The following is a 185,003-nucleotide window of genomic DNA, read 5'->3' as shown; positions in this document are numbered from 1 at the left end:
ACCCCTATCGAGAACAAGGCTTGCAGCCTCACATTTGAATTCGGGAGAAAAAGTTCGTCTGCCTGTCATTGGACACCTCTTTTGTATCAGGGAAGTTTATCACCCTTAGTTGGTGTCCAAGATCATTAAGCCACATCAGTACCAGCTCCCTCTCCCTGTGGGAGAGGGTTGGGGTGAGGGGGGTTATTTGTGAGCCACCACGTTGTTAGCCTGCTGATCCCCTAAACGGATCAGCTCATCGAGCAACACCATCAACTGATCCATCTTCTGCTTCGAAAATGCCGCTTCAATCTCTCCATACCCCTGTTCTACCTGGTGGCGCGCCAGTTCATACAGTTCCTGGCCCTGTTGGGTCAGGGATACGTACAGCTTGCGCTGATCGTTAACCGGCTTGAGGCGGAAGATCAGCTTATCCCGCTCCATACGCGACAGGATGCCCGTCAGGCTGGGGCGCAGGATGCAGGTCTCTGCGGCCAACTCGTGGAACTCAATGGAACGGCTATCGGCCAATACGCGAATGATGCGCCATTGCTGTTCCGTCAGATTGTGGCTTTTCAGGATCGGGCGGAAGAAGCCCATGGCGGTTTCACGCGCCTGCAGCAGGGCGATGGTTAACGATTCATGCATGTCGATGGCCTTGGCTCAATTTTATTAACAACTTAATAGTAGCCAATTTTTGTCCAGTGGAGAACGGTAAAACGCGCTCCGTCACGTAATAATCCGGCAAAAAAGCTTAATCTGCTGATTATTAACGCCAATGTTCATGATTTGTGAATATTTCGTTATCACGATCACAAATTAAATTAACAACGTTGCGTAAATGCTGAACAGCGTATAAAAGTATTCATTAACATATTAATGAATCGCGATCCGTAGAAGGAGTCTGCATGAAAGGCACCGTATTTTCCGTAGCACTTAACCACCGCAGCCAGCTTGATGCCTGGGATCAGGCGTTCCGCGCCGCCCCTTACCAAACGCCGCCAAAAACGCCGGTGTGGTTTATCAAACCACGCAATACCCATCTCGCCAACGGCGGCAGCATCCCGTTCCCGGCCGGTGAAACTGTGCAAAGTGGCGCGACGCTGGCGGTAGTGATCGGCAGCACCGCACGCAAGGTGGCGGCGGATAAGGTGGCCGATTATGTGGCCGGTTATGCGTTAGCCAACGATGTCAGCCTGCCGGAAACCAGCTTCTATCGCCCGGCGATCAAAGCCAAATGTCGCGACGGTTTCTGCCCGTTGGGAGAGGTGGCACCACTGAGTAGCACCGGCAACCTGGAGATCGTTACCGAAATCAACGGCGTGGAGCAGGATCGTTGGTCAACGGCGGATCTGGTGCGTTCGGTGCCAGAACTGATCGCGGCCATCAGCGATTTTATTACCCTGCAACCGGGGGATGCGGTGCTGATCGGCACGCCACACCAGCGGGTTGAGATCAAACCGGGTGACCAAGTGACGGTGCGGGCCGCTGGCTTGCCAACCCTTACCAACCATGTGACGCAGGCAGGAGAATAACCATGAGACACGCTCGTATCCGCCATCATGGCCAGATTGTGAACGTCACCGTCGACGACCAGTTAAGCGTCACGCTGCCCGATGGCAGCAAGCTCGATGAGTTCGATGTGGAATGGCTGCCACCGGCGCAGGGCACCATCTTTGCCCTTGGCCTGAACTATGCCGACCACGCCAGTGAGCTGGAGTTTAAAGCACCGGAAGAGCCGCTGGTATTCCTCAAAGGGCCAAACACCCTGACCGGGCACCGCCAGGTTTCCGTGCGTCCGGCGCAGGTGGAATACATGCACTACGAAGCCGAGCTGGTGGCCGTGATCGGCAAAACCGCGCGCAACGTCAGCCGTGAACAGGCGATGGATTATGTGGCGGGTTACACCCTATGCAACGACTACGCCATTCGCGATTACCTGGAAAACTACTACCGGCCTAACCTGCGGGTGAAAAGCCGCGACACCCTGACGCCGATCGGCCCCTACATTGTCGATCGTGACGATGTGGCAGACCCGCATAACCTGACGCTGAGCACCTATGTCAACGGTGAACTGCGTCAGCGCGGCACCACCGCCGACATGATTTTCGACATCCCTTATCTGATCGAATACCTGAGTGAATTTATGACGCTGCATCCTGGCGACATGATCGCTACCGGCACGCCGAAAGGGCTGGCCGACGTGCAGCCTGGGGATGAGATTGTGGTGGAGATCGAAGGCATTGGCCGTCTGGTTAACCACATCATCAGTGAAAAAGATTACGAGGAGAGCAAACGATGAAAACCATCAACCATTGGATCAACGGCAAGAACGTCGCCAGCAAAGAGTATTTCACCACCACCAACCCGGCTAATGGTGAAGTGTTGGCGGAAGTGGCGTCCGGTGGCCAGCTCGAAATCGATCAGGCGGTCGCCGCCGCCAAAGAAGCTTTCCCAAAATGGGCCAATACGCCGATGAAAGAGCGTGCGCGCCTGATGCGTCGCCTGGGTGAGCTGATTGACCAGAACGTGCCGCAGATTGCCGAGATGGAAACCGCCGATACCGGGTTGCCGATCCATCAGACCAAAAACGTGCTGATCCCACGCGCCTCGCACAACTTTGAGTTCTTCGCCGAGATCTGCCAACAGATGAATGGCCGCACCTATCCGGTGGACGACAAGATGCTCAACTACACGTTGATCCAGCCGGTTGGGGTTTGTGCGCTGGTGTCGCCGTGGAACGTGCCATTTATGACCGCCACCTGGAAAACCGCGCCTTGCCTGGCGTTGGGTAACACGGCGGTGCTGAAAATGTCTGAGCTTTCACCGCTGACGGCGGATCGCCTGGGTGAACTGGCGTTGGAAGCCGGTATCCCTGCCGGGGTGCTGAACGTGGTGCAGGGCTACGGTGCAACGGCGGGTGATGCGCTGGTACGCCATAAAGATGTGCGTGCGGTGTCCTTTACCGGGGGTACTTCAACCGGTCGCCGCATTATTGAAAGCGCCGGGCTGAAGAAATTCTCCATGGAACTGGGCGGCAAGTCACCCGTACTGATTTTTGAAGATGCCGATATCGAACGGGCGTTGGATGCGGCGCTGTTCACCATCTTCTCGATCAACGGTGAGCGCTGCACTGCCGGTTCACGCATCTTCATTCAAGAGAGCATTTACCCGGAATTCGTCAAACGCTTTGCCGAGCGCGCCAACCGTCTGCGCGTGGGCGATCCCACCGATCCGAACACTCAAGTCGGTGCATTAATCAGCCCGCAGCACTGGGAAAAAGTCTCTGGCTATATTCGCCTCGGCATCGAAGAAGGGGCAACCCTGCTGGCCGGTGGCCCGGATAAACCGGCCGGTCTGAGTCACGGCAACTTCCTGCGCCCAACGGTGCTGGCCGATGTTAACAACCGTATGCGTGTCGCGCAGGAAGAGATCTTCGGGCCGGTGGCCTGCCTCCTGCCGTTTAAATCAGAAGAAGACGGCCTGCGCATGGCCAACGATGTGGAGTACGGCCTGGCGTCGTACATCTGGACGCAGGATGTGAGTAAAGTGCTGCGTCTGGCCCGCAATATTGAAGCAGGCATGGTTTTCGTCAACACCCAGAACGTACGCGATCTGCGCCAGCCGTTTGGCGGGGTGAAATCCTCTGGCACCGGCCGTGAAGGCGGTGAGTACAGCTTTGAAGTGTTTGCCGAAATGAAAAACGTTTGTATCTCCATGGGGGATCACCCGATCCCACGTTGGGGAGTGTGAGATAGCTCCGTGCCCTTTAAAACAACAACCAAGGACTAGACCCGATAGATATCAGCCTGCGGCCAGCCGTACCGCAGGCTGGAAGATAAAGGGAATAGGAGGACATATGGGTAAATTAGCTTTAGCTGCAAAGATTACACACGTCCCTTCGATGTACCTGTCTGAATTGCCCGGTGAACATCACGGTTGCCGTCAGGCTGCCATTGATGGTCACAAAGAGATCAGCGCTCGCTGTCGTGAGATGGGGGTCGATACCATCATCGTCTTCGACACCCACTGGCTGGTGAACAGCGCCTATCACATCAACTGTAACTCGCACTTCAAAGGGGTTTACACCAGCAACGAACTGCCGCACTTCATCCGCGACATGACCTATGAATACGACGGTAACCCGGCGCTGGGCCAGATGATTGCCGATGAAGCCCGCAAGCTTGGGGTACGCGCCAAGGCGCATGAAATCCCAACCCTGGAGCTGGAGTACGGCACGCTGGTGCCGATGCGCTACATGAACAGCGACCGGCACTTCAAGGTGATCTCCATTTCGGCCTTCTGCACCGTACACGACTTTGCCGATAGCCGCCGCCTGGGGGAAGCCATCAAAACCGCGATTGAGAAATACGACGGCACCGTGGCGGTACTGGCCAGCGGTTCGCTTTCACACCGCTTTATCGACGATCAGCGCGCCGAGCAGGGCATGAACAGTTACACCCGCCAGTTCGACCAGCAGATGGACGAACGCGTGGTGAAACTGTGGGAAGAAGGGCGTTTCCGTGAGTTCTGCGAAATGCTGCCGGAGTACGCCGATTACTGCTATGGCGAAGGCAACATGCACGACACCGTGATGTTGCTGGGCCTGCTGGGCTGGGACAAGTATCAGGGCAAAGTGGAGTTCGTTACCCCGCTGTTTGCCAGTTCCGGGACCGGCCAGGTCAACGCCATCTTCCCGCTACCCGCCCAAGCCTGAGGATCTCTCATGCCGCATTTTTATGCTGAATGTACCGACAACATCCGCCGGGAGGCGGATTTGCCCGCGCTGTTCGACAAGGTGAATCACGCGCTGGCGGAAACCGGCATCTTCCCGCTGGCAGGCATCCGTAGCCGTGCCATCTGGCTGGATACCTGGCAGATGGCCGACGGCAAGCAGAACTATGCCTTTGTGCATATGACGCTGAAAATTGGTCACGGCCGCAGCCTGGAGAGCCGCCAACAGGTGGGCGAAATGCTGTTCATCCTGATCAAGGATCACTTCGCCGCGCTGATGGCCAACCGTTATCTGGCGCTCTCTTTCACCATCGAAGAGCTCGATCCGGTACTCAATTACAAGCAAAACAACGTCCATGCGCTGTTTCGCAAGGACTGAACAAGGAGTCATCAATGCTGGATAAAGACGTACTGAGCCGAGCCGTGCAGCGCCTGCATCAGGCCGAGCAGAGCCGGGAACAGATCCGCGCGCTATCGCTGGATCACCCGGAGATCACTATTGAAGATGCCTATGCTATCCAGCGTCAGTGGGTTGAGCTGAAGATCGCCGAAGGACGTACTCTGAAAGGACACAAGATCGGGCTGACCTCGCGCGCCATGCAGGTCAGCTCGCAAATCACCGAGCCGGATTACGGTGCGCTGCTGGATGACATGTTCTTTAACGATGGCAGCGACATTCCGATCGATCGCTTTATCGTGCCGCGCGTTGAAGTGGAGCTGGCGTTTGTGCTGGCGAAACCGCTGCGCGGGCCGAACTGCACGCTGTTTGATGTCTATAACGCGACCGACTATGTGATCCCGGCGTTGGAGATCATCGACGCTCGTAGCCATAACGTCGATCCGCAGACCCAACGGCCACGCAAGGTGTTCGACACGATTTCCGATAACGCGGCCAATGCGGGCGTAGTGATGGGCGGCAGGCCGATCAAGATAGATGCTCTGGATCTGCGGTGGATCAGTGCGTTGCTGTATCGCAACGGCGTGATTGAAGAGTCGGGTGTGGCGGCGGCGGTGCTCAATCACCCGGCCAACGGCGTGGCCTGGCTGGCGAACAAACTGTCTCCGTATGACGTGGAACTGGAGGCCGGGCAGATCATTCTTGGCGGTTCCTTTACCCGTCCGGTAGCGGCAAGACGCGGCGATACCTTCCATGCCGATTATGGCCCGATGGGCTGCATCAGCTGCCGGTTTGTCTAAGGAGGAACACCATGTTAACCAATCATTTTAAACAGGCTTTACAGGAAAAACGCCCGCAGATTGGCCTGTGGCTAGGACTGTGCAGCAGCTACAGCGCGGAACTGCTGGCCGGGGCCGGGTTCGACTGGCTGCTGATCGACGGCGAACACGCGCCCAATAATGTGCAAACGGTATTGGGTCAGTTGCAGGCGGTAGCGCCTTATCCCAGCCACCCGGTAGTGCGTCCGGCCTGGAACGATCCGGTGCTGATCAAACAGCTGTTGGACGTTGGCGCACAAACCCTGCTGATCCCGATGATCCAAAACGCTGAACAGGCCCGGGAGGCGGTGCGGGCTACCCGCTATCCACCGAACGGCATTCGTGGCGTCGGCAGTGCGCTGGCTCGTGCCTCGCGCTGGAACCGGGTGCCGAACTACCTGCACCTTGCCGATAGCCAGATGTGCGTGCTGGTACAGATCGAAACCCGCGAGGCGGTGAAAAATCTGGACGCCATCCTGGAAGTGGAAGGGGTGGACGGCGTCTTTATCGGCCCGGCAGATCTCAGTGCCGATATGGGTTTTGCCGGTAATCCGCAGCATCCCGAAGTGCAGAGCACCATCGACGATGCCATTGCCCGTATCAGCGCCGCGGGCAAGGCCCCAGGCATCCTGATGGCACAGCAGGAGCTGGCGCAACACTATCTGGCATCTGGCGCGTTGTTTGTCGCCGTAGGCGTGGATACGACCCTGCTGGTGCGGGCGGCGGACTCCCTGCTCAACAGTTTCAAACAAGATAAACCAGCGGAGCAACAATCCCAGGGCGTTTACTAATTGGAGTCATCATGAGCAACGTCGATTCGCTCAAGCCGCTCAACCCGGCTGAGCAACATAAAGCGTTAACCGCCACCGAGCAATCGGTGATTAAAAAGTTATTTCGGCGCCTGATTATTTTCTTATTTGTGTTGTTTGTTTTCTCGTTCCTCGACCGCATCAACATCGGGTTTGCCGGTTTGACCATGAAGCAGGACCTCGGTCTTAGCTCCACCATGTTCGGCCTGGCCGCAACGCTGTTTTATGTCACCTACGTGATCTTCGGTATCCCCAGCAATATGATGCTGAGCAGGGTAGGGGCACGGCGTTGGATCGCCACCATCATGGTGCTGTGGGGGATTGCTTCCACCTGTACCATGTTCGCTACTGGGCCAACCAGCCTGTATGTGCTGCGAATGATCGTCGGCATTACCGAAGCGGGCTTCCTGCCGGGGATCCTGGTGTATCTCACCTACTGGTTCCCGGCGTTCTACCGCGCCCGGGCCAACGCCCTGTTTATGATTGCCATGCCGGTCACGATGGCGTTGGGGTCGCTGGTGTCTGGTTACATTCTGGCGCTGGACGGCGCGATGAACCTGAAAGGCTGGCAGTGGCTGTTCCTGCTGGAGGGCATCCCTTCGGTGATCCTCGGCGTGGTGGTGTGGTTCTATCTGGATGACACACCGGCCAAAGCCAAATGGCTGACCAGCGACGAGAAGGCCAGCCTGCAAGCAATGATGGACGCCGACAAGCTGCAACTGGTACAGCCGGAAGGGCCGAGCAGCCACCGTGCATTGCAACAACGCAGCCTGTGGCGTGAAGTACTGACGCCGGTGGTGCTGATGTATACGCTGGCGTATTTCTGCCTGACCAACACCCTGAGCGCTATCAACATCTGGACACCACAGATTTTGCAGAGCTTTAACCAGAGCAGCAGCAACATCATGATCGGTTTCCTGGCGGCGATCCCACAAATTTGTACCATCGCCGGTATGATCTGGTGGAGTAAACGCTCGGATCGCCTGCAAGAGCGTAAATTCCACACCGCGCTGCCTTATCTGTTTGCCGCAGCGGGTTGGCTGCTGGCTTCGGCGACCAACCACAGCATGGTACAACTGCTGGGGATTGTGATGGCGTCGGTCGGTTCGTTTACCGCGATGGCGATCTTCTGGACCACGCCGGATCAGTCGATCAGTTTTGAAGCACGAGCGGTAGGGATCGCGGTGATCAACGCCACCGGTAACATCGGCTCGGCGGTCAGCCCGCTACTGATCGGCTGGTTCAAGGACGTGACCGGTAGCTTTAACTCCGGGCTGTATTTCGTTTCGGCATTGCTGATTATCGGGGCGATATTGGTATGGCGTATTCCGATGAAGGATTCGCGCCCAAGGGCCACGCCATAAACTTTGGATATTGCTTGAGGAGACGCCCCCTCTCCCTTGGGAGAGGGTCGGGGTGAGGGGAATTTCCAGCTGTTATTTCACCGGAGGACAACGTGCAGAAAGGTACCGGCTTTATCGCCAATATCGATATTGGTAAAGAGTATGACGCGCGTTACGCCGCTGATGAGGTGCACTACGAAACCTTTGCCGGGCTGGCGGCGTTTTTTGGCCGGGATATGCAGGTGCACTGGCACGATCGCTTTTTCCAGCTGCATTATCTGGCCACCGGCAGGATAGAGTTGCAGCTGGACGATCAGCACTATTCGGTGCAGGCACCGCTGTTTATCCTCACTCCGCCCTCGGTGCCGCACGCCTTTTTCACCGAGCCAGACAGCGACGGTCATGTACTCACGGTACGCCAGGAACTGATCTGGCCGTTGCTGGAGCGGCTGTATCCGGGCAGCAATCTGGCGCTGGATATGCCGGGGATTTGCCTTTCGCTGGCCGCAGTACCGCAAGAACTGGCCGCGCTTGGGCATTATTGGCAACTGATCCGCCACGAGTTCAGCCAAAAGCTGGCCGGGCGCGAGCAGACGCTGGCATTGCTGGCGCAGGCCGTCTTCACATTGATGCTGCGCAATACCTCATTGGATGACAAGGCCGCCAGCGGGGTGCGCGGCGAACTGAAGCTGTTTCAGCGCTTTAATAAAATGGTGGATGAGCGTTTTCGCGATCATCTGTCGGTGCCGGAATATGCCCAGTCGCTGGGGGTGACCGAGTCACGCCTCAACGATCTGTGCCGCCGCTTTGCCAACCGCTCACCCAAGCGATTGATCTTCGATCGACTGCTGCGTGAAGCCAAGCGGCTGCTGCTGTTTAGCGCCTGCACGGTACATGAAACGGCCTATAGCTTGGGATTTAAAGATCCTGCCTACTTTGCGCGCTTCTTCAATCGGCTGGAAGGTTGTTCACCTTCCGCCTATCGTGCCACGCAACACGTGCTGTCGTAAGGCTATCCAGCCCTCTCCCTCTAAAGTAAAAAAATCTCATGAACTCTGTTATTGGGAGAGGGAGAGAGTACAGGGTGCGGTCAGGTGCAGGTGTCAATCTGTGGCACATTCAGTCCCCTCTCCCTGTGGGAGAGGGTTAGGGTGAGGGCTAGCCTTTATTCGCCACCAAATCCGCGACCAACCGGTTGACCGGATCGCTCATGTTGGTGAACTTGGTCAGCTCTGAGCGGGTAACTACCACGAACACGCCGATATTTTGCTGCGGTACCATCGCCATATAGGTGATAAAGCCGCCGCCACCGCCTGTTTTCTGGATAATCCCCGGCAGGCCGTCTTTCGGCGCCATATACACCCAGCCTAACCCCAATGCGGAAGCCTCACCCGGCACATCCATCCCTTTCAGCGACACCAGATGCTGACGCTGGAAATACATGGTTTGTTCGGCTAAGGCCGTTGGTTTGCGTGAGCCACTGACGTTGGAGGAGAGGAACTGCTGCATCCAACGCTGCATATCGCGCGGCGTTGAGTAAACGCCACCGCTGCCACTGGCGGCGGTGGTATCACGGCAGGCGCTTGGCCCGGAGGCGGCCACCATCAGGCGTGAGCACTGTTCGGCGCTCGGCGTCAGCGTGGTATCTACCATCCCCAGCGGGCCGGTGATTTTCTCACGCAGCAGGACGTTATAAGGTTTGCCAGCGGCGCGTGACAGCGCATCGGCCAGCAGATCGTAGGCCAGGTTGGAGTAGGCCGCCCGCACGCCTGGTGGCACGGTAATGGTGGCATGGGCCAGCCACTGCCAGCGCTGTGCCTTGGTCGGCCAGGTAAATACCGAAGTTTTTGGCGGTTTCTTGCCTGGTTGCTCACGCGGCAGGGCGCTGGTGTGCGTGGCCAGGTTCAGCAAGGTAATCGGCTGGCGCGAGTTATAAGCCGGAACCTTAGCCCCTTTAGGGGCATATTTGCGCAGCGGATCGTTGAGTTTGACCTTGCCTTCCGCCGCCATTTTAACCATGACTTCGCTGGTCATCAGCTTGGTGATGGAGGCGATGCGGATCAGGGAGTCTGGCCGTGGGCGCAGGTCATTGCCCGGTTTGGTATCGCCAAAACTGCGGTTAACCACTTGATTATTATCGATAACGACCAACGCCATGCCGGTTGCACCGCTATTGAAGAAGATATGTTCTGCGTACTGATCGACAATCTGCGAAGTGAGTTGTGCATCGGCTGCCTGGCTGGCCAACGGCACAGCACACAGGCCAAGCGCCAGCAATAACGTGGAGAGTGAGGTCTTCAACGGTCATGTTCCATTTTAAAGGGCTACAAGGAAGGCGTAAGTTGTCCGCTAGTGTAATGCGCTACGGCACGATTGGCATGTGGAAAAAGTGGCAATGTTGCACAAATGTAGGGGCGCCGTATGCAGTGCCCCTACAGGGCGAACTGGTTGGAAGCCAGCTGGATATTGTTGCGGCCACTGTTTTTGGCCCGGTATAGCGCGGCGTCGGCGGCACAGATCGCGGAATCGATATCCAGTTTATCCAGCGCGGAAATACCGGCGCTTAACGTGACCTTGGTCGTTTCCTGTGCGTGGAAGCGGTGGGAGATGGTTAATTCCTGTACGCATTGGCGCACCTCTTCAGCCAGATAAGCCGCGTAATCTTCACCAACGTTGGTCAGCAGCACCAAGAACTCTTCCCCGCCGTAACGCACCACGATATCCCGTGAGCGCACCGCATCCCGGATGGTGGCTGCCACCTGGACCAATGCCTGATCGCCCAGGGTGTGACCGTAGCGATCGTTATAGGCCTTGAAGTGGTCGATATCGAGCAGCACGACAAAATGGTGGCCTGAGGTGGGGATCTGCAACTGATTCAGTTTGCTCTCTAGCCCACGGCGGTTATACAGCCCGGTGAGCGGATCGAGCATGCTCAAATCGCTGAACTTATCCCGTTCGTGATACAGGTTGGCAACCAGATGTTGAGTAAACATTTCGCTGCGCTTTAGCAGCAAATGATGTACCGAGAAAGCAATGATCGGCAGCAGAGTGGTGAACAGGATCCGCATGGTGTTATGCATGCCATCCAGCCACAGGATAATCAACGCCGAGGGGACGGCGTGCAGGCAGAAGGCGAGCAGGTTATCCGTCAGCGAGATGGCACTGATAAAGAAAATACTGAACAGGCTGATCAGCAAAAAGCTGTGGTTATCGCTGGCGATCAGCTGGCTCTTGCTAAAGATGTGCGCCGCCCACAGCAGACCAAGGGTGATGGCGAGCAGGTTGAGCCTTTGAACAAAGTGGCGGGGGGAATACAGCGCATAGAGCATTGCCGCCAGGCAAAGCGGTGGAATGCAGAGTAATGGCAAGGTGTATGCCGGAGTCTCTTTAAAAGGGACAAATAAAGTAAAAATGGCAGAGGCTGCATTCATCAACAAGAAAAGAAACAGGGATAAACGCTGTTTGCTGGTTTGTAATTGCTGATAAGAACGCGAGTTCATACGGATCACTCTTTAGGATTGGGTCTGTCGAAAGAAAAGTTGTAGAAAATATCCGAAGAGTCAGTTAAGTATCTGCGGTTAATAATTCTAATAGGTGATTATTAATAAACTATAAATGCTAGGAATTTTCTTATTTGAAATTAACATTTTTCCAGCAGGCTGTCATCCGCGTTCAGCCGGATCCTGAAAAGAGTGCGCGTCCAAAAAAAGTGTTATATGATATTGGTTATCATTATCACTTGGAAGGGTGGGGGTTATCATGTTAGCTGCCATGGTTACCGCTTGTGGATTATGGGGTATCAGTTGGTGCCTGGGGAATCGGCTGGCCAGCGCCTGGGGCGTGTTGCTGCCCTGTGCCCTGATGCCATTTCTGGCGCTGATCGACCTGGACATGATGCAACTGCGTACGCTGATCGTGATTGCCATGCTGGCCACATTAGTGATGCTGTTTAACAGCCGCTGGCGTCATTACCTGCTGCTCCCCTCTTGCATGGCTCTGGCTGGTGGCCTGGCCGCAATCAGCCTGCATTTCAGCTATAGCTGAAACGACAAAATCACGCATTAGCGTGTGGGTGTTTTACAGTGGATTTTTAGGCAGGAACAGCCGGAAGAGAACTCATCAAGTGGTGCGAAGAGAGGGACTTGAACCCTCACGTCCGTAAGAACACTAACACCTGAAGCTAGCGCGTCTACCAATTCCGCCACCTTCGCACAGTTTGATGTGTCTTTGATTGCGATTTATATCACCAGCTTGGTGCGAAGAGAGGGACTTGAACCCTCACGTCCGTAAGAACACTAACACCTGAAGCTAGCGCGTCTACCAATTCCGCCACCTTCGCATTCGATGCTGTGCAATATAAATCATGTGGTTATTTGGTGCGAAGAGAGGGACTTGAACCCTCACGTCCGTAAGGACACTAACACCTGAAGCTAGCGCGTCTACCAATTCCGCCACCTTCGCTCACCAGATACGCTACCGAAGTAACGCTACCACGGAGGCGAATTCTAGAGATTTTGCTGGGTACGTCAATAGTTATTTACCTGTTTAGCGGCGTTTGCTGGAAAAAACGGCATATCAGTGGTTTTTATGTTGCTCGAACAAGGTAATCAGCCAATCAATCAATACCCTGACGCGTGGTGCGAGGAAACGGCCCGGTGGGTACATGATATAGATCGGCATTGGCGGCGGCGGCGTATCAGCCAGCACTTCCACCAGTTCACCGCTCTCCAGCCAGGGGGCGAGCGTATAACGCGCCGCCTGGATCAGCCCCAAGCCAGCGCGACAGGCACTAGTATAGGCATCGGCTCCGCTGACGCTCAATCTGCTTGGCAGTTCGCGCAGTGACAAATCGCCATTACGGCAAAACTCTAGCGGGTAATTGCGGTTGTTAATCAGCGAGAAATACCCCACCGCCCGATGGTGTTGCAGATCGTCTGGCGACTGCGGGATGCCAAATGCTTGCAGATAGCCAGGAGAGGCGCAGGTGAGCTGTGGCAGCAAGGCTATTCTGCGTGCTACCAGCGTATCGTCTTCGGTCTGCCAGGCGCGCAGCACGCAATCCACGCCTTCGCGTAGCAGATCGACATGCGTGTCGTTGGCCCCCAACGCAATTTCTATCTCTGGATAACGCTGATAGAACTCATCCAGCGCCGGGATGACGATTTCCCGCGCCAGCGAATGGGGCATATCGATCCGCACCTTACCGGCGGGTTGCAGCTTGTGGTGGTTGAACAGCGTATCTGCTTCTTCCAAAGCATCCAGCAGGTGCAGACAGCGTTGGTAGTACAGCGTCCCTTCAGCAGTGACCTGGACCTGGCGAGTGGTGCGCACCAATAATCTGACGCCAAGCCGTTGCTCCAGGCGTTTGAGCACGTTGCTCACCGTGGCGCGAGGCAGTTGCAACCGTTCGGCCGCGCGGCTGAAGCTGCCCAGCTCCACGATCCGGGTAAATATCCGCATTGCCTGAACCTGATCCATTTTGCCGCCCGTATTGTTGGTGATTTATGAACAGTGATGTGCAATCTGCATTATTTATCTTTGTGGCATAAACAACCAGACTTTGTTTCGACATCCATGTTCAACAAGGATCACACAATGCAACAGCGCAAATTAGGTACTAACGGCCCTCTAGTCTCTGCCCTGGGTTTAGGTTGCATGGGGATGAGTGATTTCTACTCCACCGGTCATGATGAGCAGGAAGCGATCGCCACCCTACATCGGGCGTTGGAGTTGGGGGTGACCATGCTGGATACCGCAGATATGTATGGCCCACACACCAACGAACAGCTGGTTGGCAAGGCGATCAAAGGCAAGCGCGACCAGGTGTTTCTGGCCACCAAGTTCGGTATTGTGCGCGATCCGGCGGATCCCACTGCACGGGGCGTGAGCAGTAAACCGGACTATATCCGTCGTTCGGTAGAAGGCAGCTTGCAACGGCTGGGTGTAGAAACCATCGATCTTTACTACCAGCATCGTGTCGACCCTACGGTGCCAATCGAAGAGGTGGTTGGCACCCTGGCGGAACTGATTACCGAGGGTAAGATCCGCCATATCGGCCTGAGTGAAGCCTCTGTAGACACCGTAGAGCGCGCCCATAAGGTGCATCCGATCACCGCGTTGCAGACCGAGTATTCTCTGTGGAGCAGGGATGCCGAGCAGGGGCAACTGGCGGTTTGCCAACGTTTGGGGATTGGTTTTGTGGCTTACAGCCCGCTAGGGCGCGGTTTCCTGACCGGAGCGATCCAGCGTCTCGAGGATTTGGCGGCAGATGATTTCCGCCGTGACAACCCGCGTTTTCAGGGGGAGAACTTCGCCCGCAACCTGGAACTGGTCGCCAAGGTCAGCGAACTGGCCAGGCAAAAAGGCGTTGCTCCGTCGCAGTTGGCGTTGGCCTGGGTGATGGCGCAGGATGAGCATATCGTCCCTATTCCTGGTACCAAGCGTCGGCGTTATCTGGAAGAGAACGTGGCGGCAGCGGAGATTACGCTGACGGAACAGGAACTGGCGGCGATCGAGGCGGTATTCCCGCTGGCTGATGTATCCGGTGCGCGTTATACCCCGGTGGGGATGGAGCTTGTTAACGGCTGATGATGGGGGCAACAGTGAGGAGATTTCCCCCTAACCTGAGTGGTAAGGGGGAATGCAGGTCAGTTATCTTTTCTTCTTCGCATCGCGTGGCTGGCGGGCTACGGTGGCTTTATACACCTTGAAGCGGCCGTTTTGCGCCAATACTTCATGGCTGCCGAAAGTGGCATCCAGAATATCCGGATAAGGCAGGAAGGCGTTGGCGACGATACGCAGTTGGCCACCGATTGGCAGGTGTTTTAACGCCCCACGGATCAGCGTTTCTGCGGCGGTCAGGCTGGTGGCCAGGCCGTCGTGGAACGGTGGGTTGGAGATGATCAGGTCAAAACGGCCAGTAATATCGGAGTAGACGTTACTGACGATCACTTCCCCTTCAATACCGTTGGCAGCCAATGTTGCCCGGCTGGATTCTACGGCAGCGGCGTTGACGTCGCTGAGGGTCAGCTTCATTTTCGGCGACAGCCTGGACAGCACCGAGGCCATCACACCAGCGCCACAACCCACGTCCAGCACTTTGCCTTTCATGTGTTTTTCCAGCGTGGAGAGCAGCAGTGAACTGCCAACGTCCAGGCCGTCACGGCTGAACACGCCCGGTAGCGTCTTCACTTCCAGATCGTGCAACGGGTAGCTTTCCCACCAGTCGGCCAGATCAAACTGGGTCTGTACATCGATGCGGCCATGATACAAGCCACAACGGCGAGCACTGTCGATCTTGGCCAGCGTGGCGTGGCCTTCCAGAGTTTGTTCCGCGCTGCGTACGCCGCTGCGGTTTTCACCGACGACAAAAATTTCTGCGCCAACCGGCAGCAGGGCCAGGATATTGCACAGTTGGAACTGCGCCTCCTGCTTGCTCTTCGGCCAGTAATACACCAGCGTATCGCACTCGGCGACGAACGCAGGATCGACCGTCAGGCCAAACTGGGCATTCTCTCCCATCGTCCGGTTCAGTAACTGCCAGTGATGGTATTGCTGGGTGTGGACACGCACGTCCGCGGCCTCGAATTGGGCCGGCAGGGTATCCTGCACATCGCCGGCAAACAGCACGCGGCGTTCAATAAATTCATCACTGTGGCGCAGCATGACTTCACTGGCGGGGGTTAATGCAGACATCAGTTTTCGGCTCCTCAAGATTTAGCCGTGGATTATAGAGGTTTGTGGCGAGATGTTCGACGCTTTATTGGCGCAGGCCTTGTGGGTTTGTTAGCATAGCGCGGCATAGGGCAGGTCGGGCGCGCAACACACGGGGATTGGCATGGCATCAAAACGCGACTGGTTGTTACAGCAACTGGGGATCACGCAGTGGACATTACGCCGCCCTGGCGCGTTGCAGGGGGAGGTGGCGGTAAGCGTGCCCCCGAACGTACGCTTGCTGGTGGTAGCGCAGGCATTGCCAGACCAGCACGACCCGCTGTTTTGTGACGTGCTGCGCAGCCTGGGGCTGACACCGGCACAAACCTATGGCCTGACACCGGATCAGGTAGCGATGCTGCCGCAAGATACCGAGTGCAACAGTTGGCGGTTGGGCGTCACGGAGCCGCTCGCGGTAGCCGGCGCACAGCTACATAGCCCGGCGCTGGCCGAGCTTTCTCAAGATGCGGGTGCGAAACGCGCACTCTGGCAGCAGATTTGTCACCATGAACAGCATTTCTACCCTGACAGCGGCCGATCTGGCCACAGCCTTCAAGATTGAACAAGCCAGCCACGCATTTCCCTGGACGGAGGCGACACTAGCCAGCAACCAGGGCGAGCGTTACCTTAACCTGAAACTGGAAGCCGATGGGCAGATGGCGGGTTTTGCCATCACCCAGATTGTGCTGGATGAAGCCACGTTGTTTAACATCGCCATCCATCCTGACTGGCAGCGCCGGGGGTTTGGCCGTACGCTGCTGACTGCCGTGATCGAGCAGTTGGAAACGCGCGGTGTTGTCACTTTATGGCTGGAAGTTCGTGCTTCAAATAGCGGTGCGATAGCCCTCTACGAAGACCTTGGCTTCAACGAGGTCACGGTACGCCGTAACTATTACCCCGCAGCCAATGGCCGCGAAGATGCCATCGTAATGGCGCTACCGCTGGGGTAATGGTCCATCGTCTCTGAATTGCAGCGGGTTCGTTGCGATCGTCAATCAGAAACAACTCTTGTATTGTTTTTATCAAAATTAACAACCCTAAAGCTGTTTTTTACGATATTTACAACCTTGGTGTTGTTTTCTGTCGTGATAACAACCCTAAAGTTGTTTTTATCGTCATGTGCCACTACTCTGTTGTTAATTTGAACAATTGCAAACGCAGCGTTATGTTTATCGTGTTGGCAAGAGCAAATTTGCCAGGAGCATTGATCTGCCACCCATTGGCCGCTGGGGATATCCCTGACTGGGCGTTAGCATCTCGCGGAGAATTAGTGCCTGTTCAGCTAGATATCGCTGCCGATAGGCGAAAATTCTCGCTTGCAGGGGTTCAGATGAAGTTTTCTTCACTGCGCGATAATGGGCGTTTTGCGATTTCAGCCAACGTGGGAGCGGATAGTTGGATCATCAAGACACCTTCTATCATCCATCCTTACGTGCCTGCGAATGAGTACACGACGATGAGATTGGCCGAGGCAATTGGGGTCACAATTCCAGACATTGAGCTAGTACCGTTGAATCAACTGGATCATTTGCCGGATATTCAACTAGCGGATGAAGCTTATGCCTATGCCATCCGTCGTTTCGACCGCAGCGAGAGAGGCAGGGTACATGCAGAGGATTTTGCACAAGTCTTTGGGGTTTACGCCCATGAGAAATATATCGGGAAAAATTACGATCAAATCGCCGTTTATCTTGATACATTGAGCAGCGAACCCTTGGCAGATGTCCAGCAAATGGCGCGTCGGCTGCTGGCGAATATTCTGTTGGCAAATGGTGACGCCCATCTTAAAAATTGGTCCGTGATTTACCCGGATCAGCGCAATGCTCGTCTTTCTCCTGCCTATGACATAGTCACTACGTTGGCCTACATCCCTGGGGAAACTGCCGCCGCGTTGAATATGGCAAAGCAGAAGCTGTGGGCGGCAATGACGTTGCAAACGTTTGAACTTTGGGCTGAACGTATTGATGTGCCCTGGTCTGCAATTCGAGTGCACTTACTGGATGCGTTGGAAAAAGCACGCGATCTTTGGCCTGCAATGTTGGCTGAGTTGCCGATGGCGGACAAGCATAAGGCGATACTGCGGCAGCACTGGGCAACTCTTGGTGAGGATTTCCGCATCCCATAACGCCAATTATCTTGTACCGAAGAAACCATTGATTGTCACCGGTTGGCAAATCAGCGAAAATACTCGGCTACTATCTTTTTATTACCGCTTTGCCTGGCGCCACGATCGGCGCGTTGTGATGATGAGCAGGGCGGACTAACCATAGAAACGTGAAAAACATGTCTCCTAGTGAATTCGCCCGCGAAGTTGCGAAAAGAAGAACTTTCGCCATTATCTCGCACCCCGATGCGGGTAAAACCACCATCACCGAGAAGGTGCTGCTATTCGGACACGCCATCCAGACCGCCGGTACGGTAAAAGGCCGTGGCTCTAACCAGCACGCCAAATCCGACTGGATGGAAATGGAAAAACAGCGTGGTATCTCGATCACCACCTCGGTGATGCAGTTCCCGTATCGCGAGTGTCTGGTTAACCTGCTGGATACCCCGGGGCACGAAGACTTCTCCGAAGATACCTACCGTACTCTGACGGCGGTGGACTGCTGTCTGATGGTGATCGACGCCGCCAAAGGCGTTGAAGATCGTACCCGTAAGCTGATGGAAGTTACCCGCCTGCGTGATACGCCGATCCTGACCTTTATGAACAAACTCGACCGCGATATCCGCGATCCGATGGAAGTGATGGATGAAGTTGAGCGCGAACTGAAAATCGCCTGCTCGCCAATCACCTGGCCGATCGGCTGCGGCAAGCTGTTCAAAGGGGTTTACCATCTCTATAAAGATGAAACCTATCTGTACCAGACCGGTAAAGGCCACACCATTCAGGAAGTGCGCATCGTTAAAGGGTTGAACAACCCGGATCTGGATGCTGCCGTAGGTGAAGATCTGGCCGCCCAGTTGCGTGATGAACTGGAGCTGGTGCAAGGGGCTTCCCATGAGTTTGAGCAGGAAGCCTTCCTGGCGGGCGAACTGACCCCGGTGTTCTTCGGTACCGCTCTGGGTAACTTCGGCGTTGACCATATGCTTGATGGGCTGGTGGCCTGGGCGCCTGCGCCAATGCCGCGTAAAACCGATACCCGTGAAGTGGTTGCCGCAGAAGAGAAATTTACCGGCTTTGTGTTCAAGATCCAGGCCAACATGGATCCTAAACACCGTGACCGCGTGGCGTTTATGCGCGTGGTGTCTGGCCGCTATGAGAAAGGCATGAAGCTGCGCCAGGTCCGTACCGGCAAAGACGTGGTGATCTCTGATGCACTGACCTTTATGGCCGGTGACCGCTCGCACGTTGAAGAAGCCTACCCTGGCGACATCATTGGTTTACATAACCACGGCACCATTCAGATTGGCGATACCTTCACCCAGGGTGAGGATATGAAGTTCACCGGTATTCCGAACTTTGCGCCAGAGCTGTTCCGTCGTATCCGTCTGCGCGATCCGCTGAAGCAGAAACAACTGCTGAAAGGGCTGGTCCAGCTTTCGGAAGAGGGCGCGGTACAGGTGTTCCGGCCGATTGCCAACAACGACCTGATCGTGGGTGCGGTGGGCGTGCTGCAGTTCGACGTGGTAGTTGCCCGCCTGAAAAGCGAATACAACGTGGAAGCGCTGTATGAGTCAGTCAACGTCTCCACTGCCCGCTGGGTCGAGTGTGACGATGTGAAGAAATTCGAAGAGTTCAAGCGTAAGAGCGAGCTGAACCTGGCGCTGGACGGCGGCAACAACCTGTCGTATATCGCGCCAACCATGGTTAACCTCAACCTGACGCAGGAACGCTACCCTGAAGTGGTGTTCCGCAAAACCCGCGAGCACTAATCACGTCAACAGGGCCCCTCACCCTAACCCTCTCCCACAGGGAGAGGGGACCGAATGTGCTACACATTAACTCCTGCATCTGACCGAAACTCTGGACTAGCCCCCTCTCCCTCAAACAAATGCTCATGGCGTTCCCAGTCTGTACCGCGGGAGAGGGCTGGGGTGAGAGGATCTGGCTAATCTCTCCTAACGGATGAGCGGAAAATGCCGCTCATCCTGCTAATTATTAAACCCCCCTCACTAATCCTTTGGCTCGAACCGAACAACATTTTTCGCGATCTGACGGCAAATTTTCTCTGATGGTCTATATTTATCAGGGTGCATCGCGACATCTGAGCGTAAAACACTGTTGTAGGCACATAATTTAGAGAGTTATTCGGTAGTGTTGCCGATCGGAGACAGTCCTATCTTAGCAATATCAATAAGATAGTGATGAGGATCCCAAATTGGTCACTGAATGTCTCCAATAGACGACAGTTTTAAGCTTAATTGTTACTCGATTGTTTTGTTGTTGTTGATTTTTAACGTTGTTTTTAACTTGGCACGGGCATTGCAGAGTATTAATCGTAACGTTAATCGTAGTGCAATAGTCCGGTCGTGAACGTTGATTGTATAGATTTCGTGAAGTATTCATTTGAGTTAGCCGCACTCTAGCGGCACAAGAGCCCACCAGCAGTTTGGGGTTCTACAACAAGAAGGAAGAGATCGATGAAAAATACCAAGTTTGCACATTCGCTGATGGCAGTCGTTTTGGGTTCGGTATTGGTTAGTGGTTCGGCCCTGGCTGAAGAGACCATGATGAACAAAGCATCCGGCGTCGTTGATAGTACTGGTGCCAAAATCGATAGCTCCATGAAAAAAGTCGACAACTACATGGATGACAGCGCCATAACGGCTAAAGTTAAAAGTGCGCTGGTTGACGAGAAAGCCATCAAAAGTACCGACATCTCGGTGAAAACCGAAAAAGGTGTGGTTATGCTGAGCGGTTTTGTCGCCACACAGGCTCAGGCCGAGCAAGCGGTTGAAGTCGCAGGCCGAGTTGAAGGGGTTAAATCCGTCAGCGACAAACTGCACGTGAAAGATGAGGCGACCCAATCGGTGAAATCTTATGCCGGTGACACCGCCACAACCAGCGAGCTGAAAGCCAAACTGTTGGCCGATGACATCGTACCTTCACGCAACGTGAAAGTGGAAACCACCGATGGTGTGGTGCAGCTTTCCGGTGAGGTGAAAACCCAGGCGCAGTCTGACCGTGCCGAGAGTATTGCCAAAGCCATTGATGGCGTGAAAAGCGTCAAGAACGATCTGGCAGTTAAACCGTAATCGTCAGTAACAGCAAGCTACGACTCCCAGGCCAAGGCCTGGGAGGTATCACCAGAAAGAGAATAAACCGCAGTTTTATGCCGCACCCAACCAGGGGCGAGCCGAACGCGAAATTTTTTATCATCTTGGTAAGGAGAGGCTTATGTTTCGATGGGGCATTATATTTTTAGTTATTGCATTGATCGCCGCAGCACTGGGTTTTGGTTCGTTGGCAGGTACTGCTGCCTGGGCCGCCAAAATAGTCTTCGTAGTGGGGATCATTCTGTTCCTGGTCAGCCTGTTTACCGGCCGTCGGCGCCCTTAGCATTTTTAAACTGTAACAAAGCTTAATTCCTTTCCTCAACGCCAGGAGGCAGGTCATGAACAGCGACATCATTGTTGGCCGTTGGAAACAGCTGAAAGGCCAGGTATGGCAGGCATGGGCGGAGTTTTCCGGCAATGACGGCCTGTGGCTGGCAGGGAGCAATGACTGCCTCTCTGGCGTATTACAAGAAGATTACGGAAGAGAGCAAGAAGAGGTATCCTCGGGAAAACGGCCACATTGAGGATACGGGGTTGGGATACAGAATACCCATCACGCTCGGCAATATTGAACCCCTGGCGTATAAACCATACCGGCCCGGTAAAATGGCGCTGGTGTGCGAGGGCGGCGGACAGCGCGGTATCTTTACCGCAGGCGTGCTGGATGAATTCCAGCGTGCCCGCTTTAACCCTTTTGATCTGATGATCGGCACCTCTGCCGGAGCGCAGAACCTCTCGGCCTTTATTTGCGGCCAGATGGGCTACGCGCGGCGGGTGATCACCCGCTACACCACCTCTGCCAATTTCTTTAACCCGCTGCGCTTTGTGCGCGGGGGACATCTTATCGATCTCGATTGGTTACTGGATATCACTTCACAACAGCTGCCGCTGGCCTTTGACGTAGCGGAACAGCAGTTGGGCAATGGCCGTGAATTTTTGATGTGTGCCTGCCGCAGCGATGACTTTGCACCGGTTTATCTGCCTGCTGCACGGGATAATTGGTTACCGGCCATCAAGGCTTCCAGTGCCATTCCTGGCTTTTACCGCATGGGCGTAGAGCTTGACGGCATCAGCTATCAGGACGGCGGCATCAGCGATGCCATCCCGGTGGAAGAGGCCTATCGCCGTGGGGCGGATACCATCGTGGTGATCCGCACCGTGCCTTCACAGATGGTCTACACGCCAAAGTGGATGAAGCGCATGGAACACTGGTTGGGTGAAAGCAGCCTGCAACAAATGGTGCGGGTGTTGCAGCACCATGAGCAGAGTTATTTGCGCATCCAGCAATTTATTGAAAAGCCGCCTGGCAAACTGCGCATCTTTGAGATATTCCCGCCTAAGCCGCTGGCGAGTAACGCACTCGGCAGCCGTTTGCCTGCGCTGAATCGCGATTATCATCTGGGGCGTCGCTGTGGGCGCTATTTCCTGGCGACAGTTGGCCACTGGCTGCTGGAGCAGGAAAAAATGGATGGTATGCAGGTGAAAAAATCACTCTCGCGTCGTCTGATCCAGCCGGAGAATGTGCGGATGCCTTCGCCGATTATCACCGATGTGGTCAACCCATTGAGCCATATCGTGCAGCCTGACACACCGCGAAACACGCCAAAAATCATCCTGCCAGGTGAGATCCCTCCGGGTGACGGAGAGGCGCTGTGAGTTACGCCTTTACCGATACCCATTGCCACTTTGATTTCCCTCCTTTTAGCGGTGATGAGGCTGAAAGTCTGACACTGGCTGCCCAAGCCGGGGTGCAGCAAATTATTGTGCCCGCGGTAACCGCCGATCGCTTTGTGCGTATTCTCAAACTGGCGCGTGAACATACTCCGCTGTTTGCCGCGCTGGGGCTGCACCCGCTGTATATTGCCCAGCACCATGATGAACAGTTGGCGCAACTGACCGCTTTCCTGGCCAGCAGGCCGCCGAAACTGGTGGCGGTGGGGGAGATTGGTTTGGATCTGTATATGGATGAGCCGCAGTTTGAGCGCCAGCAGGCGCTGCTCAAGGCGCAGCTTAAGCTGGCAAGGCAGTATGATCTGCCGGTGATCCTACATTCCCGCCGCAGCCACGATCAGTTGGCCGCCGCATTACGCCGTAACGAGGTGCCGCGCCGTGGCGTAGTGCACGGCTTTGCGGGTAGCCTGGCTCAGGCGCAGGCCTTTATACGTCTGGGTTATTACATTGGCGTGGGGGGAACGATCAGCTACGAGCGGGCGCAGAAGACTCGTCAGGTGATGGCGCAACTGCCGTTGACTGCGCTATTGCTGGAAACCGATGCGCCGGACATGCCATTGGCAGGTTATCAAGGGCAGCCAAATCGGCCAGAACGGGCTGCAGAGGTGTTTCAGATACTTTGCCAGCTGCGGCCTGAACCTGCCGATGAAATTGCCGCGCAGCTTCAACAAAATACCCAATCTCTGTTTGCAGTCCCGCCACCCTTCTCGGATTTAATGTGATTTAAATCACATTAATGGGTTTTAAGTTGCGTTCAGTTGTATATATTTGTGACATGCAACGAGTCTCATCTCACCTCGCTCAGTATAATTGCGTCCCATTATCGCCCTTGGACAACCCGCCTTATCCAGCCGGCCGGGGGCATTTCTTTTCTGCAACAGGGACATACTCGTATGCAACTCTTCATGAGCCTGGTCGGTATGGTGGTGTTGATCGCCATTGCTGTGCTGCTTTCCAGCAACCGACGCGCTATTAAACTGCGTACCGTACTCGGCGCGTTTATCATCCAGATTGGCATTGGCGCGCTGGTGCTGTATGTCCCGGTAGGGCGGCGTATTCTTGGCGGCATGTCGGAAGGGGTCGCCAACGTTATCGCCTATGGTAATGAAGGTATCTCGTTCATCTTTGGCGGTCTGGTTTCCGACAAGATGTTTGAAGTGTTCGGCGGCGGCGGCTTTGTCTTCGCACTGCGCGTGCTGCCGGTGATCGTGTTTTTCTCCTCACTGATTGCGGTGCTCTACTATCTGGGCATCATGCAGATCGTGATCAAGATCCTCGGTGGCGGTTTGCAGAAACTGTTGGGCACCTCGCGTACAGAATCCATGTCGGCCACGGCCAATATTTTTGTTGGTCAGACCGAAGCGCCGCTGGTGGTGCGTCCTTATATCGCCACCATGACCCAGTCTGAACTGTTTGCCGTGATGTGCGGGGGCCTGGCTTCGGTCGCCGGTTCCGTGCTGGCGGGCTACGCTCAGATGGGTGTGCCGTTGGAATACTTGATTGCCGCTTCCTTTATGGCCGCGCCGGGCGGGCTGTTGTTCGCCAAGCTGATGGTGCCGGAAACCGAGAATACCCAGGACCGAGCCGATGCGATGAAGCTCATCGCCGAGGAAGATCGTCCGGCCAACGTCATCGATGCCGCCGCTTCCGGCGCTGCATCCGGTATGCAATTGGCGTTAAATGTCGGGGCGATGCTGTTGGCCTTTATCGCGCTAATCGCGCTGCTGAACGGCATTCTTGGCGGTATTGGTGGCTGGTTCGATTACCCGCAACTGTCGCTGGAACTGATCCTGGGTTGGGTGTTCTCACCAATTGCCTTCCTGATCGGTGTGCCTTGGAGTGAAGCGATGGTGGCCGGTTCGTTTATCGGCCAGAAGGTGATCGTTAACGAATTTGTCGCCTACATGAACTTTGGTGCTTACCTGCGTCCTGATGATGTGGTGGCCGCTGAAGGGCTACAGGTGCTGTCACAACACACCAAGGCAATCATCTCCTTTGCGCTGTGCGGATTTGCCAACCTGTCTTCCGTGGCGATCCTGCTGGGCGGGCTGGGTAGCATGGCACCAAACCGCCGTCACGACATTGCCCGTTTCGGTTTGAAAGCGGTGACCGCCGGTACCTTGTCCAACCTGATGAGCGCCACCATCGCCGGCTTCTTCCTGGCGTTGTAAGCTATACTTGGCACCAACAATCAGGCTTTTAAAGTGCCTTGGCACTGATGCTGAATTCGTAGGGGCGCTGCATGCTGCGCCCGCTACTTTTTGAGTCTGGTTGCCTGCAAAACGGGCATTCGCCTGATGACTTCCGTCTCTTTAGTGATTATGTGAACAATATCGCGTTATTTTGTGATGATCTTCACATATAATTCAGTCCTGTTACAGTGCTATCGTGTGTAGTGTGAATCAGAACACAAATATGCCAGACTGACCGTGTTCAAATAGGTTCGTCGGCTATTCAATATCGAAGGGCTATGTGCGGTGAGAAGGATCTCAGTTGCTGGCGTGGGAACATCATCCTGCGCGCTATCTTCAAGGAACCAAGTCCGCTCGCCAACATCAGATTGCTCAGTTGGAGAGTTTTATGACCGAATTAACCGCAGCAGCGCAACGCGCGCTGAACCTGATGGATTTAACCACGCTGAACGAAGATGACACCGACGAGAAAGTGATCGCGTTGTGTCGTCAGGCGAACAGCCCGGCAGGCCATACTGCCGCCATCTGTATCTATCCGCGTTTTATCCCGATTGCCCGCAAAACGCTGCGTGAGCAGGGCACGCCGGATATTCGTATCGCCACCGTCACCAACTTCCCACATGGCAATGATGATATCGACATCGCCGTGGCGGAAACCCGTGCGGCCATCGCCTACGGTGCCGATGAAGTTGACGTGGTCTTCCCTTACCGTGCATTGATGGCCGGTAACGAAAGCGTGGGTTTTGAGCTGGTCAAACAGTGCAAGCAGGCCTGTGCCGCTGCCAACGTGCTGCTGAAAGTGATCATCGAAACCGGTGAGCTGAAGCAGGCGGAACTGATCCGTAAAGCCTCCGAGATCTCCATCAAGGCCGGGGCTGACTTTATCAAAACGTCTACTGGCAAGGTGCCGGTCAACGCCACGCTGGAAAGCGCTGAGCTGATGATGACCGTGATCCGCGATATGGGCGTCGGCAAAACCGTTGGCTTCAAGCCAGCCGGTGGTGTGCGTACCGCAGAAGATGCTCAACAGTATCTGCAACTGGCTGAACGTCTGCTGGGGGAAGGCTGGGCCGATGCTCGCCACTTCCGCTTTGGCGCGTCAAGCCTGTTGGCCAGCCTGCTGACTACGCTGGGGCATAGCACCCAAGCGGCGGGCAACGGTTACTGATTTTCTCTCACGTCTGGTTGCGTTGGGCCTGCCAAGCGGCCCCGTTAACGCGGCGCACAGACGTATCGAATCACGATTTATCCAAAACAGGGGGCTACTTTGTTCCTGGCACAAGAAATTATCCGTAAAAAACGTGACGGGCAACCGTTGAGCGAAGCCGAAATCCGCTTCTTCATTAATGGCATTCGTGACAACGTGGTGTCGGAAGGGCAGATTGCCGCGCTGGCGATGACCATCTATTTCCACGACATGACCATGCCAGAGCGCGTAGCGCTGACCATGGCAATGCGTGATTCCGGCACGGTGCTGGACTGGAAAAGCCTGTCACTGAACGGCCCGATTGTCGATAAACACTCCACCGGCGGCGTGGGTGACGTTACTTCGCTGATGCTTGGCCCGATGGTGGCAGCCTGTGGCGGCTATGTGCCGATGATCTCAGGCCGTGGCCTGGGCCACACCGGTGGTACGTTGGACAAGCTGGAAGCGATCCCTGGTTTTGATATCTTCCCAGACGACAACGCATTCCGTAAAATTATCAAAGAGGTGGGCGTAGCGATTATCGGCCAGACCAGCTCACTGGCTCCGGCGGACAAGCGTTTTTATGCCACGCGCGATATCACCGCGACCGTCGACTCCATCCCGCTGATCACCGGCTCTATACTGGCGAAGAAACTGGCCGAAGGGCTGGATGCGCTGGTTATGGACGTGAAAGTCGGTAGCGGTGCCTTTATGCCGACTTACCAGCTTTCTGCCGATCTGGCACAGGCGATCGTGGGCGTGGCCAACGGTGCTGGTTGCAAAACTACCGCGCTGCTGACCGATATGAACCAGGTGCTGGCTTCCAGCGCGGGTAATGCGGTCGAAGTGCGCGAAGCGGTACGTTTCCTGACTGGCGAATATCGCAATCCGCGTCTGCTGGAAGTGACCATGGCGCTGAGCGTGGAAATGTTGCTGTCCGGCGGCCTGGCTACCGATGATGCTGATGCGCGTGCCAAACTGCAAACGGTGCTGGATAACGGTAAAGCGGCGGAAATCTTTGGCCGCATGGTTGCAGCACAGAAAGGCCCAAGCGACTTTATGGAGCGTTATGACAGCTATCTGCCAGCCGCGACGCTAACCAAGCCGGTTTATGCCGAAAAACCAGGTATCATTACTGCCATGGATACCCGTGCACTGGGTATGGCGGTGGTGTCACTGGGTGGTGGCCGTCGTCGTGCGACCGACAGCATTGACTACAGCGTTGGTCTGACCGACATGGCTCGTCTGGGCGACACTGTCGATACCCAGCGCCCGTTGGCGATGATCCATGCCAACGACGAAGAAAGCTGGCAGCAGGCGGCAGATGCGGTACGTGAAGCGATGACCTTGGGCGATAAAGCGCCAGAAGTCACGCCGGTGGTGTACAAACGCATCACGCAATAACCTCTGTCTACAGAATCAGGAGTGGCAGCGGCCTTTTCGCTGCCGACCTCAGCGTGAATACGCAGGAGAGTATGATGAAACGTACATTTATTATGGTATTAGACTCATTCGGCATTGGCGCGAGTGAAGATGCCAAAAGCTTTGGTGATGAAGGTTCGGATACGCTTGGCCATATTGCTGCTGCCTGCGCGCGCGGCGAAGCCAACGTGGGCCGTAGCGGTCCGCTGACCCTGCCAAACCTGAGCCGTCTGGGCCTGGGCAAAGCGGCGGAAGAATCCACCGGCAAGTTCCCGCAAGGGCTGGATAAAGACGCTGAAATCATCGGGGCTTATGGCCATGCCAGCGAGCTTTCCTCCGGTAAAGATACCCCGTCAGGCCACTGGGAAATTGCCGGTGTGCCGGTATTGTTCGACTGGGGCTACTTCTCGGACGAGCACAACAGCTTCCCGCAGGAACTGCTGGATAAGCTGGTAGCGCGTGCCAACCTGCCGGGTTACCTTGGTAACTGCCACTCCTCCGGTACTGTGATCCTGGATCAACTGGGCGAAGAGCACATGAAGACCGGCAAGCCGATTTTCTACACCTCTGCGGATTCGGTATTCCAGATCGCCTGTCACGAAGAGACTTTCGGCCTGGATCGTCTGTACGAGCTGTGTGAGATCGCACGTGAAGAACTGACCGAAGGCGGCTACAACATCGGCCGTGTGATTGCCCGTCCGTTCCTGGGTAACAAGCCTGGTGAGTTCCAACGTACCGGCAACCGTCACGACCTGGCCGTTGAGCCACCGGCTCCTACCGTGCTGAAAAAGCTGGTGGATGAGAAGGGGGGTGAAGTGGTTTCCATCGGTAAGATTGCCGATATCTATGCCAACGTCGGTATCACCCAGAAGGTGAAAGCCACCGGGATCGACGCGCTGTTCGACGCCACCCTGGTCGAGATGGAAAAAGCCGGTGACAACACCATCGTGTTCACCAACTTCGTTGATTTCGACTCTTCTTACGGCCACCGCCGTGACGTGGCAGGTTATGCCGCTGCGCTGGAGTTGTTCGACCGCCGTCTGCCAGAGCTGCTGAAGCTGGTGAAAGGGGATGACATCATCATCTTCACCGCTGACCACGGCTGTGACCCAACCTGGCCTGGCACCGACCACACCCGCGAGCATATCCCGGTCCTGGTCTATGGCCCGAAAGTCAAACCAGGTTCGCTGGGGCATCGTGAAACCTTCGCCGACATCGGCCAGACCGTCGCCAGCTATTTTGGCCTGTCGCCGATGGATTACGGCAAATCCATGCTTTAATACGCCTTTTAATGACGCTGGCCTGCACGCCAGCGTCTTTTTTTACCTGAATTGAGGGAAGTGATTATGGCTACGCCACATATTAATGCTGAGATGGGTGATTTCGCTGATGTCGTTCTGATGCCAGGGGATCCGCTGCGGGCAAAATTCATCGCAGAGACCTTCCTGGAAGGCGCGGTAGAAGTGAACAACGTGCGTGGCATGTTGGGTTTCACCGGTACCTATAAAGGTCGTAAAATCTCGGTGATGGGCCATGGTATGGGGATCCCATCCTGCTCCATCTATGCGCGTGAACTGATTGCCGAGTTCGGCGTGAAGAAAATCATCCGTGTCGGTTCTTGTGGCGCGGTGCGTGACGACGTCAAATTGCGTGACGTGGTGATCGGTATGGGCGCTTGCACCGATTCTCAGGTTAACCGCATGCGTTTCAAAGGCCACGACTACGCGGCGATTGCGGATTTTGACATGGTGCGTAACGCGGTAGACGCTGCGGCAGCGCAGGGCATCCCGGCGCGCGTAGGTAACATCTTCTCCGCCGACCTGTTCTACACGCCAGATCCAGATATGTTCCAGGTGATGAAGAAGTACGGCATCCTGGGCGTAGAGATGGAAGCGGCAGGCATCTACGGCGTGGCCGCAGAGCTGTATGAAGAGTTCGGTTGCACGGCGTTGACCATCTGCACCGTTTCCGACCATATCCTGCGTCACGAGCAGACCACCGCTGCCGAGCGTCAGACCACCTTTAACGAGATGATCGTTATCGCGCTGGAATCTGTCCTGCTGGGCGACAAAGCGTAATAACCTCGCGGGCGCAGCATGCTGCGCCCCCTATTTATCTATTCACTCTGACAGCCATCTGCCTCGCCAATCCTTTACCTTTCCGTTAATTAGCGCTAATACTCTATTCATTACTCTATTCACGGATCTATTCACCGATGAGCAATGTAGAGCAAATTTTGCGTAATGGCCCTGCTCCGTCCTACCAACTGACTGGCGCGTTGGGCATTAGCCAACCCACGCTATCGCGACGTCTCCGCGATTTGGCGGGGATAGTGCTGACCATCGGTAGAGGCCGTGCCACGCGCTATGCTCTCAGACGTGAGGTAGGAGGCGATTCGCACTTCCCACTGTATCAAATCGATAAGTTGGGTAAGGCGCATCTGTTTGCCACGCTCTATCCAATCTATCCGGCTGACAACTGCGCGGTGCTCAATGAGCAGAGCGGCGAGTGGCACCTGTTCGATGGTTTACCCTGGTATCTGAACGATCTGCGTCCGATAGGTTTTCTTGGCCGAGCCTGGGGGAAAGCCGTTGCGCGACAGCTTAGGTTGCCGGAAGACGTCCAGCAATGGGATGAGGAGCAGCGTCTGTTGGCGCTGTGTCACTATGGCGAGGATATGAGTGGCGATCTGTTGCCGGGGGCAGAGAGTTATCAGCGCTGGGTTACGAGCGCGGCCGCAATTCCGGTGCCGATGGCTGACAAAGCCAAGTATTACGCTACGCTGGCTGCACGTGCTCTAGCCGGGGAACTGGTTGGTTCTTCTGCAGGTGGCGAGCAGCCCAAGTTTACGACCTATGCTGAACTGGCAAGCGATCGTTGTCGCCATGTGCTGGTGAAGTTCAGCGCTGTACCCAACAATCCTGTCGCACAGCGCTGGAGCGACTTATTGATCGCTGAGTCATTGGCGTTGCGAGTGGTTGCCGAGTCCGGATTGTTTGCTGCGCCTGCAAGCGTGCTGTTTGGTGATGACCGGCAATGTTTTTTGGAGAGTGTTCGCTTCGATCGCATTGGCGAGCATGGCCGAGTCGGGCTCGTTTCACTGGAGGCGCTGGATGCCGAATTTAGCGGCAGCGGTGGGGCTAACTGGGTCACGGCAGCGGAAAGGTTATTGCAGCAGAAGATCATCGCTCACCACACTTGTCAGGCGATCTGCCTGTTTTGGGCATTTGGCCGGTTGATTGCCAACAGCGATATGCATCAGGGGAATTTATCGTTCTTGCGTACGGAACAGTGGCCAACGATGTTGGCTCCGCTGTATGACATGTTGCCGATGGCGTTTGCCCCGGCCAATAGTGGCAATATGCGACAAACGGCGTTGGAAATCAGATTGGGCAATGAAGTCAGCGGTATTATTTGGCGGCAAGCGGAACGGATGGCTCTGGTATTCTGGCAGCTTACGGCTGAGCACCCGCAGATCAGTGAGTCGTTCCGGGCCATCGCTAGAGAAATGTTGGCACAGCTACAGGCGCTGAACGATCGCATTCAGCGCCTGGCCTAGCTTACTCTTTTTTGCTCTCTTCCTGCTCAGCCGGTTTATCGTCTTCGCCGTCGTCTACCGTGTTGCCTTCTGCCAGCGGCGTGTTGGCGGTTAACAGGTACGGCGACTGTTGCCAGCGGCTGCGGCGGCCTTGCAACAGAGTACGCGCCAGAATAATACCGATGGCCAGCGCCAGCAGGATCATCAGGCGTAACAGGTTGGTGGTGTTATCCACCTGCTTGGATTCGGTAGCCAGCACGTGGGTATCGAGCGTCACGCGGATAAAGCCCAGCGGACCATCTTTGCCCTGGATCGACTCTACGAGCTGGTGGTTGAAGTAACTGCCCGCACGTTTGCCATCCAGTGCCAGCCGATCGCGTACGCTGATCTGCTCGCCGGAATGGGCAAGCAGGGTACCGTCCAACTGATAGACGCTGGCATCCAGGATGCGGCTGTGATCGGTCAGCTGCTTGAGAATGCGCTCAACCTGTTGGTTGTCTATATCGCTGTCGTCGTCCATCAGCGGTGATAGAGTGAAAGCCACTTGTTTGGTCAACGTTTGCGCCAACTCTTCGACCTGTTCCGATCGCGCCATTTGATGGCTCAGGCTAAAATAGGAGGCACCCTGCATCAACAGCACCAGCAACGCCAGGCAAATCAGGATGATCGCGGTGCGATGCAGGCGGAATTTCAGTTTAGCTTTAGCCATTAGGCTTCCTTGGGCTATGGGACACTTTATGTTGCCAGAAGCAATGGCGATAGGATAGCTTGATGCGTCGTTTTATCATGCAGTGTAATTCAGGAGCTAAGGATGCCAAATAGTCTGACCTATTGCGATCTCCCCGCTGAGATCTCTCAATGGCCGGGGTTGCCTCTTTCGTTGAGCGGTGACGAAGTCATGCCGCTGGATTATCGGGCGGGCCATACCGGTTGGCTACTATATGGCAGAGAGCTGGATAAAGAGCGCATTACCCAGTTCCAACGCAAGCTGGGTGCGGCGATGGTGATCGTGACGGCCTGGGCGGTGGAGGATTATCAGGTAGTTCGCCTGGCGGGCACGCTGTCTGCGCGCGCTAAAATGCTGGCGAATGAAAGCGGTCTGGACGTTGCCCCACTGGGAAAGATCCCCAATCTGCGCAAGTCGGGCCTGCTGGTAATGGATATGGACTCGACGGCGATCCAGATTGAGTGCATTGACGAAATCGCCAAGTTGGCCGGAGTGGGCGAGCAGGTCAGTGAAGTGACCGAACGTGCGATGCGCGGCGAACTCGATTTCACCGCCAGCCTGCGCCAACGCGTGGGTACGCTGAAAGGGGCCGATGCCAATATTCTCAAGCAGGTGCGTGATGAGTTACCGCTGATGCCTGGGTTGACCAGCCTGGTGCGCAAATTGCAGGCGCTGGACTGGCATGTGGCCATCGCCTCTGGCGGCTTTACTTATTATGCCGAGTACCTGCGTGACAAGCTCAAGCTGGTGGCCGTGGCCGCCAACGAGTTGGAAATCCGTGACGGTAAGCTGACAGGCGTTGTGCTAGGGCCGATCGTGGATGCGCAATTCAAGGCCGATACTTTGGTGGCGCTGGCTGAGAAGCTGGGGATCCCACTACAGCAAACCGTGGCGATCGGTGACGGTGCCAACGATTTGAAAATGATGCAGGTCGCCGGACTGGGCATTGCTTATCACGCCAAGCCCAAGGTCTATGAGAAAGCGCAGGTCTCGATCCGCCATGCCGATCTGCTGGGAGTGCTCTGTGTGCTCTGCGGCAGTTTGAAACACGAAGTGAGGTAAGTTGTGGCAAAAGCAGTAAAACGGGCATTTGTCTGTAATGAATGCGGTGCTGATTATCCGCGCTGGCAGGGGCAATGCAGCGCCTGTCAGGCCTGGAACACCATTACAGAAGTGCGCCTGGCTGCGGTTTCTTCTTCCGCTGCCCGCAGCGAGCGTAGCGGCTATGCGGGCGATGCCGGCATCAGCAAGGTGCAGAAGCTTTCGGACATCAGTCTGCAAGAATTGCCTCGTTTCTCAACCGGTTTTGTTGAATTTGACCGTGTACTGGGCGGTGGTGTGGTGCCGGGCAGCGCGATCCTGATCGGTGGCAACCCCGGTGCAGGCAAAAGTACGCTGTTGCTGCAGGTGCTGTGCAAACTCGCCGAGCAGATGAAAACCCTGTATGTCACCGGTGAAGAGTCGCTGCAACAGGTGGCGATGCGTGCCCATCGTCTCGGCTTGCCGACCGGTGGCCTGAACATGCTGTCGGAAACCAGTATCGAACAGATCTGCCTGATCGCCGAGCAGGAGCAGCCGCGCCTGATGGTCATCGATTCGATCCAGGTGATGCATATGGCGGATATCCAGTCATCGCCGGGTAGCGTGGCGCAGGTGCGCGAAACGGCGGCCTATCTGACCCGCTTTGCCAAAACCCGCGGCGTGGCGATCGTGATGGTTGGCCACGTCACCAAAGATGGCTCGCTGGCCGGGCCGAAAGTCCTCGAACACTGTATCGACTGTTCTGTGCTGCTGGATGGCGATGCCGATTCCCGTTTCCGTACGCTGCGCAGCCATAAAAACCGCTTTGGTGCGGTCAATGAGCTGGGCGTGTTCGCCATGACCGAGCAGGGATTGCGTGAGGTGAGTAATCCTTCCGCCATCTTCCTCAGCCGGGGTGATGAAGTGACCTCCGGCAGTTCGGTGATGGTCGTTTGGGAAGGCACCAGACCGCTGCTGGTCGAAATCCAGGCGCTGGTGGATCACTCCATGATGTCCAACCCACGCCGCGTTGCCGTGGGCCTGGAGCAGAACCGTTTAGCGATCTTGCTGGCGGTGTTGCATCGTCATGGTGGTTTGCAGATGTCTGACCAAGACGTGTTCGTCAACGTGGTGGGCGGCGTCAAGGTCAGTGAAACCAGTGCCGATTTGGCGTTGCTGCTGGCGTTGGTCTCCAGCCTGCGCGACCGCCCGTTGCCCAACGATCTGGTTGTGTTTGGCGAAGTGGGGCTGGCAGGGGAGATCCGCCCGGTGCCTAGTGGTCAGGAGCGTATTTCGGAAGCGGCCAAGCACGGCTTCAAGCGGGCGATCGTGCCGCATGCCAACGTGCCGAAGAAACCACCGGCCAATATGCAGGTGTTTGGCGTCAAGAAGCTGGCGGATGCGCTAAGTGTTTTAGACGAGCTTTAAGTGAGCCGATAACATTGTCTTGTTTAGTATATTATACCCAATAGCTTTCATGTCACAGCTAGGTAACAACGCTGTGGCTTGAAAGATGAAGGGTATATAAACGGGAGGGGTTATGCGGCAGTTCGATTATCTAAAAGCAGCTATTAAGCAACAGGGATGTACCTTACAGCAAGTAGCCGATGCCAGTAGCATGACCAAAGGCTACCTCAGCCAGCTGCTGAATGACAAAATCAAAAGCCCGAGCGCGCAGAAGCTGGAAGCGCTGCACCGTTTCCTGGGGCTGGAATTCCCGCGCCGCGAAAAGAAAGTCGGCGTAGTGTTTGGTAAATTTTACCCGCTGCATACCGGACATATCTATCTGATCCAGCGTGCCTGTAGCCAGGTCGACGAACTACATGTGATCCTGTGCCACGATGAGCCGCGCGATCTGCTGCTGTTTGAGAACAGTTCGATGTCGCAGCAACCGACGGTCAGCGACCGCCTGCGTTGGCTGTTACAGACCTTTAAGTACCAGAAAAATATCCATATTCACTCTTTCGACGAAAAGGGCATCGAGCCTTACCCACACGGCTGGGACGTGTGGAGCAACGGCGTGAAGAGCTTTATGGAGCAAAAGGGCATCGTCCCGAGCTTTATCTACTCCAGCGAAGAGCTGGACGCCCCCCGTTACCGCGAACATCTGGGGATTGAAACCATTCTGGTGGATCCGCAACGCTCCTTTATGAATATCAGCGGCGGCCAAATCCGCCGGGATCCGTTCCGCTATTGGGACTACATCCCCACCGAGGTGAAGCCCTTCTTTGTGCGTACGGTGGCGATCCTGGGCGGTGAGTCCAGTGGCAAGTCAACGCTGGTCAACAAGCTGGCTAACATCTTCAACACCACCAGCGCCTGGGAATATGGCCGTGATTACGTGTTCTCCCACCTGGGCGGTGACGAGATGGCGTTGCAGTATTCCGATTACGACAAGATCGCGCTTGGACAGGCCCAGTACGTGGATTTTGCGGTCAAATACGCCAATAAAGTGGCCTTTATCGATACCGACTTTGTCACCACGCAGGCGTTCTGTAAGAAGTATGAAGGGCGGGAGCATCCGTTCGTGCAGGCCTTGATCGACGAATACCGTTTCGATCTGGTGATCCTGTTGGAAAATAATACCCCTTGGGTGGCCGACGGCTTGCGCAGCCTGGGCAGCCCGGTCGATCGCAAGGCGTTTCAGTATCTGCTGGAAGAGATGCTGCACGCCAATAACATCGAATATGTGCACGTTGAGTCGAGCGATTACGAAGAGCGTTTCCTGCGTTGTGTCGAGCTGGTGCAACAACTGCTGGCAGCCGATGCCAGCCGATTGGTGTAATGCCCCTCACCCCAACCCTCCCAAAAGGAGAGGGGACCGAACGTGCCACAGTTTAACTCCTACACCTAATAGCTGCTCTAGGCTAGCCCCCTCTCCCTAAACGAGTGTTTATGAGGAATTAGCTCAATAGTGGGAGAGGGTTGGGGTGAGGGGACATTTCCTCAGCGAACATGGTAGTAAGTGATCGCAGTACGCCCCATCAACTTAGTAAGTTATTACTAGCTTACCCTGCATATGCCCATCCAGCAGCTTGGCATGAGCGGCGGTCAAAGTGTCTACCGTCAGCCCCTGTAGCGTTTCGCTCAGCGTAGTGCTCAGTTTGCCAGCATCGAGCAATTGCGCCACCTGTTTGAGGATCTCTCCCTGTTGGGCAATATCCGGCGTGGTGAACATGCTGCGGGTAAACATAAACTCCCAATGCAGCGCAGCGCTTTTCAGCTTCAACGCATTCTGATCCAGCGGTTGGCTGTTCTCAACGATGGTACAGATATGGCCGAGCGGGGCGATCAGATCGCTGATGGCCTGCCAGTGACCGTCGGTATCGTTCAAGCACAGGATATAATCCACGCTCTCAACCCCTTCCTTGGTCAGATTAGCTTTCAGATCGCGGTAATCCACTACCAGCTCAGCGCCACGTTCGCGGCACCAGGCCGCTGATTCCGGGCGAGAGGCCGTTGCAATGACTTTCACCTTGCTACGCTGTGCCGCCAGAGGGATCGCCAGCGAACCTACACCACCGGCACCGCCGATGATCAACAGCGTTTTGCCGGCATCGGCATGTTGAATATTCAGGTGTTCAAACAGGGCTTCCCAGGCGGTGAGCGCGGTCAGCGGCATGGCGGCGGCCTGCGCCCAGTTCAGGCTGGCAGGTTTATGCGCCACGATACGGGAATCAATCAGTTGATGGGTGCTGTTGCTGCCTGGACGGGTAATATCCCCGGCATACCACACCTCATCGCCTGGTTTAAAGCCGCTAACGCTGCTGCCGACTTCCACCACTACGCCGCTGGCGTCCCAGCCGAGAATACGTGGCTGCTGTAAACCATTCTTTTGCAGGCCCGCATGAACCTTGGTATCTACCGGATTGACGGAAACGGCTTTGACTGCCACCAGCAGATCGTATTGACCCGGTGCGGGTTTCTCTGGGGTGATCTCGATAAAGCTGGCTGGATTTTTTGGGTCGACGGCAATGGCTTTAATTAACATAACTGTGCTCCTTAGCAAGAATAGTCACAGTGTAGACCTTGGGGAGTAGAGTGATAAGATGGACAATAACTAACTAAGTGTTCGTCTGAGGTGAACAATCATGTTCAAGCAGTTACAGGATATGGCGTTGTTTGCGCTGGTGGCCGAGTGTGGCAGCTTTACCGCAGCGGCCAATCGGGCTGGTTTGCCCAAATCGAGCGTCAGCCAACGAGTCAGCCAACTGGAACAAAAGCTTGGCCTGCGTTTGCTCAACCGCACCACCCGGCAGCTAAACCTGACCTTTGCCGGCGAGCGTTATTTTGAACATTGCCAGGAGATGCTCTCTGCCGCCGAACGTGCCGATCTGGCCTTGCAGCGCCTACGCGATAACCCCGGTGGCCGCCTGCGTATTTCGACGCCTGCCGGATTGGGAGCGACGTTGTTGCCGCGTCTGGCGGCGGATTTTCAGCGCCAGTATCCGGATGTCTCGCTGGAAGTATCGGTGTCGGATGCCATGGTGGATATGGTGCAGGAAGGGTTTGATGCGGCATTGCGTACCGGCAGGCCACAGGATTCTTCGTTGATTGGCCGCCGTTTAGGGCATGCTCCCCGTTATTTGCTGGCTGCGCCGGAGTATCTGGCCCAGCACCCGCCGTTGCTGCATCCGCAGCAGTTACAGCAGCATCTATGCATTGCTCACCGATCCTGGCCCGCCTGGATTTTACGCCGGGGTGAGGAGTATTACCGTTGGCAACTGCCGCTGCGCCATACCACCGATAATCTGTTATATGCACGAGAATGTGCCATTTTGGGCGCGGGCATTACGCTGTTGCCTGCTTTTCTCAGCCGTGAAGTGGTGGCGCAAAAGCAATTGGTGGAAGTGTTGCCGCAGTGGCAGGCCGAAGGCAATGAACTGTATCTGGTTTACCCAAGCCGTAAGCTGAATTCCCCGGCGTTGGCCTGTTTTATTGATGTAGTGATCCAGCACCCGGTATTTGTAGATTATGCGCAGGCGCTGGATTGGGGGTAAAAACGGAGTCAGTTGCTGCGCAGTTCAGGCGCTATCACCTTGGTGCCCGGCAAACACCGGTTTATTTATCATCAGGTTACGCAACCGAGATGAATGGTGCGAGATGCGTAATATCAATCCCCGCTTTGCATACGGCCTGTTTATTCGGTAGTAGACAATATCATGCAGCGAAATGAGAATGGTCCGGAACTAATGGTTGATTATCCATAAGCTTATTCCTCTAAATGAAATACATAATGTCCTTATTATTGGTTCTAGCCAGATAGCATCAGATAACCCGCATTTTATAAGCGTTTCTAATGGTTGCAAGTAGTTATAACACTAATGGAAGGCGCCATTTAATAACCATTAAAATCAAATGGTCAATATTGATATTATGTATTTTACTTATTGTTATTTAAGTAAATGTAATTAATTTTTTAATAAAAGTGCACGAAATAAACTTTCAGCTAATATAAGAAAACCTGCAAAAACTTTTAAGCTTTTAACCATGTGGTGTCAGCTTAACAGCCCAGCCTGCGGGTATTGATGATTTCCAATAACATAGAAAACCCTATGCCTTTGCTACCTGAGGTTGCCGCTTTATTGCCTGCAACTCCCGTGACTTCGGCTATAGGGATCCAACGGTGCCTTATTCCTGAGAAAAGGTTCAATACTATGACAACTGCGGATGCAAAATTTCTAGAACGAGTTCGGCGTATGGGGCATGACCCCGCAATCATCGAGCGAGAGGGATCTCATACCACCCGGGTCAAGGTTGCTTCGCTCAAGCAAATGCGTGACATCATCGGTCCCGTCGATGTTGAGACGCGTAAAGCCAATCAACTGGGCTTTGACCAGTCGGCGTCAAAGGCCAGCGCTTGCGATCTGGGCTCGGCATCTCATTCGTTTATCTACGGTACTGGCGAACTGTCAGCCGAACAGTTGGCTGAGATCGACTCCCATTTCCCGGTCGAAGTAACGCTCACCTCTGCGGTGGACTTCACCTTGCCTCTGGGCAATACCGCCTATGGCCCTAACGCGCCAGCGGTGGGGCTGAACTATGGCACCTTGACCATTCCTTACGGCGCGTGGATCACCACTCTGAGTACCGGACTGTCGTTGACTGCCACCAGCGTTATCATCTCTCCACCCAGCTCGCCACCTCCGACTCCGGCACCGCCTTCCTACCAGATTGGCATTCTGGGGGCTACGCAATCTGTGGCTGCGGCGGGCGCAGCGGGGGCACCCAATACCACACCTGGTGGCGCTGGGGGCGGGGGAGGTTGCATCTGGGGGGGCGGAGGTTGTGATAGCGGGCCAAGCGGCGGCTCTCCCGGCAATGCGGGTGGCAATGGTGGCATAGGTGCCAATGGTGCAGTCGGTTCAACGGCATTAGCCGCACAGATCAATATCAATAGTCTGACGGGGATCCTGGGCGTTGCCTCCCAAGGAGGGACCGGGCAAACCGGTGGTCAGGGGGGCGCGGGTGGTGCGGGCTCCTCAGGTGGTGCGGGTGGTGATGGCCCTCATTGCGGCGCCGCCGGTTGTAACGGTGGTGATGGTGGTACGGGGGGCGCAGGTGGGAATGGCGGCAACGGCGGTAATGGCGGCAACGGCGGCAGCGCCCAAACGGTCACCGTGACCGTGACCACGTTGTCTCCTGGCAGCAATGTCATTGCCAATCCAATGGCTTCGCCTCCTGGCAATGCTGGAACCGGTGGCGCAGCGGGTGCCGGTGGCCCTGGTGGTGCGGGAGGCGGAAGTGGCCCTGGTGGCACTAACGGTAAAACCGGATCCTCGGGTCCATCGGGCCAGGCGGGCGGAAATGGCGCAGCGGGGACCAGCAGCGGCCCGGTTGGTCAGATTATCCTGCGCTTACCCTAGCGCGTAGGCCACTTGCAGGGCGGGTTGTACCTGCCCTGTCTTTTCGACCTTCACCTCTGAGTGGGTTATAAACAATGAATGATCCAGCAAACTCAGCGATAGCGCGCTCTCCGCAGCTACTGCTCGCCGCCGCATCGCTTGCCAAGTGCGACGAGGCACACGCTACCTCTGCCGCGTGCAAGCTGTTAGGGATCGCTGATACCAGGCTAATTGGCGTATCTGCTCATTCCGAATTGAATTGGAACGGTTTCCCGCTGCAGCTGTTGCTCTCGTTGCGCCAGCAAAAAATTGCGGTTCGGCTGCTGGGGGATCCAGGTTCACATCTGTTCGATCCGGTTGCACGTTATCAACTTGGCAAGGAAGCGCTTCCTTCGCTGTTGGCCTTCGCCCAGGCAGACTTGTTGTATCCGCTGGCTCAAAACCTGATTGCTCAGGTGGTGCCTGGCGATCCTGAACGATTAGCCCAATATGCGGCGGGCACCCTGTGGCTGGCGGCCGGGTTGAACTCGCCGGGCATGGCGATGTATGTCGCGCCAGCTCCCAGCGAAAACCGCTGGCAAAAAGCCAGTGGCTGGATCGCGTCTGTGACGCCAGCCCCGTTTGACGCGTTGGCATTAATCGCCGTGCTGCAGCAAAACTGTTTTCTGCTTGGCGTGGGTGTCGAAGGCATCAGCCCGGGTACGGCGCGTTTTAAGCTTTACTGGCGCATGACTACGCCCCAGCCTTTAGCCGATTTTGGTATCTCCTTGCTCACCGATCCCACGATGATTGCCTTTTTGACCGAAGCGCTTGATGGCGTTGCGGTAGCTCCTGACGCGCTCAACTTCTCCGCCAATTTCGACGTGACGAGCGGCAGGCTGGTTGATGTCAAAGTCGATGTCAGCTGGCATGGCCGCCCAACTCACCAGGCATTACAGATTATCGCCCGTCAGGCCAACCACCTGGGTTTGGCCACGCTGGAAACGCACGCCGCCATCAAGACGATCCGTCAACACCAACTGGAAGTGGGGTGCATAGGCTTAGGGATTGATGCTGCGGCTCAATATCGTTTAAACACCTATCTGTTTTAATCCCTAGGGGGCTTTCATGAGCATCACTACCTCAGGCAATCCAGTCACGGCGCAACAACAGTCTACGACACCCGATCTCAAGATGTTTCAGATGGGCGCAGAGGGGGCGAGTGCTGCCGACTCGGTGAACCTGTTTCGTGGTGATGTGATCTTTCCGTTGAATCTGCTCTCGCTGGAAAATCGCGGCGGGCTTAAAACCACGATCGCGCTGAGCTACGGCAGTGCCGTTGAGCAGGCGGTGGGTACCATTAACCAGGCCGCGCCAACGGGGATTGTGGGGTTGGGATGGAGCCTGCCGTTTGAGATGATCCTGCTGGATTTTCAAGGTTCGGGATCGCCGAACGACGACAGCTATTATCTAGCCAATTCGGAAGGCGGCCGCAGCCGTTTGTGGTCGACGGGCCAATCCGCAGTGGGTACGGCTGAAGAACTGTGGACCTTCGAGCTTGAGTCTTTCCACTTTCAGCTGATTTCCTACTCGCCAGCCAAACAGCTTTGGACCCTGATCGAAGCGGACGGCTCGACACGTATTTACGGTGCAGACGTTGCCAATGGCGATAGCCCGAACGCGTTGCGCACGGCGATAAAATGGGGTGGAGTGACGGGAAATTGGACCGGTGCCAGCTCTCGAACCCAGGGGCAGGAGAGTTTTACCATTGCCTGGAATCTGGCCAAGGTGGTGAATGCCTGGGGCGATGAAATTATCTACACCTATTCCGCCTTTGCCGATGATGAGATCGAGATCGGCGGTGCCGGCGGCCTGGCCTACACGCGCGCGAGCTATTTACAGACCATCGCCGATCCTACTGGCCGTACCATAACGTTTAATTATCTGCCGAAAATCTACGATCTGGCCCCCAATCAAAACGGCGTGATGATCCGTGAATATGAGCCGCCGCACAGCCTGCAAGGCAGTGGCCCCTGGCCCTACCAGGACCGTTTTGAGACGCGCTTTCTCGACAATATCACGGTCACGCAAACTCAAGACAATGTCACCAGCGTGATCACCAGCTTACGTTTTGGCTATAGCGTCGATTTACTGGCAGATACCTCGACCATCCCCGGTGACCAAGCCTACCTCTACAAACGCTATCTGCGCACTATTACGGCGGTCAGCGCTAGCGGTAAGCTGATGCCAGGCCCTAAATTTGATTATTATACCGGTGAGGAAACGGCCGGAGATGTGCATCGCGGGGCGCTTAAAACCATGACGCAGGCCAGCGGTGGCACGATCAACTACCACTACGATCGGCAAGCCATTCCGGGGACCGCACTGGATTTAACCATCACCGCCAGCGAACCGTGCTGGGTCTCCGGGCAGTTACGCTTTTTCCCCGGTGCAGATTGCATCGTGCTGGTCGGTTACAACCAGCCCGCATCCAGCCAGCTTACCGTTACGATTTATGAGTGGAATGGGCAATGGCTGAGTTCCCAACCGATCCAGGCCAACCTGCCATTCAATGCCGATTTGACGACGTTACAGGTGAATTTTGGCGAGGACTGCTTCGCGGTCAGCGTGACCGGCGCGCAGGCTAACGGGGTGGTCAATGCCTGGGCAGTGCACCGGGTGTTTGGGCGCTATGGCGAATGGCAAAGTACCGCACTGTCGTTACCTACGGTGGGGGCGGCTGGGACCTATCAGCTTGGCGTGGGTAACAGTTTCGTGGTGTCTGCGGTGGCGGGACAATCGACGATCAACCTCTGGACCTGGGATCCACGCGGCAAGGTATGGACCGCGTCGAATTACTACGTGCCGACCGGATCGGCCGGTGAGTGGGTGCTTAATGCGGGCGTCGACTTCTTCACGCTGTGCCAATATCAACCCGGCCAGCCGTTGGTTCTGTCGCTCTATTATCTCGATCTTGCCACGCTCATCTGGTGCGCTACCCCGACGGTGCTGGACAATATCCAGAACTATTTCTGGGACAGTAAATACCCCAAACTCTCCCTCACCAGTTCACAAACCGTGGCCGTGGCGACGTTTATCACCTCGGTTGATACCGCGGCAAAAACCTTTAACTATCTGTCCAACACCTATTCCTGGGACAGCCATTTCGTTGTCAGCGGGGCGCCGCAGACGGTTCCGGGGGTGAATATCCCCCTCAACACCGTCGAGCCGGTGCTTACCGCCATTGCCACTCCAACCCTGGTCGGTAATGCCGCTAACCTGAGCCGTTTTGATGGTGTCGATTGGATCACCACCTCGATGGGCAATTTCAATCAGGGCAGCGCGGTTGCCAACTTTACCTACGCAGGGGATTTGGCCGTCGGGGTGAGCGGGGCGCAAAACTGCGTCGCGGCCTTTAACCCCTCACTGGGCCAGTTTACTACGCTCTCCCCGTCGGTAGGGGATCAGGGGCCGACGGCACCCACCGCCAACGGCAATATTATCAGCGTGCGCAATACGCTGTTTCAGCAGCTCAACGACGGCTCGCTGCAAAATCTTGGCCCGATGTTGGGGGATGCTGTGGTGGTGGCGAATCAGGCGACCAACGGCTATCTGGCTTACGCCCAAAGCGACGGCAGCAGCTACGTGTTGCTGGTCAAAAACAATGTGGTTGAACCTGTTCCGGTGGCTATTACCACCGGGAAGGCGTTTGTCCTTCCGGGTGTTGACGGCAGCAATGCACCCGGAATGTGGCTGGTTGGGCCGCAATCCTTTGTGAGTTTTGTCGGTGCCACGTTGGATAACGCCAGCCAGTTCACCCTGCACCGCGTGCTGGATCAACAGGTCGGCGGTGCCGTCAGCAACTTTGCCGTCACGGCTGTGGTTGCCCTGGATGGTCTGGGGGGCCAACAAGCCGTGGCATTTGACTACAGCCAGGGCAATGGCACGGTGGGGCCATATGGTTTGGCGAGCCAATACGACAAAGTGATTGCGATTGTGGGAAGTGACACCATTACGGCGACGCCTCATGGCACTACCACCAACTATTTTTACAACGGCATGGACAGTGCCAACGCGCCAGCAGATCTGCTCTATTCCACCCTGAGCGGTACCTTGTGGAAGAGCGAGGCGCGCGATAACCACGGTACGCTGGTGGCGCAATCCGCCAGCGTCTATCAAACCGTGCAAACGGTTGTCGACGCCGTCAGCGGCGATCCGGTGCCGTTAATTGGCAGCTACTCGCGTGTGATATCAAGCAGTGAAACCTTTTACGATGTCACACCCATGGCGTTGCCCGCGCAACCGCCGTTGGTATCGACGACCACCCTGACTTACAACGAGGCTAACGGGCAGCCCAGAACCCGGCAAAGCCAGAATATTGATGCCAAAACGGGCGCGCTGCAAACCTATCAGGACGCTTTTGTCTACGCTTACGAACAGTATCCTGCGCTTGCCTCAGCCGCTATCCATACCCTCACGCCCTCGGTCATGACCACGTCGACGGCCGACGGCAGCATCACGGCTATCCAGGCGGTGACCTGGCAGAGTTGGAGTCCTTCGGGTGCCTGGGGGCCGTACCGCAGTTTCCAGGCGCTGGCAGCTACCTCGGTTTTAGTCGCCAGTGACTGGGCCAATACCACGTTGCCCGCCTCCTCGGCCTGGCAACTCACCAGCCAGGTCAATGCCCGCGATGCGAGCGGGGATGTCCTGGAACTGATAGATGCCAACCAGTTGGCGCAATCCGTCGTTCTCGATCGGGCTGGGCGTTTCGTGGTGGCTTCATTTGGCAATGCCAGCGTGGTTGGGCAACAAGCGACTTACCTGGGTTTTGAATCCTATGAAAACCTGGGGGCGTGGACGCTCGCTGGTTCTGCCTCTGCGCTAATGGCCGCCATTGTCGCGGGGGATGCCAGTTCCGGCTCCAATGCGGTGGTGATGCCAGGCTCCGGAGTGACGAACTCTTCACCGCTCGCCACCACGCTTAACGTGGTGGAAACCCAAGGGCAAACCTATATCTTCTCGTGCTGGATCAAGACTGCCAGCGGTTTCGGCTCGGCGGCGGGCAGTGCCAGCTTGCAGATTGACTCCCTTGCCAGCGTCGCGGTGCCCGATACCGGCGGGCAATGGCAACTGCTGGCATTGACAGCCAATGTGCCAGCCAATGCCAGTGCGCAGCCTTTGACGCTCTCGTTGAGCAATAGCAAGAACGTGACGCTGAAGGTTGATGACATTCGTTTTTCACCGGCCCTGACCGCCTTTTCTTCCAAGGTCTATGACCCGGTATTGCTCACGCAAATCGCCTCAATGGACGCGACCGGCATGATCCGCCAGTCCGTGTTGGGTGATTTTGCCGAGACCAGCGTCAGCGTGCAGGCGAACAACGCGCCGGTCGAGATCAAGGCAGCCTACCTGTCTCGCAGGGGAAATAGCGGGAGTTTGGCCGTCAGCGATTTAAATAGCCTGTTGACGCTGGCCCCGCGTGATTATGCCTTCTATCAAAGTTTCAACGCTGGCAACGTGATCAATGCGGGATGGCAAACACCCACGCCTGACGCATGGACGCTTGCCGGTGGCAAACTCAATCATGTGGGCACCGCGTTGGCCCAAATTGCCTTCAACGGTTACCCCAACGTGGCCGCGGGAGCAACCTTTGGTGCGGCATTGCGGGCTACGCCTGGCACTGCGCTGTCTGCCCCTGTCGGCCTGGGTTTTGGTTCATCTCTTGCGCTGACCTGGAGCCCACTGACCGCGACCTGGGTGCTATCGGACACCTCAGGCCCGCTGTCTACCGCACCGATACGTACTCTGTTGGAGGTGGCCAGTACGAGCTATTTAGCCCCACTGAATGCCGCGACTCTGCCAGCCGATTTCCTTACCAGCTTCCCGCTGGCGGGCCTGCCACTGGCGGCCAATTCCACGGTGACGGTGCTGCAAACCGGTGCCAGCTTTAGCATCACCGACGCAGGCAGTGGTACGGTGTACTACCTGAACCAGGCTTCAGCGGCCGCCAGTCAGATTAGCGTCAGCGTATTGCCGCGTGATTGGCTACTGTTGGTCATGGGCCAGACCCTGGCGTTCTACGCCGACGGCGGTCTGGTGTTAAGTTATGACTCTCCAGTCGCCATTCCTCCTGGCCTGGCCCTGTTTGCGACCGATGCTATTTCCTTTGATAACACGGTGTTTTTCTCCCAGCCAGCGGTGCAGATCCAATACCTCGACGGACTCGGACGCGCGCAGCAGGAGCAACTGTTTGACGGCAGTAAACTTACGGCGCATGCCACGCTCTATGACCATTTGGGGCGAGGCGCGATCGATACGCTATTTGCCGATGTGACCTCGGTAGCGGCAGGTTGGGGGGGCTATATAGCCGATTTGGCCCAGTTCGATTGGGCAGCTGAACAGATGTCCGGCCTGGTTGTTAGCGCCAATCCTGATGCTGGCGGCTATCCGTATTCGCGTACCCGATTTGAAGATTCACCGATGGGGCGGCAGGTCGAAGTTGGCTTGCCTGGCATGGAGTACGCCATCGTTGCGGGCTGCGCGCACAATCACACTACCCGCTACTGTTACGGACTGAACGACGCCAGCTTTACCCTGGCGGCAGGGAAATTCCTGCGAACGACCATGGTCGATCCTGACGGTGTCACCAGCCTCAAGATTGAGGATCTCCATCAGCAAACCGTGCTGACCGCCATCTTGACCACGCCAGCCAATGTCACTCCGGTCTGGGGGACCAGCTACAACTACTTCGACACCTCCGGCAATCCGGTGCAAACCATTACGCCAATGGGATGGGGCGATAGCTATAGTTACGATTTTACCGGTAAACCGGTCAATATGATGTTGGCCAATGAGGGGCAATCGCAACTGGTCTATGACTCACTTCATCGGCTGCGCTTCCAGCTCGACGCCATCGGTGCCACCGCCGCTGCGCCCTATATTCGCTATTGGAAATACGACGTTCTCTCGCGCGTGATCGAGGAGGGGTGTGCTGCGGTGACTAGCGCGGTGGTGGCCGGTTGGCCGCAAAGTATCGTTGCTAATGCCGCTGATCCCACCTTTCCATCGGCCAATCCGTCGGTGCTTTATACCTATGATTTCACTCCCGCATCTGAGGGGCCGCTGTCACTTGCGGCGTTAGGGAACGTCACCCAGACGATCAACAGCAATCAGGTGGTGTCTCCGGCCTCCCCGGCAGATGCATTCAGCGCCACGGAAACCCTGTTGTATGACGATCGCGGAGCTATTTCCCAGCACCAATTGAGTATCGCCGGGGCTGCCAGCGTAAAAACCACCGGCTACCTTTACGATAACCTGTCTGCCGTCAGCGAAATTACCTATCCAACGGGGCTGGTGGTGAATTATCAGAATGACCTGTTGGGGCGGACGGTAGGCATATCTTTAGGGGCCAATCCGTGTGCAGCCTATACCTATAACGCCAATGGTGAGCTGGCTTCTGAGGCAAGCTACGACGACGCGGGTAATCTGGTCGGGGCGGTCCGTCTGCTGAGCTATGAATCCCCGGGATGGCAATCCGACGATGCGGGTACACAATTCTCGGAAATGACCATGTATGCGCCGTGGGACGAGGGTGCTCCTGGCTATTACAGCGGTGCCCCAACCCAAATTATTACCGCGCCTCGCGCCAGTCGGAGCGAGCTGATTGCGACCTATGGGCTGGATCCTCAAGGGCGACTCGCCAGCGTCGACTATGGCTCAGGATCACTGCCATTTGGTTATGATACCAATGGTAATACCGTGCAAATGGGCGCATCACAAATCGCCTATACCGCAGCAACCTGTGACCGCGTACAAAGCCGTACCGACGCAAGTGGCAGTACGCTCTATACGTACAACCCGCTGGGAGCCCTGTCTGCCCGCACCAATAGCAGCACACCCGCGCAAAACCTCAGCCTGAGTTGGGATGGTTTTAGAAAGCGTGCCTTATCGATTGTGGTCGGTGGCACGGCGGCCAGCCAGACCACGCTTGCCTTGCGTTATGGTTTCCAGGGGCGACGTCTACAAAAAACCGTTACGCCAGCAGGAGGAGCCGCAACGGTAAAACAGTATCTGCGTGGTGCGGGGGATGATAGCCTGGTGGAAATCACCGGCGCGACCACGGTTGAATTTGTGCGTGGCCCGCAAGGCTTGCTGCAAATCCGCGTCAATAATACACCGTACTTTGTTGCCACCGATCGTATCGGCTCGATCCGGGCGATCGTCGATGCTCAGGGCGATCTGGTTGGCGGCTACGATTTCCTGCCGTTTGGTCAGATGAACGGTAGCGCCCTGGGGACCAACCCTGGCATCACTGCTTATCTGTTTGCCGGACGCGAGCTAGACGAAAGCGGGCTCTATGATTTCCGTGCGCGTCTCTACGATCCGCTGCTGGGCCGCTTCATCTCCACCGATCCTAAACACCAGTTCGCCAGCCCCTATCTCTATGCGGGCAATGAACCGTTGATCATGGTCGATCCCAACGGCGAAATTGCCTTCCTGGCTGCGCTGGGGATTGCCGCCTTGATTGGCCTGATCGTCGGTGCGGTGTCGGGGGCAGTGAGCTACGCCGCCACCCACAAAGGGGATTTCAAATGGGGAGACTTTGGCAAAGCCGTTGGTCTGGGCGCGCTCACCGGAGCGGTTGCAGGAGCGGTAGGCTTTGCCGCCGGTGCTGCCGCTAGCGCCGGAGCGGTCGCTCTGGGCTATGCGGCGCAAAGCGTCGCCGTGGGTGCGGTGAGTGGTGCCGTGGGCGGGGCGGCGGGCGGTGCCGCCGGGCAGCTTACCGCCAATGCCATTGAAGGCCGAAGCTTGGGAGATGGCATGCTGGCGGCGGTGCTGATTGGCGGGGCACTCGGCGGGCTGGTTGGTGGCGTCGGTGCGCACTTCCGTACTGGCGTACCGCGCGGCGGAGCGGTAGGAAATACGCTTGCCACTGACGCTGCGGCTATGGAGAGCGTCGGTGCCAAGGGCTTTATTCGTTACGGTGAATTTATGGGTAAGATCCCCAGAGGCACACCGAATACCTGGGCACCCACCGCGAGGATCCGAGTCGGCTACAAGTACCAATTTATGGATACCAATGGTCAGAATTGGACTTTCCGCCTGCATTCGCCAGATACCGGAGCGCCTCTGGGAAGCGTCAGCCGCAGCAACTGGACGGCGAAGGTCGAATTCCTGTCAATTGCCGGAGGCGGTGGAGCGCCCAAGCGTCTGTTGCTCGATACCGGCGCATTTCACGTGTCGGGAGGTGCAGGCAATGGGTGGCGCAACGTAGCCCAATTGCCAGCCGGGCATATTCCCGTATCGCTGTTTATGTGAGGGTAATATTCAATGCACACCGATGACTCCGCACCCGCACTGCTGAATGCCGGTATCGATAAGGCGCTACACTTTGTTGCACAACGTCAACAGGACTACGGCGAGATCGCGGCTTACCGCTATTTCAATCCGCAATTGGAGGGGACCAATTGGCTGGATTCGTCGCCGTTTGCGACCACCTTTGCCCTGCATGCCCTGGCGTTTGTCGAGCACCCTTTAGCGGCGACAATGCGCGAAAAGGCGGCGAGGTTTTTGCTGGAGGCCATGGAGGGGGCCGGGCTGTGGCGCTATTGGACTTCACGAACGGGGCTAGTGATTGAACCCGACCTCGATGATACCTGCTGCGCGTCCTATGTGTTGCGCGCTACCTTGCCAAATCAGCCGGTTGTGCTCGCCAATCAGCAAGCGATCCTGGCCAATCGGCATGACGACGGCCTGTTTAAAACCTGGCTACGCACTGTGGGGCAGCCCAATGATATCGACTACGTGGTTAACGCCAACGTGCTGCTGTATCTGGGGGACAGGCCAGAAACCGCAGCGGCCAGCGCGGCACTGGTCAGGCTGATCAACCAACAGCCGGAGACTCATGGCAGCCATTATTACGTCTCACCTTTTGCTTTGTACTATGCCATTGCCCGCGCTTATGACAGCGGAGTCACCAGTTTGGGTGATTGCCGTTCGGTTATCTTGCAACGGCTGGAGGCACACCGTCACACCGACGGCGCTGGCTGGGGGGATGCGATGACGACCGCGCTGGCGGTATGCACGTTGGCCGCGTTTGGCGCGCTTGAGGCTCCGGGCTGGTTGGCTGGCATCAGGTACCTGCTGGCGTGTCAGCAACAGGATGGCGGATTTGAACGCATTGCCTTTTATGCGGGGCCGGAGCCGCCAACGCCGCATGGCGTGTATTGGGGATCGGAGGAGCTGACCACTTCGCTATGTCTGGAAGCTTTCGGGCGCTATCGGCAGGGGCACATGTGATGACGTTAAATCTGTTTTTAAATCAGGATAAGGCGCGGGCTTTCCATCAGACGGGCTATTTGCTGGTGGATTTTCTCGCCGAAGATGAAGTGAACGCGTTGACCGAGTTGTATGCCAGCCTGGAAAGCGGCGTATCCATGGGCTTTATCGCCAGTATGTTCAGCCAGCATACGGGTTACCGACAAACCGTCGATAACGCGATTAAAACCCGCTTTGCGGCAGCGTTGGCCACGCTCTTTAAGCCTCACCGCTGCCTGGCGGGTGCCTTCCTGGAAAAACGTCCGGTCCCTGAATGTGGTGTGGTGCCACTGCATCAGGACTGGACCTTCGTCGACGAAACGCAATTCCAATCGTTGAACGTTTGGTGTGCACTGGAGGATGTGGATGAGCATAACGGTTGTCTATGGCTGTTGCCCGGGAGCCACCTTTTCCCCACCCATCCGCGTGCACCCTTTGGGCCAGCACCTTGGATCGGCGCATTTGGTGCCGAGTTGGAGGGCGCAATGCGGCCGATGGTGATGAAAAAAGGGCAGGCGCTGATTTTTGGGCACGCGATGTGGCATGCCTCCAAACTTAACCATGGTCAAACCAGCCGGCTGGCGGCCAGCTGTTCCATCGTCCCGCAGGCGGCACCCCTCTTCCACTATTGTCACGATCGTCAGGCACAGAGCGATATTCACTGGGTTTTTGAACGTTATCAGGTGGATGAGGAATTTTTTAGCGGCTACCAGGTGGGGGCACCCGTTGCTGGGGTCTATCCGTCACAGCGGATCCTGGTGGATGTGCCAGTGCCGACCGCGGAACATCGCCAGGTGCTGGTGGAAAAAGTCCATCAGGCTCAGTATGTTGCGTCAGCAAGCGATGGATCATGAACGCGAGTACAGGCATTACCCGTCACGGTGTGGTCTTTGCCTTCTCGGGTTGTACGCCGATCACGGGTGAGTATGCCCGCTCGCTGGCCTGCCGGGAGCCTGCTTTTGATCATGCGCTGCATGAGATGGATGAGGTATTTGCCGAACACCTCGGTTGGTCGCTGCGGCAAACCTTGTTAAAGATGCCTCATGGCCAAACCATCCTGGATTTGCCACGGACGTTTCCCCTGGTGGTTGCGCTGCAAATTGCGATGGTCGCCGTGTTACGTGAACGGGGGATCGGCCCCTGTGCCGTGATCGGCTTGAGCGCGGGCGAGGTGTCGAGCGCCTACGTGTCCGGTGCCATTAGCCTGAGGGATGCGCTGTGTATTGCCGCAGACGGTGGGCGTCTCATGCAGGGTGAGGCGTCACTGCAACGCATGATGTTAGCCTGGGCCAGTGAGGATCAATGCCGTTCTCACCTCACGCCCTTTGCTGCTCATCTGGCCATTGGTGGCGTCATGGAGGAGAAACTCACCATTATTTCGGGCCAGCAGGCAGCGATCAGCGAGTTCAAATCTGTGCTGGCAGCAGCCAACATTCATACGCTGCTGCTACCCTTTCCCTGGGGAGTGCATACTCCGCTGATTGCCCGGGGCCGGCAGGAGTTTGAAACCCGCTTGCGAGCTATCGCCACTTCAGTGCCAGTCTTACCGATCGTGTCTACGTCACTGGGCCGTTGGGCCGGCTCGCAGCCCGATTTTGCCGTTGCCCATTGGTGGCATTTGTTTAGCTCGCCGGCGCAGTTTCTGCCGGCGGCACGATTGCTGATTGCGGCCGGGGCCAGACAGTTTGTTGAAATCAGTTCGGAGGCGACGATGAGTTATTCCATTCCCTCCCTGGGTGGGCAATGGGCGTCGTTCGAAGAGTTTATCGCGCTAAAGGGTCGCTATGTTTGAACTCAATCACCTCGCTGCGGTTTATTATGATCCTCACCTTCAGGTTTGGATCGTCAATCGCCGGGAAGAAATCATGGCGGTATTGTGCGACGCCAGGCAATTTAGTGCAATCGCCCTAGGTACGGGCGCATCGGTTACTCGTTGCCCACATAGCAGCGGTTTATTGCCGTTTGAAGACGCGTTGATGACCAGCGATCCCCCAATCCACTCTGCTCTACGTCGCCACTTTTCACGTTCGCTTAGTAAAGTGCAAATGGAGGACTATCAACGTCTGACGCAGGCTGAGCTTAATAAAATCATCTCAAGCTTATGCAGCGCCGGACGCGTCGAATTGATCCAGAAAGTCTGCACGCCACTCCTCATCATGGTCATGAGAGAACTGCTCGGGGCTGCAACGGTCGCTAAGGCCGAGACTGCCCGCTGGATGAGCGTATTCTCGCCAGGCAATGACGATCGGTCGCGGGTGGATCAAGGCGTTGCCCGTGATACGGCGGGTAAGGAGATATGGGCGGCGGTGCTGGCGGCAGGTAATAACGAGGCGCATGGGCTGCTGGCGGATCTATCGCGAGCCCATCAGTTTGGTGAGATCCAACCTGCCCAGGCTATCGATCTGTGTGCTTCGTTGCTACGCGGAAGCGCCGACACTCTGGGCTACCTGATCGGCAATACGCTGTTGGCTTTGCACTCAATGCCGGCAACCTTTGCCACCTTACGCGACAATCCGCAGGGCGTTGAAGCCGTTCTGGAGGCGAGCCTGATGCGTGACTCACCGTTGCAGATGACGATCAGGCAAACCACGCAGGCGGTATTATTGGGCGGCATATCGATCCCGCAAAACGAGCGGGTGATGCTGCTGATCGGCGAGGCGAATCGCCATGAGGCACAGACACAGCCAGGAACCCCCCGTAAAGCAGAGCTGGCATTTGGCGCCGGCGTGCACCGTTGCCCAGGGGCTTTGCTTGCTCGCATGATGGCAAAACAGATATTAACGGCGCTGATCGATAACTTCGATTCGTTGTTGGTTGAGAGCGATAGCGTGGTCTGGTCAAATCAGCTGGCGTTGCGGGGGCCGGAGCGGCTTTATGTGTGGTTCAATTACCCGCCTGATGGCGGGTAATTGAAGTAACGCTTACTTGGTGACTTTCTTGTACTTGATACGGCGAGGTTCCAATGCATCGGCACCCAGAGTACGTTTTTTGTACTCTTCGTATTCGGTAAAGTTACCTTCGAAGAACTCCACCTTGCCTTCATCCTGGTAGTCCAGAATGTGGGTGGCAATACGGTCAAGGAACCAACGGTCGTGCGAGATCACCATCGCACAGCCCGGGAACTCCAGCAGGGCGTTTTCCAGCGCGCGCAGGGTTTCGATATCCAGGTCGTTGGTCGGTTCATCGAGCAGCAGCACGTTACCGCCAACTTGCAGCAGCTTGGCCAGATGCAGACGGCCACGCTCACCGCCGGACAGTTCGCCCACGCGTTTGCCCTGATCGACGCCTTTAAAGTTAAAGCGGCCAACGTAGGCACGGCTTGGCATTTCGGTGTTGCCCACGCGCATGATGTCCTGGCCGCCGGAGACCTCTTCCCACACGGTTTTGGCGTTGTCCATGCTGTCGCGGAACTGATCGACCGAGGCCAACTTGACGGTATCGCCCAGCACGATGCTGCCGGAGTCAGGCTGTTCCTGCCCGGACATCATGCGGAACAGCGTGGATTTACCCGCGCCGTTCGGGCCGATGATACCGACGATGGCCCCTTTCGGTACCGAGAAGGTCAGGTCTTCAATCAGCAGGCGGTCGCCGTAGGATTTACGCAGATTGGTAACTTCCACCACTTTATCGCCCAGGCGGGTGCCCGGTGGGATAAACAGTTCGTTGGTTTCGTTACGTTTCTGGTATTCGGTGCTGTTAAGTTCTTCAAAGCGTGCCAGACGGGCTTTGCCCTTGGACTGACGGCCTTTGGCACCCTGACGTACCCACTCCAGCTCTTTCTCGATCGACTTGCGGCGAGCGGCTTCGGTTGAGGCTTCTTGCGCCAGGCGAGCGTCTTTCTGCTCCAGCCAGGAAGAGTAGTTACCTTCCCACGGAATGCCTTCGCCACGGTCCAGCTCGAGGATCCAGCCAGCCACGTTATCGAGGAAGTAACGGTCGTGGGTGATGGCCACTACGGTCCCTTCGAAGTCGTGCAGGAAGCGTTCCAGCCAGGCCACGGATTCGGCATCCAGGTGGTTGGTCGGTTCGTCCAGCAGCAGCATGTCTGGTTTTTCCAGCAGCAGGCGGCACAGCGCAACGCGGCGGCGCTCACCACCTGAAAGGTTGGCGATCTTCGCGTCCCACTCCGGCAGGCGTAATGCATCGGCAGCACGCTCTAACTGGGTATTGAGGTTGTGACCATCGTGAGCCTGAATGATCTCTTCCAGGCGACCCTGTTCAGCGGCCAGCTTGTCGAAGTCTGCCCCTTCTTCGGCGTACAGTGCGTACACTTCATCAAGGCGCTTCAGGGCACCGACCACTTCGGCCATCGCTTCTTCTACCGACTCGCGAACGCTGTGCTCCAGGTTGAGCTGCGGTTCCTGCGGCAGATAGCCGATCTTGATGCCCGGCTGCGGGCGAGCTTCCCCTTCGATATCGGTATCGATGCCGGCCATGATGCGCAGCAGGGTAGACTTACCGGAGCCGTTCAGGCCCAGTACGCCAATTTTGGCCCCAGGGAAGAAACTCAGGGAGATGTTCTTCAAAATATGACGCTTCGGCGGCACAACTTTGCCGACGCGGTGCATGGTATAGACGTATTGAGCCACGGTGCTCTGAGCCTCTCTATCAGTTTTTGTAGGATGTCTGGCGGCACGAGTGTAGCCCGTTTCAGCACCGGATCCCAGATCCCCTACGACGATCGCCAAGTATAACCGCTATTGCCCACCATTAGGTGAACTTTGCCGTTTCTCAGGGGGTAACGACGATCGCCACGCGGCGGTTTTCGGCGCGACCACTGGAGGTCGCGTTACTGGCCACCGGCTGGCGTTTACCCATGCCACGAGTGGTGATACTGGCACGTGGAATACCGACACCGGCCAGTACATCGGCCACGGCGTTGGCACGGCGCAGAGAAAGCTGGTCGTTGTAGCTGTCTTCGCCGTAGTTATCGGTGTGCCCATCCAGGCGGAATTGCGTGATGTCTACGCTCAGCAGTGCGCGGCCCATCTTCTCGACGATTTCGGTGCTTTGAGGACTTAACTTGCCGACGTTGTTACCGAACAGCACTTTGTCGGAAAAACCGAACTCCCAACCGTTATCGGTCAGTTTAAACCCTTGAGCCTGCAGCAAGGCGATCTGTGCTGCCGTCAGCCCCTGCGGTTTGCTCTGGCAGCCTGCCAGCGTGAGCAAGGCGATAAACATTAACGTCAGTAGGGAAAATGAGCGTTTAAAATTTTGCTGTAACATTGATTTTTTCTCTTATGGTTAATTGAGACTCGGTGCTGGCGCTATTTGCGCATCGCTAACCGCCAGCCTCCGTGGGACAAGTGTTTTGCCCGATACATCGCATCATCCGCTTCGTGAAGCAGATCCTGGGGTGTAGAGGCATGTTCGGGATAAAACGCGATGCCAATACTCAGCGCGGCAATCACGGTTTCCTTATTGTGCAACACAATAGGCTGCTGCATACACTCGATGATGTTGTCGGCGATCGGTAACACATCGTCGGTGTTGTTGAGCGGTGCCAGCAGAATGGCGAACTCATCGCCACCCATCCGAGCGACCAGATCGTGTTTGCGCAATCTGCTACGCAGCCGTTCTGCGATGGTGATCAATACGGTATCACCGGCAGCATGGCCGTGGTTATCATTCACTTCCTTGAAATGATTGCCGTCGATAAACAGTACCGCCAGATATTCATCGTGTTCGAGGTCTGCCAGTGAGCGACCCAGCTGATTTTCAAAGAAGGCGCGGTTTGGCAGCCCGGTCAGGCTGTCGTGGGTGGCCTGGTGGGTTAATGCATCATTCTCTTGTTGCAGGTGAGCTTGCCAGGTCTCGATCTCATCGAGCAGGCAGTTAAAGTCGCAACTCAGTTCATGCAGTTCGGCAATGGGGGCGGAAGGCACGCGTAGGTCGAAAGATCGATCGCGCCGCACCGTGTGGGCAACGTTGGCAATATCGTCCAATGAGGTCACGATCCCCTTGAGCATTCTGCGGGACAGCACCAGGGCGCACAGGGTACTGAGCGCCAGACAGACCAGCATACCCACCATGCCGCGCAGCAGGAATCTCAACAGGCTGTTGCCGTTGCCGGTCAACCAGACCAGCCCGATCTGATTGCCTTCATGGGTGATGGGCCACACCACCGCTTCCGGCAGAACCCAGTGGGCGACAAACTGCTCCAAGCCATGTAATGCGCCATTCGTTGAGTGAGTCCAACTGGCCAGGGAGACACCTTGCTTATCCAGGACTTTGGCTTCCGAAACCTCTTCGTTGGAGGCGATCAGCATCAGCGCTTCGCGAGCGGCGGGGCGATCCTCGAACACGACGGCGGCTTCAACGGTATAACTGATCGAGCGGGCGATCAGGTGCAGGTTATGGTTGGCGTAGGCGCGCAGGGCAAACAGCGCCACCAGCGTCAGGAAGATCCCCGCGGTGCCGACGGCGATCAGCGCCAGCCCGAGGTTCATCCGTTGCAGGACTTGGCCCAATGTAGGGCGAGAAGGAGTAGAACCTTTGCGGTATATCAGGCTCATAGCTGCGGCACCTTTTTGCGCGCCAGTTGCAGCACGTTAGGGTGAACACGCACGCCACTGCGCGCCAGGGCATCCAGATTCACTTTAAAACCCGTCTGATCGTTGCTGATTTGCAAACAAAAGGCACTGCCAACAGCACATTCCATATCCTTTTCGCTGATGCTGAGGATCGAGTGACCCGTGATCCGGTGGATGAAATCTTGTTTCTGCTCGGTATTAACTTCGCCCAAATACACCACGTCGCAGCTGGTTCCCAATTGCGGGTCTGCCAACTCGACCCGCAAGGTTTTTATTGGCCGCGCTGCCGTCAGTAATACCGGATCGAACAGACCTTCGGCATACTCGGCAGATGCCGTCACGCATAAGCGGATCGGGTCGGGTTTGGCGGGCCAGCGCGCATAGCTGATGATCCCCACCACCATGGTGGTAACGGCATGAATACGTTGTTGGTAGGGATCTTGCGTATCTGCCTTGACCAAGCTGGGCAACGTCAGTATCACCAATAGCAGGATCGGCAAAATGCGACGCGATCGGATCGGGTTACAGTGTAAGCCCTGCATCCGGGTTGCCAACCATCTGGCCATTATCGACATCTTCATCCGCCATTTCCGCCTACGGCCGGCTTGGTGGCACGGCAGTCTGATCCTGAGTAATTGAGCCTAGTCGAAAGGGAAAAAGCTTAGCCGCATACAATCACTCGCACTACCTGAAAAGCATTACCTGACCATCTTGGCTGCGGATTGTAGTATAAGAGATGTTTGCTGTGCGCTTTATGCGCGGTTTTATAAGATTTTTCCTAGGTTTTTTTGACAGTATGAAAACGCCCGGCAGGGTTTGCCAGGCGTTTTAGTTAAAAACTGTCTAGTCGGCGGCTATTATACCAGAGTTTTACGGCTCGCTTTTATGCGGTTAATCACCCATTTCTCAACTTCTACAATCAGGAACAGCGCAATGGCGATCATCAGCGTTACGCCCCAGTAGAACAGCGGCAGCGGCGCGGTGCCAAACAGCGAGTTCATAAACGGCAGATAGATGATGGCCATCTGCAGCAGTAACAACACGCCACTGACCAACCACAGGCCCTTGTTCAGGAACAGCTGGCGGTTGAGTGGGAAGCGGTCTGCGGTGCGGCAGTTGAACATGTAAACCCACTGCGCGGTGACCAGGGTTTGCAGCAGTACGGTGCGGATCAGCTCGCTGCTGTAGCCGCGCGGTGCCATCCAGGCTTCCAGCGCGAAGGCGCTGATGGCGATCAGCACGCCCACGAAGCCAATACGCCAGATGGCATGCAGATCCAAGACGTTACTGCCCGGCACCCTTGGTTTGCGGTGCATCAAGCCTTTTTCGGCAGGCTCATAGGCCAGGCCAAAGGAGAGGGTGGTGGAAGTTGCCATGTTCATCCACAGGATCTGGATGGGCGTCAGCGGCAGCATGGCACCGGCCAGAATGGCGATGATGATCAGCAGACCCTGCGCCAGGTTGGTCGGCAGTACGAACAGAATGGTTTTCTTCAGGTTATCGTAGACACGACGGCCTTCTTTTACCGCGCTGGCGATGGTGGCGAAGTTATCGTCGGTCAGCACCATATCGGCGGCTTCCTTAGTGACCTCGGTACCTTTGATCCCCATTGCGATGCCGACGTCAGCCTGTTTCAGGGCCGGTGCATCGTTGACGCCGTCGCCGGTCATCCCCACCACGCCGCCTTTATCCTGCAACGCTTTGACCAGACGCAGCTTATGTTCCGGGCTGGTACGGGCAAAGATATCGTAGCGCACGGCGGCCTCTGCCAGCGCCTGGTCATCCATATGCTCCAGTTCGGAGCCGGTGATGGAGTCCTGGCTGTTACCAATTCCCAGCATGGCACCGATCGCCATGGCCGTTTTCTGGTGGTCGCCGGTGATCATCTTCACGCGGATCCCCGCTTGCTGGCATTCGGCGATGGCGGCGACCGCTTCAGGACGGGGTGGATCCATCACGCCGGCGATACCGATAAACACCATCTGCTGGCGGATATCCCCGTGATCCAGTTCCACTTCGCCGTCTGGCGTCGTTTTACTGGCGGCGGCCACCATGCGTAAACCTTGCTCGGCGAAGCGCGACATCTCCGCTTCCCAGTAGCCGAGGCGGAAGGGCTGGATGCCAGAATCGGTCAGTTCGAACTCACACAATGAGAACAACACGTCCGGCGCACCGGTAAGGAACACCTGATTTTTGCCGGCGACCTGGCTACGTACCGCCATATATTTGTAACTGGAGTCAAACGGGATTTTAGCCAGTTGGCGTGTTTCACCTATCGCTAATCCCGCTTTCATCGCCAGCACTTTCAATGCGCCTTCCGTCGGGCTGCCGGTGACCAGCCAACGGCCAGTTTCATCCTGCTTGACCTGGCTGTCGTTACACAGGGTGATTGCGGTGATGAATTGTGCCAACGGCGGGATCTCTTGCACCTGCGCCGGTTTGTTATTGTCGGCAAAGAAAATGCCGCCGACCGGCTCATAGCTTTCCCCTTCAATACGGAAGGCACGATCGGCCATAATGACGTTTTTCGCCGTCATTTCATTCATGGTCAGCGTGCCGGTCTTGTCCGAGCAGATCACCGTCATGGAACCCAAGGTTTCCACCGTCGGCAGCTTGCGGATAATCGCGCGGTTACGTGCCATCGACTGCACGCCCAGGGACAGGATAATCGAAATGATGGCCGGCAGGCCTTCAGGCACCGAGGCTACCGCCAGGCTGATCAGTGCAACCAGCAGTTCACCAAGCGGCATATCACGCATCGTGAAGGCAAAGGCGAACAGCAACACCATCATCACCAGGATTAGGATGAAGATGTTTTTACCCAGGCGATCCATCTGCTGCAGCAACGGGGTGCGCTGGGTCTTGACGGTGGAGATCATCTCGCTGATGTGGCCGAGTTCGGTATAGCCGCCGGTCGCAATAACGACGCCTTTGGCATTCCCGGCGCTGATGGTGGTACCGGAGAACAGCAGGTTGGTACGATCGCCAATCATCACTTCATCAGGGATAGCGTCGGTCTGTTTTGACACTACGGTAGATTCACCGGTCAGGATAGCCTCTTCAACCTGTAGGTTGTGAGATTCCAATAACCGCAGATCGGCGGGAATTTTATCGCCAGGGCGCAATAACACGATATCCCCTGGAACCAAATCTTCCGCATTCACCGTGTGGTTAATTCCGTCACGCACCACAATCGCCTGACTGGAAAGCATATTCTTGATGCCTTTCAGCGATTTCTCTGCGCTATTTTCCTGCACAAAGCCGATAAGGGCATTGATCACGGCAACGCAGAGAATAACCACGGTGTCGATCCAGTGGCCCATAATGCCTTTGAGGAAGGCTGCGGCCAGCAGAATATAAATCAGCACATCATTAAAGTGGGCAATGAAGCGCATAAAGGCGCTTTTACCTGCCTGCTCCGGCAGGGCATTGGGGCCAAACTTCTTCAGTCGCTCGGCGGCTTCCTGTTCACTCAGGCCTTGTTGCTGGCCGTTCAGATGCTCAAGCGTTTGTTCAATATCATATTGATACCAGGCTTTTTCCGGCTTGGGCGGCTCTTGGTATTCAGTGGGGGAACGTGTTGGCATTGAGTGCCTCTCCTTAAAGTCAAAATCGTTCGAATCTAAGTCCCCATCTGTGTCGGCAGCCCATTTGCCGGGGTGATATTCCATTGTTTTCTGTCACACAGACGTGAATGCTAATAATTTTCAGTAAGCGGGTGGTCAAATATCTGCCGCGTGATAGTAAATAATCGCAAACTTGAGTTTTTGATCTGAGATAATAAAAGCCAAGTAATAGGAATTGTTTTAATCCGTATGGAAATGTTTCTGTATTAACGTCTCTGCAATGTAATTTTTTGTATAGGAATACTCTCGTCTACTAAGAAAACTATAGATCACCGGTGTTATTGTGTGATGAAAAATTTCCTACAATCCCGTGGTTTTTCAAAACGTCGTCTGACTCTCCGGGCTGGCGCGGCAGCCTGGCTGCGCCGTTTTCATCCGCGTTGATAAACTTGTTATAAAGTAATGAATGGATACGCGTTTTTGCTGTCTATGATTAATACTGATGCCAGCCCATGGCGGCGGTACGGTTTTGTTCCCGGCGTGGTTTCCCACGGTGGGGCGTGAGACACTCGCAGAGCAGGATCCACTGGCCTGTTGGCTGCTGACGCGGCGCGGCAACGGGGTGGATCGGTTCTGGCAAGCTAACCCAGCGAGGAAAGAGTAAGTATGGTCAAGGTGGACAAATGGCGGTTGTGGGCTGTGGGCCTGTGCCTGACGGCATTTTCTGGTGCAACATTGGCAGACTCCCTGGAAGGTGAACGCCAGCGTTATCTGCAAATCAAGCAGGCTTGGGACAGTAAACAGATGGATGTGGTGGCGCAGTTGATGCCCACGCTGGAGGATTATCCTCTGTATCCTTATCTGGAATATCGCCAGTTGACGCAGGATCTCGGTACGGCCAGCGCGGCTCAGGTTCAGCAGTTTTTGCGGTTGCATCCTACGTTGCCACCGGCAAAATCGCTGTCTGCCCGTTTCGTCAACGAGTTGGCGAGCCGTCAAGACTGGACCACCCTGCTGGCTTTCAGCCCGCAAGAACCTAAACCTGTCGCGGCACGCTGTAATTTCTATTACGCCAAGTGGGCTACCGGCGATCAGCAGGCGGCCTGGGCCGGCGCCGATGATATCTGGATGAGCGGTAAAACCTTGCCGGGCTCCTGCGATAAGCTGTTCAGCGTCTGGCAGGCTGCTGGTAAGCAAACGCCGTTGAACACCCTGTCACGCATGAAGTTGGCACTGAAAGAAGGCAATAGTAGCCTGGTGAATTATCTGTATCGCCAACTGCCAAGCGACTATCAGACCATGGGGGATGCCCTGGTGAAGTTGCAAAACGATCCTACCACGCTGGAGTCTTTTGCCCGTAGCGTAGGCCCCACGGACTTTACCCGTTCGGCCACCAGCATCGTCTTCGCCCGGTTGGCTCGCCAGGATGTAGAAAATGCGCGAGCGATGATCCCAACGCTGGCCCGTTTGCAGAAAATGAGCGAAAGCGAAAAGTTGGGGATGGAAGAGGAAGTAGCCTGGCGATTGATGGGCAACGATGCCACCTTTGAGCAGACCCAATGGCGCGATCGGGTGATCCTGCGTAGCCAACAGCCAGCCTTGCTGGAACGCCGCGTGCGAATGGCGTTGGGCGTGGGGGATCGTCAGGGGCTGAAAACCTGGCTGGCTCGTCTGCCTGAGGAATCGCGCAACAAGGACGAATGGCGCTACTGGCGCGCCAGTGAACTGATTGATGAAGGTAAACGCAGCGAAGGAGAAGTGATGCTGCGTAGCCTGATGAACGAACGCGGCTTCTACCCGATGGTCGCAGCGCAAAAATTGCAGGTGGCTTATCCGGTGATGGTTGCGGTGGCGGCAAAACCGCGCGCCGATCTGGTGAGTGGCCCAGAAATTGCCCGGGTGCGCGAGCTGATGTATTGGAATATGGATAACCTGGCGCGCAGCGAGTGGAGCTCATTTGTTGCCAGCCGCAGCCGTCCTGAGCAGGAAGCGCTGGCCCGCTATGCCTTTGAGCAGAAATGGGCCGATCTGAGCGTACAGGCGACCATCGTTGGCAAGCTGTGGGATCATCTTGAAGAACGTTTCCCGATGGCCTGGCCGCAGGAGTTCCGCCGCGCTACCGAAGATAAAGGCATTACGCCGAGCTATGCCATGGCGATTGCCCGCCAGGAAAGCGCCTGGAACCCCAAGGCGCAGTCGCCGGTCGGGGCAGCAGGTTTGATGCAGGTGATGCCGCGTACCGCTAAACACACGGTAGATCTGTTTGGCATCCCGGGTTACACCAGCCCGAGCCAGCTGTTTGATCCGCAAACCAATATCACCATTGGCACCAGCTATCTGGAATCGGTGTATCAGCAGTTTGGTCGTAACCGCATTCTCTCGTCTGCGGCCTATAACGCTGGCCCATCACGGGTGAATACCTGGTTAGGTAATAGCGATGGCCGTGTGGATGCGGTGGCGTTTGTGGAAAGCATTCCGTTCTCGGAAACCCGCTCGTACGTGAAGAACGTGCTGGCTTATGACGCATTTTATCGTTACTTCATGCATCGGCCAGCGAAAGTGCTGACCGATGCCGAGTGGCAACGGCGTTATTGATAAATAGTGCATTGACCCCCCTCACCCTAGCCCTCAGGGAGAGGGGACCGAATGTGCCACAACTTGGCTTCTTCGTCGGATCTTTGCCACTGCAATTGCCAAACTTAATCTCATCACTTTTCCAACTCCCTCTCCCTGTGGGAGAGGGTTGGGGTGAGGGGGGCTGCTCCGGTATTTTGACGGCTACCGGGTCTATGCTATGCTGCTGTACTAGTTAAATAGTATGGTGGCTGGCATGACGCAATTATCGCTAAACGATCCCGCTCTTTCAGAACAAGGCAACGAAGATTGGCTGCGCTTTGTCGAGCTGTTACAGAGTTCATTCGACCAGGATTTGCACCAACCGTTGATGCAACTGCTGCTGACGCCGGATGAGCGTACCGCGTTGGGGACAAGGGTGCGGATTATTCAGGAACTGATGCGTGGTGAGATGAGCCAGCGCGAGCTGAAAAATGAACTGGGGGCGGGTATCGCGACCATCACCAGAGGCTCCAACAGCCTGAAGATGGCAACCCCAGCGCTGAAACAGTGGCTGGAGCAGCAACTACTGGGGTGAAACATCACCCCGGTGGCTGATTACTGATGCGGCGTATTGCTGTTGTTGTGGCTGCGGTAAATCGGATTATGGAACGGCACCAATGCCAGCAGCAGCGCCTGATGGTAAACGCTGGTGCGGCTCAAGCGGCCATCGGTAAAGATGCCGATCGCACCGCCCTGGCGTTTGACTTCGCTGTTGCCGGTGATCAAGGCCATTTCACTGCCCAACTCGCGGCCAGCGCGAATACCCTGTAAAATTGATTCCGGTAGCATCAGGCTGGCGGAACGCGATTCGCCACGGGTTTGTGGGTTTTCTATCGTCATCCAGGCAAACGTCATATTTTCTTCGATCCCGGCTTCTACCCCAACCCAAAAGTCGGCTTCTGGCCGAACCTGCCGTGCTTCCATCACGCGCTGACGTGCGCCGGTACGGGTTTCGGTATTGCCAATGGGTTGCAGTGAAACGCCGCTGGCGACGTCAACCGATTCAATGCGACATTGGTCAGCACCAAAGGTATCTTCAAAGGCCAGTTGAATAGCCTTGATCTTTGCCGGGTTGGTAGTTGCAGCGATAACATGATACATAACGGCTTTAGCTTCCTTAAAGTGGGGCTGTGTCTTGCCATGATTTTTGATGGCGGCAAGTTATGCGTGGTGCAAGGCACGAGCCACAGATAAACTCAAGTTTCACGCAGTATAACGGAAAAGCATAATGTTACAGGTATACCTCGTTCGCCACGGCGAAACGGAATGGAACGCGGCACGCCGCATCCAGGGCCAGTCCGATAGCCCATTAACCGCCACTGGCGTTCACCAGGCACATCTGGTTGGCAAGCGCGTTAGCCGCGAGGGCATTACGCACGTCATTTCCAGCGATCTGGGCCGCACCCGTCAGACCGCACAAATCATTGCGGATGCTTGCGGTTGCGACGTTATGGTTGATGCCAGACTGCGTGAGCTGCACATGGGCGTTCTGGAAGAACGTTTGATCGACAGCCTGGTACCACAGGAAGAACTGTGGCGTAAACAGATGGTCGATGGTACTGCTGACGGCCGTATCCCTCAAGGTGAATCTATGACGGAATTGGCCACGCGGATGCATGCCGCGCTGACCGACTGCCTGAAACTGCCGGAAGGCAGCAAACCGCTGATTGTCAGCCACGGCATCGCGCTAGGGTGTCTGATCGGCACGGTGTTAGGGTTGCCGGCCTATGCCGAGCGCCGTCTGCGTTTGCGCAACTGTTCGCTGTCGCGCGTCGACTATCAGCAAAGCCCTTGGTTGGCCCCTGGCTGGATTGTAGAAAGCGCGGGCGATATCTCGCATCTGGACATGCCCGCGTTGGATGAACTACAGCGCTAACGACGGATCGGGATCAGATAGTCGCAGCGGATCTCGGTAGGTGGCTGAGGCGGACGCCGGTCACCTTGCGGATAGAAGCGCTCAATATCGTGCCCTTTGCGACGGGTCAACTCCAGTGCCGGCAAGCAGGTGCCGTACAGTATCAGGATAAAGTCCTGCAGGCCGGACGCGGGCCCCTGGTAGCTGAACATGGCATATTCACCGCTCTGCAGCGTAATAGGCTGGCCTTCCACTACCCTGGTCGGCACGTGTTGCGCTTCCAGAGCCGTGGTATACAGCACTTCCTGCTCGTCGTCCTTTTCCTGGCTTGGCCGCGAGTGGTGCAGGCCGTATAGCACCGGTGGCAGGGTTTCCACCTGCCCCAGATACTGCTGCCAGAACTGGGTACGCAGCTCGGAGCGGAAGTTGGAGATTTGCTCTAACGTGCAGGAGTAGCTCTGCGTCAGGCCGATCAGCTGTAGCTCCGGCAGCGTGACAAACTCTGGATGTGGCAGCGTAAAGGCGCCCAGACGTATTGGCGGGCACATGCCAAAGGCGTTCCAGTCTTCCGAACGGCGATACAGCGCCGGGGTTTGCGCAAACTGTTTTTTGAATGCGCGAGTGAAGGTCTGCTGTGAGTCGAAACGATACTGCAAGGCAATATCCAGAATAGGCCGACTGGTGAGGCGCAACGCGACCGCAGCTTTGGACAATCTTCTTGCCCGAATATAAGCCCCGATGGCGTTTCCAGTGATATCCTTAAACATCCGTTGCAGATGCCATTTAGAGTAACCCGCTTTTGCCGCCACGTTATCCAGTGACAAAGGTTGGTCCAAATGGCTTTCCAGCCAGCTAAGCAGATCACGAATGATACCGGCTTGATCCATAGAACTTCCTCGTAGAGCTTCAGGTTCGGCACCTGAACTGTTTGATTTGTCATGCTGATACCTGATGCCCACTGACTTAGTGATCAATCAGTTGCATTACCTACGGCGCTTGCACGATATGCGTTGCGAGAAGGCGGGGGGAAACTTGTGTTAACAGGCATCAAGCGATGACGATGCCGCATAATAGCAACTTTTTTCCTCCGCGACTCTCAAAGATTTTTTTCGATCTCTGTGCTAAAAAGAGCAGTCTGGGCCTGGAAAAAACCACTTCTGTGACCTGAAGTATCGGCGTTCTTATTAGCAGCCCTGTTTTTTAACATGCTGTTCTCTTGGAGTTAAGTGAATGAAAAAAGGATGGATATTTTTGTTTGGCCTGGTTTGCGCAACGGTTAATAGCGCGCAGGCGGAACAGGTGGGATCGGTCGATACGGTATTCAAACTGTTTGGTCCGGATCATAAAATCGTGGTGGAAGCGTTCGACGATCCCGATGTGAAAAATGTAACTTGTTATATCAGCCGGGCGAAAACCGGTGGGATAAAAGGTGGTTTAGGGCTGGCAGAGGATACCTCGGATGCCGCCATTTCTTGTCAGCAGGTTGGGCCGATTGAGCTGAGCGACAAGATTAAAAAGGGTAAGGCTGAGGGGACCGTGGTGTTCCAGAAGCGCACCTCATTGGTATTCAAAAAGCTGCAGGTGGTGCGTTTTTATGATGCTAATCGCAATGCGCTGATCTACCTGAGCTATTCCGATCGGGTGGTGGATGGTTCGCCGAAAAATGCCCTGAGTGCGGTGCCGATCATCCCTTGGGGTGAGGCCAGATAACAGACCAACAAAAAGGGTCCAGCAAGCTGGACCCTTTTAATGTATGACGCAATAAAGGCTTATTCTTCCAGATCGCCGCAGAAGCGGTAACCTTCACCATGAATGGTGGCAATGATTTCCGGCGTGTCCGGCGTGGATTCGAAGTGCTTACGAATACGGCGGATGGTCACGTCTACGGTACGGTCATGCGGCTTCAGTTCACGGCCAGTCATTTTCTTCAGCAGTTCGCCACGGGACTGGATCTTGCCCGGGTTTTCACAGAAGTGCAGCATGGCACGGAATTCGCTGCGTGGCAGCTTGTACTGCTCGCCAGCAGGGCCAATCAGAGAACGGCTGTTGATGTCCAGTTCCCAACCGTTGAACTTGTAGCTCTCAACCAGCTTGCGCTCTTCGCCGACGCTGCCCAGATTCATGGTGCGTGACAGCAGGTTGCGCGCACGGATAGTCAGTTCGCGTGGGTTAAATGGTTTGGTGATATAGTCATCGGCGCCGATTTCCAGGCCGAGGATTTTATCGACTTCGTTATCACGACCGGTCAGGAACATCAGCGCGACGCTGGCTTGTTCGCGTAGCTCACGCGCCAGCAGCAGGCCGTTCTTGCCTGGCAGGTTGATATCCATGATAACCAGATTGATATCATTTTCGGACAGGATGTTGTGCATTTCTGCACCATCATTGGCTTCATGAACAATGTAGCCTTCCGCCTCGAAAATGCTCTTCAGGGTGTTACGAGTGACTAACTCGTCTTCGACAATCAGAATGTGCGGGGTCTGCATATTTGCTACCTAAAATTGCCAACAAAATAGAAAATAGGAAGTACAGCAGTCATGGTGTTCTTCCCTGGAGGGCAGAGATACCGCTCACGTTCCCTCAATTACCAAACGACTACAGTACGTAAACTCGTTCTTGATGCGCTTCCATCAATGTCAACAAGATCGCTAGCTGGGTGGGGGGGCTATTTTTTACCACCCCGAATGATGCCAAAACGGCGCATATCCTAACCCTATTAACAGCAATATAACAGTGTGTGCCGAATTCATCACCTAACAAAACTACGCTTTGTTGACATATATCAAATTCAATTGTAGCACGTTAACAGTTTTGTGAAAAACACTTACAGAAATGCCAGCTTATGTCACAGATCGTCAAATTCTGTGAACGATTCAGCTTTGTCGGGGCTGAAGTATTACAATTGACGGTTAACTGTGTTGAGTTGAAATACAACGTTTTGTTTTGATAGAAAATTAAAACTTAACTTGTAATTATGTAGGTTTCGTCTGGTTTGTTGGTTGAAAGGTCTGTTTAATAATATTATAGCAGGTGAGTCGTTACGATGTTAATCGTTTGTAAATATAATCAGACAATTCCCAACAGTCAAAGAACTATTATCATTATTTTTCTGGAGTCTTGATGCAGCTTCATATCGTGTTAGTCGCGCCCGCACGGGCGGAAAATGTTGGCGCAGCAGCGCGGGCGATGAAAACCATGGGGTTCACTTCGTTGCGCATTGTCGACAGCGAGGCTCATCTACAGCCCGCCGCTCGCTGGGTCGCCCATGGTGCTGGCGATATTCTTGATGCGGTGCAGACGTTTCCCACTCTGCAACAGGCGTTGGCAGACGTGGATTTTACCGTGGCGACCACCGCCCGCAGTCGTGCACGCTTCCATTACTATTGCACCCCTCAGCAGCTGACGGACCAACTGGTGGAACGCCAGCAATGGGTACACCAGGCCGCGCTGGTGTTTGGCCGTGAAGACTCGGGCCTGACCAATGAAGAGCTGGAGTTGGCCGATCTGTTGACCGGCGTGCCGATGGTGGCCGATTATCCTTCGCTGAACCTCGGCCAGGCGGTGATGGTGTATTGCTATCAGTTGGCGCAGCTAATGAACATCAGCGCACCGCAGGAACCCCTTGCCGATAGCGGACAGCTTAAAGCGTTGCGCCAGCGGGCAGATCGCCTGTTACAAGTGCTGGACGTGGCGAATGACCAAAAATTGCGCGATTGGTTACACCAGCGCCTGGGAGTCTTACAGCAGCGTGATACCGTCATGCTGCACACCTTGCTGCATGATATTGAAAAAAAATTGACCCCATGATGTAGGTGTTTCCTGTCGTTCATCTGGTGTTATCCACTATTATTTTGGCTTTTTAGTGATTTTTTGTTCTGTTATTTTGTTTTTTTATCGGCTTCATCGCGCAGATCCCGCTGTGGCCAGTAAATAGGCAAAATAAAGAAATAATTTGACTTGGCCAGGCGATTGCTTTAACCAATAGAGGGGACAGCGATTCTAATGAGACAGACAGACAACATGCGAAACATCAGCCTGAATACGACAATTATTACCACCACCGATACCACAGGTAACGGGGCGGGCTGACGCGTACAGGAAACAGAAGAAAAAAGCCCGCACCTAACCAGTGCGGGCTTTTTTTTCGGCATATATTCAGGAGAGAACAGAAATGCGAGTGCTTAAATTTGGTGGAACTTCGGTAGCGAATGCGGAACGTTTTCTGCGCGTTGCCGATATCGTGGAGAACAATGCACGCCAGGGACAGGTCGCCACGGTATTGTCCGCACCGGCCAAGATCACCAATCATCTGGTGGCGATGATTGATAAAACTGTCGCCGGGCAGGATATTCTGCCAACCATGAGCGACGCCGAGCGCATCTTTGCCGAACTGCTCAGCGGTCTGGCTCAATCATTGCCAGGCTTCGAGTACGATCGCCTGAAGGCGCTGGTCGAGCAGGAGTTTGCTCAGCTCAAACAGGTACTGCATGGCGTGGCGTTGTTGGGGCAGTGCCCGGATAGCGTCAATGCGGCCATCATCTGCCGGGGTGAAAAGCTCTCTATTGCCATCATGGAAGGCGTGTTCAAAGCCAAAGGCTACCCGGTGACGGTGATTAACCCGGTAGAGAAACTGCTGGCTCAGGGCCATTATCTGGAATCGACCGTAGACATTGCCGAGTCCACCCTGCGTATCGCCGCCGCGCGCATTCCTACCGACCATATCATCTTGATGGCGGGCTTTACTGCGGGTAACGACAAAGGGGAACTGGTGGTATTGGGGCGCAACGGTTCCGATTACTCCGCCGCGGTGCTGGCCGCTTGCCTGCGTGCCGACTGCTGCGAGATCTGGACCGATGTGGACGGGGTTTATACCTGCGATCCGCGTACCGTGCCGGATGCTCGACTGTTAAAATCGATGTCCTACCGAGAGGCGATGGAGCTTTCTTACTTCGGCGCCAAAGTTCTCCACCCGCGTACCATCACCCCGATTGCCCAGTTCCAAATCCCTTGCCTGATTAAAAACACCGCCAACCCACAAGCTCCCGGCACTTTGATCGGTGGCGAAAGCGTGGCCGATGATACGCCGGTCAAGGGCATCACCAACCTGAACAACATGGCGATGATCAACGTTTCCGGCCCGGGCATGAAAGGCATGGTCGGTATGGCGGCGCGGGTGTTTGCCGTGATGTCACGTGCGGGGATCTCGGTGGTGTTGATCACCCAGTCCTCTTCCGAATACAGCATCAGCTTCTGTGTGCCACAGAGTGAGCTGCAACGCGCCCGTCGCGCCCTGGAAGACGAGTTCTACCTGGAACTGAAAGACGGCGTGCTGGAGCCGCTGGACGTGATGGAGCGCCTGGCCATCATCTCGGTGGTCGGTGACGGTATGCGCACCCTACGCGGCATCTCTGCGCGCTTCTTCTCTGCTCTGGCGCGTGCCAACATCAATATCGTGGCGATCGCGCAAGGCTCTTCGGAGCGTTCAATCTCCGTGGTAGTCGATAATGATTCCGCGACCACCGGGGTACGCGTCAGCCATCAGATGCTGTTCAACACCGATCAGGTGATTGAAGTGTTTGTGATTGGCGTCGGCGGCGTCGGTGGGGCACTGATCGAACAGGTTTATCGCCAGCAGCCTTGGCTGAAGCAAAAGCATATCGATCTGCGCATCTGCGGCATTGCCAATTCACGGGCGATGCTGACCAACGTGCACGGTATCTCGCTGGAAAGCTGGCGGGACGAGTTGGCCGAAGCCAAAGAGCCGTTCAATCTGGGCCGCCTGATCCGCCTGGTGAAAGAGTGCCACTTGCTCAATCCGGTGATTGTCGACTGTACGTCCAGCCAGGCGGTAGCCGATCAGTATGCCGATTTCCTGGCCGACGGTTTCCACGTGGTGACGCCGAACAAGAAAGCCAACACCTCGTCGATGAATTATTACCAGCAACTGCGTACCGCCGCAGCCGGTTCTCGCCGCAAATTCCTGTATGACACCAACGTGGGCGCGGGCCTGCCGGTGATCGAAAACCTGCAGAACCTGCTCAATGCGGGTGATGAGCTGGTGCGCTTCACCGGCATTCTGTCGGGATCGCTGTCCTTTATCTTCGGTAAGCTGGATGAGGGGATGTCACTGTCGGCAGCCACCTTGCAGGCTAAGGCCCTCGGCTATACCGAGCCAGACCCGCGTGACGATCTTTCGGGGATGGACGTTGCTCGCAAACTGCTGATCCTGGCGCGTGAAGCGGGCTATGCGCTTGAACTGAGCGATATTGAAGTCGAATCGGTGTTACCGGCGTCGTTTGATGCCAGTGGTGATGTTGAGAACTTTATTGCCCGCCTGCCGGAGCTGGATGCCGAATTCAACCGCCGTGTGGCCGCCGCTGCCGCAGAAGGCAAGGTGCTGCGTTATGTGGGGGCCATCGAAGAAGGCCGCTGTCTGGTACGTATTGATGCGGTAGATGGCAACGATCCATTGTATAAAGTGAAGAACGGTGAGAACGCTCTGGCCTTCTACAGCCGCTACTATCAGCCATTGCCGCTGGTGCTGCGCGGCTATGGCGCCGGTAATGATGTGACGGCGGCCGGGGTATTTGCCGATCTGTTGCGCACACTGTCATGGAAGTTGGGAGTCTAATATGGTTAAGGTGTATGCACCGGCCTCAATTGGTAACGTCAGCGTCGGGTTCGATGTGCTGGGAGCTGCGGTTTCCCCTGTCGACGGCACGCTGCTGGGCGATTGCGTCAGCGTGGAAGCGGCTAGCCGCTTCAGCCTGGAAAATAGCGGGCGCTTTGTCAGCAAGCTGCCGACCAATCCTAAACACAATATTGTTTATCAGTGTTGGGAGCGTTTCTGCCAGGAAATTGGCCGTGAAGTTCCAGTAGCGATGCGATTGGAGAAGAATATGCCCATCGGTTCCGGGCTAGGCTCCAGCGCTTGCTCGGTGGTCGCTGGCCTGATGGCGATGAACGAGTTCTGCGATCGCCCGCTCAACGAGATGCAACTGCTGGCCCTGATGGGGGAACTGGAAGGGCGTATTTCCGGCAGCGTGCATTACGACAACGTTGCGCCGTGCTATCTGGGCGGCTTGCAGTTGATGCTGGAAGAAGAAGGAAACATCTGCCAGGAAGTGCCTGGCTTTAAAGACTGGCTGTGGGTGATGGCCTATCCGGGCATCAAAGTCTCCACCGCAGAGGCGCGTGCCATTCTGCCTGCGCAATATCGCCGCCAGGACTGTATCAGCCATGGCCGCTATCTGGCGGGCTTTATTCACGCTTGCCACACTCAGCAACCGCGTCTGGCGGCCAAGCTGATGCAGGATGTGATTGCTGAACCTTATCGCACCCGCCTGCTGCCGGGCTTTGCCGAAGCGCGTAAAGCCTCACAGGATATCGGTGCCTTGGCCTGCGGCATCTCCGGCTCCGGCCCGACGCTGTTTGCAGTCTGTGATGACGGCGCAACGGCGCAACGCATGGCCGATTGGCTCACCCACCATTACCTGCAAAACGACGAAGGTTTTGTTCATATTTGCCGCCTGGATACCGCCGGCGCTCGACTATTGGGATAACGCATGAAACTGTACAATCTGAAAGATCATAACGAACAGGTCAGCTTCGCGCAGGCTATCAAACAGGGCCTGGGCAAGCAGCAAGGGCTGTTTTTCCCGCTGGAACTGCCAGAGTTCGAACTGACCGAAATTGATAAGCTGCTGGAAATGGATTTTGTCACCCGTAGCAGCAAGATCCTGTCCGCTTTTATTGGCGATGAGATCGGTGAAGAGGCGCTGTACAAGCGCGTGAAGGCTGCCTTTGAGTTCCCGGCCCCGGTTGCTCAGGTGGAGAGTGATGTCGCCTGCCTGGAACTGTTCCACGGCCCGACGCTGGCGTTCAAAGACTTTGGCGGTCGTTTTATGGCCCAGATGCTGGCCGAAGTGGCTGGCGATCAGCCGGTGACCATCCTGACGGCGACTTCTGGTGATACCGGTGCCGCCGTGGCTCATGCCTTCTATGGCCTGAAAAACGTGCGCGTGGTGATCCTCTATCCACAGGGCAAAATCAGTTCGTTGCAGGAAAAGCTGTTCTGCACGCTGGGTGGCAACATCCACACCATCGCGATCGATGGCGACTTTGATGCCTGCCAGGCGTTGGTCAAACAGGCGTTTGACGATCAGGAGCTGAAAGAGGCGGTGCACCTGAACTCGGCCAACTCGATCAATATCAGTCGCCTGCTGGCGCAGATCTGCTATTACTTTGAAGCGGTGGCGCAGCTGCCACAGGAAGCCCGCAATCAGCTGGTGGTTTCCGTACCTAGTGGCAACTTTGGTGATTTGACCGCCGGCTTGCTGGCAAAATCCCTGGGGCTACCGGTGAAGCGCTTTATTGCCGCTACCAACGCCAATGACACCGTGCCACGTTTCCTGACTACCGGCGAATGGCAGCCAAACACCACCGTAGCGACGTTGTCCAACGCGATGGACGTCAGCCAGCCTAACAACTGGCCGCGTGTGGAAGAGCTGTTCCGCCGTAAAATCTGGCAGTTGAAAGAGTTGGCTCATGGTGCGGTAAGTGATGAAACCACCAAGGAAACCATGAAAGCGTTGGCGGCTTTGGGCTACCTTTCTGAGCCTCATGCGGCGATCGCCTACCGCGTGCTGCGCGATCAATTGCAAGAAGGGGAGTTTGGTCTGTTCCTGGGCACGGCGCATCCGGCCAAGTTCAAGGAAAGCGTCGAAGAGATCCTCGGCCAGGAGCTTGCGCTGCCACAGGCATTGGCGGTACGTGCCAAGTTGCCGCTGTTATCGCATAACATGCCTGCGGACTTTGCGGCACTGCGTCAATTCATGATGACCTTGCCTGTCTGATATTCATAGGACACCCCTCACCCCAACCCTCTCCCCAAAAAAGGAGAGGGAGCTGGACGGAGTTGTGGTGAGGTACGGTGTTTAGGTAGATTTTTGCAATCGACAACGAACTCGATCGGTCCCCTCTCCCTGTGGGAGAGGGTTAGGGTGAGGGGGCGAGCGATTATTGCTCCGGGCGTTTAAACACCAGTTCATTACCCGCCGAATCCGCCTCATCGAAGGCATACCCTTCCAGATTGAAATCCACCAGTTGTTCACTGCGGCTCAAGCGATTCTTGATGATAAAGCGGCTCATCAGCCCACGCGCTTTCTTGGCGTAGAAGCTGATGACCTTGTACTTGCCGTTTTTCTCGTCCAGGAATACCGGTTTGATCAGTGAACCACGTAGCTTGGCGGGTTTTACCGACTTGAAGTATTCATCCGAAGCCAGGTTCACCACCACATCGTCACCTTGTTGCTCCAGAGCCTGATTCAGCTTTTCGGTGATCCGATCGCCCCAGAAGCTGTACAGGTCTTTGCCCTGCGGGTTTTCCAGCTTGATCCCCATTTCCAGTCGGTAAGGCATCATCAGATCCAGCGGGCGCAGCACCCCGTACAGGCCAGAAAGCATACGCAGATGCTGTTGTGCGAAGTCGAAATCCTCTTCGCTGAAGTCTTGCGCCTGTAAGCCGGTATAAACGTCGCCTTTAAACGCCAGCAGCGCCTGACGGGCGTTGTCCGGGGTAAAGTCGGGCTGCCATTCGCCAAAGCGTGCGGCATTCAGGCCCGCCAGCTTATCGCTGATATGCATCAGGCCGGAAATTTGTGCCGGGGTCAGCTTACGGCAGATTTTGATCAGCTTTTGCGACTGATCCAGTAACTCGGGCTGGGTAAAGCGCTCGGTGGCTAACGGGCTTTCATAATCCAGGGTTTTGGCAGGTGAAATAATAACGAGCATGGTCACATCCTGTTTATCAACATGTGGCTACTGTAGCAAAAAGCGGGCAAGACCAGGAGGTATGGCTGTGATAGGGCGCACTTTACGCACGCCCTGCAGGATTAACGCTGCTTGGTAGGTTCCCAGATACCCGGCTCGAGCTGGGATCCCAACTCTGGGTAACGGTTAATGTCAAAGGTAGGCAGCTTGCCGAGTGAACGCTGATGGTTGTAATCCCTGGCCAGTTTGAAGGCCACGTCGGACAGTAACAAGATAGCGGTCAGATTGGTGATCGCCATCAGCGCCATCGAGGTGTCTGCCATTTTCCACACCGTGGTTAATTCTGCCATTGAGCCAAACATCACCATGCCCAAGGCAAAGCAGCGGAAAATCGCCAGCTTGGTCGGATGGTTGTGTTTGAGGAAGATCAGGTTGTTCTCGGCATAGGCATAATTGGCAATGATTGAGGTAAAGGCAAACAGGAAAACGGCAATCGCCACAAAGGGCGCACCCCAGGCTCCCACGGCGCTGGCCATAGCGCGCTGGGTCAGATCGAGACCGCTGATATTGGTCGGGGGATTATCCAATACGCCAGAGGCCAAAATAATTGCCGCCGTTGCACTACAAATGACGATGGTATCGACAAATACGCCCAGCATCTGCACATAGCCTTGTGAGGCAGGATGTGGCGGGTAAGGGGTTGCGGAAGCCGCGGCGTTGGGGGCAGATCCCATCCCGCCTTCGTTAGAAAACAGCCCACGTTGTATGCCCTGCGTCATTGCCTGGGAGATCCCGTAACCCAGGGTACCGGCAACGGCTTCCTGCAGGCCAAAGGCACTTTTGAAGATCAACGCCAGGATGGCTGGCATCTGCTCAATATGCTGGCCGATGATCCACAGCGCCAGAAGCAGGTAGGCCAGGGCCATAAACGGCACAATTTTTTCTGCGACGCGGGCGATGGAACGGATACCGCCAAAGATCACCAAGCCGCTCAGCACCACGACCCCGATTCCGACGTACATGGGGTCGGCATTAAAGGCGACAGAGCTGGCCAGGGCGATGGAGTTGGCCTGTACCGCATTGAACACCAGGCCGAAAGCGATCAGCAGGAAAATGGAGAACATCACGCCCATCCAGCGCATTCCCAGCCCTTTTTCCATATAGTAGGCCGGGCCACCACGGTAGTTGCCGTTATCGTCTTTGGTTTTGTAGAGCTGTGCCAGGGTGCTTTCAATAAAAGAGGTCGCCATGCCGATAAACGCGACCACCCACATCCAGAAGATGGCACCGGGGCCGCCCGCGGTGAGCGCTATCGCCACGCCGGTCAGGTTGTTGGTGCCGACCCGGGCGGCTAGCGAAGTGCACAGCGCCTGAAAGGATGAAATGCCCGCGCCGTCGCTTTTGGTACTGTTTTTCAGCACGGAAAACATATGGCCGAAATGGCGAATCTGGATAAAGCGGGTACGCAAGGTGAAGTAGATGCCGGTACCCAACAGCAAATAGATCAGTACCGAACCCCACAGGATATTATTGATAAAGGTGATCAGATCCGTCACAGGTCTCTCCTTGTCAAGATCTACCGCTCCTCAGATTTTTCTTCCTTTTTTAGGGGGAAACTGAGTTAGTTCTCTACAAGATGTTGGCTAAAATCATCCCAATTATCTGGAATTTCAGCTTTCTTTGGATTTTAGCGGTGAATAAAACAACTGGCGGGAATTTAACATAATTTACGGCGGTGATAGCGCGTTAATGCCGTGGCGTTGATTCGGTAATCTCGAAATATCAGTGCGTAACCGGTTGCTCGCACAAGGAAAAAACAACCGCCGTCAGCGTACGATTTTCCTGCCTTGCGCCGGGCTACGTGCATGTTATTATCAGGACAAGGCATGGTTGAACGATGCCAAAAGTTCATGCACAAACGATGAGATAATGCCAACATGACCGATAAATTAACGTCCCTACGCCAGCTGACTACGGTAGTTGCGGATACGGGTGATATCGCTGCAATGAAGCTATATCAACCGCAAGATGCCACCACCAACCCTTCGCTGATCCTCAACGCAGCACAAATTCCTGAATACCGTAAACTGATTGATGAAGCCATTGCCTGGGCGCGCGAGCAGAGCAGCGACCGCGATCAGCAGGTTGCCGATGCCGCAGACAAGCTGGCCGTCAACATTGGTCTGGAGATCCTGAAACTGGTTCCGGGCCGCATTTCCACCGAAGTGGACGCACGTCTGTCTTACGATACCGAAGCCAGCGTTGCCAAGGCCAAGCGCCTGATCAAGCTGTATAACGAAGCCGGTATCAGCAACGACCGCATCCTGATCAAACTGGCCTCTACCTGGCAGGGCATCCGTGCGGCAGAGCGCCTGGAAAAAGAAGGCATCAACTGCAACCTGACGCTGCTGTTCTCCTTCGCTCAGGCTCGTGCCTGCGCCGAAGCCGGCGTGTACCTGATCTCGCCGTTTGTTGGCCGTATTCTTGACTGGTACAAAGCCAATGGCGACAAGAAAGAGTTCGCCCCGCACGAAGATCCGGGCGTAGTTTCCGTGTCCGAAATTTATCAGTACTACAAGCAGCACGGCTATGAAACCGTGGTGATGGGCGCCAGCTTCCGTAACGTTGGTGAAATCATCGAACTGGCAGGCTGCGATCGCCTGACCATCGCACCTGCACTGCTCAAAGAGCTGGCAGAGAGCGAAGGTGCGCTGGAGCGTAAACTGTCTTATACCGGCGAAGTGAAAGCGCGTCCGGCACCGCTGACCGAGTCTGAGTTCTACTGGCAGCATAACCAGGATCCAATGGCGGTTGAGAAACTGACCGACGGTATCCGCAAGTTTGCCGTAGACCAGGGCAAGCTGGAAAAAATGATCGCCGATCTGCTGTAATAGCGGCAGTAATCAGCATAGAAGGTGGCTCCGGCCACCTTTTTTTATGTCTGAATATCCACCTCGCCAAGCAAACACCCTATACTCCCGTGATTAATCTCCCTTGGGTAGCCGGGGCATCAGACAGAGGTACAACATGGATACATTACGCATTGGTTTGGTTTCTATTTCGGACCGCGCTTCAGGGGGCGTGTATCAGGATAAAGGGATCCCGGCGCTGGAAGCGTGGCTGGGTGACGCGCTGGCAACGCCGTTCACTCTGGAAACCCGCCTGATCCCGGACGAGCAGACGCTGATTGAGCATACTCTGTGTGAGTTGGTTGATGAAATGGGTTGCCATTTGGTGTTGACTACCGGCGGCACCGGTCCGTCCCGACGCGACGTGACTCCAGACGCCACGCTGGCGATCGCCGATCGGGTGATGCCTGGTTTTGGCGAGCAAATGCGCCAAATCAGCCTACACTATGTGCCAACGGCGATCCTTTCACGCCAGGTTGGGGCGATCCGTAAACAGGCGCTGATCATCAACCTGCCGGGGCAACCCAAATCAATTAAAGAAACGCTGGAAGGGGTGAAGGACGCAGCAGGTCAGGTGGTGGTGCACGGTATTTTTGCCAGCGTGCCTTATTGTATCCAACTGCTCGAAGGCCCCTATGTCGAGACGCATGAGGCGGTGGTAGCAGCATTTCGTCCCAAGAATGCGCGCCGCGAGATAAATCTCTAAATTTCAGCAATCTGCGGGATAACCTTCAGCGTATCTGGTGTGAAAGTATTTTGCCGTTATAGTAAGGAACTTTTTACAGTCAGCCATTAGGCTTTCTGTGTCTTCCCTGTTTCCTCAAACGGTATCTTATGCATCACGATAATAATCGCCGGCTCAACCGGCAAGATTATAAAACTCTGACGTTGGCTGCCCTGGGCGGTGCGTTGGAGTTTTATGACTTCATCATTTTTGTTTTTTTTGCTGCGGTGATGGGGGATCTGTTCTTCCCGGCGGATATGCCTGAATGGCTGCGCCAGGTGCAGACCTTCGGCATCTTTGCGGCGGGCTATCTGGCTCGGCCACTGGGCGGCATCATCATGGCGCACTTCGGGGACCTGGTTGGCCGTAAAAAGATGTTCACCCTGAGCATCCTGCTGATGGCGTTACCGACGCTGGCGATGGGGATGTTGCCAACCTATGCTCATATCGGCATTGCCGCACCGTTACTGCTGCTATTGATGCGGGTACTGCAAGGTGCGGCTATCGGCGGTGAAGTCCCTGGTGCCTGGGTGTTTGTAGCGGAGCATGTGCCGCGCAAGCGCATTGGGTTCGCCTGTGGCACGCTCACGGCTGGCCTGACGGCCGGTATCCTGCTTGGCTCTGTGGTGGCCACCATCATCAATACCACCCTTAGCCAGCAGGCCATCCATGACGGCGGCTGGCGTATTCCGTTCTTCCTGGGCGGCATCTTCGGCCTGTTTGCCATGTACCTGCGCCGCTGGTTGCAGGAAACTCCCATCTTTATCGAACTGCAAGCACGTAAGGCGCTGGCTGAAGAGCTGCCGTTGAAATCGGTGGTAATGAATCATCGCAAAGAGATCGTGGTATCGATGCTGCTGACCTGGCTGCTGTCAGCGGGCATTGTGGTGGTGATCCTGATGACGCCAACCTACCTGCAAAAGCAGTTTGACATAGCCCCGGCGCTGTCACTGCAGGCCAACAGCATCGCTATCATCATGTTGATTGCCGGGTGTATCACCTCGGGCTCGGCGGCGGATCGCTTTGGCGCCAGTAAAACCTTTATCGTCGGCAGCCTGCTGTTGGCGGGGTGCAGCTGGCTGTTCTATCAATCGGTGGGAACCCATCCCGAAATGCTGTTTGCTACCTATGCGCTGGTTGGCTTTAGCGTGGGGATTGTCGGTGCGGTACCTTACGTGCTGGTGCGGGCTTTCCCGGCGGAAGTGCGATTTACCGGGATTTCATTCTCATATAACGTGGCATACGCGATTTTTGGTGGTCTAACCCCGATATTCGTCACGCTGATCATGAAGTTAACCCCGTTAGCGCCCGCTTACTATGTGTTGGCGTTATCGGCGATCGGCCTGCTGCTGGGGATCTACCTGCGCAATGATTTGAACAGTGAAAAGCCAGTGTTGAATTAAGCGATTTTCGGCCAATAAAAAGCCCTGCGATTAAACACCGCAGGGCTTTTTTATATCACACTGGAACAGATATCAGGCAGTGACGGCTACAGGTGTTGCCTGCTGCACTTCCACCGGACCAATTGGCAGCACGGTGCGGCCCAACTGCTCGTTGATCACTTCTGCCATGGCCAGATAGATGGCGCTGGCACCACAGATAATGCCTTCGTAACCGGCGAACGTCAGGATCGCGTGGTTACCGGTGATGTTGCCGACCGCCAACAGGGCGAACAGCAATGTCAGGCTGGCAAACACGAACTGCAACCCGCGGTTGGTGCGCAACGTGCCGAAGAACATGAACAGGGTGAAGACGCCCCACAGTGCCAGATAGATGCCGAGGACGTTTGCGTCGGTCGGTTCTGCCAGGCCCATACGTGGCAGCAGCAGGATGCCTACCAGGCTCAGCCAGAAGCAACCGTAAGAGGTGAAGGCGGTCAAGCCGAAGGTGTTGCCTTTCTTGAACTCAAGAATACCGGCAAAAATCTGAGCCATACCACCGAAGAAAATCCCCATACTGATGATGACGGAAGTCAGTGGGAAAAAGCCCGCGTTGTGCAGGTTCAGCAAGACGGTAGTCATCCCGAAGCCCATCAGGCCCAGGGGGCCGGGATTTGCCAACTTGTTGGAGTGCATATGTCCTCTGCGATAACAGAATTGTAACGAAAATGGATAGGTAATTTAATATTTGGTCTGAATGGCCGAAAAACCTATAACTTCCATCAGAGCGCGCGGCATCATAATGATCCCCACGTCAGGAAACAATGATCTGGCAGCGGATAAAAACGAAATTTTTTTTGCCCTGCCCCTTGATGCTGGTGTGGATGGCCCCATCTTATTGGCAACCGCAGTTGCTGACCGCGGGTAACACTGAGATGCCGGGCAGTTGAAAAGCAAAAAAATGCCCGCATATAAGTTAGCAACCTGACCGATTATGAATTTATTAGTGGAGATGTTTAGATGGGCAAAATCATTGGTATCGACCTGGGTACAACCAACTCTTGTGTAGCAATTATGGATGGTGGCAAGGCGCGCGTGTTGGAGAACGCTGAAGGCGATCGCACCACACCTTCAATCATCGCATATACCCAGGATGGTGAGATTCTGGTTGGCCAGCCTGCTAAGCGTCAGGCTGTTACCAACCCACAAAACACCCTGTTTGCGATCAAGCGCCTGATTGGCCGTCGCTTCCAGGATGAAGAAGCACAGCGTGACAAAGCCATCATGCCTTACAACATCGTCGCTGCCGATAACGGTGACGCCTGGCTGGAAGTGAAGGGCCAGAGAATGGCTCCTCCGCAGATCTCTGCGGAAGTGCTGAAAAAAATGAAGAAAACGGCGGAAGATTACCTGGGTGAGCCGGTAACTGAAGCGGTTATCACCGTTCCAGCCTACTTCAACGATGCTCAGCGTCAGGCGACCAAAGACGCCGGCCGTATCGCTGGTCTGGAAGTGAAACGTATCATCAACGAACCTACTGCTGCTGCTCTGGCCTACGGCCTGGACAAAGAAGTGGGCAACCGCACCATCGCAGTTTATGACCTGGGTGGCGGTACTTTCGATATCTCAATCATTGAGATCGACGACGTTGACGGTGAAAAAACCTTCGAAGTTCTGGCCACCAACGGTGATACCCACCTGGGTGGTGAAGACTTCGATAGCCGCCTGATCAACTATCTGGTGGAAGAGTTCAAGAAAGAGCAGGGCATGGATCTGCGCAACGATCCGTTGGCGATGCAGCGTCTGAAAGAAGCCGCTGAAAAAGCCAAGATCGAGCTGTCCTCTGCTCAGCAGACCGACGTCAACCTGCCGTACATCACTGCAGATGGCAGCGGTCCAAAACACATGAACATCAAAGTGACCCGTGCAAAACTCGAGTCGCTGGTAGAAGATCTGGTTGCCCGTTCTATCGAGCCGCTGAAAGTGGCACTGAAAGACGCAGGCCTGTCGGTTTCTGACATTCAGGACGTGATCCTGGTTGGTGGCCAGACCCGTATGCCAATGGTTCAGAAGAAAGTTGCTGACTTCTTCGGTAAAGAACCACGTAAAGACGTTAACCCGGACGAAGCAGTGGCCGTAGGTGCTGCGGTTCAGGGCGGTGTGTTGGCCGGTGATGTGAAAGACGTATTGCTGCTGGACGTTACCCCACTGTCACTGGGTATCGAAACCATGGGCAGCGTGATGACGCCGCTGATCACCAAAAACACCACTATCCCGACCAAGCACAGCCAGGTGTTCTCTACTGCCGAAGACAACCAGGCAGCGGTGACTATCCACGTGCTGCAGGGTGAGCGTAAACGTGCCAATGACAACAAGTCACTGGGCCAGTTCAACCTGGACGGCATCCAGCCGGCACCACGCGGTATGGCGCAGATCGAAGTTACCTTCGATATTGACGCCGACGGTATTCTGCACGTGTCTGCGAAAGACAAGAACACCGGCCGTGAGCAGAAGATCACCATCAAGGCATCTTCTGGTCTGAACGAAGAAGAAATTCAGAAAATGGTACGCGATGCTGAAGTGAACGCTGAAGCTGACCGTAAGTTCGAAGAACTGGTGCAGACTCGTAACCAGGCGGATCACCTGATCCACGGTACCCGTAAGCAGTTGGAAGAAGCAGGCGAGCAACTGCCTGCCGAAGACAAAACGGCTATCGAGAGCGCGCTGAAAGATCTGGAAGCGGCGGTGAAAGGCGAAGACAAAGCCGAAATCGAAGCGAAAACCCAGGCTCTGGTGCAGGTTTCCGGCAAGCTGATGGAAATGGCTCAGGCTCAGGCGCAGCAGGCTCCAGGTGCTGATGCTGGTGCGGACAACGCGGCGCAGAAAGATGACGACGTGGTTGACGCCGAGTTCGAAGAAGTGAAAGACAAAAAATAATAGCCCTTAAGCGGGCAGGGTGCGGCCACAGGCCGTAACCGGAAACCAGCACGGGCGTCGAGGCAACTCTACGCCCGTGCACGCATGTTTTGGGTAAGAGAAATAATGGCGAAGAGAGATTATTACGAGGTGCTCGGCGTAGCCAAAACGGCGGACGAGCGCGAAATCAAAAAGGCGTATAAGCGCCTGGCGATGAAGTACCATCCCGATCGTAATCAGGAAAAAGACGCCGAAAGCCAGTTTAAAGAGGTCAAGGAAGCCTACGAGATCCTGACCGACGATCAAAAACGTGCTGCCTACGATCAATACGGCCATGCCGCGTTTGAACAAGGTGGTATGGGCGGTGGTGGTGGCTTTGGTGGCGGCGGTGCCGACTTCAGCGACATCTTCGGCGACGTGTTTGGCGATATCTTTGGTGGCGGACGCCGCCAACGTGCCAGCCGTGGATCCGATTTGCGTTACAACATGGATCTGACGCTCGAAGAAGCCGTGCGCGGTGTGACCAAAGAGATCCGTATTCCAACGCTGGAAGAGTGTGATGTCTGCCACGGCAACGGTGCCAAACCGGGCAGTTCGCCGGTAACCTGTCCGACCTGTCATGGTCAGGGCCAGGTGCAGATGCGCCAAGGGTTCTTCACCGTGCAGCAGGCTTGTCCACACTGTCACGGGCGTGGTCAGATCATCAAGGATCCGTGCAATAAATGCCACGGCCATGGCCGCGTAGAGAAGTCTAAAACCCTGTCGGTGAAAATCCCGGCGGGCGTGGATACCGGCGATCGTATCCGCTTGGCGGGTGAGGGTGAAGCTGGCGAGCACGGCGCACCGGCAGGCGATCTGTACGTTCAGGTTCAGGTGAAAGCTCACCCGATCTTCGAGCGTGAAGGCAATAACCTGTACTGCGAAGTGCCGATCAACTTTGCTATGGCTGCCTTGGGTGGCGAGATTGAAGTGCCAACGCTGGATGGCCGCGTCAAGCTGAAGGTCCCGGCAGAAACTCAAACCGGCAAACTGTTCCGCATGCGTGGCAAAGGGGTGAAATCGGTACGGGGTGGCAGCCAGGGTGACCTGCTGTGCCGCGTGGTGGTAGAAACGCCGGTAAGCCTGAACGAGAAGCAGAAACAGCTGCTCAAAGAGCTGGAAGAGAGCCTGGGTGGCCCTTCTGGTGATAAGAACAGCCCGCGTTCGAAAAGCTTCTTCGACGGTGTGAAAAAGTTTTTTGACGATCTGACTCGTTAATCGACGTTCTCAGCGCGTCAATTATCAACCCCGGCTTGCCAAAGCCGGGGTTTTTCTTTGTTGCAAAGTCATCAATCTATACCCCTACAAAAAATGTGATATATAACTCGGATTGATCGGTTTTTACGAGTTATTTTGCATTTATAAACTGATTTTTTCGATGTTATTCCTCGCTTATACTCGTGGTCTTGTTTGGATGCCAGGGCGTATCACGCCTAATGTTGGTCAGTTAAGGTATACCGTTTCCCCTCACCCCAGCCCTCTCCCATAGTACTGGCTGTGAGTGTCATGAATACTTGCATGGGGGAGAGGGGGCTAATCCGGAGTCGCGGTCAGATGCAGGAGATAATCTGTGGCACATTCGGTCCCCTCTCCCGGTGGGAGAGGGTTAGGGTGAGGGGCACCACGGCATGCTAGCTAGGTATTTCGTTGCTGCACCGATCAGCATTTGGCGTATCCCGTCTGGTTATTTTTCTGGAGTGACGTACTGTGACTACAATTATTCGTCAATTTCTGCGTCAGGAAGCCGCTGGTGGCATCATTCTGATCGCTGCCGCCGTGGTGGCTCTGATCATGGCTAATACCCCCGCACAGGGGCTGTATCAGGCCTTTCTCAACTTGCCGGTGGTGGTCAGCATCGCCTCGCTGGAGATCGCCAAACCGCTGCTGCTGTGGATTAATGACGGGCTGATGGCCATCTTCTTCCTGGTGGTCGGGTTGGAGGTCAAGCGCGAACTGTTGCAAGGCTCGTTGGCCGGGCGTGACAAGGCCATCTTCCCGGCGATTGCCGCGTTAGGCGGCATGTTGGCACCGGCGCTGATCTATCTGCTGTTCAACGGGGCCGATGAAGTGACACGCCAGGGCTGGGCGATCCCGGCGGCCACGGATATTGCCTTTGCCTTGGGCGTGATGGCCTTGCTGGGTAACCGCGTGCCGACCAGCCTGAAAGTGTTCCTGCTGGCCTTGGCGATTATTGATGACCTCGGGGTCATCATCATTATCGCGCTGTTCTATACCCATCAGGTCTCGCTGGCGGCGCTGGGCGTTGCGGCGGCCGCGATCGCGGTGTTGGCATGGATGAACTGGCGGGGTGTGGGTAAAACCTCGCTGTATATGATGGTCGGATTGGTGCTGTGGGTGGCGATCCTCAAGTCAGGTGTTCACGCCACGTTGGCGGGGGTGATTGTCGGCTTTATGATCCCGCTGAACGCCAAGAGTGAACCTTCACCCTCCGAAACTCTGGAGCATGAGCTGCACCCTTGGGTCGCCTTCCTGATCCTGCCACTGTTTGCCTTTGCCAACGCCGGTGTGTCATTACAAGGGGTATCTCTGAGCGGGCTGACTTCACTGCTGCCGCTGGGGATTGCCGCCGGATTGTTTATCGGTAAGCCGCTGGGGATTTTCGTCTTCTGTTGGCTGGCGGTGAAGCTAGGGATTGCCCGGCTACCGCAGGATATCGGCTTTAAGCAGGTGTTTGCCGTGGCCGTGCTGTGTGGTATTGGCTTCACCATGTCGATCTTTATTGCCTCACTGGCCTTCGCCGATGCGGATGTGGCTCTCAGTACCTATGCCAAATTAGGCATACTATTGGGATCGACCAGTGCTGCGGTAGTGGGTTATGGCCTGCTGCGTTTAACGTTACCTCGCAGCCGATAACCCGTATGGTTAATCCCTTGTTGATGAAGGGGTATTATAATCGTAGTGACAGCGCGGCTTTATCTGCCGCGCTGTAGTTGGGATAAGATGACTATGCGTTGTCTGAAATTAAAGATAGGGAGTTTGTCGCTCATCACGGCAGACCGTTTGCCGATGAGAAACCTAAGGAGAGAACGTTTTGAGAATGTCTCATATCAACTTTAACCATCTGTATTACTTCTGGCAGGTCTGCAAGGAGGGGTCGGTCGTCGGTGCGGCAGAAGCCCTGTTCCTCACGCCGCAGACCATCACCGGCCAAATCAAGGCGTTGGAAGAGCGTCTCAACGGCAAGTTGTTCAAACGCCAGGGGCGCGGACTGGTGCCTTCCGAACTGGGCCAACTGGTGTTCCGCTATGCCGACAAGATGTTTATGCTCAGCCAGGAAATGCTGGATATCGTCAACTACCGCAAGGAGTCCAACCTGCTGTTTGACGTTGGCGTTGCGGATGCGCTATCCAAACGTCTGGTCAGCCAGGTATTGGAAACGGCGGTGGTGGTGGATAACGAACAAATTCACCTGCGCTGCTTTGAATCGACCCACGAGATGCTGCTGGAGCAACTGAGCCAGCATAAGCTGGATATGATCCTGTCGGACTGCCCGGTCGACTCCAGCCAGCAGGAAGGGCTGTTTTCACTGAAGCTGGGCGAGTGTGGGGTCAGTTTCTTCTGTCGTCAGCCGATACCCGATTTGCCGTTCCCCGCCTGTTTGGAGCAGCGCCGTTTGCTGATCCCGGGAAGGCGTTCAATGTTGGGACGCAAGCTGCTCAACTGGTTCAACACTCAGGGTATCAAGGTCGAGATCCTGGGGGAGTTTGACGATGCGGCTCTGATGAAGGCTTTTGGTCTGTACCATAATGCGATCTTCGTGGCGCCCACGCTGTATGCGCTGGATACCTATAGCGATGATGACGTGGTGGAAATCGGCCGGGTCGACAGCGTGCAGGAAGAGTATTACATCATTTTTGCCGAGAGAATGATCCAGCATCCGGCGGTACAGCGGGTATGTAACAAGGACTTCTCGGCGCTGTTTGCGCTGTAGGTTTGAACTTCAGGCGTAAAAAAACCGGCCGAGGCCGGTTTTTTTAACAAGCACACAACGTAATGCTTATTGCATTGCGTTGATACGCGCAGTCAGGTTCGACTTATGGCGCGCAGCTTTGTTTTTGTGGATCAGGCCTTTAGCAGCCTGGCGATCCACAAGTGGTTGCATTACGAGGAATGCGTTTTGTGCTGCGTCTTTGTCGCCAGCTGCGATAGCTGCGTCAACCTTCTTAATGAAGGTACGCACCATTGAGCGACGGCTAGCGTTATGCTTGCGACGTTTCTCAGACTGTATGGCGCGTTTCTTAGCTGATTTGATATTAGCCAAGGTCCAACTCCCAAATATATATATTGAGGACAATTCAAAGGCCGAGGAATATGCCCTTTTAGCCTTCGTTTGTCAATGGATTTGTGCAAATAAGCGCCGTTTGTACGGGCGGCACTTGCTACGTTGTGATGGCGCAGGATTTTACCAGCTTCAGCCATGGGAATACAGTGTTTCGCGAGAAAAATCGCCATGTGATTTACATCACAGTCTGCAAGCTGTTGGTCGTGGTGGGTTATCCCCCGTCTTTCAAGCTTCTTCCCGAGGGTAAGCTTGATATCAGTCGGCCAATATACCACGCATTGGGCCAGATAAACGGTGGTTAAGGCGATTATCCTCCGGTATGGTATGACTATTACATCAAAGGAACCAATCGCGGGTTAACCTTAACCGCTGTACAAGGTATAATCCGCCGATTTCCACTGTGTTGGGCCAGCTATGCAGCTAATTCGCGGCATCCATAATATCCGGGCACGCCACCGTGGCTGCGTGCTTACCATCGGCAACTTTGACGGCGTCCATCGCGGTCATAAGGCGCTGTTGGGGCAGTTGAAGCAGGAAGGACGGCGCCTGGGGCTACCGGTGATCGTCATGATCTTTGAGCCACAGCCGCTGGAACTGTTTGCCGCGGATAAGGCCCCGGCCCGCCTCACGCGTTTGCGTGACAAGGCCAAATACCTGGCGCAGGCCGGGGTAGACTACCTGTTGTGCGTCAAGTTTGATCCCCGTTTTGCCGCCCACACCGCCCAGGCATTCGTTGCCGAGCTGCTGGTCGAAAAACTGGGGGTGAAATTCCTGATGGTGGGGGATGATTTCCGTTTTGGTGCTGGTCGCCAGGGGGACTTCCCGCTGTTACAGCGAGCCGGGCAAGAGTTCGGCTTTGAGGTGGTCAGCACGCCAAGCTTTCGCGAAGGCGAGCTGCGCATCAGTAGTACTGCCATCCGCAATGCGCTGCGTGATGACGATTTGCCGCTGGCAGAAACCCTGCTGGGGCATCCTTACAGTATTTCCGGGCGCGTGGTGCATGGCGATGAACTGGGGCGAACCATCGGTTTCCCAACCGCCAACCTGCCGCTCAAACGCCTGGTTGCCCCGGTAAAAGGGGTCTATGCGGTCGATGTTTATGGCCTGGGCCCCGAGCCTCTGCCGGGCGTGGCCAATATCGGCACCCGCCCGACGGTGGCAGGCATACGTCAACAGCTGGAAGTGCATTTGCTGGACGTAACTATGGATCTTTACGGGCGCCACCTGGATGTGGTGCTGCGCGCAAAATTGCGCAATGAACAGCGTTTTGCTTCGCTCGATGCGCTAAAGCAGCAAATCGCCAATGATGTGGTGACGGCCCGGACGTTCTTCGGGCTACAGACACCGGTTTAATCTACGAACCGAAACGAGATCGAGAATCTAATGAGTGACTACAAGAATACCCTGAACTTGCCGGAAACAGGGTTCCCGATGCGTGGCGATCTCGCCAAGCGTGAACCTGGCATGCTCGCACGTTGGTATGAACAGGATCTGTACGGGATCATTCGTGCCGCCAAAAAGGGCAAGAAATCCTTCATTCTGCATGACGGCCCTCCGTATGCGAATGGCAGCATTCACATTGGTCACTCGGTAAACAAGATCCTCAAAGACATTATTATCAAGTCAAAAGGGATGGCTGGCTTTGATTCGCCTTACGTTCCAGGCTGGGACTGTCACGGTCTGCCTATCGAACTGAAGGTTGAGCAACTGTATGGCAAACCGGGTGAGAAACTGACGCCGGCGGAATTCCGCCAGAAGTGTCGTGAATATGCCGCCGAGCAGGTTGAAGGCCAAAAGAAAGACTTTATCCGTCTGGGTGTGTTGGGCGACTGGGATCGTCCTTACCTGACCATGAATTTTAAAACCGAAGCCAATATCATCCGTGCATTGGGCAAGATCATCAGCAATGGTCATCTGCTCAAAGGCGCCAAGCCGGTGCACTGGTGTACGGACTGCGGCTCTTCCCTGGCGGAAGCGGAAGTTGAATATTACGACAAAACCTCGCCGTCCATCGACGTCGCGTTCCACGCGGTTGATGCCGCGGCGGTGGCCAGTAAGTTCGGCGTACACAACGTTAATGGTCCGATCTCTCTGGTGATCTGGACGACCACGCCGTGGACGTTACCGGCTAACCGTGCGATCTCGCTGAATGCAGAATTCGCTTACCAACTGGTGCAGATTGACGGCCAATGCGTGATCCTGGCTGCGGATCTGGTGGAAAGCGTGATGAAGCGCGCAGGCATTACTTCCTGGGCCGTGTTGGGCGACTGCAAAGGCAGCGATCTGGAACTGATGCGCTTTACCCATCCGTTCATGGGCTTTGACGTGCCAGCAATCCTGGGCGACCACGTTACGCTGGACGCCGGTACCGGTGCCGTTCATACCGCACCTGGCCACGGCCCGGATGACTTCGTGATCGGCCAGAAATACGGCCTGGAAGTTGCCAACCCGGTTGGCCCGAACGGTTGCTACCTGACCGGCACCTATCCGACGCTGGACGGCAAGTTTGTCTTCAAGGCCAACGATCTGATCGTTGAGCTGCTGCGTGAAAAGGGCGCTCTGCTGCACGTGGAAAAACTGCAACACAGCTACCCGTGCTGCTGGCGCCACAAAACGCCGATCATCTTCCGTGCCACGCCGCAGTGGTTTATCAGCATGGATCAGAAAGGCCTGCGTAAGCAGTCGCTGGAAGAGATCAAAGGCGTGCAGTGGATCCCGGATTGGGGCCAGGCGCGTATCGAAACCATGGTTGCTAACCGCCCGGACTGGTGTATCTCACGTCAGCGTACCTGGGGCGTGCCAATGTCCCTGTTCGTGCACAAAGAGACCGAGCAGCTTCACCCACGCAGCGTAGAGCTGATGGAAGAAGTGGCCAAACGTGTTGAGCAAGACGGGATCCAGGCCTGGTGGGATCTGGATGCCGCCGATATCCTCGGTGCCGATGCGGCCGATTACGTGAAAGTGCCAGACACGCTGGACGTCTGGTTCGACTCGGGTTCAACCCATTCTTCAGTGGTTGACGTGCGTCCAGAATTCAACGGCCACTCTGCCGACATGTATCTGGAAGGCTCCGACCAACACCGTGGCTGGTTCATGTCATCGCTGATGATCTCAACCGCCATGAAGGGCAAAGCGCCTTACAAAGAAGTGCTGACCCACGGCTTTACCGTCGATGGTCAGGGCCGCAAAATGTCCAAATCGATCGGCAACACCATCAGTCCACAGGACGTGATGAACAAGCTGGGTGGCGACATTCTGCGTCTGTGGGTGGCTTCTACCGACTACACCGGCGAGATTGCGGTTTCCGACGAGATCCTCAAGCGTGCTGCCGATTCTTATCGCCGCATCCGTAACACCGCGCGTTTCCTGCTGGCCAACCTGAACGGGTTTGACCCAAGCACCGACTGCGTGGCACCGGAAGAAATGGTCGTCCTGGATCGCTGGGCCGTGGGCCGTGCAATGGCTGCGCAGCAGGATATCGAGCAGGCGTATGCCAACTACGATTTCCACGAAGTGGTACAGCGCCTGATGCAGTTCTGCTCGGTGGAAATGGGTTCCTTCTATCTGGACATCATTAAAGACCGTCAGTACACCGCGAAAAGCGACAGCGTTGCCCGCCGCAGCTGCCAGACCGCCCTGTTCCACATTGCAGAAGCGCTGGTGCGCTGGATGGCACCGATCATGTCGTTTACCGCCGATGAGATCTGGGCCTTCCTGCCAGGCAAGCGTGCGCAGTACGTGTTTACCGAAGAATGGTACGACGGCCTGTTCGGGCTGGCGGACGGCGAAGGCATGAACGATGCGTTCTGGGCCGATCTGCTGAAAGTGCGTGGCGAAGTGAACAAGGTGCTGGAGCAGGCACGTGCAGACAAGCACATTGGCGGCTCGTTGGAGGCGGCGGTTACGCTGTACGCCGATAGCGATCTGGCAGCACGTTTGAACAGCCTGCAAGATGAGCTGCGCTTTGTGTTGCTGACCTCGTCGGCCAGCGTTGCGCCGCTTGCGGATGCTCCGGCAGATGCACAGCCAAGCGAACTGTTGAAAGGGCTGAAAATTGCGTTCAGCAAAGCGGATGGTGAGAAGTGCCCGCGCTGCTGGCATTACACCACCGATGTCGGCCAGGTGGCGGAGCACGCAGAACTCTGCGGCCGCTGTGTGACCAACGTAGCCGGTGACGGCGAAAAACGTAACTTTGCCTGAGAACAAGCGCCTGATGAGTAGACCGATAAGTTCGACCGGCTTGCGCTGGCTATGGCTGGTAGTGGTGGTGCTGGCGCTGGATTTCTTCAGCAAACAGTGGATCCTGAGTAACTTCGTGCTGGGCCAGACCCAGCCGTTGTTCCCGTCAATCAACCTGTACTACGCCCGAAACTACGGCGCGGCGTTCAGTTTCCTGGCGGACCACGGTGGCTGGCAGCGCTGGTTCTTTGCCGGTATTGCGGTCGCCATCGTGGCGGTGCTGCTGGTGATGATGTATCGCAGCAGTGCCCAGCAGAAGCTGAACAATATCGCCTATGCCTTTATTATCGGCGGTGCGCTCGGCAATCTGTTTGATCGGCTGTGGCATGGTTTTGTGGTCGATTTCATCGACTTTTATATTGGCAACTGGCATTACCCGACCTTCAATCTGGCGGACAGCTTTATCTGCGTTGGTGCCGCCATGATTGTGCTGGAAGGGTTCTTGCCGGCGAAGAAAAGTGTCAAGAGCGAAGGTAAGTAATATGACGGCTCAGGTTAACGGCAACAGCGCAGTATTAGTGCACTTTACGCTAAAACTGGCAGATGGAACGACCGCTGAATCAACCCAGGGAAATGGCAAACCGGCGCTGTTCCGCCTAGGTGATGGCAGCCTGTCTGCTCCGCTGGAACAGCAGTTGATCGGTCTGCGGGCTGGGGACAAATGTGCGTTTACCTTGCAACCGGAAGCGGCGTTTGGCGCGGAGAACCCGGATCTGATCCAGTTCTTCTCGCGCCGTGACTTCAACGAGACCGGGGTACCGGATGTCGGCACCATCATGCTGTTTACCGCCGTTGACGGCAGTGAAATGCCTGGTGTGGTGCGTGAAGTGGCGGAAGACTCGATCACCGTTGATTTCAACCATCCGCTGGCGGGGCACCCGGTGACCTTCGATATCGAAGTGCTGGAGATCGATCCGCAGCAGGAGGAAGCGCATGCAAATATTGCTGGCTAACCCGCGCGGCTTTTGTGCCGGGGTCGATCGTGCGATCAGCATTGTTGAACGTGCGCTGGAGATTTATGGCGCACCGATTTACGTGCGTCACGAAGTGGTGCATAACCGCTACGTGGTCGAAAGCCTGCGTGAGCGTGGTGCGGTATTTATCGAAGAGATCGCGGAAGTGCCGGATGGCTCGATCCTGATCTTTTCCGCTCACGGAGTCTCACAGGCGGTTCGTGCCGAGGCCAAGGCCCGCGATCTGACCATGCTGTTCGATGCTACCTGCCCGTTGGTCACCAAGGTGCATATGGAAGTGGCCCGTGCCAGCCGTAAGGGCACCGAGGCCATCCTGATTGGCCACGCCGGGCATCCGGAAGTGGAAGGCACCATGGGCCAGTACAGCAACCCTCAGGGGGGCATGTACCTGGTGGAGTCGCCGGAAGATGTCTGGCAGTTGCAGGTGAAGAATGAACGTAACCTGTGCTTTATGACGCAGACCACCTTATCGGTGGACGATACTTCCGACGTGATCGATGCGTTGCGTAAGCGTTTCCCAGAGATTATCGGGCCACGCAAGGACGATATCTGTTACGCCACGACCAACCGTCAGGAAGCGGTGCGCAGTTTGGCAGGTGACGCCGATGTGGTGCTGGTGGTGGGGTCGAAAAACTCCTCCAATTCCAACCGCCTGGCTGAACTTGCCCAGCGTGTGGGTAAACCAGCCTATCTGATTGACTCGGCGGCGGACATTCAAGAATCCTGGTTGAAAGACGCCAGCAACATTGGTGTCACTGCAGGCGCTTCCGCACCGGACGTGCTGGTTCAGGACGTCATCAGCCGCTTGAAAGCGCTGGGCGGCAAAGACGTGCATGAGATCAGCGGCCGCGAAGAGAACATCGTGTTTGAAGTACCCAAAGAGCTGCGGATGGATATCAAGCAGATCGACTGAATTCCCCCCCTCCCCCTAACCCTCTCCCACAGGGAGAGGGGACCGATCGAGCTCTTTGATACACCCTCATACTTCCCGAAGCAGTACCGTCTAATCCATCGCTCCGGCCAACTCCCTCGCCCTTTGGGAGAGGGCCGGGGTGAGGGGAACAGTGTCAGCTCGCAGAAACCACAAAAACCGCCTTATCGCCATTCAACGTAATGCATAAATAGTGCATGATTATGTCTATTGCACCGTTGGCATTGATCGGGTAATTGTTAATCAATTGACAGCGTTACTGATGAAATGCCCGGGGTATCATTATTTTCTAATCCCCTGACAAATCCTCTGGCAGTCACAAGGTGGGCCAGTTACCCTGAACTTATAGCCGAGGATCGGCTTTTGACCATAAAAGAGAGCGAAGTATGACTGATTCACAAATCCGCATCGCGATTGCGGGTTCCGGTGGCCGCATGGGGCGCCAATTGATCCAGGCAGTGCAGCAGGCACAGGGCGTGGTATTGGGGGCTGCGTTAGAGCGCCCGGGTTCTAGCCTGGTTGGTACCGATGCCGGTGAACTGGCCGGCGTTGGCGCACTGGGCGTCACCGTCAGCGATAACCTGGAAAAGGTCGCCAATGATTTCGATATCCTGATCGACTTCACCCGCCCAGAAGGCACCCTGGCTCATCTGGCGTTTTGCGTGGCCCACGGTAAAGCCATGGTGATCGGTACCACCGGCTTTGATGATGCAGGCAAAGCGGCTATCCAGGCCGCAGCGCAGCAGATTGGCATCGTGTTCGCCGCCAACTTTAGCGTGGGCGTCAACGTGATGCTCAAGCTGTTGGAAAAAGCCGCCAAGGTAATGGGCGACTATACCGATATCGAAATTGTCGAAGCTCACCACCGCCACAAGGTAGATGCCCCTTCAGGGACAGCGTTAGCCATGGGTGAGGTGATTGCCGGTGCTTTGGGGCGCGATCTGAAAGAGTGCGCGGTCTACGAACGCGTGGGTTATACCGGCGAGCGCGATCCCAAGAGCATCGGCTTTGCTACCATTCGTGCCGGGGATATTGTGGGTGAACACACCGCCATGTTCGCCGATATTGGCGAGCGGGTAGAGATCACCCATAAAGCCTCCAGCCGCATGACGTTTGCCAATGGCGCGGTGCGTGCCGCATCCTGGATCTCAAACCAGCAAAATGGGCTGTTTGATATGCGTGATGTGCTTGGATTAGACCAGCTATAATTTCTTAAACACCATCGTGATGTGGTTGTGTTTATCATAATGCTATGATAATCGGACAATAATTTTATTGTCCTTTTTTTTAACATGAAAAATGAAGGTTATTTATTGTTTTTAATTCGTAATCGTTATTTTTACATGTTATCGATCCTTTTTCCTGCTTTTGTTCTCACCTTTATTACTCACAGCTCCGATTTAAGCTGTTTTAAGCCATTTTTTCTGTCACTGTGTCTGGCAACCGTTTACTCATCCAAGTTTGATGCTGTTTTTATGCCTGTGACCCCCTTTAAACCTTGAGGGCAGCAAAAATAATAGAAAAAATGGCACTTTGGCTAGACAAGCGGGACACTCATCATTAAAATGCGCCCAATTTGCCAAAAATTGGCCTTGAGGGCGGTTTTTGCATTGATTTAGGGCGTGAAATCTGAATTAATATGCAAATATTGTGATTGATTATTCCTCGGAGGGTGTTTTGATTAAGTCAGCGCTATTGGTTCTGGAAGACGGAACCCAATTCCACGGTCGGGCCATCGGGGCAGAAGGTACGGCAGTTGGGGAAGTGGTCTTCAATACGTCGATGACCGGCTATCAAGAAATCCTCACCGATCCTTCCTACTCCCGCCAGATTGTTACTCTTACTTATCCTCATATCGGCAATGTCGGCACCAATGATGCTGATGCAGAATCCTCCGCAGTTCATGCTCAAGGCCTGGTCATCCGCGACCTGCCACTGATTGCCAGCAACTACCGCAACGAAATGGGCCTGGCCGATTACCTCAAGCGCCACAACATCGTGGCAATTGCCGATATCGATACCCGCAAGCTGACACGCCTGCTGCGTGAAAAAGGCGCACAGAACGGCTGCATCATCGCGGGCGACCTGACCGATGCCGAACTGGCGCTGCAAAAAGCCAAGGCTTTCCCAGGGCTGAAAGGCATGGATTTGGCGAAAGAGGTCACCACCAAGGAAGCTTACGCCTGGCAACAGGGGAGCTGGACGCTGGAAGGCGATTTGCCGGAGGCTAAACCTGCGGGCGAACTGCCTTACCATGTCGTGGCCTACGATTACGGTGCCAAGCGCAACATCCTGCGCATGCTGGTGGATCGCGGCTGCCGCCTCACCGTGGTGCCAGCGCAAACCCCAGCGGAAGAGGTGCTGAAAATGGCGCCAGACGGCATCTTCCTGTCCAACGGCCCGGGTGACCCGGAGCCTTGCGACTACGCCATCACCGCCATCAAACGCTTCCTGGAAACCGATATCCCGGTATTTGGTATCTGCCTGGGCCATCAGCTGCTGGCACTGGCTAGCGGTGCCAAGACCATGAAGATGAAGCTCGGCCACCACGGTGGTAACCACCCGGTGAAAGATCTGGATAACAACACCGTGATGATCACCGCGCAGAACCACGGCTTTGCCGTTGATGAAAATAATCTGCCGAGCACGCTGCGCATCACGCACAAATCCCTGTTTGACCACACGGTGCAGGGCATCCATCGTACCGATAAAGCCGCGTTCAGCTTCCAGGGCCATCCGGAAGCCAGCCCAGGCCCGCACGATGCCGCGCCGCTGTTCGATCACTTTATCGAACTGATTGAGACTTACCGTAGCAACGCCAAATAATCAGGAGCCAGAAAAGCCATGCCAAAACGTACAGATATAAAAAGCATCCTGATCCTCGGCGCTGGCCCGATCGTTATCGGCCAGGCGTGTGAATTTGACTACTCCGGTGCCCAGGCGTGTAAGGCGCTGCGTGAAGAAGGTTACCGCGTGGTGCTGGTCAACTCGAACCCGGCCACCATCATGACCGACCCGGAAATGGCCGATGCTACCTACATCGAACCCATTCACTGGGAAGTGGTGCGTAAAATCATCGAGAAAGAGCGCCCAGATGCGGTGTTGCCAACCATGGGCGGGCAAACCGCGCTGAACTGTGCGTTGGAGTTGGAACGTCAGGGTGTGTTGGCCGAATTCGGCGTCACCATGATCGGCGCAACGGCCGATGCCATCGACAAAGCCGAAGACCGTCGCCGTTTCGATATTGCGATGAAGAAAATTGGCCTGGATACGGCACGTTCCGGCATCGCTCATAATATGGAAGAAGCGTTGGCGGTGGCTGCCGATGTGGGCTTCCCTTGCATTATCCGTCCGTCATTCACCATGGGCGGCAGCGGTGGCGGTATCGCCTACAACCGCGAGGAGTTCGAAGAGATCTGCGAGCGCGGTCTGGATCTGTCGCCGACCAAAGAGCTGCTGATTGACGAATCGCTGATCGGTTGGAAAGAGTACGAGATGGAGGTGGTGCGCGATAAGAATGACAACTGCATCATCGTCTGCTCGATCGAAAACATCGATGCGATGGGCATCCATACCGGTGACTCCATCACCGTCGCCCCGGCGCAGACTCTGACCGACAAAGAATACCAAATCATGCGTAACGCCTCGATGGCGGTGCTGCGTGAGATCGGCGTGGAAACCGGCGGTTCCAACGTGCAGTTCTCGGTGAACCCGAAAACCGGCCGCCTGATCGTGATTGAAATGAACCCGCGCGTCTCTCGTTCATCGGCGCTGGCCTCGAAAGCCACCGGCTTCCCGATTGCCAAAATCGCCGCCAAGCTGGCGGTAGGTTACACCCTCGATGAACTGATGAACGACATCACCGGTGGCCGAACTCCAGCCTCCTTTGAACCTTCCATCGACTACGTCGTGACCAAGATCCCGCGCTTCAACTTCGAGAAGTTTGCCGGTGCCAACGATCGCCTGACCACTCAGATGAAGTCGGTCGGTGAAGTGATGGCGATTGGCCGCACCCAGCAGGAATCGTTGCAGAAAGCGTTGCGCGGCCTGGAAGTGGGCGCGACCGGCTTCGATCCGAAAGTGAGCCTGGACGATCCGGAAGCGCTGACCAAGATCCGCCGTGAACTGAAAGATGCCGGTTCAGATCGCATCTGGTACGTTGCCGATGCTTTCCGTGCCGGTCTGTCCGTCGATGGCGTATTCAACCTGACCAACATCGACCGCTGGTTCCTGGTACAGATTGAGGAGCTGGTGCGTCTGGAAGAGCAGGTTGCCGAAGCGGGCATTAACGGCCTGAACGCCGACTTCCTGCGCACTCTCAAGCGTAAAGGCTTTGCCGATGCGCGCCTGGCCAAGCTGGCTGGCGTGGCGGAAAGCGAAATCCGCAAGCTGCGTCACAGCTTCAATATGCACCCGGTTTACAAGCGTGTGGACACCTGTGCGGCAGAATTTGCGACCGACACCGCCTACATGTACTCCACCTATGAAGACGAGTGCGAATCCAATCCGACCAGCGATCGTCCGAAAATCATGATCCTGGGCGGTGGCCCGAACCGTATCGGTCAGGGTATCGAGTTTGACTATTGCTGCGTTCACGCCTCACTGGCGCTGCGTGAAGACGGTTACGAGACCATTATGGTCAACTGTAACCCGGAAACCGTCTCTACCGACTACGACACCTCGGATCGTCTGTACTTCGAGCCGGTCACGCTGGAAGACGTGCTGGAAATCGTACGCATCGAGAAGCCTAAAGGCGTGATCGTGCAATACGGCGGGCAAACCCCGTTGAAGCTGGCGCGTGAACTGGAAGCGGCAGGCGTGCCGATTATCGGCACCAGCCCGGATGCGATTGACCGTGCCGAAGACCGTGAGCGTTTCCAGCAGGCGGTTAACCGTCTGGGCCTGAAGCAACCGGCCAACGCCACCGTGGCAACCATCGAACAGGCAGTTGAGAAAGCGGCCGGTATCGGTTATCCGCTGGTGGTACGCCCTTCCTATGTGCTGGGTGGCCGTGCGATGGAAATCGTTTACGACGACATCGACCTGCGCCGTTACTTCCAGAACGCGGTCAGCGTGTCCAACGATGCGCCAGTGCTGCTGGATCGCTTCCTGGACGACGCGGTAGAAGTCGATGTGGATGCTATCTGCGACGGCGAGCGCGTGCTGATTGGCGGCATCATGGAGCATATCGAACAGGCTGGCGTTCACTCCGGTGACTCTGCCTGTTCACTGCCAGCCTACACGCTGAGCAAAGATATCCAGGACGTGATGCGTCAGCAGGTCGAAAAACTGGCGTTTGAGCTGCAAGTCCGTGGCCTGATGAACGTGCAGTTTGCGGTGAAGAACAACGAAGTCTACCTGATCGAAGTGAACCCACGTGCTGCGCGTACCGTGCCGTTCGTTTCCAAGGCTACCGGCGTAGCGCTGGCGAAAGTGGCGGCGCGCGTGATGGCCGGTAAATCACTGGCCGAACAGGGCGTGACCGAAGAGGTCATCCCGCCGTACTACTCCGTCAAGGAAGTGGTGCTGCCGTTCAACAAATTCCCAGGCGTTGACCCGATCCTTGGGCCAGAAATGCGCTCAACCGGTGAAGTGATGGGCGTGGGCCGCACCTTCGCCGAAGCCTTCTCCAAGGCGATGCTGGGCAGTAACTCCGGCATGAAGAAAGGCCGTGCGCTGCTGTCGGTGCGCGGTGGGGATAAGGCTCGCGTAGTGGATTTGGCCGCCAGCCTGCTCAAACAGGGCTTTGAGCTGGATGCTACCCACGGCACCGCCGTCGTGCTGGGCGAAGCGGGGATTAACCCACGTCTGGTCAACAAGGTGCATGAAGGGCGTCCACACATTCAGGACCGCATCAAGAACGGCGAATACACCTATATCGTCAACACCACGGCGGGGCGTCAGGCGATTGAAGACTCCAAGCTGATCCGCCGCAGTGCGCTGCAATATAAAGTACACTACGACACCACGATGAACGGCGGCTTTGCCACGTCAATGGCGATGAAAGCAGACCCAACCGAGCAGGTGACTTCGGTACAGGAACTGCACGCGCGTATCGGTAAGTAAACTGACTGGCCCGCCTTGGTTCGAGCAAGGCGGGAATTTTTAAGGCAATTTGAACAGATCGGCCATAAACCCTAGCTCATCTTCCATTTCCTGCTCACGCTCGTTTAGGTGATGTTTTAGGGCTTTCAGGGAAGTCAGCTCCTCCAGCATTTCATTTTCTTCAGCTAACAGTTCTTTTAGATCATTGGCATGGCGGTTCAGCTTTTTATCCAGCGCTTGCGGCGTTTTAGCATCGCCAAATTTATCCCAGAGAACAGCAGTCACAGGATCGCACTCACGCTCCTTTTGGCGATAATCCCACTTCAAGCTTATGACCTGCTCTGCAAGCAGCTGATTGATTTCTGGAAGATCTTTTTCTTCGACGCCGCCATCGGGGTCAATATGTTGCTGATACAAACTGATGATGCTCCAGATATCGTTATTCTGCTTGGCCTGAGCAAGCTGTACCATCAGGTGATGTTTATCCTGTTTGGCTGCATCGTCCATTTCACGATCGGGATGGAAGATTTTCGCTAACTGCTTATACATGCGGTTTGCTACTGAAGTACTGAACAGGGAGGCGATTTCCCTTTGCCGTTGCTCCCGGGTGGCGATCGCTTCTTGCTCCATCTCATCAATGAAAGCCTCTTCGTCATCCTCAAACTCGTTTTCCTCAAATTCTTCCTCTTCATCGGCGGTCGAGTCGGCGATTTCTTGTGCGGCTCTGGCTTTGAGCTTCTTAGGATCACTTATTAAATCAAGCAGTTCCTCGTCGGGGATTTGCTGTATAAAGGGGAGTTCTTTCTCTAATGCTTCACGGAGATACTGGAATTCGTTTTCATCCAGGTCATGTTTTACGCCCTGGGCGCAAGCTACGAGGTACTTTTCCCTGAGCGTTTCGATATCTAGATGTTCGGCAAACGGATAGCCTTCCAGATACATGATCTCTTCACCGATCCATCCGATGAGTACATCCTTCTGAGAGGCCGAGAGGGATTTCTTATCGGTAAAGGAGAGTAAGCGCTCGACCTTTTTATAGACGGTATCGCTAAATTGTTTTTCCAACGGTAGTAGCTGTTGCTGGAAACGAGTCGTCAATTCTGTCTGCTGCCTGCGCAACGTATCTAGCCGTATATGCTGTTGCTTGATGGCCTGACAGTGGGCATTGAACTGCTGGCGAGGGTTCTTCGGTGCCTGCTTTTTGGCGGCTTTCTTTTTAACAGATTTCCCTTTACCCATGATCATTTCCTCCTAATCTTAAGTTGCTCCTATGATAGCAAAGATTTTTTCCCGCACTCCATCAGTCAATTTGTACCAAGCCGATAAAAATTTCCGCTATTAATCCCTGCGTAAACCGTCAAGATATATGCTTGATGTATGACACCGTACGGCGAGAACCGCATGATCCTGATTATTTACGCCCATCCCTATCCCCGGCATTCCCATGCCAACCAACGGTTGCTACAGGCAGTAAAAGATATTCCCGGTGTGGAAGTTCGTGAGCTGTACGAACTGTATCCGGATTTCAACATTGATATCAGTGCCGAGCAGCGGGCACTGGAGCGGGCCGATATGGTGGTTTTGCAGCATCCGATGCAGTGGTACAGCCTGCCACCGCTGCTGAAGCTGTGGATCGACAAAGTCCTCGAACATGGCTGGGCCTATGGCCATGAGGGCAACGCTCTGGTTGGCAAAGATTGCCTGTGGGCGGTGACCAGTGGGGGAGATGAGCATCATTTTGCCCTGGGCGATTACCCTAACTTTGCTGCGCTGGGGCAGCCGCTACAGGCAACGGCGATTTACTGTGGCATGCAGTGGCAGCCGTATTTTGCCGTACATAACACCTTTACCTGCAACGAACCGGCCCTGATCGCCGCCGGGGAAGCCTATCGTCAGCGGCTGGTGCAGTATCTGATGGAACACAGCGAGCCAACGGCAGAGCAGGAGCCCGTCAATGGATAACCATGGCATGATGATTGAAGGGCTGATCTATCTGGGATCGGCCGGGCTGTTGGTGCCGATCGCCGTCCGTCTGGGATTGGGCTCGGTGCTGGGCTACCTGATTGCGGGCTGCATCATTGGTCCCTGGGGGCTGAAGCTGGTGTCCGATCCCGAGTCGATACTGACCTTTGCCGAAATCGGCGTGGTATTGATGTTGTTTATCATCGGGCTGGAGCTGGATCCCCGGCGGCTGTGGACGCTGCGGGCCGCGGTATTTGGCGGTGGCAGTATCCAGATGGTGGGATGCGGCCTGGTGTTGAGTGCTTTCTGCTATTTCCTCGGCCTGAACTGGCAGGTTGCCTTGCTGATCGGCTTGACGCTGGCACTCTCCTCTACTGCGATCGCCATGCAGGCGATGAGCGAGCGTAACCTGACGCCTTCGCCGATCGGCCGCAGCTCGTTTGCGGTGCTGTTGTTCCAGGACATTGCCGCGATTCCTCTGGTGGCGATGATCCCGTTGTTGGCCAGTAGCGGTGCCGCTACTACGCTGGGAGCCTTTGTGTTTTCTGCCGCCAAGGTGGTAGCAGCGCTGGCGGTCGTCGTGCTGTTGGGGCGCTATGTGACCCGGCCCTTGCTGCACTTCGTGGCGCGTTCCGGCATGCGCGAGGTGTTCAGCGCCGTGGCGCTGTTTCTGGTGTTTGGTTTTGGCATTCTGCTGGAGATGGCCGGGCTGTCGATGGCCATGGGCGCCTTTCTGGCTGGCGTCTTGTTGGCCAGTTCCGAATACCGCCATGCGCTGGAAAGCGATATCCAGCCGTTTAAGGGCTTGTTGCTCGGGTTGTTCTTTATCGGCGTGGGGATGTCGATCGACTTTGGTACCTTGTTCCATCATCCGCTGCTGATCGCCTCTTTGCTGCTGGGCTTTATGCTGCTGAAAGCGGCGCTGCTGTGGTTGGTTGCCCCGGTATTGGGAGTGCCGAAGCGCCAGCGTGGGCTGTTTGCCATTTTGCTGGGGCAGGGCAGTGAGTTTGCCTTTGTGATCTTTGGTGCGGCGCAGATGGCCGGTGTGTTGCCGCTGGAATGGGCCAAATCGCTGACGTTGGCGGTAGCACTGTCGATGGCTGCCACGCCTCTGCTGTTGGTGATCGCTGCTCGCCTGGCCAAGAATGCCCCGCAAGATGAGCGCCCGGCAGACGTGATCGACGAAGAGAACGCCAGCGTGATCATCGCCGGCTTTGGGCGTTTTGGCCAGATCGCTGGCCGTATGCTGCTGGCTAACGGCGTGCATACCGTGGTGCTGGATCACGATCCTGACCATATCGAAACGCTGCGTAAGTTCGGCACCAAGGTATTTTATGGCGATGCGACGCGGGCCGATTTGCTGGAAGCGGCGGGAGCGGAGCATGCCAAAATTCTGATCAACGCCATCGACGATGTGGAAGCCAACCTGCAACTGACGGCGTTGGCCAAACGCCATTTCCCGCACCTGAAAGTGGTGGCGCGCGCTCGCGATGTCGATCACTGGTATCAACTGCGGCAACTGGGTGTGGAAAAACCCGCGCGGGAAACCTTCGAAAGCTCATTGCTGATCGGTAGAGAAACTCTCGAACTGCTAGGATTGGACGCTTACGAAGCCCGTGAAAAGGCCGATACCTTCCGCCGCTATAACCTGAAGATGCTGGAGGAGACACTGGATAATTACCAAGATACTGAGTTCCGTGTTGCCAGTCTGCAACGGGCCAAAGAGATGCTGTCCTCGGCCATCGAACAAGATCGGTCGCGGCTGTCTCACGTGCAGCAAAACGGTTGGCGCGGCAGCATTGATGGTAAAGCGCCAGAGGAAGAAGTGGTGGAAGCCAAAGGATAATGATCTGGCGAGGGCTGGCCCCTCGCCGGTTTTCAGCTCAGGGCGACCTTGATCCCCAAGGCAATTAACATCCCGCCCAGCAGCTTGTCGACCACTTTCTGAGTTTTCTCCAACCCACGGCGCACTGGCCCGCTTTGGATCAAAAACACCAGCACTGGCCACCACAAGGCGGAAAGACCGAGAATAATCCCGGCATACCACAGCTTTTCACCGAGGCCAGAGTTGATTTGCAGTACCTGAGTAAACACCGCCAGGAAGAACAGCGTGGCTTTCGGGTTGAGCAGATTGCACAGGTAGCCTTGCACAAAGGCGCTTTTCAGACTGACCTGTTGCTGAGGCAGGCTGCTGACGTTCATCTTGCTGCCGCTACGTGATAGCAGGGCTTGAATACCGACCCAAATCAGGTACACCGCTCCGGCGTATTTCAGCACGTTGAACAACCACGGCGTGGTGGTGATCACCACTGCCAAACCCGCAACGCAGTAAGACATATGGGTCGCCACGCCGCAGATCACACCGAACGCGGTCATCATTGCAGCCAGACGCGGATAGCGCGCCGCATTTTTAATCACCAGAAAAAAGTCTGGCCCGGGGGAAAGCATGCCGAGTGTGGCAATACCGGCGACAAACAATGAGGTTTCAAGCATGAGCGAGTCTCTGAAAAAGGCCTAATTCTGCTGATAATAACGCCACTCCTCCTGACGTGCATCAACCTATTACACTAATCTCTGGTTATATGATGGGTCTTCATTAAGAGGAAGTGATTGAGCGATATGAAAAAGGAATTAACCGCAGAGATACCCGGAGTCAACCATCAACAGCGTGAAATCACGCGTCTATGCATTCAGTGTGCGTTGCTGCTGCTCCAGCACGGGGCGGAAAGCACGGTAGTCGAACAACTCTCAACCCGCCTGGGTCTGGCACTCGGCATGGACAGTGTAGAAAGCTCCATTTCGGCCAACGCCGTGGTGCTGACCACCATCAGCAACGATGCCTGCCTGACTACCACGCGCAAGAACGTCGATCGCGGGATCAACATGCAAATGGTGACCGAGGTGCAGCACATTGTGATCCTGGCGGAACACCATTTGGCTGATGCCCATGACGTGGCTCGCCGCTTTGAAAAGATCCGCCCGCTGCGCTACCCGCGTTGGCTGGTGGTGCTGATGGTGGGGTTGTCCTGTGGCTGCTTCAGCATGCTCAACGGCGGCGGGCCAGATGCCTTTGCGGTCACTTTTATGGCCAGTGGTCTGGCGATGTTTGTGCGCCAGATGCTGACTGCCCGCCATATGAATCCGTTGATCAACTTTTGCCTGACGGCCTTTGTCGCCACGTCGGTCTCCGGTCTGCTGTTGCGGCTCCCCGTCTTCCACCAAACCTCGAGCGTGGCGATGGCGGCCAGCGTGCTGTTACTGGTGCCCGGTTTTCCGCTGATCAACGCGGTAGCCGATATGTTTAAAGGCCACGTGAATACCGGGTTGGCCCGTTGGGCGATGGCCAGCCTGTTGACGCTGGCGACCTGCATCGGCGTGGTGATGGCGATGTCGCTGTGGGATTTGCGGGGGTGGTCATGAGCCTGCTCTGGGCGCTGTTACAGGACATGTTGCTGGCGGCGGTACCTGCGCTTGGCTTTGCCATGGTGTTCAACGTGCCGGTGCGAGCGCTGCGCTATTGTGCTTTACTCGGGGCGCTCGGGCACGGCTCGCGGATGCTGCTGATGCATTTCGGTATGAATATTGAATGGGGCTCGTTCCTGGCCGCCATCCTGATCGGCGTTATCGGTATTTACTGGTCACGCTGGCTGCTGGCGCACCCGAAGGTGTTTACCGTTGCGGCGGTGATCCCGATGTTCCCCGGCATTTCGGCCTATACCGCGATGATCAGCGTGGTGGAGATTTCGCACCTGGGCTACAGCGAAGCGCTGATGTCGGTGATGATCTCCAACTTCCTCAAGGCCTGTTTTATCGTGGGTGCCTTGTCGATTGGCCTGTCGGTTCCGGGCCTGTGGCTGTATCGTAAACGCCCCGGCGTTTAAGGTATTTGGCTAAGGATCTGGGATTATTGAAGTTTATCTTCAGAGCCGTCCGATATATAGCTATCGCTCGATTCGTCTATCGACGGTTGGCGGGGCTTTACGTATAGTGTGAGCAATTTTGCTGCCTATACAGGGTTAAACAATGATTATCAGCCTGATTGCTGCTTTGGCGGCGGATCGCGTTATTGGTATGGAAAATGCCATGCCGTGGCACCTGCCGGAGGATTTGGCGTGGTTTAAACGTAACACGTTAAACAAACCGGTGATTATGGGCCGCAAGACCTTTGAGTCGATTGGCCGCCCGTTGCCGGGCCGCCACAATATCGTGTTGAGCAGCCGGCCGGGTAATGAACCTGGCGTGACCTGGGTGACTTCGCTGGAAGAGGCTCTGGCAGCGGCAGGCGATGTGGAAGAAGTGATGGTGATGGGCGGTGGCAGTATTTACAGCCAGTTCCTGCCAAAAGCCTCGCGGATGTATCTGACACATATCGATGCCGAAGTGGGCGGAGATACCTACTTCCCGGATTACGAGCCGGACGAATGGGAAACCTCATTCAGCGCCTTCCACGATGCGGACGCACTGAACTCTCATGGTTATTGTTTTGAGATTTTAGAGCGCCGTTAACTGTCCCCTCACCCCAACCCTCTCCCATAGGGAGAGGGAGCTAGTTCAGCGCTGTTGGCAGGTAATGTGGTACTGCGTCGGGACGTCCCCCTTTCCCTATGGATGAGGGGCGTCTAGCGTTTCACCGCGATTGCCCGGTTGGGTAAAGTAGCGTTTGTCTTCCCAACGTAGCATCGTCAGATCCCCGCCCCAACAACAGCCGGTATCCAGGCCGATAATGCCTTCCGGCGTGCCTTTACCCTCTAATGAAGCCCAGTGACCGAAGATGATGGTGTACTCGGGATCGACCAGGCGCGGTAGATCAAACCAGGGCTTCAACGGCGCGGGAGCCGTACCCGGTGCATCTTTGCAGATCATGTCCAACTGGCCGTTCGGGAAGCAGTAGCGCATGCGGGTCAACGCATTGGTGCTAAAGCGCAGGCGTGCCAGCCCACTCAGCTCCGGGCTCCAGTTGTTGGGCATATCGCCATACATTGCGTCCAGGAATAAAGGATAGCTGTCGCTACTGAGCACGGCTTCCACTTCACGGGCACAGGTCTGCGCGGTCTCTATATCCCACTGCGGGGTAATACCGGCGTGGCCCATGATCAGCTTGCGTTCTTCGTCCACCTGCAATACCGGCTGGCGGCGCAGCCAATTGATCAACTCGTCAGCATCAGGGGCTTCCAGCAGGGGGGTAATGCGGTCTTTGGGTTTATTGCGACTGATACGGGCGTATACCGCCAGCAGGTGCAGATCGTGGTTACCCAGTACCATGCGCAGCGCCGGGCCGAGTGAGCGCACGTAGCGCAGCACTTCAAGCGAGCCGGGGCCACGGGCGACCAGATCGCCAGTCAGCCACAGCTGGTCTTGCAGCGGGTCGAAATTAACCTGTGCCAATAGCGACTGCAGTTCATCGAAACAGCCATGAACATCGCCGATAAGATATGTCGACATAATTAGTGGATCAGCGTTGGAATGGCTAAACGGAACACCGGAATAGCGGTACGGAATGGCTGACCCTGATGATCAACCATCTCATAGTGGCCTTCCATGGTGCCCAGCGGCGTTTCGAGTACCGCACCGCTGGTATATTGAAACTCGCTGCCAGGGCGGATGATCGGCTGTTCACCGATCACGCCTTCACCCTGAACTTCGGTCTGGCGACCGTTGCTGTTGGTGATCAGCCAGTAACGGCCCAGCAGTTGCACGTCAAAGCGCCCCAGATTACGGATGGTAACGGTATACGCGAAGACGTAACGTTCTTCCTCAGGTAGCGACTGCGATTCAACATACACACTCTGGACCTGAACACATACACGGGGCGAATCAATCATGACTACTGCTCCTTTATTGCTGTTGCGTCTGTTGTTCCGAAAGCCAGTTTGCCAGCTTGCAGTACTGCGCTACAGAAATATTCTCTGCTCTGAGCGTCGGATCGACGCCGAGTTCCGTCAACTGTTCCGGGGTGAACAGATCGCCCAGGCTGTTGCGGATGGTTTTTCTGCGTTGGTTAAACGCCTGAGTGGTCACGCGGCTTAGCATACGTACATCGCCGACGACATTTGGCATCACCAGATGCGGTACCAGACGGACCACGGCAGAATCGACTTTAGGCGGCGGCGCGAACGAAGTCGGCGGCACTTCCAACACCGGGATCACGTTGCAGTAATACTGCGCCATCACGGTCAAACGGCCGTATGCTTTGCTGTTCGGGCCGGCAACCAGACGGTTAACCACTTCTTTTTGCAGCATGAAGTGCATGTCGCGGATAGCCGAAGTATAGCTGAAAAGGTGGAACATCAGCGGCGTCGAGATGTTATACGGCAGGTTGCCGAACACGCGCAGCGATTGGCCTTCCTCGGCGGCCAGCTCGGCGAAGTTCACCGTCATGGCATCTTGCTGATGAATGGTCAGCTTGTCTTTCAACTGCGGGTGATTGGCCAGACGGGCTGCCAGATCGCGGTCGAGTTCAATTACCGTCATGCGATCCATACGTGCGCCAACCGGTTCGGTCAAGGCACCCAGGCCAGGGCCGATTTCGATCACGGCTTCGCCCGGTTGTGGGTGAATGGCCGAGACAATGCTATCGATGACAAACTGATCGGTTAAAAAGTTCTGTCCAAAACGTTTGCGGGCAAAGTGCCCTTGGTGGACTCTATTATTCATTGCTGTTAATTATCATTTTAATGGCGAGATTCAAGGCCGTTTTGAAGCTGCCTGCATCGGCAGTGCCGCTGCCAGCCAGTTCCAACGCGGTACCATGGTCGACCGAGGTACGGATAAAAGGCAAACCGAGGGTGATATTCACCGCCCGACCAAACCCCTGGTATTTTAGTACAGGCAAGCCCTGATCGTGATACATCGCCAGCACCGCATCCGCATGTTGCAGATATTTGGGCTGGAACAGTGTATCTGCCGGGAGCGGGCCTATCAGTTGGATGCCACGGCTGCGCAGAACGTCCAAAGCCGGAATGATCACATCCAACTCTTCACGCCCCATATGGCCGCCTTCCCCCGCGTGCGGGTTCAGCCCACAAACGTAAATCTGTGGCTGCGGGATGCCAAACTGGTTTTTCAGATCCCGATCGAGAATGGTGATCACTTCGAACAGGCTCTGTTGGGTGATGGCACCCGGAACGGCCAGTAACGGCAGATGGGTCGTTGCCAGAGCGACACGCAACTCTTCGGTCGCCAACATCATCACCACGCGTTCACAATGGCTGCGATCGGCAAAGAATTCGGTGTGGCCGGTAAAGGCGACGCCAGCATCGTTGATGATGCTTTTGTTGACCGGACCGGTGACCAGCGCGGCGAATTCGCCGTTCAGGCAACCGTCACAGGCACGAGCCAGGGTCGCTACCACGTAGGCACTGTTGGCCACGTTTAACTCGCCTGCGACCACGGCCGCCGGGGCTGCAACGGGTAATACCGTTAACGTCCCGGCACGTTGTGGCAGTGCGGGCTGGTCTGGCCGGTAATCGCGCAGCGTGAGCGATAACCCCAACTGGCGGGCGCGTTCAAGCAACAAGGCCGGATCGGCGCACACTACCAGCTCAACAGGCCAATCCTGTTGTGCCAGTACGGTGACCAAATCCGGCCCAACCCCGGCAGGCTCGCCGGGGGTGATAACGATACGGTTATTGCGGTGCATTGCTTCCATCGAGGATCTTCACGTAAGCAGCGGCACGTTGTTCCTGCATCCAGGTTTGCGCTTCTTCGGCAAATTTGCGGTTAAACAGCATGCGATAGGCACGATCTTTCTGCGCCGCATCGGTTTTATCCACCTGGCGGGTATCCAGCAACTGGATCAGGTGCCAGCCAAAGGAAGAGTGAACCGGCTCGCTGACCTGGCCTTTTTGCAGCTTCAGCAGCGCATCGCGGAAGGCGGGATCGTACATGTCTGGTGAAGCCCAACCCAGATCGCCACCCTGTAGGGCAGAACCCGGATCTTGTGACAGCTGTTTGGCTTCGTCTTCAAACTTCGCTTTGCTACTCTTGACGGCCGCCGCGACTTCTTGCAGCTTGGCGCGTGCCTGGTCGTCTGTCATGACTACTGAAGGTTTTAACAGGATATGGCGGGCGTGCACTTCGGTCACGGAAATTGACTGAGAACCGCCACGGATATCGTTAACCTTCAGGATGTGGAAGCCGACGCCGGAACGGATTGGGCCAACCACGTCGCCTTTTTTGGCGCTCGACAGGCGTTCTGCAAACAGCGTTGGCATTTCCTGCAGTTTACCCCAACCCATCTGGCCGCCTTTCAGCGCCTGCGAGTCAGCAGAATAAGTGATCGCCAGCTTGCCGAAATCGGCTCCGCTGGTCGCTTCACCCACCAGGCGCTTGGCCAGGACTTCGGCTTCATCAACTTGCTGCTGTGATGGATTTTCTGGCAGCGGGATCAGGATGTGGCTGATGTTGACGTCGGTTTCACCACCGTTCTGTGCTCCAACCTGTTTGGCTAACGCGTCCACTTCCTGTGGCAGGATGGTGACACGGCGGCGCACTTCATTGTTACGCACTTCCGAGGTCAGCATTTCCTTGCGGATTTGCGCACGGTAGGTGTTGTAGTTCAGACCTTCATACGCCAAACGGCTACGCAACTGATCCAGGCTCATTTTGTTCTGGGCGGCGATATTGGTGATTGCCTTGTCCAGATCGGCATCGCTGACGGTGATCCCCATTTTTTGTGCCATCTGCAGCAGAATGTTATCTACGATCAGACGTTCCAGGATCTGGTGACGCAACGTGTTGTCGTCTGGCAATTGTTGACCAGCCTGCTGTGCGTTCAGTTTCACCGATTGCATCAGGCCGTTCACGTCGCTCTCGAGGACTACGCCGTTATCGACGACGGCGGCGACTTTATCCATTTGTTGCGGTGCTGCGAACGCGGTATTGGCGCAAACCACCAATCCGAGAAAAAGCGTTCTCCAGTTCTTCATACATTTCCCGTTATCTGAATCCGCAAATGCGGGTGAAAGTTGTTGTTTTTCAATATGCTAAACAATATCAAAATGCACGTTGGTAAGGCAGGATACCCGCACGCAGCATTTCATTGGTCCCAATGCTGTGATCGTTGCTCAAGCCACGCAGTTCGACGTTGAATGAAACTTTGTTATCGTACTTGCTGATCTGGTTGCCGTAGTCCCAATCGGTGATCTTGCGTTCATAACCCACGTTAACCGCCCAGCAGCAGGTGTTATAGCGCAGGCCGACCAACTGGTTAGCGGTTTGTTTCGCACGGGTGTCGTAGTAATACGCCCCAACCACCGCCCAACGATCGGCAATTGGCCAACTGGCCACCAGACCGACCTGTGAAATACCGTCCTGATAGCCTGGGTTACTGATATCAGGCAGGGTAGCCGAAATATATTCCGGGCTGGCATAACGGTAGTTCAACTGCACCATGCGATTCTGATCCTGACGGTATTCCACTACCGCGTCACCTAACGCGAAGCTGTCAAGACGGGTGTCGTACTGCACACCACCACGCAGGCCCCAGCGATCGTCAATCTTCCAATAGGTGTCACCGGCCCAGACTACGCTGCCGGTGTCATCGCTATTATCAAAGTTGCTGCTTTGATCCCCGGTCCGCGAACGACTGAGGTAATAGATTTGACCTACAGAAACGTTAAAACGTTCAACCAATGCATCATCATAAATGCGCGAAGTCACACCGGCGGCTATCCGGTTCTGCGAGGCGATACGATCCAGGCCGCTGTAGGAACGGTCACGGAACAGGCCCGAGTAGTCGGTTTGCAGCAAGGTTGAGTCATAGGTATAGATGTTACTTTGATCGCGATAAGGCACGTACAGGTACTGCATACGCGGCTCAAGGGTTTGGGTATAGCCTTGCGACCAGTCCATTGGGCGATCAAACACCACTTTACCGTCGGTTTTGAATTGTGGCAGCACGCGGTTGACCGAATCGTCCAGATCGGGCACCGGGCTACCCGGATTACGGCTGGCGTAGTCGGCAGAGAAACCGTTCGGGATGGTCTGCTGGAAATGCGTCGCCATCAGTTTGGCTTCGGTATTCAGGCTGCCCCAACTGTTGGCCAGCGGCAGATTGATTGCCGGCTCCACATGCCAACGGGTGGCTTCCGGGTTATTCGGGTTGACGCTGGTAAACTTGGCAACCTGGCCGTAAGTGTGGAAATCAAACGGACCGATGTCCGATTTATAGTAGTTGAGATCCAACTGCGGCTGCGCACGATAGGCGTTCTGGTTGCCTGCACCGCTGAAAATCTGGAACTGTTTGGAGGCCAGCGTGGCATCCCAGTTCTCATCGGCATAACCGACGCTGAATTTCTGCGTGGCGTAGCCATCGGTGGTGGAACCGTATTTGGAATCCAGGTCGGTGAAGTAATAAGGATCGCTGACCTTGGTATAGTCGACGTTGAAACGCCATACCTGATCCATAACGCCGTTATGCGCCCAGTAGAACAACCAGCGCTTACTGTCGTCGGCATCCCCGTGATCTTTTTCGTACTGGCTATCGCTTGGCAGCCAGTCGAAGGCCATGGTACCCAGGCCGGGTTGAACCAGATAACGGAATTCGTTCTGCCATTGCAGCCCACGATTGGTCATGTAGTGCGGCGTAATGGTGGCATCAAAGTTTGGCGCAATGTTCCAGTAATACGGCAGCATGAACTCGAAGCCGTTATTACTGCCATATTTGGCATTGGGGATCAGGAAACCGGAACGGCGCTTATTCCCCACTGGAAGCTGTAAATAGGGGCTATAAAACACCGGCACCTTGCCAATCTTGAAGCGGGCATTCCACACTTCGGCCACTTCTTCTTCGCGATCGTGGATCACTTCGGAGCCGACTACGCTCCAGCTGTCATCGCCTGGCAGGCAGGAGGTAAAGGTGCCGTTTTCCAGGATGGTGTAGCGGTTTTGACCGCGCATCTTCATCTTGTCGGCGTCACCACGCCCTTGGCGGCCTACCATCTGATAATCGCCCTGATAGACGTCGGTATCTTTGGTGTTCAGGTTTGACCAGGCTTTCGGGCCTTTCAGTTTGATCTGATTATCCGCGTAGTTGACGTCACCGGTGGCGGTAACGGTACGGATAGGTTCCGGCTGCCCGTCTTTTTGCGTCTGGTTCAGCTCAACCTGCTTCGCCGTCAGGGTGCTGTTACCCTGTTCGATGTTAACGTTGCCGGTGAACAGCGCGCTGCCGGGATAGTGGGCTTGCGAATCATCGGAAATGATGGTGACCGGCAGGCTGTTGGGGTCGCCGGTGATGACTGGTTTGTCGTAAACAGGCACGCCGAGCATACATTGCTCGGCCAGATCTGCCAGCGCGTGCTGACTATAAATCGCCGTCCAAATCAACGTGGCCAGCAGTGTTGGGAAACTTTTTTTCATACGCGGTTTTGGTGTTCCGTCATCAGAGGCGTCATGTCCGGCAAACGGTCAGAGACTATATCACTCATCAGCGTTGCGCTAGTGTTAAATCCTGCCGTTCGAATGCGTCGTCGTTAGGCGCAGAGATAAATGACAGGTATGATAATCGAATTCTTGAAAAAAATCGCCTTAACCCTTGCGCGTACCGATAGGGATACACGGCTTATTACGGTTTGATAGTTGGGGAGTATATGCAGTATTGGGGAAAACTGCTCGGAGTGATTGTTGCCATTTGGGCTGGCGGCGGATTCTGGGGTGTAGTGTTAGGGCTGATTGTTGGCCATATGATCGATACCGCACGCAACAACAAGCGCAGCCGGGGCTTTTTTACCGATCAGCAAACGCGGCAGACGTTATTTTTCCGTACCACTTTTCAGGTTATGGGGCATCTGACCAAATCGAAAGGGCGGGTAACCGAAGCCGATATCCAGATAGCCAGCCTGTTTATGGACCGCCTGCAACTGCATGGCGAGGCCCGTACCGCGGCGCAACAGGCGTTTCGTGAAGGCAAACACAGCCAGTTCCCGCTGCGTGAAACCTTGCAACAGCTACGCAGCATCTGCTTTGGTCGCTTTGACCTGATTCGGATGTTTCTGGAAATTCAAATTCAGGCCGCGTTTGCCGACGGCTCGCTGCATCCGAACGAACGCCAGGTGCTGTATGTGATTGCCGAAGAGCTGGGCATTTCCCGCGCTCAGTTCGATCAGTTCCTCAGCATGATTGAAGGCGGACGTCAGTTTGGCGGCGGGCAGCAGGGGGATTACTCCTATGGCGGCTACCAGCAGGCGCAACGTGGTCCAACGCTGGAGGATGCCTGCAAGGTGCTGGGCGTTAACAGCAGCGATGATGCGACTACCATCAAGCGCGCCTACCGCAAGCTGATGGGCGAACATCATCCAGACAAGCTGGTGGCCAAAGGGTTACCACCGGAAATGATGGAGATGGCGAAGCAGAAAGCGCAGGAGATCCAGGCGGCTTACGATCTGATCAAACGCGAAAAGGGTTTTAAATAACGACAAAGACTCGATAGGTGTCGATATGTAGGGCGCTGTAAGGCTGCGCCCGTCTCGATCATCATCAGAAATCCGGCTCGACGCGAAAATGCATCGGGGTCTGGAACGCTGGATGGGTGATCCGCAACTCTTGGGCGTGCAGTTGCAGGCGGGGTGCCATCGCCTTGACCTCTGGCGGGGCATAGAAGCCATCGCCGAGGATCGGGTGACCCAATGCCAGCATATGCACGCGCAATTGGTGTGAGCGCCCGGTGATAGGCAGCAGCTTGACCCGCGTGCTGCCATCCGCATCACGGGAAAGCACCACATATTCGGTCTGTGCGGCCTTGCCGGTTTCGAAACACACCTTCTGCAATGGCCGGTTTGGCCAGTCGCAAATCAGCGGCAAATCCACCAATCCTTCATCCTGTGCCATATGCCCCCACACGCGGGCGATGTAGCATTTTTTCGGCTCGCGCTCGCGGAACTGGCGTTTTAGCTCACGTTCGGCGGCCTTGTTCAGCGCCACGACGATCACCCCGCTGGTGGCCATATCCAGGCGATGCACCGATTCCGCCGCAGGGAAGTCGGCCTGGATACGCGTCATCAGGCTGTCTTTGTTCTCCGGGGCACGGCCAGGCACGGAAAGCAACCCGCTGGGTTTGTTGACCACGATGATGTGCTCATCCTGATACAGCACGTGCATCGGATCTTGCGGGGGATTGTAAGGTTCCATGTTAGCTCCGCTGAGAAGGGCAAACCGGGGAGCCATGGCTCCCCGTCAAGTGGATCACTGGTGTGTTACCACGACCAGGCGAATAGCATCCAGTCGCCATCCCGCTTCATTGAGGTTAACCAGCACCTGCTTACGGTTGAACTCCAGCGCTTCGACTTCGTCGTCACGGATATTCGGGTTAACCGCTTTCAGGGCTTCCAGACGGGCCAGTTCGGTGCTCAGCTTGTCATCGGCTTCATGCTTGGCCTGCTCGATTAGCGCGCGCGCCTGCTCTTCCACCAGGCTTTCGGCCTGTTGCAGCATCACGTGCACCTCTTGCTGCACCGCATTCACCAGCTTGCTGGAGGTGTGGCGGTTGACCGCGTTCAACTGGCGGTTGAAGCTTTCGAACTCAACCTGTGCCGCCAGGTTGGTGCCTTTGCGATCCATCAACATGCGGATCGGCGTTGGCGGCAGGAAGCGGGTCAGTTGCAGGTGCTTAGGAGCCTGCGCTTCAACCACATAAACCAGCTCGACCAGCAGGGTACCGACCGGCAGCGCCTTGTTTTTCAACAGGGAAACCGCACAGCTTCCGGTGTCGCCGGAGAGGATCAGATCCAGCCCGTTGCGGATAATCGGGTGCTCCCAACTGACAAACTGGGCATCTTCACGCGACAGCGCCTGCTCGCGATCGAACGTCACGGTACAGCCATCCTGCGGCAGCCCTGGGAAGTCAGGTACCAGCATATGGTCGGACGGAGTCAGCACGATCAGGTTATCGCTGCGGTCTTCCTGATTGATACCGACGATATCGAACAGGTTGAGCGCAAAGCTCACCAGATTGATGTCGTTATCCTGTGCGGCAATGGCTTCGGCCAGTGCCTGAGCCTTATCGCCGCCGTTGGAGTGCATCTCCAGCAGACGGTCACGGCCCTGTTCCAACTGCGATTTGAGCTGGACGTGCTGCTGGTTACAGGCATGGATAAACTCGTCCAGGCCTTCCTGCTCGGTAGGGGCAGCCAGGTAGCCAATCAGTTGCTCGTAGCTGCTGTCATAAATTGGACGGCCGGTTGGGCAGGTGTGCTCGAAGGCATCCAGCCCTTCATGGAACCAGCGGCCCAGTACGGCCTGAGCGGTATTTTCCAGGTAAGGCACCATAATCTGGATGTCATGCATCTGGCCGATACGATCCAGACGGCCAATACGTTGCTCCAGCAGATCCGGGTTGAACGGCAGATCGAACATTACCATCTGGCTGGCAAACTGGAAGTTACGCCCTTCCGAACCGATTTCGGAGCACAGCAGCACCTGTGCGCCTTCTTCTTGTGAAGCGAAGTAGGCGGCAGCGCGATCGCGTTCGATAATGCTCAGCCCTTCGTGGAACACGGCGGCACGGATCGCTTCGCGCTCACGCAGCACCTGCTCCAGTTGCAGAGCGGTAGTCGCCTGGGCACAAATCACCAGCACTTTTTCATGACGATTGGCGACCAGATAATCCAGCAGCCACTCAACGCGCGGGTCGAAGTTCCACCAGGTCGCATTCTCCCCTTCGAACTCCTGATAAATCTGTTCTGGGTAGAGCATGTCGCGGGCGCGGGCTTCGACGGTTTTCTTGGCGCTCATGATACCGGACACTTTGATCGCCGTCTGATATTGCGTTGGCAATGGCAGTTTGATCTGGTGCAGGTGGCGGCGTGGGAAACCTTTTACGCCATTGCGGGTATTACGGAACAGCACGCGGCTGGTGCCGTGGCGATCCATCAGCATGGTGACCAGTTCCTGGCGCGCCTGCTCGCTGTTATCGGTATCGCTGTTGGCCGCTTTCAGCAGCGGTTCAATATCCTGCTCGTCGATCAGTTCACCCAGCAGGTTCAGTTTGTCATCCGCCAGGCGTTCGCCGCTCAGCAGCAGCGTCACCGCATCGGCGACCGGACGGTATTTCTGTTGATCGGTGACAAACTCCTGGTAGTCATGGAAACGGCTGGGATCCAGCAGGCGCAGACGGGCAAAGTGGCTCTGTTGGCCAAGCTGCTCGGGGGTTGCCGTCAACAGCAGTACGCCTGGGATGTGCTCCGCCAGCTGTTCGATCACCTGATATTCACGGCTCGGCGCTTCTTCGCTCCAGGCCAGGTGGTGAGCCTCGTCTACCACCAGCAGATCCCAGTGGGCATCGGCCAACTGCTCAAGGCGCTGCTTGTTGCGGCGCACGAAATCCAGCGAGCAGATCACCAACTGTTCGGTTTCGAACGGGTTGCTGCTGTCGAGCATCGCTTCGGAGTAGCGGCTATCATCAAACAGTGAGAAATAGAGGTTGAAGCGACGCATCATTTCAACCAGCCACTGGTGTTGCAGGGTTTCCGGCACCACGATCAGCACGCGTTCGGCGCGGCCAGCCAGCAGCTGCTGATGAATAATCATCCCGGCTTCGATGGTTTTACCCAGACCCACTTCATCGGCCAGCAGTACGCGCGGCGCATGGCGCTGGCCGACTTCGTAGGCGATGTGCAACTGGTGTGGGATCAGACTGGCGCGCATGCCACGCAGGCCAGCGAACGGCAGACGATACTGTTCACTCTGGTACTTGCGGGCACGGAAACGCAGCGCAAAGCGATCCATACGATCGATCTGGCCGGCAAACAGGCGATCTTGTGGCTTGCTGAAGGTCAGCTTGCTATCCAGCAGCACTTCACGCATGGCGACGCCGCTTTCCTGGGTATCCAGGCGCGTGCCGATATAGGTCAACAGGCCGTTATCCTCTTTGACTTCCTCTACCTGCAACTGCCAGCCTTCGTGGTTGCTGATGGTATCGCCCGGGTTGAACATCACGCGGGTAATCGGTGAGTCGTTTCTGGCATAGAGGCGGTTTTCACCGGTGGCGGGGAAAAGCAGGGTGACCATGCGCACATCCAGTGCGACCACGGTTCCCAGTCCCAATTCGCTTTCCGTATCGCTGATCCAGCGTTGACCAAGTGTAAAAGGCATAGTTTGTCGGCTCGATTCTTATTAAGTAAGTCTTGCTACCCGGCGGATAAGCCCTGGGTAACCTGTTTCAACTGCTTGCTATTGCCGGCCACCCTGGTTGGCGAGCTTTATTGTCGTTTAGCGGGCAATAGTTTGTTACGCCATGCTAGCGTCTGGTGACGGCATTGCGACAACGGTGTTGTGAATAGTGGTTCAGAATTTGGGAAGGGCGCTATGGTAATGGAAGGCGGCGCATTCGTCACCTGTAAAACCCGATGATTTTTTCTTCCTAAATTCTGACTGACACCCGTGAAAAGAGAGGGTTATCCGTGGGGATGGCCGTTGCCCTCGCTTTCTTACTGCTCAGAACAGTCCTATCTGCTTGGTCACTAACGCTGAAAAATCGTCGTACAGGAAGGGAAGTATCGCGTCTGCCACCGGTTGCAGCTGGCGTTCGAGATAATGATCGTAATCGATCGCGGATTGCCGGGTTTCCAGCGGTTCTGGCCCGGCCAGCGTCATCACATAGCTGATCCAGCCACCGTTCTGATATTGCAGCGGCCGCCCCTGTTGACGATTATAGTCATCGGCCAGGCGGGCTGCACGGGCATGGGGCGGAACATTGCGTTGATAGTCGTCCAGCTTGCGCCGCAGGCGTTTGCGGTAGACCAGCCGATCGTCAAATTCGCCGTTCAGCGTTTTGGCCACGTACTCGCGCACAAAGTCCTGATAGGGCTGGCGCTTGAAGATGCGTTGATAGAGCTGCTGCTGAAATTGTTGTGCCAACGGGGTCCAGTCGGTGCGTACCGTTTCCAGGCCTTTATACACCATCTCTTCACTGCCGTCCGGCTTGCTGATCAGCCCGGCGTAGCGCTTTTTGCTGCCCTGTTCGGCACCTCGGATGGTCGGCATTAAAAAGCGCGAGTAGTGGGTTTCGAACTCCAGCTCCAGCGCATTCTCCAGCCCATATTGCTGTTGCAGATGCTGCAGCCACCATTGATTGACGTGAACCAGCAGCTCGCGGCCAATCTCGGCGGCCTGCTGTTCGCTGTGGGCCTTTTTCAGCCAGACAAACGTCGAGTCCGTATCGCCGTAGATCACCTGGTAACCTTTGGCTTCGATCAACTCCCGCGTCTGGCGCATGATCTCGTGGCCTCGCAGGGTGATCGACGAGGCTAGCCGGGGATCGAAGAAGCGGCAGCCGCTCGATCCCAACACGCCGTAGAACGCGTTCATAATGATCTTCAGCGCCTGCGACAGTGGCTTGTTATTGTGGCGTTTTGCCGCTTCGCGCCCTTGCCAGATCTGGCGAACAATTTCGGGCAGGCAGTGTTTGCTTCGCGAGAAGCGTGCTTGGCGAAAACCAGGCACCGAGTTTTCATCGTCCGGGTGCTGCATACCTTCGACCAACCCGACGGGATCGATCAGGAAAGTGCGGATGATCGACGGGTACAAGCTTTTGTAATCAAGCACCAACACTGAATCATACAGGCCGGGCTGTGAATCCATCACAAAGCCACCGGGGCTGTGTTCTTCCGGTAGTTCCCCGAGATTGGGGGCCACATAGCCCTGACGATGCATGCGTGGGATATAGAGATGGTTGAAGGCGGCTACCGAACCGCCGCTGCGATCGGCAGCCAACCCGGTTACCGTAGCGCGTTCCAGCAGGAAGGTCAGCAGCTCGGTTTTGGCGAAAATACGCGTTACCAGCTCGCAGTCCTTCAGGTTATAGCGTGCCAGTGCGGGTTTATCTTCGGCAAACCGACGATCGATTTCTGCCATTCGCTGGTAAGGATTGTCGATCGCCTTTCCTTCCCCAAGCAGCGTTTGTGCCACATATTCCAGGCTGAAGGACGGGAAGTTCCAGGTGGCGGATTTCAGCGCCTCGATGCCGTCGATAATCAACCGCCCAGAGGCCGAGGCGAAGAAGTGGTTTTGCTTAAAGCCGTGCTCGCGCCATTCCAGCAGGTTGCCACCACGGCCAAAGCGTAGGGGGATTTGATAGCGTTCGGCGTGTTTTTGCAGTACCCGCAGGTCGAACTGCACCAGGTTCCAGCCGATGATGGCATCGGGATCGTGCCGCTCCAGCCATTGATTCAGGCGTTCCAGCAGTTGTGGGCGGCTGTTGCAGTATTCCAGTTCGAAATCCAGCGGCTCGTTGCCGCCGTTGGGCGGGCCTAGCATGTAGACCTGGCGCTGACCGCAGCCTTCCAGTGCAATGGAATAAAGCTCGCCATGGGCGGTGGTTTCGATATCCAGCGACACCAGCTGCAAATTGGGCCGATAGTCAGGGGAGGGCTTCATCTGGGCATTGAGCCACAGGCCGTTACCGTCGGGTTGACCGTTGAACCAGACCGGAGCGGTGATAAAGCGCTCCATCAGATAGCGCTCCGGCGGGCGGATATCGGCCTCGAAGACGTTGACGCCTCCCTCTTTCAGCAGCTTTTCCAACTTGATCAACTGACGGTGCTGGCGGCAATAAAGCCCAATCACCGGACGGGAGTGGAAATCCAGCAATGGCAGGGGTTTCAGTTCGATATGACGTTCTTCACGCAGCAGTAGCTCGGCCCGCTGGCGCTGCTCGGCGGGAATAAATGCTACGGAGGTTTGCGTGGCCAGCCGTAGCCGTTGTGGGCCGCTGTCGGTCGCCAGCCAGAATTCGACTTCGGTACCGGCAGGCGTATCACGCCAATGGCGGGTGAGCAGAAAACCCTGTTGTAACGATGTCACTGGTTGCTGGGTGTCGGTGAAGAATGGGTGTTTATAGTATGGGTATTTATACAGTCATTGTCTATTATTGGCTGGATCGGCCAAATCTACATACAATTCAACGATTGACTCACCCCGGCCCGAGCCGGACAATCCTTCGCCCACGCGCTTGAGCTTATACACAGAGGTTGAATGGAAGCCTATTTACAACAGTTGATCACCCAGTCATTGGCTTTCACCCTGGTGGTGGTCATGTTGGTGGCGTTCCTGGAATCGCTGGCGCTGGTCGGTTTGCTATTGCCGGGCACGGTGATGATGGCCAGCATTGGCGCGCTGATCGGCAGCGGGCAGGTGGATTTTTATATGGCCTGGGGGGCTGGCATCGTCGGCTGTCTGCTGGGGGATTGGATCTCCTACTTTATTGGCCGCGCCTTCAAGGGGCCGCTGCACCGCTGGTCGTTCCTGAAAAAGAACAAGGCGATGCTGGATAAAACCGAGCATGCATTGCATCAACACAGTATCGTCACCATTTTGATTGGCCGCTTTATTGGCCCCACGCGTCCGCTGGTACCGATGGTGGCCGGTATGCTCGATCTGCCTCCCTATAAATTTGCCTTGCCCAATATCATCGGCTGCCTGACCTGGCCACCGATCTACTTCTTCCCTGGCATTCTGGCGGGCGTGGCGATCGATATCCCTGCCAGTGCTAACAGCGCGTTGTTCAAATGGCTGCTGTTTGGCGTGGTGGTGTTGGTCTGGCTTGCCGCCTGGCTGAGCTGGCGCTGGTGGCGCGAAGGGAAACGCAGTGCCGACAAACTGACGCGTTGGCTCACGCCGATGAGGCTGCGATTGGCCTGTGTCGCTAGTTGGCTAGGGGCGTTGGTGTGTTTCTATTATATGCATCAACAGGCGCTAATGCCGGTGTATCGGCATCTGCTGTGGCAGGTGCTGGCAGGCTGACGCTAAAATTCATACGTAAAAAAACCGACTGGTGAGGTCGGTTTTTTTATTTTCCGGCTTGGAGTTGGTGACTCTGACCGGTTGAGACAGCACCCATCTAACGGAGATAATTTTATCGTCGATCTCCTCCGATGTCAAAAACTCAGAAATCGGATATCTGGTATTTCGCGCTCTAAATTGGTTGATATATAATCAGCGCGTTAGCTCTGCTGCTGTCTTTACTTCGGTGTGCGCATCTACACATTCAAGCCCTGGCCGGGTGTACGGATGGTGCCGTTATCCGGTGCTCTGGCCGGAGTGAGACAGTAGCCATCTAACAACTGAGTACTGCGTCGTGACAGGCAATGTAAGAGTAAACGGCGGTGGCTCACTCCATGTCATGGAGAAAACGGGTGATTGATATCGATAAGGCAATCATCGTTCTTGGGGCGCTGATCGCGTTACTGGAACTGATCCGTTATGTGCTTCAGTTGCTGAACTGATAGCGGAAACGTAGCTAAGGCCGGGGCTAACCAATCCCCGGCCTTTAACATTGACTTACTGGAAGAAAGCTTCCAACTGCTCAAACACCCGCATATCTTCGCTATGGCGTTTCACCTGTAAGACATCTTCCAGCTTCTCAACCTGGCTGATCATCTGCACCAGGCGCTGATCGTCGGCCACCAATAGCCAGATACGGCTCTGGGTACCGTCTTTCAGCGGCATACACAGAATGCCTTCCACGTTAAATGCGCGGCGGGCAAACAGGCCGCAAACGTGGGTCATCACGCCCGGATGGTTTCGTACCGCCAGCTCCAGGATCACTTGTGGGTTCTTTTGTAGTGATTGCATGGCTTATTCTCCAATCATTTCGATGTTGGCGGCACCCGGTGGCACCATTGGGTAGACTTTTTCATTGATATCGATCAGCGCGTGGATCAGGCAAGGGCCAGGGCGTTGGATTGCCGCCATCAGCGCGGCTTGTGGATCTGCCTCGGCGTTCAAATCACAGGTGTCCAGACCAAACCCGGCGGCAATTTTCAGGAAATCGGTACGCTTCGGATAGGTGGCGGCAAAGATATGCTGCTGATAGAACAGCGTCTGCTGTTGGTGTACCAGCCCTAACGCCTGGTTGTTCATCAGGATGATTTTCACATCCAGATTGTGCTCAACGGCGGTCGCCATCTCCTGAATATTCATCATCAGGCTGCCGTCACCAGAAAAACACAGCACTTTGCGCTGAGGCTCGGCCAGTGCAGCACCAATCGCGGCAGGTAAACCAAAGCCCATGGTGCCCAAGCCGCCGGAAGTCAGCCATTGGCGCGGGCGGCTCAGCGGATAAGCCTGGGCTACCCACATCTGATGTTGGCCTACGTCGGTGGTGATAATGGCGCTGTCGTCTACGCAGCGCGCAGCGGCCTTAACCAGGCCGTAATGGCTCAAGGGATCTTCCACGTTCGGCATGTTGAACGGGAATTCGCGTTTCAGATCGTTAACAGTGTTTATCCACTCGCTGCGCGGTTGGGCCTCGATCATCGGTAACAGCTGTTGCAACACCTGGCCGACATCGGCATGGATGGCAATATTGGCCTGCTTGACCTTGCCCAGTTCGGCGCGGTCGATATCCACGTGGATAATTTTAGCGTTAGGGCAGAATTGCTCGGTTTTACCGATAGCTCGGTCGTCGAAGCGGGCACCCATTACGATCAGCAGATCGGCTTCCTGCAGGATAAAGTTGGTGCTACGGGCCGCGTGCATGCCCAACATGCCCAACGACAGCGGATGTTCTACCGGCATCGCGCCCAGCGCCATCAACGTCATGGTGGTAGGCAGGTTAGAGCGTTCGGCCATTTCCAGCGCTGGTACATGAGCTTGCGCACAGATAATGCCGCCGCCCAGATACAGAATAGGGCGCTTGGCCTGGTTGATCATCAAGGCGGCCTGTTCGACCTGTTTGATATCAAAGGCCGGAGGGGCGTCTGGCACGGCCATTGGCGGCAATGAATCCCACCCAATTTCGGCGGTTTGCACGTCCTTCGGAATGTCGATCCATACCGGGCCCGGGCGGCCGGATTCGGCGATGCGGAATGCATCGCAAATCACCTGCGGCAGATCGCTGACATCGCGTACCAGATGGTTGTATTTGGTTATCGGGATGGAAATACCGTAGGTATCCACTTCCTGGAAGGCGTCGGTACCGATCATCGAGGAAGATACCTGACCGGTGATGCACACCAGCGGGATTGAATCGAGCTTGGCATCGGCAATGGCGGTGACCAGATTAGTTGCTCCCGGGCCGCTGGAAGCGATGCAGACCGCCGCCTTGCCGTTGGTACGTGCCATGCCCTGCGCCATAAAACCGGCCCCTTGCTCATGGCGGGCCAGAACGTGCTGGATGACGGTGCTTTGGCTCAGAGCATCGTACAACGGTAGCGCTGCGCCACCGGGGATGCCTGCAATAGTGGTGATACCCTGACGCTCCAGCAGATGAACGATCAGCTGTGCGCCGGTAATGCGTTGGCCTTGGTGTGGCGTGCCCGAAGTTGCCATGTGCCTATCCTTTTCTCTCAGGGCCGGTTAGCTTTTCTGGGCAGGGGACTAAAACAAGAAACCCCGCCCGGTTTGCGCCGGCGGGGTTTGGGAATCGATGCGTTGATTCGGACCCTACGGCGCGTTGCCGACGACCACCACCACACGCACGACGACCGCCGCGGCTGGTAGCGCGGTTGTTAGTAGGGTCGAGGTCAGCGAGGATGCGATCACTAGGGAGCCTTATCATCAGTAGTAAAAAACAGAATTTTATAAAACCACAGGTGCAAAATTCGCACAACAGGTTTATTGGTTCAGCATAAAAAACGCGTGGTAGATCACGGTTTAACCGAAATACCCAGCACCTTGGCCTCCGGTGCGTTACCGCTGACCAGGGCCTGGGTCGGGCCGTCGTAATAGATCCGGCCATCCACCACCAGCAGGGTACGCGGCGCGATGCGGGCAGCATCCTCAAGATTGTGTGAAACCATCAGCAGCGTGAGTTGGCGTTGGTCACAGACGTTTTGCAGCAGTTGCAGCATTTCACTGCGCAAAGCCGGATCGAGTGCAGAAAAAGGTTCGTCGAGCAACAGGATCGGCTGTTGGCGGATCAGACAACGCGCCAAGGCAGCACGCTGCCGCTGCCCACCGGAAAGCTGTGACGGCAGGCGTTGCAGATGATCTTCCAGCCCGACCTGTTGAGCAATCTGTGCCAACTGCTCCTGCTGTGCGGCGGTTAAGCGCAGGCCAGGATCCAGCCCCAGACCGATATTTTGCCTGACCGTCAGGTGGGCAAACAGATTGTTTTCCTGAAACAGCATCGATACCGGGCGTTTGGCTGGTGGCGAAGCAGTATGATCGCTACCGTTCAGCCACAGCTTGCCGCTGGCCGCTGGCAGAAAACCGGCGATCAGGCTGAGCAGGGTACTTTTGCCCGCGCCGCTAGGGCCCAGCACCGCGACGTGTTCTCCCGGCTGAATGCGCAGGTCAAAACGCATCGGCAGGTGTTCGTACAGATAGGTCAGTTTTTCAAGCGTCAGCATGGCGGCCCGGTAATCGTTCAATCAGGGTAAACAGCAGGAAACAGAGCAGCAACAGCAATAGGGCGGTCGTAGCCCCGTCGTTACTGCGATAAGCGCCAATCTGCTGATAGAGATAAAAAGGCAGGGTACGGAATTGCTCGTTACCAAACAACGCCACCACGCCGAAATCGCCAATCGACAGCACGCAGGCAAAGGCTAATGCCTGGGCCAGCGGGCGTTGCAACGCTTTCAACTCTATCCAGCGCAACCGCCGCCAACCGTGGATATCCAGCGATAAACATAGTGGATTATAGCGCTCGGCCAGATCGCGCATGGGGTTTTCCAGCACTTTCAGCGCGTAGGGTACCGCCATCAACGCATTGGTAAGGATCACCAACGCATAAGGTGACTGTGGTAACCCGGTGGTATCGCTCAACAGCAGGAAGAAACCGGTAGCCAGCACAATCCCTGGCATTGCCAGGATCACCATGCCGCTCAGTTCCAGCGTTTGGCCCCAGATGGCATGTTGTCGCAGCTTCAGCTCACGGCTGCTCCACAGCAGCATCATGGTCAATACTACGCACAACAGACCTGCGCCGACGGCGATACGCAGCGAGGTAAACAAGGCCTGCCAGAGGATGGGCTGTTGCAATGCGCTGACCAGGGTTTGATTGGCTCCGTCGATAATAACCGCCAGTAAAGGGGGCAGTAGCAACAGCAGAGCCGCGATAATCAATAGCGTATCGCTAATGCGCCGCCCAAGGCTATCTTGCGGATCGCGCCAGCGTTGAGCATGAGTATGGCCGACCGGTAGAGCCTGGCTCAAACGTTGGCTGAGCACCACCAGCCCCAGGCAGCAAGCCAGTTGGATCAGCGCCAACAGTGCAGCTCGCCCGAGATCGTAGTCGTAACTCAGAGCCTGGTAAATCGCCAGCTCGATGGTGGTGGCTTGCGGCCCGCCGCCCAACGACAACACGGTCGCGAAACTGGCGAAACACAGCATAAATATCAGGGCACCGCTGGGGAGGATCTGGCGGCGTAACGCTGGCCATTCCACAAAACGGAACAGTTGCCAACCGTTCATCCCCAACTGCGCAGCCAATTGGCGTTGCTCGGTGGGGATGTTCTCCAGCGCCTGTAGCAGCAAACGGGTCGCCAGCGGCATATTAAAGAACAGATGCGCCAGCAGAATGCCTTGCAGACCATAAGGCGTAAAACTGTAGTTCACACCCAGCCAACCGCAAAGCGTTGCCAGCCAGCCTTGCCTGCCGTAAACGCTCAGCATGCCAAACACCGCCACCAGCACCGGCAGCACCAGCGTCATCGCGCACAGGCGCAGCAGCAGGTTACGGCCAGGGAAGCGCCGCCGGTAAAGGGCCCGGGCCAGCAAGATGGCTGGCACCACCGAGATCACGGCAGAAAGCAGCGCCTGCCAAAAGGTAAAGCGCACCACGTGCCACAGGTAGCTGTCTTGCCACAGGCTGCGCCAATCGCTTTCAGGCGCATGACGCCACAGCGATCCCATGGCCGCCAACGCGATAAGCAGGATCAGACCGGCGGCAATCAGCCCCGGCCATAACCAGCGGGGGATCAGTGGCTGACGGCGGTTTGCCATGCCCGGACCCAGTTACCACGTTGTTGTGCCACGTCTTCGGCGCTGAATTGTAAGGCCGTTTGTGGCACGGTCAGCTGTTCGAAACCGGCTGGCAATGGCATTTTGATCACTGGGTACATCCAGTTGCCGGTGGGTATGCTGTTCTGGAAGGCCGGGGAGACCATAAACTGCATGAAGCGTTCGGCCAGTTCCGGCTGCTTGCTGGCTTTCAGTTTGCCAGCGACTTCGATTTGCAGGTAATGGCCTTCACTGAAGTTGGCCGCCGCATAGCTGTCTTTTTTCTCTTCGATCAGATGATAGGCAGGGGAGGTGGTGTAGCTCAGCACCATATCGCCTTCCCCTTTCAGGAACAGGCCATAGGCTTCACTCCAGCCTTTGGTGACGGTGACGGTTTTCTTGGCCAGCTGTTGCCAGGCCTGCGGTGCCTCGTCGCCATAGACTTTCTGCATCCAGAGCAACAGGCCAAGTCCTGGAGTGCTGGTGCGAGGATCCTGATAGATAATTTTCAGGGGGCGATCGCTGCTTACCAACTCTTTCAGGCTGGTCGGCGGGTTCTTCAGCTTGTCTTTGTTGTAGACGAAAGCAAAGTAGCCGTAGTCATAGGGAACGAAAGTCTGGTTGTGCCAGCCACCGGGAATGGTGAGCTTGCTGGTATCGACCTGGCTGGTGGTGAACAGACCGGTTTGCTGCGCGGCTTGCAGCAGGTTGTTGTCCAATCCCAGCACCACGTCGGCGGCGCTGTTCTTGCCTTCCATTCTCAGGCGATTAAGTAACGAGACGCCATCTTCCAGCGCCACGAATTTCAATTCGCAGTCACACTCGGCCTCGAAGGCTTTTTTTACCGCCGGGCCAGGACCCCAGTCGGCAGCAAAAGAGTCGTAGCTGTAGACCGTCAGCGTTGGCTTGGCCAGAACTGGCATTGCTGCTAGCAGTAATAAACAGGGCAGGTATTTTTTGACCACTTTGCGCTCCTAAAAAGTAAGGGGGCAAAGGTATCTGAGGGCGATCCCCATCATCTTTCAAGCCGCAGCGTTGTTGACTGCACGCCTAGCTGCGACTTGAAATCTATTGGGGATAAGCAACAAAGCAGCGCCATGCTCAAATCCCTCCGCCGGTATTGACCGGATCAGGTTCGACGGGTGTGCTCTCAGCGGTAAACCGAAGGCCTGATGGCTGGTTTTCCGCACCCCGTTGAGTCGGCGCTATTGTAGAGACTAACCGGCGTGGGTGGAAGGCGATTATGCTTCCGGCGGCGCAAACCAGGCAGATTTAAAATCGAACCAGCCGAGGGTATTCATGCGCACCCCACGCATACTGCGCTGACCATGTAGCTGCAACCAGTGGTGGAATAGCGGATGCAACTGATGACTACTGACCAGACGTTGGCAAAACTCGGCCATCGACAGGCGATTTTCCCGCCAAAGAGCGGCATCCTGCGCGATGTCTTCGGTCAGGCAGTGTTGGATCAACGGTAGTTCATACAGCGTGGCAAACAGCGAAAACTCCAGCGGCAGGGTGAAATTGGCGCTGCCTAACCACAGATCGCTTTGTGCCTTGCCTTTATGCCAGACCTCATAATCCACGACCTGTACATTGAGCTTGATGCCCTGCTCGGCCAGCAGAGAGGCGATAGCCTGTTTGATGGCGTGGAACTCGGAGTGTTCATTATAGAAGGTCAGGGTCAATTCGGTTAAGCCTGCAGGTTTGGGTTGCCGCCCCAGTACACGGTTATGCAACCAGCGCGGCAGGATGCCATAGGCCGGTGCCCAGTAACGCTGGTAGAGTGGCCCGGCGTGGCTCAGTAGCGCAATCGGGTTGATCAACTCGCAGAGCCAACTGCGGATCTCCGGATCGGCCGCCACTGCCGAACGCTGGTCGAACAGCAGAAAATAGCAGCCTTCTTCCAGGCGGCTTTCCAGCTCGTTTCTACCGGTATCGTCCCCCTGCAATTGAACGCCGGAGTGTGCCAACTCTTCGGTTATTTCCGGTAACACCCAAATGTTGACCTCATCGATCAGGGCGCGATAGCCGAAGTAGTCATCAAAGGCGTGGATTTTCATCTGGCTCTGGTTGTTGTGTATCACGCGATAGGGGCCAGTGCCGATTGGATGGCGGGCAAAATCCGGCAGGCTTTGCCATTCACGCGGCAGGATCATGGCGTGCACGCTGCTCAGCAACCAAGGCAACCAATAATCCGGCGTGTGCAGGTGCACATCGAGGACATAGGGGGTAGGCGAGACGATCCGGTCGATATGTGAAAACAGCGGTTGAGGGATCAGACGGTTAAGCGAATGGATCACGTCTTCCATTTCCAGCTCGCGGCCATGATGGAAATGGATCGCCGGACGGAGATAAAAGCGCCAGTGCAAAGGGGATAGCGTTTGCCAATGATGCGAAAGATCGGGATCGAGTTCCCCGTTTTCCTCATTTACCCGTGTCAGGCCATTGAAGATCTGTCTGGCCAGGTGGGTTTCTGAACGGCGCAGTGCCGAACCGGGCAACAGGTTGTAAAGCTGACGATAGTAGAGCACGCGCAGGATGTGTTTCCCCTGGCGGAAGCTGCGGCCCAGCTGGGAAAGCAGCATTTGGCGTACCACGTCTTTGTCACCCACCAACTGGACCAATTGATCGATGCGATCCTGTTCCAATAACTCTTCGGCGCGTTGCTGTTGTAGTGCCAATCCGGTGTAGTGAAAGCTGAGCTGCGAGCGTTTACCACGGCCGGACTCTGCTTGCCAGGTCAGCCAGCCCTCGTGCTGCATGGCTCCCAGCAGCGAGCGAACATGGCGGCGGGAACAACTGAGCACCTCTGCCAACTCTTGCAGCGTGGTTTCGGTGCTTTGGCCATGGCAGCGTTGCCACAGGCGAATGAACTGTTGCTGCAGACGTGAGGTGGACATAAAAGAGGAACTCTCTGGCATCAAGTCGTCAATTTATCTTTCCCTATATTACGCCGATAATGATGACAGTTGAAACAGTGGAGGATTAACTCATGACGGTTCTGTTAGCTAAACAGTTTTATCAGCGTTATTTCACCGCGATCCGCTGCCAGAAAGCCGATTGGCTGACAGTGGTACCTGAACAGGCACGGTTGGAGATGTTAGCCCACTTGACCCAGTGGGACATCGCCACGCTGAGCGACAAGCAATACCGTGAGCGTATCTGACGTTCACCGCAAAAGTGTTTCTGAGTAATGGTGCTTTTCACCAGCCAGTGGGGTAACCCACTGGCATTTTTATCTGCCGCCTTTGCTTTCATCTCTGATTTGCCTTCTGTAGCATAGCCTTCTTCGTTTCTGGACAGGGATATCGCCATGAGTTTCAGACGCTGGTTGCCGCGCCGTTTTAATCCCGTTTTTGCCGCTTTTCTGCTGATTTCTTTCCTGACCGGCATTGCCGGAGCGTTGCAAGCCCCCACGCTGAGCCTGTTCCTGACCACCGAGGTGCAGGTACGCCCGCTTTGGGTGGGCATGTTCTATACCGTGAATGCCATCGCCGGGATCCTCGTCAGCTTCCTGCTGGCCAAGCGTTCGGATACCCGTGGCGATCGGCGCAAGTTGATCCTGGTGTGCTGTACGATGGCGGTGGGCAACAGCCTGCTGTTTGCGTTCAACCGTGATTACCTGACGCTGATCACCTGTGGCGTGCTGCTGGCGGCGATTGCCAATACCGCCATGCCGCAGATTTTTGCTCTGGCGCGTGAGTATGCGGACAGCTCGGCGCGTGAAGTGGTGATGTTCAGTTCGGTGATGCGTGCCCAGCTTTCATTGGCCTGGGTTATTGGCCCGCCGCTGTCGTTTATGCTGGCACTGAACTACGGCTTTACCGTGATGTTTATGATTGCGGCGGTGATTTTTGCCATCAGCGTGCTGCTGGTATGGCTGATATTGCCTTCGGTGCCCCGTGCCGAGGTGGAGATCAGCGTTGATTCGCCGCCTATCGCGCCCATCAGCGCCTGGCGCGATCCCGATGTGCGCCTGCTGTTTGTCGCCTCGATGCTGATGTGGACTTGCAACACCATGTATATCATTGATATGCCGTTGTATATCACCGCCGATCTCGGCCTGCCGGAACGGTTGGCAGGTTGGTTGATGGGGACCGCTGCCGGGCTGGAAATCCCGGCCATGCTGTTGGCAGGCTATTACGTCAAACGCTTTGGCAAACGCAATATGATGCTGTTTGCGGTCGCGGCGGGGGTGCTGTTTTACGCCGGGCTGGTGCTGTTCAAGTTCAAGTCGGCCCTGATGGTGTTACAGCTGTTCAACGCGGTGTTTATCGGCATTATTGCCGGGATAGGCATGCTGTATTTTCAAGACCTGATGCCAGGGCGGCCAGGGGCCGCAACCACCATGTTTACCAACAGCATTTCGACCGGGGTGATCCTGGCTGGCGTGTTGCAAGGCGCGCTGGTGGAAAACTTTGGCCATTATGCGGTGTATTACCTGATCACGCTGCTCGCCATCCTGGCGCTGTGGATGTGCGCCAAAGTTCGGGAAGTGTGAACTATAACGCCCCGTTAGTTGATACACATCATTGAGACAACGGCCTCACTCTCACTAAGATAAATGAACTCAGAGCGCGAGCTTGGCGCTCTTATCCATCTTGCTGCCGAGATGCCGATCCCGTTGATAAAAGTGGGTATGTTATGGATAAACTAACACCGCTCAAACCTGTTCCCTCCCTGTTTGCCGTTATCGTCGCGCTGCTTATCTGGTTTGTGATCCCCGTCCCCGAAGGGGTGGCACCGAACGCCTGGCATCTGCTGGCGCTGTTTATCGGCACCATCATTGCCATCATCGGCAAGGCGATGCCGATCGGCGCCGTCTCCATCATCGCTATTGCGTTGGTAGCATTGACCGGCGTGACCAACCCAGGCAAACCAGGAGCGGCGCTGGACGATGCGCTGAGCGGATTTTCCAACCAGCTGATCTGGTTGATCGGTTTTTCGATCATGATCTCTCTGAGCCTGAATAAAACCGGTCTGGGATCGCGCATTGGTTATTACTTTATCTCGTTGTTTGGCAAAAAGACGTTGGGGATCGCCTATGCGTTAACCCTGGCGGAAACCGTGCTGGCACCGGTGACGCCGAGCAATACCGCACGTGGCGGCGGGATCATCCACCCGATCATGAAATCGATCGCCGACAGCTTTGGTTCCAAGCCCGAGCTGAATACCTCCGGCAAGATTGGCCGCTATCTTTCACTGGTAAACTACAACATCAACCCGATCACCTCGGCGATGTTTATCACCGCCACAGCGCCTAACCCACTGATTGTTAATCTGATCGCCAAAGGTGCCGGTTCCGAGTTCGAACTGACCTGGGCCATGTGGGCAGTGGCGGCGCTGGTACCGGCGGTCTGCTCGTTGATCGTCATGCCGCTGGTGGTTTATCTGCTATATCCACCGGAAATCAAAAGCACCCCCGATGCGCCGCGTTTTGCTCAGGATAAGCTGCAAGTATTGGGGAAGATAACCTTGCCAGAAAAAATCACGCTGGGCGTATTTGCCCTGTTGCTGGTGTTGTGGGCAGGGGTTCCGGCAATGATTTTTGGCCCAGCTCTGGCGGTTAACCCGACGACGGCTGCGGTAATCGGCCTGGCCATCCTGCTGGCAACCGGGGTACTGAGCTGGGACGATGTGCTCAAGCACAAAGGGGCCTGGGATACCGTGGTCTGGTTTGCCGCCCTGGTGATGATGGCAACCTACCTCGGCAAACTGGGCCTGATTGGCTGGCTTTCACAAACGGTGGGTTCGGGTATCGATCATATGGGGATGAGCTGGGTCGGCGGGACTATTCTGCTCACGCTCGTCTACCTCTATTCGCATTACTTCTTTGCCAGCACCACCGCGCACGTAACGGCGATGTTTGCTGCCTTCTTTGCCGCTGGTATTGCTCTTGGCGCACCGCCAGCACTGCTTGGTTTGATCCTGGCTTTCTCATCTTCACTGATGATGTCATTAACCCACTATGGTACTGGCACCGCGCCAATTATCTTTGGATCGGGTTATGCCACGCTGGGTGAATGGTGGAAAACCGGTTTTATCATGAGCGTGGTTAACCTGCTGATTTGGGCATTGATTGGCGGGGTGTGGTGGAAGTGGTTAGGTTATTGGTAATCTAGATCGGCGGGCGCCGCATGCGGCGCCCGCTTGGCTTAGTTCAAGAAGGCAGGCTGCTGTGCCTCGTAGCGGGAAATCTCCGCTTCGTGCTGCAACGTCAGGCCGATGCTGTCCAAACCGTTAATCATGCAGTGGCGGCGGAAGCTGTCGATCTCAAACGGATAGCTGTTGCCCCCGGCATTCACCGTCTGGTTTTCCAGATCGACGACAAACTCAGTGCCTTCGTGCTCTGCCACCAATTTAAACAGCGTGTCCACATCCTGTTCGCTCAGCGCGACCGGCAGCAACTGGCTGTTAAACGAGTTGCCGTAGAAGATATCCGCGAAGCTTGGTGCAATCACCACCTTGAAGCCGTAATCGGTCAGCGCCCATGGTGCGTGCTCACGGGATGAGCCACAGCCAAAGTTTTCCCGGGCTAACAGGATGCTGGCCCCTTTATAGCGCGGATAGTTCAGTACAAACTCAGGGTTCGGCTGCTGCCCCGCATCGTCCAGGAAACGCCAGTCGTTGAACAGGTGCTGGCCGAAGCCGGTACGCGTTACTTTCTGCAGAAACTGTTTCGGGATAATGGCGTCGGTATCGACGTTGGCCGCGTCCAGAGGCACCACTAAGCCGGTATGTTGAGTAAATTTAGCCACGGTGGTGCTCCTTAGTGCAATTCACGGATATCGGCAAAATGGCCGGTAACGGCAGCGGCGGCGGCCATCGCCGGGCTGACCAGATGAGTACGCCCACCCCGGCCCTGACGCCCTTCGAAGTTACGGTTGCTGGTTGAGGCACAGCGTTCGCCAGGGTTCAGACGATCGTTGTTCATCGCCAGGCACATGGAGCAGCCCGGCAGACGCCATTCAAAACCGGCGTCGATAAAGATCTTGTCCAGACCTTCCTCTTCCGCCTGCGCTTTTACCGGGCCGGAGCCAGGTACCACAATCGCCTGCACGCCCGCGGCGACTTTACGGCCTTTGGCAATGGCGGCGGCAGCACGCAGATCTTCGATACGTGAATTGGTGCAAGAGCCGATAAACACTTTGTCGATTGGCACTTCAGTCAGTTTGATCCCCGGTTTCAGATCCATATAGGCCAGCGCTTTTTCCGCTGAGGCGCGTTCCACCGGATCGCTGAAGGAGTCAGGTGCAGGGATCGCCTGATCGACGGCGATAACCTGGCCTGGATTGGTGCCCCAGGTCACCTGTGGCGCAATCTCTTCCGCCCGCAGGGTAACGATGGTATCGAATTTGGCTTCGGCGTCGGATTTCAGGGTGCGCCAGTAGGCTACGGCCTGTTCCCAGTTTTCACCGGTAGGCGCAAACTGGCGGCCTTTCAGGTAATTAAAGGTGGTGTCGTCTGGTGCGACCAGGCCCGCTTTGGCACCCATCTCAATCGCCATGTTGCACAGCGTCATACGGCCTTCCATGGAAAGCCGCTCGATGGCTTTGCCACAGAATTCTACCACGTGGCCGGTACCGCCAGCGCTGCCGGTTTTGCCGATCACGGCCAACACGATATCTTTGGCGGTGATGCCTTCGGCGGCATCGCCGGTCACTTCAATCTTCATGGTCTTGGCACGGCCCTGCTTCAGGGTTTGGCTGGCCAGCACGTGTTCCACTTCCGAGGTGCCGATACCGAACGCCAATGAGCCAAAGGCGCCGTGGGTGGCGGTATGGGAGTCACCACACACGATAGTCATACCCGGCAGCGTCATGCCCTGCTCAGGTCCGATGACGTGCACGATGCCCTGGAACGGGTGGTTCAGGTCATACAGCGAAACGCCGAACTCTGCACAGTTCTTGATCAGCTCCTGCATCTGAATGCGGGCCATCTCGCCGCTGGCATTGATGTCTTTGGTCTGGGTCGAAACGTTGTGATCCATGGTGGCAAAGGTCTTGCCCGGCTGACGAACCTTGCGGCCCATGGCGCGCAGGCCATCGAAGGCCTGTGGGGAGGTTACTTCATGCACCAGATGACGATCGATGTACAGCAGCGGCGTCTCGTTTGGCGCTTCATGCACCACGTGGGCATCGTACAATTTCTGATATAAGGTCTTGGCCATGATTTACGCCCCCTCAGCCACGAAGCGGGCAATGATGTCGCCCATTTCGCTGGTGCCGATGGCTTTGCCGGCACCGGCCAGATCGGCGGTACGGTAGCCCTGTTCCAACGCCTGATTAATGGCGCGCTCGATCGCATCGGCGGCTTCATCGGCCCCCAGGCTGTAACGCAGCATCAGGGTCGCTGACAGAATTTGTGCGATTGGGTTGGCAATGTCTTTACCCGCGATATCCGGTGCGGAACCGCCGGCTGGCTCATACAGGCCAAAGCCTTGTTCGTTCAGGCTGGCGGAAGGCAACATGCCCATCGAGCCGGTGATCATGGCGCATTCGTCCGACAGGATGTCGCCGAACAGGTTGGAGCACAGCAGCACGTCGAACTGGGATGGATCTTTGATTAACTGCATGGTGGCGTTGTCGATATACATGTGTGACAGCGACACATCCGGGTAATCCTTGGCGACCTGGGTTACCACTTCGCGCCACAGGATAGAGCTTTGCAGCACGTTGGCTTTATCAATTGAAGTGACGATATTGCGGCGTTTGCGGGCGGACTCAAAGGCGATACGGGCAATGCGCTCGATCTCAAAGCGATGATACACCTCGGTATCAAAGGCGCGCTCGTGCATGCCCTGACCTTCACGACCCTTGGGTTGGCCAAAGTAGATGCCCCCGGTTAACTCACGTACGCACAGGATGTCGAAGCCACGTGCGGCGATATCGGCACGCAGCGGGCAGAAATCTTCCAGCCCTTGATACAGGCGGGCAGGGCGCAGGTTGCTGAACAGTTTGAAGTGCTTGCGCAGCGGCAGCAGTGCACCGCGCTCAGGCTGCTCTGCTGGTGGCAGGTGTTCCCATTTCGGGCCGCCCACCGAGCCGAACAGGATGGCGTCGGCCTGCTCACAGCCGGTAACCGTCGCGGCGGGCAGTGGTGTGTTGTGGCGATCGATGGCGATGCCACCAACGTCATATTCACTGGTAGTGATGCGGATGCCAAAGCGTTGACGCACTGCGTCCAACACCTTGTGAGCCTGGGCCATTACTTCCGGGCCGATTCCGTCTCCGGGCAAGACGGCAATGTGGTAAGTCTTAGTCATGTTCACACCGTTTCCTGATTATTATGCTGTTTGGTTTGCTGCAGGCGCTGCTTTTCTTTTTCTACCTGCTGGGAGCGCCAGATATTATTTAATACGTGGATCATCGCTTTGGCAGAGGACTCGACAATATCGGTTGCCAGGCCTACGCCATGGAAGCGGCGGCCATTGTAAGACACCACGATATCCACCTGGCCCAGTGCGTCGCGGCCCTGACCTTTGGCGGTCAGTTGGTATTTCACCAGTTCAATCGGGTAGTCGGTAATGCGGTTGATGGCCTGATAAACCGCATCCACCGGGCCGTTGCCGGTCGCGGCTTCGGACTTCTCTTCTTCGCCACATTTCAGTTTGACCGAGGCGGTCGCCATAATGTTGGTGCCAGACTGCACGCTGAAGTATTCCAGGCTGAAATGCTCAGGCTCTTCCTGCTGCTTGTTGATAAATGCCAAAGCTTCCAGATCGTAGTCAAACACCTGGCCCTTCTTGTCGGCCAGCTTCAGGAACGCGGCGTACAGCACGTCCAGATTGTAATCCTGTTCCTTATAGCCCATCTCTTCCATGCGGTGTTTTACCGCGGCACGACCAGAACGGGAGGTCAGGTTCAACTGCACATCTTTCAGACCGATGGTCTGCGGGGTCATGATTTCGTAGTTCTCGCGGTTTTTCAGCACGCCGTCCTGGTGGATACCGGAGGAGTGGGCGAAGGCGTTGGAACCGACGATGGCCTTGTTGGCCGGGATAGGCATATTGCACAGCTGGCTGACCAGTTGGCTGGTGCGGTAGATTTCCTGATGATTGATATTGGTATGCACCTGCATAAAGTCCTGGCGCACCTTGATGGCCATGATCACTTCTTCCAGTGAACAGTTACCAGCGCGCTCACCGATGCCGTTCAAGGTGCCTTCTACCTGGCGCGCACCGGCCTGGACGGCGGCGATGGAGTTACCCACGGCCATGCCTAAATCGTCGTGACAGTGGACGGAAATAATCGCCTTATCAATATTCGGCACGCGGTCATACAGCGTGGTGATGATGCCGCCGAACTGGTTTGGCGTGGTGTAGCCAACGGTATCAGGAATATTAATGGTGGTGGCCCCGGCGTTGATGGCGGCTTCTACTACGCGGCACAGGTTATCAATCGGGGTACGGCCAGCATCTTCACAGGAGAACTCAACGTCATCGGTATAGTTGCGGGCGCGCTTCACGGAGCGCACGGCCATTTCCAGCACCTGATCGAAGGAGCGCTTCAATTTGGATTCGATGTGCAGGGTTGAGGTGGCCAGGAAGACGTGAATACGGAACGCCTCGGCAACGCGTAACGCCTCGGCTGCGACGTCAATGTCGTTATCCACACAGCGTGCCAGACCACAAACGCGGCTGTTTTTGATCTGGCGGGCAATGGTCTGTACCGACTCGAAGTCCCCAGGGGAGGAGACTGGGAAGCCGACTTCCATTACATCGACACCCATTCTTTCCAGCGCCATGGCGATCTGAATTTTTTCTTTAACGCTCAGGCTAGCCTGCAGCGCCTGTTCACCATCACGCAATGTGGTATCGAAAATAATGACTTGTTGGCTCATCGTGTTGTTCCTTGTCGTGTTTGTTTCACGCTAAGCGGGTAAAAAAAAACCCGCGCAGTAGCGCGGGTTTTGCAGATGATGGGCTGAATCAGCTTTGAATCCCGTCCACCAGCGTACCGCGCACATAAGATGCGTTTAGTAGTAGGCTTAGTAGACGTTGAGTACGGATCATGGCGGTCAGCTTCTCTAAAATTGTTTCGTTGCCTAATTTGATACTTTATTGGCTGGGGCATGTCAACACCTGATTAAACCTGGGGGTTTGAAAAGCACGGTAGCGCGGGGCCAGGTGGTAGATGGAAACTCGGCAAAATCAGCCCAAGCCAGCGTAAAAGCCAATGGGCAACGGACGTTTTTTAGCATAAATGCTTTGAAAGCGAGGCTGTTGCATTGATTACCAATGCTACTGGGTTAAAATCTATCAATGGCACAAAAAGACAGCGGCAGGATCTTGATGGGATGTTGATGTAGCTCTGTTTGTATTCATGAAATCAATTTATTGCTACTAATGCATTCGTTGTTCGTATTCATAACGCTGAACTGAACGGCTTCAATCAATTAAGTGATGCTAAAGAGACCTATTTTGCATTGCTATGATTGTCCATCATCGTGTTTTATGGTCTGATCCCTAGGTTGATGAGTACCAAACGGGTATCCATAACTCAGGTGCTTTGCCTGCCAATTTGTTTGTATGCCATCGGCGTGTCATGTACCGATGTGCCCAGGCTGCCAACCGACGAACAACGCCTAATATGTACCGCTGTGTCATATTTTTATAGGATGATGCCCGATTGCTGTCTGCCATAGGGAGTCAATAGGGATAACTAATTTCGCTGTGTGGGAATAACGTGGCGCTGACTGTGCCTGTTATTCCCCTGCGCGCTGGCGGGATTATCTACATGGGACTTAGTGGAGTTTGGATATGTCTGAATTTAATTCAGGAACTGTCTTGAGGAAAGATAACGGTGATATTCATTTGCGCAGTGTGGATCTTAATTTACTCACTGTTTTTGATGCAGTTATGCAGATGCAGAATATTACCAAGGCGGCAAATTCCTTAGGGATGTCACAGCCTGCGGTCAGCAATGCCGTGTCACGCTTGAAGATCATGTTCAACGACGAACTGTTTGTCCGCTTCGGCCGTGGCATTCAGCCCACCATGCGCGCCCGCCAGCTTTTTGGCCCGGTTCGCCAGGCATTGCAACTGGTACAAAATGAGCTGCCAGGCGCTGGCTTTGATGCCCTGAGCAGCGAACGTATCTTTGAGCTTTCTATCTGCAGCCCGTTAGATATTCGCCTGACTGCCAAAATTATTAACAATGTCAAGAGCATGGCCCCCTCCGTGCAGATACAGACCAAGTCCTACATGAGTCATAATATCGAGCATCAGTTGCGCTATCAGGAAACCGAGTTTGTGATCGGCTATAGCCGCCTTGAACATCCCGAATTTCAGGAGATCGCCTTATTCGACGATGAGTTAACCTTGGTTGCCGCGCAGTCTCACCCACGGCTGGTGGGAACCATTAGTCAGAAACAGATGTTGGCGGAGCGCCATGCCGTCATTTCATTAGAGCGCTTTTGTTCCTTCAGTAAACCCTACTATCTTGATGAAGCGGCACAACGCACGGTCACTCAGCAGTGTACCGATCTGTACAGCGTACTGAATATCGTCGCCATGACCGAGATGGTGGCAATCGCTCCTCGCTGGTTTGCCCAGCAGCACACGCAAGCTCTGCAGCTAAAATTAATTCCGCTGCCTTGGGAGAGGAAAATGGCCACCTGTTATCTCTCCTGGCACGAGTCTGCCGAGCGCGATAAAGGTCATCAATGGATGAAGTCCGTACTTAGCCAATCGGGCGTATTGCGCTAATTAGAGATTTATTGGCCCAGCGCGCTTTCGAGTGCGTCGGGTTGATAATGGGTAATGCGGGAAATTAATAAGAATATACTCAAGTAAATCTAAGATAATTCTGTATCTCGGCACCCTGGGAAATAACAATTTTCCCACGAGAGTTAATTAACGTGACCGACCGAAATTATATTTTGCCCCTGTAGCGTGCAGCTGAAATTTTAACCTGCCATCCTCTTTCTTTGTCGCCGATCCCACTTTGTCTGTTTGGCGTAAACCTTTCGCACTCCCTTTTGTCCAAGATCAAGAGAAATGAAAGCCCGCACGTTTTAGCTCACACTTCGACGCTGAAATCCCTTTTCCCACAGCCGGAGACTAGGTAGACTGCGAAAAAAAAAGTAAACACGTGTAAGCTGAGATGCGAGAGTTTCCACTCAGTTCACGGTTAACCGGTTGATTAATTTCAGGCTTGGAGCGCTATGACCCCTACTTTGCACCATTATCACCAGGTCGAACGTATACAGCATCAAATTGCTAACCGTGCCGAACAGACGGCTTTCCGCCAATGGTCTGCGCAAGGGGAAACCCGGCTGACCTGGTCGCAGGTCGGGGTGCACACACAGCACATTGCCTGCGCCCTGCTGGGGCTGGGCGTCGAGGTACAGGAACGTATCGCGATTTTTGCCAACAACAGCATGGCCTGGTCGCTGGCCGATCTGGCGATCCTCGAATTACGGGCGGTCAGCGTGCCGCTGTATGCCACCAACACCCCGGCTCAGGCGGCATTTATCATTAATGATGCCGATATCCGCATTCTGTTTGTCGGTGAGCAAGAACAGCTGGATGCCGCGATTGCGCTGCGTGGCGTGTGCCCGCAACTGACACACATTATTGTGTTTGATGCCTCAGCCGATTTGCGCGGCTGTGAGATCGCTCAACATTTGCATCACTTTGAACGGCTTGCCGATCTCGAGCGCTTCGATACCGTGCGCCTGCAAAGGATTGCCGAGTGCGATTTGCAGGATTTGTTCACCCTTATCTACACCTCTGGCACCACCGGGGAACCGAAAGGCGTGATGCTCGACTATCGCAATATGGCCGCACAGTTACAGCTGCATGACGACCGCCTTACGGTGACCGCAGATGACGTTTCCCTCTGCTTCCTGCCGCTGTCACACGTTTTTGAACGGGCCTGGAGCTTCTTTATCATGCACTCGGGGGCGCAGAACGTTTATCTGCCCAATACCGACTGGGTGCGCGAAGCGATGGCCGATGTCAAACCGACTCTGATGTGCGCAGTGCCCCGTTTTTATGAAAAAATCTTCAGCGCGGTGCATGAAAAGGTCGCACGTGCGCCCTGGCTGCGGCGTGCCTTGTTCCATTGGGCCATCGTCTGCGGCGAACGCAAGTTCTTGCAGGAAAGGGCCGGCAAACCGTTAGGCAAGCTGTTCGATCTTTCTCACCGCTGGGCAGACAAGCTGGTGTTAAGCAAGCTGCGGGGGATCCTGGGTGGCAGAGTGCGCTTCTTGCCTGCGGCTGGTGCCAAGCTCGATGACAACGTCATTCTGTTCTTCCAGGCGATGGGTATTAACATCAAATACGGCTACGGCATGACGGAAACCTGCGCCACGGTCTCCTGCTGGGAAGAGAATAACTTCCGCTTCGGCTCGATCGGTAAACCGCTACCCGGCGTGGAAGTGCGCATCGGCGAAGAAAATGAGATCCAGGTACGTGGGCCCATCGTGATGCGCGGCTATTTCAACAAACCGCTGGCAACGGCCGATAGCTTTACCGCGGACGGCTGGCTGAAAACCGGCGATGCCGGCATGGTTGATGAAGGCGGCAACCTGTTTATTACCGAGCGCCTGAAGGATCTGATGAAGACCTCCGGTGGCAAATACATTGCGCCACAGATGCTGGAAGGGACTTTGGCGCAGGATCGCTTTATTGAGCAGGTGGCGATCGTGGCCGATGCGCGCAAGTTTGTCTCCGCGTTGATCGTCCCGAGCTTCGAATCGTTGGAAGAGTATGCCAAATCGGTCAACCTGAAGTATCAGGATCGGCTCGAACTGCTGCGCAACAGCCATATCCTCGAAATGTTCGAAAACCGCCTGCGGGAGATGCAAAAGGAGCTGGCCCTGTTTGAACAGGTGAAGAAATTTACCCTGCTGCCAGCGGCCTTCTCGATGGAATTGGGGGAACTGACCCCGACGCTAAAACTGCGTCGCAAGGTGATCCTCCAGCGCTATCAGCATGAAATAGAGTCCATGTATCAAGAAAAATGATATACCCGTCGTCTTTCAAGCTACAGCGTTGTTACCTGCGCTTGCCCACCCCAGTCACTTACAAAAAGTAAGCTCCTGGGGATGGGCAAGCTTGTCGCCTAGCTGTAACTTGAAATCCATAGGGTATAGAAAGAGGATATGGACGAAAAAACCGCAGAGCGCCTAGGCTGATATAGTTCTGTAATTACCCCATCAATCAAAACAATGCCTAGCTGAAAAACCTCTCAGCTAGTGCATAGTTTTGTTAAGCCGCACTTCTCCAGTCTGATGGCAATAACCTTGTCCGCGTTAAGCCATTTTGCCGTTTGCCTGCCCCATATTCTGACGCTATGTTAAGAGTCCAAAACGTCCATAAGATTTTTGGGGCCATGCCCCAGACAGGACAGGCGCTACGTTCCGGCGTCAGACAAGAACAAGCTATGTAAGCCTGGAGGCAAACCCATGGAAATATTGTCAGGAGCCGAGATGGTCGTCCGATCGTTGATCGATCAGGGCGTTAAGCATGTATTCGGCTATCCGGGCGGGGCGGTACTCGATATCTATGATGCCCTGCACACGGTGGGGGGCATCGATCATATTCTGGTGCGCCATGAGCAAGGCGCGGTGCATATGGCCGATGGCTATGCGCGCGCAACCGGCGAAGTGGGCGTAGTGCTGGTCACTTCTGGCCCTGGAGCCACCAACGCCATTACCGGCATCGCCACCGCCTATATGGACTCCATCCCGATGGTGGTGCTATCCGGCCAGGTGCCGAGCTCACTGATTGGCTACGACGCCTTCCAGGAATGCGACATGGTCGGGATCTCCCGCCCGGTCGTGAAACACAGCTTCCTGGTCAAGCGTACCGAAGACATCCCCTCCGTGCTGAAAAAGGCATTTTATCTGGCTTCGACCGGCCGTCCTGGCCCGGTGGTGGTCGATCTGCCGAAGGATATCGTCGGCCCGACGGTTAGAATGCCTTACGCGTATCCGCAGGACGTCAGCATGCGTTCCTACAACCCGACGGTGCAAGGCCACCGTGGGCAGATCAAACGCGCTCTACAGACCATTCTGGCGGCTAAAAAGCCGATCATGTACGTGGGCGGTGGTGCTATCAATTCAGGCTGCCATGAAGAATTGCTGCAACTGGCCGATAAGCTGAATCTGCCGGTCACCTGTACGCTGATGGGGCTAGGGGCGTTCCCGGGGACTCATCGCCAAAGCGTCGGCATGCTGGGCATGCACGGCACCTATGAAGCCAACATGACCATGCATCATTCCGATGTGATCTTTGCCGTTGGGGTACGCTTTGACGATCGTACCACCAATAACCTGGCCAAATACTGCCCGGATGCCACGGTGCTGCATATCGACATCGACCCGACTTCCATTTCCAAAACGGTGGATGCCGATATTCCTATCGTTGGCGATGCCAAGCAGGTGCTGACGCAGATGCTGGAACTGCTGGCACAAGAGGGCAAAGCGCAGGATTTCGATGCGCTGCGTGACTGGTGGCAGTCGATTGAACAGTGGCGGGCGCGTGATTGTCTGGGCTACAACAAGGACAGTGGCACCATCAAACCTCAGGCGGTGATTGAAACACTGCACCGGCTGACCAAGGGCGATGCCTATGTCACTTCTGACGTGGGGCAACATCAGATGTTTGCCGCGCTTTACTATCCATTCGATAAACCGCGCCGCTGGATCAACTCGGGTGGCCTGGGCACCATGGGCTTTGGTCTACCGGCCGCCCTTGGGGTGAAACTGGCACTGCCAGACGAAACGGTGGTGTGCGTCACCGGTGACGGCAGTATCCAGATGAATATTCAGGAGCTATCCACGGCCCTGCAATACAACCTGCCGGTGGTGGTGGTTAACCTGAATAACCGCTATCTGGGCATGGTGAAGCAGTGGCAGGATATGATCTATTCGGGCCGTCATTCGCAGTCCTATATGGATTCCTTGCCGGACTTCGTCAAGCTGGCCGAGGCCTACGGCCACGTCGGCATTGCCATCCGCACGCCGGATGAGCTGGAAAGCAAGCTGGCGCAGGCGCTGGCGGAAAAAGAACGTCTGGTGTTTGTCGATGTGACCGTCGACGAGACCGAACATGTTTATCCAATGCAGATCCGCGGTGGAAGCATGGACGAAATGTGGCTCAGCAAAACGGAGAGAACCTGATGAAGCGCCGTATCTTGTCGGTATTACTGGAAAACGAATCCGGTGCGTTGTCGCGCGTCGTCGGGCTGTTCTCTCAGCGTGGCTATAACATTGAAAGCCTGACGGTGGCCCCCACCGATGACCCAACCTTGTCGCGTATGACGATCCAGACGGTGGGTGATGAAAAGGTGCTTGAGCAGATAGAGAAACAGCTGCACAAACTGGTGGATGTGCTGCGCGTCAGTGAACTGGTACAAGGCTCACACGTTGAGCGTGAAATCATGCTGGTGAAACTGCAGGCCAGCGGCTACGGGCGTGAAGAGGTGAAACGTAGCACGGACATCTTCCGTGGTCAGATTGTGGATGTCACCTCGTCGCTTTATACCGTGCAACTGGCGGGTACCAGCGACAAACTCGACGCCTTCCTCAACGCCGTACGTGAAGTGGCGGAAATCGTGGAAGTGGCCCGTTCGGGAATTGTTGGCGTGTCGCGTGGCGACAAGATCATGCGCTGATAGCCGGTTTATGCACCTATCGAGGGCGTGGCGAGTCTTGCTACGCCCTTTCTTTTTTCTTTTTTGCCCATTTGCTGGCACCTTTAGGCGAAAGCGGTTGCTCGGCCGTGTTTTCTGCGGTTAGATCGCCATTACGGGTTGAATAACCATAGTGACTATCATGGTTACTCATTGCCTTGCCGCTTTCGGTATGCCGTACTCTGAAAGCCAGGGGTAAAACAACGCCCCACGATCCATTGTAATTTTGCGAGTTATTTAAAGGGGTTAACGTGAAGCTGGATGAAATCGCGCGTCTCGCAGGCGTTTCGCGTACTACGGCCAGTTATGTCATTAACGGCAAGGCGAAGCAGTATCGTGTCAGCGATAAAACCGTCGAAAAAGTGATGGCCGTGGTCAGGGAGCACAATTATCACCCGAATGCCGTCGCGGCAGGGTTGCGTGCGGGCCGTACGCGTTCTATCGGCCTGGTGATACCGGATCTGGAAAATACCAGCTACACCCGCATCGCCAACTACCTGGAACGTCAGGCGCGTCAGCGTGGTTACCAGCTGTTGATCGCCTGCTCGGAAGATCAGCCGGATAATGAAATGCGCTGCGTCGAGCACCTGCTGCAACGTCAGGTTGATGCGATTATCGTGTCTACCGCCTTGCCGCCGGAGCATCCTTTCTATCAACGCTGGGCTAACGATCCTTTCCCGATTATTGCCTTGGATCGCGCCTTGGATCGTGAACACTTTATCAGCGTGGTGGGAGCCGATCAGGAGGATTCCTTTGCCCTGGCGCAGGAGTTACGTACTTTCCCTGCCAAGTCGGTGCTGTATCTTGGGGCTTTACCAGAGCTTTCGGTCAGTTTTCTGCGTGAGCAAGGTTTCCGCCAGGCCTGGCAGGACGATGAGCGGCAGGTGGATTATCTGTATGCCAACAGCTATGAACGTGAAGCGGCAGGTGTGCTGTTCGCGGAATGGTTGAAAACCCATCCGATGCCACAGGCGCTGTTCACTACCTCGTTCTCGCTGTTGCAGGGCGTGATGGATGTCACGCTGAAACAGCGTGGGCGTTTACCGGCGGATCTGGCGATTGCCACCTTTGGTGACCATGAGCTGTTGGATTTCCTTGAGTGCCCGGTGCTTGCCGTGGCCCAGCGTCACCGTGATGTTGCCGAGCGGGTGCTGGAATTGGTGCTAGCCAGCCTGGATGAGCCGCGCAAACCCAAGCCGGGGATGACGCGCATTCGTCGTAACCTGTTCCGCCGTGGCAGCCTGAGCCGCAAGTAATGCCCTCACCCTAACCCTCTCCCACAAGGAGAGGGGACCGATCGAGTTCGCAATCAATTACCAAGTGCTACCTGACCACCGGACTGAATCAGCTCTCTTTCACGGGAGAAGCAGATTTGTCACTGTACTCAATTACGGCTCCGCACTAGCTGCCTCTCCCTGTGGGAGAGGGGACCGATCGAGTTCGCAATCAATTACCAAGTGCTACCTGGCCACCCGACTGAATCAGCTCTCTTTCACGGGAGAAGCAGATTTGTCACTGTACCCAATTACGGCTCTGCACTAGCTGCTTCTCCCTGTGGGAGAGGGGACCGATCGAGTTCGCAATCAATTACCAAGTGCTACCTGGCCACCGGATTGAATCAGCTCTCTTTCACGGGAGAAGCAGATTTGTCACTGTACTCAATTACGGCTCCGCACTAGCTCCCTCTCCCTGTGGGAGAGGGCTGGGGTGAGGGGACCACGCGAAACAGCCTGCGGCAATACTCCAGAAAATAGCCATATACCACGCCCATCGCCATCGAGATCACCGCATTGCTGGTCACCGCCGCCAGGATCTGCTGGCCGTCTGCGCCCACGCTCCAGAGAATGGCGGCGTAAACCGGCGATTGAAAGCTGACGTAAGCCAACAGATCGGCCAGGTTGCGTAGCAAAAATTGCCCGCGGGGGCTGCGGCGAGCGGTGGCGATAAAGAAGTCTCGGTAGCGGCCATAAGGCCAGGCAATCAGGATATTGACCGGGATCGACACCAGGCGGGAAGAGAGCGATTGGCTAAAGCTCATGCCCGAAATCAGCACTTCAATCGCCATCCCGGCGATAAAACAGTACACCACCAGCGCAAATGTATCGGCGGCAGCGCTGCGCCAGTGTGAAGCCGCTGTAGACATGACACACTCCCTGATTTAACCGGTCAACATGTCGACAATGAATGTTAACCTGGTGTTATTATCTAATTTATTAGCTTGTTGGTAGTCTACTTGACTGCATTGATTGTTTTAAGTGGCTTAAAATTTTTATTTTTAACATTTGGCTGATTTTTATCCTGACAACCGGGTGAAAAGCTTAGGATGCAGGAATTTAAAGTGGTGAGTCCGTATAACTTCATTATAAACAATGTGTTATGTTTTCTTCCCGACGAGGAAAGGCAGCACGTATAAATGCAGCGGAGGTAGCCTCACTGTTTTTGCGTATATTCCTAAATGCGAAAAAAAGTCCCGGGTGAATTGTAAATAGGTGTTTTGAGAAAATTCTTACCAATATGATTTGCATCATAATTAGCGTGACCAGTCATTTTCGCCGCAATTATTTTTTCTACGGGTTGTTCTTTGGCGGAATAATTGCAGTAAAATAGCGCGCTGTTAACGGCGATTTATGCATTGAGTGTTATTAAGTCAATGGGTTATGGCCTTTGCAGGGCGGCAGGCCTCTTGAGGCCAAGCCTTTGCCAGTGCGGGATGCGGCAGGTTTGCCCCCGGCTTGAACGATGTTGAAAAGTGAGACCTGGATTGCAGAAGGGCATAATGAGTTATTTAATCGTCAATTTGTGTTTATTTTAATCACATTATTTCCGCTTAGAAAATTCTCCTCTTTAATCATGATGTTAATTTATCTTCATGCAATAATTAGAGTTCCTTTCGTGAGTCAGCCCCCAGAATATGCCTATAAATATTGCCAAACCGCGCTTGCTCTGGCTTGACAAGGTTTTCATACCCTCCGTAAACTCCCTTATGTGGGAATTTGTGGTGTAAAGTGGTGAAAAGGGTCACGAGGGGGTAGCTCAGGTATGTTTCGTGGGGCAACGTTGGTCAACCTCGACAGTAAAGGGCGGCTCGCCGTACCAACCCGTTATCGGGATTTACTGAATGAGGAATCGCAAGGCCAAATGGTTTGCACCATTGACCTCCATCAGCCCTGCCTGCTGCTTTATCCATTACCTCAATGGGAAATCATCGAGCAAAAGTTGTCCCGTCTGTCGAGCATGAATCCCGCCGAGCGCCGCGTCCAGCGCTTACTCTTGGGCCATGCCAGCGAATGTCAGATGGATAATGCCGGTCGGTTGCTGTTAGCCAATACGCTACGCCAACATGCCGGGCTTACTAAAGAAGTGATGCTGGTCGGGCAGTTCAACAAGTTTGAACTGTGGGATGAACAGACCTGGTATCAACAAGTCAAGGATGATATTGACGCGGAACAATCCACTCAGGAACCGTTGTCTGAGCGGCTACAGGACTTGTCACTATAAGCATGCTGGAAAATTATAAACATACGACCGTACTGTTGGATGAGGCCGTGAAAGGTCTCAATATTCGCAGTAACGGCATCTACATCGACGGTACTTTTGGTCGCGGTGGCCATTCTCGTCTGATCTTGTCCCAACTGGGGCCGGAAGGGCGCTTGCTGGCTATCGATCGCGATCCGCAGGCAATTGCCGCAGCTCAATCTATTACTGACCCACGTTTTACTATCATCCACGGCCCGTTTTCCGATTTGGCTGACTATGTGCAGGAACGGGAACTGGTGGGCAAGATCGACGGCGTGTTGCTCGACCTGGGCGTCTCTTCCCCGCAGTTGGATGACGCAGAACGCGGATTTTCCTTTATGCGTGATGGTCCGCTGGATATGCGGATGGATCCCTCAAGCGGCCTCTCTGCCGCCGAGTGGTTGATGAAAGCGGAAGCCGACGATATTGCCTGGGTGCTGAAAACCTTTGGTGAAGAGCGCTTTGCCAAACGCATTGCCCGCGCCATCGTGGAAAGAAACCTCGTAGAGCCGATGACCCGGACCAAGGAACTGGCGGAGCTGATCGCCCATGCCAGCCCCTTCCGCGATAAGCATAAACACCCGGCAACCCGCAGCTTCCAGGCGATCCGTATCTACATTAACAGCGAGTTGGAAGAAATCGAACGCGCGTTGGATGGTGCATTGGCCGTGCTGGCCCCACATGGCCGTCTGTCGATCATCAGCTTCCATTCGTTGGAAGACCGTATCGTCAAACGCTTTATGCGCCACCATAGCCGCGGTGCCCAGGTTCCGGCGGGTATCCCGTTAACCGAGGCGCAACTGCGTGAAATGGGCGGCCGTACGTTGAAAGCCTTGGGCAAAATGATGCCTGGTGACGCGGAAGTGGCGGAAAATCCACGGGCGCGCAGCTCGGTACTGCGTATTGCCGAGAGGATGCCTGCGTGATTGGCAATGAGCGCCACGGTTTAGTTGGCGTCATTGGCGGCGATCTGCTGCGTAATGCCAAGATCCCGCTGATTTTGATGATTGCTGCGCTGGTTTCCGCCGTGTTTGTGGTGACCACCGCACACCGTACCCGGTTGCTGACTGCCGAGCGTGAACAATTGGTGCTGGAGAGAGATGCGCTGGATATCGAGTGGCGCAACCTGATCCTGGAAGAGAATGCCCTTGGCGATCACAGCCGTGTAGAGCGTATCGCTACCGAAAAACTGCAGATGCAACATGTTGATCCATCGCAGGAAAATATCATTGTCAAGCCATGAGTGGTTTAGCCGAAGTTACGACACGGAGCAAATAGCTAACGCATGAAAGCAGTACGTCCCGGTAATAAGTTGAAACGCCAGGAAGATCAGGCCAGCTTTGTCAGCTGGCGTTTTGCGTTGCTGTGCGGCTGTATCCTGTTGGCCTTGGTTGGGCTGATGCTGCGTGTGGCCTATTTGCAGGTGATCAATCCGGATCGGTTGGTGAAAGAAGGCGATATGCGCTCGCTGCGCGTACAGTCGGTGCCAACCGCGCGCGGTATGATTAGCGATCGCTCTGGCCGCCCGCTGGCGGTCAGCGTACCGGTTAATGCCGTATGGGCCGATCCGAAAGAGTTGAACGAACGTGGGGGTATTACGCTGGATTCGCGCTGGAAAGCGCTGTCCGACGCGTTGCAAATTCCGCTCGATCAGCTCTCCAATCGTATCAATGCCAATCCGAAGGGGCGCTTTGTCTATCTGGCCCGGCAGGTTAACCCGGCGATTGGTGATTACATCCACAAACTGAAATTGCCGGGTATCTACCTGCGTCAGGAATCGCGCCGTTATTATCCGTCCGGGCAAGTGACCTCTCATATCATCGGCGTGACCAATATTGATGGCGAAGGCATTGAAGGGGTCGAAAAGAGCTTTGATCGCTGGTTGACCGGCCAACCGGGCGAAAGAACCGTCCGTAAAGACCGCTATGGCCGGGTGATCGAGGATATCTCCTCGGTAGACAGCCAAGCGGCGCACAATCTGGCGCTGAGCATCGATGAGCGGTTACAGGCGCTGGTTTATCGCGAACTGAACAACGCCGTTGCCTTCAACAAGGCAGAGTCTGGTACCGCTGTGCTGGTGGATGTAAACACCGGCGAAGTGCTGGCGATGGCCAACAGCCCATCGTACAACCCGAACAATATGGCCGATACGCCGAAAGACACCATGCGTAACCGTGCCATCACCGATATTTTTGAACCTGGTTCTACCGTCAAACCGATGGTGGTAATGACGGCGTTGCAGCGCGGCGTAGTGAAAGAAAACAGCGTGCTCAACACCATTCCTTACCGCGTCAGCGGCCATGAAATCAAAGACGTGGCGCGTTATTCGGAACTGACCGTGACCGGGATCTTGCAGAAGTCGAGTAACGTCGGTGTTTCAAAACTGGCGTTAGCGATGCCGTCCTCAGCGTTGGTAGATACTTACTCACGTTTTGGGCTGGGAAAAGCGACCAATTTGGGGCTGGTCGGAGAAAGCAGTGGCTTATACCCAAAAAAACAACGGTGGTCTGACATAGAGAGGGCCACCTTCTCTTTCGGCTATGGGCTAATGGTAACCCCGTTACAGTTAGCGCGAGTCTATGCCACGATCGGCAGCCTGGGCGTATATCGTCCGCTGTCGATCACCAAGGTTGACCCTCCGGTCGCCGGTGAACGCATCTTCCCCGAGGCTACCGTACGTACGGTAGTGCACATGATGGAAAGCGTCGCCTTGCCGGGCGGTGGTGGGGTGAAAGCCGCCATCAAGGGCTATCGTATCGCCATTAAAACCGGTACCGCCAAAAAGGTCGGGCCGGATGGTAAATACGTCAACCGTTATATCGCTTATACCGCGGGGGTGGCGCCAGCTAGCCAGCCTCGTTTTGCTCTGGTGGTGGTCATCAACGATCCACAGGGTGGGAAATACTACGGTGGTGCGATTTCCGCGCCGGTGTTTGGTGCCATCATGGGGGGCGCGCTGCGGATCATGAACGTTCAGCCAGACGCGTTGCCCACCGGTGACAAAAGCGAATTAGTGATTAACAAGAATGAGGGTACAGGTGGCCGATCGTAATTTGCGCGATTTACTCGCTCCGTGGGTGCCAACGGCACCCGAGCGCGCGCTGCGGGAAATGATATTAGACAGCCGTATTGCGGCTGCCGGGGATCTGTTTGTCGCCGTAGTTGGCCATCAAACGGATGGACGCCGCTATATTCCGCAAGCCATCGCCCAAGGGGTTGCCGCCGTTATCGCCGAAGCGGAAGGCGAAGCTGAAGACGGTAAAATTTGTGAAATGCACGGCGTGCCGGTGATTTATCTGAGCCAACTTGGCCAGCGCCTGTCCGCATTAGCCGGGCGTTTCTACCATCAGCCTGCCGAACGTCTGCGCCTGATTGGCGTGACCGGGACCAACGGCAAAACCACCACTACCCAACTGTTAGCCCAATGGAGCCAACTGTTGGGGGAAACGGCCGCAGTGATGGGCACCGTCGGTAACGGTTTGTTAGATCAGGTCTGCCCAACGGAAAATACCACCGGTTCTGCGGTTGATATTCAGCACGTACTTAACGATCTGGCGCAGCAGGGGGCGACCTTTGCCGCGATGGAAGTCTCTTCTCACGGCCTGGTGCAACACCGTGTGGCGGCCTTGCCCTTTGCCGCTGCGGTATTCACCAACCTGAGCCGCGATCATCTGGATTATCACGGTGACATGGCCAGCTACGAAGCGGCCAAATGGTCACTGTTTGCCAACCACGAAGTTGGGCAGGCGATCATTAATGCCGACGATGAAGTCGGACAGCGCTGGCTGGCTAACTTGCCAGACGCGGTAGCCGTCACCATGCAGGATAATTTACAGCCTGGCTGTCGTGGCCGCTGGTTGAAAACCACTGCGGTGAACTATCACGATAACGGTGCCACCATCCACTTCAGCTCAAGCTGGGGTAACGGCGAGATCGAAAGCCGCCTGATGGGGGCATTCAACGTCAGTAACCTGATCCTGGCATTGGCGACGCTGCTGTCGCTCGGTTACCCGCTTGAGAAACTGGTCAACACCGCCAATCAACTACAGCCGGTCTGTGGCCGGATGGAAGTCTTCAATGCGCCAGGCAAGCCGACGGTGGTGGTGGATTATGCCCACACCCCGGATGCGCTGGAAAAAGCGCTGGAAGCCGCTCGCCTGCATTGCCAGGGGCAACTGTGGTGCGTGTTTGGCTGCGGTGGCGATCGCGATAGAGGTAAGCGCCCACTTATGGGTGGCATTGCCGAGCAGTTTGCCGACCGGGTAGTGGTAACGGATGACAATCCGCGTACTGAAGAGCCGCAGGCGATCATCAAGGATATTCTGGCCGGGTTGCTGGATGCCGGGCATGTGCAGGTGATCCACGGGCGTGCCGAAGCCGTGACCAGCGCCATCATGCAGGCCAAAGAACAAGATGTCGTGCTGGTGGCGGGTAAAGGCCACGAGGATTATCAACTGGTGGGCAACCGTCGCCTGGACTACTCCGATCGCACCACCGTCGCCCGTCTGCTGGGGGTGTTGGCATGATCCCGGTTTCCCTCCAGACGCTGGCCGCCGTATTGGATGCTGAACTGATCGGCACCGATTGCACCATCACCGAAGTGACCAGGGATACTCGTCAGGTCACTGCGGGTTGCCTGTTTGTGGCCTTGAAAGGCGAGCGTTTCGATGCCCATGACTTTGCCGCTGATGCCGTGGCCGCTGGCGCAGGCGCTTTGCTGGTAAGTAAGCGCTTATTGGTGGATGCCCCGCAACTGGTGGTGAAAGATACCAGCCTGGCGTTGGGGCAGTTTGCCGCCTGGGTTCGCCAGCAGGTGCCAGCTAAAGTGGTGGCGCTGACCGGTTCATCGGGCAAGACCTCGGTGAAAGAGATGACCGCGGCCATTTTGCGTGAATGCGGCGAAGTGCTGCATACCGCCGGCAATTACAATAACGAGATCGGCGTGCCGCTAACGCTGCTGCGTTTAGAGCCACAGCATGATTTTGCGGTGATCGAACTGGGTGCCAACCATATCGGTGAGATTGCCTATACCACCGCCCTGGCGCAACCGCAGAGCGCGCTGGTGAATAATCTGGCCGCTGCCCATCTGGAAGGTTTTGGCTCACTGGCTGGCGTTGCGCAGGCCAAGGGCGAGATCTTTGCCGGTTTGCCGGGGGATGGCGTGGCGATCCTCAATGCCGACAGCAACGACTGGCCACACTGGCAGGCGCAGCTCCAGGGTAAGACAGTCTGGCGTTTCTCTCCCCAGGCTGCGGAATCAGTCGATTTCTTTGCCAGTGACATCCAGGTGAAAGGCAGCGTAACGCACTTCACCTTGCACAGCCCATTCGGCACGGTAGCGATCGAGTTGCCATTGCCGGGCCGTCATAACGTGGCTAATGCGTTGGCAGCGGCAGCGCTGGCAATGTCAGTGGGTGCAACGTTGGCCGCCGTTAGCGCAGGTTTAAAACAGCTTCAGGCCGTGCCGGGGCGTCTGTTCCCGATCGCCTTGGCAGCAGGCAAGTTATTGCTCGATGACAGCTACAACGCCAACGTCGGTTCCATGACCGCGGCGGCGCAGGTATTGGCAGAAATGCCGGGTTACCGCGTGATGGTCGTTGGCGATATGGCCGAACTGGGTGCAGAAGCCGAAGAATGCCATCGCCAGGTGGGTGAAGCTGCCCGTCTGGCCGGTATCGATAAAGTCATCAGCGTGGGTGGATTGAGCCAGGTATTGAGCTCGGCCGCCGGTAACGGTGAGCATTATCAGGATAAAACAGCAGTGACCGCGCGCGTGGCGGAACTACTCTCAGCACATGCGGTAATTACCGTGTTAATCAAAGGTTCACGTAGTGCCGCAATGGAGCAGGTAGTACGCGCGTTACAGGAGAAAGCACCATGTTAGTTTGGCTGGCCGAACATTTGGTCAAATATTATTCAGGCTTTAACGTCTTTTCCTACCTGACGTTCCGAGCCATTGTCAGCCTGCTGACCGCGCTGTTCCTTTCCCTGTGGATGGGGCCGAAGGTGATCAAACGCCTGCAGGAAATGTCCTTTGGCCAGGTCGTGCGTAACGACGGGCCAGAGTCGCATTTCAGCAAGCGCGGCACGCCGACCATGGGCGGCATCATGATCCTGACCTCCATCACCATTTCGGTGCTGATGTGGGCTTATCCGTCCAACCCTTACGTGTGGTGCGTGCTGTTCGTGCTGGTAGGCTACGGCATCGTCGGCTTTGTGGATGATTATCGCAAAGTGGTGCGCAAGGATACCCGGGGGTTGATTGCCCGCTGGAAGTATTTCTGGCAATCGGTGATTGCCCTGATTGTGGCCTTTGCCATGTATGCCGTAGGAAAAGACACGCCAGCCACCGAGCTGGTTGTGCCGTTCTTTAAGGACATCATGCCGCAGCTGGGCCTGCTGTATGTCCTGTTGGCGTACTTCGTGATTGTCGGTACCAGCAACGCGGTCAACCTGACCGATGGCCTGGATGGTCTGGCTATCATGCCAACCGTGTTTGTGGCGGCGGGCTTTGCACTGGTGGCCTGGGCGACCGGTAACATGAACTTCGCCAACTACCTGCATATTCCGTATCTGCGCCATGCCGGTGAGTTGGTCATTGTCTGCACCGCGATCGTCGGGGCCGGTTTAGGTTTCTTGTGGTTTAACACCTACCCGGCTCAGGTGTTTATGGGTGACGTAGGTTCACTGGCACTGGGCGGCGCGTTGGGCACTATCGCCGTCTTGCTGCGCCAGGAGTTCTTGCTGGTGATCATGGGCGGCGTGTTTGTGGTTGAAACGCTGTCGGTGATCCTGCAGGTGGGATCGTTCAAGCTGCGCGGGCAACGTATCTTCCGCATGGCACCGATCCACCATCACTATGAATTGAAAGGCTGGCCAGAACCACGGGTGATCGTGCGCTTCTGGATTATTTCGCTGATGCTGGTGCTGATTGGCCTGGCGACGCTGAAGGTGCGCTGATTATGGTGGATTATCAGGGTAAAAAAGTGGTCATCATCGGGTTGGGCCTCACAGGCCTGTCCTGCGTTGATTTCTTTATGACTCGTGGTGTGACGCCACGGGTGATGGATACCCGTATTTCGCCGCCGGGCCTGGATCAACTGCCCGAGAACGTTGAACGTCATCTGGGGGAGCTAAACCAGGAATGGCTGCTGACGGCGGATTTGATCGTCGCCAGCCCAGGCATGGCACTGGCCACTCCTGCCTTGAGCGCTGCTGCAGATGCCGGGGTTGAGATCGTGGGTGACGTTGAGCTGTTCTGTCGTGAAGCTCAGGCGCCGATCGTGGCGATCACCGGTTCCAACGGCAAGAGCACCGTCACTACCTTGGTGGGTGAAATGGCCAAGGCGGCCGGTTGGGCTGTGGGCGTTGGGGGCAATATCGGCCTGCCAGCACTGAGCCTGCTGCGCCAGGAATGCCAACTGTACGTGCTGGAGCTGTCGAGCTTCCAACTGGAAACGACTCACAGCCTGCACGCTGCGGCGGCCACCATTTTGAACGTGACCGAAGATCATATGGATCGCTATCCGTTTGGCCTGCAGCAATACCGCGCCGCCAAACTGCGTGTCTATGAAAATGCCGATGTTTGCGTGGTGAATGCGGACGATGCGCTGACCATGCCGATACGCGGTGCCGATGAGCGCTGTGTCAGCTTTGGGGCCGACGTGGGGGATTACCATCTCAACCGGCAACAGGGTGAAATCTGGCTGCGGGTGAACGGCGAGAAGGTGCTCAACACCAGCGAGATGAAGCTCACCGGTCGCCATAACTTTACCAACGCGCTGGCAGCTCTGGCGCTGGCCGATGCCGTCAAGCTGCCGCGTGCGTCCAGCCTGAAAGCGTTGACCACCTTCACCGGCCTGGAGCATCGCTTCCAACTGGTGTGGGAACAACATGGCATACGTTGGATTAATGATTCTAAAGCCACCAACGTGGGCAGTACCGAAGCGGCGCTGAACGGCCTGCAGGTCAAGGGTACGCTGCATCTGCTGTTGGGCGGTGACGGCAAGTCGGCGGACTTCTCACCGTTGGCGCGCTATCTGCAAGGCGACAACGTGCGCCTGTACTGCTTTGGCCGCGATGGCGAGCAACTGGCGCAACTGCGTCCGGAAGTCGCTACGCGGACAGAAACCATGGAGCAGGCGATGCAGGCGATTGCCCGCGAGGTGAAGTCAGGCGATATGGTGCTGTTGTCACCGGCCTGTGCCAGCCTGGATCAGTTCCGTAATTTTGAAGTGCGTGGCAACGAGTTTGCCCGTCTGGCACAGGAGCTGGGCGGATGAGACTACGGGTGCCGACGTTTGGCCTGACCAACAAGCTGAAAGACTGGGTGATGGGATCGCGTGAAAGCGACACGATCAGCATGGTGCTGTATGACCGTACCCTGCTGTGGCTGACCTTCGGTCTGGCGATTGTTGGTTTTGTGATGGTGACGTCGGCCTCGATGCCTATCGGCCAGCGCCTGGCAGAGGATCCGTTCCTGTTTGCCAAGCGTGACGCCCTTTACCTTGGCCTGGCGTTTGGCCTGTCGCTGGTGACGCTGCGTATCCCGATGGCCGTGTGGCAGCGCTATAGCAACGCCATGCTGCTGCTCTCGATAGTGTTGCTGCTGGTGGTGCTGGTGGTGGGTAGCTCGGTCAACGGGGCATCACGCTGGATTGCATTGGGGCCGTTGCGTATCCAACCGGCGGAGTTGTCCAAGCTGTCGCTGTTTTGTTACCTGGCGAGCTATCTGGTGCGTAAGGTAGAGGAAGTCCGCAGTAACTTCTGGGGCTTCTGTAAACCGATGGGTGTGATGGTGGTGTTGGCGGTGTTGCTGCTGGCCCAGCCGGATTTGGGCACGGTGGTGGTGCTGTTTATCACCACGCTGGCGATGTTGTTCCTGGCCGGGGCGAAGATGTGGCAGTTCCTGGCGATCATCGGCTCCGGCGTGTTTGCCGTGGGGCTGCTGATCATAGCGGAACCTTACCGTATGCGCCGTGTGACGTCCTTCTGGAACCCGTGGGCCGATCCGTTTGGCAGTGGTTACCAGTTAACCCAGTCGCTGATGGCGTTTGGCCGCGGCGAGTTTTGGGGGCAAGGGTTAGGGAATTCGGTACAAAAACTCGAGTATTTACCCGAGGCGCACACCGACTTTATCTTCTCCATTTTGGGTGAAGAACTGGGCTATATCGGTGTGGTTTTGGCCCTGTTGATGGTATTCTTCGTCGCTTTTCGTGCCATGTCGATTGGCCGCAGGGCGCTCGAGATAGACCAGCGTTTTTCCGGTTTTCTGGCGTGCTCAATCGGGGTCTGGTTCAGTTTCCAGGCGTTGGTTAACGTCGGTGCGGCAGCGGGGATGTTGCCAACCAAAGGCTTGACCTTGCCACTGATCAGTTACGGTGGCTCGAGCCTGATCATTATGTCGACGGCGATCGTGCTGTTGCTGCGAATTGATTATGAAACGCGCCTGACCAAAGCGCAGGCGTTTGTGAAGAGGTAGCGGATGAGCGGTAAAGCTAAGCGTTTAATGGTGATGGCAGGCGGTACCGGCGGGCATGTGTTTCCGGGGCTGGCGGTCGCGCATCATCTGATGGCGCAGGGCTGGCAGGTTCGCTGGCTCGGCACCGCAGACCGTATGGAAGCCGATCTGGTGCCAAAGCACGGGATCGAGATTGATTTTATCCGCATCTCCGGGCTGCGTGGCAAGGGGCTGAAGGCGCAATTGACCGCTCCGCTGCGTATCTGGCAAGCGGTGCGTCAGGCGAAAGCGATTATGCGCAGCTATCAGCCCGACGTGGTGCTGGGGATGGGCGGCTATGTTTCTGGCCCTGGCGGTTTGGCCGCCTGGCAGTGTGGCATCCCGGTGGTGCTGCATGAGCAGAATGGCATTGCGGGCCTCACCAATCGCTGGCTTTCCCGGATTGCCAAGAAGGTTTTGCAGGCGTTCCCTGGTGCGTTCCCGAATGCGGACGTAGTGGGCAACCCGGTGCGTACCGATGTATTGGCATTACCGTTGCCCGCCGAGCGCCTGAGTGGGCGCGAAGGCCCGATCCGTGTGCTGATCGTTGGCGGTAGCCAGGGGGCACGCGTGCTGAATCAGACAGTTCCTGAAGTCGCCGCGCTGCTGGACGGTAGAATAACCCTCTGGCATCAGGTAGGTAAGGGCGCATTGCCAACGGTGCTGCAAGACTACGAGAGGGTAGGGCAGACCGGGCACAAGGTGACCGAGTTTATCGATGACATGGCCGCAGCCTATGCCTGGGCTGACGTAGTGGTGTGCCGTTCCGGTGCGCTGACCGTCAGTGAAGTGGCGGCGGCGGGATTACCGGCCATATTTGTGCCGTTCCAGCACAAAGATCGTCAGCAATATTGGAATGCGCGTCCTCTGGAAGAGGCCGGTGCGGCCAAAATTATCGAACAACCGCAGTTTACTGCCGATGCGGTGGCGGAACTGCTGGCTAACTGGGATCGTCCTACGCTGCTGAAGATGGCCGAAAAGGCCCGCGCGGTGGCGATCCCGGATGCAACAGAACGTGTGGCGGCCGAAATTATTCGCGCAGCCCTGTAAGGCCACAGGGGTTATCCCTGCTGAGCTAAATCGAACCTGATAGATAGAGAAGTGATGAATACACAACAATTGGCGAAACTACGTACTTTCGTGCCTGAGATGCGACGCGTCCGGCACATCCACTTTGTTGGCATCGGTGGTGCCGGCATGGGGGGTATCGCCGAAGTGTTGGCCAACGAGGGTTATCAGATCAGCGGTTCCGACCTGGCGCCGAACCCGGTCACCCAACAGTTGAGCGAGCTTGGGGCAACGATTTATTTCCATCACCGCCCGGAAAACGTACTGGATGCCAGCGTAGTCGTGGTGTCGACCGCTATCCCGGCAGACAACCCGGAGATCGTCGCTGCCCGCGAGGCGCGCATCCCGGTGATCCAGCGTGCAGAAATGCTGGCCGAACTGATGCGCTATCGCCATGGCATTGCCATTGCCGGTACCCACGGCAAAACCACCACCACGGCGATGGTCTCCAGCATTTACGCCGAAGCCGGTCTGGATCCGACGTTTGTTAACGGTGGGCTGGTGAAGGCGGCGGGTACCCACGCACGTTTGGGCTCCAGCCGTTACCTGATTGCGGAAGCGGATGAGAGCGATGCGTCGTTCCTGCATCTGCAACCGATGGTGGCGATTGTCACCAATATCGAAGCCGACCATATGGATACCTACCATGGCGATTTCGAGAACCTGAAGCAGACATTTATCACTTTCCTGCATAACCTGCCGTTTTATGGCCGTGCGGTAATGTGTATTGACGATCCGGTGGTGCGTGAGTTGTTGCCGCGCGTGGGTCGCCATATTACGACTTATGGTTTCAGTGAAGATGCTGACATGCGCATTGAAAGCTACAGCCAGAAGGGGCCACAGGGGCACTTTACTCTGAGCCGTCAGGATAAGCCGTTGATGACGGTGACCCTGAATGCGCCGGGCCGCCATAACGCCTTGAACGCGGCGGCTGCGGTTGCCGTGGCAACGGAAGAAGGCATTGCCGACGAAGCCATTCTGCGTGCGCTGGCCGGTTTCCAGGGCACAGGGCGTCGCTTTGACTTCCTGGGCGAGTTCCCGCTGGCCGCGGTGAACGAAAAGCAGGGCAGCGCCATGCTGGTGGACGATTATGGCCACCACCCAACGGAAGTGGATGCCACCATCAAGGCGGCACGTGCCGGTTGGCCAACCAAGCGGGTGGTGATGATCTTCCAGCCGCACCGTTATACGCGCACCCGCGATCTGTATGACGATTTCGCCAACGTATTGTCGCAGGTTGACGTGCTGTTGATGCTGGATGTCTATCCGGCGGGTGAGGCGCCAATCCCAGGTGCCGATAGCCGTAGCCTGTGCCGCACCATCCGCAACCGCGGCAAACTGGATCCGATCCTGGTGTCCGATGCGGATACCGTGCCAACGCTGTTGGCGCAGTTGTTGCAGGGCGATGATCTGGTGCTGGTGCAAGGGGCCGGTAATGTCGGTAAAATCGCGCGCAAGCTGGCTGAACTAAAACTGCAACCGCAGATCAAACAGGAGGATCATCATGGCTGATAAAGTCGCCGTATTGCTGGGTGGTACCTCCGCAGAACGTGAAGTTTCACTGCAATCTGGCGCGGCCGTGCTGGCCGGGTTGCGAGAAGCGGGCATTGATGCACATGGCATCGACACCCGTGACTTCCCTGTCACAGAACTGAAGGCGCAGGGGTTCACCAAAGTGTTCATCGCGCTGCACGGGCGTGGCGGTGAAGATGGTACATTGCAAGGTCTGCTGGAGTTTTTGCAACTGCCCTATACCGGCAGCGGGGTGATGGCCTCGGCACTGACCATGGATAAATGGCGCAGTAAAATGGTGTGGCAGTCGATGGGGCTGCCGGTGGCACCTTACGTTGCGCTGAGCCGCCGCCAGTATCTGGGCGATGAGCGGCAAAACCAGCTGGCAGCCATTGAAGCACTGGGATTGCCACTGATTGTCAAGCCAAGCCGTGAAGGTTCCAGCGTTGGCATGAGCAAAGTGACCGAACGCGCTACCCTTGAAGGGGCGCTGGAGGAAGCTTTCCGTCATGATGAGGATGTGCTGGTAGAAAAATGGCTCAGCGGCCCGGAATATACCGTGGCCATTCTGGGCGATAAAGTGCTGCCTTCCATCAGGATCCAGCCCGCTGGCGTGTTTTACGATTACCAGGCCAAATATATTGCCGACGATACGCAGTATTTTTGTCCGAGCGGTCTGGATGCTCAGCAGGAAGCCGCTATGGCCGCGCTGGCGCTGCGCGCCTACCGTGGGTTGGATTGTAGCGGTTGGGGGCGTGTTGATGTCATGCAAGACAGCGATGGCCGCTTCTACCTGCTGGAGGCCAACACCTCGCCGGGTATGACCAGCCACAGTCTGGTGCCGATGGCGGCCCGGCAGTCTGGATTGACGTTCTCGCAGCTGGTAGCGGGAATTCTGGCGTTGGCTGACTGAGATGTCGCAAGCGGCCCTGAATGCGCGCGACCGCGAGGCGGATAACGGCCCACGCCGCAGCAATGGAACCCAGTTGGCAGGAGTGATTTTCCTGCTGATGGTGCTGGGAACCATCCTGTGGTGCGGTTGGGTAGTGGTGGGCTGGATGCAAGATGCCAGCCGTTTGCCCCTCTCGCGGCTGGTACTGACCGGTGAACGCCATTTCACCACCAACGACGATGTTCGCCAGGCGATCCTGGCTTTGGGAGCACCGGGCACCTTTATGACGCAGGATGTGGACATCATCCAGCAGCAGATTGAACGTCTGCCGTGGGTCAAGCAGGCCAGCGTACGTAAACAGTGGCCGGATGAGCTGAAAATCCACCTGGTGGAATATGTCCCGGTGGCACATTGGAATGATTTGCACATGGTTGATGCCGAGGGCAAGTCGTTCAGCATCCCGGCGCAGCGTTTGGGCAATCAGAAATTACCGTTGCTCTACGGCCCGGAAGGAAGCGAACAGGATGTTCTGGAAGGTTACCGCGCGATGAACGGCGTGCTGGCAGCCAGCAAGTATCAGCTCAAGATGGCGTCCATGACGGCTCGCCATTCGTGGCAGTTGGCTTTGGATAACGATGTTCGGCTGGAACTGGGACGTGACGATCGCATGGGACGCCTGCAACGCTTTATCGGGCTTTATCCGGTGCTGTTGCAGCAGGCGCAAGCGGAAAACAAGCGCGTCAGCTATGTCGATTTACGCTATGACTCCGGTGCCTCAGTCGGCTGGGCTCCGGCATTTATCGACCCGCAGGCAGCAGCAGGCGATCGGCCAAACAGTAATCAGCAACAGAATCAGGCACAGGCAAAACAACAATGATCAAGTCGACGGACAGAAAACTGGTAGTTGGACTGGAGATCGGTACCGCAAAAGTCTCCGCATTGGTGGGGGAAGTTTTGCCCGATGGCATGGTCAACATTATCGGGGTGGGCAGTTGCCCGTCTCGCGGTATGGACAAGGGTGGCGTTAACGATCTGGAATCGGTAGTCAAGTGCGTACAGCGCGCTATCGACCAGGCCGAACTGATGGCGGATTGTCAGATTTCTTCGGTTTACCTGGCCTTGTCGGGTAAGCATATCAGCTGTCAGAACGAGATCGGCATGGTGCCGATCTCCGAAGAGGAAGTGACGCAGGAAGACGTGGAAAACGTGGTACACACCGCCAAATCGGTGCGTGTGCGTGACGAACACCGCATCCTGCACGTTATTCCTCAGGAATACGCCATCGACTATCAGGAAGGCATCAAGAACCCGGTTGGGTTGTCCGGCGTGCGTATGCAGGCCAAGGTGCACCTGATCACCTGCCATAACGACATGGCCAAGAACATTGTCAAAGCAGTGGAACGTTGTGGTCTGAAAGTTGACCAACTGATTTTCGCCGGTCTGGCCGCCAGCTATGCGGTGCTGACCGAAGATGAACGCGAGCTCGGCGTCTGTGTGGTAGATATCGGCGGTGGCACCATGGATATGGCTGTCTATACCGGCGGTGCGCTGCGCCACACCAAAGTGATCCCTTATGCCGGGAACGTGGTCACCAGCGATATCGCCTACGCTTTCGGCACGCCGCCGACCGACGCAGAAGCGATTAAAGTTCGACACGGTTGTGCACTTGGGTCGATTGTTAGCAAGGATGAAAGTGTTGAGGTTCCTAGCGTGGGGGGAAGGCCTCCTCGGAGTCTGCAAAGACAGACATTGGCTGAAGTGATTGAGCCACGCTATACCGAACTGTTGAATCTGGTTAACGATGAAATATTGCAATTGCAGGAGCAACTGCGTCAGCAAGGGGTGAAGCATCATCTGGCAGCGGGTATTGTGCTGACCGGCGGTGCCGCCCAGATTGATGGCCTGGCAGCCTGTGCGCAACGGGTATTCCATACCCAGGTACGCATCGGCCAACCCTTGAACATCACGGGGCTGACGGATTACGCGCAAGAGCCTTACTATTCTACAGCGGTCGGGCTACTGCACTATGGAAAAGAATCTCACCTCAGCGGTGAGGCAGAAGTAGAAAAACGCGCCTCGGTGGGCAATTGGTTTAAACGCATCAATAGCTGGCTGAGAAAAGAGTTTTAATGTTTAGACAAAGAGATCATGCTGAGTAATCTTTTTATGATCTCGCAGCGACAGGCACAAAACGGAGAGAAACTATGTTTGAACCAATGGAACTAACCAATGACGCGGTGATTAAAGTCATCGGCGTCGGCGGTGGCGGTGGCAACGCCGTTGAACACATGGTGCGCGAGCGCATCGAAGGTGTTGAATTCTTCGCCGTTAATACAGACGCTCAGGCGCTGCGTAAAACGGCAGTTGGCCAAACCATCCAGATTGGTAGCGGTATTACCAAGGGTCTGGGTGCAGGCGCGAACCCTGAAGTGGGTCGCAATTCAGCGGAAGAAGACCGTGAAGCCCTGCGCGCCGCCCTGGAAGGTGCAGACATGGTCTTCATCGCGGCCGGCATGGGTGGCGGTACCGGTACCGGTGCTGCGCCAGTGGTGGCCGAAGTGGCCAAAGATCTGGGTATTCTGACAGTGGCCGTGGTGACCAAGCCTTTCAACTTTGAAGGCAAGAAGCGCATGGCATTTGCTGAGCAGGGTATCGCCGAGCTGTCCAAGCACGTGGACTCGCTGATCACCATCCCGAACGACAAGTTGCTGAAAGTTCTGGGCCGTGGCATCTCTCTGCTGGACGCGTTCGGCGCGGCCAACGACGTGCTGAAAGGCGCGGTACAAGGTATTGCCGAACTGATCACCCGCCCTGGCCTGATGAACGTCGACTTTGCCGACGTGCGCACCGTGATGTCCGAAATGGGCTACGCGATGATGGGTTCTGGCGTCGCCTGTGGCGAAGACCGTGCCGAAGAAGCGGCGGAAATGGCAATCTCCAGCCCACTGCTGGAAGATATTGACCTGTCCGGCGCTCGTGGCGTACTGGTCAACATCACCGCGGGCTTCGACCTGCGTCTGGATGAGTTCGAAACCGTGGGTAACACCATTCGTGCTTTCGCTTCCGACAATGCGACCGTGGTAATCGGTACCTCGCTGGATCCGGAAATGAACGACGAACTGCGCGTGACCGTGGTCGCGACCGGTATCGGTATGGACAAACGTCCTGAAATCACCCTGGTAACCAATAAACAAGCCAGCCAGCCAGTGATGGATCACCGTTACCAGCAGCATGGTATGTCACCGCTGCAGCAGGAAGTGAAACCTGCCGCCAAGGTGGTGAACGATCAGAGCGCGCAACCAAACAAAGAGCCTGATTATCTGGATATTCCGGCCTTCCTGCGTAAGCAGGCAGATTAGGAATAAGCTGATAATTTGGAATCTCCGCTCTTTGTGCTAAACTGTCCCGCCAGCCTTGCTGTATGCTTGGCTGGTTGGATTGATAACATTGCGAGATAAAACGATGATCAAACAAAGGACATTAAAACGTATTGTGCAGGCGACTGGTGTCGGTTTACATACCGGCAAGAAAGTCACGCTCACAATGCGCCCAGCGTCGGCTAATACCGGGGTCATCTATCGTCGCACTGACTTGAATCCACCGGTAGATTTCCCGGCTGATGCCAAATCCGTGCGTGATACCATGCTCTGTACTTGCCTGGTCAATGAGTCAGACGTGCGTATTTCCACCGTTGAGCATTTGAATGCTGCATTGGCGGGCCTGGGTATCGACAACATCATTATCGAAGTTGACGCTGCCGAAATCCCGATTATGGACGGTAGTGCCAGCCCGTTTGTCTATCTGCTGCTGGATGCCGGTATCGAAGAGCTGAATTCGGCGAAGAAATTCCTGCGTCTGAAAGACACGGTACGTGTTGAAGATGGCGACAAGTGGGCAGAGCTGTCCCCGCATAACGGGTTCCGCCTGGACTTCACCATCGACTTCAACCACCCGGCGATTGATGCCAGTACCCAACGTTATCGTCTGGATTTCTCAGCCGATTCGTTCGTACGCCAAATCAGCCGTGCGCGTACCTTCGGTTTCATGCGTGATATCGAATATTTGCAGTCCCGTGGCCTGGCCCTGGGCGGCAGCTTCGATTGCGCGATTGTGGTGGATGACTATCGTGTCCTCAACGAAGACGGCCTGCGCTTCGAAGACGAATTCGTACGCCACAAAATGCTGGATGCCATCGGCGATCTGTTCATGTGCGGCCATAACATCATTGGCGCGTTCACCGCGTACAAATCAGGTCATGCGCTGAACAACAAGCTGCTGCAAGCCGTGCTGGCGAAACAGGAAGCTTGGGAATACGTGACATTCCAGGATGAAGCCGAAATGCCATTGGCATTCAAGGCTCCGTCAACCGTACTGGCCTAAGCTGCCAAGACGTCAATTAGTTATCACGACCGGTCGCGTTGGCTCTCTCTCCTGCCAACGAGGCCAGTCGTTCTAATATCTTGCGTAATTTCTCCGGACTCTGCGCCGCCAACCCCCGTAACGCATCTGCACTTTCCAGGCTCAAATGCCGCATTGGCACTGTCTTTTGCTGGCCATTTTCCGCTGTTTTGCCGAGATCCTGTACCTGGCTGCTGCCTTTTGCCATCAACGATGGATTAATCCTGATGTCGATTGACGACAAAGATGGTAGAATTTGCGCTCGTAGTGCGGATAGCAGGCTGGGTTGTTCATAGCGTAAGCGCATCATCCAACTGGCATTGGCGGTTTCCAGCACTAAAATACCCTGTCTGAAGTTGGCGACACGGCACCAAGGGTGCAGTTGAGCGGGCAACAACCCCTTCACGGCACGATTGAGTTTCAGTAGCGCGGTAGCGCGTTGCTGAACGTTATGCAGCGGCCCTTTCTCTGTTGCAGACGCGTCGTCAAACAGGATATCTAATAATTGTGGACGGCTATCGCGCATAATGGGCTCCGGCGGATAATAAACACGTGATCGGTATTCTAAATCGTTGGCGACAATTTGGCAGACGTTATTTCTGGCCTCATCTCCTGTTGGGGATGGTAGCGGCTACGCTTGGCGTACCGCAAAATCTGTCCGGCACCGTCGATCAAAGCGCATTACCGAGCACCTCGTCCAGTCTTAACCGACAAAATTCTGCCAGTCACGCTTTCAATAGCCTGGCGTTACTGCAAGAAGTGCATCGTCGCCCAACGTTTAACGTTGATTACTGGCACCAGCATGCGCTTCGTACCGTCATTCGTCACCTCTCTTTTGCTCTGGCACCTCAGGCCGTCTATGCCCGGGTGCAGGAAGCAGAGGCCGTTGCGGTTGAACCTCCACTACAGGTGGCTCAGCTTGCCCTGCTTTCCACGCTTAATGCGCTCCTGACGCATGAGCCAAAACCACCGACTATAATTCGTAATACCCATCACCCTATCGTTCCTTCTTTGGCGCAGCATCAGGCCGGGCTATGGCTCGCTCAGGTGCAAGGTATTCGCGCCGGGCCTGCGGCTCTCGGCTAATCTTTGCCCCCTGGGCAGCAAAAAACAAACAAAACAACAGCTTGTTGACGGCCATTATGGTGTCGTCGCGTAAGAGATATGAAGAATCATGTTAATTAAACTATTGACCAAAGTTTTTGGTAGCAGCAACGATCGTACCCTGCGCCGCATGCGTAAAGCGGTTGAGATGATCAACCGTATGGAACCAGACATGGAAAAACTGTCTGATAGCGAACTGCAGGCCAAGACCGATGAATTCCGTGCGCGTCTGAAAAAGGGCGAGGTGCTGGAAAGTCTGATCCCGGAAGCCTTCGCCGTGGTGCGTGAGGCCAGTAAGCGGGTGTTCGGCATGCGTCACTTTGATGTGCAGTTGCTGGGCGGGATGGTGCTTAACGATCGCTGTATCGCCGAGATGCGTACCGGTGAAGGTAAAACGCTGACCGCAACCCTGCCTGCCTATCTGAACGCCCTGAGCGGCCGTGGCGTACACGTGGTTACCGTCAACGACTACCTGGCCCAGCGTGACGCCGAAAACAACCGTCCGCTGTTCGAATTCCTGGGTTTAAGCGTAGGCATCAACCTGCCGGGCATGCCTGCACCGGCCAAGCGTGAAGCCTATGCTGCCGATATCACCTACGGTACTAACAACGAATACGGTTTTGACTACCTGCGCGACAACATGGCGTTCAGCCCGGAAGAGCGCGTGCAGCGTAAACTGCACTATGCGCTGGTGGATGAAGTTGACTCCATCCTGATCGACGAAGCGCGTACGCCACTGATCATCTCCGGCCCGGCCGAAGACAGCTCAGAGATGTACATGCGGGTTAACAAGCTGATCCCGCAGCTGATCCGTCAGGAAAAAGAAGACTCTGACAGCTTCCAGGGTGAAGGGCACTTCTCGGTCGATGAAAAAGCACGTCAGGTTCACCTGACCGAACGCGGTCTGATCTTGATCGAAGAGATGCTGGTGGAAGCGGGCATCATGGATGAAGGCGAGTCGCTGTATTCCCCGACCAACATCATGCTGATGCACCACGTTACTGCCGCGCTGCGTGCCCACGTGCTGTTCACCCGCGACGTTGACTATATCGTTAAAGACGGTGAAGTTATTATCGTTGACGAACACACCGGCCGTACCATGCAGGGCCGCCGCTGGTCCGATGGCCTGCATCAGGCAGTCGAAGCCAAAGAAGGCGTAGACATCCAGAACGAAAACCAGACGCTGGCGTCGATCACCTTCCAGAACTACTTCCGTCTCTACGAGAAGCTGGCCGGTATGACCGGTACGGCGGACACCGAAGCGTTCGAATTCAGCTCGATCTACAAGCTGGATACCATCGTGGTGCCGACCAACCGTCCAATGATCCGTAAAGATATGCCGGATCTGGTCTACATGACCGAGAAAGAGAAGATCGCCGCGATCATCGAAGATATCCGTGAGCGTACCACCAACGGCCAGCCGGTGCTGGTAGGTACCATCTCGATCGAGAAGTCTGAAGTAGTTTCCCGCGAACTGACCAAGGCAGGTATTGAACACAAGGTTCTGAACGCCAAGTTCCACGCCATGGAAGCGGATATCGTCGCCAATGCTGGCCAGACTGCTGCGGTTACCATCGCCACCAACATGGCCGGTCGTGGTACCGATATCGTGTTGGGGGGGAGCTGGCAGAGCGAAGTGGCCAACCTGGAAGAGCCGACGGAAGAGCAGATTGCTGCGATTAAAGAGGCTTGGAAAATTCGCCATGATGCCGTGCTGGCCGCCGGTGGTCTGCATATTATCGGTACCGAACGTCACGAATCACGCCGTATCGACAACCAGCTGCGTGGCCGTTCCGGCCGTCAGGGTGATGCCGGTTCTTCCCGCTTCTACCTGTCGATGGAAGATGCGCTGATGCGTATTTTCGCCTCGGATCGCGTTTCTGGCATGATGCGCAAACTGGGTATGAAAGATGGCGAAGCCATCGAGCACCCATGGGTCACCAAAGCCATTGCTAACGCGCAACGCAAGGTTGAAAGCCGTAACTTCGATATTCGTAAGCAACTGCTGGAATATGATGACGTGGCTAATGACCAGCGCCGTGCGATCTACAGCCAGCGTAACGAATTGCTCGACGTGTCCGACGTGAGCGAAACCATCAACAGCATCCGTGAGGACGTGTTCAAGACCACCATCGACAGCTACATTCCGCCGCAGTCTCTGGAAGAGATGTGGGATGTGAAGGGTCTGGAAGAGCGCCTGAAAAACGACTTCGATCTGGATATGCCGATCGCCGAGTGGCTGGATAAAGAACCTGAGCTGCACGAAGAAACGCTGCGTGAACGCATCATGGCGAAAGCGAAGGAAGATTACCTGCGCAAAGAGGAAGTGGTTGGCGCTGAAATGATGCGCAACTTCGAAAAAGGCGTGATGCTGCAAACGCTGGACTCCCTGTGGAAAGAGCACCTGGCGGCGATGGACTACCTGCGTCAGGGTATTCACCTGCGTGGCTATGCGCAAAAAGATCCGAAGCAGGAATACAAGCGTGAATCCTTCAACATGTTTGCCACCATGCTGGAATCGCTGAAATATGAAGTGATCAGCGTGTTGAGCAAGGTTCAGGTGCGCATGCCGGAAGAGGTTGAAGCTCTGGAACTGCAACGCCGTGAAGAAGCCGAGCGTCTGGCACGCCAGCAACAGCTGAGCCACCAGGAAGAAAACTCCCTGGCAATCACCGATCCGAATGCTCCGGCAGTCGCCGAACGCAAAGTAGGGCGTAACGATCCTTGCCCATGCGGTTCCGGTAAGAAATACAAGCAGTGCCACGGCCGCCTGCAAAAGTAAGCGTCCTGTAAGGCATGATTAAACGTAGGGGCTCAGCGTGCTGAGCCCTTTTTTTTAGCTATCAAGATCTGGAGGATGCGATGAAGCACCTGAACATCGCCGTAGGGATTATCCGTAACCCACAGCAGGAAATCTTCATCACGCGCCGTGCTGCTGATTCGCATATGGCGGGCTTTTGGGAGTTCCCCGGCGGCAAGATCGAACAGGGCGAAACGCCGGAACAGGCATTAGGGCGTGAATTGCGGGAAGAAACCGGGATTGACACCAAACAGGCTCAGTTATTGGAGGTGTTGGAGCACCGCTTCATCGATCGGATTGTGACGCTGAATTTCTATCTGGTGGAAGAGTGGGCGGGCGAACCCTATGGCCGTGAAGGGCAGCCGATGCGCTGGGTGAAGCAGGCCGATCTGCGTGAGGAAGAGTTCCCCGAAGCCAATGTCAGTATCATCAAACTGCTGGTGGCGCAGGCCAGTGCCACACTGTAAGTTTTAGGCCTGGCATTGCCAGGCCAATAACGCGGCTTTAAAGGTTGTTACTGTCTCTGTCTTCACTCCAATCTTCACTTTCGTTCAGATCTTCGTTGCTCGGAATACGCTTCTCTTCATCGGCCCATTCACCCAGATCGATCAGCTGGCAGCGCTTGCAGCAGAACGGACGATACGGGCTGACTTCGCCCCAAACCACGCCTTTGCCACAGGTTGGGCATTTTACTACGGTCATATTCATTCCTTGCTCCCTCTTAAAATCCAAGGGGTTATCATCAACAGCAGGCCAGCTCAAAGGTAAGACGCTCTGGCACTGTGCCGTTTTCGCTGTCTAGCGGTAGGAAACGGATGGCATAGCGCGTCTTGTGGCCGGAAATCTGCGGATAAAGCTGGTAAGCCAGATTAATACGTAAGCGTAACAGATCTGCTCCTTCGGCGTTATCCTGGAAGAAGCCGTTAAGGCTGATCTGATTGCGAAACGGCCCGGCTTGGCGCACCAAATCCAACACGATGGTCAGCGCCTGATTCAGGGGCTCGAGAGTTTGCAACCAGTCTGCCACGTCGGCATCGCGTTCATGTTGCGCCACATGCATCCACATATGCAGCGTAGGCAAATCGAAGCTGCAACAGCCGCCAGGGATGCTTAGGCGCTGGCGAACCAGGCTTATCAGCCGGTCTTCACGCAGCGCCTGCCCCATACGCGGGGCAGACATCAGCGCTGAGGCGCAACCTTTCAGCTGGCTGCGTAGCTGATTGACCACCGAGATATCGACACCGGGCATTTCTGCCCACTGCAGTAATTTCTGCTGCTGGCGTTCCAGCTCTTTCAGCAGCTCGGTGCGTACCTCGCCACGTTCCAATACGTCCAGCAGATCCGCAACGGTGCGGAAAAAAGTCAGGGCGATTGCCGTTTCGCTCAGTGCTCTTTGGCCATGAAGCTGCTGCAATAAAAACTCGATCCGCAGCCAGGTACGCATTTTTTCATTTAACGGGTGTTCAAAGAGAACGGTCGGGGAAGCGTCACTCATTCGGTGTGATCCTGTCGGGTCGCTGAAGTTGCCAGCTCAAGATAGTGTTGATGCAATACGGCGACATGGGGTTCGATTCCCTGTGCGCTGCCGCTATTGTCAATGATGTCATCCGCAACGGCCAGGCGCTGTTCACGCGTGGCCTGTGCAGACAGAATATTTAGCGCCTGCTGGCGGTCGATGCCGTCGCGGGCCATGGTTCTGGCCAATTGTGTTTCGCTGTCGACATCCACCACTAAAACGCGGTCGGCACGATCTTGCAGGCCGTTTTCTACCAGCAAGGGTACTACCCATAGTACGTAACAACTCTGGGCGTTGGCTAGTTGGCGTTGCGTTTCCCGCTGGATCTGCGGGTGCAGTAACTGGTTTAGCCAGCGTTTTTCGTCGGGATCGCTGAAGATCCGCTGACGCAAAGCCGCACGGTTGAGGGATCCGTCCGTCAGCAACATTTCATTACCAAAATGTGCCGCAATAGCGTCCAATGCTGGGGTGCCAGGCTCAACAACCTGGCGAGCAATGATATCCGCATCAACAATGACCACGCCCAAACGTGCAAAAGCGTTGGCTACGGTGGACTTGCCGCTGCCGATACCGCCGGTTAATGCCACTATATAGGCCATGATCGAAGAGGATCCTGATATTCACCAAAAATAATAAGCGAATCATAAAGCGATCGCGCAGAAGTGCAAGAGGGCGCACGTGACTTGCCCGACGTTCGGGATTTCGCTGAGATAATTTGGCCATGGGCTGCGGGAAAATGAGGCGGCAATCACATTGGGGTGTAGCAGGTAAATTTGTGGGATTGTACCGTAAATAAAGGCGAAATCGCAGTCTTGCCGAGTGATTATTAGTGCGTATGATAGCATCACTGGAACTGGCAATAACCTACCCGTCATTTTACAAATTGTAGGGTAGAGGTTCGAAATCCCTCTGCGATCCGTCGCCAAAAACCAGGAAATCATCAGTCATGCGTATTGAAGAAGATTTGAAGTTAGGCTTTAAAGATGTGTTGATCCGCCCAAAGCGTTCCACGCTGAAAAGCCGCTCGGAAGTTGAACTGGAGCGCCAGTTTACCTTCAAACATTCGGGTTACAACTGGTCCGGTGTGCCGATTATCGCCGCCAATATGGACACGGTTGGTACCTTCCGCATGGCCGAGGCTCTGGCATCCTTCGACGTTCTCACCGCCGTTCATAAACATTACACCGTAGAGCAATGGGCTGAGTTCGTTCAGCGCGTGCCTGAATCCGTGCTGCGCCATGTGATGGTGTCTACCGGCACTTCCGAAGCCGATTTCGTCAAGATGAAGCAGATCCTGGCGCTCTCTCCGCTGTTGAAATTTATCTGCATCGACGTGGCCAATGGCTATTCCGAACACTTCGTGGCCTTCCTGAAAAGAGCCCGTGAAGCCTGCCCAAGTCATGTGATTTGCGCGGGTAACGTGGTTACCGGTGAAATGGTGGAAGAGCTGGTGCTGTCCGGTGCCGATATCGTCAAGGTTGGGATTGGCCCGGGTTCTGTCTGTACCACCCGTGTGAAAACCGGTGTGGGCTATCCACAGCTTTCCGCCGTGATCGAATGTGCCGATGCTGCACACGGACTGGGTGGCCAGATTGTTAGCGATGGTGGCTGTTCGGTACCAGGCGATGTGGCGAAAGCCTTCGGCGGCGGCGCAGACTTTGTCATGCTGGGCGGGATGTTGGCCGGGCACGACGAATGTGAAGGCACCGTGGTGGAAGAGAACGGTGAGAAATTCATGCTGTTCTACGGCATGAGCTCAGAGTCTGCCATGAAACGTCATGTGGGTGGGGTAGCTGGCTACCGTGCCGCAGAAGGTAAAACTGTCAAGCTGCCACTGCGTGGTGAAGTTGAGTTTACCGTGCGTGATATCCTCGGCGGTCTGCGCTCTGCCTGTACTTACGTTGGCGCTGAGCGTCTGAAAGAACTGACCAAACGCACTACCTTTATCCGTGTGGCGGAGCAGGAAAACCGCGTTTTCGGCAGCAAATAACGGCCTGACCTGTAGGGGCGCCGCATGCTGCGCTCGCTTAGCCGCATGCTACGTCCCTACATAATTACCCCAGCACATTCCCCAATTGGAATATCGGCAAATACATCGCGATCACCAGCGTACCGACAATCCCGCCCACCACTATCATCAGCAACGGCTCCAGCGTTTGTGCTAGCGTATCGGCGAGTTCATAGGTCTGTTGTTCATGCCAAACCGCCAGTTTGTCCAACAGAATATCCAGCGTGCCAGACTCTTCCCCCACCCGCACCAACTGCTGGCACAGCGAGGGAAACAGCGGCTGTTGAGCAAGCGCACTGTGGAAAGGATATCCTTGGGACAGTTGCTGTTCTATTGCCGCCAGTGCCTGGCAATAAAACACGATATTCACCGATAGTTTCGCCGCGCTTAGCCCCGCCACCAGCGTCAGCCCTGCCTGCTGGGTCATGGCCAGAATACGAAATACCTGACTCAGGCAGTTGCCCTTAACCAACGAGGCAATCAACGGGATGCGCAGTAATAGTGCCTGTTCACGTTGTTGCCAATCCGTTAACGGATGCAACCAGCACCAATAAAACCCTGCAAGCCCAGCGACTGCAATCAATAGATAAGGCCCGGTAGCGACCAATGCGCCAGACAGCACCAGCAACCCTTGGGTAAACCAGGGTAACGGGGCATCGAAGGATTGATAAATCTTGGCAAACTCCGGCAGCACCATCACTAGCATCAAAACGGTGACGACTATGGCCACCAGACAGATAAACAGCGGATAGCGCACTGCCTTGAGAACTTTTTTCTGTAGCTTCTGCTGGGCTTCTTGCTGCTGTGCCAACTGTAGGCAGCAGCGATCCAGATGGCCCGTCAATTCGCCGATGGAGATCAGTTGGCGATAGATTAAGGGGAATATGCGATGCTGCTCGGCGATCACCTCGGAAAAGGGTTGCCCCATTGCCACGCTGTGGCTGATTTCCAGCAACAGACAGCGCCAGGCCGCCGACTGATGTTCCTGAGCCAGCAACTGTAGGCTATTGACCAGCGGTAACCCAGCCTGCAACAGGGTTGCCAGCTGGCGGGTGAATTGGATCATCGGCTCGCCGCGCCATTGGCGTGTTGAGACCCGCTTTCCCGGCCCCATTTGATAAGGCTGCAATCCCTGCTCCAACAGGTGCTGATAGACCTGGCTTTTCTCTTCTGCCAGCAGTTCGCCACTGCGAAGGCCACCCTGGCTATCGATAGCTTGCCAAACAAACAGACGGCGAGTTTTCATGGTTTGCTCTCTGTCTGAGTAGTTACCCCGACCACGCGGTATAGCTCCTCTAAAGAAGTCGTTCCCTGGGTGACCAACGTCAGGCCTGCTTGCAGCAGGGTCATCTGGCCTTGCTGCTGCGCAATATCGGCCAACTCGATCACCGAGGCATTTTGCATCAGAGCGTTTTGGATCTCGGGGGTGATCTTCAGTAACTCGTAGACGCCGATCCGGCCGTAATAACCCCCAAAGCAATGCTCACAGCCAGCCGCACGCCATGGGCTCAAGGGTTCCGGCCAGATAGTGGCCGGAAAATGCAGGATCTCCACTTGTGGATAGCGGCAATGGATGCACAAACGCCGTACCAGGCGCTGGGCGATCACCAGTTTCAGGCAGGCCGCCAGCAGGTAGCCGGGAATACCCATCTGGGTCAGGCGGGTGAGGGTTTCGCAGGTGGAATTGGTATGCAGGGTCGACAGTACCAAATGCCCAGTTTGTGCCGCCTTGACGGCAATTTCTGCCGTTTCCTTATCACGGATCTCGCCGATCATGATGACATCGGGATCCTGGCGCAGTAGAGCGCGCAACACGCGGGCGAAATCCAGATCGGTTTTGCTGTTGATCTGCGTCTGGTTAATACCGAACACCGGGATCTCGATGGGATCTTCGACGCTGCACAGGTTACTCTGTGCATCGTTAAGTTGGCGTAATCCGCTGTACAGCGTAACGGTTTTGCCACTGCCGGTTGGGCCGGTAACCAGGATCATGCCTTGTGGGTTGGAGAGGGCATTGGCGTAGCATCCCAGCGCTTCCTGGCTCATGCCAAGCTGCTCGAGCGGCAACTCCTGGCGATCGGTTTGCAGGATCCTCAGCACTACCTTTTCACCATACAGCGTGGGTAAGGTGGAAATACGCATCGAGAAACTGGCGTTATCCAACTGCACGCTGAGTTGGCCGTCCTGTGGCAGACGGCGCTCGGCGATATCCAGTTGCCCCATGATCTTCAGCCTGGCGGTGATCCTGGCCGCCAGCGAAAAGGGCGGGGAAGCTATGGCCTGGAGTACCCCGTCAATCCTGAGCCTGACGCGAAACCTCTGCTGATAAGGTTCAAAATGTACGTCAGAGGCACGCCGCTGGATGGCACTACGCAGCGTGTGATTAATGAATTGCGCCACCGGGGTATCACCGTCGTCATTAAGCGAAGGGGATTGCTCTTCGGTATTTTCCTGCGTAGGCACCAGGGCGAGAGGCTGCCGCTGTGCCTGCTCCAGTCGCGCAATAGGCCATTGCTCAATCCCAACGCTTTTACCGGTGGCGAAGCGCAGGGCGCTCACCAGAGCCACAGGGATTTCACCATGCAGGGCGATAGTCAGCCGTTGTGCGTCTTCGCTGAGTGCCAGCGCTTGGTAACGTTGGCACAGCGCGTGGATTTCATCGCTGATTTCCATGCAGATCCCTCACTGGGTGGCATCGTCAAAACGGAAAACTTCCTGGCAGGTTTCCTGCAGGCTGGCGTTGCTACTGCTGCATTGGCGCGTCCAGCGCATCGGGCCGGTTGCATCCGTGGTGGGAGCCAGTGTCACCGTTAGCCCCTGCAAGCTCTGGGTACCCACTAGGCTGATGGTACCCCCACTGACCTGAATACTACTCACATAGCGGGTTGCCGCCCCGGCAGGGATGCCTTTGGTGCCTGCATCACAGCCTGATGGGCCACCGCCCTCCAGTGCGCACAACTCAACCGCCATTTTGTAGGGCACCATGGCCTGAAGCATGTCAGTCATGGCGGCTTTCTGGATATAGCGCTGATAGGCAGGGATGCCAATGGCGCTGAGAATGGCGACGATGGCGATAACCACCATTAATTCGATCAGGGTAAAACCGCGTTGTGTTCCCATCTGTTGTTTCCTCCGTAGTGATCAGGAGGCAACGTTAAAATGGTCCAAACCCGCTGGCGAGAGGAGGATAAGAATTATGCGTAGCTGTTCCACCACAATACGCCTGCGTTTCTCGACGTTGAAAAACAATGCGTGGTGCCTCACAACTGGGTGGTGACGCTGCCTTTGCAAGTCTCACCTCTTCCCTTTGAACCGCCGGTGAGGCTGAGAAACGTCTGATTTTTCGCTAAAACCTTCTGATTTTTAAGTGGGGATTATTCTTAGGGGGTAAGAATGATCCTGTATTAACCTTTGGGTCTCTCATGCGGTGTATTCAGGCTGTTATTGTTATTTTTAGAGTATTTGCCTATCTGTGTGTAGGAAATATCCTTGATCGGATGTTCTGTAATATAATGTTTTCGTGATATTTGATGCTAAAATTATTATTGAAATGCATTAAATATAGCGCTATCGTTGTCATCACTGCAGTAGAGGGAATAATTAAATATTCTAATATCATGCTTTAATAAAGGCATGAGTTATCGTGCCTTTATATTGAGCATAGATTTTTTCTATTATTTATGATGGAAATAACTAGGGCTATTTAATTTCACTTTTATATAAGGATGATGTTGTGAAAAAATTAAACGTTTCTGAAGCTAGCACAATCGTTGGCGGCACTTGCAAAACCTGTAGCGTTGAGTATGTAAACATTACTCCAAGCACTTGTAATGCTGTTACCACTTGTGTAGACAAAGACGGCAAGGTTGTTAGCGTTGACAGCAAGCCAGTTGCGCTGACCAGCTGTACTTTGCAGCCATAATGTAAACTTCGGTTTCCTGTCTGACAGGAACTGATGCCAGTGCTGGTGCGGTAAGGTTTATCGCATCAGCCTGTTTGATTCTCGCGCATTTTTAATGGACAGGGATGTGACTGCTGCAAGGATTATTGTCAGCCTGCCTGACTACAACAATCAATATCCCTCCGTTATTAAGTGCTAATTGATTTACCCTTATGCATTAAGGTTGGTGGTTGTTAGCACACAACCTTGAAAGATTTTGGGTATATGTAATTTAGGACGCAGCGTTCATGTTCAAGAAGCCCTTTTATCTTTTTGCCTATACCCTTTTGGTTATTATTATCTCTTCGCTGATCACCACGGCTTATTTCCACTATTTTGTACTGAATCAGAATTCCGGTCCTGAGCAACAGGCTCTGACTATGCTCGGCGAGGACGATATTAAAAACAGTCCGATCAACAAGGATAATACGATTATTGAGATCTTCTCTTACGGTTGCCACTATTGTGCCTTGTACGATGAGGATGTCTCCAAGATGGAAGCGCGGATGCCGGCCGGGACTCAATTCGTTCGCGTGCACATAGCCAACCTGAACAATGATGGTCTGGCGAGTTTCGCTCCGTTGTTTGCCACCCTGACGGTGATGGGCATTGAGCCACAGCACCGTGCAAGCGCTTATGACGCCATCATCAAACAAAAAATCGATCTGAGTAACCCTGGCATCCGCGATCAATGGTTAACGAAAAACGGTATCGATATTGATGCCTATAACAAAGCCAGCCAGACACCGCAGGTGACCGAGCTGCTGAACTATATGACCAAAGTGTCTGGGTATTACAAAATCAAGGCGACCCCAACGTTTATTGTCAACAAAAAGTGGCTGGCACTGCAGGATCGCGAATTCCCTGAGTTTGCCGATCATCTGCTGTCACTGTTGCAGCATGACAAACCGCTGGAGAAATAATGCGTTTATTTGCCGTGTGGATATATCTGGCGTGGAGAGAGGCGCTCACAGGCATTGCTCGCAGTTTGTTGCCCTTGCGCAGAGCATACGGCAAGACGGTTTGTTGGCTGCTGCGCCATGGCAGCTATCGCTGGTTCCTCGGGCTGGCGGCGCTGGGGCGCGGGTTGCACCTGGTAAACCGGGGCGATCGTCGGCGTGCCAGCGTGGCCGAGGCCAACAAGCAATCCCTGCTCGGGGCTGACTACCAAGGGAATTTTGCCCGTACCAGTCAGCGCCGCCGTTTACTGGAGCTGGCCGCGACCTACGGCCAGAGCCCTCAGGTCGCAGCCCAACTGGCTCGCTGCCAGGCAGAGCTTAATGCGGTTGTCGAACCTTTGCATCAGGCAGGGCACCCGGTGGTGCTGGCACCGCTGCATATGCTCTCAGACGTGCTGGCCGGCATGGTGGGTGCCGGGGTGTTTCCGGGGCAGGCAACGGCGATTGTTTCTGTGAGCGTAGAGGTGTATCACGCCAGGGCGCGCGAACTCGGGGGCGTCAACCTGTCCTATTGCTCGATCCATGATGATAACCGGGAAATTGCTGGCAATCTGATGGGCGCGATTATGGAAGCGGCCGATCATCAACGCAATATCATGATTTTCCCGGATATCTCGCCGGATTACACCGTCAATACCAATACGGCGCAAACGGCAAAGCTCAGTTGCCGTCTGTTTGATCGCCCGGCCAATTTGCACAGCGGCGTGATCCGCATTGCCCGGGCGCTGTCGGCGCAGGTGGTGTTTTATTACCTGTATTACGACAAAGAGATAAAAATCCATATTGATCCGCCGATCCCGGCGCGCAGCGTGAAAGCCAAATTGCCAGAAATTGTTGAGAGTTCGATCGTCCGGCATCCCGAGGACTGGCTGTTATGGCACGCACATTCGTTATTTTTTATCAATGAATAACCCGGAAATTGAAGAAGTCAGATCATGGAAAAGATAATCCCGACGCTGGTGTTCCAAGGCGAAACGAATGAATGTGGGCTCGCCTGTATCGCCATGATGGCAGAAACGCAGGGGATCGATGCCTCGCTGGAAACCCTGCGCGAACGCTACCCGGCCTCGCAGCATGGCACCTCGATGGCCAGGCTGTGCGATATCATGGGCGAACTGGCGATGCCCGCTTATCCCGTGGCCTTTGAACATGATGAGCTGGCGGAAATACCGCTGCCCGCCATTTTGCATTACGGGGCGAGTCATTATGTGGTGCTGGCCTACCGCAAGGGCAACCATGTCTGCGTGATGAATCCGGGAATTGGTCAGCAACTGCTGCCTATCGATGCGCTAAAGCTGGACATCAGCGGCTATGCGCTGGTGCTGGACAGTGAAACCCAGCCCGATCCGCAGGCGCTGGCCAACGTGCAGCGCAGTAAACGCTTTCGCATGTTCGACACCATGAGTCTGAAAGAAACGGCACGTATCCCCGGCATTTACCGGCTGATGATACTGGCGTTTCTGATCTCGTTGACTCTGTTTATCATGCCGACGATGGTCAGCAGTGCCATCAACCAGGTCTTTTCCTCTGCGGGAAAAACAGATTTCCCCTATTTTTACTTCCTGCTGGCGTTTGTCGTTTCGACCACGCTGGCCTTTGGTGTGCGTTGGATCACCGAGCGGTTTATCAAACGCTTTGTGGTGAACAATAGCGTAGCGGGCTTCTCGCGCTTGCTCAGTAACTCGCTGAACTTCTTTGATAAACGTGCGCCGGGTGACGTGTTTAGCCGCTTTGCCAGCTGGCAGATGGCCTCGGGCATAAAAATCGAGTTGGATAACGGCCTGCGTACTGATTGGATCATTGGTGCCATTGCCTTGGCGGTGATGTGTTACATGAGCCCGCTGCTGGCGATGGTGTCCGGTATCAGCGTGGCTCTGATGGGGCTGGTCAGCGTCTGGGCCATCTATCGTGACCGTTATTACACCCAGCAGATGCAGGTCAAAACGGCCGATCAGAGCGACTTTATCCTGGAGAGTATTCAAGGTTTCGCCACCATCAAGTCCGCTGGGCTCGATAGCCAGCGCAAGAGCCTGTTTGCCAAGTACGCCCTGGCGCTGTTTACCTGCCGCCAGCAACAGCGGATGTACGAACAGGTCAAAAGCAGCCTGTATCAACTGATCGGCAGTCTGGAAATGGTGTTGTTTATGTTCCTGGCGCTGCCGTTGTTGAAAAACGAAACCATCACGCTGGGTGAGTTCTTTGCCTATAGCTTTGTGCGGGAAATTTTCACCTCCTACATTACTAAAATCTTCTATTCGATCCTGCAGAAGAACCAACTGCACGTGATCGATACCCGCGCCCGGGATCTGTTCCCCCCACGCTCTGCACCGGAGCTGGGCAACGCAGCGGTTCCTGCGCCGATCCCGGCCTTTACTTCGCAACTGCGTTATCACCATATCGCCTTTGCCTATGACGCCCAGCAGCCGGTGTTGCACGATCTTTCCCTGTCGCTCAAACCGGGGCAAAGCATTGCCATTGTCGGTGAATCCGGCGCGGGTAAAAGTACCTTGCTGAAGGTGATGACCGGCCTGATGCCGCCACAGCAAGGGGACGTCATAGTGGATGGCCAGCCGCTCGATTATCAGCAGGTGCACGCGCTGTTCTTCCTGCAAAGCCAGGAGGACATCTTGTTCAATGCCTCGGTGCTGCACAACATCACGCTGTTTGATGAGAACTTTAATGAGCAAAAGCATCAACAGATTGAGCGCTCGCTGGAGGGGCTTAATCTCACCCCGGTGATCGAGAAGCTGCCGGGTGGCCTGAATGCCCTGATCCGTGAAAGTCACGCCGGGTTGTCTCTGGGGCAACGTCAACGTCTGTTGCTGGCGCGGGCCATGTACAGCGATCGCCCGGTGCTGGTGCTGGATGAACCCACGGCCAACCTGGATGAGGAAACGGCGCACCAGGTGATGACCACCTTACTGGAACATTGTCGCGAACGGCATAAAACGCTGATCACCGTGACGCACAGCGAGAGCGTATTACCGATGTTCGATCGGGTATTCCGCGTGAGCAACGGACATGTGGCCAGCGTTGAAACCCCACCGGTACTGACCACGGTGGTGTGCTGATGAAGCTGAAAATGGTTGCCATAACCAAACGCTGGCTGGTGCCGATAGCCTTGCTATGTTTGCTGGCGATTGGTGCGCTCGTCTGGTACGTCACTGCGCCCACGCAGGAAAATACCTATGACACTGAAGAGATCACCCGTGGCGATATCGAAAAAACCGTGTTGGCGACCGGCATTCTCAAACCCGCGTTGCAGGTCAGCGTAGGTGCTCAGGTTAACGGGCAATTACAAAAGCTGTATGTGAAACAGGGCGATCGTGTTAGCCGCGGGCAGTTGCTGGCGGAAATCGATCCCACCCTGCAACAGAACGCACTGCGTAAATCGCAAGCGGCCCTGCAAAGTGCCGAAGCGCAAAAACAAGTCACCCAGGCAACGCTTAAACAGTATCAACAGGAGCTGAAGCGTCAGCTAAAACTGGATCGTGATGGTTCAGGCGTTAAAAGCGATCTGGAAAAGGCGCAGGCGCAGTTCCAAACCCAGGTTGCCCAGTTGAAGGTCAACGACGCACAGATCGTCCAGGCGCAGATGGAGCTGGAAACCGCCAAGGCCAACCTGGGCTTTACCCGTATTGTTGCGCCTATCGATGGTGAAGTGCTGGGCATTGTAACCAAAGAAGGGCAGACCATCGTGTCGTCACAAACCGTCCCGACCATTCTGGTGCTGGCGGATGTGGATACCATGACGGTACACACCCGTATTTCAGAGACCGATATCCTGAAGGTGCACGTGGGACAACCGCTGTGGTTCTACGTGGTGGCCGATCCCAAGCAGCGTTACGAAAGCGTGATGGGCTCGATCCAGGAAGCGCCCAGTGACGCTTTGCAGGAAGATAACCCGTCCAGTTCCTCTAATCAGCAAGCCTCGGCGGTGTATTACAGCGGCGTGTTTGCCATTGCCAACGGGAAACGTCTGCTGCGCACCTCGATGACCGCGCAGGTATTTATCATTACCGAACAGGCAAAGAATGCTTTACGTGTACCGGTGGCCGCCTTCGGTGCGCAGCAGGGCAAGGATCGTTATCAGGTGCAGGTGATGAACGGCAATCAGCTTGAGTCACGCTGGGTACGCATCGGCCTGAACGACAGCCAGTTCGCCGAAGTCAAAGAGGGGCTGAAAGAGGGCGATCGCGTGGTGTTGGCAGGGAGTGCTACCAATGGTTAAGCCAGCCTCTGCGTTGATCTCATTGAGCGGCATTTCCCGCCATTTTGTCTCCGGGTTGCAGACGGTGGCGGTGTTGAAAAATATCTCCCTCTCCATCCAGCCTGGCGAGATGGTGGCGATCGTTGGCGCGTCCGGTTCGGGTAAATCCACGCTGATGAATATCATCGGTTGCCTGGACAAGCCCACCGAAGGCGAGATGCAGATCAAGGGCATCTCCACCCAGCTTGCCAGCAGCGAGCAACTGGCCCAGTTACGCAGCCAGTACATCGGGTTTATCTTCCAACGCTACCACCTGATGCCGTACCTGAGCGCCAGCGAAAACGTCGCCATTCCCGCCCTGTATACCGCGATGCCCGCAACAGAGCGCCAGACGCGGGCTGAATACCTGCTGACCCGGCTTGGATTGCAACAGCGGATGAACTACAAACCGGCGCAGCTTTCCGGTGGGCAACAGCAGCGGGTGAGTATTGCCCGCGCGTTGATGAACGGGGCTGAAATTATTCTGGCCGATGAACCGACCGGGGCGCTCGATCGCGCCAGTGGGCAGGAACTGATGGAAATCCTCCACTCCCTGCACCGTTCGGGGCACACCATCATTATCGTCACCCACGATCGGGATGTCGCCAATCAGGCGCAGCGCATTATCGAAATCAGCGACGGTGAAATTATTGCCGATAGGCGCAATGAAGCGGTCGCGCCACTGGAAACCCGGCCCGTATTGCCAGTGGTCGCCGCTACCGGGCGTAACCCGTTCTGGCAGAGCGTGCAAGAGGCGATCAAGATGGCCTGGCGTGCGCTGATGGGGCACCGTGCCAGAGCCTTCCTGTCGATGTTAGGCATTATTATCGGCGTTTCCTCCGTGGTGTCATCAATGGCAGTGGGTGAGGGTGCACGGCAAAATATTCTGAGGGAGATCGGCCAACTGGGCAGCAGTACGCTGGAGATCCGCCCAGGTGAGGGACGGGGGAAAGTACGGCCTGACTTTGCTCGCGCATTGAAGGTTTCCGATGTTGAACTGTTGGCCCGCCAGCCTTATGTCGACAGCATATCGCCAGTGGTCAGCAAAGTCGTGACCGCGGTGCGCGGTGGCAAAGAGGCGACTGTGGCGATTTCCGGTATCAGCAATGCCTATTTCCGCGTGCAAGGTCTGCATTTTATCTCCGGTAACGGTTTTACCCAGCGCGATCTGGACGAGCGGGAACCGGTGGTGATCATCGACCCGGAATTACGCGACACGCTGTTTGAAACGTATGAAACACCAGAAGGGGAAATCATTCAGCTTGGCGGTACACCGTACCGGGTGATCGGCATTGCCGAGCGTAAAGGCGGCAAGTTCAGCGGCATGATGTTGGGTGCCTGGATGCCCTATACCGCGCTGCTGGAGCGCATGTCCGGCGATATGCCGATCGAGTCCATGACCTTGCGTGTACGTGACGGGCTTGCACCGCATGAGGTACAAGGACGCGTGGAGAAGCTTTTAGAACAAGCTCATGGCCAGCGCGACTTTTACACCCAGACCAACGATCAGATGACGCAGGCCATCCGCAAGGCATCGGATTCCATGAATCTTTTGATCACCGCGATTGCCGGGATTTCGCTGCTGGTGGGCGGGGTTGGCGTGATGAACATCATGCTGGTTTCGGTCACCGAACGTACCCACGAAATTGGTATCCGCCTGTCGGTTGGCGCACGGCCAGCGGACATCATGCGCCAGTTCCTGATTGAGGCGATGGTGATCTGCTCGTTGGGCGGGCTGATTGGCATTATTGGCTCCGGGTTGGCCGGGGTCATTTTCTCCCAGGTGACGCAAGAATTCTCAATGATCTTTACCTGGCCACCGTTGGTGCTCGCCTGCGGGTTCTCGGCATTGATCGGCCTGGGTTTTGGCTTTTTCCCGGCGCGCAATGCGGCACGTCTTCATCCAACGGAGGCGCTGGCGCGCGAATGACTTTCAACAAACTCACTCTGGCCCTGCTGCTGCCCCTGCTGTTAAGCGGTTGTGGCTCCTTGACGAAAAGCGAATATCAGCGGCCAATGCTGTCGGTGCCCGCCGAGTGGCGGGTGAAGGATACCGGTTCAGGCTACCTGCAACATACCGACCATTGGTGGGATAACTTTGACGATCCACAGCTCTCGATGCTGATCGGACGCGCGCTCACCAGCAACAACGATCTGGCGATCGCGGGCATACAGCTCCAGCAGGCCCGACTGGCGGCCGGGTTAACCGATACCAATTTAACGCCAGAGGTTTCGGTTGGCGGCAGCGCCAACAACAGCAAAAACCTGCGGAGTAATACCACTCCGACGGAGTCTTATAGCACGACGTTGTCGTTGAGCTATGAGCTGGACCTGTGGGGAAAGTTGGCTCGAGCCAGAGAGCAGGCGCAGTGGCAGGTTGAAGCTACGGAGCAGGATCGGCAAAACACCGCGCTGACATTGATAGGTAACACAGCGCAGTACTATTGGCAGATCGCCAATCTCAACCAGAAAATAAAACAGCAGCAAGCGGGTCTGGAAATTAGTCAGCAGACGCTGGCGTTAGTGCAGTCACGTTATGCTTCCGGCGCGGTCGGGCAGCTCGATCTGTTACAGGCGCAACAGTCGCTGCTCAATCGAGAGAACACCTATCGTACGTTGCAACAGCAACGGGAAGAGAACCGCAATGCGCTGGCGATCCTGTTTAACCGTTCACCTACCGATCGTCAGGCAGAACGCAGCTCACTGGATATCAATCAGGATGTGCCGATTGCCAAGATGCTGCCGGTTGAGGTTATTGCCCGTCGTCCAGACGTGAAGGCTGCGGAAGGGCGTCTGCGAGCAGCCCTCGCCGGTTCGGACGTGCAGCGTTTAAGCTTCTACCCGTCGCTGTCACTGGCTGCATCACTCGGCTCCGCCAGCAGTATTTTCTCTCAGTGGTTCAGCAACCCTGTCAGGACGCTGGGAGCCAACGCTGCGTTGCCGTTTGTGCAGTGGAATACGGTGCAGTTGACCATCGAGAAGTCGGATCTGGACGTCAAACAGGCGGCGATCGTCTTCCGCAGTCAGGTTTATAGCGCGCTTTCCGACGTGGATAACGCCATGTCGCAACGCCTCAGTTACCAACAGCAAAAAATCAATCAGCAACAGAATCTGCAGCTTAGCCAGCAGCGCTTGGCACTGGTCAGAAGCCAATACCAGGTAGGGGCGATCTCTTTCCAGAGCTTGCTGGATGCCGAGGACGATCTGCTGACCATCGAAACCAATTTGTCAGATCTACAGTACAACTATCTCAATGCCACCATGAAACTGTGGCTGGCGTTGGGCGGCGGTGTGGAACAAGACGGTGATATAACAGGATGAAATCATGAATACAGGCGCTTTGCCACGTCGCGTGGTGGTTACAGGTTTTGGTGCGGTCACACCGTTGGGAATGAATGCCGAGCAAAGCTGGGCGGCGATCATGGATTATCAACTGGGCTATCGCCACATCGATATGTCTGCCGTGGGGATCCAGTCGCGTTTCTTCGGCGTGATCGACGAGGAACCCAGTCTGAAAGGCGTCCCGGCAGCGATCCGCCGCCGCCTGCCGCGTTTTGCCCGTCTTGCGCTGGGGGCGGCCCGCGAAGCGATGGAGATGGCCTTCCACGGGGAGAGCCCGGCGGCGTATTACGATCTGCTGGACTGCGGCACCATCATTGGCAGCGGTTGGGCGGGTCAGGATGAAACTCATCTTAATTACGAAGGCTATCTACGTACAGGGCTAGGTTCCCCGTTTGGCTGCTTCCTTTCGATGCCCAATGCTGCCACCGCAGCCTGTAGCCTGTTCTGGGGTTTACGCGGTTATCAAAATAGCCCGATTGCCGCCTGTGCCACCGGAACTATCGCCATTGGTGATGCGGCCGAGGTGATCCGCAGCGGCCGTGCGTCGATGATGCTGGCCGGGGCCGGTGAATCGTTGCGTACCGATGCAGCGGTGTGGAACATCGATATTCTGCGCGCCTTGGCGAGCGAACAGGAGGATGCCAGCAAGGCCTGCTGTCCTTTCAGCCTCGATCGCAACGGCTTTGTGCTGTCCGAAGGGGCTGCGGTACTGTGTCTGGAAGAGCGCGAAGCCGCACTGGCGCGTGGCGCGACGATTTTCGGGGAGATCAAGGGCTACGGCAATTACTCCGATGCCTTCGATTTTACCGCGCCAGCGGAAGACAAGATTGCCCGGGTGAAAACCATCCAGCATGCGTTGCAGCAGGCCGGGGTGACGGCGGAAGATATCGATTATATCAATGCCCATGGCACGTCCACGCCGCTCAACGATCTGAATGAAA

At 55.6% G+C, this 185,003-nt stretch carries 154 protein-coding genes, 3 tRNA genes, 1 riboswitch and 1 other annotated feature; of the genes, 105 read left to right on the top strand and 52 right to left on the bottom strand.

Annotation, left to right across the window (positions count from 1 at the left end; all coding sequences use genetic code 11):
* Nucleotides 1-183: 183 nt before the first annotated feature.
* Nucleotides 184-627, bottom strand: a complete 444-nt coding sequence (gene hpaR / locus ACRDCA_RS20215; RefSeq protein ID WP_438691141.1) for a homoprotocatechuate degradation operon regulator HpaR — start codon at nt 625-627, stop codon at nt 184-186.
* A 260-nt stretch (nt 628-887) separates the two neighbouring features.
* On the opposite strand from hpaR, the gene ACRDCA_RS20210 reads away from it, so the two are divergent.
* The 9 genes from ACRDCA_RS20210 (at nt 888) to hpaA (ending at nt 9,090) form a co-directional block, all read left to right on the top strand.
* Nucleotides 888-1,514, top strand: a complete 627-nt coding sequence (locus tag ACRDCA_RS20210) for a fumarylacetoacetate hydrolase family protein (protein ID WP_438691140.1) — start codon at nt 888-890, stop codon at nt 1,512-1,514.
* Nucleotides 1,515-1,516: 2 nt separating this feature from the next.
* The gene (locus tag ACRDCA_RS20205; RefSeq protein WP_438691139.1) at nt 1,517-2,281 is read left to right on the top strand and encodes a fumarylacetoacetate hydrolase family protein; all 765 of its coding nucleotides are present in this window, start codon (nt 1,517-1,519) and stop codon (nt 2,279-2,281) included.
* Nucleotides 2,278-3,732 carry a 5-carboxymethyl-2-hydroxymuconate semialdehyde dehydrogenase gene (gene hpaE / locus ACRDCA_RS20200; protein WP_025122131.1) on the top strand — a complete coding sequence of 485 codons (1,455 nt, stop codon included), beginning with the start codon at nt 2,278-2,280 and terminating at the stop codon, nt 3,730-3,732. The genes ACRDCA_RS20205 and hpaE overlap by 4 nt, the downstream gene beginning before the upstream one ends.
* A gap of 106 nt (nt 3,733-3,838) precedes the next feature.
* Nucleotides 3,839-4,696, top strand: coding sequence for a 3,4-dihydroxyphenylacetate 2,3-dioxygenase (gene hpaD, locus ACRDCA_RS20195; RefSeq protein WP_438691138.1), 858 nt, complete (start codon nt 3,839-3,841; stop codon nt 4,694-4,696).
* A gap of 9 nt (nt 4,697-4,705) precedes the next feature.
* Nucleotides 4,706-5,092 (top strand): 5-carboxymethyl-2-hydroxymuconate Delta-isomerase, encoded by a 387-nt coding sequence (locus tag ACRDCA_RS20190; protein WP_025122133.1) that lies wholly within the window; start codon nt 4,706-4,708, stop codon nt 5,090-5,092.
* 14 nt (nt 5,093-5,106) lie between these two features.
* The gene (hpaH, locus tag ACRDCA_RS20185; RefSeq protein ID WP_438691137.1) at nt 5,107-5,910 is read left to right on the top strand and encodes a 2-oxo-hept-4-ene-1,7-dioate hydratase; all 804 of its coding nucleotides are present in this window, start codon (nt 5,107-5,109) and stop codon (nt 5,908-5,910) included.
* A gap of 11 nt (nt 5,911-5,921) precedes the next feature.
* A complete protein-coding gene (hpaI, locus tag ACRDCA_RS20180; protein WP_438691136.1) occupies nt 5,922-6,719 on the top strand; it encodes a 4-hydroxy-2-oxoheptanedioate aldolase in 798 nt (265 codons plus the stop codon).
* A gap of 11 nt (nt 6,720-6,730) precedes the next feature.
* Nucleotides 6,731-8,101, top strand: coding sequence for a 4-hydroxyphenylacetate permease (hpaX, locus tag ACRDCA_RS20175; protein ID WP_438691135.1), 1,371 nt, complete (start codon nt 6,731-6,733; stop codon nt 8,099-8,101).
* A 92-nt stretch (nt 8,102-8,193) separates the two neighbouring features.
* The gene (hpaA, locus tag ACRDCA_RS20170) at nt 8,194-9,090 is read left to right on the top strand and encodes a 4-hydroxyphenylacetate catabolism regulatory protein HpaA (RefSeq protein WP_438691134.1); all 897 of its coding nucleotides are present in this window, start codon (nt 8,194-8,196) and stop codon (nt 9,088-9,090) included.
* A 148-nt stretch (nt 9,091-9,238) separates the two neighbouring features.
* Here hpaA and ampH read toward each other — a convergent pair whose 3' ends face one another.
* Together ampH and ACRDCA_RS20160 are read right to left on the bottom strand one after the other, a co-directional pair.
* Entirely contained in the window at nt 9,239-10,381 is a 1,143-nt protein-coding gene (gene ampH / locus ACRDCA_RS20165) for a D-alanyl-D-alanine-carboxypeptidase/endopeptidase AmpH (protein WP_438691133.1), read from the bottom strand.
* Nucleotides 10,382-10,512: 131 nt separating this feature from the next.
* Nucleotides 10,513-11,580, bottom strand: coding sequence for a GGDEF domain-containing protein (locus ACRDCA_RS20160; RefSeq protein ID WP_438691132.1), 1,068 nt, complete (start codon nt 11,578-11,580; stop codon nt 10,513-10,515).
* A 259-nt stretch (nt 11,581-11,839) separates the two neighbouring features.
* Here ACRDCA_RS20160 and ACRDCA_RS20155 point away from each other — a divergent pair, with 259 nt between their 5' ends.
* On the top strand, nt 11,840-12,124 hold the full coding sequence (locus ACRDCA_RS20155; protein WP_438691131.1) for a DUF1435 domain-containing protein: 285 nt from the start codon (nt 11,840-11,842) through the stop codon (nt 12,122-12,124).
* An 80-nt stretch (nt 12,125-12,204) separates the two neighbouring features.
* Here ACRDCA_RS20155 and ACRDCA_RS20150 read toward each other — a convergent pair.
* From ACRDCA_RS20150 to ACRDCA_RS20135, 4 genes are all read right to left on the bottom strand, one after another.
* A tRNA-Leu gene (locus ACRDCA_RS20150) sits at nt 12,205-12,291 on the bottom strand.
* Nucleotides 12,292-12,332: 41 nt separating this feature from the next.
* Nucleotides 12,333-12,419: transfer RNA gene (locus ACRDCA_RS20145), tRNA-Leu, on the bottom strand.
* A gap of 35 nt (nt 12,420-12,454) precedes the next feature.
* A tRNA-Leu gene (locus ACRDCA_RS20140) sits at nt 12,455-12,541 on the bottom strand.
* 114 nt (nt 12,542-12,655) lie between these two features.
* Complete coding sequence (locus tag ACRDCA_RS20135; RefSeq protein WP_438691130.1) at nt 12,656-13,558, bottom strand: LysR family transcriptional regulator; 903 nt, start codon at nt 13,556-13,558, stop codon at nt 12,656-12,658.
* Nucleotides 13,559-13,675: 117 nt separating this feature from the next.
* Here ACRDCA_RS20135 and ACRDCA_RS20130 point away from each other — a divergent pair, with 117 nt between their 5' ends.
* Nucleotides 13,676-14,668: an aldo/keto reductase gene (locus tag ACRDCA_RS20130; RefSeq protein ID WP_438691129.1), complete on the top strand. Its 993-nt coding sequence runs from the start codon at nt 13,676-13,678 to the stop codon at nt 14,666-14,668.
* A 63-nt stretch (nt 14,669-14,731) separates the two neighbouring features.
* Here ACRDCA_RS20130 and rsmC read toward each other — a convergent pair whose 3' ends face one another.
* A complete protein-coding gene (rsmC, locus tag ACRDCA_RS20125) occupies nt 14,732-15,775 on the bottom strand; it encodes a 16S rRNA (guanine(1207)-N(2))-methyltransferase RsmC (RefSeq protein WP_438691128.1) in 1,044 nt (347 codons plus the stop codon).
* A gap of 142 nt (nt 15,776-15,917) precedes the next feature.
* On the opposite strand from rsmC, the gene ACRDCA_RS20120 reads away from it, so the two are divergent.
* The 15 genes from ACRDCA_RS20120 to yjjJ all read left to right on the top strand — a co-directional run bounded on the left by ACRDCA_RS20120 (nt 15,918) and on the right by yjjJ (nt 31,100).
* On the top strand, nt 15,918-16,355 hold the full coding sequence (locus ACRDCA_RS20120; protein ID WP_438691127.1) for a DNA polymerase III subunit psi: 438 nt from the start codon (nt 15,918-15,920) through the stop codon (nt 16,353-16,355).
* Nucleotides 16,300-16,743, top strand: a complete 444-nt coding sequence (gene rimI, locus ACRDCA_RS20115) for a ribosomal protein S18-alanine N-acetyltransferase (RefSeq protein WP_438691126.1) — start codon at nt 16,300-16,302, stop codon at nt 16,741-16,743. Before ACRDCA_RS20120 ends, rimI begins: the two co-directional genes overlap by 56 nt.
* 32 nt (nt 16,744-16,775) lie before the next feature.
* Nucleotides 16,776-17,918 carry a type II toxin-antitoxin system HipA family toxin gene (locus tag ACRDCA_RS20110; RefSeq protein ID WP_438691125.1) on the top strand — a complete coding sequence of 381 codons (1,143 nt, stop codon included), beginning with the start codon at nt 16,776-16,778 and terminating at the stop codon, nt 17,916-17,918.
* Between the two features lie 158 nt (nt 17,919-18,076).
* Nucleotides 18,077-19,666 (top strand): peptide chain release factor 3, encoded by a 1,590-nt coding sequence (gene prfC / locus ACRDCA_RS20105; RefSeq protein ID WP_438691124.1) that lies wholly within the window; start codon nt 18,077-18,079, stop codon nt 19,664-19,666.
* 708 nt (nt 19,667-20,374) lie between these two features.
* The gene (gene osmY / locus ACRDCA_RS20100; RefSeq protein WP_438691123.1) at nt 20,375-20,989 is read left to right on the top strand and encodes a molecular chaperone OsmY; all 615 of its coding nucleotides are present in this window, start codon (nt 20,375-20,377) and stop codon (nt 20,987-20,989) included.
* A gap of 142 nt (nt 20,990-21,131) precedes the next feature.
* Entirely contained in the window at nt 21,132-21,293 is a 162-nt protein-coding gene (locus ACRDCA_RS20095; protein WP_004857650.1) for a DUF1328 domain-containing protein, read from the top strand.
* A 55-nt stretch (nt 21,294-21,348) separates the two neighbouring features.
* Nucleotides 21,349-21,534, top strand: a complete 186-nt coding sequence (locus ACRDCA_RS20090) for a CsbD family protein (protein ID WP_024485503.1) — start codon at nt 21,349-21,351, stop codon at nt 21,532-21,534.
* 10 nt (nt 21,535-21,544) lie between these two features.
* Nucleotides 21,545-22,666 (top strand): patatin-like phospholipase family protein, encoded by a 1,122-nt coding sequence (locus ACRDCA_RS20085; RefSeq protein WP_438691122.1) that lies wholly within the window; start codon nt 21,545-21,547, stop codon nt 22,664-22,666.
* Nucleotides 22,663-23,463 (top strand): TatD family hydrolase, encoded by an 801-nt coding sequence (locus ACRDCA_RS20080; protein WP_438691121.1) that lies wholly within the window; start codon nt 22,663-22,665, stop codon nt 23,461-23,463. Before ACRDCA_RS20085 ends, ACRDCA_RS20080 begins: the two co-directional genes overlap by 4 nt.
* Nucleotides 23,464-23,646: 183 nt before the next feature.
* Nucleotides 23,647-24,912, top strand: coding sequence for a NupC/NupG family nucleoside CNT transporter (locus ACRDCA_RS20075; RefSeq protein WP_438691147.1), 1,266 nt, complete (start codon nt 23,647-23,649; stop codon nt 24,910-24,912).
* A 409-nt stretch (nt 24,913-25,321) separates the two neighbouring features.
* Entirely contained in the window at nt 25,322-26,101 is a 780-nt protein-coding gene (deoC, locus tag ACRDCA_RS20070; protein ID WP_438691120.1) for a deoxyribose-phosphate aldolase, read from the top strand.
* A gap of 99 nt (nt 26,102-26,200) precedes the next feature.
* Complete coding sequence (deoA, locus tag ACRDCA_RS20065) at nt 26,201-27,523, top strand: thymidine phosphorylase (protein ID WP_438691119.1); 1,323 nt, start codon at nt 26,201-26,203, stop codon at nt 27,521-27,523.
* Between the two features lie 74 nt (nt 27,524-27,597).
* On the top strand, nt 27,598-28,821 hold the full coding sequence (deoB, locus tag ACRDCA_RS20060) for a phosphopentomutase (protein WP_438691146.1): 1,224 nt from the start codon (nt 27,598-27,600) through the stop codon (nt 28,819-28,821).
* 66 nt (nt 28,822-28,887) lie between these two features.
* Entirely contained in the window at nt 28,888-29,619 is a 732-nt protein-coding gene (gene deoD, locus ACRDCA_RS20055; protein WP_025120414.1) for a purine-nucleoside phosphorylase, read from the top strand.
* 137 nt (nt 29,620-29,756) lie between these two features.
* Nucleotides 29,757-31,100, top strand: a complete 1,344-nt coding sequence (gene yjjJ, locus ACRDCA_RS20050) for a type II toxin-antitoxin system HipA family toxin YjjJ (protein ID WP_438691118.1) — start codon at nt 29,757-29,759, stop codon at nt 31,098-31,100.
* A 1-nt stretch (nt 31,101) separates the two neighbouring features.
* Here the strand turns inward: yjjJ and ACRDCA_RS20045 are convergent, their stop codons facing one another.
* Entirely contained in the window at nt 31,102-31,788 is a 687-nt protein-coding gene (locus ACRDCA_RS20045; protein WP_438691117.1) for a YtjB family periplasmic protein, read from the bottom strand.
* Nucleotides 31,789-31,890: 102 nt separating this feature from the next.
* Between ACRDCA_RS20045 and serB the strand changes: the two genes are divergently transcribed.
* The 3 genes from serB (at nt 31,891) to nadR (ending at nt 35,611) form a co-directional block, all read left to right on the top strand.
* The gene (serB, locus tag ACRDCA_RS20040; protein WP_438691116.1) at nt 31,891-32,868 is read left to right on the top strand and encodes a phosphoserine phosphatase; all 978 of its coding nucleotides are present in this window, start codon (nt 31,891-31,893) and stop codon (nt 32,866-32,868) included.
* A gap of 3 nt (nt 32,869-32,871) precedes the next feature.
* Nucleotides 32,872-34,254 carry a DNA repair protein RadA gene (radA, locus tag ACRDCA_RS20035; protein ID WP_438691115.1) on the top strand — a complete coding sequence of 461 codons (1,383 nt, stop codon included), beginning with the start codon at nt 32,872-32,874 and terminating at the stop codon, nt 34,252-34,254.
* A 112-nt stretch (nt 34,255-34,366) separates the two neighbouring features.
* Nucleotides 34,367-35,611 carry a multifunctional transcriptional regulator/nicotinamide-nucleotide adenylyltransferase/ribosylnicotinamide kinase NadR gene (gene nadR / locus ACRDCA_RS20030; protein ID WP_025120419.1) on the top strand — a complete coding sequence of 415 codons (1,245 nt, stop codon included), beginning with the start codon at nt 34,367-34,369 and terminating at the stop codon, nt 35,609-35,611.
* A 204-nt stretch (nt 35,612-35,815) separates the two neighbouring features.
* On the opposite strand, the gene ACRDCA_RS20025 is transcribed toward nadR, so the two are convergent.
* Nucleotides 35,816-36,817, bottom strand: a complete 1,002-nt coding sequence (locus tag ACRDCA_RS20025) for a zinc-binding alcohol dehydrogenase family protein (RefSeq protein WP_438691114.1) — start codon at nt 36,815-36,817, stop codon at nt 35,816-35,818.
* 100 nt (nt 36,818-36,917) lie between these two features.
* On the opposite strand from ACRDCA_RS20025, the gene ACRDCA_RS20020 reads away from it, so the two are divergent.
* The 8 genes from ACRDCA_RS20020 to ACRDCA_RS19985 all read left to right on the top strand — a co-directional run bounded on the left by ACRDCA_RS20020 (nt 36,918) and on the right by ACRDCA_RS19985 (nt 52,876).
* A complete protein-coding gene (locus ACRDCA_RS20020; protein ID WP_438691113.1) occupies nt 36,918-37,826 on the top strand; it encodes a LysR family transcriptional regulator in 909 nt (302 codons plus the stop codon).
* A gap of 699 nt (nt 37,827-38,525) precedes the next feature.
* Nucleotides 38,526-39,692 (top strand): hypothetical protein, encoded by a 1,167-nt coding sequence (locus ACRDCA_RS20015; protein ID WP_438691112.1) that lies wholly within the window; start codon nt 38,526-38,528, stop codon nt 39,690-39,692.
* Between the two features lie 74 nt (nt 39,693-39,766).
* Nucleotides 39,767-40,762, top strand: a complete 996-nt coding sequence (locus ACRDCA_RS20010) for a hypothetical protein (protein WP_438691111.1) — start codon at nt 39,767-39,769, stop codon at nt 40,760-40,762.
* Nucleotides 40,763-40,778: 16 nt separating this feature from the next.
* Complete coding sequence (locus tag ACRDCA_RS20005; protein WP_438691110.1) at nt 40,779-48,968, top strand: RHS repeat-associated core domain-containing protein; 8,190 nt, start codon at nt 40,779-40,781, stop codon at nt 48,966-48,968.
* Nucleotides 48,969-48,980: 12 nt separating this feature from the next.
* Nucleotides 48,981-49,949: a hypothetical protein gene (locus ACRDCA_RS20000; protein WP_438691109.1), complete on the top strand. Its 969-nt coding sequence runs from the start codon at nt 48,981-48,983 to the stop codon at nt 49,947-49,949.
* Nucleotides 49,949-50,821, top strand: coding sequence for a phytanoyl-CoA dioxygenase family protein (locus ACRDCA_RS19995; RefSeq protein ID WP_438691145.1), 873 nt, complete (start codon nt 49,949-49,951; stop codon nt 50,819-50,821). The genes ACRDCA_RS20000 and ACRDCA_RS19995 overlap by 1 nt, the downstream gene beginning before the upstream one ends.
* A complete protein-coding gene (locus tag ACRDCA_RS19990; protein ID WP_438691108.1) occupies nt 50,818-51,759 on the top strand; it encodes an acyltransferase domain-containing protein in 942 nt (313 codons plus the stop codon). Before ACRDCA_RS19995 ends, ACRDCA_RS19990 begins: the two co-directional genes overlap by 4 nt.
* Nucleotides 51,752-52,876, top strand: coding sequence for a cytochrome P450 (locus tag ACRDCA_RS19985; RefSeq protein ID WP_438691107.1), 1,125 nt, complete (start codon nt 51,752-51,754; stop codon nt 52,874-52,876). The genes ACRDCA_RS19990 and ACRDCA_RS19985 overlap by 8 nt, the downstream gene beginning before the upstream one ends.
* A 12-nt stretch (nt 52,877-52,888) precedes the next feature.
* Here ACRDCA_RS19985 and ettA read toward each other — a convergent pair whose 3' ends face one another.
* The 5 genes from ettA to ACRDCA_RS19960 all read right to left on the bottom strand — a co-directional run bounded on the left by ettA (nt 52,889) and on the right by ACRDCA_RS19960 (nt 60,090).
* Nucleotides 52,889-54,556 (bottom strand): energy-dependent translational throttle protein EttA, encoded by a 1,668-nt coding sequence (gene ettA, locus ACRDCA_RS19980; protein ID WP_438691106.1) that lies wholly within the window; start codon nt 54,554-54,556, stop codon nt 52,889-52,891.
* 142 nt (nt 54,557-54,698) lie between these two features.
* Nucleotides 54,699-55,196 (bottom strand): OmpA family protein, encoded by a 498-nt coding sequence (locus ACRDCA_RS19975; protein WP_438691105.1) that lies wholly within the window; start codon nt 55,194-55,196, stop codon nt 54,699-54,701.
* 41 nt (nt 55,197-55,237) lie between these two features.
* The gene (locus tag ACRDCA_RS19970; RefSeq protein WP_438691104.1) at nt 55,238-56,485 is read right to left on the bottom strand and encodes a diguanylate cyclase domain-containing protein; all 1,248 of its coding nucleotides are present in this window, start codon (nt 56,483-56,485) and stop codon (nt 55,238-55,240) included.
* Nucleotides 56,482-57,084 carry a YfiR family protein gene (locus ACRDCA_RS19965; RefSeq protein WP_438691103.1) on the bottom strand — a complete coding sequence of 201 codons (603 nt, stop codon included), beginning with the start codon at nt 57,082-57,084 and terminating at the stop codon, nt 56,482-56,484. The genes ACRDCA_RS19970 and ACRDCA_RS19965 overlap by 4 nt, the downstream gene beginning before the upstream one ends.
* Nucleotides 57,085-57,360: 276 nt before the next feature.
* On the bottom strand, nt 57,361-60,090 hold the full coding sequence (locus ACRDCA_RS19960) for a cation-transporting P-type ATPase (RefSeq protein ID WP_438691102.1): 2,730 nt from the start codon (nt 60,088-60,090) through the stop codon (nt 57,361-57,363).
* Between the two features lie 654 nt (nt 60,091-60,744).
* On the opposite strand from ACRDCA_RS19960, the gene sltY reads away from it, so the two are divergent.
* Together sltY and trpR are read left to right on the top strand one after the other, a co-directional pair.
* Complete coding sequence (gene sltY / locus ACRDCA_RS19955) at nt 60,745-62,664, top strand: murein transglycosylase (protein WP_438691144.1); 1,920 nt, start codon at nt 60,745-60,747, stop codon at nt 62,662-62,664.
* 235 nt (nt 62,665-62,899) lie between these two features.
* Nucleotides 62,900-63,220: a trp operon repressor gene (gene trpR, locus ACRDCA_RS19950; protein ID WP_029987425.1), complete on the top strand. Its 321-nt coding sequence runs from the start codon at nt 62,900-62,902 to the stop codon at nt 63,218-63,220.
* 20 nt (nt 63,221-63,240) lie between these two features.
* On the opposite strand, the gene yjjX is transcribed toward trpR, so the two are convergent.
* Nucleotides 63,241-63,786, bottom strand: coding sequence for an inosine/xanthosine triphosphatase (yjjX, locus tag ACRDCA_RS19945; RefSeq protein ID WP_438691101.1), 546 nt, complete (start codon nt 63,784-63,786; stop codon nt 63,241-63,243).
* 127 nt (nt 63,787-63,913) lie between these two features.
* Between yjjX and gpmB the strand changes: the two genes are divergently transcribed.
* Nucleotides 63,914-64,561, top strand: a complete 648-nt coding sequence (gene gpmB, locus ACRDCA_RS19940; protein WP_438691100.1) for a 2,3-diphosphoglycerate-dependent phosphoglycerate mutase GpmB — start codon at nt 63,914-63,916, stop codon at nt 64,559-64,561.
* Here the strand turns inward: gpmB and robA are convergent.
* A complete protein-coding gene (gene robA, locus ACRDCA_RS19935; RefSeq protein WP_438691099.1) occupies nt 64,558-65,427 on the bottom strand; it encodes an MDR efflux pump AcrAB transcriptional activator RobA in 870 nt (289 codons plus the stop codon). The genes gpmB and robA overlap by 4 nt on opposite strands.
* Before the next feature lie 343 nt (nt 65,428-65,770).
* Here robA and creA point away from each other — a divergent pair, with 343 nt between their 5' ends.
* A complete protein-coding gene (gene creA, locus ACRDCA_RS19930; RefSeq protein WP_438691098.1) occupies nt 65,771-66,250 on the top strand; it encodes a protein CreA in 480 nt (159 codons plus the stop codon).
* A gap of 59 nt (nt 66,251-66,309) precedes the next feature.
* On the opposite strand, the gene arcA is transcribed toward creA, so the two are convergent.
* A complete protein-coding gene (gene arcA / locus ACRDCA_RS19925; RefSeq protein WP_024483588.1) occupies nt 66,310-67,026 on the bottom strand; it encodes a two-component system response regulator ArcA in 717 nt (238 codons plus the stop codon).
* A 634-nt stretch (nt 67,027-67,660) separates the two neighbouring features.
* Between arcA and ACRDCA_RS19920 the strand changes: the two genes are divergently transcribed.
* The 5 genes from ACRDCA_RS19920 to thrC all read left to right on the top strand — a co-directional run bounded on the left by ACRDCA_RS19920 (nt 67,661) and on the right by thrC (nt 73,395).
* Complete coding sequence (locus tag ACRDCA_RS19920) at nt 67,661-68,347, top strand: tRNA/rRNA methyltransferase (protein ID WP_438691097.1); 687 nt, start codon at nt 67,661-67,663, stop codon at nt 68,345-68,347.
* A gap of 195 nt (nt 68,348-68,542) precedes the next feature.
* Entirely contained in the window at nt 68,543-68,629 is an 87-nt protein-coding gene (gene thrL / locus ACRDCA_RS19915; RefSeq protein WP_071532847.1) for a thr operon leader peptide, read from the top strand.
* Nucleotides 68,568-68,686, top strand: a sequence feature (Thr leader region). It overlaps the preceding gene by 62 nt.
* A 25-nt stretch (nt 68,687-68,711) precedes the next feature.
* Nucleotides 68,712-71,171: a bifunctional aspartate kinase/homoserine dehydrogenase I gene (thrA, locus tag ACRDCA_RS19910; protein WP_438691096.1), complete on the top strand. Its 2,460-nt coding sequence runs from the start codon at nt 68,712-68,714 to the stop codon at nt 71,169-71,171.
* 1 nt (nt 71,172) lies between these two features.
* Complete coding sequence (thrB, locus tag ACRDCA_RS19905; RefSeq protein WP_025120434.1) at nt 71,173-72,102, top strand: homoserine kinase; 930 nt, start codon at nt 71,173-71,175, stop codon at nt 72,100-72,102.
* Nucleotides 72,103-72,105: 3 nt separating this feature from the next.
* The gene (gene thrC, locus ACRDCA_RS19900) at nt 72,106-73,395 is read left to right on the top strand and encodes a threonine synthase (protein ID WP_438691095.1); all 1,290 of its coding nucleotides are present in this window, start codon (nt 72,106-72,108) and stop codon (nt 73,393-73,395) included.
* A 163-nt stretch (nt 73,396-73,558) separates the two neighbouring features.
* Here the strand turns inward: thrC and yaaA are convergent, their stop codons facing one another.
* Together yaaA and ACRDCA_RS19890 are read right to left on the bottom strand one after the other, a co-directional pair.
* Nucleotides 73,559-74,332 carry a peroxide stress protein YaaA gene (gene yaaA / locus ACRDCA_RS19895; protein WP_438691094.1) on the bottom strand — a complete coding sequence of 258 codons (774 nt, stop codon included), beginning with the start codon at nt 74,330-74,332 and terminating at the stop codon, nt 73,559-73,561.
* Between the two features lie 101 nt (nt 74,333-74,433).
* Entirely contained in the window at nt 74,434-75,867 is a 1,434-nt protein-coding gene (locus ACRDCA_RS19890) for an alanine/glycine:cation symporter family protein (protein ID WP_438691093.1), read from the bottom strand.
* 381 nt (nt 75,868-76,248) lie between these two features.
* Between ACRDCA_RS19890 and tal the strand changes: the two genes are divergently transcribed.
* The 3 genes from tal (at nt 76,249) to ACRDCA_RS19875 (ending at nt 79,347) form a co-directional block, all read left to right on the top strand.
* Nucleotides 76,249-77,202: a transaldolase gene (gene tal / locus ACRDCA_RS19885; protein WP_025120438.1), complete on the top strand. Its 954-nt coding sequence runs from the start codon at nt 76,249-76,251 to the stop codon at nt 77,200-77,202.
* Nucleotides 77,203-77,338: 136 nt separating this feature from the next.
* Nucleotides 77,339-77,926 carry a molybdopterin adenylyltransferase gene (gene mog / locus ACRDCA_RS19880; RefSeq protein WP_438691092.1) on the top strand — a complete coding sequence of 196 codons (588 nt, stop codon included), beginning with the start codon at nt 77,339-77,341 and terminating at the stop codon, nt 77,924-77,926.
* 128 nt (nt 77,927-78,054) lie between these two features.
* Complete coding sequence (locus ACRDCA_RS19875; protein ID WP_438691091.1) at nt 78,055-79,347, top strand: MFS transporter; 1,293 nt, start codon at nt 78,055-78,057, stop codon at nt 79,345-79,347.
* A gap of 72 nt (nt 79,348-79,419) precedes the next feature.
* Here the strand turns inward: ACRDCA_RS19875 and satP are convergent, their stop codons facing one another.
* Complete coding sequence (gene satP, locus ACRDCA_RS19870; protein ID WP_438691090.1) at nt 79,420-80,019, bottom strand: acetate uptake transporter; 600 nt, start codon at nt 80,017-80,019, stop codon at nt 79,420-79,422.
* Between the two features lie 324 nt (nt 80,020-80,343).
* Here satP and dnaK point away from each other — a divergent pair, with 324 nt between their 5' ends.
* The 4 genes from dnaK to nhaR all read left to right on the top strand — a co-directional run bounded on the left by dnaK (nt 80,344) and on the right by nhaR (nt 86,230).
* The gene (gene dnaK, locus ACRDCA_RS19865; RefSeq protein ID WP_438691089.1) at nt 80,344-82,260 is read left to right on the top strand and encodes a molecular chaperone DnaK; all 1,917 of its coding nucleotides are present in this window, start codon (nt 80,344-80,346) and stop codon (nt 82,258-82,260) included.
* Between the two features lie 105 nt (nt 82,261-82,365).
* Nucleotides 82,366-83,496 carry a molecular chaperone DnaJ gene (dnaJ, locus tag ACRDCA_RS19860; protein ID WP_438691088.1) on the top strand — a complete coding sequence of 377 codons (1,131 nt, stop codon included), beginning with the start codon at nt 82,366-82,368 and terminating at the stop codon, nt 83,494-83,496.
* Between the two features lie 489 nt (nt 83,497-83,985).
* The gene (gene nhaA / locus ACRDCA_RS19855) at nt 83,986-85,152 is read left to right on the top strand and encodes a Na+/H+ antiporter NhaA (RefSeq protein ID WP_438691087.1); all 1,167 of its coding nucleotides are present in this window, start codon (nt 83,986-83,988) and stop codon (nt 85,150-85,152) included.
* Nucleotides 85,153-85,330: 178 nt separating this feature from the next.
* Nucleotides 85,331-86,230 carry a transcriptional activator NhaR gene (gene nhaR / locus ACRDCA_RS19850; protein ID WP_021179255.1) on the top strand — a complete coding sequence of 300 codons (900 nt, stop codon included), beginning with the start codon at nt 85,331-85,333 and terminating at the stop codon, nt 86,228-86,230.
* A gap of 66 nt (nt 86,231-86,296) precedes the next feature.
* Here the strand turns inward: nhaR and rpsT are convergent, their stop codons facing one another.
* Entirely contained in the window at nt 86,297-86,560 is a 264-nt protein-coding gene (rpsT, locus tag ACRDCA_RS19845; protein WP_024483576.1) for a 30S ribosomal protein S20, read from the bottom strand.
* A gap of 435 nt (nt 86,561-86,995) precedes the next feature.
* Between rpsT and ribF the strand changes: the two genes are divergently transcribed.
* The 8 genes from ribF to carB all read left to right on the top strand — a co-directional run bounded on the left by ribF (nt 86,996) and on the right by carB (nt 98,791).
* Entirely contained in the window at nt 86,996-87,934 is a 939-nt protein-coding gene (gene ribF / locus ACRDCA_RS19840; RefSeq protein ID WP_438691086.1) for a bifunctional riboflavin kinase/FAD synthetase, read from the top strand.
* 30 nt (nt 87,935-87,964) lie between these two features.
* Nucleotides 87,965-90,781 (top strand): isoleucine--tRNA ligase, encoded by a 2,817-nt coding sequence (gene ileS / locus ACRDCA_RS19835; RefSeq protein WP_438691085.1) that lies wholly within the window; start codon nt 87,965-87,967, stop codon nt 90,779-90,781.
* Between the two features lie 13 nt (nt 90,782-90,794).
* Nucleotides 90,795-91,301, top strand: coding sequence for a signal peptidase II (lspA, locus tag ACRDCA_RS19830; protein ID WP_438691084.1), 507 nt, complete (start codon nt 90,795-90,797; stop codon nt 91,299-91,301).
* A 1-nt stretch (nt 91,302) separates the two neighbouring features.
* On the top strand, nt 91,303-91,773 hold the full coding sequence (gene fkpB, locus ACRDCA_RS19825; protein ID WP_438691083.1) for an FKBP-type peptidyl-prolyl cis-trans isomerase: 471 nt from the start codon (nt 91,303-91,305) through the stop codon (nt 91,771-91,773).
* Nucleotides 91,754-92,707, top strand: a complete 954-nt coding sequence (ispH, locus tag ACRDCA_RS19820) for a 4-hydroxy-3-methylbut-2-enyl diphosphate reductase (protein WP_025120449.1) — start codon at nt 91,754-91,756, stop codon at nt 92,705-92,707. The genes fkpB and ispH overlap by 20 nt, the downstream gene beginning before the upstream one ends.
* A 404-nt stretch (nt 92,708-93,111) precedes the next feature.
* Entirely contained in the window at nt 93,112-93,933 is an 822-nt protein-coding gene (dapB, locus tag ACRDCA_RS19815) for a 4-hydroxy-tetrahydrodipicolinate reductase (protein WP_438691082.1), read from the top strand.
* Between the two features lie 469 nt (nt 93,934-94,402).
* The gene (gene carA, locus ACRDCA_RS19810) at nt 94,403-95,551 is read left to right on the top strand and encodes a glutamine-hydrolyzing carbamoyl-phosphate synthase small subunit (RefSeq protein ID WP_025120451.1); all 1,149 of its coding nucleotides are present in this window, start codon (nt 94,403-94,405) and stop codon (nt 95,549-95,551) included.
* Nucleotides 95,552-95,569: 18 nt separating this feature from the next.
* A complete protein-coding gene (gene carB / locus ACRDCA_RS19805) occupies nt 95,570-98,791 on the top strand; it encodes a carbamoyl-phosphate synthase large subunit (protein ID WP_438691081.1) in 3,222 nt (1,073 codons plus the stop codon).
* Between the two features lie 39 nt (nt 98,792-98,830).
* On the opposite strand, the gene ACRDCA_RS19800 is transcribed toward carB, so the two are convergent.
* A complete protein-coding gene (locus tag ACRDCA_RS19800; RefSeq protein ID WP_438691080.1) occupies nt 98,831-100,009 on the bottom strand; it encodes a hypothetical protein in 1,179 nt (392 codons plus the stop codon).
* Between the two features lie 162 nt (nt 100,010-100,171).
* On the opposite strand from ACRDCA_RS19800, the gene kefF reads away from it, so the two are divergent.
* Together kefF and kefC are read left to right on the top strand one after the other, a co-directional pair.
* Nucleotides 100,172-100,732 carry a glutathione-regulated potassium-efflux system oxidoreductase KefF gene (kefF, locus tag ACRDCA_RS19795; protein ID WP_438691079.1) on the top strand — a complete coding sequence of 187 codons (561 nt, stop codon included), beginning with the start codon at nt 100,172-100,174 and terminating at the stop codon, nt 100,730-100,732.
* Nucleotides 100,725-102,578, top strand: coding sequence for a glutathione-regulated potassium-efflux system protein KefC (gene kefC / locus ACRDCA_RS19790; protein ID WP_438691078.1), 1,854 nt, complete (start codon nt 100,725-100,727; stop codon nt 102,576-102,578). The genes kefF and kefC overlap by 8 nt, the downstream gene beginning before the upstream one ends.
* Before the next feature lie 32 nt (nt 102,579-102,610).
* On the opposite strand, the gene ACRDCA_RS19785 is transcribed toward kefC, so the two are convergent.
* The gene (locus tag ACRDCA_RS19785) at nt 102,611-103,225 is read right to left on the bottom strand and encodes a LysE family translocator (protein WP_438691077.1); all 615 of its coding nucleotides are present in this window, start codon (nt 103,223-103,225) and stop codon (nt 102,611-102,613) included.
* Nucleotides 103,226-103,351: 126 nt separating this feature from the next.
* Between ACRDCA_RS19785 and ACRDCA_RS19780 the strand changes: the two genes are divergently transcribed.
* From ACRDCA_RS19780 to folA, 3 genes are all read left to right on the top strand, one after another.
* The gene (locus tag ACRDCA_RS19780; protein WP_438691076.1) at nt 103,352-104,152 is read left to right on the top strand and encodes a threonine/serine ThrE exporter family protein; all 801 of its coding nucleotides are present in this window, start codon (nt 103,352-103,354) and stop codon (nt 104,150-104,152) included.
* Nucleotides 104,149-104,613, top strand: a complete 465-nt coding sequence (locus tag ACRDCA_RS19775) for a threonine/serine exporter (protein ID WP_025120457.1) — start codon at nt 104,149-104,151, stop codon at nt 104,611-104,613. The genes ACRDCA_RS19780 and ACRDCA_RS19775 overlap by 4 nt, the downstream gene beginning before the upstream one ends.
* A gap of 142 nt (nt 104,614-104,755) precedes the next feature.
* Complete coding sequence (gene folA / locus ACRDCA_RS19770) at nt 104,756-105,238, top strand: type 3 dihydrofolate reductase (RefSeq protein WP_438691075.1); 483 nt, start codon at nt 104,756-104,758, stop codon at nt 105,236-105,238.
* A gap of 96 nt (nt 105,239-105,334) precedes the next feature.
* On the opposite strand, the gene apaH is transcribed toward folA, so the two are convergent.
* From apaH to lptD, 6 genes are all read right to left on the bottom strand, one after another.
* Nucleotides 105,335-106,174: a bis(5'-nucleosyl)-tetraphosphatase (symmetrical) ApaH gene (apaH, locus tag ACRDCA_RS19765; RefSeq protein WP_438691074.1), complete on the bottom strand. Its 840-nt coding sequence runs from the start codon at nt 106,172-106,174 to the stop codon at nt 105,335-105,337.
* 2 nt (nt 106,175-106,176) lie between these two features.
* Complete coding sequence (gene apaG / locus ACRDCA_RS19760; protein WP_438691073.1) at nt 106,177-106,554, bottom strand: Co2+/Mg2+ efflux protein ApaG; 378 nt, start codon at nt 106,552-106,554, stop codon at nt 106,177-106,179.
* A 13-nt stretch (nt 106,555-106,567) separates the two neighbouring features.
* Nucleotides 106,568-107,386 (bottom strand): 16S rRNA (adenine(1518)-N(6)/adenine(1519)-N(6))-dimethyltransferase RsmA, encoded by an 819-nt coding sequence (gene rsmA, locus ACRDCA_RS19755; RefSeq protein ID WP_438691072.1) that lies wholly within the window; start codon nt 107,384-107,386, stop codon nt 106,568-106,570.
* Complete coding sequence (gene pdxA, locus ACRDCA_RS19750; protein WP_438691143.1) at nt 107,379-108,371, bottom strand: 4-hydroxythreonine-4-phosphate dehydrogenase PdxA; 993 nt, start codon at nt 108,369-108,371, stop codon at nt 107,379-107,381. The genes rsmA and pdxA overlap by 8 nt, the downstream gene beginning before the upstream one ends.
* A complete protein-coding gene (surA, locus tag ACRDCA_RS19745) occupies nt 108,358-109,659 on the bottom strand; it encodes a peptidylprolyl isomerase SurA (RefSeq protein WP_438691071.1) in 1,302 nt (433 codons plus the stop codon). Before surA ends, pdxA begins: the two co-directional genes overlap by 14 nt.
* A gap of 67 nt (nt 109,660-109,726) precedes the next feature.
* A complete protein-coding gene (lptD, locus tag ACRDCA_RS19740; protein WP_438691070.1) occupies nt 109,727-112,093 on the bottom strand; it encodes an LPS assembly protein LptD in 2,367 nt (788 codons plus the stop codon).
* A gap of 230 nt (nt 112,094-112,323) precedes the next feature.
* On the opposite strand from lptD, the gene djlA reads away from it, so the two are divergent.
* Complete coding sequence (djlA, locus tag ACRDCA_RS19735; RefSeq protein WP_025120465.1) at nt 112,324-113,145, top strand: co-chaperone DjlA; 822 nt, start codon at nt 112,324-112,326, stop codon at nt 113,143-113,145.
* A 64-nt stretch (nt 113,146-113,209) separates the two neighbouring features.
* Here the strand turns inward: djlA and rluA are convergent, their stop codons facing one another.
* From rluA to ACRDCA_RS19720, 3 genes are all read right to left on the bottom strand, one after another.
* On the bottom strand, nt 113,210-113,860 hold the full coding sequence (gene rluA, locus ACRDCA_RS19730) for a bifunctional tRNA pseudouridine(32) synthase/23S rRNA pseudouridine(746) synthase RluA (RefSeq protein ID WP_438691069.1): 651 nt from the start codon (nt 113,858-113,860) through the stop codon (nt 113,210-113,212).
* 54 nt (nt 113,861-113,914) lie between these two features.
* Nucleotides 113,915-116,821, bottom strand: a complete 2,907-nt coding sequence (gene rapA, locus ACRDCA_RS19725) for an RNA polymerase-associated protein RapA (RefSeq protein WP_438691068.1) — start codon at nt 116,819-116,821, stop codon at nt 113,915-113,917.
* Between the two features lie 342 nt (nt 116,822-117,163).
* Nucleotides 117,164-119,530, bottom strand: coding sequence for a DNA polymerase II (locus tag ACRDCA_RS19720; RefSeq protein WP_438691067.1), 2,367 nt, complete (start codon nt 119,528-119,530; stop codon nt 117,164-117,166).
* 171 nt (nt 119,531-119,701) lie between these two features.
* Between ACRDCA_RS19720 and ACRDCA_RS19715 the strand changes: the two genes are divergently transcribed.
* Both ACRDCA_RS19715 and dinQ read left to right on the top strand, forming a co-directional pair.
* Nucleotides 119,702-120,469, top strand: a complete 768-nt coding sequence (locus tag ACRDCA_RS19715) for a DedA family protein (protein WP_438691066.1) — start codon at nt 119,702-119,704, stop codon at nt 120,467-120,469.
* Nucleotides 120,470-120,843: 374 nt separating this feature from the next.
* Nucleotides 120,844-120,951: a damage-inducible type I toxin DinQ gene (gene dinQ / locus ACRDCA_RS19710; RefSeq protein WP_115650698.1), complete on the top strand. Its 108-nt coding sequence runs from the start codon at nt 120,844-120,846 to the stop codon at nt 120,949-120,951.
* A gap of 55 nt (nt 120,952-121,006) precedes the next feature.
* Here dinQ and ilvN (ACRDCA_RS19705) read toward each other — a convergent pair whose 3' ends face one another.
* The 7 genes from ilvN (ACRDCA_RS19705) to sgrR all read right to left on the bottom strand — a co-directional run bounded on the left by ilvN (ACRDCA_RS19705) (nt 121,007) and on the right by sgrR (nt 128,514).
* Entirely contained in the window at nt 121,007-121,300 is a 294-nt protein-coding gene (ilvN, locus tag ACRDCA_RS19705) for an acetolactate synthase small subunit (RefSeq protein WP_024527189.1), read from the bottom strand.
* A gap of 3 nt (nt 121,301-121,303) precedes the next feature.
* On the bottom strand, nt 121,304-122,998 hold the full coding sequence (ilvB, locus tag ACRDCA_RS19700; protein ID WP_438691065.1) for an acetolactate synthase large subunit: 1,695 nt from the start codon (nt 122,996-122,998) through the stop codon (nt 121,304-121,306).
* A gap of 114 nt (nt 122,999-123,112) precedes the next feature.
* Entirely contained in the window at nt 123,113-123,211 is a 99-nt protein-coding gene (ivbL, locus tag ACRDCA_RS19695) for an ilvB operon leader peptide IvbL (RefSeq protein ID WP_438691064.1), read from the bottom strand.
* Between the two features lie 104 nt (nt 123,212-123,315).
* Nucleotides 123,316-124,020, bottom strand: coding sequence for a thiamine ABC transporter ATP-binding protein ThiQ (gene thiQ / locus ACRDCA_RS19690; protein WP_438691063.1), 705 nt, complete (start codon nt 124,018-124,020; stop codon nt 123,316-123,318).
* A complete protein-coding gene (gene thiP, locus ACRDCA_RS19685; protein ID WP_438691062.1) occupies nt 124,007-125,614 on the bottom strand; it encodes a thiamine/thiamine pyrophosphate ABC transporter permease ThiP in 1,608 nt (535 codons plus the stop codon). The genes thiQ and thiP overlap by 14 nt, the downstream gene beginning before the upstream one ends.
* Nucleotides 125,590-126,576: a thiamine ABC transporter substrate binding subunit gene (gene thiB / locus ACRDCA_RS19680; protein ID WP_438691061.1), complete on the bottom strand. Its 987-nt coding sequence runs from the start codon at nt 126,574-126,576 to the stop codon at nt 125,590-125,592. The genes thiP and thiB overlap by 25 nt, the downstream gene beginning before the upstream one ends.
* Before the next feature lie 123 nt (nt 126,577-126,699).
* Nucleotides 126,700-126,815: riboswitch (TPP riboswitch) on the bottom strand.
* Nucleotides 126,816-126,852: 37 nt separating this feature from the next.
* The gene (gene sgrR / locus ACRDCA_RS19675; protein WP_438691060.1) at nt 126,853-128,514 is read right to left on the bottom strand and encodes an HTH-type transcriptional regulator SgrR; all 1,662 of its coding nucleotides are present in this window, start codon (nt 128,512-128,514) and stop codon (nt 126,853-126,855) included.
* A 92-nt stretch (nt 128,515-128,606) separates the two neighbouring features.
* Here sgrR and sgrT point away from each other — a divergent pair, with 92 nt between their 5' ends.
* From sgrT to ACRDCA_RS19660, 3 genes are all read left to right on the top strand, one after another.
* Nucleotides 128,607-128,780, top strand: coding sequence for a glucose uptake inhibitor SgrT (gene sgrT / locus ACRDCA_RS19670; protein ID WP_438691059.1), 174 nt, complete (start codon nt 128,607-128,609; stop codon nt 128,778-128,780).
* Nucleotides 128,781-128,927: 147 nt separating this feature from the next.
* Nucleotides 128,928-130,115, top strand: a complete 1,188-nt coding sequence (locus ACRDCA_RS19665) for a sugar efflux transporter (RefSeq protein WP_438691058.1) — start codon at nt 128,928-128,930, stop codon at nt 130,113-130,115.
* Between the two features lie 143 nt (nt 130,116-130,258).
* A complete protein-coding gene (locus ACRDCA_RS19660) occupies nt 130,259-131,731 on the top strand; it encodes a DASS family sodium-coupled anion symporter (protein ID WP_438691057.1) in 1,473 nt (490 codons plus the stop codon).
* 38 nt (nt 131,732-131,769) lie between these two features.
* Here the strand turns inward: ACRDCA_RS19660 and leuD are convergent, their stop codons facing one another.
* Genes leuD through leuA form a run of 4 tightly spaced genes read right to left on the bottom strand, consistent with a single transcriptional unit; the run spans nt 131,770 to nt 136,456 of the window.
* Nucleotides 131,770-132,372, bottom strand: coding sequence for a 3-isopropylmalate dehydratase small subunit (gene leuD, locus ACRDCA_RS19655; protein ID WP_438691056.1), 603 nt, complete (start codon nt 132,370-132,372; stop codon nt 131,770-131,772).
* Between the two features lie 11 nt (nt 132,373-132,383).
* On the bottom strand, nt 132,384-133,784 hold the full coding sequence (gene leuC, locus ACRDCA_RS19650; protein WP_438691055.1) for a 3-isopropylmalate dehydratase large subunit: 1,401 nt from the start codon (nt 133,782-133,784) through the stop codon (nt 132,384-132,386).
* 3 nt (nt 133,785-133,787) lie between these two features.
* Entirely contained in the window at nt 133,788-134,879 is a 1,092-nt protein-coding gene (gene leuB, locus ACRDCA_RS19645) for a 3-isopropylmalate dehydrogenase (RefSeq protein WP_438691054.1), read from the bottom strand.
* A gap of 2 nt (nt 134,880-134,881) precedes the next feature.
* A complete protein-coding gene (leuA, locus tag ACRDCA_RS19640) occupies nt 134,882-136,456 on the bottom strand; it encodes a 2-isopropylmalate synthase (protein ID WP_438691053.1) in 1,575 nt (524 codons plus the stop codon).
* A gap of 919 nt (nt 136,457-137,375) precedes the next feature.
* On the opposite strand from leuA, the gene leuO reads away from it, so the two are divergent.
* From leuO to cra, 5 genes are all read left to right on the top strand, one after another.
* On the top strand, nt 137,376-138,323 hold the full coding sequence (gene leuO, locus ACRDCA_RS19635; protein ID WP_438691052.1) for a transcriptional regulator LeuO: 948 nt from the start codon (nt 137,376-137,378) through the stop codon (nt 138,321-138,323).
* Between the two features lie 458 nt (nt 138,324-138,781).
* Nucleotides 138,782-140,587, top strand: coding sequence for an AMP-dependent synthetase/ligase (locus tag ACRDCA_RS19630; protein ID WP_438691051.1), 1,806 nt, complete (start codon nt 138,782-138,784; stop codon nt 140,585-140,587).
* 441 nt (nt 140,588-141,028) lie between these two features.
* A complete protein-coding gene (gene ilvI, locus ACRDCA_RS19625) occupies nt 141,029-142,747 on the top strand; it encodes an acetolactate synthase 3 large subunit (RefSeq protein ID WP_438691050.1) in 1,719 nt (572 codons plus the stop codon).
* Nucleotides 142,747-143,241 carry an acetolactate synthase small subunit gene (ilvN, locus tag ACRDCA_RS19620; RefSeq protein WP_025120483.1) on the top strand — a complete coding sequence of 165 codons (495 nt, stop codon included), beginning with the start codon at nt 142,747-142,749 and terminating at the stop codon, nt 143,239-143,241. Before ilvI ends, ilvN (ACRDCA_RS19620) begins: the two co-directional genes overlap by 1 nt.
* Nucleotides 143,242-143,510: 269 nt before the next feature.
* Nucleotides 143,511-144,515 (top strand): catabolite repressor/activator, encoded by a 1,005-nt coding sequence (gene cra, locus ACRDCA_RS19615; RefSeq protein WP_438691049.1) that lies wholly within the window; start codon nt 143,511-143,513, stop codon nt 144,513-144,515.
* 419 nt (nt 144,516-144,934) lie between these two features.
* Here cra and ACRDCA_RS19610 read toward each other — a convergent pair whose 3' ends face one another.
* Nucleotides 144,935-145,402 (bottom strand): L-alanine exporter AlaE, encoded by a 468-nt coding sequence (locus ACRDCA_RS19610; RefSeq protein WP_438691048.1) that lies wholly within the window; start codon nt 145,400-145,402, stop codon nt 144,935-144,937.
* A gap of 896 nt (nt 145,403-146,298) precedes the next feature.
* Between ACRDCA_RS19610 and mraZ the strand changes: the two genes are divergently transcribed.
* The 16 genes from mraZ to lpxC all read left to right on the top strand — a co-directional run bounded on the left by mraZ (nt 146,299) and on the right by lpxC (nt 164,126).
* The gene (gene mraZ / locus ACRDCA_RS19605; protein ID WP_025120486.1) at nt 146,299-146,757 is read left to right on the top strand and encodes a division/cell wall cluster transcriptional repressor MraZ; all 459 of its coding nucleotides are present in this window, start codon (nt 146,299-146,301) and stop codon (nt 146,755-146,757) included.
* Between the two features lie 2 nt (nt 146,758-146,759).
* Entirely contained in the window at nt 146,760-147,701 is a 942-nt protein-coding gene (gene rsmH, locus ACRDCA_RS19600) for a 16S rRNA (cytosine(1402)-N(4))-methyltransferase RsmH (RefSeq protein WP_438691047.1), read from the top strand.
* The gene (gene ftsL / locus ACRDCA_RS19595; RefSeq protein ID WP_024483532.1) at nt 147,698-148,018 is read left to right on the top strand and encodes a cell division protein FtsL; all 321 of its coding nucleotides are present in this window, start codon (nt 147,698-147,700) and stop codon (nt 148,016-148,018) included. The genes rsmH and ftsL overlap by 4 nt, the downstream gene beginning before the upstream one ends.
* A 42-nt stretch (nt 148,019-148,060) precedes the next feature.
* On the top strand, nt 148,061-149,827 hold the full coding sequence (locus ACRDCA_RS19590) for a peptidoglycan glycosyltransferase FtsI (protein ID WP_025120489.1): 1,767 nt from the start codon (nt 148,061-148,063) through the stop codon (nt 149,825-149,827).
* The gene (murE, locus tag ACRDCA_RS19585) at nt 149,814-151,301 is read left to right on the top strand and encodes a UDP-N-acetylmuramoyl-L-alanyl-D-glutamate--2,6-diaminopimelate ligase (protein ID WP_438691046.1); all 1,488 of its coding nucleotides are present in this window, start codon (nt 149,814-149,816) and stop codon (nt 151,299-151,301) included. The genes ACRDCA_RS19590 and murE overlap by 14 nt, the downstream gene beginning before the upstream one ends.
* Complete coding sequence (gene murF, locus ACRDCA_RS19580; RefSeq protein ID WP_438691045.1) at nt 151,298-152,659, top strand: UDP-N-acetylmuramoyl-tripeptide--D-alanyl-D-alanine ligase; 1,362 nt, start codon at nt 151,298-151,300, stop codon at nt 152,657-152,659. The genes murE and murF overlap by 4 nt, the downstream gene beginning before the upstream one ends.
* Complete coding sequence (gene mraY, locus ACRDCA_RS19575) at nt 152,653-153,735, top strand: phospho-N-acetylmuramoyl-pentapeptide-transferase (RefSeq protein WP_024527172.1); 1,083 nt, start codon at nt 152,653-152,655, stop codon at nt 153,733-153,735. The genes murF and mraY overlap by 7 nt, the downstream gene beginning before the upstream one ends.
* A 2-nt stretch (nt 153,736-153,737) precedes the next feature.
* On the top strand, nt 153,738-155,057 hold the full coding sequence (gene murD, locus ACRDCA_RS19570; RefSeq protein ID WP_438691044.1) for a UDP-N-acetylmuramoyl-L-alanine--D-glutamate ligase: 1,320 nt from the start codon (nt 153,738-153,740) through the stop codon (nt 155,055-155,057).
* Complete coding sequence (gene ftsW, locus ACRDCA_RS19565; RefSeq protein ID WP_438691043.1) at nt 155,054-156,256, top strand: cell division protein FtsW; 1,203 nt, start codon at nt 155,054-155,056, stop codon at nt 156,254-156,256. The genes murD and ftsW overlap by 4 nt, the downstream gene beginning before the upstream one ends.
* Nucleotides 156,257-156,259: 3 nt before the next feature.
* Nucleotides 156,260-157,324 carry an undecaprenyldiphospho-muramoylpentapeptide beta-N-acetylglucosaminyltransferase gene (gene murG / locus ACRDCA_RS19560; RefSeq protein WP_438691042.1) on the top strand — a complete coding sequence of 355 codons (1,065 nt, stop codon included), beginning with the start codon at nt 156,260-156,262 and terminating at the stop codon, nt 157,322-157,324.
* A gap of 54 nt (nt 157,325-157,378) precedes the next feature.
* Nucleotides 157,379-158,854: a UDP-N-acetylmuramate--L-alanine ligase gene (murC, locus tag ACRDCA_RS19555; protein WP_438691041.1), complete on the top strand. Its 1,476-nt coding sequence runs from the start codon at nt 157,379-157,381 to the stop codon at nt 158,852-158,854.
* Nucleotides 158,847-159,767, top strand: a complete 921-nt coding sequence (locus ACRDCA_RS19550) for a D-alanine--D-alanine ligase (protein ID WP_438691040.1) — start codon at nt 158,847-158,849, stop codon at nt 159,765-159,767. The genes murC and ACRDCA_RS19550 overlap by 8 nt, the downstream gene beginning before the upstream one ends.
* Before the next feature lies 1 nt (nt 159,768).
* A complete protein-coding gene (ftsQ, locus tag ACRDCA_RS19545) occupies nt 159,769-160,623 on the top strand; it encodes a cell division protein FtsQ (RefSeq protein WP_438691039.1) in 855 nt (284 codons plus the stop codon).
* Nucleotides 160,620-161,876: a cell division protein FtsA gene (gene ftsA, locus ACRDCA_RS19540; RefSeq protein ID WP_004950148.1), complete on the top strand. Its 1,257-nt coding sequence runs from the start codon at nt 160,620-160,622 to the stop codon at nt 161,874-161,876. The genes ftsQ and ftsA overlap by 4 nt, the downstream gene beginning before the upstream one ends.
* Before the next feature lie 74 nt (nt 161,877-161,950).
* Nucleotides 161,951-163,105 (top strand): cell division protein FtsZ, encoded by a 1,155-nt coding sequence (ftsZ, locus tag ACRDCA_RS19535; RefSeq protein ID WP_024483522.1) that lies wholly within the window; start codon nt 161,951-161,953, stop codon nt 163,103-163,105.
* 103 nt (nt 163,106-163,208) lie between these two features.
* Nucleotides 163,209-164,126 (top strand): UDP-3-O-acyl-N-acetylglucosamine deacetylase, encoded by a 918-nt coding sequence (gene lpxC / locus ACRDCA_RS19530; RefSeq protein WP_025120498.1) that lies wholly within the window; start codon nt 163,209-163,211, stop codon nt 164,124-164,126.
* A gap of 16 nt (nt 164,127-164,142) precedes the next feature.
* On the opposite strand, the gene ACRDCA_RS19525 is transcribed toward lpxC, so the two are convergent.
* Nucleotides 164,143-164,670, bottom strand: a complete 528-nt coding sequence (locus ACRDCA_RS19525; protein WP_438691038.1) for a DUF721 domain-containing protein — start codon at nt 164,668-164,670, stop codon at nt 164,143-164,145.
* A gap of 26 nt (nt 164,671-164,696) precedes the next feature.
* Between ACRDCA_RS19525 and secM the strand changes: the two genes are divergently transcribed.
* The 3 genes from secM (at nt 164,697) to mutT (ending at nt 168,515) form a co-directional block, all read left to right on the top strand.
* A complete protein-coding gene (gene secM, locus ACRDCA_RS19520; RefSeq protein WP_438691037.1) occupies nt 164,697-165,230 on the top strand; it encodes a secA translation cis-regulator SecM in 534 nt (177 codons plus the stop codon).
* 88 nt (nt 165,231-165,318) lie between these two features.
* Nucleotides 165,319-168,030 (top strand): preprotein translocase subunit SecA, encoded by a 2,712-nt coding sequence (gene secA, locus ACRDCA_RS19515; RefSeq protein WP_438691036.1) that lies wholly within the window; start codon nt 165,319-165,321, stop codon nt 168,028-168,030.
* 80 nt (nt 168,031-168,110) lie between these two features.
* On the top strand, nt 168,111-168,515 hold the full coding sequence (gene mutT, locus ACRDCA_RS19510) for an 8-oxo-dGTP diphosphatase MutT (RefSeq protein ID WP_438691035.1): 405 nt from the start codon (nt 168,111-168,113) through the stop codon (nt 168,513-168,515).
* A gap of 37 nt (nt 168,516-168,552) precedes the next feature.
* Here the strand turns inward: mutT and yacG are convergent, their stop codons facing one another.
* The 3 genes from yacG to coaE are packed head-to-tail and all read right to left on the bottom strand — an operon-like array spanning nt 168,553 to nt 170,163.
* Nucleotides 168,553-168,750: a DNA gyrase inhibitor YacG gene (gene yacG, locus ACRDCA_RS19505; RefSeq protein WP_438691034.1), complete on the bottom strand. Its 198-nt coding sequence runs from the start codon at nt 168,748-168,750 to the stop codon at nt 168,553-168,555.
* Between the two features lie 40 nt (nt 168,751-168,790).
* Nucleotides 168,791-169,543, bottom strand: coding sequence for a cell division protein ZapD (zapD, locus tag ACRDCA_RS19500; RefSeq protein ID WP_438691033.1), 753 nt, complete (start codon nt 169,541-169,543; stop codon nt 168,791-168,793).
* Nucleotides 169,540-170,163 carry a dephospho-CoA kinase gene (gene coaE, locus ACRDCA_RS19495; protein ID WP_438691032.1) on the bottom strand — a complete coding sequence of 208 codons (624 nt, stop codon included), beginning with the start codon at nt 170,161-170,163 and terminating at the stop codon, nt 169,540-169,542. Before coaE ends, zapD begins: the two co-directional genes overlap by 4 nt.
* A gap of 347 nt (nt 170,164-170,510) precedes the next feature.
* On the opposite strand from coaE, the gene ACRDCA_RS19490 reads away from it, so the two are divergent.
* The gene (locus ACRDCA_RS19490) at nt 170,511-171,554 is read left to right on the top strand and encodes a GMP reductase (RefSeq protein ID WP_438691031.1); all 1,044 of its coding nucleotides are present in this window, start codon (nt 170,511-170,513) and stop codon (nt 171,552-171,554) included.
* A 64-nt stretch (nt 171,555-171,618) separates the two neighbouring features.
* On the opposite strand, the gene hofC is transcribed toward ACRDCA_RS19490, so the two are convergent.
* Genes hofC through ppdD form a run of 3 tightly spaced genes read right to left on the bottom strand, consistent with a single transcriptional unit; the run spans nt 171,619 to nt 174,692 of the window.
* Nucleotides 171,619-172,818, bottom strand: coding sequence for a protein transport protein HofC (gene hofC / locus ACRDCA_RS19485; RefSeq protein WP_438691030.1), 1,200 nt, complete (start codon nt 172,816-172,818; stop codon nt 171,619-171,621).
* A complete protein-coding gene (gene gspE / locus ACRDCA_RS19480) occupies nt 172,815-174,251 on the bottom strand; it encodes a type II secretion system protein GspE (protein WP_438691142.1) in 1,437 nt (478 codons plus the stop codon). Before gspE ends, hofC begins: the two co-directional genes overlap by 4 nt.
* A gap of 3 nt (nt 174,252-174,254) precedes the next feature.
* A complete protein-coding gene (ppdD, locus tag ACRDCA_RS19475; RefSeq protein ID WP_438691029.1) occupies nt 174,255-174,692 on the bottom strand; it encodes a prepilin peptidase-dependent pilin in 438 nt (145 codons plus the stop codon).
* A gap of 613 nt (nt 174,693-175,305) precedes the next feature.
* On the opposite strand from ppdD, the gene ACRDCA_RS19470 reads away from it, so the two are divergent.
* The 8 genes from ACRDCA_RS19470 to ACRDCA_RS19435 all read left to right on the top strand — a co-directional run.
* Complete coding sequence (locus tag ACRDCA_RS19470) at nt 175,306-175,494, top strand: DUF4762 family protein (RefSeq protein WP_438691028.1); 189 nt, start codon at nt 175,306-175,308, stop codon at nt 175,492-175,494.
* Between the two features lie 266 nt (nt 175,495-175,760).
* On the top strand, nt 175,761-176,435 hold the full coding sequence (locus ACRDCA_RS19465; RefSeq protein ID WP_438691027.1) for a thioredoxin domain-containing protein: 675 nt from the start codon (nt 175,761-175,763) through the stop codon (nt 176,433-176,435).
* Nucleotides 176,435-177,382, top strand: coding sequence for an ABC transporter (locus ACRDCA_RS19460; RefSeq protein WP_438691026.1), 948 nt, complete (start codon nt 176,435-176,437; stop codon nt 177,380-177,382). Before ACRDCA_RS19465 ends, ACRDCA_RS19460 begins: the two co-directional genes overlap by 1 nt.
* 24 nt (nt 177,383-177,406) lie before the next feature.
* Nucleotides 177,407-179,542 carry a peptidase domain-containing ABC transporter gene (locus tag ACRDCA_RS19455; protein ID WP_438691025.1) on the top strand — a complete coding sequence of 712 codons (2,136 nt, stop codon included), beginning with the start codon at nt 177,407-177,409 and terminating at the stop codon, nt 179,540-179,542.
* On the top strand, nt 179,542-180,702 hold the full coding sequence (locus ACRDCA_RS19450) for an efflux RND transporter periplasmic adaptor subunit (RefSeq protein WP_438691024.1): 1,161 nt from the start codon (nt 179,542-179,544) through the stop codon (nt 180,700-180,702). The genes ACRDCA_RS19455 and ACRDCA_RS19450 overlap by 1 nt, the downstream gene beginning before the upstream one ends.
* On the top strand, nt 180,695-182,650 hold the full coding sequence (locus ACRDCA_RS19445) for an ABC transporter permease (RefSeq protein WP_438691023.1): 1,956 nt from the start codon (nt 180,695-180,697) through the stop codon (nt 182,648-182,650). Before ACRDCA_RS19450 ends, ACRDCA_RS19445 begins: the two co-directional genes overlap by 8 nt.
* A complete protein-coding gene (locus ACRDCA_RS19440) occupies nt 182,647-184,041 on the top strand; it encodes an efflux transporter outer membrane subunit (RefSeq protein WP_438691022.1) in 1,395 nt (464 codons plus the stop codon). The genes ACRDCA_RS19445 and ACRDCA_RS19440 overlap by 4 nt, the downstream gene beginning before the upstream one ends.
* A gap of 4 nt (nt 184,042-184,045) precedes the next feature.
* The coding region (locus ACRDCA_RS19435; RefSeq protein WP_438691021.1) for a beta-ketoacyl-[acyl-carrier-protein] synthase family protein at nt 184,046-185,003 on the top strand (958 nt) is incomplete at its 3' end.

This window comes from Serratia sp. (in: enterobacteria) (assembly GCF_051654945.1).
In the GTDB taxonomy this organism is placed as follows: Bacteria; Pseudomonadota; Gammaproteobacteria; order Enterobacterales; family Enterobacteriaceae; genus Chania.
The sequence above is the reverse complement of the archived record's forward strand: the minus strand, read 5'-3'. Positions and strand labels throughout refer to the sequence as shown.

Coding starts and splice junctions, on each gene's coding strand:
- rimI (WP_438691126.1), top strand. CDS start 16,300: ATGAACAGCATTTCTACCCTGACAGCGGCCGATCTGGCCACAGCCTTC.
- mraZ (WP_025120486.1), top strand. CDS start 146,299: ATGTTTCGTGGGGCAACGTTGGTCAACCTCGACAGTAAAGGGCGGCTC.
- ACRDCA_RS19450 (WP_438691024.1), top strand. CDS start 179,542: ATGAAGCTGAAAATGGTTGCCATAACCAAACGCTGGCTGGTGCCGATA.
- ACRDCA_RS20090 (WP_024485503.1), top strand. CDS start 21,349: ATGAACAGCGACATCATTGTTGGCCGTTGGAAACAGCTGAAAGGCCAG.
- ftsQ (WP_438691039.1), top strand. CDS start 159,769: ATGTCGCAAGCGGCCCTGAATGCGCGCGACCGCGAGGCGGATAACGGC.
- ACRDCA_RS19460 (WP_438691026.1), top strand. CDS start 176,435: ATGCGTTTATTTGCCGTGTGGATATATCTGGCGTGGAGAGAGGCGCTC.
- ACRDCA_RS19775 (WP_025120457.1), top strand. CDS start 104,149: ATGAGCCTGCTCTGGGCGCTGTTACAGGACATGTTGCTGGCGGCGGTA.
- gpmB (WP_438691100.1), top strand. CDS start 63,914: ATGTTACAGGTATACCTCGTTCGCCACGGCGAAACGGAATGGAACGCG.
- ACRDCA_RS20210 (WP_438691140.1), top strand. CDS start 888: ATGAAAGGCACCGTATTTTCCGTAGCACTTAACCACCGCAGCCAGCTT.
- kefC (WP_438691078.1), top strand. CDS start 100,725: ATGGATAACCATGGCATGATGATTGAAGGGCTGATCTATCTGGGATCG.
- pdxA (WP_438691143.1), bottom strand. CDS start 108,371: ATGCACCGCAATAACCGTATCGTTATCACCCCCGGCGAGCCTGCCGGG.
- deoB (WP_438691146.1), top strand. CDS start 27,598: ATGAAACGTACATTTATTATGGTATTAGACTCATTCGGCATTGGCGCG.
- ACRDCA_RS19455 (WP_438691025.1), top strand. CDS start 177,407: ATGGAAAAGATAATCCCGACGCTGGTGTTCCAAGGCGAAACGAATGAA.
- folA (WP_438691075.1), top strand. CDS start 104,756: ATGATTATCAGCCTGATTGCTGCTTTGGCGGCGGATCGCGTTATTGGT.
- hpaD (WP_438691138.1), top strand. CDS start 3,839: ATGGGTAAATTAGCTTTAGCTGCAAAGATTACACACGTCCCTTCGATG.
- ACRDCA_RS19875 (WP_438691091.1), top strand. CDS start 78,055: ATGCATCACGATAATAATCGCCGGCTCAACCGGCAAGATTATAAAACT.
- ACRDCA_RS19610 (WP_438691048.1), bottom strand. CDS start 145,402: ATGTCTACAGCGGCTTCACACTGGCGCAGCGCTGCCGCCGATACATTT.
- lpxC (WP_025120498.1), top strand. CDS start 163,209: ATGATCAAACAAAGGACATTAAAACGTATTGTGCAGGCGACTGGTGTC.
- rsmC (WP_438691128.1), bottom strand. CDS start 15,775: ATGTCTGCATTAACCCCCGCCAGTGAAGTCATGCTGCGCCACAGTGAT.
- yacG (WP_438691034.1), bottom strand. CDS start 168,750: ATGACCGTAGTAAAATGCCCAACCTGTGGCAAAGGCGTGGTTTGGGGC.
- ilvN (WP_025120483.1), top strand. CDS start 142,747: ATGAAGCGCCGTATCTTGTCGGTATTACTGGAAAACGAATCCGGTGCG.
- ACRDCA_RS20000 (WP_438691109.1), top strand. CDS start 48,981: ATGCACACCGATGACTCCGCACCCGCACTGCTGAATGCCGGTATCGAT.
- fkpB (WP_438691083.1), top strand. CDS start 91,303: ATGACGGCTCAGGTTAACGGCAACAGCGCAGTATTAGTGCACTTTACG.
- ACRDCA_RS19920 (WP_438691097.1), top strand. CDS start 67,661: ATGCAGCTTCATATCGTGTTAGTCGCGCCCGCACGGGCGGAAAATGTT.
- ACRDCA_RS20155 (WP_438691131.1), top strand. CDS start 11,840: ATGTTAGCTGCCATGGTTACCGCTTGTGGATTATGGGGTATCAGTTGG.
- dapB (WP_438691082.1), top strand. CDS start 93,112: ATGACTGATTCACAAATCCGCATCGCGATTGCGGGTTCCGGTGGCCGC.
- ilvN (WP_024527189.1), bottom strand. CDS start 121,300: ATGCAATCACTACAAAAGAACCCACAAGTGATCCTGGAGCTGGCGGTA.
- rapA (WP_438691068.1), bottom strand. CDS start 116,821: ATGCCTTTTACACTTGGTCAACGCTGGATCAGCGATACGGAAAGCGAA.
- hpaH (WP_438691137.1), top strand. CDS start 5,107: ATGCTGGATAAAGACGTACTGAGCCGAGCCGTGCAGCGCCTGCATCAG.
- murC (WP_438691041.1), top strand. CDS start 157,379: ATGAATACACAACAATTGGCGAAACTACGTACTTTCGTGCCTGAGATG.
- ACRDCA_RS19960 (WP_438691102.1), bottom strand. CDS start 60,090: ATGCCAACACGTTCCCCCACTGAATACCAAGAGCCGCCCAAGCCGGAA.
- trpR (WP_029987425.1), top strand. CDS start 62,900: ATGACGCAATTATCGCTAAACGATCCCGCTCTTTCAGAACAAGGCAAC.
- ACRDCA_RS20045 (WP_438691117.1), bottom strand. CDS start 31,788: ATGGCTAAAGCTAAACTGAAATTCCGCCTGCATCGCACCGCGATCATC.
- deoC (WP_438691120.1), top strand. CDS start 25,322: ATGACCGAATTAACCGCAGCAGCGCAACGCGCGCTGAACCTGATGGAT.
- ACRDCA_RS19965 (WP_438691103.1), bottom strand. CDS start 57,084: ATGAAGATGTCGATAATGGCCAGATGGTTGGCAACCCGGATGCAGGGC.
- kefF (WP_438691079.1), top strand. CDS start 100,172: ATGATCCTGATTATTTACGCCCATCCCTATCCCCGGCATTCCCATGCC.
- ACRDCA_RS19665 (WP_438691058.1), top strand. CDS start 128,928: ATGAGTTTCAGACGCTGGTTGCCGCGCCGTTTTAATCCCGTTTTTGCC.
- rsmH (WP_438691047.1), top strand. CDS start 146,760: ATGCTGGAAAATTATAAACATACGACCGTACTGTTGGATGAGGCCGTG.
- djlA (WP_025120465.1), top strand. CDS start 112,324: ATGCAGTATTGGGGAAAACTGCTCGGAGTGATTGTTGCCATTTGGGCT.
- arcA (WP_024483588.1), bottom strand. CDS start 67,026: ATGCAGACCCCGCACATTCTGATTGTCGAAGACGAGTTAGTCACTCGT.
- apaG (WP_438691073.1), bottom strand. CDS start 106,554: ATGATTGATTCGCCCCGTGTATGTGTTCAGGTCCAGAGTGTGTATGTT.
- ACRDCA_RS20015 (WP_438691112.1), top strand. CDS start 38,526: ATGGGGCATGACCCCGCAATCATCGAGCGAGAGGGATCTCATACCACC.
- hpaE (WP_025122131.1), top strand. CDS start 2,278: ATGAAAACCATCAACCATTGGATCAACGGCAAGAACGTCGCCAGCAAA.
- ACRDCA_RS20205 (WP_438691139.1), top strand. CDS start 1,517: ATGAGACACGCTCGTATCCGCCATCATGGCCAGATTGTGAACGTCACC.
- mraY (WP_024527172.1), top strand. CDS start 152,653: ATGTTAGTTTGGCTGGCCGAACATTTGGTCAAATATTATTCAGGCTTT.
- dnaK (WP_438691089.1), top strand. CDS start 80,344: ATGGGCAAAATCATTGGTATCGACCTGGGTACAACCAACTCTTGTGTA.
- dnaJ (WP_438691088.1), top strand. CDS start 82,366: ATGGCGAAGAGAGATTATTACGAGGTGCTCGGCGTAGCCAAAACGGCG.
- leuA (WP_438691053.1), bottom strand. CDS start 136,456: ATGAGCCAACAAGTCATTATTTTCGATACCACATTGCGTGATGGTGAA.
- ACRDCA_RS19785 (WP_438691077.1), bottom strand. CDS start 103,225: ATGCTTGAAACCTCATTGTTTGTCGCCGGTATTGCCACACTCGGCATG.
- prfC (WP_438691124.1), top strand. CDS start 18,077: ATGTCTCCTAGTGAATTCGCCCGCGAAGTTGCGAAAAGAAGAACTTTC.
- deoD (WP_025120414.1), top strand. CDS start 28,888: ATGGCTACGCCACATATTAATGCTGAGATGGGTGATTTCGCTGATGTC.
- robA (WP_438691099.1), bottom strand. CDS start 65,427: ATGGATCAAGCCGGTATCATTCGTGATCTGCTTAGCTGGCTGGAAAGC.
- osmY (WP_438691123.1), top strand. CDS start 20,375: ATGAAAAATACCAAGTTTGCACATTCGCTGATGGCAGTCGTTTTGGGT.
- ACRDCA_RS19525 (WP_438691038.1), bottom strand. CDS start 164,670: ATGCGCGATAGCCGTCCACAATTATTAGATATCCTGTTTGACGACGCG.
- sgrR (WP_438691060.1), bottom strand. CDS start 128,514: ATGTCCACCTCACGTCTGCAGCAACAGTTCATTCGCCTGTGGCAACGC.
- thrL (WP_071532847.1), top strand. CDS start 68,543: ATGAGACAGACAGACAACATGCGAAACATCAGCCTGAATACGACAATT.
- yjjX (WP_438691101.1), bottom strand. CDS start 63,786: ATGTATCATGTTATCGCTGCAACTACCAACCCGGCAAAGATCAAGGCT.
- lptD (WP_438691070.1), bottom strand. CDS start 112,093: ATGAAAAAAAGTTTCCCAACACTGCTGGCCACGTTGATTTGGACGGCG.
- thiP (WP_438691062.1), bottom strand. CDS start 125,614: ATGGCAAACCGCCGTCAGCCACTGATCCCCCGCTGGTTATGGCCGGGG.
- ACRDCA_RS20010 (WP_438691111.1), top strand. CDS start 39,767: ATGAATGATCCAGCAAACTCAGCGATAGCGCGCTCTCCGCAGCTACTG.
- ACRDCA_RS19440 (WP_438691022.1), top strand. CDS start 182,647: ATGACTTTCAACAAACTCACTCTGGCCCTGCTGCTGCCCCTGCTGTTA.
- ftsA (WP_004950148.1), top strand. CDS start 160,620: ATGATCAAGTCGACGGACAGAAAACTGGTAGTTGGACTGGAGATCGGT.
- rsmA (WP_438691072.1), bottom strand. CDS start 107,386: ATGAATAATAGAGTCCACCAAGGGCACTTTGCCCGCAAACGTTTTGGA.
- ACRDCA_RS19970 (WP_438691104.1), bottom strand. CDS start 56,485: ATGAGCCTGATATACCGCAAAGGTTCTACTCCTTCTCGCCCTACATTG.
- ACRDCA_RS20095 (WP_004857650.1), top strand. CDS start 21,132: ATGTTTCGATGGGGCATTATATTTTTAGTTATTGCATTGATCGCCGCA.
- ACRDCA_RS19465 (WP_438691027.1), top strand. CDS start 175,761: ATGTTCAAGAAGCCCTTTTATCTTTTTGCCTATACCCTTTTGGTTATT.
- ispH (WP_025120449.1), top strand. CDS start 91,754: ATGCAAATATTGCTGGCTAACCCGCGCGGCTTTTGTGCCGGGGTCGAT.
- mog (WP_438691092.1), top strand. CDS start 77,339: ATGGATACATTACGCATTGGTTTGGTTTCTATTTCGGACCGCGCTTCA.
- sgrT (WP_438691059.1), top strand. CDS start 128,607: ATGACGGTTCTGTTAGCTAAACAGTTTTATCAGCGTTATTTCACCGCG.
- ACRDCA_RS19800 (WP_438691080.1), bottom strand. CDS start 100,009: ATGGGTAAAGGGAAATCTGTTAAAAAGAAAGCCGCCAAAAAGCAGGCA.
- ACRDCA_RS20120 (WP_438691127.1), top strand. CDS start 15,918: ATGGCATCAAAACGCGACTGGTTGTTACAGCAACTGGGGATCACGCAG.
- ACRDCA_RS19995 (WP_438691145.1), top strand. CDS start 49,949: ATGACGTTAAATCTGTTTTTAAATCAGGATAAGGCGCGGGCTTTCCAT.
- secA (WP_438691036.1), top strand. CDS start 165,319: ATGTTAATTAAACTATTGACCAAAGTTTTTGGTAGCAGCAACGATCGT.
- serB (WP_438691116.1), top strand. CDS start 31,891: ATGCCAAATAGTCTGACCTATTGCGATCTCCCCGCTGAGATCTCTCAA.
- leuB (WP_438691054.1), bottom strand. CDS start 134,879: ATGACTAAGACTTACCACATTGCCGTCTTGCCCGGAGACGGAATCGGC.
- thiQ (WP_438691063.1), bottom strand. CDS start 124,020: ATGCTGACGCTTGAAAAACTGACCTATCTGTACGAACACCTGCCGATG.
- hpaX (WP_438691135.1), top strand. CDS start 6,731: ATGAGCAACGTCGATTCGCTCAAGCCGCTCAACCCGGCTGAGCAACAT.
- zapD (WP_438691033.1), bottom strand. CDS start 169,543: ATGAGTGACGCTTCCCCGACCGTTCTCTTTGAACACCCGTTAAATGAA.
- ACRDCA_RS19630 (WP_438691051.1), top strand. CDS start 138,782: ATGACCCCTACTTTGCACCATTATCACCAGGTCGAACGTATACAGCAT.
- rluA (WP_438691069.1), bottom strand. CDS start 113,860: ATGGAACCTTACAATCCCCCGCAAGATCCGATGCACGTGCTGTATCAG.
- ppdD (WP_438691029.1), bottom strand. CDS start 174,692: ATGGGAACACAACGCGGTTTTACCCTGATCGAATTAATGGTGGTTATC.
- thrA (WP_438691096.1), top strand. CDS start 68,712: ATGCGAGTGCTTAAATTTGGTGGAACTTCGGTAGCGAATGCGGAACGT.
- murD (WP_438691044.1), top strand. CDS start 153,738: ATGGTGGATTATCAGGGTAAAAAAGTGGTCATCATCGGGTTGGGCCTC.
- yjjJ (WP_438691118.1), top strand. CDS start 29,757: ATGAGCAATGTAGAGCAAATTTTGCGTAATGGCCCTGCTCCGTCCTAC.
- apaH (WP_438691074.1), bottom strand. CDS start 106,174: ATGTCGACATATCTTATCGGCGATGTTCATGGCTGTTTCGATGAACTG.
- ACRDCA_RS19715 (WP_438691066.1), top strand. CDS start 119,702: ATGGAAGCCTATTTACAACAGTTGATCACCCAGTCATTGGCTTTCACC.
- ACRDCA_RS20130 (WP_438691129.1), top strand. CDS start 13,676: ATGCAACAGCGCAAATTAGGTACTAACGGCCCTCTAGTCTCTGCCCTG.
- nadR (WP_025120419.1), top strand. CDS start 34,367: ATGCGGCAGTTCGATTATCTAAAAGCAGCTATTAAGCAACAGGGATGT.
- ACRDCA_RS20135 (WP_438691130.1), bottom strand. CDS start 13,558: ATGGATCAGGTTCAGGCAATGCGGATATTTACCCGGATCGTGGAGCTG.
- dinQ (WP_115650698.1), top strand. CDS start 120,844: ATGTCATGGAGAAAACGGGTGATTGATATCGATAAGGCAATCATCGTT.
- ilvI (WP_438691050.1), top strand. CDS start 141,029: ATGGAAATATTGTCAGGAGCCGAGATGGTCGTCCGATCGTTGATCGAT.
- hpaI (WP_438691136.1), top strand. CDS start 5,922: ATGTTAACCAATCATTTTAAACAGGCTTTACAGGAAAAACGCCCGCAG.
- ACRDCA_RS20020 (WP_438691113.1), top strand. CDS start 36,918: ATGTTCAAGCAGTTACAGGATATGGCGTTGTTTGCGCTGGTGGCCGAG.
- ileS (WP_438691085.1), top strand. CDS start 87,965: ATGAGTGACTACAAGAATACCCTGAACTTGCCGGAAACAGGGTTCCCG.
- ACRDCA_RS20075 (WP_438691147.1), top strand. CDS start 23,647: ATGAGCCTGGTCGGTATGGTGGTGTTGATCGCCATTGCTGTGCTGCTT.
- coaE (WP_438691032.1), bottom strand. CDS start 170,163: ATGGCCTATATAGTGGCATTAACCGGCGGTATCGGCAGCGGCAAGTCC.
- ACRDCA_RS19990 (WP_438691108.1), top strand. CDS start 50,818: ATGAACGCGAGTACAGGCATTACCCGTCACGGTGTGGTCTTTGCCTTC.
- murF (WP_438691045.1), top strand. CDS start 151,298: ATGATCCCGGTTTCCCTCCAGACGCTGGCCGCCGTATTGGATGCTGAA.
- ACRDCA_RS19445 (WP_438691023.1), top strand. CDS start 180,695: ATGGTTAAGCCAGCCTCTGCGTTGATCTCATTGAGCGGCATTTCCCGC.
- lspA (WP_438691084.1), top strand. CDS start 90,795: ATGAGTAGACCGATAAGTTCGACCGGCTTGCGCTGGCTATGGCTGGTA.
- murG (WP_438691042.1), top strand. CDS start 156,260: ATGAGCGGTAAAGCTAAGCGTTTAATGGTGATGGCAGGCGGTACCGGC.
- ftsZ (WP_024483522.1), top strand. CDS start 161,951: ATGTTTGAACCAATGGAACTAACCAATGACGCGGTGATTAAAGTCATC.
- ACRDCA_RS20025 (WP_438691114.1), bottom strand. CDS start 36,817: ATGTTAATTAAAGCCATTGCCGTCGACCCAAAAAATCCAGCCAGCTTT.
- thrB (WP_025120434.1), top strand. CDS start 71,173: ATGGTTAAGGTGTATGCACCGGCCTCAATTGGTAACGTCAGCGTCGGG.
- ACRDCA_RS20190 (WP_025122133.1), top strand. CDS start 4,706: ATGCCGCATTTTTATGCTGAATGTACCGACAACATCCGCCGGGAGGCG.
- carB (WP_438691081.1), top strand. CDS start 95,570: ATGCCAAAACGTACAGATATAAAAAGCATCCTGATCCTCGGCGCTGGC.
- tal (WP_025120438.1), top strand. CDS start 76,249: ATGACCGATAAATTAACGTCCCTACGCCAGCTGACTACGGTAGTTGCG.
- ACRDCA_RS19550 (WP_438691040.1), top strand. CDS start 158,847: ATGGCTGATAAAGTCGCCGTATTGCTGGGTGGTACCTCCGCAGAACGT.
- ACRDCA_RS20005 (WP_438691110.1), top strand. CDS start 40,779: ATGAGCATCACTACCTCAGGCAATCCAGTCACGGCGCAACAACAGTCT.
- ACRDCA_RS19490 (WP_438691031.1), top strand. CDS start 170,511: ATGCGTATTGAAGAAGATTTGAAGTTAGGCTTTAAAGATGTGTTGATC.
- ACRDCA_RS19985 (WP_438691107.1), top strand. CDS start 51,752: ATGTTTGAACTCAATCACCTCGCTGCGGTTTATTATGATCCTCACCTT.
- thrC (WP_438691095.1), top strand. CDS start 72,106: ATGAAACTGTACAATCTGAAAGATCATAACGAACAGGTCAGCTTCGCG.
- ilvB (WP_438691065.1), bottom strand. CDS start 122,998: ATGGCAACTTCGGGCACGCCACACCAAGGCCAACGCATTACCGGCGCA.
- leuC (WP_438691055.1), bottom strand. CDS start 133,784: ATGGCCAAGACCTTATATCAGAAATTGTACGATGCCCACGTGGTGCAT.
- satP (WP_438691090.1), bottom strand. CDS start 80,019: ATGCACTCCAACAAGTTGGCAAATCCCGGCCCCCTGGGCCTGATGGGC.
- ACRDCA_RS19975 (WP_438691105.1), bottom strand. CDS start 55,196: ATGTTACAGCAAAATTTTAAACGCTCATTTTCCCTACTGACGTTAATG.
- ACRDCA_RS19660 (WP_438691057.1), top strand. CDS start 130,259: ATGGATAAACTAACACCGCTCAAACCTGTTCCCTCCCTGTTTGCCGTT.
- hpaR (WP_438691141.1), bottom strand. CDS start 627: ATGCATGAATCGTTAACCATCGCCCTGCTGCAGGCGCGTGAAACCGCC.
- ribF (WP_438691086.1), top strand. CDS start 86,996: ATGCAGCTAATTCGCGGCATCCATAATATCCGGGCACGCCACCGTGGC.
- yaaA (WP_438691094.1), bottom strand. CDS start 74,332: ATGCTCGTTATTATTTCACCTGCCAAAACCCTGGATTATGAAAGCCCG.
- surA (WP_438691071.1), bottom strand. CDS start 109,659: ATGAAGAACTGGAGAACGCTTTTTCTCGGATTGGTGGTTTGCGCCAAT.
- ACRDCA_RS20160 (WP_438691132.1), bottom strand. CDS start 11,580: ATGAACTCGCGTTCTTATCAGCAATTACAAACCAGCAAACAGCGTTTA.
- mutT (WP_438691035.1), top strand. CDS start 168,111: ATGAAGCACCTGAACATCGCCGTAGGGATTATCCGTAACCCACAGCAG.
- ftsW (WP_438691043.1), top strand. CDS start 155,054: ATGAGACTACGGGTGCCGACGTTTGGCCTGACCAACAAGCTGAAAGAC.
- creA (WP_438691098.1), top strand. CDS start 65,771: ATGAAAAAAGGATGGATATTTTTGTTTGGCCTGGTTTGCGCAACGGTT.
- leuO (WP_438691052.1), top strand. CDS start 137,376: ATGTCTGAATTTAATTCAGGAACTGTCTTGAGGAAAGATAACGGTGAT.
- ACRDCA_RS19590 (WP_025120489.1), top strand. CDS start 148,061: ATGAAAGCAGTACGTCCCGGTAATAAGTTGAAACGCCAGGAAGATCAG.
- ACRDCA_RS19780 (WP_438691076.1), top strand. CDS start 103,352: ATGAAAAAGGAATTAACCGCAGAGATACCCGGAGTCAACCATCAACAG.
- hofC (WP_438691030.1), bottom strand. CDS start 172,818: ATGAAAACTCGCCGTCTGTTTGTTTGGCAAGCTATCGATAGCCAGGGT.